At 62.2% G+C, this 185,551-nt stretch carries 169 protein-coding genes, 1 tRNA gene and 6 pseudogenes; 78 read left to right on the top strand and 98 right to left on the bottom strand.

Annotated features, from left to right (window positions below; translation table 11 throughout):
• Positions 1-444: 444 nt before the first annotated feature.
• On the bottom strand, positions 445-849 hold the full coding sequence (locus AC0L21_RS18435) for a hypothetical protein (RefSeq protein WP_473263237.1): 405 nt from the start codon (positions 847-849) through the stop codon (positions 445-447).
• A gap of 291 nt (positions 850-1,140) precedes the next feature.
• Between AC0L21_RS18435 and AC0L21_RS18440 the strand changes: the two genes are divergently transcribed.
• Positions 1,141-1,362: a hypothetical protein gene (locus tag AC0L21_RS18440; protein WP_473263238.1), complete on the top strand. Its 222-nt coding sequence runs from the start codon at positions 1,141-1,143 to the stop codon at positions 1,360-1,362.
• Between the two features lie 1,622 nt (positions 1,363-2,984).
• On the opposite strand, the gene AC0L21_RS18445 is transcribed toward AC0L21_RS18440, so the two are convergent.
• Positions 2,985-3,557: a hypothetical protein gene (locus tag AC0L21_RS18445; protein ID WP_473263391.1), complete on the bottom strand. Its 573-nt coding sequence runs from the start codon at positions 3,555-3,557 to the stop codon at positions 2,985-2,987.
• A 162-nt stretch (positions 3,558-3,719) separates the two neighbouring features.
• Positions 3,720-4,064: a hypothetical protein gene (locus tag AC0L21_RS18450; protein WP_473263239.1), complete on the bottom strand. Its 345-nt coding sequence runs from the start codon at positions 4,062-4,064 to the stop codon at positions 3,720-3,722.
• A 1,484-nt stretch (positions 4,065-5,548) separates the two neighbouring features.
• Between AC0L21_RS18450 and AC0L21_RS18455 the strand changes: the two genes are divergently transcribed.
• The 3 genes from AC0L21_RS18455 (at position 5,549) to AC0L21_RS18465 (ending at position 7,833) form a co-directional block, all read left to right on the top strand.
• Positions 5,549-5,785: a PilZ domain-containing protein gene (locus AC0L21_RS18455; RefSeq protein WP_083843198.1), complete on the top strand. Its 237-nt coding sequence runs from the start codon at positions 5,549-5,551 to the stop codon at positions 5,783-5,785.
• 166 nt (positions 5,786-5,951) lie between these two features.
• Positions 5,952-6,218, top strand: coding sequence for a hypothetical protein (locus tag AC0L21_RS18460; protein ID WP_473263240.1), 267 nt, complete (start codon positions 5,952-5,954; stop codon positions 6,216-6,218).
• A gap of 1,444 nt (positions 6,219-7,662) precedes the next feature.
• Positions 7,663-7,833 carry a hypothetical protein gene (locus AC0L21_RS18465; RefSeq protein ID WP_473263241.1) on the top strand — a complete coding sequence of 57 codons (171 nt, stop codon included), beginning with the start codon at positions 7,663-7,665 and terminating at the stop codon, positions 7,831-7,833.
• Between the two features lie 412 nt (positions 7,834-8,245).
• Here the strand turns inward: AC0L21_RS18465 and AC0L21_RS18470 are convergent, their stop codons facing one another.
• Entirely contained in the window at positions 8,246-9,988 is a 1,743-nt protein-coding gene (locus AC0L21_RS18470) for an adenylate/guanylate cyclase domain-containing protein (RefSeq protein WP_473263242.1), read from the bottom strand.
• Between the two features lie 884 nt (positions 9,989-10,872).
• Here AC0L21_RS18470 and AC0L21_RS18475 point away from each other — a divergent pair.
• The 4 genes from AC0L21_RS18475 to AC0L21_RS18490 all read left to right on the top strand — a co-directional run bounded on the left by AC0L21_RS18475 (position 10,873) and on the right by AC0L21_RS18490 (position 13,679).
• Positions 10,873-11,727 carry an ERF family protein gene (locus AC0L21_RS18475; RefSeq protein WP_473263243.1) on the top strand — a complete coding sequence of 285 codons (855 nt, stop codon included), beginning with the start codon at positions 10,873-10,875 and terminating at the stop codon, positions 11,725-11,727.
• Entirely contained in the window at positions 11,688-11,882 is a 195-nt protein-coding gene (locus tag AC0L21_RS18480; RefSeq protein ID WP_473263392.1) for a hypothetical protein, read from the top strand. The genes AC0L21_RS18475 and AC0L21_RS18480 overlap by 40 nt, the downstream gene beginning before the upstream one ends.
• A 698-nt stretch (positions 11,883-12,580) precedes the next feature.
• Positions 12,581-12,787 carry a YodC family protein gene (locus AC0L21_RS18485; RefSeq protein ID WP_473263393.1) on the top strand — a complete coding sequence of 69 codons (207 nt, stop codon included), beginning with the start codon at positions 12,581-12,583 and terminating at the stop codon, positions 12,785-12,787.
• A 349-nt stretch (positions 12,788-13,136) separates the two neighbouring features.
• Entirely contained in the window at positions 13,137-13,679 is a 543-nt protein-coding gene (locus tag AC0L21_RS18490; protein ID WP_473263394.1) for a class I SAM-dependent methyltransferase, read from the top strand.
• Positions 13,680-13,741: 62 nt separating this feature from the next.
• Here AC0L21_RS18490 and AC0L21_RS18495 read toward each other — a convergent pair whose 3' ends face one another.
• From AC0L21_RS18495 to AC0L21_RS18550, 12 genes are all read right to left on the bottom strand, one after another.
• Positions 13,742-15,418 (bottom strand): hypothetical protein, encoded by a 1,677-nt coding sequence (locus tag AC0L21_RS18495; RefSeq protein WP_473263244.1) that lies wholly within the window; start codon positions 15,416-15,418, stop codon positions 13,742-13,744.
• A 289-nt stretch (positions 15,419-15,707) separates the two neighbouring features.
• Positions 15,708-16,823: a hypothetical protein gene (locus AC0L21_RS18500; protein WP_473263245.1), complete on the bottom strand. Its 1,116-nt coding sequence runs from the start codon at positions 16,821-16,823 to the stop codon at positions 15,708-15,710.
• A gap of 99 nt (positions 16,824-16,922) precedes the next feature.
• Entirely contained in the window at positions 16,923-18,068 is a 1,146-nt protein-coding gene (locus tag AC0L21_RS18505; RefSeq protein WP_473263246.1) for a glycosyltransferase family 61 protein, read from the bottom strand.
• Positions 18,069-18,074: 6 nt separating this feature from the next.
• Complete coding sequence (locus tag AC0L21_RS18510; protein ID WP_473263247.1) at positions 18,075-19,061, bottom strand: glycosyltransferase family 2 protein; 987 nt, start codon at positions 19,059-19,061, stop codon at positions 18,075-18,077.
• A 311-nt stretch (positions 19,062-19,372) separates the two neighbouring features.
• On the bottom strand, positions 19,373-20,359 hold the full coding sequence (locus AC0L21_RS18515) for a glycosyltransferase family 2 protein (RefSeq protein WP_473263248.1): 987 nt from the start codon (positions 20,357-20,359) through the stop codon (positions 19,373-19,375).
• A 161-nt stretch (positions 20,360-20,520) separates the two neighbouring features.
• A complete protein-coding gene (locus tag AC0L21_RS18520) occupies positions 20,521-20,964 on the bottom strand; it encodes a hypothetical protein (protein ID WP_473263249.1) in 444 nt (147 codons plus the stop codon).
• Positions 20,965-20,976: 12 nt separating this feature from the next.
• On the bottom strand, positions 20,977-25,089 hold the full coding sequence (locus tag AC0L21_RS18525; RefSeq protein ID WP_473263250.1) for a glycoside hydrolase family 99-like domain-containing protein: 4,113 nt from the start codon (positions 25,087-25,089) through the stop codon (positions 20,977-20,979).
• A gap of 332 nt (positions 25,090-25,421) precedes the next feature.
• Positions 25,422-27,422, bottom strand: coding sequence for a tetratricopeptide repeat protein (locus AC0L21_RS18530; protein ID WP_473263251.1), 2,001 nt, complete (start codon positions 27,420-27,422; stop codon positions 25,422-25,424).
• A gap of 38 nt (positions 27,423-27,460) precedes the next feature.
• Positions 27,461-28,810 (bottom strand): HlyD family type I secretion periplasmic adaptor subunit, encoded by a 1,350-nt coding sequence (locus AC0L21_RS18535; RefSeq protein WP_473263252.1) that lies wholly within the window; start codon positions 28,808-28,810, stop codon positions 27,461-27,463.
• A complete protein-coding gene (locus AC0L21_RS18540) occupies positions 28,800-31,016 on the bottom strand; it encodes a peptidase domain-containing ABC transporter (protein ID WP_473263253.1) in 2,217 nt (738 codons plus the stop codon). Before AC0L21_RS18540 ends, AC0L21_RS18535 begins: the two co-directional genes overlap by 11 nt.
• A gap of 206 nt (positions 31,017-31,222) precedes the next feature.
• Complete coding sequence (locus AC0L21_RS18545; RefSeq protein WP_473263395.1) at positions 31,223-31,828, bottom strand: class I SAM-dependent methyltransferase; 606 nt, start codon at positions 31,826-31,828, stop codon at positions 31,223-31,225.
• A gap of 193 nt (positions 31,829-32,021) precedes the next feature.
• Positions 32,022-33,344, bottom strand: coding sequence for a calcium-binding protein (locus AC0L21_RS18550; protein WP_473263254.1), 1,323 nt, complete (start codon positions 33,342-33,344; stop codon positions 32,022-32,024).
• A 416-nt stretch (positions 33,345-33,760) separates the two neighbouring features.
• Here AC0L21_RS18550 and AC0L21_RS18555 point away from each other — a divergent pair, with 416 nt between their 5' ends.
• On the top strand, positions 33,761-34,402 hold the full coding sequence (locus AC0L21_RS18555) for a nucleotide-binding protein (protein ID WP_473263255.1): 642 nt from the start codon (positions 33,761-33,763) through the stop codon (positions 34,400-34,402).
• A 55-nt stretch (positions 34,403-34,457) separates the two neighbouring features.
• On the opposite strand, the gene AC0L21_RS18560 is transcribed toward AC0L21_RS18555, so the two are convergent.
• A complete protein-coding gene (locus AC0L21_RS18560) occupies positions 34,458-34,823 on the bottom strand; it encodes a hypothetical protein (RefSeq protein WP_473263256.1) in 366 nt (121 codons plus the stop codon).
• A 489-nt stretch (positions 34,824-35,312) separates the two neighbouring features.
• On the opposite strand from AC0L21_RS18560, the gene AC0L21_RS18565 reads away from it, so the two are divergent.
• Positions 35,313-36,653, top strand: coding sequence for an exopolysaccharide biosynthesis polyprenyl glycosylphosphotransferase (locus AC0L21_RS18565; RefSeq protein ID WP_473263257.1), 1,341 nt, complete (start codon positions 35,313-35,315; stop codon positions 36,651-36,653).
• A 22-nt stretch (positions 36,654-36,675) separates the two neighbouring features.
• Here AC0L21_RS18565 and AC0L21_RS18570 read toward each other — a convergent pair whose 3' ends face one another.
• Both AC0L21_RS18570 and AC0L21_RS18575 read right to left on the bottom strand, forming a co-directional pair.
• Positions 36,676-37,596 carry a glycosyltransferase family protein gene (locus tag AC0L21_RS18570; protein WP_473263258.1) on the bottom strand — a complete coding sequence of 307 codons (921 nt, stop codon included), beginning with the start codon at positions 37,594-37,596 and terminating at the stop codon, positions 36,676-36,678.
• A gap of 228 nt (positions 37,597-37,824) precedes the next feature.
• Positions 37,825-39,207: a lipopolysaccharide biosynthesis protein gene (locus tag AC0L21_RS18575; protein WP_473263259.1), complete on the bottom strand. Its 1,383-nt coding sequence runs from the start codon at positions 39,205-39,207 to the stop codon at positions 37,825-37,827.
• Positions 39,208-39,537: 330 nt separating this feature from the next.
• Between AC0L21_RS18575 and AC0L21_RS18580 the strand changes: the two genes are divergently transcribed.
• Both AC0L21_RS18580 and AC0L21_RS18585 read left to right on the top strand, forming a co-directional pair.
• On the top strand, positions 39,538-40,629 hold the full coding sequence (locus AC0L21_RS18580; protein WP_473263260.1) for a glycosyltransferase: 1,092 nt from the start codon (positions 39,538-39,540) through the stop codon (positions 40,627-40,629).
• Positions 40,626-42,077 carry a hypothetical protein gene (locus AC0L21_RS18585; RefSeq protein ID WP_473263261.1) on the top strand — a complete coding sequence of 484 codons (1,452 nt, stop codon included), beginning with the start codon at positions 40,626-40,628 and terminating at the stop codon, positions 42,075-42,077. The genes AC0L21_RS18580 and AC0L21_RS18585 overlap by 4 nt, the downstream gene beginning before the upstream one ends.
• Here the strand turns inward: AC0L21_RS18585 and AC0L21_RS18590 are convergent.
• From AC0L21_RS18590 to AC0L21_RS18630, 9 genes are all read right to left on the bottom strand, one after another.
• The gene (locus AC0L21_RS18590) at positions 41,998-42,984 is read right to left on the bottom strand and encodes a glycosyltransferase (protein ID WP_473263262.1); all 987 of its coding nucleotides are present in this window, start codon (positions 42,982-42,984) and stop codon (positions 41,998-42,000) included. The two genes, AC0L21_RS18585 and AC0L21_RS18590, sit on opposite strands and share 80 nt — an antisense overlap.
• 1 nt (position 42,985) lies before the next feature.
• Positions 42,986-44,053: a glycosyltransferase family 4 protein gene (locus AC0L21_RS18595; protein WP_473263263.1), complete on the bottom strand. Its 1,068-nt coding sequence runs from the start codon at positions 44,051-44,053 to the stop codon at positions 42,986-42,988.
• A gap of 80 nt (positions 44,054-44,133) precedes the next feature.
• The gene (locus AC0L21_RS18600; protein ID WP_473263264.1) at positions 44,134-44,871 is read right to left on the bottom strand and encodes a hypothetical protein; all 738 of its coding nucleotides are present in this window, start codon (positions 44,869-44,871) and stop codon (positions 44,134-44,136) included.
• Positions 44,872-44,890: 19 nt separating this feature from the next.
• Positions 44,891-47,158 carry a polysaccharide biosynthesis tyrosine autokinase gene (locus tag AC0L21_RS18605; RefSeq protein ID WP_473263265.1) on the bottom strand — a complete coding sequence of 756 codons (2,268 nt, stop codon included), beginning with the start codon at positions 47,156-47,158 and terminating at the stop codon, positions 44,891-44,893.
• 78 nt (positions 47,159-47,236) lie between these two features.
• Positions 47,237-47,881 carry a hypothetical protein gene (locus AC0L21_RS18610; RefSeq protein ID WP_473263266.1) on the bottom strand — a complete coding sequence of 215 codons (645 nt, stop codon included), beginning with the start codon at positions 47,879-47,881 and terminating at the stop codon, positions 47,237-47,239.
• Positions 47,882-47,977: 96 nt separating this feature from the next.
• A complete protein-coding gene (locus tag AC0L21_RS18615; protein ID WP_473263267.1) occupies positions 47,978-49,399 on the bottom strand; it encodes an O-antigen ligase family protein in 1,422 nt (473 codons plus the stop codon).
• 51 nt (positions 49,400-49,450) lie between these two features.
• Positions 49,451-50,647, bottom strand: coding sequence for a polysaccharide biosynthesis/export family protein (locus AC0L21_RS18620; RefSeq protein WP_473263268.1), 1,197 nt, complete (start codon positions 50,645-50,647; stop codon positions 49,451-49,453).
• A gap of 385 nt (positions 50,648-51,032) precedes the next feature.
• Positions 51,033-51,656, bottom strand: coding sequence for a transglutaminase-like cysteine peptidase (locus AC0L21_RS18625; protein WP_473263269.1), 624 nt, complete (start codon positions 51,654-51,656; stop codon positions 51,033-51,035).
• A gap of 126 nt (positions 51,657-51,782) precedes the next feature.
• Positions 51,783-52,160: a helix-turn-helix domain-containing protein gene (locus AC0L21_RS18630; RefSeq protein ID WP_473263270.1), complete on the bottom strand. Its 378-nt coding sequence runs from the start codon at positions 52,158-52,160 to the stop codon at positions 51,783-51,785.
• Between the two features lie 214 nt (positions 52,161-52,374).
• Here AC0L21_RS18630 and AC0L21_RS18635 point away from each other — a divergent pair, with 214 nt between their 5' ends.
• Positions 52,375-54,423 (top strand): glycosyl hydrolase family 28-related protein, encoded by a 2,049-nt coding sequence (locus tag AC0L21_RS18635; RefSeq protein WP_473263271.1) that lies wholly within the window; start codon positions 52,375-52,377, stop codon positions 54,421-54,423.
• A gap of 1,013 nt (positions 54,424-55,436) precedes the next feature.
• Positions 55,437-55,778, top strand: a complete 342-nt coding sequence (locus tag AC0L21_RS18640; RefSeq protein WP_473263272.1) for an H-NS histone family protein — start codon at positions 55,437-55,439, stop codon at positions 55,776-55,778.
• Between the two features lie 812 nt (positions 55,779-56,590).
• On the opposite strand, the gene AC0L21_RS18645 is transcribed toward AC0L21_RS18640, so the two are convergent.
• The 3 genes from AC0L21_RS18645 to AC0L21_RS18655 form a co-directional block, all read right to left on the bottom strand.
• On the bottom strand, positions 56,591-57,055 hold the full coding sequence (locus tag AC0L21_RS18645; RefSeq protein WP_473263273.1) for a hypothetical protein: 465 nt from the start codon (positions 57,053-57,055) through the stop codon (positions 56,591-56,593).
• Positions 57,056-57,156: 101 nt separating this feature from the next.
• Positions 57,157-57,561, bottom strand: a complete 405-nt coding sequence (locus AC0L21_RS18650) for a hypothetical protein (protein ID WP_473263274.1) — start codon at positions 57,559-57,561, stop codon at positions 57,157-57,159.
• 49 nt (positions 57,562-57,610) lie between these two features.
• Positions 57,611-57,886 (bottom strand): hypothetical protein, encoded by a 276-nt coding sequence (locus tag AC0L21_RS18655; RefSeq protein WP_007606566.1) that lies wholly within the window; start codon positions 57,884-57,886, stop codon positions 57,611-57,613.
• A gap of 892 nt (positions 57,887-58,778) precedes the next feature.
• On the opposite strand from AC0L21_RS18655, the gene AC0L21_RS18660 reads away from it, so the two are divergent.
• Positions 58,779-58,952, top strand: coding sequence for a hypothetical protein (locus AC0L21_RS18660; protein WP_473263275.1), 174 nt, complete (start codon positions 58,779-58,781; stop codon positions 58,950-58,952).
• Positions 58,953-59,713: 761 nt separating this feature from the next.
• On the opposite strand, the gene AC0L21_RS18665 is transcribed toward AC0L21_RS18660, so the two are convergent.
• Positions 59,714-59,860, bottom strand: coding sequence for a hypothetical protein (locus tag AC0L21_RS18665; RefSeq protein ID WP_456765857.1), 147 nt, complete (start codon positions 59,858-59,860; stop codon positions 59,714-59,716).
• Between the two features lie 281 nt (positions 59,861-60,141).
• Here AC0L21_RS18665 and AC0L21_RS18670 point away from each other — a divergent pair, with 281 nt between their 5' ends.
• From AC0L21_RS18670 to AC0L21_RS18680, 3 genes are all read left to right on the top strand, one after another.
• The gene (locus AC0L21_RS18670; RefSeq protein WP_456765858.1) at positions 60,142-60,507 is read left to right on the top strand and encodes a VanZ family protein; all 366 of its coding nucleotides are present in this window, start codon (positions 60,142-60,144) and stop codon (positions 60,505-60,507) included.
• A 335-nt stretch (positions 60,508-60,842) separates the two neighbouring features.
• On the top strand, positions 60,843-61,145 hold the full coding sequence (locus AC0L21_RS18675; protein ID WP_456765859.1) for a CSS-motif domain-containing protein: 303 nt from the start codon (positions 60,843-60,845) through the stop codon (positions 61,143-61,145).
• Complete coding sequence (locus AC0L21_RS18680) at positions 61,142-61,702, top strand: hypothetical protein (RefSeq protein ID WP_456765860.1); 561 nt, start codon at positions 61,142-61,144, stop codon at positions 61,700-61,702. Before AC0L21_RS18675 ends, AC0L21_RS18680 begins: the two co-directional genes overlap by 4 nt.
• 169 nt (positions 61,703-61,871) lie before the next feature.
• Here AC0L21_RS18680 and AC0L21_RS18685 read toward each other — a convergent pair whose 3' ends face one another.
• Positions 61,872-62,156 carry a hypothetical protein gene (locus tag AC0L21_RS18685; RefSeq protein ID WP_007606560.1) on the bottom strand — a complete coding sequence of 95 codons (285 nt, stop codon included), beginning with the start codon at positions 62,154-62,156 and terminating at the stop codon, positions 61,872-61,874.
• A gap of 424 nt (positions 62,157-62,580) precedes the next feature.
• Here AC0L21_RS18685 and galE point away from each other — a divergent pair, with 424 nt between their 5' ends.
• On the top strand, positions 62,581-63,573 hold the full coding sequence (gene galE / locus AC0L21_RS18690; protein WP_473263276.1) for a UDP-glucose 4-epimerase GalE: 993 nt from the start codon (positions 62,581-62,583) through the stop codon (positions 63,571-63,573).
• Between the two features lie 40 nt (positions 63,574-63,613).
• Here the strand turns inward: galE and AC0L21_RS18695 are convergent, their stop codons facing one another.
• Positions 63,614-64,072, bottom strand: coding sequence for a hypothetical protein (locus AC0L21_RS18695; protein WP_473263277.1), 459 nt, complete (start codon positions 64,070-64,072; stop codon positions 63,614-63,616).
• 423 nt (positions 64,073-64,495) lie between these two features.
• Between AC0L21_RS18695 and AC0L21_RS18700 the strand changes: the two genes are divergently transcribed.
• Together AC0L21_RS18700 and AC0L21_RS18705 are read left to right on the top strand one after the other, a co-directional pair.
• Positions 64,496-65,167, top strand: coding sequence for a hypothetical protein (locus AC0L21_RS18700; RefSeq protein WP_473263278.1), 672 nt, complete (start codon positions 64,496-64,498; stop codon positions 65,165-65,167).
• 18 nt (positions 65,168-65,185) lie between these two features.
• Positions 65,186-67,336 carry a CHASE2 domain-containing protein gene (locus AC0L21_RS18705; RefSeq protein WP_473263279.1) on the top strand — a complete coding sequence of 717 codons (2,151 nt, stop codon included), beginning with the start codon at positions 65,186-65,188 and terminating at the stop codon, positions 67,334-67,336.
• A gap of 62 nt (positions 67,337-67,398) precedes the next feature.
• On the opposite strand, the gene pobA is transcribed toward AC0L21_RS18705, so the two are convergent.
• Positions 67,399-68,571 carry a 4-hydroxybenzoate 3-monooxygenase gene (gene pobA, locus AC0L21_RS18710; protein WP_473263280.1) on the bottom strand — a complete coding sequence of 391 codons (1,173 nt, stop codon included), beginning with the start codon at positions 68,569-68,571 and terminating at the stop codon, positions 67,399-67,401.
• Between the two features lie 48 nt (positions 68,572-68,619).
• Here pobA and AC0L21_RS18715 point away from each other — a divergent pair, with 48 nt between their 5' ends.
• A complete protein-coding gene (locus AC0L21_RS18715) occupies positions 68,620-69,525 on the top strand; it encodes a helix-turn-helix domain-containing protein (protein ID WP_473263281.1) in 906 nt (301 codons plus the stop codon).
• A 5-nt stretch (positions 69,526-69,530) separates the two neighbouring features.
• Here the strand turns inward: AC0L21_RS18715 and pcaG are convergent, their stop codons facing one another.
• Positions 69,531-70,157, bottom strand: a complete 627-nt coding sequence (pcaG, locus tag AC0L21_RS18720) for a protocatechuate 3,4-dioxygenase subunit alpha (RefSeq protein WP_473263282.1) — start codon at positions 70,155-70,157, stop codon at positions 69,531-69,533.
• Between the two features lie 4 nt (positions 70,158-70,161).
• Positions 70,162-70,950 (bottom strand): protocatechuate 3,4-dioxygenase subunit beta, encoded by a 789-nt coding sequence (gene pcaH / locus AC0L21_RS18725; RefSeq protein ID WP_473263283.1) that lies wholly within the window; start codon positions 70,948-70,950, stop codon positions 70,162-70,164.
• A 94-nt stretch (positions 70,951-71,044) separates the two neighbouring features.
• Between pcaH and AC0L21_RS18730 the strand changes: the two genes are divergently transcribed.
• The 3 genes from AC0L21_RS18730 to AC0L21_RS18740 all read left to right on the top strand — a co-directional run bounded on the left by AC0L21_RS18730 (position 71,045) and on the right by AC0L21_RS18740 (position 74,900).
• A complete protein-coding gene (locus AC0L21_RS18730) occupies positions 71,045-71,989 on the top strand; it encodes a LysR family transcriptional regulator (protein ID WP_473263284.1) in 945 nt (314 codons plus the stop codon).
• A 51-nt stretch (positions 71,990-72,040) separates the two neighbouring features.
• Positions 72,041-73,345, top strand: coding sequence for a nicotinate phosphoribosyltransferase (gene pncB, locus AC0L21_RS18735; RefSeq protein WP_473263285.1), 1,305 nt, complete (start codon positions 72,041-72,043; stop codon positions 73,343-73,345).
• Between the two features lie 247 nt (positions 73,346-73,592).
• On the top strand, positions 73,593-74,900 hold the full coding sequence (locus AC0L21_RS18740) for a GGDEF domain-containing protein (RefSeq protein WP_473263286.1): 1,308 nt from the start codon (positions 73,593-73,595) through the stop codon (positions 74,898-74,900).
• Between the two features lie 14 nt (positions 74,901-74,914).
• Here AC0L21_RS18740 and AC0L21_RS18745 read toward each other — a convergent pair whose 3' ends face one another.
• Positions 74,915-75,535, bottom strand: coding sequence for a TetR/AcrR family transcriptional regulator (locus AC0L21_RS18745; protein WP_473263396.1), 621 nt, complete (start codon positions 75,533-75,535; stop codon positions 74,915-74,917).
• 536 nt (positions 75,536-76,071) lie between these two features.
• Here AC0L21_RS18745 and AC0L21_RS18750 point away from each other — a divergent pair.
• Positions 76,072-79,476, top strand: coding sequence for an acyl-[ACP]--phospholipid O-acyltransferase (locus AC0L21_RS18750; protein WP_473263287.1), 3,405 nt, complete (start codon positions 76,072-76,074; stop codon positions 79,474-79,476).
• 5 nt (positions 79,477-79,481) lie between these two features.
• Positions 79,482-79,699: pseudogene (locus AC0L21_RS18755) on the top strand (lipase family protein); the annotation flags it as partial.
• An 8-nt stretch (positions 79,700-79,707) separates the two neighbouring features.
• Here the strand turns inward: AC0L21_RS18755 and AC0L21_RS18760 are convergent.
• From AC0L21_RS18760 to tcuA, 5 genes are all read right to left on the bottom strand, one after another.
• Positions 79,708-80,130 (bottom strand): PIN domain-containing protein, encoded by a 423-nt coding sequence (locus tag AC0L21_RS18760; protein ID WP_473263288.1) that lies wholly within the window; start codon positions 80,128-80,130, stop codon positions 79,708-79,710.
• Positions 80,127-80,381, bottom strand: a complete 255-nt coding sequence (locus AC0L21_RS18765; protein ID WP_473263289.1) for a FitA-like ribbon-helix-helix domain-containing protein — start codon at positions 80,379-80,381, stop codon at positions 80,127-80,129. Before AC0L21_RS18765 ends, AC0L21_RS18760 begins: the two co-directional genes overlap by 4 nt.
• Positions 80,382-80,550: 169 nt before the next feature.
• A complete protein-coding gene (gene tcuB / locus AC0L21_RS18770) occupies positions 80,551-81,657 on the bottom strand; it encodes a tricarballylate utilization 4Fe-4S protein TcuB (protein ID WP_473263290.1) in 1,107 nt (368 codons plus the stop codon).
• Between the two features lie 4 nt (positions 81,658-81,661).
• Positions 81,662-82,690: an alpha/beta hydrolase gene (locus AC0L21_RS18775; RefSeq protein ID WP_473263291.1), complete on the bottom strand. Its 1,029-nt coding sequence runs from the start codon at positions 82,688-82,690 to the stop codon at positions 81,662-81,664.
• 27 nt (positions 82,691-82,717) lie between these two features.
• Entirely contained in the window at positions 82,718-84,109 is a 1,392-nt protein-coding gene (gene tcuA / locus AC0L21_RS18780) for an FAD-dependent tricarballylate dehydrogenase TcuA (protein WP_473263292.1), read from the bottom strand.
• A gap of 152 nt (positions 84,110-84,261) precedes the next feature.
• On the opposite strand from tcuA, the gene AC0L21_RS18785 reads away from it, so the two are divergent.
• On the top strand, positions 84,262-84,957 hold the full coding sequence (locus tag AC0L21_RS18785; RefSeq protein WP_473263293.1) for a GntR family transcriptional regulator: 696 nt from the start codon (positions 84,262-84,264) through the stop codon (positions 84,955-84,957).
• A 13-nt stretch (positions 84,958-84,970) separates the two neighbouring features.
• Here the strand turns inward: AC0L21_RS18785 and ybaK are convergent, their stop codons facing one another.
• The 8 genes from ybaK to mobB all read right to left on the bottom strand — a co-directional run bounded on the left by ybaK (position 84,971) and on the right by mobB (position 94,739).
• Complete coding sequence (gene ybaK, locus AC0L21_RS18790; RefSeq protein ID WP_473263294.1) at positions 84,971-85,444, bottom strand: Cys-tRNA(Pro) deacylase; 474 nt, start codon at positions 85,442-85,444, stop codon at positions 84,971-84,973.
• Positions 85,445-85,554: 110 nt separating this feature from the next.
• Positions 85,555-88,323, bottom strand: a complete 2,769-nt coding sequence (fdhF, locus tag AC0L21_RS18795) for a formate dehydrogenase subunit alpha (protein ID WP_473263295.1) — start codon at positions 88,321-88,323, stop codon at positions 85,555-85,557.
• Positions 88,320-90,029, bottom strand: coding sequence for an NADH-ubiquinone oxidoreductase-F iron-sulfur binding region domain-containing protein (locus AC0L21_RS18800; protein ID WP_473263296.1), 1,710 nt, complete (start codon positions 90,027-90,029; stop codon positions 88,320-88,322). Before AC0L21_RS18800 ends, fdhF begins: the two co-directional genes overlap by 4 nt.
• Before the next feature lie 245 nt (positions 90,030-90,274).
• Complete coding sequence (locus AC0L21_RS18805; RefSeq protein WP_473263297.1) at positions 90,275-90,562, bottom strand: hypothetical protein; 288 nt, start codon at positions 90,560-90,562, stop codon at positions 90,275-90,277.
• Between the two features lie 90 nt (positions 90,563-90,652).
• Complete coding sequence (locus AC0L21_RS18810; RefSeq protein WP_473263298.1) at positions 90,653-92,308, bottom strand: OFA family MFS transporter; 1,656 nt, start codon at positions 92,306-92,308, stop codon at positions 90,653-90,655.
• A gap of 318 nt (positions 92,309-92,626) precedes the next feature.
• Positions 92,627-92,890 (bottom strand): sulfurtransferase TusA family protein, encoded by a 264-nt coding sequence (locus tag AC0L21_RS18815; protein WP_473263299.1) that lies wholly within the window; start codon positions 92,888-92,890, stop codon positions 92,627-92,629.
• A 55-nt stretch (positions 92,891-92,945) separates the two neighbouring features.
• Entirely contained in the window at positions 92,946-94,202 is a 1,257-nt protein-coding gene (locus tag AC0L21_RS18820) for a molybdopterin molybdotransferase MoeA (protein ID WP_473263300.1), read from the bottom strand.
• A 9-nt stretch (positions 94,203-94,211) separates the two neighbouring features.
• Positions 94,212-94,739: a molybdopterin-guanine dinucleotide biosynthesis protein B gene (gene mobB, locus AC0L21_RS18825; protein WP_473263301.1), complete on the bottom strand. Its 528-nt coding sequence runs from the start codon at positions 94,737-94,739 to the stop codon at positions 94,212-94,214.
• A gap of 208 nt (positions 94,740-94,947) precedes the next feature.
• Here mobB and fdhD point away from each other — a divergent pair, with 208 nt between their 5' ends.
• Positions 94,948-95,838, top strand: a complete 891-nt coding sequence (gene fdhD, locus AC0L21_RS18830; protein WP_473263302.1) for a formate dehydrogenase accessory sulfurtransferase FdhD — start codon at positions 94,948-94,950, stop codon at positions 95,836-95,838.
• Positions 95,783-96,460: a molybdenum cofactor guanylyltransferase MobA gene (mobA, locus tag AC0L21_RS18835; RefSeq protein WP_473263303.1), complete on the top strand. Its 678-nt coding sequence runs from the start codon at positions 95,783-95,785 to the stop codon at positions 96,458-96,460. Before fdhD ends, mobA begins: the two co-directional genes overlap by 56 nt.
• A 7-nt stretch (positions 96,461-96,467) precedes the next feature.
• Here mobA and AC0L21_RS18840 read toward each other — a convergent pair whose 3' ends face one another.
• Genes AC0L21_RS18840 through AC0L21_RS18850 form a run of 3 tightly spaced genes read right to left on the bottom strand, consistent with a single transcriptional unit; the run spans position 96,468 to position 100,424 of the window.
• A complete protein-coding gene (locus tag AC0L21_RS18840) occupies positions 96,468-98,417 on the bottom strand; it encodes a molybdopterin biosynthesis protein (RefSeq protein ID WP_473263304.1) in 1,950 nt (649 codons plus the stop codon).
• Between the two features lie 12 nt (positions 98,418-98,429).
• The gene (locus tag AC0L21_RS18845) at positions 98,430-99,536 is read right to left on the bottom strand and encodes a molybdopterin-binding protein (RefSeq protein WP_473263305.1); all 1,107 of its coding nucleotides are present in this window, start codon (positions 99,534-99,536) and stop codon (positions 98,430-98,432) included.
• A 54-nt stretch (positions 99,537-99,590) separates the two neighbouring features.
• Positions 99,591-100,424: an ABC transporter substrate-binding protein gene (locus tag AC0L21_RS18850; protein WP_473263306.1), complete on the bottom strand. Its 834-nt coding sequence runs from the start codon at positions 100,422-100,424 to the stop codon at positions 99,591-99,593.
• Between the two features lie 300 nt (positions 100,425-100,724).
• Here AC0L21_RS18850 and AC0L21_RS18855 point away from each other — a divergent pair, with 300 nt between their 5' ends.
• Both AC0L21_RS18855 and AC0L21_RS18860 read left to right on the top strand, forming a co-directional pair.
• Complete coding sequence (locus AC0L21_RS18855; RefSeq protein ID WP_473263307.1) at positions 100,725-101,618, top strand: substrate-binding domain-containing protein; 894 nt, start codon at positions 100,725-100,727, stop codon at positions 101,616-101,618.
• Between the two features lie 99 nt (positions 101,619-101,717).
• The gene (locus AC0L21_RS18860; protein WP_473263308.1) at positions 101,718-102,944 is read left to right on the top strand and encodes an ABC transporter substrate-binding protein; all 1,227 of its coding nucleotides are present in this window, start codon (positions 101,718-101,720) and stop codon (positions 102,942-102,944) included.
• A gap of 130 nt (positions 102,945-103,074) precedes the next feature.
• Here the strand turns inward: AC0L21_RS18860 and AC0L21_RS18865 are convergent.
• Positions 103,075-104,048: pseudogene (locus AC0L21_RS18865) on the bottom strand (TAXI family TRAP transporter solute-binding subunit).
• 106 nt (positions 104,049-104,154) lie between these two features.
• Here AC0L21_RS18865 and AC0L21_RS18870 point away from each other — a divergent pair.
• The 7 genes and pseudogenes from AC0L21_RS18870 to AC0L21_RS18900 all read left to right on the top strand — a co-directional run bounded on the left by AC0L21_RS18870 (position 104,155) and on the right by AC0L21_RS18900 (position 109,874).
• Complete coding sequence (locus AC0L21_RS18870) at positions 104,155-105,129, top strand: Bug family tripartite tricarboxylate transporter substrate binding protein (RefSeq protein WP_063996668.1); 975 nt, start codon at positions 104,155-104,157, stop codon at positions 105,127-105,129.
• A 380-nt stretch (positions 105,130-105,509) separates the two neighbouring features.
• Positions 105,510-105,585: transfer RNA gene (locus tag AC0L21_RS18875), tRNA-Ile, on the top strand.
• Between the two features lie 189 nt (positions 105,586-105,774).
• Positions 105,775-106,461 (top strand): ATP-binding protein, encoded by a 687-nt coding sequence (locus AC0L21_RS18880; protein WP_473263309.1) that lies wholly within the window; start codon positions 105,775-105,777, stop codon positions 106,459-106,461.
• On the top strand, positions 106,451-106,786 hold the full coding sequence (locus AC0L21_RS18885) for a hypothetical protein (protein WP_473263310.1): 336 nt from the start codon (positions 106,451-106,453) through the stop codon (positions 106,784-106,786). Before AC0L21_RS18880 ends, AC0L21_RS18885 begins: the two co-directional genes overlap by 11 nt.
• Positions 106,787-107,349: 563 nt before the next feature.
• Positions 107,350-108,803 (top strand): annotated as a pseudogene (locus AC0L21_RS18890) (amidohydrolase).
• 402 nt (positions 108,804-109,205) lie between these two features.
• Positions 109,206-109,673, top strand: coding sequence for a universal stress protein (locus tag AC0L21_RS18895; protein ID WP_473263397.1), 468 nt, complete (start codon positions 109,206-109,208; stop codon positions 109,671-109,673).
• 72 nt (positions 109,674-109,745) lie between these two features.
• Positions 109,746-109,874 carry a hypothetical protein gene (locus tag AC0L21_RS18900; protein ID WP_473263311.1) on the top strand — a complete coding sequence of 43 codons (129 nt, stop codon included), beginning with the start codon at positions 109,746-109,748 and terminating at the stop codon, positions 109,872-109,874.
• A gap of 24 nt (positions 109,875-109,898) precedes the next feature.
• Here the strand turns inward: AC0L21_RS18900 and AC0L21_RS18905 are convergent, their stop codons facing one another.
• A complete protein-coding gene (locus tag AC0L21_RS18905) occupies positions 109,899-111,311 on the bottom strand; it encodes an FAD-dependent oxidoreductase (protein WP_473263312.1) in 1,413 nt (470 codons plus the stop codon).
• 247 nt (positions 111,312-111,558) lie between these two features.
• Between AC0L21_RS18905 and AC0L21_RS18910 the strand changes: the two genes are divergently transcribed.
• The 4 genes from AC0L21_RS18910 (at position 111,559) to AC0L21_RS18925 (ending at position 112,877) form a co-directional block, all read left to right on the top strand.
• Positions 111,559-111,768 carry a hypothetical protein gene (locus tag AC0L21_RS18910; RefSeq protein ID WP_473263313.1) on the top strand — a complete coding sequence of 70 codons (210 nt, stop codon included), beginning with the start codon at positions 111,559-111,561 and terminating at the stop codon, positions 111,766-111,768.
• A gap of 122 nt (positions 111,769-111,890) precedes the next feature.
• Positions 111,891-112,070: a hypothetical protein gene (locus AC0L21_RS18915; protein ID WP_473263314.1), complete on the top strand. Its 180-nt coding sequence runs from the start codon at positions 111,891-111,893 to the stop codon at positions 112,068-112,070.
• 172 nt (positions 112,071-112,242) lie between these two features.
• A complete protein-coding gene (locus tag AC0L21_RS18920) occupies positions 112,243-112,476 on the top strand; it encodes a hypothetical protein (protein ID WP_473263315.1) in 234 nt (77 codons plus the stop codon).
• 104 nt (positions 112,477-112,580) lie between these two features.
• A complete protein-coding gene (locus AC0L21_RS18925; RefSeq protein ID WP_473263316.1) occupies positions 112,581-112,877 on the top strand; it encodes a hypothetical protein in 297 nt (98 codons plus the stop codon).
• A 73-nt stretch (positions 112,878-112,950) separates the two neighbouring features.
• Here AC0L21_RS18925 and AC0L21_RS18930 read toward each other — a convergent pair whose 3' ends face one another.
• The 5 genes from AC0L21_RS18930 to AC0L21_RS18950 form a co-directional block, all read right to left on the bottom strand.
• Positions 112,951-113,241 carry a hypothetical protein gene (locus tag AC0L21_RS18930; RefSeq protein ID WP_473263317.1) on the bottom strand — a complete coding sequence of 97 codons (291 nt, stop codon included), beginning with the start codon at positions 113,239-113,241 and terminating at the stop codon, positions 112,951-112,953.
• Positions 113,242-113,396: 155 nt separating this feature from the next.
• Positions 113,397-113,888, bottom strand: coding sequence for an Hsp20/alpha crystallin family protein (locus AC0L21_RS18935; RefSeq protein ID WP_473263318.1), 492 nt, complete (start codon positions 113,886-113,888; stop codon positions 113,397-113,399).
• A gap of 145 nt (positions 113,889-114,033) precedes the next feature.
• Positions 114,034-114,906 (bottom strand): RNA polymerase sigma factor RpoH, encoded by an 873-nt coding sequence (gene rpoH / locus AC0L21_RS18940; RefSeq protein ID WP_473263319.1) that lies wholly within the window; start codon positions 114,904-114,906, stop codon positions 114,034-114,036.
• A gap of 25 nt (positions 114,907-114,931) precedes the next feature.
• Complete coding sequence (locus AC0L21_RS18945; protein ID WP_473263320.1) at positions 114,932-115,114, bottom strand: hypothetical protein; 183 nt, start codon at positions 115,112-115,114, stop codon at positions 114,932-114,934.
• Positions 115,115-115,234: 120 nt separating this feature from the next.
• A complete protein-coding gene (locus AC0L21_RS18950) occupies positions 115,235-115,786 on the bottom strand; it encodes a TetR/AcrR family transcriptional regulator (protein ID WP_473263321.1) in 552 nt (183 codons plus the stop codon).
• Positions 115,787-115,901: 115 nt separating this feature from the next.
• Between AC0L21_RS18950 and AC0L21_RS18955 the strand changes: the two genes are divergently transcribed.
• Positions 115,902-116,759, top strand: a complete 858-nt coding sequence (locus tag AC0L21_RS18955) for an oxidoreductase (protein ID WP_473263322.1) — start codon at positions 115,902-115,904, stop codon at positions 116,757-116,759.
• A 47-nt stretch (positions 116,760-116,806) separates the two neighbouring features.
• On the top strand, positions 116,807-117,808 hold the full coding sequence (locus tag AC0L21_RS18960) for an NADP-dependent oxidoreductase (RefSeq protein ID WP_473263323.1): 1,002 nt from the start codon (positions 116,807-116,809) through the stop codon (positions 117,806-117,808).
• A gap of 31 nt (positions 117,809-117,839) precedes the next feature.
• Here AC0L21_RS18960 and AC0L21_RS18965 read toward each other — a convergent pair whose 3' ends face one another.
• From AC0L21_RS18965 to AC0L21_RS18980, 4 genes are all read right to left on the bottom strand, one after another.
• A complete protein-coding gene (locus AC0L21_RS18965; RefSeq protein ID WP_473263324.1) occupies positions 117,840-118,637 on the bottom strand; it encodes an adenylate/guanylate cyclase domain-containing protein in 798 nt (265 codons plus the stop codon).
• Between the two features lie 137 nt (positions 118,638-118,774).
• Positions 118,775-119,959 (bottom strand): adenylate/guanylate cyclase domain-containing protein, encoded by a 1,185-nt coding sequence (locus AC0L21_RS18970; protein ID WP_473263326.1) that lies wholly within the window; start codon positions 119,957-119,959, stop codon positions 118,775-118,777.
• Positions 119,960-120,101: 142 nt separating this feature from the next.
• Complete coding sequence (locus tag AC0L21_RS18975; protein WP_473263327.1) at positions 120,102-120,686, bottom strand: HutD/Ves family protein; 585 nt, start codon at positions 120,684-120,686, stop codon at positions 120,102-120,104.
• Positions 120,687-120,788: 102 nt separating this feature from the next.
• Positions 120,789-122,879: an adenylate/guanylate cyclase domain-containing protein gene (locus AC0L21_RS18980; RefSeq protein ID WP_473263329.1), complete on the bottom strand. Its 2,091-nt coding sequence runs from the start codon at positions 122,877-122,879 to the stop codon at positions 120,789-120,791.
• A gap of 318 nt (positions 122,880-123,197) precedes the next feature.
• Here AC0L21_RS18980 and AC0L21_RS18985 point away from each other — a divergent pair, with 318 nt between their 5' ends.
• Genes AC0L21_RS18985 through AC0L21_RS19000 form a run of 4 tightly spaced genes read left to right on the top strand, consistent with a single transcriptional unit; the run spans position 123,198 to position 125,742 of the window.
• On the top strand, positions 123,198-123,503 hold the full coding sequence (locus AC0L21_RS18985) for a BufA1 family periplasmic bufferin-type metallophore (protein WP_007600627.1): 306 nt from the start codon (positions 123,198-123,200) through the stop codon (positions 123,501-123,503).
• A 46-nt stretch (positions 123,504-123,549) separates the two neighbouring features.
• Entirely contained in the window at positions 123,550-124,464 is a 915-nt protein-coding gene (gene bufB, locus AC0L21_RS18990) for an MNIO family bufferin maturase (protein WP_473263330.1), read from the top strand.
• Positions 124,454-125,233 carry an HvfC/BufC N-terminal domain-containing protein gene (locus AC0L21_RS18995; protein ID WP_473263331.1) on the top strand — a complete coding sequence of 260 codons (780 nt, stop codon included), beginning with the start codon at positions 124,454-124,456 and terminating at the stop codon, positions 125,231-125,233. The genes bufB and AC0L21_RS18995 overlap by 11 nt, the downstream gene beginning before the upstream one ends.
• On the top strand, positions 125,233-125,742 hold the full coding sequence (locus AC0L21_RS19000; RefSeq protein WP_473263332.1) for a DoxX family protein: 510 nt from the start codon (positions 125,233-125,235) through the stop codon (positions 125,740-125,742). Before AC0L21_RS18995 ends, AC0L21_RS19000 begins: the two co-directional genes overlap by 1 nt.
• A 15-nt stretch (positions 125,743-125,757) precedes the next feature.
• On the opposite strand, the gene AC0L21_RS19005 is transcribed toward AC0L21_RS19000, so the two are convergent.
• From AC0L21_RS19005 to AC0L21_RS19015, 3 genes are read right to left on the bottom strand one after another with little or no spacing between them, the layout of a single operon-like run.
• On the bottom strand, positions 125,758-126,606 hold the full coding sequence (locus AC0L21_RS19005) for an SDR family NAD(P)-dependent oxidoreductase (RefSeq protein WP_473263333.1): 849 nt from the start codon (positions 126,604-126,606) through the stop codon (positions 125,758-125,760).
• A gap of 9 nt (positions 126,607-126,615) precedes the next feature.
• The gene (locus AC0L21_RS19010) at positions 126,616-127,167 is read right to left on the bottom strand and encodes a carboxymuconolactone decarboxylase family protein (protein ID WP_473263334.1); all 552 of its coding nucleotides are present in this window, start codon (positions 127,165-127,167) and stop codon (positions 126,616-126,618) included.
• Positions 127,145-127,846 (bottom strand): TetR/AcrR family transcriptional regulator, encoded by a 702-nt coding sequence (locus tag AC0L21_RS19015; RefSeq protein ID WP_473263335.1) that lies wholly within the window; start codon positions 127,844-127,846, stop codon positions 127,145-127,147. Before AC0L21_RS19015 ends, AC0L21_RS19010 begins: the two co-directional genes overlap by 23 nt.
• A 117-nt stretch (positions 127,847-127,963) precedes the next feature.
• On the opposite strand from AC0L21_RS19015, the gene AC0L21_RS19020 reads away from it, so the two are divergent.
• The 3 genes from AC0L21_RS19020 to AC0L21_RS19030 all read left to right on the top strand — a co-directional run bounded on the left by AC0L21_RS19020 (position 127,964) and on the right by AC0L21_RS19030 (position 130,442).
• Positions 127,964-128,953: a Bug family tripartite tricarboxylate transporter substrate binding protein gene (locus AC0L21_RS19020; RefSeq protein ID WP_473263337.1), complete on the top strand. Its 990-nt coding sequence runs from the start codon at positions 127,964-127,966 to the stop codon at positions 128,951-128,953.
• A 25-nt stretch (positions 128,954-128,978) separates the two neighbouring features.
• The gene (locus tag AC0L21_RS19025) at positions 128,979-129,515 is read left to right on the top strand and encodes a VOC family protein (RefSeq protein ID WP_473263339.1); all 537 of its coding nucleotides are present in this window, start codon (positions 128,979-128,981) and stop codon (positions 129,513-129,515) included.
• A gap of 117 nt (positions 129,516-129,632) precedes the next feature.
• Complete coding sequence (locus AC0L21_RS19030) at positions 129,633-130,442, top strand: class I SAM-dependent methyltransferase (RefSeq protein WP_473263340.1); 810 nt, start codon at positions 129,633-129,635, stop codon at positions 130,440-130,442.
• A gap of 25 nt (positions 130,443-130,467) precedes the next feature.
• On the opposite strand, the gene AC0L21_RS19035 is transcribed toward AC0L21_RS19030, so the two are convergent.
• The 3 genes from AC0L21_RS19035 to AC0L21_RS19045 all read right to left on the bottom strand — a co-directional run bounded on the left by AC0L21_RS19035 (position 130,468) and on the right by AC0L21_RS19045 (position 134,966).
• Positions 130,468-132,030, bottom strand: coding sequence for a L,D-transpeptidase family protein (locus tag AC0L21_RS19035; protein ID WP_473263341.1), 1,563 nt, complete (start codon positions 132,028-132,030; stop codon positions 130,468-130,470).
• 256 nt (positions 132,031-132,286) lie between these two features.
• On the bottom strand, positions 132,287-133,351 hold the full coding sequence (locus tag AC0L21_RS19040) for a fatty acid desaturase (RefSeq protein WP_473263342.1): 1,065 nt from the start codon (positions 133,349-133,351) through the stop codon (positions 132,287-132,289).
• Between the two features lie 178 nt (positions 133,352-133,529).
• Positions 133,530-134,966, bottom strand: coding sequence for a lipopolysaccharide biosynthesis protein (locus tag AC0L21_RS19045; protein ID WP_473263345.1), 1,437 nt, complete (start codon positions 134,964-134,966; stop codon positions 133,530-133,532).
• A 305-nt stretch (positions 134,967-135,271) separates the two neighbouring features.
• Between AC0L21_RS19045 and AC0L21_RS19050 the strand changes: the two genes are divergently transcribed.
• Positions 135,272-136,339: an endo-1,4-beta-xylanase gene (locus AC0L21_RS19050; RefSeq protein ID WP_473263346.1), complete on the top strand. Its 1,068-nt coding sequence runs from the start codon at positions 135,272-135,274 to the stop codon at positions 136,337-136,339.
• Positions 136,340-136,351: 12 nt separating this feature from the next.
• Here AC0L21_RS19050 and AC0L21_RS19055 read toward each other — a convergent pair whose 3' ends face one another.
• Positions 136,352-137,302 (bottom strand): DUF6492 family protein, encoded by a 951-nt coding sequence (locus tag AC0L21_RS19055; protein ID WP_473263348.1) that lies wholly within the window; start codon positions 137,300-137,302, stop codon positions 136,352-136,354.
• 137 nt (positions 137,303-137,439) lie between these two features.
• Here AC0L21_RS19055 and AC0L21_RS19060 point away from each other — a divergent pair.
• The 3 genes and pseudogenes from AC0L21_RS19060 to AC0L21_RS19070 form a co-directional block, all read left to right on the top strand.
• A pseudogene (locus AC0L21_RS19060) lies at positions 137,440-138,418 on the top strand (condensation domain-containing protein); the annotation flags it as partial.
• 556 nt (positions 138,419-138,974) lie between these two features.
• The gene (locus AC0L21_RS19065) at positions 138,975-139,706 is read left to right on the top strand and encodes a 4'-phosphopantetheinyl transferase family protein (protein ID WP_473263349.1); all 732 of its coding nucleotides are present in this window, start codon (positions 138,975-138,977) and stop codon (positions 139,704-139,706) included.
• Positions 139,703-140,539 (top strand): annotated as a pseudogene (locus tag AC0L21_RS19070) (LLM class oxidoreductase). Before AC0L21_RS19065 ends, AC0L21_RS19070 begins: the two are co-directional and overlap by 4 nt.
• Before the next feature lie 138 nt (positions 140,540-140,677).
• Here the strand turns inward: AC0L21_RS19070 and AC0L21_RS19075 are convergent.
• The 3 genes from AC0L21_RS19075 to AC0L21_RS19085 all read right to left on the bottom strand — a co-directional run bounded on the left by AC0L21_RS19075 (position 140,678) and on the right by AC0L21_RS19085 (position 144,800).
• On the bottom strand, positions 140,678-141,703 hold the full coding sequence (locus AC0L21_RS19075) for a histone deacetylase family protein (RefSeq protein ID WP_473263351.1): 1,026 nt from the start codon (positions 141,701-141,703) through the stop codon (positions 140,678-140,680).
• Positions 141,704-141,829: 126 nt separating this feature from the next.
• The gene (locus AC0L21_RS19080; RefSeq protein ID WP_473263352.1) at positions 141,830-142,771 is read right to left on the bottom strand and encodes an SMP-30/gluconolactonase/LRE family protein; all 942 of its coding nucleotides are present in this window, start codon (positions 142,769-142,771) and stop codon (positions 141,830-141,832) included.
• Positions 142,728-144,800 carry a PQQ-dependent sugar dehydrogenase gene (locus AC0L21_RS19085; RefSeq protein ID WP_473263354.1) on the bottom strand — a complete coding sequence of 691 codons (2,073 nt, stop codon included), beginning with the start codon at positions 144,798-144,800 and terminating at the stop codon, positions 142,728-142,730. Before AC0L21_RS19085 ends, AC0L21_RS19080 begins: the two co-directional genes overlap by 44 nt.
• A gap of 206 nt (positions 144,801-145,006) precedes the next feature.
• Between AC0L21_RS19085 and AC0L21_RS19090 the strand changes: the two genes are divergently transcribed.
• The 3 genes from AC0L21_RS19090 (at position 145,007) to AC0L21_RS19100 (ending at position 147,261) form a co-directional block, all read left to right on the top strand.
• A complete protein-coding gene (locus AC0L21_RS19090; protein WP_473263356.1) occupies positions 145,007-145,240 on the top strand; it encodes a DUF6894 family protein in 234 nt (77 codons plus the stop codon).
• Positions 145,241-145,249: 9 nt separating this feature from the next.
• Positions 145,250-145,426, top strand: coding sequence for a hypothetical protein (locus tag AC0L21_RS19095; RefSeq protein ID WP_198034822.1), 177 nt, complete (start codon positions 145,250-145,252; stop codon positions 145,424-145,426).
• Positions 145,427-145,671: 245 nt separating this feature from the next.
• Positions 145,672-147,261: a gamma-glutamyltransferase family protein gene (locus tag AC0L21_RS19100; protein WP_473263357.1), complete on the top strand. Its 1,590-nt coding sequence runs from the start codon at positions 145,672-145,674 to the stop codon at positions 147,259-147,261.
• Positions 147,262-147,263: 2 nt separating this feature from the next.
• Here the strand turns inward: AC0L21_RS19100 and AC0L21_RS19105 are convergent, their stop codons facing one another.
• The 4 genes from AC0L21_RS19105 to AC0L21_RS19120 are packed head-to-tail and all read right to left on the bottom strand — an operon-like array spanning position 147,264 to position 150,734.
• The gene (locus tag AC0L21_RS19105) at positions 147,264-148,550 is read right to left on the bottom strand and encodes an NAD(P)/FAD-dependent oxidoreductase (RefSeq protein WP_473263358.1); all 1,287 of its coding nucleotides are present in this window, start codon (positions 148,548-148,550) and stop codon (positions 147,264-147,266) included.
• A 12-nt stretch (positions 148,551-148,562) separates the two neighbouring features.
• A complete protein-coding gene (locus AC0L21_RS19110; protein WP_473263359.1) occupies positions 148,563-149,294 on the bottom strand; it encodes an amino acid ABC transporter ATP-binding protein in 732 nt (243 codons plus the stop codon).
• Positions 149,291-149,944: an amino acid ABC transporter permease gene (locus AC0L21_RS19115; protein WP_007600584.1), complete on the bottom strand. Its 654-nt coding sequence runs from the start codon at positions 149,942-149,944 to the stop codon at positions 149,291-149,293. The genes AC0L21_RS19110 and AC0L21_RS19115 overlap by 4 nt, the downstream gene beginning before the upstream one ends.
• A gap of 31 nt (positions 149,945-149,975) precedes the next feature.
• Complete coding sequence (locus AC0L21_RS19120) at positions 149,976-150,734, bottom strand: ABC transporter substrate-binding protein (protein WP_473263360.1); 759 nt, start codon at positions 150,732-150,734, stop codon at positions 149,976-149,978.
• Between the two features lie 24 nt (positions 150,735-150,758).
• On the opposite strand from AC0L21_RS19120, the gene AC0L21_RS19125 reads away from it, so the two are divergent.
• On the top strand, positions 150,759-150,896 hold the full coding sequence (locus tag AC0L21_RS19125; protein WP_473263361.1) for a hypothetical protein: 138 nt from the start codon (positions 150,759-150,761) through the stop codon (positions 150,894-150,896).
• 19 nt (positions 150,897-150,915) lie between these two features.
• Positions 150,916-151,590 carry a helix-turn-helix domain-containing protein gene (locus AC0L21_RS19130; protein WP_473263362.1) on the top strand — a complete coding sequence of 225 codons (675 nt, stop codon included), beginning with the start codon at positions 150,916-150,918 and terminating at the stop codon, positions 151,588-151,590.
• A 106-nt stretch (positions 151,591-151,696) separates the two neighbouring features.
• Here AC0L21_RS19130 and AC0L21_RS19135 read toward each other — a convergent pair whose 3' ends face one another.
• Together AC0L21_RS19135 and aptA are read right to left on the bottom strand one after the other, a co-directional pair.
• A complete protein-coding gene (locus AC0L21_RS19135) occupies positions 151,697-152,962 on the bottom strand; it encodes a D-amino acid dehydrogenase (protein ID WP_473263363.1) in 1,266 nt (421 codons plus the stop codon).
• A gap of 70 nt (positions 152,963-153,032) precedes the next feature.
• Positions 153,033-154,361: an omega-aminotransferase AptA gene (gene aptA, locus AC0L21_RS19140; protein ID WP_473263364.1), complete on the bottom strand. Its 1,329-nt coding sequence runs from the start codon at positions 154,359-154,361 to the stop codon at positions 153,033-153,035.
• Positions 154,362-154,510: 149 nt separating this feature from the next.
• On the opposite strand from aptA, the gene AC0L21_RS19145 reads away from it, so the two are divergent.
• Together AC0L21_RS19145 and AC0L21_RS19150 are read left to right on the top strand one after the other, a co-directional pair.
• Positions 154,511-155,059 carry a cupin domain-containing protein gene (locus tag AC0L21_RS19145; RefSeq protein WP_007606338.1) on the top strand — a complete coding sequence of 183 codons (549 nt, stop codon included), beginning with the start codon at positions 154,511-154,513 and terminating at the stop codon, positions 155,057-155,059.
• 140 nt (positions 155,060-155,199) lie between these two features.
• Positions 155,200-155,352: a hypothetical protein gene (locus AC0L21_RS19150; protein WP_219685343.1), complete on the top strand. Its 153-nt coding sequence runs from the start codon at positions 155,200-155,202 to the stop codon at positions 155,350-155,352.
• A 42-nt stretch (positions 155,353-155,394) separates the two neighbouring features.
• On the opposite strand, the gene AC0L21_RS19155 is transcribed toward AC0L21_RS19150, so the two are convergent.
• Genes AC0L21_RS19155 through AC0L21_RS19165 form a run of 3 tightly spaced genes read right to left on the bottom strand, consistent with a single transcriptional unit; the run spans position 155,395 to position 159,192 of the window.
• Complete coding sequence (locus AC0L21_RS19155) at positions 155,395-157,650, bottom strand: xanthine dehydrogenase family protein molybdopterin-binding subunit (RefSeq protein ID WP_473263365.1); 2,256 nt, start codon at positions 157,648-157,650, stop codon at positions 155,395-155,397.
• On the bottom strand, positions 157,637-158,698 hold the full coding sequence (locus AC0L21_RS19160; protein WP_473263366.1) for an FAD binding domain-containing protein: 1,062 nt from the start codon (positions 158,696-158,698) through the stop codon (positions 157,637-157,639). The genes AC0L21_RS19155 and AC0L21_RS19160 overlap by 14 nt, the downstream gene beginning before the upstream one ends.
• Complete coding sequence (locus AC0L21_RS19165) at positions 158,695-159,192, bottom strand: (2Fe-2S)-binding protein (RefSeq protein WP_473263367.1); 498 nt, start codon at positions 159,190-159,192, stop codon at positions 158,695-158,697. The genes AC0L21_RS19160 and AC0L21_RS19165 overlap by 4 nt, the downstream gene beginning before the upstream one ends.
• 239 nt (positions 159,193-159,431) lie before the next feature.
• Here AC0L21_RS19165 and AC0L21_RS19170 point away from each other — a divergent pair, with 239 nt between their 5' ends.
• Together AC0L21_RS19170 and AC0L21_RS19175 are read left to right on the top strand one after the other, a co-directional pair.
• On the top strand, positions 159,432-160,070 hold the full coding sequence (locus tag AC0L21_RS19170) for a TetR/AcrR family transcriptional regulator (RefSeq protein ID WP_473263398.1): 639 nt from the start codon (positions 159,432-159,434) through the stop codon (positions 160,068-160,070).
• 53 nt (positions 160,071-160,123) lie between these two features.
• Positions 160,124-160,531, top strand: a complete 408-nt coding sequence (locus AC0L21_RS19175) for a DUF4864 domain-containing protein (RefSeq protein WP_473263368.1) — start codon at positions 160,124-160,126, stop codon at positions 160,529-160,531.
• On the opposite strand, the gene AC0L21_RS19180 is transcribed toward AC0L21_RS19175, so the two are convergent.
• Positions 160,528-161,793 carry an MFS transporter gene (locus AC0L21_RS19180; RefSeq protein WP_473263369.1) on the bottom strand — a complete coding sequence of 422 codons (1,266 nt, stop codon included), beginning with the start codon at positions 161,791-161,793 and terminating at the stop codon, positions 160,528-160,530. The genes AC0L21_RS19175 and AC0L21_RS19180 overlap by 4 nt on opposite strands.
• A 152-nt stretch (positions 161,794-161,945) precedes the next feature.
• On the opposite strand from AC0L21_RS19180, the gene AC0L21_RS19185 reads away from it, so the two are divergent.
• The 8 genes from AC0L21_RS19185 to AC0L21_RS19220 all read left to right on the top strand — a co-directional run bounded on the left by AC0L21_RS19185 (position 161,946) and on the right by AC0L21_RS19220 (position 169,368).
• Positions 161,946-162,389, top strand: coding sequence for a hypothetical protein (locus AC0L21_RS19185; RefSeq protein ID WP_473263370.1), 444 nt, complete (start codon positions 161,946-161,948; stop codon positions 162,387-162,389).
• Between the two features lie 79 nt (positions 162,390-162,468).
• On the top strand, positions 162,469-162,753 hold the full coding sequence (locus AC0L21_RS19190; RefSeq protein WP_473263371.1) for a hypothetical protein: 285 nt from the start codon (positions 162,469-162,471) through the stop codon (positions 162,751-162,753).
• A gap of 9 nt (positions 162,754-162,762) precedes the next feature.
• The gene (locus tag AC0L21_RS19195) at positions 162,763-164,199 is read left to right on the top strand and encodes a TolC family protein (protein ID WP_473263372.1); all 1,437 of its coding nucleotides are present in this window, start codon (positions 162,763-162,765) and stop codon (positions 164,197-164,199) included.
• A 13-nt stretch (positions 164,200-164,212) separates the two neighbouring features.
• Complete coding sequence (locus AC0L21_RS19200) at positions 164,213-165,550, top strand: copper oxidase (protein ID WP_473263373.1); 1,338 nt, start codon at positions 164,213-164,215, stop codon at positions 165,548-165,550.
• A 35-nt stretch (positions 165,551-165,585) separates the two neighbouring features.
• A complete protein-coding gene (locus AC0L21_RS19205; protein ID WP_473263374.1) occupies positions 165,586-166,044 on the top strand; it encodes a cupredoxin domain-containing protein in 459 nt (152 codons plus the stop codon).
• 11 nt (positions 166,045-166,055) lie between these two features.
• Positions 166,056-166,358 (top strand): copper-binding protein, encoded by a 303-nt coding sequence (locus tag AC0L21_RS19210; protein WP_473263375.1) that lies wholly within the window; start codon positions 166,056-166,058, stop codon positions 166,356-166,358.
• Positions 166,359-166,731: 373 nt separating this feature from the next.
• On the top strand, positions 166,732-168,873 hold the full coding sequence (gene flhA, locus AC0L21_RS19215) for a flagellar biosynthesis protein FlhA (RefSeq protein ID WP_473263376.1): 2,142 nt from the start codon (positions 166,732-166,734) through the stop codon (positions 168,871-168,873).
• A 294-nt stretch (positions 168,874-169,167) separates the two neighbouring features.
• A complete protein-coding gene (locus tag AC0L21_RS19220; RefSeq protein ID WP_007600553.1) occupies positions 169,168-169,368 on the top strand; it encodes a hypothetical protein in 201 nt (66 codons plus the stop codon).
• 407 nt (positions 169,369-169,775) lie between these two features.
• Here the strand turns inward: AC0L21_RS19220 and AC0L21_RS19225 are convergent, their stop codons facing one another.
• From AC0L21_RS19225 to fliI, 9 genes are all read right to left on the bottom strand, one after another.
• Positions 169,776-170,129 (bottom strand): hypothetical protein, encoded by a 354-nt coding sequence (locus tag AC0L21_RS19225; RefSeq protein ID WP_473263377.1) that lies wholly within the window; start codon positions 170,127-170,129, stop codon positions 169,776-169,778.
• Between the two features lie 824 nt (positions 170,130-170,953).
• A complete protein-coding gene (locus AC0L21_RS19230; protein WP_473263378.1) occupies positions 170,954-171,160 on the bottom strand; it encodes an ABC transporter substrate binding protein in 207 nt (68 codons plus the stop codon).
• Complete coding sequence (locus AC0L21_RS19235; protein WP_473263379.1) at positions 171,160-171,939, bottom strand: ABC transporter substrate binding protein; 780 nt, start codon at positions 171,937-171,939, stop codon at positions 171,160-171,162. The genes AC0L21_RS19230 and AC0L21_RS19235 overlap by 1 nt, the downstream gene beginning before the upstream one ends.
• 165 nt (positions 171,940-172,104) lie before the next feature.
• On the bottom strand, positions 172,105-173,328 hold the full coding sequence (locus AC0L21_RS19240; RefSeq protein WP_473263380.1) for an NAD(P)/FAD-dependent oxidoreductase: 1,224 nt from the start codon (positions 173,326-173,328) through the stop codon (positions 172,105-172,107).
• Positions 173,329-173,471: 143 nt separating this feature from the next.
• Positions 173,472-174,431, bottom strand: coding sequence for a helix-turn-helix transcriptional regulator (locus AC0L21_RS19245; RefSeq protein ID WP_473263381.1), 960 nt, complete (start codon positions 174,429-174,431; stop codon positions 173,472-173,474).
• 351 nt (positions 174,432-174,782) lie between these two features.
• On the bottom strand, positions 174,783-175,835 hold the full coding sequence (locus AC0L21_RS19250; protein WP_473263382.1) for an anti-sigma factor: 1,053 nt from the start codon (positions 175,833-175,835) through the stop codon (positions 174,783-174,785).
• 51 nt (positions 175,836-175,886) lie between these two features.
• Positions 175,887-176,432, bottom strand: coding sequence for a sigma-70 family RNA polymerase sigma factor (locus AC0L21_RS19255; protein ID WP_473263383.1), 546 nt, complete (start codon positions 176,430-176,432; stop codon positions 175,887-175,889).
• A 179-nt stretch (positions 176,433-176,611) separates the two neighbouring features.
• Positions 176,612-177,031, bottom strand: a complete 420-nt coding sequence (gene fliJ / locus AC0L21_RS19260; RefSeq protein ID WP_007606301.1) for a flagellar export protein FliJ — start codon at positions 177,029-177,031, stop codon at positions 176,612-176,614.
• A gap of 121 nt (positions 177,032-177,152) precedes the next feature.
• Positions 177,153-178,478, bottom strand: coding sequence for a flagellar protein export ATPase FliI (gene fliI, locus AC0L21_RS19265; RefSeq protein ID WP_473263384.1), 1,326 nt, complete (start codon positions 178,476-178,478; stop codon positions 177,153-177,155).
• 415 nt (positions 178,479-178,893) lie between these two features.
• On the opposite strand from fliI, the gene ctrA reads away from it, so the two are divergent.
• The 5 genes from ctrA to AC0L21_RS19290 all read left to right on the top strand — a co-directional run bounded on the left by ctrA (position 178,894) and on the right by AC0L21_RS19290 (position 182,643).
• The gene (gene ctrA / locus AC0L21_RS19270; RefSeq protein WP_007600544.1) at positions 178,894-179,595 is read left to right on the top strand and encodes a response regulator transcription factor CtrA; all 702 of its coding nucleotides are present in this window, start codon (positions 178,894-178,896) and stop codon (positions 179,593-179,595) included.
• Positions 179,596-179,763: 168 nt separating this feature from the next.
• Positions 179,764-180,168 carry a DUF350 domain-containing protein gene (locus AC0L21_RS19275; RefSeq protein ID WP_473263385.1) on the top strand — a complete coding sequence of 135 codons (405 nt, stop codon included), beginning with the start codon at positions 179,764-179,766 and terminating at the stop codon, positions 180,166-180,168.
• Between the two features lies 1 nt (position 180,169).
• Positions 180,170-180,592: a hypothetical protein gene (locus AC0L21_RS19280; RefSeq protein WP_473263386.1), complete on the top strand. Its 423-nt coding sequence runs from the start codon at positions 180,170-180,172 to the stop codon at positions 180,590-180,592.
• Between the two features lie 3 nt (positions 180,593-180,595).
• Positions 180,596-181,756 carry a glutathionylspermidine synthase family protein gene (locus AC0L21_RS19285; protein ID WP_473263387.1) on the top strand — a complete coding sequence of 387 codons (1,161 nt, stop codon included), beginning with the start codon at positions 180,596-180,598 and terminating at the stop codon, positions 181,754-181,756.
• 248 nt (positions 181,757-182,004) lie between these two features.
• The gene (locus AC0L21_RS19290) at positions 182,005-182,643 is read left to right on the top strand and encodes a response regulator transcription factor (protein WP_473263388.1); all 639 of its coding nucleotides are present in this window, start codon (positions 182,005-182,007) and stop codon (positions 182,641-182,643) included.
• Between the two features lie 223 nt (positions 182,644-182,866).
• On the opposite strand, the gene AC0L21_RS19295 is transcribed toward AC0L21_RS19290, so the two are convergent.
• The 4 genes and pseudogenes from AC0L21_RS19295 to AC0L21_RS19310 all read right to left on the bottom strand — a co-directional run.
• On the bottom strand, positions 182,867-183,739 hold the full coding sequence (locus AC0L21_RS19295) for a CheR family methyltransferase (RefSeq protein ID WP_473263389.1): 873 nt from the start codon (positions 183,737-183,739) through the stop codon (positions 182,867-182,869).
• The gene (locus AC0L21_RS19300; protein WP_473263390.1) at positions 183,736-184,938 is read right to left on the bottom strand and encodes a protein-glutamate methylesterase/protein-glutamine glutaminase; all 1,203 of its coding nucleotides are present in this window, start codon (positions 184,936-184,938) and stop codon (positions 183,736-183,738) included. Before AC0L21_RS19300 ends, AC0L21_RS19295 begins: the two co-directional genes overlap by 4 nt.
• Positions 184,939-185,013: 75 nt before the next feature.
• Positions 185,014-185,379, bottom strand: a complete 366-nt coding sequence (locus AC0L21_RS19305; RefSeq protein ID WP_007600538.1) for a response regulator — start codon at positions 185,377-185,379, stop codon at positions 185,014-185,016.
• Between the two features lie 71 nt (positions 185,380-185,450).
• Positions 185,451-185,551 (bottom strand): annotated as a pseudogene (locus AC0L21_RS19310) (chemotaxis protein CheW); the annotation flags it as partial.

Below are 185,551 nucleotides of genomic sequence, written 5' to 3' on the forward strand. Positions count from 1 at the left end.
GTGGTGGCGGCGGCGCCGGTGGGGGCGCGGGCAGTGGCGGCTCTTCGGCCAGTTCGGGGGCTTCCAACGGCGGATCATCTTCAAGCGCGACCGGTCAGACCGGAGCTGGCAACCAATCCCCTACAAGTGGCGGAACCGGCCAGACCACGACCGGAGGCGGCGTCAACCAGTCGTCTGCAGGCAACAGCGCGTCAAGCACGACGAAAAGCACGGACTCCAACGCGCCAGGAGGCTTGCCTGCAAACGCACAAGCTCGGCGTAACGCAGGTGCGGGCACCGCTCCGAATGGGCTGCCAATCGGCTCGCCCGGTTCCGGGATCGGGTCGCCCGAACACCCCGTCGGTTCAAGCCGTTGAGCGCGCCCATCAGGTTTCGCAGAGCAACGCACTCTTAAGGCAATGCACGCTGCATCCGCCTGCCGATGGCAGCATGGGCGGTGGCCGCCTATCCAGACCGCTTTTCCAGTTCTGCGACGATCAAAGCCCGCTCCTCTAACTGAGCCTTTTGGCTCTCAATTAAGGCATCGAGGATGGAAAACGCGAGAGCGAGATCGCGTTTTTCGCGCTTCAGCCGGGCGATGACCATCTCTTGCTGGCTGATGTGTTGCTCGCCTTCTCTAAGACGGCGTTCGGCTACGATCAAAAGCTCATGAAGGCGCGAAAGCGGCCGCTCTTGGCTCCGCTCAGGCTCAAAGCGGGCGAGACGCCGTGGGCCAAACCAAACCTCGACAGGATCCACCGCAGCCGCGGCAGAGCCCAGCTGGAGAGCCTCTTCGGCGTTAATACAGTCTATCTCTTGCGCGTTCAGTATTCCGCCGCAGTCGTCGAGCGTGAAGATATAGCAGCGCATCGAAGCTTCGCAGCTGTGGTTCAGTCAGGAATACCGACGCAGGGCCTAGACGTTCCCTTGTCCGGTATGTACCGGCTCAAAAAACCTTCAAGTGCCGCTTCTCCGTTCCCGAATTAACTTCGTGCGCGGAGATCAAGCTTAATTTCAAGCTTCAATTGCGGCGACACATCGGAGGGCTACGCTTTAGTCCGGTGGGAATATCGATGTTTAGACGGGTCTGTGTAGCGATCTCGCCACAGCTTTTGGGTTAAACGCGATGCTAAATTCTCCGGCTCGGCACAGGAGGGCTTAATGTCCATCGATCGCTCACAGACAATAGAGTGGAACGGTGAAGTTCTAACTGGGTGGATTATCGTGGACGGTCTTTCGAGAAAGGTCTCTGCGGACCGCAAAACGATTCACAACCATGCCCCGGGTTTTAGCGACGCTCTCAGTTGGGAAATCGACCGATTTTGCGGTGAGATCTTCGAGAAGATGATGCCGTATTTCCGGGCAACCGCCATTGGACGCTAAGGTAAGCCCGCCAGCGTGTACCGGCGGGTTTTGTATTTTTTATCGAGGACCTGAACCTTCACACTCCCTGCCTACACCCACGAGTATCCGGGGTTTTTTGCTAATCCTAATCTCGGGGCTGGACTGAAACAAACGTCGCCGGGCCGAAGGTATTGTGTGCCCGGCGGCGCATTTGTTGGGACCAGGCTCAGAGCCGATGCAGCCGCTGACCTAGTTCAGCAAGCCCCATGCTCAGCCAGAAGCAACGGCGGGCGAGCCGTAGCTGTGCCCGCATGGCAGAAGCTGGATCAGGCGCATTCCAATTTCTCGTTAATCAGATCCAGGCGTGCGCTGATTTCAAGCACTACCTAGTGCATCCCATCGATGGCGGTGTCCGCATCGGGCCCGGCGAGGACAATAGCAAGCAAGCCGGTGAGGTTCTTCGGTTCTTCGCTTCCCTGAGGAGATCTAGCGGTGCCTGGGTCATGCCGTCACCCCTTGCTGGCAGTGCTGCGTGCCGATCTGCTCCAGCGGCCCGTCATGGTCAGCAATCCCGCTCTCGGCATAGTCCTGCTCTAGATCGCGCCGGCCACCGGAGGCCCACCGGGTTTGATCGCCGCCGCCCATGGACGGATCACAGCTGCCGAGTGATGGCTCGTCTTCCAGGTCATTCTCTGTCGGGTCGTAGTCTCCGCCCGGGTTGTCGTCCTCCAGGTCGGCCGAGATATCCTCCTCCAGCTCAGAGGGTCGAACTGGTCGAGGAAGGCGATCAGCCGGTGATCTCCGCTGCAGCCTCTTTTCTATGCCTGGCAAGGTCGCTGAGAGCCCTTGCACGCTCCTGCTGTTGGATACCGAGGGCGGACAAAATCGCGCCGGTAGAGCCCGCTGGCAGTTCGCTGACGTTTTCCATGGTGGTGGGGCCATTGCCGGTGTCAGACTGGCAGCCGGGGGCTAGAAACCTGCCAGTGAGACAGGCGCGGTTAAGGGAGAAACTTTGGGGGCAACTCCCTCTGGACATAACGACGGCCCCCCGGCCAAAGGCCGGACAGCACATGGCACACTCGAATCTGCCGCTAGGATAGCGGTTGAAATTCAGCATGGGACACGGGCAGCACTGGTTTTGGTTTCTAGACCACCCCGAATCATGCATTTGATGCGTGTGATGTTCAAGGACTGCTTTTGAGCGAGGCTTCACATGGGAAGGCCTGCCGTGGTTCGGACTATTACAATCACAATTGATGGTGTTGCGCATCACGGGACATATTTCCTCCAGAACTGCGCCGTGTACGTGCAATCCGTCCTCGGAAGCAAGGCAACCCACGTCGGCGGGTCGCCCCCGGAAGCGGTGGCCAAGTTGCTCCTCTCCGAAATAATTCGTAGCCGTACTGAGGCGATGCACTAAGCGCAGAATTGCGCTTAGGTAGGGCGCGCCTGAGTCGCGGGGGGAAAGTGGCACAGAGCACGGTGAGTCTACTTGAACGCGTTGGCGCTCTTTTTGGCGCGCTCCATGTTCGCCACGAGGGACCGCGTGCGGTGGCTGCGAAAAGTTGTCATCAACGCTGAGCGCATGCGGCTCGGGATCAAAGAAGAGGAAGTTGCAAGCCGAGGAAACTTTCTGATCTCTGCGTCGGCACTCCTCTGCTTCACTTAAACGGATCCTGGATCGAAGGCGCCGACTGCCTGATGCGGCGCACGCTCACCGGCGTGCCGTCGGAGACGAACAGCAGCTCGTATCGGCGGCCTTCATTGTCGGTCGCTGCGCAGGTGACATCAGTCACCTTCTTCGCAGCGAAATTGCCAGTCTGGCGGCAGGTACCGGTTGATGGCTGCTCGGCCGGCACCGGCAGTCCGTCGACCTTGGGCCGATCCTTAGAATTGAGCAGCATGAGATCGATCGCCAGCTCGTAGGAATTGTCGTCGGCTCGCTTGCCGTTCGCGCCGGAGAACGATACCACGTGGTTCTCATCGTCGGGATCGTCGACGGCGACCGCGAAATTGACCCGCCCCTTGTCGCCGTGGGCATAGACCAGCGTCTTGCAAGCGAAGCTGCGCCCGGCGACCTTCAGCGTCTTGCACTTCCCCGACATCAACGCCAGGAAGCTGACAAAAGCATTCGGTCCGGCGCTGGATGGGGACGTTAAGGATTGTTCCTGAGCAAAGCATGGCCCGAAGGAAACTAGGATAACAAGTGCTGCGGTAGTCGAATGATTTGGCATTTGGTCACTTGGAAGAGTTAGGCACGAGCCAGACCACATCAGCATGGAAAGCGCAACGGTCGCAAAGTGAGCCCTGGATCGCGCGCCAGCCGCCGTTTGCTGCACTGCGCAGCAGTCAAAACGCGCGTCGACAACTAGGCAGCCCTAACGATCCTGGTCAAGCTAGAGCATAGGTGCATGCGGGCTCGCGCGAAGGTGTCGATCAGGACCGGGGCGTCGAATCTCACCGGATGCCCTGAAGCGCCTCCGCACCGCGCAGAGATCCCGGGCCTCGCTCCCTGAGCCAATCTTACCGCGCTGCTCGATGGCATGGCGGTTGGTGGTGATGTAAACGATCATAGCGCATGCGGAAGCGCGGCGATCAATCTCGCGGCGCAGTTCCTTGGCGCGCGCTCTCGCCGGCTCGCCCATCAAGCGAAGGCCAGACTTAGCATCGGCTCGGCCCTGATCGCGGATGCTCTCGTACATGTGCGTGATGTAGTGGTCTGAAAGTTTTTCGAACGGCATCCGCGTCACCATCCTTGCAAAGAAGGGTGGGCCGCCAGACCTAGGGCGTATCGCTGGCGGCCCGTGCCGGACAGTTGAAATTGTGGTCTTGAGGATTCGATTTTGGGATAAGACCAGCCCTGTCCGGCCTTGCCATGAATGCGCAAGCGCGCAGCGGTCTCAAGTCAATGTTCGGATTAACCTCACTTCTCAAGGTTAAGTGCGCTGACTTGGTGCACGGCTTCCCTGCAATGCCGCCCTGAGGCTTACGAGGGCTGCTTTCAAAAGATAATTGGAAGAAACGGAAATCGCGGAAAGACACCTTAACGGGAGGAGCCCACCAGGTCCGTACTTTGCCCGCATTGTTCGCCCGACGGGCGCGGGCGTTGTGGCGATCAATCGCGGCCTGTTCATGGGCTCAGGCGGGTGAGGTCTTGGGAGCCGTCGCAGATGACCGACGTCGGCCTGAACGGGCGTATGGTTATCACGCGTCTGAAGGCTTTGCGCCGATACTGGAGCGCGCTGGGTGCAAAAACGCCGCCCGCTTGAATGAGTCGCGGGCGGCGACTTCCAGCCCCGAGGGGGATGATGCAAAACCCCGGTATCGATTAGTCTGTATAGACTACATGACGTTTCAAATAAAATTGGGCACGATAGCAATCGTAAGCCATGCCGGTCTGGGCGCTGAAATCGTGCACGGCTTTCAAAGGCTCAGTCCCCGCCAGCCCCGGGATTGAGTGTTTCTGCAAAGACCGCCCGCTTGAATCTTAATTCTCATCGCGGGCGGCATTTTCATTCTGGCTGCTAGAAAGGCAAAGACCCCAGATCCGGGTTGAGATCGGATCTGGGGTCCAAGCGTACCAAAGGAAGCGTTTCGGGTGTGCGACGACCGAACACCCGCACGCTACGCTCCGTGCCCTAATTTAAAGTTACCATTGTCCAAATTCAGTCCGGCGCGGCTTGGTCGGACATGCCGCCAGTTCGTCTAGGAAGTTTGCGGCCGGCAATGATGGGACCGCTGCCAAGCGACTCCATCGGCTCAGCCAGCCGCCGATACCCAAACTGCCGTGGGTCGGAGGCTCGGTGAAATACTCATCGCCGTTGAATCGCGACTAGGCGGCGGCCAACGCTCTAGGCTCAGCACCCTTGCGAGCGCTCTTTCCGGGCCTCCCAAGCGCAGCTGAGAGGCGTTCGAATAGCGTGGTGCGATTGCCGCGCGCAGTTGGACGGCTTTTCGGTTCGGCTGTGCCTGCCGCATGAGGGCCAAGAGATCGACACCGTCAAAACTTCCATCCATTGGAGGCCGAAATCTGCCCAGGCAGGCTGCGCTGCGATCAGGTCGGACACAGCCCAGATGATGGGCGCTTTGAGAGTGCGTTCATTGCCCGGGGATTGCTCGACCAGCCCTAAGTAAACGATTTCTCTATTTGGCCCCCAAATTGTGCCGCGACTTTCCGCGACAGCTTTATCGATCTGTAAGAAGAGCTGGCTTAAAACCCGTCGCCATGGAAAAGCGAACCGCTCGCCGTCGACGTGTATTCAAGTCGGCACTCATCGAGTTTCCCGGAGGCTCCTTCAGTTGCGTCGTCCGAAACTTCTCCGATCTGGGCGCCAACCTGGACGTGCCCAGCGCATCTGGCATTCCGCACGAGTTCACACTGATCATCCCGAGCGCGCAGTCCCAGCTTTCCTGCCGAGCGGTGTGGCGGTCGGAAGGACGCATCGGCGTTGCGTTCTCCTGATCATCGCCCTGGTGCCGGCACTTGGACCGCGTGGGTTAGAAGGCACAGCTAGGGGCGCCATGATCCCGGCTTGCCGGCCGGAACCGCAGATGTCGTCGGGGGCCGGTTGACTTATCGCAAGCGCTAAATCACGGTCCTGCTCGCCGGCACGTGGCGGGGCTAAGTGATGACCGACCAGAAGAACTACAATGAGCGCTATTTCCTGCGTTTGCTCCAACATGGCCCGTTTGAGCGGCGGCCGCGTGGCGGCTGGCGCTTCGGTGTCAGGGTAATCAGCGACGGGGTCGTTGAGCGGCTCCTCGCCGGTGGCCACACCGAGATTGCCGGCTCGCAATTGAGGCTGAAGCCGCTGGCCTCTAGCCGCCGAGCGGATCGAGCCGAGCGACGACCTCACCATCATACTGCTGGCGGACTACCTGACGCGCGAGCGTGACGCGGCTACGCACGATCGACTGGCTGATCCGCATACTTGATGACGACCGGCTGCGCGATGCTGTCGCCGAGGTCTGGTCGACGCGCGGCTGCAATCCACTGCGCCGCCTGCGAAGACACTGGCTGGGTATGCGAAGCCCACCCCGGCCGCTCTTGGGACGGTCCACCCGCCTGCGGCTGCGGCGCAGCCGGCGACCCTTGCCCACGCTGCAATGCTTTCTCGGAAGCCGACCGACCGCGACCGCCACCGGGCTTTCGGTTCAGCTTCGGCCTAGTAGCGGATTTGGCCCGATTCTTCCGAACGAGACAGGTGGCCGGTCCCTAGGTCACTTACGCCGGCAAGGGTGTGGTGAGCGTCTAGCTTCGCTCGCTATTCCGCGCGGCTAATTCCTGGTCCAGCTCCTTCAAGCGGACGAGTAGGTTTTCCACTATCTCCATGCAATCGGAATGCCGCAATGACCGCACGCCCCGCGCGGCCAGCTCTTGCTCCAATATAGTCGCCACGATGCTTTGGATGCTCACAATCGTCCCCCGGAAAACGTTGCTCCGGCCAGATACGGCTCAACAAAGAATTTGGGTTCGCTCAGCGAAAAGCCGCAGCGTGGTTCCAGCCCCACTGCGGCATTCCCGACAACTTGAAATTGGGTCGTGCTTAAATCGCGCCGGTATTCTCACAGTAGAACACCCCGTTCCGAAAATGGACTCCGGATAACTACCGAACTCGGGTTTCTAAGCATTGTTGCTTTCGGGAAAAATGGCAACGCTCGCTCTCCAGCCCCCATGCTCCCGGCTGCCAATCCAATTGCGGATCAGAGCGCCAGAGCCTCGAAAGTGAAGGTCGCAGGAACGGCTGAGAGGCTGCTCCTGCGACCGACGCTACGTTTGAATCTCTGACGCATCAACCGAACGGTTGAGACCCGCCGAATTTCGGCAGTCTCCCGTAATAGACCGGAGATGCGTCCGGCATTCCAGAACCCTACGCTGCCCGCTTTTGGTTATTTGGATGACGCGGGACAATCCACCGATCCTTATTTGCAAGGTGTGCGGGCGGCCCATGGCGTACCTAGCGAGACTTCCAGAGATTGCAGGTCTGCCCGCCGTGTACGCCTATCGCTGCCTACCCTGCCAGAGGGTCGATACCCTTGTGCTGGGCCCACTCTAGGAGGCCGCTCCCTCGGTTTGCCCGCCAACACTTGGACTTGGTCAATATCCATTCCTTGGCTCCCTCTCAGTCTCAAAATCCCGTGAGAGTCGGATCCTAAACCTTTCTTGGCGGCCGCAAACCAACGTCCGCCTCTCACGAGTTGCGGTAAATTTGGGCACTAGCTGAGCCATCCCTATGCTTCCGGTCGGTCCAACCGCAGCAATAAACTCCGGATTTAATTCAAATGGAACCAATTTAGTCGACGCTGTATTATCCTTGGATTACAGCGGAGTTTAACTCCATGCATGATGAAGAACTGGCCCTTAAAGCCGTCAGCGATGCGCAAATCATTTTGGAAGAGTATTTAAAGCCGCAGCCGCGCAACAACGAGCGCGCCATTCTCGACCAACTGGTGGAAATTCTAGAGCGCCCCGGCCTCATTGTGGCGGTTAATCGGATGCATCACCGCTAGAATTGCGCGCGAGCTTCAGCCGTTCGTCAGCGAGCGCCAGCCATGCTTCCTCGTCTGCAGCCCATCGCACGCAGGCTGATGCGCTGGAGATTGAGGCGGTGTTAGTAGCTCTCTGCTCGCGCAACCACATGAAACACGCGCGCTTGCAACGCGGGCCTATGTTGTCCGGCGCTCCGTAAAGTCAACGCAACCGCAACGGCTACGTTGAAGCCGATCCATATTGCGAAGATCAAAATGATGGTCGACATGGGCAAGTCTCATCAGCGTTTTGCCGTAACTCGGGATGGTGGCAAATCTTAGGTTTGAGATGAGGGATTGCATATCCGGGCGATTACCTGTTGCCGGATGAAATAGTGAATAGCGTAATGTGCTGCTTGGGCGTTGGTCATAAAGCATTGTATCTGCGTCCTTATTAGGGCAATCCCGCCCTCCGCAACCCCTCGATCAACAGCTTCGCGTTTGTTTGCCAGCCCCGCGCGATAAACTTAGATATGGTGAAATCGGACTCGAGCTCAAGCAGACGTGCCGCCGCCTCGCCTGCCTCCGCGTCACGTCCGAGATGGGCGAAAGCGGATGCGAGACAGCGGTAAGCTGGCGCATAAGAGGGGCTCTGACGCACGGCTTTCCTCCCCGCGACGACGGCCTCATTGAAGCGACTAAGCTCGATCAATGCTGTCCCCATTCCAACGAAAGCGCGATGTAGCAGCGGATCTATCGGGCTCATCCGAATGCCACGTTCAAAGCTCCGGGGCGCTTCCTCAGGTAGCCCCGCGATCTTGTAAATCCATCCTCTGCAACCCCATGCGAGACTGGAATTTGGGTTCAGCGCGACCGCTCGGTCAGCCATTTCGATCTCACTTTCACAATCGCCGACCATCCAGGCCGAGATTGCGCTAGCCCATACCAACGTGTCCGGATCACCATCATCGACACTCAAAGCGAAACGCAGTAGCCGTATTGCTTCGTTGCGCTCGTTTTGCGGATTGTCAGCATAGCCCAAAGTGACATTTCGCATGTGGCAGAAACCCGCCAGAGCCGCGACCAAACCGAAACGAGGGTCCAGCTCTAACGCGCGATGAGCCAGCCGGAGCGTCTCGGCTACCCCTTGGCGGGTCGTTAGGTAAGACTGGTGCATAGCTCGGAGATAAAATTCATACGCGGTAAGGTTTTCCGATCGCCGGCGCGTTGCCATTGCGATTTCTGCCTGAAGCAATTTCGGTTGAATTGCCGAGATAACCGCGGCCGTTACTTCGTCCTGCAGGGAAAAAACGTCGGTCAAATCACGCTCAAACCTGTCCGCCCAAATGTGCATTCCCGTCACGGCATCAATCAACTGTCCCGTGATGCGAACTTTCCCCGATGCCTTGCGCACAGATCCCTCAAGAGCATAGCGCACGCCAAGCCTACGTCCGACCTCCTTGACATCGACGGCTTTGCCTTTGAACGCAAAGCTCGAATTGCGAGCGATTACGAATAACGATTTGAAACGCGAGAGCGCGGTGATGATCTCCTCAACCATTCCGTCAGCGAAGTATTCCTGCTCGGGGTCGCCGCTCATATTTTCGAACGGCAGTACGACGATGGAGGCCTTGTCTGGGAGCGGAGGCGCCGCACTTAGCCTCTCCGTGACCCCGCTATGAGGTCCCGCGAGCACGGCGTAAGCGCGGATCGGTTTTGAAATGTTTTTGAGTCGCTGCTCACCGCGGTCTTCGAAGCGAATTTCCAGCTTGCCTTCAACTTCGCTGTACACCTTTTCGGAAATCAGGACGCCACCCGGGTCGGCAATCCCTTCGAGCCGGACAGCAATGTTGATTCCGTCGCCGTAGAGCTCGCCGTCCTGACCAACGATAACATCGCCAAGGTTAAGCCCGACGCGTAACCTTAGGTGACTGCTGCCCGACGCGATATGATCCTGTATCTCGACCGCGCAAATTGTGGCGGCTAAGGGACTCGCGAATTCGACGAGCGCGCCATCTCCAGTTGTCTTGATAAGTCGTCCCTCGTGGCGAGAGAGGCTGGGGCAGATCAGTTCTCGTTTGAGCCGCTCGAACTCCTCGTATGTCGCTTCCTCAGCGCGTTGCATCAACGCTGAGTAACCGACAACGTCGGCGGCCAAAATCGCCGCTAGTCGCCTTTGTACCCGCTGCTCTGTCACAGCGCCCTCCGAACGACCTGGCTAACTACGCCGCTTCAACAACGAAGAGCCTAGGATTTTATTGCGGCCTATGAGCGGAGCTCGCAGGAAAGCCCAAATGCAGCGTATCGTCAACGCGGGCAGGTCCGAATTGGGGTCAGAAGCTGCCGTCGAGGCAGCTTCAGCTACGCGACCGGTATTGGAGCGCAGCAATTCGGACCGTGGTGGGAATGCGAGATGATGGTTCACCCGCCCCAACCGCTGCCGAGACCAGTACACTGCCTGTCGAATGGTCTGACCGACAGAGTGACGGACGCTGGCTCCGCCTGGTTCCCGATTTAACCCGCAGCGCCGGCATCAAGCTTAACCAGCGAGTTCTGTTGTGGCGAGAACGCTGACGGCTAGGGTGAGCGCGCCGGACATTTCCGCAAGACCGGCCCCACCGTGGCAAGGCCGTCAGGCCAATCTACTCGGCTTTGTTCTTCAGCGTCGCTGGAGTGCGCGATGTCTACCGTTAAATCTATGCCCTCGAAATCTGGGTCGGCCTGGACCGAGCTGTGGCACGTCCACTTTGTCATCATGCCGAGGCGAACGATTACTGGCAGATTGGCCTACGGCAGGGTTTGGCGCCGTTGGGATGGCCGGCACTGGATTTACAAATGTATCACGCAGTGGAAGGCCTGATCGCAGTGTGCCTCTCAATCAAATTCCAGGCCGGAATCGCAAGATGTGCGCGCCTCATTTAGAAGATCCGCCGCTCTTCCCATAGATCGTGCTGATCATCGGCTTTGACGCGTTGGGCGTCGGCACTGTATTCTTGCTGAGTAAGGTTCTGCTGGTAGTACTCGGGTATCAGTGAACCTGTCGTCAAGCGGTCTTATAGCGTAAGGTCAGCGCGGTACCTTTTGAACTTTTTCCGTGTCCAGAACTTCACCGCCGCCAAGCCTAACGGTATCGTCCGCAAGACCCTCAGCCAGCAGGAGATCGCAACAATCCAGACCACGCGCATCGAAGCTGACAGTGGCCAGATCCGCCTGACGACCATGCTCGCACATTCCTCCGGGGAGTGGATATCGTCGGACTGGCCGGTCTGTGCCGGCAAGGAAACCGATGCGCCTCACCGAATGGGCGCCGCGCTCACATACGCCCGGCGCTACGCCCTTTTCACGCTCGTCGGCATTGCCGGCGAAGACGATTTGGACGCGCCAGATACGGTTGTGCCTGCTCCGCCCGCTCCTCTTTCACAAGCCGCTCAAGGACCAAAGGGTAAACCCACGAAAAGTGTTCTGAACCGTGCGCCGGCATTGGATTCGCAGCAATCAGCCGAGTTGCGGAAGCGCTTGCTAGGCGAACTTCAACGCCTAGCGGTGAGTGAGGACTTGCTTGCTTGGGCCAAGATCAACTTACCGATCAGAAACACTCTTCAGGCGGCGGACGCAGCGGCCGTCGAGGCCGCTTATCAGTCGCAACTTGAGGAAATGGCCACCCCCGAAGCAAGCGTTGGCAATCAGGATTCGTCGGCAGCAGATCAACTTCCTCCTCTGCCACCCATCGCAAAAGTTGACGTAGACGGGGGAGTAGCTGAAGTGGATGCGCGGCACCCCGCTTCCACCCCCTCCTTCCCGAAAGAGCCTCCGCGCAAGCGGAGCAAGGCTCACCTTTTGTTTGTGCGGGAGCAGCCCTGCCTGGTCTGCAAGCAGTCGCATCGGATCCCCATCATATCAAGTTTGCCCAACCGCGAGCGCTCGGGCGAAAGGTAAGTGACGAGTTTACCGTACCGCTTTGCCGATCACATCATCGCGAGCTGCACCGTCATGGTAACGAGAGAACTTGGTGGACTGCCGTTCAGATATCACCGCTTCCTGTCGCAAGGCATTTATGGGAATCTAGCCCCGTCCACGAATTGCGCGAGTAAGTACTTGCAAGGGGGACAAGGTTCGTGGGCAGCAACCTCATTAAAGTGAGGCCGGAGCATCCTGGCATCGTTCGAGCCCTCGACATGGGCACGGCTGCCATGAACCGCGGCGATACCGGTTCGGTCTGGCTTTCAACCGGCCCAGATCTTCTGACCCGCGCATCTGCGCTGAAGCGGGCAAGTGAAAGCCGCGGTGAAGTACTCCGGTGCACTCAAGTGCTCGATCTCGGCCATCTCCAGCGTGTGATCGGGATCCACTGCCCTATCCGATACAAGTCGACTGACCGGCACTGGAGCCGCACCGCTTTCCGGCGACCGTGGGCGAATTAAGTCAAATACCTAGCGTCGCTAAGGTCGCAACAAATTTAAGTTCTTACTTACTGCTCGCGACGTCCCGCCTGCATTTGGGCCCACTCTCGAAGCGACAACGACGGACACCTCCTGCCTTTTCAGTCTGATCCGTCCCCGGGTCGAATTTTTACTGCGAACGACGCGCGTTATCGCCCATCGGATCCCTCCGAAAACGTCAACCGGCGTTCGAGAGGCCATTCAAAGTATCGGCAGAGCTTGTCAGTACGCTCGCCGTTGCGCCGGACAAGAAGTGGACGATAGAGTCGGACAATAGTATAGTGCACGTCGCCAAAGTTGCGATCCATCGCTCAACGGAGGCGTTCCTCAATAACATCGGAGATCAAGATATGCAGAAGGAATTTGCCCCCGGAACCGTCGTCAAATTGATATCCGGCGGGCCTTCGATGACTGTTCATGCAACTAGCGGCGAGTATGTCCGATGCACATGGTTCGATGTGCACAATCAAGTCCATAGCGAACCTTTTCATTTTGAAACTATAGTTGCCGACGATCGGCGAACCACCCCAGCATCCGAGTTCGTCCGCCGTGCGTAATTGAACTTACGAGGGGCCGGATCGAACGATTTTGTCTAGGTCCTTCATCCTTCTCCTAGAAAGCAAGAAACTGTGGCAACCTGGTCGCACCGTAAAACGTTAGCGGGCGCGGGCGCCCAGCTCGCTCCCGATGCAAAGGTTGAAAGCCTGACTAGGGGCAAGCGCCCGAACGAAAATCAATAAAATTATGTTCGAATGTGGGGCCGAGAGTATCCAGTCCATGGGAATTGAACGATCGGTGAAGGAAGTGGCTCGCGCATGGAAAGTATCGCCATACTACGACGACGCTGAAAAGTGGACGCATCTTTTTTGGGATAGGACTCGGGATTTTAGACGCCTCTTTGACAAGATGACCGATCTGAGCAACGTGATCGAATTGGCATGTGGGCGCGGCCGTCATGCAGAGAAGATCCTTCAAGAGTGTAAGCACCTCATCTTGATGGATATTCATCAAGAAAATATCGACATTTGCCGCAAGCGGTTAGAGGACTTCCATCACGTAGAATGTATTGCGAACAACGGATACAATTTCGCTCCGATCGTAAGTAGCAGCATCTCTGCAATATACTGCTATGATTCAATGGTTCATTTCAGTCCTGACGTTGTTCGCTCGTATATCTTGGATACCTCACGAGTTCTCCAAAGAGGCGGAACGGCGTTGTACCACCATTCGAATTTGAACGCTCCTGGTTCAAACTGGTCAGAGAATCCACACGCAAGAAATCACATGACGGAGAAGCTTTTCAGATCATTCTGCTACGAAGCAGGCCTCCAGATCGTTGAGTCAGTACCTATGAGCTGGGTACAAACTGAAAGGATTGATTGTTTGTCGTTGCTTAGAAAGCCCAAGACTCCGCACCTAAATCGACTCGGACATAAGAGAACGATCTAACAATCCGACGACCTCAACGCTATAAATCATGAGAGACCGTACTGGCCTAATAGGCTCACGCCTTATTGTGTTATTTTTTGCAGAAACGTATCCGGAACGCGATGAGTGGACCAGATGGCGAGCTCCTCCAGGTCACCGTTGAACCAAAAATCGTTACCCTGACATCCTGAGCCCAGCGTGATGCGGTCGGGTATCGCCGGCAGGCTTATAAGATGAGCGGTTCCCAACATTCCATTGAACGCTAGGGTCTGATTGCCGCGCGAGATCGCGGCGGCTAATTTGCCAGAGGCATCCAAACCCCATATGGGAGAGCCGGCTGGGATGATGATGTTTCCACGCCCGTGGAGGCCAGTGTCTGTGGCAATGTCTAAAAAGGCAACGCCTGTCAAAGCATCTCTTCCCAATGAGACTGCACTAGACTCATCGACGCCAAACTCCACCAAACATTGCGGAATCGGATCGATCGCTGCACTACGGGGTGTGCCACGCGCATAGACAGAATAGGAAGATCCGAACGTCGGAAAACTAGTCATATTCAGCCGAGTGGCATCGCCAAACCGTACGCCTATATCACCTTCAGTCCTGATGGGCGGAGAAGCTCGTCCTGTATTGCTCTGTTCGAGCTGGGGCCAGCCGACCGTGATAGTGAAGTCGTACTGTTCCATAGCTTCGATGCCGACGTTGACATATCCGAGTTCTCCGGTCGTTGAAGGTTGATTGTTTTGGCGGATTGCCTGGTAGCGCGTCAGTCTCGCCGTCGGATGAATGCGTTCCTGCGTGCCCGCAAGAAATGCGCGACCATTTCGCTCATCGACCTCTAAGCGAACAAGCGGCATCGCTCCACTGTGAACAGTGAGGGCTACCCATGCCGAAAACAGCCAGTGCTGACCGTTAGACGCAGATGCCTGGTTCGGAGCCAAGAGATTTAGTCCACCCCTTTTAGTAGATACACCAGTGTATCGAAATGCTATAGTTTCGATGCCTGTGGGATCTTCGCCCGTGAAAACGACTCGGCGGGTTAGACCACCAAACGATTCAGTTGAGTCTGTAGAGAGCGGACCCACACCCGGTTCCCCGGCAACGGCGCCCTGCATGGAGCTGTTGCTGTGTAGGTTGCTTCTATGCTCCCAAAGGCTTGCACCACGATCGGTGACGGCAAGCTCATTCGCCGAAAAACGCCACCAATTTCCCGTGCCATCAACTTGATATGCAGCCGAATCCCGCAAAACATTCAAGAATGATGTCGCGGGAGCGAAACGGTTGTCGGAGCGCTTCCAGCCCATGTTGATCTGAAAATTGATATAGATATCAGGTGGAGTAGCGCGCATCGAGTCCGGCAGAAAGGAAGGCAGCGTCTCGTCTTCCGCCGCAAGGTGGGTCGAAATATCATCGACCGGCTCCAATGCCTCGGACCATACCGGCTCAAGAACTCGGCTGAGAGGAAGTGAGTTAGGCTCGCGGCCTAGGCCGGCGGCGGCATCTGTCCTCTCAGCATAAGTGTGAGACGCGACGGCCGGTAAGATCATTCGGCGATGCTTTGAATTAAGTGCTCGAGTTTCCGCAAGGCCTGCTTCGACGGCCACAATCTCTTCTAGATACTGCTCACGCAATATAGAGAAGAACGGATTGTTCTGATCTGAGAGGGCCAGCAACTTTAGGCGATGTGATTTCAGGAAGAGCAAGGCGCGCTCATCCCCCAGTCTTACGTAAGACAAAACAATGCGCTCAATCGCCTTCATTGGTGTATAGGTCTGCAAAGATAATAAAATGACACACTAACGCCAATCTAACATTTCATATACAACTTTCAATAGACTTGAGCTGTTTCACTACGTAACCGCCTAAATCGCTACCCAGAAAATCATAGGGGCGCGCCTACACTCAGCAGCCGTCCTCAAGGAAGCGTCCGGCGGGAGACCGTATCGAATTTATGCGATGATCAGCTCGAGCTTGTCAGCAGGATGCTTTCAGTCCGCTCAAGATTTGCATAAATGCTCGCACTCGACATAGACCACCATGAGGCGTCTCCTATTTGAGACTTAGCGGCCACGCCACTAAATCTCTTCCCCCAGTGCCATTGCATTTCATTCGAGCTAAGAAAAGATATGGCGATTTTCCCAGTGTCGCAAAATTCCGATCGGCTGACATCGGGTCCAAAACTGATGCGTAGTTGTACTTGTACCCGTCGCCACACGACTTGGACCAATAAGGACTTACGTCGAGCAACTTGCGAGCATTTGACCAATGAACTAGGTCGCGGGAATAATACCAACTCACAGCCTCGTTCACGATAGAAAATGCTACATAAGTACCGGTGTTTTCTATACGAGCGATAGAGCCGACTGCACCTGTAAGCGCAGATAATGGCTCACAGTAGGGAGGTGGCGATTTACCAACATAAGGATTTGCCGATGAAGGGATAAAATTACTCCCATCAAACACTTCCCATGTACCTCCGCTCAATTTATTAAGTCGAAATAGGCACAGACCGGCTTGACGACCGGCGAAACCAGATTGTGAAATGAGAACATAATACATCTCATTGTAGCTCACGAAATTCGTCGGATTGAAATATCCTCTCGGTTGGCCCTGATACTCGTCGCTCTTGAACGGAGGAGCGGCAATCGGGAGCGCGCCTGACGCGTCGCTCCTCTTGAAATTCGCTCCTCCGTCAAAAGATACGAGCGGAACGATCGCGTTATACCAACAGGCACTATAGGTCGAGAACCGGCATCGACCTGGAAATTTGTCAGCTTGATATTCGTTGTGTCCAAGCGCGTATATCGATCTGCCATCTTCAGTGATTGTTGCTGCAATCCACGTCCTATCATCGAACTCCGACGGGTCCGCACTGTGGTGCCCAGCGTACACGGTTGAACACTCGCGCTTCAGCTCAAGCAAGCCGCGCCCAACGAAACGTCTGTTAACGTAGTGGCTAGAAAAGGCTACAACTTGCCCATCATCTTTTCGAAACGCTCGCAGCGGATCATCGGGAATATCTAATTCATCGCATCTGTCACGGTCGAAGCTAAATATGATCTGCTGCTCTCCCGCTATAAAAAAGGTAGGCGGCTCGGCGCATACCGGCACACGCCAAAGCACCGCGGCAACAAACAGAAATGCACTCAGATTCAGACGAGTCACTGGACACCTACGCTAGATGTGAAGAGATGAAGTTGCCGGGCGATAAATCCTAGCGCGATCATGTTCAGCCGCGACCTTTTGGATCAGCGCAAGAGCGAGCTACACACCGTCTTCCACACACATCTTGCACGAATTAGCGCTCGCAGCAGCGGTCATCGCACGCCGAAAAGAATCCACAGAGACAGTAAACTCAGAACTCTGGTCAGAAGTTGACGGCCAGCGCCGAACAATTCCATCGTCCGGCAAAACCGAAACAAGGCAGTGCTCGCTCGAAAATGAGATGCTTCGTTGGACCGAATTAAACGGGTTGAATTGAAGCACTGCACACCCCGCTGGAGAAAAGATCGCGTTGTGCAATCCTGAGCACAACTCTCCCGCGACAAGCGTTGCTCTGGAGAACAAGCGAATTTGCTCTGCGATCGGCAAGCCTTCTGGTTCAACAACAGTCAGGCCCGCGGCTGACGCCTCTCGCTCAAGCTCCTCGTGGTTGCTGAGGACTCGAAAATCAGCCCCGGCAGACCTTCGGTTCCGCCGAGACACATAGAGCTTGGCATCTGGCACTCCGGCTCCATCGGGAGCCTCCCGAAGACTCGCTTGAATACACAGCTGAACAAAGAGCCGCATGAGCGTAGAGGAAGAGTAGAACGTCGTCGCCATATCGGAAACAAAGCACCGTTTTACTCTAACCCCATTCTTCGAACATCTAAACTGATTTCGAGAGTCTATTCTGAGAAGCTTTATCCAAGCTTCGACATAACTCGGAGTGTTTGCGGGAAGAAGAAGGAGTAGATCTGGCTTTATCGAGGAAAGCAACTTGTAAACAATCAACTTAGGAAGCATTTCCAGCAGCAGGTGCCCATAGGTGGTGAAATTCTCATGCAAGAAAACGAACCCCTCATCTATCGATGCTGAGACAGATAGCGAGGGGTTTAGGAGAAATCTTTCGGCTGCATGCCGAACGTGGAGAGGTTCAATATTCCCGCCCTGCAAGGGCCTTCCGTTCTTCGACACGACCCCATTTTGGAAATAATCAACGTCGTGAATTTGATATGCGTCGACCGAGCTAAGCTCTTTAGGAAGCCAAAAATACCCCGAATTGATGTTGTCTCTGTTTGGAAGAATGAGTTCGTTGTCCAGGTAGCTGACGCGCTCGTTTGGCCACAAAGAGGCTCGACCTTCACGATCCGACGAGACGAGTTCTAAGATTCCACCACGTGTGGGCTCACATTCTTGCCTTATATCCATCGCAACTCACTGGATCGTCGCTGGGACACCTAGCCAAAGACTCTCGAAATTGGCAGCGATGCCCTCAAAGGAATGTGCAACTTCATCGCTAGCGTAGATGATCGTGCCGTCCCTGTCGATCTTGATCGCACCGGAGGCTGGACCAGCCCTCCTTGGCCAACCATCGTCGGCGATGGTCTGAAGACTTTTTATCTCACGGACGTATAGTTCGATGTCCTGGCCGGAACTCCGCCCGCCTGCGGCAGCCAGAAAATTTTCGATCTCTCTTGCGTTCTTGATTACCCCGCGAGAGATCAGTTTTTGGATATTCTGGTTGATCCGCTGTTGCGGGATCAATCTAGTCAAGTGAGCAACGAACAAACCATACCTTGCTCGCAGGTCTGGGGCGTTTCCTTTCAGCTGGCAATTGTGGTTGATGAATCCCGAGACATCAACATTAGATGAAATCAGCGGCTTTCCCCAAGTTAGCCCCTCTGCGACCCGGCCCTCATAATCACTAAGAAAGAAGATATCGTCGCAGCCGGGATAATTGTGCAGCCAAAGACCTGGAAACACTTCGGCGTCCTGGCGGCCGCGAACGTGCTCCATGAATTCTCCGCCGCATAGGAGCTTTCCGTTTGCGGACCAATACAAAAATTCATCAGTGTCGATAAAGACGTAGAATTCGCACGACATCCTTATCGCTGCGTAGAATTCGCTGAACAAATTTACGCGGTGCAAAGAGTCTTGGTACCCCTCGTACTTGAACACCGAGATAGCATCTTTGTTGCGATCATAGACATCAAGAACTGCAGGATCGTCTGTACCATTGTCCATCACGATGATGTTCTTCTTGCCAACAATACCGACGTGATGATTGATCCATCGCTGAAGCAAAAAGGTCTCGTTTTTTGTCTTCAAGATGACTTTGAGCACCCCTTCGGTCGACCGAATCTGCTCACATACTTGAATCGGCTGCTCGTTCCATGAGAGCAGCTTGGTTTCCTGTGACACATTCGCTCCATACAATTTATTGATCGTATATATTCTGAGGTGCGATACTCTTTGCTGGACGCCTTGGTAAACATCTCACGCTGTTATGATCTTCCGGCGGCTACGCCTGGGCGTGGTGCACCAATAGTTATAATGATTGCAATGCTGTTCGCGCGACGGGATTCTTCTTTTCATTCGGAAATAACGTCCGCAGCTCGCCGACAATGAATTTAGACGGCACCTCCCGCGTGAGATGTAGTGAACTCTCCCGCAAGAAGACGAATTCTATCGCCTCAGACCGACGCAGATTCTTGTCTTATACCCATCTCAACTCACTGGACTGTTGCTAGAACACCCAGCCAAAGACTCTCGAAATTTGCAGCGATGCGCTCAAAGGAATGTGCAACTTCATCGCTAGCGTAGATGATCGTGCTGTCCCTGTCGATCTTGATCGTTCCGGAGGCTGGACCACTCCTCTTCGGCCAACCATTTTCACCGATAGCTTGAAGATCTTTTATCTCACGGACGTACAGTTCAATGTTCTGGTCCCCACTCGCGCCCTCGGCCGCAGCTAGAAAATTTTCGATATCGCCGCCATTCTTGATTACCCCGCGAGAGATCAGTTTTTGGATGTTCTGGTTGATCCGCTGTTGCGGGATCAATCTATTGAAGTGAGCAATGAACAAGCCGTACTTCGCGCGCAGGTCTGGGGCGTTTCCCTTCAACTGGCAATTGTGGTTGATGAATCCCGAGACATCAACATTAGATGAAATCAGCGGCTTTCCCCAAGTTAGCCCCTCTGCGACCCGGCCCTCATAATCACTAAGAAAGAAGATATCGTCGCAGCCGGGATAATTGTGCAGCCAAAGACCTGGAAACACTTCGGCGTCCTGGCGGCCGCGAACGTGCTCCATGAATTCTCCGCCGCATAGGAGCTTTCCGTTTGCGGACCAATACAAAAATTCATCAGTGTCGATAAAGACGTAGAATGTGCACGACGCCCTTATCGCTGCATAGAAATCGTTAAATAAACCCACGCGGTGTAGCGAGTTGTGGTGCCCCTCGTAATTGAACACCGAGATAGCATCTTTGTTGCGATCATACACGTCAAGAACTGCAGGATCATCTGAACCATTGTCCATCACGATGATGTTCTTCTTGCCAACAATACTGACGTGATGATCGATCCATCGCTGAAGCAAGAAGGTCTCGTTCCTTGTCTTCAAGATGACTTTGAGCGGCCCTTTGGTTGACCGAATCCGCTCGCATACTTGAATCGGCTGCTCGTCCCATGAGAGCAGCTTGGTTTCCTGTGACACATTCGCTCGCTTACACTGCCTAAATTGCACACTACAGGCGCGAAGCCCGTTGCTGGGCTCCCCCGAGACATTCACGGGCACTATCGCACACACGGTCCGGACGGATTGCGACGTGTTCAATGAACGCGCCGGACGGTTCATTGAACTTCAGCTCGGCAGGATCAACCGACGGGAAGCACCTTCTTCCACTGGAATGCACTTTCAGCCTCATACGCATTCGGGCTGCGGCCTTCCCCTGCGCCAACTAGATTGAAATGTTGTTCAGCCGACGAAATTGCTCCCTTCTTGATTCCGGAAACAACATCCGGATATTCCTTCAAATACCAGTCCTCATCTACAATCGCCATGCCCCCGGACCGACCTTCGAAATAGCCGTAACCGATAAAGTGCAAGAGCCCACTCTCGACATCTCCCCTGTCGACTGCCTCCCTTACATCCGGGTTTGCAGCCAAATAACTATCCTCATTGAAATCAGCCTGCGCAAGCGCGATCTGGAGCAGGAGCTTCAGGAGGGGAAGCGGGACCTTGATTTCCTGGGCGGCTTCGGCCTGATCGCGGGTAGAGTTAAGACTCTTGAGCAGTGGTTCATAAGGCGGGACAAACATTCGGAGATCTCGCTAGTCGGGAGTCGCGGATTTTTGGCTGAGAAAGGTCGCGGGTTTGCGTGACCGACGTGGCTTGGAGACAGGCGGCGCTAGGCCACGCTTTTTCTGAGCGGATTCAGGCTTCTTAGACGATTCGGCCCTGGTCGCCGCGTTGATCTTCCCTGCTTTTCTGGTAGGCCCGCTTGAAGTCGCGCCTGGTTTGGCAGCTTTCGGCCTAGCCGCCACACCGAGTTTGACTTCGGCGGCGCGCATCCCAGATTCAACTGTGCCGGCCGCAGCAGACGCCTCCTGAGGCGCCTCTGCCGGACGGAGGAGCTGCCGGGTGACCTCGTCGACATAGGCGGCCTGGGCGAGCGCCTGCCTTTTTGGCAGTTTGATCGCGCCGCGGATCGCCGCGTGCATTGCAGCAATTTCGGCGACGTGCTTCTCGGCCTTGAGTGAGTGCGTGACGCTTTCCGCATGCCGACGGTGGACGTTGAGCGGGTCGGCCACATAGGCGATTTTGGCGCCGGCGGGGACCAGCGCCTGCAGGTAAAGACGCCAGTCGCCGGCCATGCGGAAGTCCTTGAGCTCCGAGCCGCAGGCCTCGAGAGCCGTGAGCAGCGCCTCGCGGCGCCAGACCACCGAGCTGACGTTCAGGATCGCGTTCTTGACCGCAAGGTAGCGCGCGATAAAATCCGACCCGCTGAACACCTCGCTGCGCGACAGCGCCTCCGGCTCGATGCTCGCATAATAGGGCTTGTAGCTCGCATAGACCTCCCGCCCTTCCGCATCGATCGAGCGCGAGTCGGAGAAAGCGAGCGCAATGTCGGGATCGGCCTTCATGATAGCGACCAGGCGCGCGAGGAATTGTGGATCGGACTGATCGTCGGCCTCCGCGATCCAGAGGAATTCGCCGCTGGCCATCTCGGCCGCCTTGGTCCATTGCGCAAAGACCGATCCGGAGTTCTCCTCATTGATGATGAGGGCGAGATCGCGCTGCCGGCTTTCTGCAACCTCCATGATGACGTCGACGCTGCTGTCGGTCGAGGCGTCGTCCAGTACGAGGATTTCGTCGACGGGATGGGTCTGATCAAAGATCGTATCGAGCCGCTCGCCGAGGCAATGGGCGTAGTTGTAGTTTGGCACCACCACCGAAACGGCTGGTAGAGTGGGCGCAGCAAGCTCGAGCAGGCCCTTGACGTAATTGGGGAACGAGAAATCCTGCTCGATCAGATCCATCATGCGATCCCGCTCGGCGGGCGCGACCGGCGATCGGATGAGTTCGCCGATCGCTCGTGCCATGACCGCGGTATCGCAATACTCGACCACCCGGCCAAGCTTGTTCTCCAGCAGGAATTCAGGGATTCCGCCGGAGTTTGCGAAAGCAACCACGGGAACGCCGATGCCGAGCGCTTCCAGAGCAACCGTTGGGAATGGATCTTCGCGCGAGGTGAGCGCGAGCACGGAGGCGGCCGAATAGAAGGTCTCCATGTCGCTACGGAAGCCGATCAGATGAAACGTCTTCGTAGCCTCCGCCGCCGCGACTTCGCCCGCGAGCCATTCCATCATGCCGGGATCGTGGTCGCCGACCCACACGAAATGGACGCTCGAATTGCTCAGATGCGCAAGCCGCCAGGCCTGCAGAAACAGATCGAACCCTTTGCGTAAGTCAGCATAGCCGACGCCGAGCACGACCGGCGCGCCCGCCGGGATACCCAGTTCGTAGCGCAGCTGCCGCGCCTTGTCCGGTGCAGCCTCGATCTGCTTGTAGCTGCCTTGCGGAAAAATCACGAAGCGGTCGGATTTGTCCTCCTCAAGCTTAAGACCCGCCACGAGACTGTCCTGGACAAAACGCGAAGCAAACACGACCTTGTGCGAGGCGGTGATGCTGCGCCGCGCCAGATCCTCGAGGTTCTTTTCCCGTAGAATCCGCGGCAGTTCGTGAATGAGACTGATCGTTCTGATGCCGCGGCCGGTGAGGAATGGTACGACGCTGCCGCTCGCTGACGTATTCACGATAGCAGCCGTTACCCCCTGGTCGCAGAGCTCAGCGAGCTTGCCCGGAAGCTCGTTGACGCCGCGGACGATGGTAATCGGCGCCACCTGCGCATATTCAGACTCGAGCTTGCCGCCTTCCATGAGCAGGAAGCGGACGTCGACGTTGAACGCGCTTCGCAGCGTCTTGCCGATGTGAAGCAGAAGGTGCTGCGCGCCGCTCGGAAACGCGTCATGCCCCACCAGCAGCAGTTTGGGCATGGTGGCATCGCGCTGGATTCCGGCAACCGCCCGCGCTGTCGCATTCAGATAGGCTGATCCGTAATAAAGGTCAGGCTCGAGATAGGCGCCCTCGCACCATTCATTCCAGGCATTGACGCAAATGATGCGCTCCCCGAAGAACGTTTCGGTCTGAGCGCGCTCGATCAAAGCTGACAGCCAGGCCTCGTATTTCGCCGGCGTGGAGCCCTGGATCACCAGACCAGATCCCTGACGCCGCGCGTCATTGTCCCAGCTAGGCACCACCGTCTTGATCAGCGGGAAATCCGCACGCGGCTCTTTCAGCGAATAGTCGACCACATCCTCATAGCGGTAGACCTGACCGTTAAAGGTGTCATCGAACAGCTCGACCTCGTTGTTGATACGTGGCGTGAACTTGGTGATCTTGTGCGGCGGAAATTCGATCGCGCCGTCCAGTCCATAAACGCGGGGATCGAAATCGTCGAAGCTCTGGCTCATGACAATGATTGGATCTTCGCCAAACTTCTCGGCGAAGATCTCGCGCCAGCGTTCAATGACCTCCTTGGCATTCGGGATGATGCCAGGCCGGTACACCATCAGAAGCGGTCGGCCATCGATCCGAATATAGCGCGGGTCGGAGAAATGCCGCGCATAGTCGGCGAGCAGCAGCTCGTCATCCTCGGCAAGATAATCCTGCGAGATCAGAACCTCGCCTTCCATCCCATCCCAGCGCCGGGTCCAATTTTCGTTCGCCCACATCAGGCAGAACGGCATGTCGACGTCACGGGTCTGAAGGAATTGCTCCAGCGGTCGCTCCAGCAGCCGCTTGCCGTTGAACCAGTAATAGTAGAACACGAAACCATCGATGCCGCTGCGACGCGCAAGCTCGACCTGCTTGCGCATCGTGTTGATGTCTTCGAGGCTATAAAAGCCGAGATCGCGCGGCACGCGCGGCTGATAGTGATCTTTGAAGCGCGGGACGCCGCGGGCAATATTGGTCCATTCCGTAAAGCCCTTGCCCCACCATTTGTCGTTCTCGGGGAAGGAGTGGAATTGGGTGAGATAATACGCCAGAACTTTGGCGCGTCGCTTGGCTCGCGGCGGCAGCGGTTGCAGCTCCTCGAACAGCGGTCCCGTCCGCGTGAATCTCCGAATTTCTGCAGGGATGGTCGCCTCGTTCAGCGGCGGCTTCGAGTAGACGCCCTTCTCCTCGCGATGCTCCAGGAAATGCACCAGCGGGTTCTGGTCGAATTTTCCCCCGAGATAACGTTGCGCGTAGAAGCGGACATCGAACTCATCCGAGGGATTACGCCCCTCCTTGAATCCGTACGACATGAAATGCTCGAACGGATCGACGCCGGCTTCGCGAATATCAGGGTAGGCCGACAGATAATATTGCGCGTCGAATTCCGGGATCGGACTGAACGGCCCCTTGCGATTTGCCAGATAATGACCCAGCGGGCTTTCGCTTGGCGTCAGTCCGTAAGACGTCCGATACCAGGCCGGGTCGAAATGTGGATTGGGCCTCGTTCCGGCGGGTTCACCAATGCGTGCATAGTGCAGCAACGGATTGACGCCGGAGCTGGTCACGTCGGGGTTGGTCGCGATGTACCAAGCCGTTTCAAACAGGACGTTGGGACGCCGTCCCTCCAAAAAGCCGTGCAGGAAGAAATGCTCGAAAGGATCAACGCCGGATTTTGCAACGTCACCATAGGTGCTGACGTAGTAATCAGTGTCGAACAGGCCGTGTCGAACCAAATAGTCCTTTGCGATTTTCAGCTGCTCCGGCGTGACACCTGCTCCATGAGCAGCCGTGGCCTGTCCCGATTTTTTGGGAGCTTTCGACTTGCTTCCGCCAGACTTCCGGTTGGCGGAGGTTCGGACAAGACCGCTGACAAAATCCGACATCTGAAGCGCCCCAAATCAAGAAGCAGGCCACGTCCTCCAAGCAAACCTGGTGCCACCGGACGCCGAAATTGAATCGAAGAGACTGCCCTTGCTGTTTCTAGATGCCAGCAGAACCTGGCGCAATGCAGCCAAGCAGAGTGTCGTATTTAATCTTAATTCATGGACCCGTTTCGTCGAAAACAGTGTCGCAAAAGTCACTCACTACGTGCCCCCCTTATGTCTCGGGCCCGGTTCGCTGAGCTCTTGATTAATGTTGCTGCGCTGGCGTTCTTTAAAGCCTCACGGCGAACGGTTCGATGGTGCGGACGCGTAGACAATTGTCAAGCTGGCCCTTACCTGGTCGGGCCGCGGTTCAGCGCGGCAAGGCGCTGCCGCGCCATTTCATTGCCCTGCTGTGCGGCTTTCTCATACCACCTGACAGCCATGTCTGCATTTGTGGGAGCGCCGGAACCTGCAGCATAGGCGTCTGCGAGCGCAAGCTGGGCCGCGGGCATGCCTAGTTCGGCAGCTCGTTCGAACCATTCGACCGCCTTTTCCGCGTTCCGCTCGCAGCCCTGGCCCTTGGACAGCATCACCGCAAGATTGAATTGGCCGAGCGCATGGCCCTGCTTTGCCGCCGCCTCATACCAGCCGAGACCCCGTTGAAGATTGAGCTCGACGCCGTTGCCGGTGCAGAACATCACCCCGAGCTGAAACTGGGCTACCGCATGGCCTGCGCGCGCGGCTTTCTCAAGCCATAGGGCCGCCTGCTTGGGATCGGCACCAAGCTTGTTCTGACCGAGATTGAGGTTTGCCACCTCCATCATGGCCTCGACGGATCCGGCTTCGGCGGCGCTGCTGTACCATTTCACCGCGAGCGACGGGACAGGAGGCACCCCCAGCCGCCCCGCATAGAGGTGCCCGAGCATAAGCTTCGCGGGCCCGTAGTTGGCCTCGGCGGCCTCCGTCAGGAGGTCCGTGGCGCGCTTGAGCGAGCGCTCCTTGTCCGTCTGGAGCAGGAACTGGGCGTAGGCGACCTTGGCCTCGGGATCACCGGCGTTGGCGGCCTGCTCCAGCCATTGTTTTGCCTGCGCCTGGTCGGTGCCGCCTCCGCCGGCCGCATGGAGACGCCCAAGCTGAATCTTGGCCGCGCTCAGGCCGCCTTCGGCTGCGACCTCGAACCATTTGATCGCAGCAGGGATATCCTTTTCCAGGCCGGTGCCATTGGCCAGAAACGTCGCGATGTTGAAGGCCGCCGTGGGATGCTTGTTCTCGGCCGCGCGAAGGAACCATTTTGCCGCTTCCCGCAGATTGGGCGGCGCGCCGTCGCCCGTGGCAAAGAAACGGCCGGTAAAGAATTGAGCCTGCACATCGCCGCGCTCGGCCGCCTTCTGATACCAATAGGCGGCCTCTCGCAGGTCGGGCTCCGCGCCCGCTCCGAGAGCATAAAATTCGCCAAGCGCCAGGATCGCCGGCAGATAGTCCTTGCGCGCCGATTTCCGCAACAGCGTTTCCGCGCGCTCGCGGTCTCGTTCGACACCATCGCCGTTGAGACGCATGATACCGATATGGTAGAGCGCAACGGCGTCTTCGTGTTCCGCCGCCTTTGCAAACAGCCGCGCGGCCTCAGCATGATCCTCAGGCAATCCCTTGCCCTTCAGATGCATGAACGCAAGCGCAACCGCCGCTCGGACGTAATCCTGATCCGCAGCCCTGCGGTACCATTCGGCGGCAAGCTCGAAATTTTCCGGCAATCCGCGGCCCTGGAAGCAGACATCGCCGAGCGCAAACTGGCCGGCCGCAAAGTCCTGCTTCGCGGCCGCCATGTAAGATTTGAGTGCCTCCTTGAGGTCCCGTTCGCATCCCTCGCCATTTGTGTAGAGATCGCCCAGCAAGACCTGCGCCTCGGGCTTGCCCGCATCTGCCGCGGATTTGGCCCATCGAAACGCAGCTTCGGAGTTTTTGGCAACGGCCGTCCCATGTGGAAAGATCAGCGCGTGAAGCGAGGATGCTTTCTCTCCAAGCCGCTCCTCCGACGACCGCCGCCAGGTCTCAGCTGATCCAGGCCCGAGCCCGGCTTGCACGCCATGGCGGTAAATCAGCGCGAGTTTGTATTGCGCTTCGAGGTGACCTGCCTGGGCCGCGCGCTCGTGCCAGGCCACGGCTTCGGCAATGCTGCCACGAACGCCCTCGCCTTTTTCGTATAGCAGCGCGATCCGGTGATCGGCTTCGGCATGGCCAAGCTTGCTGGCGTCTCTCCAGGCATGAAACGCGTCAAGAAAGCGTTCACCCTCATAGGCAGCGACCCCCGCATCGAACGGGGACCGTCGGTGACGAAAAGATTTCCCGCGCAAGACCTCCTTGGCTCGCCAAAGGAGAAATTGGGCTGCCATCATGGCTCGCGCATGGCCTCTTTCATGCCTCGAAGCATGCCGCCGAGCAGATACATCGCAACCGATCGTGTTCCGACGTTGACATCCCCGGTGAGGGTCATGCCGGGGATCAAGCGGAAGTTCTGGGGCACATCGATGAAGTTCGCGTGCTCGACCGAGCAACGCGCCTTGTAATAGGCCTCAACGGCCCGGCCATCGTCGTCCAGCGTAAATGCGCCTTCGCTGATCCAGCGTACCTTGCCCTCGGCCGTGCCATGTTCTGTGGCGTTGAACGCGTCCACCTTGATGGTGCAGCGATCCCCCGAACGGATAAACCCGATGTCCCGGGACGCAAGCTTGATTTCCGCTTCAAGGCGCGTGCCGATCGGCATGAGAGTGATAAAGGGATCGCCCGGCTTTAGAACGGAGCCAATCGAAAGCTTTGCCATGGTCAGCACGACCGATGGCTCGCTTGCAGTCAATCGCACCAGATCCTGGTGTTTATTGGCCTTTTCGTAGGACGATCGTGCGATATCCAGATTATTGCGGGTCTGGACCAGGTCCTGGCTGAGCTGCGCACGCCACTGCTGGATGAAGGCATTGCGATCGGCCATGAGCGACTGCAGCGTATGCTTGGATTCGAGCAGGCTGTTATGCGTGCTGTCCATCTGCCGCAACAGTTCGATGCGCTGATCTTGCGAGACATAGAGATTGAGCTTCGAACCGCTGCCGCTCTCAGCGAGGCTCGAGCGCATGTCTTCGACCTTCTTTGCGATCTCTTCGCGCTGGCCGAACCGCTCGTCATCCTTTTCGAGCTTCTGGATAGTAGCCTTGGTCTGCTCGATCTTGGAATTGAAGCTCGATAGCTGCGCCCTGTACTGCGCATCGCGCTGGTCGTACAGCGCCCCCTGCACATCCGCATAGCTCTTGAACGCCTCATCATCGCGATCGGGGAAGACCAGCACCTTTCCTTCGAGCTCGGCCTTGTCCCGCATCATTTGCGTTTCAAGGCTCGCGATCTGCAATTTGTACTGGTGCACATCCGCCGCGGTAAAGGTAGAATCAAGCGTAGCGACCAATTGCCCGGTCTTGACCTGATCCCCTTCCCTGACGTCGATGGTCTTGATGATCGAGGGGTCGAGCGCCTGCAACACCGTGATTTGGTCGACCGGAACGATCTTGCCGCCGACGCTCGAGACCACACGATCGATGCGCGTCAGACACATGACCCCAACGATCACGACAACGAAAGCCGTGAGCACCAACAGGGTGGCGCGGGCAACCCGGGGCTCTGCCTCCTCGCGGATTGCGTCCGTCTCGGACTGAAACTGTCGAACCGTCGTAAGGGATGCTTGCTGACTACGAGACAAGGCTGGGGCTCCGTCGAACCGGTGCAATCATATGATTATTCTGCTGATGCCAGAGCCCGCTATAGATGTCGTTGCGCTCCAGGAGCTCCTCGTGCCGGCCCACGTCGTCGATCACGCCGCGGTTGAGCACCACGATAGCGTCGCACTTCACGAGCGAGGATAGACGGTGCGAGATGACGATCAACGTGCGCCCCTGAGCGATGCGCGCGATATTCGCATTGACGATCGCCTCACTGTCGGCATCGAGTGCGCTCGTGGCCTCGTCCAGGATCAGGATCGGCGGGTCGACGATCAGCGCTCGCGCAATCGCAAGGCGCTGCCGCTGTCCGCCGGAAAGGTTCGGCGAGCCTTCATAGATATAGGTCTCGTAGCCGCGCGGCAGCTTGTCGATGAACTCCTCGGCGCCGGCAAGTCGCGCCGCGCGCACCACCTCATCGAACGTAGCGTCAGGCTTGGCCGCCGCAATGTTCTCCCGGATGGTCCCGCTGAACAAGAAGTTCTCCTGCAGCACAACACCGACATTGCGCCGCAGATGGTCGACATCATACTCGCGCACATCGATACCGTCGATCTTGATAAGCCCACCATATTCCGAGTGCAGCCGCTGCAACAACCGGGTGATCGTAGTCTTGCCCGAGCCGCTCTTGCCCATGATCCCGAGCGTTTGCCCTTGCGGGATTTCGAACGAGACGTCGTTGAGCGCCGGCGTGACCGTTCCCTTGTACTTGAAGGTAACACCGGAAAATTCAACCTGCCCCTTGAATGGCGTACGCACACCGTGACCTGAACGGCCCTCTTCGGCGGGTTGATTGACAAGCTTGCCGACCGTGGCGACGGCCGTGCGCGCTTCGTCATACTGGTTGATAAGCTGCGCCATTTGCATCAGCGGAGCGGAAACCCGCTGCGACAGCATCAGAAACGCAAACATGGCGCCGATATAGATCGGATCGTTGGTCATGAGCGCCAGATAAACGCCGATGGCGTAGGAGCCGCTGACCGCGAGCCGCTCCAGCGGTCGAACCACGGTTTGGATCATGGTGCCGGTCATGGCCTCGCCAATTCGCGCTTTGGCGACGCGGGCGACCAACACGTCCCACATATGCCGTTGGCGTGCGTCGAGCGCGAGCGATTTGATGGTGCGAATGCCGTTCAGCGATTGGATCAGGAACGCACCTTGTGCGCCCTCCGCAGCCATCACGGCACCTGATTTCTTACGATAAGCCGGCAGCATGAGCACCAGCCAGGCTACGATCAGGCCGGCAAATCCGAGTACGATGAAGGTCATGACCGGGCTGAAGAAGAACATCACCGGCAGGAAGAACAGCAGCATCGTGGAATCCAGGATGGTGCCGAACAATTGGCCAACCAGGAACGTTCTAACCCGGAACACTTCGCGGATGTCGCGCGAGATCAGTCCGACCGCGTTTTGCTCGAAATAGTCGATCGGCAGGCTCAACACTTTTTCGAAAACGTAGGTGGACAGCTTTACGTCGAGACGCGAGGTCAGCCGGTGCACCAAGAACTGTCGCAGGAACGAGAACGCGGCCTCGAATGCGATCACGACCAGCATGCCGACGCAGAGCACATAAAATGTGTTGTACGCCTTGTAGAAGATCACCTTGTCCGACATGAGACGCCAGAACATGATCGGCGCGAGCGACAGGAAACCGAGCACGAGCGCGGCGATCGCGACGTCGCGCACCATGCGCCGCTCGCGAAAGATCAACGAGGTGATGAGGCCAAAACTGAACGGTTGGTCCTCATCTGAAATCTCGTAGTCGCGCTTGATCAGCACGACATCACCCGACCAGATGTCTTCAAACCGCGGCTGGTCGATCACCAGCAAGGCATCGTCAGCCGCGTTGGGATCACGCAGCGTGATGCGGATATTTTGCGGATCACCATCGACGGAGAGCAGCACCATGGCGGCGCCATTGCGAAGCCAGACGATCGCCGGCAGCGCCTTCTTCAGCTGCGCCAGATGCGCCCAATCGAGCTTGACCGCCTTGGCTTTCATGCCGGCATTCTCGGCACATTTGATCAGCTGCGGGATTGAGACGTTCTGATCGCGGAGCAAATTGTCCTGCACCAGCTGCGTCGGCGTGAAATGCATCCCGTGCTGTCGGGCGACGATGACAAGACACTCAAGTGCTGAGGCAGGCGCGGGGTCGGTCAAGGCGCCTTCGCGAACGAGTTCGGAGCTCATTGGGGTCCTGTCTCTAACCTCTGAAGAAACGATGTCGCCTTCAACAGGGCCAAGAAATCTGACGCCCTGATATTCGGCTCAAGCTATTAAATTCATATAATAAATCAGGTGATCTTGCTATGCGGAAAGCCCGCTTCCAGGGGGTAAAACGCCACCTCTTCTGCAGTAAACCTTAACACAGCGGCGAGGACGCTTCCGGTCACAGGTTAGGCAAATTGCTCCTGAAAATCAAAACCGCAGGCGCTAAGCTCCCGCTGAATGGCCACGCCATCGGCCTCAGGCATCATCGCCAGCGCACACACCTCAAAGTCCTGGCTCCGCACCGATACCGTGGCGAAACCAGCGCTGAGCAGCAGGTTTCCAAGCCGCTCCGGAGTAAAGCCGGTGCGGTGCGCCATGTAATGCTGCCCTTCCTCGATGGAACGGGTATGGCCATAGAGCATGTCGAGCGGGCGTATCGGCCCGACCGGCGATTCGTAAGCCACCGCAGCGATCCCGTGCTCAACGATGAATTGGGCCACCGCCTCAAGATCCGGGCTCATGATGAGCGCAAAGCCGTCAGATTTTAGCACCCGATGGAATTGCCGCAGCGCCGGATAGACCTCATGGGCATACAGATGCTCAAGGACGTGTGAGGACCAGACGGCATCAAAGGCTTGAGCACCAAAGGACGCATCGAGCCGCGTAATGGAGCCCACGACGTCCGGCCGAACGCCTGGATCGATGTCCAAACGGACCTCCTCCCAGCCGACCTGTGCCGTCATCCGGGCGATTCGCCGGGCCGGACCTGGGCCGGAGCCGGCATTGAGCATGCGCTTGTGGGGCAACGACGTTCCTTCCGGTGATCACTCATCGAGCGCTGGCTCAAGATTACCAAGCCGGCCGAGCCCCTGCCAGCCGGAAACGCGCCTCAGCGAGTTAACGGTAAATGATGATAGCTCAACAGCTTACTCGAACGAAAAAGCCCCGCCGAAGCGGGGCTTTCTGATCCGCCGATGAGCGGAATTAGGTGAGCTTGACCGCCTGATCGGTGAAGTAAAGCTCGGTGATGCCCGTAACCTTGACCTCTTGCCCATCGTTGAACGTGATGGTGTAGCTGCCGGGGGCCGTATTGTGGAGATCCGTGACATCGTTGAAGGAGCGGTCCTTGAAACCGACCGTATCGGTACCGCCGCCGCCAATGATCGTATCATTGCCGATCTTGGTTTCGATGTGGAATTCGTCGTTGCCGGCACCGCCCTGCAGGGTCGAACCTGCGCCGGTACCGCCATAAACCCAGAATTGGTTGTGCGAACCTGCAGCACCCGTATCCTGGAAGTAATCACCCTGCTGACCGATGATGGTGTCGTTACCGGCACCACCAATGAGGGTATCGGTGCCCGCGGCCCCCGTCGAACCTGGATTATAGAGCCTGGTATCGCCGGAACCTGCCTGCAGCAGCTGATGTGCCCCCGTGCCGGCAACCAGGAAGTTGCTTCCAGACCCGCCAATCAGGGTATCGTTGCCGCCGCCGCCATAGAGCGTATCAGAACCAGCACCACCCTGCAGTGAATTGGCTTCGCCTACATGCGTGCTGCCCGAGCCGAGCGAACTGTGGTCGCCCGCGACGCTGTTGGAGATGACCACGGAATTGATGCCACCGTGCAGCTCGTCGTTGCCGCCGCCGCCATAGAGCGTATCGGCGCCGTAACCCCAGATCGTATCGTTACCTGCACCGCCCGAGAGAGTGCTCGTACCCGACAGATTATCGCGGATATCATCATTGTCCGCGCCACCGTCGAGCAACTGTGACCCGCCCGTGCCTGCTCGCAGGAAATCGTCACCCGCACCACCATACAGGCTATCCTGGGCACTGCCGCCGTAGAGCGTATCGCTGCCGCCATCGCCAAAGAGCTGGCTGTTGCCGGCTCCGCCGCCGATCACGTCAGCGCCCGATCCGCCGTGCACCGTATCGTTGCCGCTATCGAACAGGTTGATGCTGTCATTGCCCGAGCCCATCGCCACGAAGATGTTGTTATGGGCGTTCGGCGCGTCGGTCACATAGAGCTGGTTGCCGCCCGCATCATCCATGATGATGGCTTTGAGCGTCGACGAGGTCTGAACAGTGGCAGAATTTGTAAGGTCCAGGACCTGAACGATCGGCGGAACCGGACCGCCAGCGTAAGGACCGTCCTCGACCCAGGCCTTCTTGCCGTCCTCAAGACCCGGATCATAGACGCCGCTGTTTTCAAGCGACGCGATCAGCGCCGCTTGGACCGTCGGATCAAGGTGGCCTGCGTTCGTGAGGTCGGTATTCAAATCCGTCTTCGTCAAGTAACTGACAGCCATACTAAAGACCCCTGAAATTTTTTAACCCAGCCGGCTCATGGGGAGGCCAGATGGAAGTGAATCAACCTCGAAAAAGGCATTTCAAGAGACGATAAAGAGGTTCTATCCCCTCCTCGCCTCTGTTAGGCAACTGTTAACTGAGTACCGCAGAGCGTGCAAGATCATAAATTAATTGCCGGCAACTTAAATCGTAGGCATCGTCACATTGTGGTTAATTTCAATTCAGGTATTGGAGAAGTACGAATCGGCAAAGCCGGACCGCTTGCTGATGCATACGATCGGCGCCCATTCGCTTCTTATGTACGGAGCCTGTCACAGGTCGGCGTCATGGGCTTGATTTTGCTGACGCGATCGCCCTTGCCCTCCGACGGCTGCCGTGGATCATCAGAAAACAGATGGTACGGTCTTCGTCGCTCATGAGCACGATTATCACGATTGCCCAACGCAAAGGTGGCGTCGGGAAAACCACCATCGCTGTTTGCATCACCGCCGAACTCGCCAGGCGCGGCCACCGCATAGCCTTGATCGATGCGGATCCACAGCGTTCGGCATCCTTGTGGGCCGAGCCCGGCGAGCTGGAATTTCCCGTTCACGAGATAGGCTTAGGCGCCGATCCAGTTGCGGCTTGGACGCGCGATGTCTTAAACGTACAATCCGAGATGCTCGTCATCGATACCGCACCCAACGAGCGCGAGATGGGGGCTTCGATCGCGCTGGCCAACCTGATCTTGATACCCTGCACGGCCTCGGGCCTTGATGTCGAAGCCACCGCCGCAACACTCGCGATCATCCAAGCGGTGCGGGCGCGTCGCCGCAAGCCCGCCAAGGTCGTCCTGGTTCCAAACAGGCTCGACATGAGAACGTTGGAGGGCCGCCAGCTTGTTCAGGAATTGCAGGGGTTTGGTGAAACCGTCGCAGGCGCAATTTCGGCACGCTCGGCCTTCGTCCGCTCATTCTCGGTTGGACAATCAGTGGCCAGTTTTGCACCAGATGAACCCGCAGACATCGAGATTCGCGCGCTTGCTGACACTGTTGAAGACGTTCTGGGGCGTCCCTAACGACGTGCCCTGTGGAAGACACGGAACGTATTGGATGGTTTTGGCGCTTCGGACGTCAGAATTTCTCACGGAACTCGAAGCGGAAATCTTTTTGCGAGGGCATTGTACCAAGGATGGCCTCTTTCCGGCCATAGCCGGCAACCGCAACCCGGGTGCACTCGGTGCTCTTGAAATAGCAGACCTGCAGCTGGATTGCTTTCGGGCAGTTATTCTCGGCGCTGATGACATGGTCGAACAGGTTGGGGCTGGTTGCAAACGGCCGTGCAAATCCGCCAACGCTGATGCACGGTTTTCCACTGAAATCACGGTGGCGAAGAATCTCGGTACTGCCACTGCTGCTGATCTTGGGCTGCGGCACCTCTCGGGGGCGGTAGGTCCCACCGACTTCGGGTTTGCTGCCAAGCCCTGTCAGCGCATTCATGGCCCCCTGCGTCCTCGCCGCCGAGGCAAAAAGGAGTAATGGGAGAGCCGCAGCGAGGATGATGGCGACAGAGACGACGCGCGGCAGTCGCGGCCACTGGAGACGATACATAAGAAGGCCCATTCCAGCCATTGAATTAACAAAGTGTGAGTTTGCGAACCGTAAATAAAAGGTTAAGATAGCGTTGGCCCTTTAGGGCGTGCGTTAATTTGTTATGATATGATCATTATTTGTTAATTGCATTTGGGGTGGTGGGGTATGCGTCACGAAATTGGCATACGCAAACATGCGTCCGCCCGTCGAGTTGCTTCTTTGCATCGCAGCGATGATCGAGGAGAATCCCGGCCCGATCCATCAGCTGGCACCACCGCCTCTCGCATATGTTTGACGTCTGGGCCGGATGTCTTGCCGCGCAAATCGGTTTGGTTGTTTGGATTCGGGCTGCAACCGGCTGCGAGGGCCGCCTTACGACTGCTGAGCCTCGAGTTTATGACGGTCACGGCTTCAGCCTATCTGGCGAGCAAGGTTTATCACAACGCTGTCGTCCCCGACGCCACCACCGCGACCCGTTATGTTTCGGCCGCCCTCCTGCTCGCTACGCTGTATTGCGGAGGTACGCTCTGGCTGGGAGACACCGCTCACCTGCTGAATTTCAGGCGCCGGCAATTGCTTTGGAATGCCGTCCGCGCCACTGTGCTCTCATTCTGCTTTTTATTGAGCGGAATGTTTCTCCTTAAAATGTCCGACGAATATTCTCGCGGCGCATTCTTCGCGCAATTGGTCACCGTATGCTTTGCGACCCTGACGCTGCGCGGATTCCTGATTCGCCATCAGGAACGGGCGCTCGGCCGCGGTCGGCTGGCGCTCCGCCGCGCTTTTCTGATCGGCGATCCCGCCTCATCCATTGCATTGTCAAAGCGCCTTGGCGCGAACGGGGTCGTCACGATCGCCCAATTCCCGCTTTCGAGCTTAGACGTCGACCAACCAGGTCCGGCGACCCGAGAACTGATCGAGGCCTGCCGCTCATTGGCCGTGGATGAGATTTTTGTCTTGGCGAAGTCGCGAGAGCTTGAGCGTGTGAAGCTCATGCTAGACCAGCTATCACAGTTGCCGGTCGCGGTTCACGTCATGGTGCCTGAACTTGACGGGCTGCTGTCCTCCTCTGAGATTTCCGCCTTTGGCGACGTGGCCACCATGAAGGTGCAGGGCCACCCGCTGTCTGCTGCCGATGAACTTCTCAAGCGCGGTTTCGACATCGTTGTCAGCGCGGCGCTGCTCGTGGTTTTAGCACCGCTGATGTTGATGGTAGCTGGCCTTGTCAAACTGACGAGCCCGGGCCCCGCCCTCTTTCGTCAGGTCCGTCACGGCTTCAACAACCAAGCCATTACCGTGCTGAAGTTCCGCACGATGCAGGCGCGCGCGGACGACAAGGAGAACGCGTTCCGCCAGGCAACGCGCAATGACAACAGAGTGACGTGGGTCGGTGCAAAGCTCAGGGCGACCAGTCTCGACGAATTGCCACAGCTCTTCAATGTGCTGCGCGGCGAGATGTCGTTAGTAGGCCCAAGGCCGCATGCGCTCGCTCATAATCAGATGTTTGAAGAGAGAATACCGCCCTTGTCGCGACGCCATAACGTCAAGCCGGGCATCACTGGTTGGGCGCAAGTCAACTTGCTTCGAGGAGAGACCGATACGCTGGGGAAGATGCAAAAGCGAATCGACTTCGACCTATTCTACATTGACAATTGGTCGTTTTATTTTGATCTCAAGATCTTGGCACTCACCGCGCTGATGTGCCTGTCGATCGATACCTACAAACGGACTTATTGATCGAAGCGAAATCGGCGTGAAATTAAATATCCTCTCGCGGAGGAATATTGGGATTCCGTAATGCACCGCGGGTGAAGGCAGCGTTGTCATCCCGAAGATGCGAAAAGAATGGCCGCAAAAGCGGGCTTCTGTCGATGGCATCCCGAAGACGAGCAACATTGTCATAACCCGAGCCGCAAGCCCTCCTGAGGCCCGCCTGTGCGATCGCCTGACGCCGAGGCTCGTCTTCAAGCAATGCGACGGCTTTTGCGACCATCTCATCGATATTCGAGAAATACACGGCCTCCGCGTCTTCCCTGAAACTCTGCTCCAGACGTGAAGCGCGCTCAGCCAGCAGGCAGCCGCCACACGCCGTAATCTCCAAAGCGCGGTGCGACAGCTCATCCCAATTGTCCTTTGTGATGAACGCTAGGCTCACGCGCGATGCCCAGATAGTCGTCCGATATCCGTCGCCCCACACGCCCGGACCGACGTGAGCGAACAGCCTCTCTTGACCGCGCAGCGCGCGCCGCCAGCCGTGGCCGAACACGCTGATCCTGCCCGGCATGCGCTTTGCCATTTGCAGGACCAATGTAGTCCGGTCCGGGCGAATGCCGCCCCCGTCGCGCAATGCGGTACCGATAAAGCTGATATCATGCTCAGCGTTGACCGGTGCTGGAGGTGGGAAATGTCGCTCCGGCGCAAAGCCAAAATCGACCACCGACACTCGGCGGGCTCCTCCCAGTTCATAGGGCCGCACCCCGCTATACCTTGGCGTCATCACCTCATGGACGAGTGGGACAATCTTAAGATGTAATCGCCACAAGCCCCGTTCATGCTCGCCCCACGGATTGTCGTTGTTGAAGAGGACGATGACGCCGACTTTGCTTTTGATCGCTTTGAGCGTCGAGGGTCGTATCATCCACCCTTTATCGATCCAGAGTATGTCGTAGCTATTTCCCACGCACGCCTCGATTAAGGCTGCGTTCGTTCGCGCCACGACAGGACCCGTCTGGAGCCGCGCCCGTATGTGCCACTCGACACGACCTAGCAGGCCGGGGATGGTAACCCCCGGCAACAGCGTCGTTTGAGCTCCGAGTCTGACCAGCGCATCGGCGCGATCACGTGACGTCGTGCCTACCCCGTCATCCCCGACGTAAAGCAGCCTGGGTCCGCCCATACGCAACCTCCCCTAGCGCCCAATCCATGCCCGTGTGTGTGCGCGTACCTGACCAAATAGCGTGCCGAGATCCAGGATCCGGTGTCGCATTTCGCCGGACGGCAACGCGAGCCATCGCGCAAGGCAGAGCCATAGCAGAATCGAAATGGCGAGCTCTCCGCAGATGGGCCCGGCCAACACGCCTGCAATAGCGAGCCTTTGGACCAGCATAGCTCCAAGCGCCAGCGACGAAAGAGCGACGACAAGAACCCAAAGCGCGACACGGCGTAGTGCATTAACGCTGATCAGAACCTGCGCGGCTATTCTGCCGGGCAGGCTGACAGCCGACATGAACAGATACAGGCCCATGAGTTCGTGCTGAAAGACAACGCGGCCATGAGTCCACCAGTCGAAGACGCTCGGGCCAAGAGTCATGAGGGCAAGCGCAACGCCGAGAAACAGGATTGTCGACAACTGAATAAGCAAGGCAATCAACCGAACAACCTGCGGTTTCTCCTCGGCTCCGGCGGCACGGCTGACCTCGACCCCGAGCGGCGCCATCAAGGTGAGAAAAACCTGATCAACAAGGCGCATCGCGGTCGCATACACAGCATAGATGGCAACCGCGGAGCCTCCCATAAGCGCACTGAGCACCAGTCGCGGTCCCAGGACGAGGACACCCTGGCTCGCGATGTTATAGCAGCTAAATCCTAACGCTGGCCGTAATTGATCCCGCAAGAGCGGGAGGTCCATGACGCCGAAATCGAAGCGCGCCCATGGCGCTGCGGACCGGACCAGCCGGATCACGATGATCAGATCGATCAGGGCAACGGCGGCCGTAAGTGCCGCAAGAGCGACCGGTCGGGCGCCGAGCACTCCGACCACGAAAATCGCCGAACAAAGTTCGACAAGCTTGGCGCCTGCGGCAACGTTGTAGGCAAGCCCGTAGCTTCCCGCCGAATACAGTACTCCGGCCATGAAGCCGCGAAGGGTTTCAAAGCAAAGTTGCAGCGCCCCAAACGCGAGGATGAGCAGGACCGCCCACGGGGAGAACTCATGCAAATTGAACCAGCTGACAAGGGGCAGACCCGCTGCAAGCGCAAGGATGACGGTAAGCACGAGCGGAAACGGGCCAAGCGCAAGATTGCAGCACATCTGGAAGCAACGTTGCGCGCGTACGCGATCACCCGCGGCAACCAGCATGATGAGTTCGTTCGTCGCGGCAGCCACGAGGCCTAAATTGGCATACGCCAGATAGGAGACGAGCGCATTGATCGTCATCCATTGGCCGTAACCTTCAAGCCCCCACGTCGCAATGAGCACAGGGATTAGCGCCACGGTGTTGAGCGCTACGGCAACACGCCAAACTCCCTGCCCGACGAGACCGATCGCAAGGCGTTTGATCAAGGCAGGCATGGATCAAAATCCGACGCCGGCGCGAGGAGCATGGTCACGGCAAATATTCATCCTGCACTTATCCTGGCCTGCAGGTCCTTATCTTGCCCTTCAACAGGGTTTTGCCCACAGACCCGTCTCTTTTATTGAGAAATCGGTCCGGTTCCCCCTTGGTAGGTCTTTTACGTTAATTTTCGATCGCTCGGTGGAAGCGGCCGCAGATGCTTTTTTGGGTCCGATTCGGGCTACAACACTTCCTTTGAACCAGGCCGAAGGCTCCGCCATCCCCTAATGAATCATCCTGCACGCATTCTCCTGGTTGGAAACTACGCCCCGGACCACCAGTTTTCGATGCTCCGCTATACATGCTGGCTCGCGGCCGCCTTGCGACGCCAGGGCTTCGAGGTCGACCTCGTCGCCCCGCAGGCTCGCCTTGCGAGGCTCGTCTCCAAGCAAGGTACAGCACGCAAATGGCTGGGGTTCGTGGACAAGTTTTTGCTTTTCGCGGCAGAGCTCAAGGCGCGGGCTTCCGCTTACGATTTGGTCCATATCGCAGACCACTCCAACGCGCCATATGCGTTGTTGCTCGGCTCGACGCCCATGAGCATCACTTGCCATGACCTCATCCCGATCAAGGTCTTGTCCGGGGAGATCGAAGGCCAGTGCCTGCCCAGAACAGGACGCTATCTCCAGCGACTGATCCGCCGCTCCCTTCACCGCTTCGCCAACGTTGCCTTTGTCTCTGGGCCGACGCAGGCAGATTTCACACGCCTGATCGGGGTCCCTTCAGGAATCAACGATGTTATTTCCAACCCGGTCATCGGGTTCGGCGGCATGGACAAGGACCGCGCGTTCGAGCTCTTGCGGCAGGCAGGCTTGCCAGTTGACCATCCGTTTCTGCTGCATGTTGGAAGCAATCTCTGGTACAAGAATCGCGGTGGCGCGGTCGAGCTGTTCGGTCTTTTGCGCGATCATCCCGAATGGGAGCCGTCGCTTCGCGAGGCGTCGATGGTCTGTGTAGGACCGCCTCTTCCTGACGACGTCCGGCGAATCGCCACAAAATGGCAGCGGAACTTGATTGTCCTGAGCGAGGCATCGAACGAACTGATCGAGGCTCTGTATATGCGGGCCGAAGCGTTGCTCTACCCCTCATTTGAGGAGGGGTTTGGCTGGCCGATCATCGAGGCCCAGGCCTGCGGCTGCCCGGTGATTACCACCGACAAGGAGCCGATGCGCAGCATCGCTGGGCCAGCGGCCCTCTTGATTGATCCTCAACAGCCGCAAAAGTCAGCGGTCACGATTGCGAGAAACTGGGCCTGGCTGACTGAGCAATCGGACGCAGCGCGAAGTCACGCGGGAGGCTTTTCGGACGATGTTGCCGCAGCCCACTACGCCGCGTTCATGGTGAGGGTTCTCGCCGAGCGCAAGGATCACATTCCGTGAATTTTCTTCTAACAATCCCGCGTTTCGGGTCGGCCTTGCTGCTCTGCAGCCTTGCCCTTCTGCTGTGGCCAAATCTGGCGCTGTTCGTAGCCGTAGCCTTCTGCGGTTTCATCATTGGCCTCGCAACGATCTACACCGCGATCGACGATCGCAAGGCCCTGCGCATCACTTGGATCCTCGCCACCTCTCTCCTGTTTGCCTATGACGGCGGCTCTCTGTCGACCTATCTGAGCGCGCCATCGGCTCCGGAGTTTGCCATCATGGTGAAAGATCGGCCGATCGAGCTCATCTCATCGACGCTGGCGTTGGTCAACATCATCTGTGGCCTGCTCCTGATCGTCGGGCAGCTCGAGAGCCCCGTCGTAACCAAGATGACGGAAGCGACCGAAGACAGCTGGTTCTCGCTCGCTTTAGCGACCTTCGGACTTGTGCTGATTGTTGCCGCCTATCTTGCTGGCGATCTCGGCTACATGGGCATTCAAATTGACGAAGCCGGCCGGATTACAATCCTTGGTGCTGCGGCGGCGCTTTTCCAGGGGCCCCTTGCCGGCATTGCCGGTTTTATGCTGGCACGCAGCCGGCGACACATGATGACGGTATTTTATGCGGCTGTCCTTCTGATGGTTGTCCTTGCGGCCGTCCCGACCGGCCGCCGGCCGATCGTGCTGATCTTGATTGTTGCCACCATGGGTTTCTCATTGGGCGGCGGCTTACAGCGGCTCTCTTTGTCTCGTAAGCTGTTGGGTGTGGCCTGCGGTGCTGCCATTGCCTACCTCATGAGTTCGTATTTCTTCGCTCTGCGACTGGCAGGATGGGAGCTGGGCACCAATGCCACTCTGAGTGACCAGATGAGCCTGGGCCTGGAATTTCTGGTATCCCCCTCGCTGCAGGATCGCTTTACCACACTCTTTTACGAGAACGTTCGAGAGCGGACCTTCCTCCTCGGTTACCTCGCCGATTTGATGGAAGCGGTATCCAATTCCGCTCCGCTTTATGGAGAAGCGCTCCTCTACTACGTGCGCCTCTGTATCCCCTCAGCATTCGACCCGGGCAAGGATCAAATCATCGCCTTGCAGATGGTCGAGGCCCTGGCCCACCCCAAGTTGGGCTTGCCCGTCATCGATCAAGCCAACACGCTTCTGACCGACGGAATGACCGATTTTGGAGTAATCGGCGCCGGACTATACGCGTTCGTGATGCTCGGTCTGTTGAGGGGGGCCATCTTTGTTATTCAGAAGTTCCCGGCTCCGATAACGGTCGTGTTCGGCACTTTTGCCGTCATCCATCTGGCGCTCAAGCCAGAACTCACGCTGGACGAATATCTTGGACCTTTGCGCAATCTCGCAGTGATCGTGCCTCTGATGTGGCTCATCGAGACGATGACAGGGATGGCCTTCTCGCGACGCTTGGCACATCGACAGGATGAACGGCGGCATCCAGTGATTTGATTGCGGATCGCGCACCGACGGTAGTGATGCCGCGCAGGTTTGGTGCGGCGTTGATTCGCTGAGAAGCCGCGCCGCTGATGTGCTGACGACGAAGCTTGCGAGCACCGTTGATCAGATAATATTTGATTGCATCCATCAGGTGGCCGCGTTGGGCTCTGTTGGTAAGCAACGCGCGGAAGCCGCCTGAACTCGCGCGTTTTCCGTCGGTCCTGACCATTGCAGCCGAGGTGAGGCATACCCGCAGGCCCGCATTCCATGTTGCGCGACCAAGCTCGACATCGGACATGAATAGAAAGTACCGCTCATCCAGCCCGCCCATCCGATCCCACAGCGTCCTGCGAACAAGGACGCATGACGATTGCACCCAATCGACTTCGGTCGAAATCTCCGAACCATCGGTCAGCGGTGCATTCAGATAGAGTTCGCTTCCGCTCTGCGGGCTCAGGCGTCGTTTGACTTGTTCGGCCAGAGTCGGGAAGGTTCTTGCTATCTCAACCGCGGCACCATCATCATCGAATTGAAGAGGCGCCAGAACGCCGATCGAGGGGTCGGCATCAGCCATTGCGACGAGACGCTCAAGCGCATTGGGCTGATCCCACACCACGTCGGGATTGCACAGCACGACGTAACGCGAGTAAGGCACAGCGGCGACGCCGAGATTACAGCCTCTTGCATAACCAATGTTCTTACCGGGGTCGACGAGTAGAAATGCCCCCTCCGGCGCATCCGTGGACAAAACGCGCCGCTCTTGCTCGTCCATGGAATTCTCGACGACTGCGACGGCAAGGGTCTTGGCAATCGTTTGACGGCGAAGCGACCTGATACCGTCCAGTAGACGGTGCGCTTTGAAGTGGTTGACGATGACGACGGCAGCGGCCGGCCTGTCATGATGCGAAGCGGCCGCCATTTTAACTCCTGTCAGCCCACATCGTCGGTCCCACTCCAAGCTCACGGGCGAACTCGCGCGCCAAATGATCATTCGAAATAACCGTCACCGGGCGCATACGCCACTGGTTAGCCCTCGCGGAAAACTCGGTCCAATCTTTCACTGCCGCAGCAAATGCCGCGATAATATCGACCTTATTTCCATTCCCTAAATTTATAATGCACCGGAGATCGGAAATAAACTCCAACGCGCCAAGCTTATCAGTAACCATAATAGGCTTGCCATGCCATAATGCCTCAAGCGGCGTAAGCCCGAATGACTCAAAGCGGGTTGGGCAAACGAAAAAATCAATGTCCTCGTAGAATTGCTCCCGAAGGGTTCCCCTCAGCGCGCCCCTGAACAAAATCCGCTTCGAGGCCGCAGCAGCTTCCTGCGCGACCCTATTATGGTACCTCTCAGAGCCTGGGCGCGGCGCGCCTGCAACGTGGAGCTCGGCATGCGGAGTGTCACGCCTGGCTTGCCAGGCCACGAAAGCACTTACGAGTTCCGCCAGACCCTTTCGGGGGGCTATTTCGGCCATGAATCCAAAGCGGACCGGGCCAGGGCGACGGGGCTGGGGATCGGCCAAAACCGGACCGAAGAATGGCTCAGGCAAAATAATCGACTTACCCCGAAATAAACCTGCAAGCAGCGAGTTTTTGGCCTCCAACTCGGACGAAAAAATAATCCGCTGACTCATGGCCAACAGACTCAATTCAATCGACGCCAGGTAGGGCAATTTCTTGAGATCGCGGTGCCGTTTGAATTCAGCCCGGGCGAGGTTTCCCTTTGGTGTGTAAACAAGGCGCACGCCCTGGCGGCGAGCCTGTGCTGCGACCCACCAGCCGATCGGATTCCACGCGCCGGCAACGAACACGCAAGCGTAGCCACCAAGGTCGAGACACTTCAAATTGCCAAAGGCAGATCCGGACTTTGCAGCAACTTGTGCGGGAAGCCGGTCGAGGCCTCCCACAGCCTCGATGTGACCATCCTTGCTCAAGACGTCCAATTGCACACCGAGCTTGTCGAACTCACGCGCAAGCAGCAGCACACTCTCAGGGATCCCGCCGAAGCCCAGGCAGAACCTGTGGGCAACCGTCAAGACCCGGGGCCGCTTGAACCGATCGACTGTCAACGCTTCCATGGACGATCGTCTTCCCGATCAATGCCTGGCACAGCAATCGAAGGCAAATGCCCAGCGAGCGCCTTGGCAAAGCGTTGCCGGCTCGCCAGTGGAATCTCCGCCACCCGGGCGAGAAGGCGCTCACGCACGATCGGGTTGGCACTGGCGAAGATCGAAGCGGCTTCTTCATAGAGACCATTCTGGACCAGGGAAGCAAATTCGTCCAAGACGGTCTGCGCCAGGGCGGGATCAAGTCCCGGCAGCATCGCCAGAGCCACTGGATTGCGCTTGATCGCAATCCATCCCTCATGTGGTCCCATCAAATATGACGTTCGCAGATAAGCGAGGTTCTCCGTCTTGAAGCCGCCGGACGCATTTTCGATCGAGAACAGCAACAGCCAGAGGTAAGCGTCTGCCGGCGCGCAGTTCAGCGCCGCCTTCACGCTACCGAGCAGACTTCGCAGCCTCGCGTCGATGAGATCGGTGCGGCTTGCGGCAAATGCTTCCTCGTAAAGGTAGAGGTCCAATACAGCCAACGAGCGCCTGGCGGTTGCCCTGCAGAAACCGAATACGTCCGCACTTCTCGTATTGCCGATGTAGCCTGTGACGAGCTCGGTTGGAAAGCTTCGACCCATCAGGATGGCCGCAGCGGTTCGATCGGCGCCTTCGGTTTGCCGAAACATCGGCAGGGTTGCGGCAGCCCAACCGGCCAGCAGGCAGCCGTAGCAAGCGACCGCTGCGCGCAACAGCCACGTTGATTTTCTTCTATTCGGAATAGCCGTAGCGATTGTAATATTCGTTTCTGTAGTAGTCGTGGTGGCCATATCTCGACATCAGCTTGAGATCGGCCTTGTTCAGCACCACCCCAAGGATGTTTTCCCGCAGGCTGCGCGCGCCGTCCAGCGCGTGCCGCACGATATCGATCTTGGTTCGTCCCCACTCGACGACAAAAACATAGGAATCGATGATGTCGGTTGTGGTCCTGACATCGACGACGGGCGCGAGCGGAGATAGATCGACCACCACGTAGTCATAGTGCTTGCGCAAGTCGTCGATCAACGCCTTCATGGCCTGCGACGCCAGGATTTCGCTCGTATGCGCGGTGCGAGCCGCAACGACAGCGGGCAGGAAGTGCAGACCCGTATTTCCTTCCTGCCACACGACCTGCGAAAGTCCGTCGCGTCCAGCCATAACCTCGATCAAGCCTCGGTTCGCATCAGGCGTTAGGCCACGCGTCAGGGAAGGATTGCGCAGATCGCCATCGACCAGAATCGTCCGGGCACCGCTCTGCGCCAGGAGCGCGGCGAATCCGGTCGCAACAGTCGACTTGCCCTCGTTCGGCAGCGAAGAGGTGAAACCGATGACCTTGCCCGTCCCCGAACGTAGCGCCAGGTCAGCTGCGACCTTGATCGAGCGGATGGATTCGGCGTAGCGGGAAAATGGCTCGTTGACCACATGCCAGTAGAGACCGCCTTCTAGAGCAATTGCACGGGGGCCGTTGATCACCGCGGCAATCGGTGGACGGCCTTTTTGCTCCTCGATCCACGGCAGGATTGCGATGCAATCTGTCTTCAGGACGGCCTTGACATCGTCTGTGGTCCGGAAAACGTTCTCCGATAGATCACGGAGCCGAGCGATGCCGAGCCCGAGAAGAAGGCCTGCAAAAGCCGCGATCGGCATCACGAAGCTGAGCTTCGGTGCGCTCGGCTTCAGCGGCCGGGACGCTTGGGTGATGACGCGCGCTTCGGTGATCGGAAATGACTGTTGCTGCACAGATTCCATGTAACGTTGCAGGAAGTTGTCATAAAGCGCCCGATAGGTCTGCGACGAACTCTCGAGGTCACGCAGCGAAACTTGAGCCTGATTGGTGGCTTGAGACTCCGTTACGGCCAATGACAGCTGCTTCTGAATGCCCGCTTCGCGCTGCGTTGCGATTTCAAGATCGCTCTTGTAGGACTCCGCCAGTCGACGCAGCTCATCCAGGATAGAATTGCGGATGCCCTGCATCTGATTGCGCAGATTGACCGCTGCAAGATGGCCGCGGCCATAGCGCGCTGACCAGTCGGCCTCGCGCGTAGCCAAATCAAGATATTGAGATCGAAGCTTGCTGACCACTTGATTGTTCAACGTATCGGTGACCGTCCCGTCGACCGTCGATTCCGGCGCATCCGCCTGAAGGACCGTCTGAATACGGTCCAATCGCGCCTTGGCCTCCGAGACCTGCGCCCTCGCAACGACCAGCTGGCTATTGAGCTCGGCGAGCTGTTGCTCGTTCATCAAGCGACCGCCCGATTCCACGATATTGTTATTGGCCTTGAACGCGACCACGGCCCGTTCGGCTGCAGACGCCTGGTCACGAAGTTCCTTGATGCGATCCTGCAGCCAGACACTGGCTCGCTTGGTCGCTTTATATTTTGAGTCGAGCTGGTCGACGACGTAAGCCTCCGAGACCGCATTTGCGATTTGGGCAGCGCGATCCGATGAGAGCGAGCTGAAGCTGATCTCGATGATGTAGGTGAGGCCCACTCGACGTACGGTAAGATGCTTGGAGAACGCCTCGGCAGTCCGTCGCAGCGTTTCAAAATCAGAGCGACTTGAATCCCCTGCAAACAGCCATGCGAGCCCGCCGGAAATCATGCCAAGCAGCCCCGATCTGCCGCCGAACTCCGGATCCTCGGTCAGATGAAGATCCTTGATGACGGCGAGCGCGATCGTTTCCGATTTAAGAATTTGAACCTGGCTTTCGACGGCCGCACTGTCGATTGGAATGTCTCCCAGAACGGATTGCTGCTGAAACAGCTGATTTTTGCGGGTGTCGATGATCAAAGTGGCAGTCGCCGTATAGCTTGACGGCGTGGCGATCATATAAAGCAGCCCGCAACCCAGGCTCACTACCAGGATGGCCAGGATGAGGCGGTACCGCCGGTGCAAAAAACCGAGGAGACCCTTGACCGCTTCCGTGGACGAGGCGACCTGATCCGTTGCCGCCCCAGCGTAAGCCACCGCCCGATCAAGACTAGGAAGTACGTTCATGAATATCCGCTATTCGAAAATGGCCCAGCCGGTCGATCGTCGCATGGAGCGGTAGCGATCGATTGGCCGCAATCGCGTCTATTGACTGGTACCAGTTGCAAGCAGAGTGGTCGTTCCCGACGTTGTCCCACCGCCAGAGACGCTGGAGGTGTAGCTGAAATTAGCGGTTGGCGTGTTGCCTCCTCCGATGGCTTGAGGCGCACCGGTGCTGCTTGGGGCCCCGGCAAGCGCGCTCGTCTGGCCGCCAACGCCGCCGCCGCCGCCACCACCACCGGCGCCACCACCGCCGGCTGCGGCGGTTCCCTGGTCAGGCGCAACGCCCGAATAAGCCAGGAAGACGTCCTGGTCCTTGGTCTTGGCGATCGCCTGCAGGATGTCGTTGGCATAGGCCTGGTCGCTCTTCACGACCACCTTTGCCGCCTGCCCAAGCGCCGAGCCGATTGCAGCCTTTTGGTCTTTGCTGGCGTTGGGGATAAGTCCCATGATCGCGTCAAGGGATTTGGGATCTGCGATCGCAATCTCGCGAAGCTGCGAGATCATGGCCGCACCTCCGTTTGGAAATTGCTGCAGAATTTGCTGCGGATTGGCGTTGAACTGCTGGACTAGACCCTGCTGTTGCCCCTGCTGAGCGAGCGCGCCCACCGGCACAACCAAGGTGCAGGATACCGAGAGCGCCAACGTTAAAATCAAGCGTCGCGAACAAGACCGCGCGAAGGAGATCATATTCAACCCCTATTAAATATTATAACATCCATAACATGGCGGCTGGCAGCCCGCCAAGGCAAATGCCCGATTAGAGCCTCCCGAAATAACCCGTCACTAGTTAACCTTTACGCTGTGTCGCGCCTCCCCATCACGCGTCTTGCCCGCTCGAGAGGACCGCTGAGCGAGCCCCATTCCGACTAGCGTCATCACGGTGACCGCAAGACCGGGCACCTGCAGCGAGAAATCGACCATTGAATGCAAGGCCGCCATGGCGCCGCAGATAAGACCGGCGAGCGGATAGATTCCCCCTTTTTGCCGCCGAAGCGAGCCTTGGAGCATTGTAATAAGCGCCAAAATCCAGCCGAACCCCACAATGGCCGACAGCGGAATTCCGACCTCGGCGGCAAGTTCGAAGAGCGTGTTATGTGCGCGGTCCCAGACCCCCCAGATCGAAACATCGCCGCTCCGGAAACGGGGAAAGACCGATACAAAAGTCCCCAGCCCGGTTCCGAGATAGGGATGTTGGGCGATGATTTGCCAGGTCGAAGCGTACGCCTCCCACCGCCCTCCGCCGCTCAAGCCGTATTGACCCAGGCGCTCCCCAACCTGACCGCCGAGCACGAAGAAAGATAGAGCCGCGGCCCCAAGGACGGGCAGAACCAACCATAAGGCGGCCGGCCGGGATCGGATCTCTCGATTAAAAAGGAACGCGATTGCGGCGCACATTCCGACGACGGAGATCGCAATTCCGGCCCTCGAGCCGGTCAACATCATTGCAAGAAAGCAAAGCAGGAATCCTCCACAAGAGGCGCCAAGGTTGACGTCCCAGCGCAGATTTACGATCCGCCATCGGCCCTCCCAGAATACGCGCTGATCGAGCATGTTGCGAAACACGCGCAACGTCCAAAGAACCGAGCAAACCCCAAAATAGATCGCCGCAGTATTGCGATTTAGAAAGGTACCGCTCAACACCGACCGAAACAGGACCTTCTCCCGCCACAGCACCATTTCCGGCGCGACGATGTAAGTTGCTATACCGAAGGCGGCGTAGGCTACACCAGCCCATGCGATGATCTTGAGCAGGCTTTCGGCATTTTGCCTGTCCATGCAGACCAGGTAGGAGCAAAGCAGCGCCCCACTACAAGCGAGGGTGTTGCCAAGTGCAAAAAAGGGCTGATCCCTCACCACGGAGAGCGGCGCGCGCCCCTCGCCAAGCAGCAAGGACAATTCCAGCCAGGCCATGTCGGGCCGGCCTTGCAACCAGGGATTGGCACTTAGCTGCTCGTGTAGCACCAGGGCGTATCCGGCCCCGACGAGAGCAAGAAATGCAATGACGCCCAGGTCCCCTGGCGTTCGCAATCGGGGCCGCACGCACAACAGGGCGATGCCCAGACCTGCAACCAAGGCGCTGACAGCACTTGGATCGGTTGCGCCATAGGGAAGAGGCGCAACGGCAACCGTTGCGCCAAGCAGCCCAGTCGCCAGGCGGTTTTCTCGCGAGCGCTCTCCGTTCTTGGCTTCAGGCGAGATGCTCACGTCCCCAGCTCGCGAACCGCCATGGCCGACCTGCCAGAAGCGTGACCGAAGTCAAGGCGCTGTCTTGATCGCCGTCCGAAGCAGGACAGCATTCTGTGCAGCCACGATCGGATCGTTGACAGTCGCTGTGACCAGTCGGATGAATTGCATCACCTTGGCTGCCTCGACCGACGACGCATTCGAGATGAACACGACATCCTTGGCCCGCATCTGGAATTTCGTTGCGAGGAAGAAACCGCTGGGATCGCGGAAATTCACGTTATAGATGACCGGAACGACATCGCCGGGAAACCGCCTGGTATCAACTCCGAGACGCTCTGCGACCTCGCGCATCTCTCCGCGATAGAGAAACACTGACGCTGGATCGGCCGAACTGTCGTTCAACCCGCCAGCCTTTGCGACACCCTCAGCGAGGGAAATTCGCCATGCGTCGAAATTGAACTGTCCCTGCGAGCCCGACGCGCCGAAGGCGACGAAATTTTGCGGCTCGCGATAGACGTAGATAGTATCGTTAGGTTGCACATTGATATTGTTGATCGGTTCGTAGACCAGTTGCCCGAACGGCACGGTGGTGCGCCGCCCGCCCCGTTCCAGCATGACCCAGGTGTCAAATCCCTGCCCTTTCGGGCCGCCAGCACGGGTAATCGCGTCCAGAATTCGCTCGCCAGCCGCGTTTGCGGGAAAACGCGAAGGTGAGTTGACCTCACCCAGAACGCTGATCAGCGAGGTTCGCTGATCGATCAACGTCACCACGGCCTGAGGTTCGATGGCCCTGTTCTTGAGGGCTTCCACAATTGCCTGCTGGACCTCTGCCGGCGTCCTTCCCTTCGCGCGGATGGCACCTGCGTACGGCACAGAAATAAAGCCGTTGTGATCCACGTTCTGGTTCGGGAGACTCACGAAATTGCCCGGGCGTACACCTGCTTCCAGCGGAATGAACAGTCCGCCCGCCGCCGCCTCGAAGATAGTGACGCTGACGACGTCGCCCACGCCGAAACGAATCTCGGTCGGATCGGAACGGAACGCCTTGGTCGCCTGGTTGGACAACCGCGGCGAAAACGAAGCGAGAACCGCCTCCACGTCCGGGGTTACTTTAACCAAGGCGTAGGGCAGACTTTCCGGACTTCCGGCTTCCGATGCACGAACCGCATCGCCCTGGGGGCCGCTTGCCGGCATCATCGAGCAGCCCGCCGACAAGAACGTCGCCAACGCAAACAAACTCAGACGGGCGATATTCCGGAACTGCATCACACCTCCACCACGACCCTGCCGTACCATGGCAGGATGGGTGAGGGTAGCACCGCAATCGCTAACTGTTATTGGCAACAGAACGTTGATGGCGAGTGTTGCAACTACGCAACATTTAGTCAACTTATTAGAATCACGTCCCTAATTCAGCAATCAAGTCGGCGACGATGCACCAAGGACGCAAGGTTTGCGCTTTTATCGTTAGCGGTCCGTTAACGAGGATCTGGTTCGCCATTAGCGCTGTCAATCTGCCTTTGAGCCTGTCGTCTCCGCTGAAGCACTGGAAGAAGACTGCCAGCCGCCTGGGCGTGCGGTGAGGCGCACTTTGACCTGGTCGGGTCGACCGCCCGAAGCCCGTGCGCACCTGGGGGCATCCAAGCGAGACTTAGACCGCGACCTTTGACCAGAATTGCGGGTTTTGCGGCGACTGCATCCTGACCCACTGGTAGCTGGTCTTTGACCACGGCCGGACGTTGGCATTGAGGTTGTCGATCACAACGTCACCCGAGCGGGTCCTGACCACGAGGACAAGATGATGCTCGCCCCAGCCGGTCACTACTTCCGCCAGCAGCAAGGCACGCGCCGGCCATCCCTTCTCGAGGAGCGCGTGGCGCTTAGTGACGGCATAGTCGTTGCAATCCCCTTGCGAGGGCGCAACGATCCATTCTTCACCGACAACACCGCGCTCGTTGCGCACAGGCGCAATCGATCGATTGACGTCCGAGTTGATCTTGACGAGATCGGCATAGCGCTCCGGCGTCAGCTTCACACCCCCTCCTCGGAACAAGGGCTTGCCTGTCTTGCAATCCGAGGGATAGCGAAGGCAGAAATTGATATGAGCCATAGGCGGCAGAACAGCGCCGGCGAGCTTTATCCGTTCAATCTGGTATTTTAGATTGATCGGCGCACCGATCATTGCAGCCCGCGTATCCTGGACGGACAGAACGACGGTGAGAAGCAACGCGAAGCAGATCCAGAATTTGCGCAACATTCCGCACTCCCCAAGCATAGTGATCCTTGAGGCAGCTGTAACAGCGACAATTTAGAAACGCGTTTGGTCGGACGGTCGAACTTATCTCAAACCATGCAGGACCGCACTACGGCTTCTTAACCAAACCGAGCTGCGGAGGCGCTATCAGCTGTCGCGCTCATCCTTATGAGCGATCGTCGGGGGTGATGTCTCTTCCAGCTGCAACTTGTCGAGCAGAAGATCAGTGACGATCTTGCGGAGCCGCCGGTTCTCCACTGTCAGTTCTTCGACCAGGCGATGCATATGCTCCGTGCTTGACTGCCCTTCCGGCCTGAAAACCTCCGCCTGGAGCGCCCCCTCAGCGCTTGCGGACTCTCCCGTCCGTCGCGGAAGCCTGCGCCAGCGATGAAGGGTCATTACGCTGACACCTAGGGCCTTACTGATCTGGACCTGGGAATTGCCTGCCTGAGCCAGCGCATCAGCCTGGTTAAGCTTGAGGAATATTTCGTGTCTCGAATGCTTCTTCATCGATTCGAAGGTCATCGAGCCTGCAGCTTCGAGACGGCGCAGCAGGATAGCTGCAGCGATTAGCCTTCCAGGCCAATGGCGAACATAAGGCAATAAAGTTAACATATGGGAACCCGAGCAAGAAGCGCCCAATAGTTGCAGGTTAGTGCCCGACGCGCCTGCCGAGTGGCCGTCTGGCGCGATTGATGGCTTCCGGCTTGATTAATTGAAACGCATTGGACAGTTTCGTTTGACCGCCGGCGATCCGCAGGCGGGTGGGACACCGGAAGCTTTCGGACATCACATGCGGCGACGAGATCTATTGGCCGGCGGCTCGGCTTCGATATTGGCCGCATCCGATGCAATGGCCCAATCGTCGCCTCGAGCATCGGGTCCGAGCCCGACGCATCAGGTCGACGTCCGACGGGATTTCGGTGCGGTCGGTGACGGTCTGGCTAACGATTGGGCAGCCATCGAGGCTGCCGGGCTCTATCTGGAGCGCCTCGGCGGCGGCCGACTGTACTTTCCGACCGGCCGATATCGCCTCCCTGAATTCGCCAAGAACATCACAGTCCGCAACAATGTCGAATACTACGGGGACGGGCACAGCTCGGTCATCATTGGATCGAACGCTGCCTTCATCAGCCCACAGGGTGCTGCCTTCGGCCGGACGGCGTATCATTCCTACAAGTACATGCCGGTCAGCAGCATCATGGCCGGCGATCAATTCATTGATCTGGAGGATGCTCGCGATGCAGCGAATTTCAAGCCTGGCGATATCGTCATTGCACGCTCGGTCAATGCGATTATCACACCAGGCGATATTTTGCCCTATTACGTGGAGATGAACCGTGTCGTCGGCGTCGACGGACGACGCCTCCTGCTCGAGGATCCGGTCGATGACGGCTGGAGGGGCTTGATCGTCGCGAACGTCACGAAGCACATCGCGCAAGGTTACAGCATCCATGATTTGCGGATCGAGTGTGACAATGGATATCCGTTCTTTATCCAGGGAAGCTACAAGAGCGTCATTCGAAACTGCTGGACCCGTGGCTATGCCGTCGCTTGCTTCAATGCTTTCACGCGAAGCGCCGCACACAATATTAACGCCACGGTTCTGTGGAATGCAGCTGGAACGTCAGCCTCTTTGTTCGAGGTCGAAACCGGCTCCGTACGCGCCAATTTTCACGACATCGACGTTTACATGGCAGGCTCTTCGAAGCCTGGAACGCAGTTTCCTCTGTTCTACTGTCAGGAATTCTCACGACGAACGTTGATACGAAACATCCGGGTGGCCGCCGCCGGTCTCGACGTTGGCATCGTGTTGCAGATCATGAGCGGAGGCCACCGGCTCGAAAACATCGAGGTCACGGCAAGATCAATCGACAAGGTCCTCGACTATTTCGTACCCGATCCGGGCGAATATCAGCTCGGCCATCTGGGGTTAACGCTCGCCAATACCTCGATCGAAACACTCGATCCTGCAAACGGATTTCGCCACGGATTTATTCTGCACAACGATTACAACGACGGACAGGTTCAAAATGTAACAATACGTCATTGCTCACTCCGTGGCGTGACCGATCAGAGCGAGCACAATCTAATATGGTTTTACAAAGGTGTTCAACGCGATGTTCTGTTCGACAGCGTCAGCGGACCAGGCTGCGTGACCATGGATCCGCCTCCTGGCTCGATCCTCCCGGACAAGTCATATCAATTTCACGGCGTTATTTTACGGAATTGCGACTATACTCACATAGCCTCGCAGGAAGTGCTCGACCAAAGCCGGCTTGTGTCCTGCGCCCGAATCTTCGGCCGACTGCCTTCCACAACGAGGCGATCCCCGGAATCATCCTGGTCGAGCCCGGTGGCAACACCTGAGCTCACCATGATCATCCCATCCGTCCCCTCGATCTGCAGGGGGGACTCGATCCTGATCGAATTGTCCGCTTGGTACGACCCGCTGCCGTTTCCGGCCGTTGTCCAGATCAGGGCAATGGGGGCAGTCGTCGCCACCTTGGCGCTCACGCCGCGCCAATATCAGGACATTCGCCTGATGCTCAAACTCGAGTTCGTCGGCACATCGTTTCTCCGACCAGACAGATACGCCATCCGCGGGCCGATAATGATCAACAATACGATGCTTTCTAACTGGAGTGGCGTCACGGGTTCGCTCGCGACGCAGAAGCCGAACGCAATCGAGCTGCTCGCATGGGTCGAAAAGCCGGCGGGGTCAGTCGGCGCACTAAACGTCGGAAACGCCAGCATGTCGTTTCGAGCGATCGAGAGTGCTGTCTGAGACGGACCCGAGCCACCGCTCAAACCAGATCAGCCTCGTTGGCTGCCCGAAGTATTGAAGATCTTACGCGTGCACCGGCTGCCGAGCCGAGATATAGCGGTTGGTCGAGAACAAACGTGCCCTCGTCAATCCGGATCGCGCCGTTCGCCGAAGAAATTGAAGCATGAGTTTTCACACTCCATGAGCGATGACCTCGCCAGGCCACTGAGCACGCAACAATCGTCCAGCACCGCTGCGCAAATTTGACGCGGCGTCCGGCCTGATCGGACAAAGGCCTAGATCTGACCTCGCCTCATAGTGCCCGCCCGACGCTTGGCTTTCCGAATCTTCGCAAACGAGCCGAGCCCTAGTTGACCCTGTTGCGGGATGGCTTCGGGTGCGGTTTGAGGCGTCGCGCGGCCTCGGCGTTCTCGACACGCTCTCTCAGTTCAAGCAATTCCCGATATTGGTTCTCAAGAGAGTCTTGCTGAGAGTGGGTCGCCTGCGCTCGGTAGTTTGTTAAAGAACTAGAAGAATACCTGATCATGAACTTTTGCCTGCCCAATGACGCAAATAGCTTAGTGGCGAAAAGCTTGCCAATAGCGCAAATAAATGGCTGGGATTATTGAAGGTGGCAAGCGATCTCGTTTGTTAATATTGATGTCCGCGCAAAAGCTTAAACTTGGAACTGCCGGACCCGTCACGAGCGACGTGGCTGTCCGCAGCCGTTTCTGACGTGCGCCGATAGAGCCCATCGCCGTGGCGGACGCGCAAAATACCTTCATTTTTGGCACACACGGGACGCAACGGGTCAAACACAAGCGCCACACACCCGCTTCGACATCGACAGCTCTTCCTTCCGTACGGGCTGCTTCAGATTTCATACGACTGGCATAAACTGCATAGCGATCGTCCCCCGTACAGCTCGGACGTTGCGGCGCACATCGTAAATACCTGTGGGTAGGGCGATATATTCCCTCGCCGCGCCGCTTCTTATCCCATGATTTGCGAATCACCGGATTAAGGGGTTCGCCATGGAGGTATGTGACTTTCAATCGATGTCCGTCGATGAGCTATGGATTATCCATCAGGAGTTGACGACGAAGCTTGCGCAGATGATCGAGGCGGAAAAGTTCAAGCTAGAGCAACGGCTTCGCGCGATTGAAGAAACCAACGAGGCCTGGCGACCCGATCGCGAGCGCCGCCCATATCCCGCCGTGCTGCCCAAATATCGAAACCCGAATAACCCGAACGAGGTATGGTCAGGACGGGGGAGGCAACCGCGCTGGATAGCTGCCAAGCTCCAAGCTGGCGCGCATCTCGATGAATTCTTGATTTCGGAAGCTCGCGGAACGGACTCCGCCAAGAATATTTGATGTCGACCCTTCGATCTCGTCGCTAAGGGACGATCTCGCACTACCGTACGTCCTTGACGGTTCGACTGAGTTTTTCGAGGCAATCGCGGCGACTGCCGACCTAGGCCGCCTGTGCCAGCCAATGGCGACTTTGAAAGATCGCAGGACCGGCCATTTCCTCCACGGGACGTTTGCGACGATTGGTCCCGGTCCGAACTTCCGTTCCTGTGGCCGATTAAACCATGGTTAGGATTGGCGTGCTCATTCTGGCCGTGTGCATTTTTTTCGGCGCGAGGCCATGACGTATTTAATCGCCACTTATCCAATCGCCCTCCTGTGGTCCGCCTTCGTCGCTGGCGTGTTTGTCGGCTACGCTGTTCGGGCACTTATTTCCATGCAGCGGCGAAAAATTGCCCGCACGAGAAGGTACGATCTCTCCGGAGACTGATCAGGATTCCACGCAATCGCCGTATGCGCGGTGAGAGGAACCCGGTCGCGCAGCCCTTGGTGCGTCGCGGTCCCAAGTTTGCCGACATAACTTCAGAGCGCTCGTAAGCAGCCGCGGGATCGATTGCAGCCGCTCTACGCGAAAGGCGCAGCGCCCTCAAGCGAGAATAACTTGCGAGTGCACGGCATCACCGGACGTTGGTGCCGCCTTTCACGACGCGTTTGGTCGACCGAGGCCGCGGGCGCTCGGCCTTCGCAGAGCTCAGTGGACCAAACACGGTGACGGCCACCCGGGGAGCGCTCCCCGACGGCCTTCCTCTATTCACTGGCTGCTGGAGTGCAAGAGATCCGGCTCGGATGGCGTTATCTCGGTCGACGCCCGCGCGTCAGCGCGGAATGAGTGGAACGAATTCGTTCCACTCTCCCTCAGGACCCGTTCGCCGTTTAAAGACGAGAAATCCTTTTCTCGTCGACACGATGTCGCCCGGCTCCAGCGTCGTGTCGTTCATAGCTCGCTCCAGGGCGCGCTCTGCGGCTATTTTCGCCAGATCCTGTTCGGCGGGAGCTCGTAACCCGAGGCGTCGCTCGCGACGTTCGGCGGCAATCCGTCGACGAGCTTCCTCGATCTGTATCTTCCATTCTTCACGCGACATTTCAGTCGACGTCTCGCCCACTGGCTCCTCCGTCGCCGACCCGGCCGGTTGTTCTGCAAGACACGCCGTCGCGCTCACCGCCAACGACAGAGTTGTCGTCCCAACTTGCACCCAGTGGCGAAAAGACATGTCGTCGGCCCGGAGCTTGGCTCCGCGCGCAGAGGCGGTCATCACCGGTTTCAGCCACCAGTCGGACAAACGCCTAGGATCAGCAATCGCAAGAGCGGGAGGCCCGCAATTTACACTGCTGCCTGAAAGCGAGCAATGAAAACCACGCCTTTGATCAGGTCGACGAGCGGTCAACTGCCCGACTGGCTGAAATAGCCAAGAAAACGCGTCAGCATTGCGGATCTGACGAATTTCAAATGCGAGACGGACGCGTCAAGTTCCTTGAGCCGCCTCTGACCATTGGAGATTTCGGCGCCAAAAAGGTCCTGATGATGATTGTCCAGCGCTTCCCGCTCTAGATATTCATCGTCGCCATTGCCGAAGGTCACGGCCGCACGCGCGAGCGCATCTTCCACGCGACTGCTCAGCCCCGCTTGCTCGTTTTCGGCAGCCTGCAGAGCCACGTCAATCGCCGTCATGATCGAAGCAACACGCTCGCGATCGGTCTGCGCATCACGTTCGGCCGAACGCGCTTGGAAGCGCTTGTTCTGCGCGAGCGGATTGTTCGTTCGGGCTTTCAGAAGACGATGGAACATCTGGCATATCCTGTTTGTGCCCTTGGGCCCAAGGATCGACCCGCCATGGTTAAAAAAGGGCTAAACTGGAAACCGCTTCAGTGCGGCTTCGCGCGATCCAGATGCGCCAGGCATCTTCATGCTTGGTATAGAGTTCCGACCATCGATCGACGTTCACGCAGGTCGAACCGCTGCCACCTATCGCGCTCCCTTCCTCCGCCCGCGACGGAGGATCGTCGAGCATTTCGAATTCTGCGGTTTCCGCGCGCGAGAGGCCGATGAGGACGCGATGTCCATCAGCATTGACAAAATACCGTCGCGGTCCAGCGTTCCAATGAACCAGCATTTTGGCTCCTCAAGGCACCGGCTTCCAAAAACTCGGGCCCAGAATTCGCCTTGACGAACCACACGACCCAACGTGACCAGCACTTCAAATGATCGAAGCCGTACTAAACTGACAATATGCAGAATTATTAGGCGTCCGGCGAAGCTGCTGCAAGCGTGGTGATCACTCAAGGTAACTTGGAAGCCGTACCGCCAGAGCCAAGCGCTAACAGAAAGAGTCGACGGGGCCCGGCGGCCACAACGCGGGACACCGGCCGCTCCTGCATGCGTCGGTCACGTCAGAGCTCGTTCACTCACGATCCTGCGCATCGACGGGCCTCACATTTCCGCCTGTCTCACGTTCCCTTCGATCGCGCACTCTCATTCCACTCGATTGGGCGGGGTCGATAAAAGCGGAATGAACGCCGCCGTTTTCCCTGGAGCCGCAGAAAAGGCGGCGGCCAGTTACTGCCGTTGCGGGAAGCACTACCTCGCGCGGCTTTCCTTGCGCTTCCGGCGCCGATTGTCGCGGACCATGCAACTGCTCCGACGGCTCCGTACCACGCAGCTCGTTCATGGAGATTACATCGAGGCCCGCGGCATAAACGCGCCAGCCGTTTGGCTCCGTCCGCAACGAAGTCAGATGCAGGACGCTCGACGAACCTCGACTTTTGTCGTCAATCGCTTCAAGATCCACATCCGTATATCCACGGACAAACGCGACGCGCCAAGCCGCAGGTAAGGTTGAGCGGTTAGCTTAACACACGGTGTTGGTTGCGAGATTTCGCCAATCGCATATTCATTTTCGCACCGGGCTTCCCCAAGGCCTGGCCCCACCCAAGCAAAGCCGTCGAGCGAACCTGGGTCGCTTGGCGGCTTTGTCGTCTTATTTTGTGAATGAGGATTCTTTGAGTATGGCGCGCAAGCCCTGGTCGTTCAAGGAAGATCGCAAGTTGATGGAACTGGCCAAGTCTTCAGTCTCTTTGGAAGAAGCCGCGAAACAGCTCGGCCGGACACCTGATGCAATCAAGCGCATGACATTGCGCCTGGGTCTTTCGCTTAGGTCGAAGAAGCCGAAGCAGAGCTGAGCATCAAAAGCCCGAAGGGCCCGATCATCTGCCGGGATGATGCAGCCCGCTTTCGAGTGTGCTGGCGTGCCCGAGCACGTATGATGCACACTCCATGAATGATCAAAGCGACCATGCCCGAATCGGGCTGAAATGGAACGTCACGCCTAAACCTGGCCCCGATGACCTGATGGCAACCGCACTTTGAGGCCGACCATCCCGGTGCCGCCGGCTTCAACGCCGGTATGACCACCGCGCGGATTTCGCCACCAAGGCTCCTGTGTCTCGAAGCGCATTGATCACGGCTGAAGCGCCGCCGATGGGTTACAGCGGAATCTAAATCGCGCTGGTCAACGAAAATAGACAGCCCGACGATCAGGCAGAATTAGGCCTGTCGACAAGGACAGCGCAAAATGGCGCGTTACCGCAACGCAAGGGCTTGCTGCGTAGCAGCTTCGGCTTCGCCCAAAATTGCGGTGTGTCCTCTTCGGCTCGAACTACCGGAAGCTTTTGACCACAACCTTGTCGTAGCCCTCTTAGACCGTCGGTGCCAAACCAATCTGAGTTGCGGCATCGTCAGCGATGCGGGGACCCGTCCATCTATCTGGGAAGGCGGGCGTTGCAGGCCGAGCCGGTGGATTGTCCGCAGGGAAAAGGCTTAAGCCGAGTCGGCTCCATGTCGAGACGTTCAATGGGGCGCAACGGGTTGTCGAACGGATATCACCTGAGCACCGGAAATTTGCGACGCAAACCACAGGGACGGCTCGCCGGCCGGCGTACGTCTACTGCGGCTTTTGCTTCGCTTTTGCCTGTAGCTTCTCGAGTTGCTCTTCCGCATACAGGATGATCAAGCGCCTTACGTCCTGGTCGGATATTTTCTGAAAAGCCTTGATCAGACGTAGCATCTGCAGATCGTCGACGTTCGGCATGGCAAAGAGCTCATCGGATAAAGCGGCGGCTGAAATAACAGAAACTATGCGATTGTTCTCGACGAATAGAAAAGCCAACTTCAGCCAGAGTAAACTCGTTGCCTTGCCACGGAACCGGAGAGGTTACTCTTATGCCCACCTGCTTAAGCGTGAGTGTGGTCCTTTAGAGATCGCGCCTTGAAACGCCCCTGAATCATGGATGCCTCGTTAGCGCCAGCTGGAACTTAACGATATCTGGGCTTTTTAATCCCGATCGGTAGCCAACCGGCTACCCTGGCGGCATGCGCAGAAACCACTTGATTGCAGCCATGTGCATCTGCCTGGCGCTCATTGTCTACGCCACCTTTGCAAAGTTGGCAGGACGCCCTGCGCTAATGGGGCATCACGAAGCCTATTGGGTCGTCGTGATCGAGCGCTTCAGCGCTTATGGGCTGCTCGGATTTCTCCTGTCGTTCCTGCTGCCGGGACGGTTCGCTTTAACCTGCTCTCTCGTTATCGCGGTCGCCATAGGGCTGGAGATCATGCAAATGCTCACACCCGACCGGGATCCGGGCCTGCTTGACGCCCTCCAGAAAGTCGCCGGAGGTCTCGTGGGTGTCATGCTCGCCCAGACGATCTTGGCCTTCTTGCCCAGACCTCCGACCTGAGGCAACAGGGAGGGAACCGCCCGAGCCATCCCGATCGGTGGGCAGAACAAGGCAACTTTGGCTCATCCTCGGGCTACGCGGTTCGCCACCCAGGCTTGTGATGCCGAAGAGCGCACCGCTCTGCCCCAAACCGGGCTACCCACGCCTCCCGCCCCCGCTGCCCGCCAAATGGGCAAGACCCGTTGGGTTCCGCGCCGCGTTTGGGTGTCCCAATTAGACCCTATCTTAGCCCGTCCTGACTAGGATCTGCAGGAGCGTCCTTCGATCTCCGCGCGGGCAGGATGAGACTACAGCGACCGACCTTTGTGTTTGCGGCGCTCGTGCTTGCGAGCACAATGGCGTTCGGGCTGGGCGGGCATTTCGCAGCCGAAAGCATCATCCGGCGTCAGCAAGCCCATCAGCTCGACGAATTGACTGAGGTTGTTCTGCGTCGCGCCGAATTTGCAATCGATTTTGCCGGCGCGAGCCTGGGCGAACTTGCGCGGCGCGACCTTGCCGATTGCGGGCCCGCGACGCTGCAGGCGATCCGCCTCCACGTCTACCAGCGTTCCGCAATCAAGGATGTGCGCCTCGTTAACCCTGATGGCCCGGTGATCTGTTCGGCCTATTCCGAAACGCTGGAATTCGACAAGGGATGATCGACCGCCGCGATATGCTTCCCGCGCGCGACAAGAGCCTTTCGCTCTTCCGTGTCGAGCAATTCGGCGGCGATGCTCTGGGCGTGCTCAAAGACATCAATGGCAACGCCGCATTGGTCGCCATTCTTGGCGTCAACGCCAGCCTGTTCGACATCATGCCCGCCGAGTTGCGCGTCCATAGCGAAGTGATCCTCGCCTTGAGCAACGGCGAGAAACTTGGCGAATTCCTGCTCTATCCCGACAAAGCCTTGCAGGTCCCGATCGATCTCGACAAAAACTCCACTCGATTCCCACTCCATGCGACCATCCGCCTCGAACGCGGCATCCTCTCGACGCGAGGCCTACTGGCCGACGCTGGCCGTAGCGTTCGCAATCGGCGCGCTTTTCGGCAGGCTTTCGTAGGTCGCCTCGGCCTTGCCTGTTCCAGGCGAGTTGTTCGGAGGCACTTCATTGCCGCCTTTGAGATCGGCCTGCAACTTCACGAGTTCTGCGCTCGCCGTTGCGGCTGTCATGATGATCAGCCCCCCAGCATCGCCGCTCCCACCAGTGTCGCGTAGCCTCGATCGCTGTCGTTCCTCATGGCATCCTCCTGCAAGCTCTGCGGCCCGCTGCGATTAAACCCGGCCCGCAATGGAAATTCCGGATGGAGATTTACGCCTGATTCGGAACAACTATCGCGAGATCTCGGCTCCTTATACCCGGAGCTTGAGAAATCACGTGCGGGGGCTAAGCCGAGCGGCGCTGGCCCAGGAACTGGTTCGGCGTCAGGAGTTCTGCCATCTGATGATGGGTGGCCTGGAGCGCCTCGATGGCGCCGTCCAGATCAAAATCGGCGTCCCGGACAGATGCGAAAAATTTAGCCGTCAGCGCCAGATCGAGCTTGACGCGGGTTGCGCCATCGCGGCTTTTGCGGCGGTCAAGTGACAAATGGATGGCTCGCATTCTGGCCTCGGCAGGCGTGCAGCCACTCAGCCCGGCGAGTTCGTCATAAGTCATCCAGATCTGTGCCATGTTCAGTCACTCCTTTACTCGGCCTCAGCTTATTTTTCGTACTTAAAGCTTCGGTTGCCGCCGCGCGCGCGCCGACCATTTCGCAGCCATAGGGTCAATGCGAGCTAAACGAAGAAGGACTATCGTGCCGAGCCCCCGGTGGGTTGCATACAGCGAAGATCGATCTATGCTCACCCGATCGATCAACTGTTGAACTGAGGCAATCACATTGGGACAGATCACTTCGGAAGCCCTCTCCTTGAGTGATGTCGTGTCCCGTGGCGCCACCCTGCATGTTCCCGCGTTGGGCACCGCTTTGGGCCGACATATGGTCGGCTTCTCCGCAAACGTCCCGCATCGCTGACGCTCGCTCGTGCTGTCTGCCGATTTGGTGCTGGCGGCGGTTGCCTGGATAATCGTTGATTTCGCTTTGAGGTAAGCACACATGACGGACCGACCGACTGTCCTCGTTACCGGAGGCGCGGGCTATATCGGCTCGCATGCCTGCCGCGCCCTGACCGCCGCCGGCTATCAGCCCGTCGTTTATGACAATCTGTCGACAGGTCATCGCGGCTTCGTCGCCGGTCCGCTGGTAACAGGCGATCTGCTCGACGGCGCCACGCTGGCGCACGCCTTCGCCGAGCACAAAATCACGGCGGTCATGCATTTCGCGGCGGCAAGCCTCGTCGGCGAGTCCATGACCGACCCGCAAAAGTACTACATCAACAATGTGCAGGGCACGCTGTCGCTATTGCAGGCGATGCGCAATGCAGGTTGCCATCGTATCGTGTTCTCCTCGACCGGCGCCGTCTACGGCAACGCAGACTCCAAGGAACTGCCGGAAGATTTCCCCTGCGCGCCGATCAACCCCTATGGCGCATCGAAGTGGATGATCGAGCGCATGCTGGCCGATTACCGCGCCGCTTACGGCTTCGGCGCGTTCTGCCTGCGCTATTTCAACGCCAGCGGCGCCGATCCTGCCGGCGGCATCGGCGAATTGCGTGACAATGAAACCCATCTCATTCCGCGCGCCATGATGGCGTTACAGGGCCATGTCGATTTTGCCGTGTTCGGCGAGGACTACGACACGCCCGATGGCACCGCGATCCGCGACTATATCCATGTCACCGACCTCGCCGCGGCGCATGTCGCGGCGCTGAAGCTGCTGGAACAAGGGCATGCCGGCGGCAGCTTCAATCTGGGCACCGGCTCCGGCTTTTCGGTGCGGGAAATCCTGACCGCCATCAGGCAGGAGACCGGGCGCGAGGTGCCCCACACCATCAAACCGCGCCGCGCCGGCGATCCCACCTATCTGGTCGCCGACCCCTCCGCAGCGCGAAAAGTGCTGAATTTCGTGCCGAGACATTCGGATCTGCCGACCGTGATCCGCACCGCCTGGGCCTGGCACCAGAAGGCCCATCCGCTTAAGCAGCCCTGACAAGATCGTCGAAGTCGATCAGGGGAGATGAGACGTGGCCTTATGGTCTATTCCGTTCTGAGCCGAGCGATCCCGGCGCAAACGGATGGCGCGATCGCGAACGGCCGTCGAGCCCCTTGGGCAGCTTGTCGGCATTGAGCTTCACGACCGCACCTCTGGCGTCAGTGGCCGGCACCTCGTCCTGGCTGTAGATCAGCGTCGCCTCGAAGGTCACATCGGGGGCCTGCTCGGCCGTTCCGGAACAGGTCGCCATCGCGCCGCTGCACACGCCCGAGAGCTTGACCTCGACCTCGTCGAGCCCGAACACGGTCGGCGGTCCCTCGGCATGTCGCCGCGTGGTCAGAACCGCCGTGAAGCGCTGCTCGTCGATTCGATAAGAGCCGCCATAGGTGAAGAAGCTGTCGCTGCCGGAGATTCGTCCCTCCGCCAGATGTACGACGCCCGTGCCCTGACCGCGCGGGGTCCTGAACCAGGCAGCATATTTGCCGTCTCTCAGCATGAAAATATCCGCCGTAAAACTCAAACGTATTTGCAACCAACTCTGGGGCGCGACAATGACCCGCGCGGGGAGCATTCCGCCACGGTTAACGCCCTGCAAAGCGAGACAGTCAAATTGCTGCCGACGCGCAGCGACGCGGGCGAGCGCACGCTCGCCCGTGCTCGCGCCCATTATAGAGAATGCAGCGGAGGGCCACCCGACCGAGGACCGTTCGGTCGAGGCCATCCTAGCCGAATGACATGATCCATCCGCCCACCAGCTCGCCGGCGCAGTTCTTCTCCGGTCGCCGGTTTGAACCTCTTCCTGATAGAGTGCACCAATATCTGAGCGTGATTCCGGTCACACTTGCCTGGGGTTTCGCTGCTAAGCATCGGCCCTGGACGGGGACCGGGCAAATATCGGTCGAACTGGATGAGAATTCCCATGAAAAGCCTGATCGGCGCTGTTGTCGGCGCGTGCTGTCTTGCTGCCCCAGCTTTGGCGGAGAGCCCGGCCGCCATTGTCGAGGACGTGCAAGGCAAGGTCGACGGTGTCGCGTTCATGGATTATGTGGCGCCGGGCAAGATCATCAAGCTGGGGCCCAAGGCAACCATTACGCTCAGCTATCTCAAATCGTGCCAGCGCGAGACCATCAGCGAAGGCGTCGTCATGGTCGGCACCGAGCAGAGCACCGTGCAACTCGGCGAGGTCAAGCGGGAAAAGGTGCCCTGCGATACCAACGCGGCAAAACTGTCGGAGCGCGAGGCGAACCAGAGTGCCGCGACGACCTTCCGCACCATGCGGTCGGACGCCAAGGGCAGCGCTCCGGCCAAGCTGCCGACGCTCTACGGCATCGCGCCGTTGGTGCAGGCCAAGAGCGGCAGCACCCTGGTGATCGAACGCACCGATGGCAAGGAGCCCACCATCAGCGTGCCGCTCAAGAGCGAAACGATGGTCGGCGGCAAGTTCTATGACTTCGCCAAGGCCGGGAAGTCGCTGACGCCGGGCGGCAGCTATCTCGCCATCCTCGGCACCAAGCGTTACGCCTTCCAGGTCGATCCCAGCGCCACGTCGTCGCCGACGCCGATCGTCGGACGCCTGCTGCGGCTCGAATAGGCAGTTAGCGACAGGGCGATGGGGCGGATGGGCAGACGGGACCTCGTTGCAGCGATCCTGATTGCGCTTCTTGCAGGCGCCATCGTGACGTCTCCGCCGCTGCAGACGTTGCAGGGCCTGTCACTCGACATCCTCACGGCACTGCGCGGCAAGCTCGTCGGCGACCAACGCGATCCCGCGACATCACCGGTCGTCGTCGTGGCCATCGACGGCGAGACCTACGACACTCCGCCGTTCAAGGGATCGCCAACGCAGACCTGGACGCGCGAGATCGGCCGGGTTCTCGGCAGCATCGACGGTGGCGGCGCCAAGGTCATCGGATTCGACGTCATCTTTCCAAGTTCGATCGAGCAGTCGGAGATTCCCTTTGGCGATGCGCCGCTTGGCGCGCGACTAAAGGGATTCGATCGAGACTATCTCATCGCCCTGCGGAAGCTGTCCGACAGCGGCAAGCTGGTGCTCGGCGAGATCTTGAGCAACGACCATCAGGAAAGGCCCGACCGCGCGCAGCAATTGGTGGTGAGAAACAATATCCGCGCCCTCAACGTCCATACTGACACTGACGACGTGATCCGGCGGATGCCGCTGAGCTTCTCGATCGACGGCAAGCTGGTTCCCGCGATGGCGGTCGAGCTCGCCGCGCGCGCGCTCGCTGTAAAGCCCGAGATTGCACCGTCCGGAACGACCGAATTGTCCGGTTATGCAATTCCGAGCGCGGTACCGAATACACTGGCGCTGAATTTTCGAGGACTGGGCCGCGACATTCCGACTTTCTCCTTCGCCGATCTGCGAGCCTGCGTCGAAAAAGGCGACAGCGATTTCTTCCGCCGCGCCTTCGGCGGCAAAGTCGTGCTGCTCGGCACCGCCCTGAATTTCGATGATCGCAAGCTCACCTCGATGCGACTGTCCGGCGGATATGACGGAACGCCGGGGCCACGATGCGCCGAGCCCGCTCCGGCAAGCACCGTACAAAAGGCCCGCAGCGACATCGCCGGTGTCTTCGTGCATGCCAACGCGGTGCGAAATCTGATCGAACGCGATGCGGTGACCGAGCTCGGCTTTCTACTGCGGAGCATTCTCACCATTGTGTTCGCAGCGATCGTGGCCTGCGCGGCCTGCGTGCTTGCACCCGGTGGCGCACTGATCGCATGGCTCGGCCTTACCGCGGTATACGCCGCCATGGCCGTCAGCGCATTCGTCTATGCCTTGGCGCTGCCGCTGACGGAGCCGGCACTCGCAAGCCTTGCCGCGCTCGCGATGATGATCGGCTACCGTTTCGTGCTGGCCGATCGTGACGAGCGTTTCCTGCGCAAGAGCTTTGCGTTCTATCTCGCCCCCGAAGTGATCGACACCATGGTTGCCTCCGGCAAGATGCCTGCGCTCGGCGGCGAAATGCGCAACGTCACGATGTTCTTCTCCGACCTGAGCGGCTTCTCCTCCATTGCCGAGACGATGACGCCAGGCGAGCTGGTGACGCTGATGAACGAATATCTGTCGGCCATGACCGACATCATCGAGAGCCATGGCGGCTATGTCGACAAATATATCGGCGATTCCATCGTCGCCATGTTCGGTGCGCCCGCCGACGATCCCGCGCACGCGCGCCACGCGGTCCATGCCGCGCTGAAGTGTCACGCAAAGCTGGCAGAGCTCAACGCCGGCAGCGCCGCTTTCGCCGGCCGCGGCCTGTCGCACCGCATCGGGCTCAACAGCGGCGAGGCCGTGGTCGGCAATATCGGCTCCCGCCGCCGCTTCAACTACACCGTGATGAGCGACACCGTGAACGTCGCTTCGCGGCTCGAAGGCGCCAACAAATACTACGGCACCGCAATCATGGCCTCGGAATCGACGATGGCGCAGACGGGCGACGGCTTCGCTTGGCGGGAACTCGATGCTATCCGGGTGCTGGGGCGCGGCGAGGCGATCAGGGTATTCGAGCCGCTCGCGGACAAAGGCGCGGAGAGCGCCGGGCAGAAACAGGTGGCCGCGGCTTACGCGGAAGGGCTGGCCTGCTGGCGGGCGCGGGAGTTCGCAAAGGCGGCTGGCGCGTTCGAGGGCGTAGCCAAGACTGATCCACCATCGTCAAAGTTCGCGAAACGCGCGAGAGCGCTCATCGAAAATCCCCCCCTGCCAGAGTGGACGCCGGTCAATACGCTGGAAGGGAAATAACGGTCTTCACTCGGCAACGACGGCGTCTCTCACCCCCAGAGAAAGCATCCGCGTTCGCATACTTAAAACGGCAGCCCCACATAATTTTCCGCGAGCAGGCGCTGCGCCGTCTCGGACGAAAGGAGATATTCCAGTTCAGTCTGCTGGAGCCGGTCCTCGTATTCGAGCCGGTCGGGGAAGTGATGCAGCAGCATCGTCATCCACCACGAGAAGCGTTGCGCCTTCCAGATCCGCGCCAGCGCCTTGGCGGAGTAGCCCTGGAGCCCGGAATCATCGTCGTTCTGATAGTGCGCGAGCATGGCGTGGTAGAGATAATAGATGTCTGAGCCGGCGCTGTTCAGCCCGCGCGCGCCGGTCGGCGGCACGATGTGGGCGGCATCGCCGGCGAGAAACAGGCGGCCGTAGCTCATCGGCTCGGCGACGAAGCTGCGCAAGGGCGCGATGCTCTTCTCGATGGACGGTCCCGTGATCAGGCGGTCGCCGACCTCGTCCGGCAAACGACGCTTCAGCTCGGCCCAGAACGCATCATCGCTCCAGTCCTCCACCTTGTCGGTGAGCGGCACCTGGACGTAATAGCGGCTCAGCACTTGCGACCGCAAGGAACACAGCGCGAAGCCGCGCTCGTGCTTCACATAGATCAGCTCCGGCGACACCGGTTTCGTGCGCGACAGCACGCCGAGCCAGCCGAACGGATAGATCTTCTCGTATTCCCGCAGCACGTCCTTCGGGATCGACTTGCGGCTGACGCCGTGAAAGCCGTCGGCGCCGACGATATAATCGCAATCGACTCGAACGGTCTCGCCATTCGAACGATAGGTCACGTAAGGCCGGTCGGAGGTCAGGTCATGCGGCGTCACATCCTCGGCGTTGTGCACGACGTTGCCGCCGAGGCGGTCGCGCGCCTCGTAGAGGTCGCGCGTCAGCTCGGTCTGGCCGTAGACCAGCACCGAATTGCCGCCGGAATGCTTGTAAAGGTCGATCTGTGAGAGCACCCCGTCATGGGCGATCTCGAATCCCTTGTGGATCTCGCCCTCGTGGTCCATCCGCTCGCCGCACTGAGCCTCGCGCATCAGCCTGGCGAAGCCGTGCTCGAGCACGCCGGCACGGATCCGGGCAAGCACGTGGTCGCGGCTGTATTTTTCCAGCACGACCGTGTCGATGCCCTTGAGGTGCAGGAGCTGGGACAACAGCAGCCCGGACGGCCCGCCGCCGATGATACAGACCTGAACTTTCATTTTGGCGTCCTCCTCGGCACTTTCTTGCAGATTCAGCGCCGCTGACCGATGGAGACTTTCGTCTTTGTCTTGTACTATTCGAACATGAGACACGCAGCCCCCGTCCCGGCGATCCGGGTCTACAATCTGTTCGGCGAGTCCGGCGATCTGCCCGATGTCGTGCATTGCGAGACGATTGCCTCGCGCTCGGTGCTGCACGACTGGACGCTGGCCGTGCACCGCCATGCCCGGCTGCACCAGGTGCTGCTGATCGAGCGCGGCGGCGGCGAGGCCACGCTCGACGGGCGCGTGGTGCAGCTGAAGCCGATGCAAATCGTCAACGTGCCTGTCGGCCATGTCCACGGCTTCCGTTTCGTGCCCGATACCCAGGGCTGGGTTCTGACCATCGCCGCGGAAATATTGGACGAAGCGCTGCTCGCCTCCGAAGGACTGCGAGGTGCCTTGTCGCGTTCGGCCGTGATACGCGGCACGCCGCAGATCCGGATCACCATGAAGCAGATCTTTGCCGAACACGCCGCACGCGATTTCGGCCGGGCGCATGTGCTGCGTGCACTGTCGGCGGCCATGATTGGGCTGGTGGCCCGCGCGCTCACCGGCGAAGGCGGAGGCAACGGCACGGCTGAAAGCGGACTATTCCGCCGCTTCGAGGCGCTGCTGGAACAGCATCATCTGGAACGCTGGAGCGTTGCGGACTATGCGGGAGCGCTGTCGATCACGCCGACCCATCTCAACCGGGTGACGCGGTCGGCAACCGGCGACACCGCCTCGCACCTGATCCTCAACCGGCTGATCCGCGAGGCGCGGCGCAACCTCGTCTACACCAATTTGCCGGTCTCGACGATCGCCTATGCGCTTGGCTTCGAGGACCCCGCCTATTTCAGCCGGGTCTACGCCGCCGCCACGGGCGTGTCGCCGCGCGCCTTTCGCGCGCAGCTCCACGGCGACGAGACCTGAGACGATCACACGTCGAAGAACACCGTCTCTTCCGGCCCCTGCAAATTGATCGTGAAGGAATACACTATCTTGCCGGCGCGCTCGCTGCGCTTTGCGATCAGAGTCGAGCGCCGGACCGGCTGCTCGATCAGGTTGAGCACGGGGTCGGCGGCGTTGGCGGCCTCTTCGTCCGAGAAATAGAGGCGCGTGTTGAGACCGATGTTGATACCGCGCGCGACGATCCAGACATTGATGTGCGGAGCCCCTTTGCGGCCCGTCTTGTCGATGATCGCGCCCGGCTTGATGGTCTCGAAGGTGACGAGACCGCTCTCGAAGTCGGAGCCGGCGCGGCCCCAGCCACGAAATTCCTCGTCGAGCGCGCCGGTCGACCGATCAGCCGGATGGTTGTAGCGGCCGGCCGCGTTGGCCTGCCAGATCTCCAGCAGCACGTCGCGAAGCGGCGTGCCGCTGCCGTCGATCACCTTGCCCTCCAGCGTGATGCGTTCGCCTTGCGTGTTCGGCGCCACCAGCACGTTGGAGAAGTTCTTCTCGAAAATGTCGAAGCCGGCCATGGCCGGGATCAACCCGATATGGACGTAGGGCCCGGCCGTCTGCGAGGCGGTTTCCTTGAGGTAGTTGAGCGGCTGCGGCATGGACCTAGTTCCCTGCGGTGCGGTTTTCAAAGTAGGTGGAGCGCTGGCCGCGCAAGACGATGTCGAAGCGGTAGGCGAGCGAGTCGAACGGAGCCGATGCGTTGAGGTCGAGCGGCGCGACGAGACGCTCCAGCGCATCCTTGTCCGGGATCGTCGTCAGGATTGGGCAGACCGGGATCAGGGGATCGCCCTCAAAGTACATCTGGGTGATCAGACGTTGTGCGAAGCCCGAGCCGAACACCGAGAAGTGGATGTGAGCGGGACGCCAGCTGTTGACGTAGTTGCGCCAGGGATAGGGTCCCGGCTTCACGGTGCGAAAATAATAGTAGCCCGTGCCGTCGGTCAGCGCGCGACCGCAACCGCCGAAATTCGGATCGATCGGCGCCAGATACGTGTCCTTCTTGTGCCGGTAGCGGCCGCCGGCATTTGCTTGCCAGAACTCGACCAGCGTGTTCGGCACGCCGCGGCCGGTCTCGTCCAGCACCCGGCCGTGGACGATGATGCGCTCGCCGACGGGATCGCCGTCCTTGGCGTAGTTGCGGATCAAATCATTGTCGAGCGCGCCGAGGTCGTTGTGACCGAACACCGGCCCCGTAATCTCCGAGACCGAGTTCTCAAGCGACAGCAGCGCCTGGCGCGGCGAACGTAGCACCGACGATTTGTAGCCCGGCGCGTGCGCGGGCGGATGCATGGAACGGTCGCGCTGGAAGAAGCCGCCGTCACCGAGCGGCGGCGTGAACGGCTCGGGGTGGTTGAGGCGGGGATCCCGCAAGGCTGGCGCCTGGGCATGCATCGGCGTTGTCTCTCCCTCTGGCGCTCCGTTTGGGCGCACGATTTATCGGGAGATGATGGCGCCGGCTATTCTCAAGATAAATAGATCGATTATAATGAATTCCATGAACAAAATCGATCATTTGGCACTCGATGGCCACGCGCTGGAGCTGTTCCTGGCGGTGCTGGAAGAGGGCTCCGTGACGGCCGCCGCAACGCGGCTCGGCCTGACACAATCCGCGGTCAGCCACGCCCTCAACAAGCTGCGGCGGATCGTCGGCGATCCGCTGTTCGCCAAATCCGGCCGCGGCATTGTGGCCACGGCGCACGCCCAGGCGCTCGCGGCAAAGGCGCGAGCGCTGATCGACGAGATGCGGAGCTTTGCCGGCGGCGTCACGTTCGAGCCGGCGAGCGCGCAGCTTTCACTGACAATCGCCGCGAATGACTTCCAGCGCGACCTGCTGCTGCCGCGGTTCTTCGATCATGTCGCCGCGCAAGTGACGAGCCTGAACCTGCGCGTGATCCCCTCGCAGTCGCCCTCGCCGGCGATGCTGCGGGAAAACCGCTGCGATCTGCTGATCACGCCGCTGCCGCCATCCGGCGTGGACATCGTGCAGAAGCGCCTGCTGCAAGACCATTACGTTTGTTACTACGACCCTAAAGCGCGTGCCGCGCCGGCAACGCGCGGCGCCTATCTCGCGGCGCGTCACATCACGGTGGTCTACACTGACAATGAGCGGCTCGACTTCGACCGCCGGCTTGCAGCCAACGGCTTCCACCGCGACATCGCGATCTCGGTGCCGAGCTTCTCCGGCGTGCCGTCCTTCCTGCGTGGCTCGCAAATGCTGGCGAGCATGCCGAGCCTGCTGGCGCCCGGCGTGATGCACGGCTTCGCGCAGGTACCGATTCCTCTGGCCTCACGCACGCGAACCCTGGCCGAGCTGCCGATGTACGTGGTTTGGCACCAGCGCTATCAGAAGGACCCGGCGCATCGCTGGATCAGAGGCCAGCTCGAGACCGTGGCGGCGACGGCCTCGCACCCCGCCCCCGCGAAAACCTGATCCCCGTCAAACCCACTGGTTGCGCCGGGGCCGCCACGCTAGAATTCCCCCATGACAGTGACCGACATTGCGAGCCGGACCTACAATCACAGCTGGCGGCTGGATCCCATCATCCGCAGCCTGCTTGATACCGACTTCTACAAGCTATTGATGTTGCAAATGATTCGGGAATCTTACCCGAATCAGCAGGTGACCTTCTCGGTCATCAACCGATCGCGCCATGTCCGGCTCGCCGAGATCATCGACGAGGGCGAACTGCGCGCCCAGCTCGACCACGCCCGCACCATCCGCTTCACCAAGAAAGAGCTGATCTGGCTTGCCGGTAACACTTTCTACGGCAAGACCCACATGTTCTCGGCGGACTTCATCCGCTGGCTCGCCGAATTCCGGCTGCCCGAATACGAGCTGCGCAAGGTCGAAGGCCAGTACGAGCTGCACTTCCACGGGCCGTGGAGCCATACCACGATGTGGGAGATTCCTGCGCTCGCCATCCTCAACGAATTGCGCTCGCGGGCAGCGATGAAGGGCCGCGGCCGCTTCGAGCTCGACGTGCTCTATGCCCGCGCCAAGGCCAAGCTGTGGACCAAGGTGGAGCGGCTGCGCAAGCTGGATGGCTTGCGGCTGTCCGATTTCGGCACTCGTCGCCGCCATGGCTTCCTCTGGCAGCGCTGGTGCGTGGAGGCCGTGAAGGAAGGCCTGGGCCCGTCCTTCATCGGCACCTCCAACGTGCTGCTCGCGATGGACAATGATCTCGAAGCCATCGGCACCAACGCCCATGAACTGCCGATGGTCGCGGCGGCGCTCGCCAGCGACGACGAGGAGCTGCGGTGGGCGCCCTATCGCATCCTCGACCAGTGGCGCCAGACCTATGGCGGCAACCTCCTGATCGCGCTGCCCGACGCTTTCGGCACCAAGGCTTTCCTGCGCGATGCACCGGAATGGGTTGCCGACTGGACCGGCTTCCGCCCCGACAGCGCGCCGCCGATCCAGGCCGGCGAGGAGATCATGAAATGGTGGGAGCAGAAGGGCCGCAATCCCAGGGACAAGCTGCTGGTGTTCTCCGACGCGATGGACGTGGGCTCGATCGAGGAGACCTACCACCACTTCACCGGCCGGGTGCGGCTCTCCTTCGGCTGGGGGACCAATCTCACCAATGATTTCGTCGGCTGCACACCCGACGGCTCGTTCAATCTCGATCCGATTTCGCTGGTCTGCAAGGTGTCGTCGGTCGACGGACATCCGGCCGTCAAGCTTTCCGACAATCCCGAGAAGGCGACCGGCCTGCCCTCGGAGATCGAGCGCTATTTGCGCGTCTTCGGCGATGCCGGCCGCGTGCGCAAGCCGGTGCTGGTCTAGCGCCAGAGCAATCTCTCTCCATCAGGTAAACCACTTGGGGCGAATGCGAGACATCGGCTCGCCGATGCCGCGTCAGTTCCGGTTCTGCGGCATTTGCAACGATCTGCCAGCATCCGCTTCACAACGCCTTCACCCTGCGACGCAGTCTCCTGGCATTTTCAAGTCGAGTTAAGCACCTTTCGCGCGTAATCCGCGTTATGAGCGGATCGCTCCGCTGGGGTCGTCGAGCGACTTGGGGAAACGCAAAGTGTTTCGCAGAACAGCGCCGTCAACGAAGGGACGCAGCTTCCTTCACGTCATCAAGCTCGTCTCGCCTTTCGTCACGGTCGTCCTGCTGCAGGCCGCGATTGCCGGATTCAGCCTGGAGGTGATGTCCTCGGTCCGCGCCTATGTCGCGGGCGAAGCGTTGTGGTCGCGCTCGCAGAAGAACGCCGTCTATTTCCTCAATCTCTATCTGCATTCGGGCGACGCCAGCCAGTTTGCGCAATATCAGACCTCGCTGGCCGTTCCCATCGGCGACGAGTTCGCGCGCTGGGCGCTCGAGCGCGATCCGGTCGACGTCGAGGCCGCCCGCATCGGATTCCTGCAAGGCGGCAACCACCCCGACGATGTGCCGGGGTTGATCTGGCTGTTTCGCTACTTCAAACAGGTCAGCTTTCTCAAGGAAGCGATCCGCGAGTGGGCTGCCACCGACCCCATGCTGCTGGAGCTCAGCGTGTTCGGCGAGGTCATCCGGTCAGAGCTGAAGAACGGGCCGGTTCGGGACGGCAACCGCCTGCAATTGTTGTCGTCGCGGCTATCAGAGCTCAACACCCAGTTCACGGTGCACGCCAACCGGTTCTCCACCGTTCTCGGCGAAGGCTCCCGCGCCATCAAGATGACGCTGACTGGCGTCAATATCGTCACAGCCATGACGCTGATCCTGCTCCTGATCTGGCACACGCGGCGATTGGTGCTGCAACGACAGGCGTTCGAGGATGCCCTGCATGCCGAGAAGGAGCGCCTGGCCTGGCAGGCGTCGCACGATTGGCTGACCGGCTTGTCCAACCGTCGCGCCTTCGAGGCGCGCCTGCAAAGCGAGTTGGACGACACCGCGGCGGGTTCGCTGGGCCTGATCCTGCTCGATCTCGACCAGTTCAAGGACGTCAACGACAGCTGCGGTCACCTCGCCGGCGATCGCCTGCTCCGCCAGATTTCGCGTCTCCTTCAGCAGGAGCGGCGGCCGCATGACCTGGTGGCCCGGCTCGGCGGTGACGAATTCGGCCTAATCCTTCCGCAATGCACGCCGTACGACGCCGTCGATATCGCCGAACGGCTGCGCCGGGCGCTCGAGCTATCCGTCTTCGCCTGGGACGATCGTTGCTTTGCCGTGACCGCCAGCATCGGCGTTGCCTGCATCACCGACGGCAACGCCACGCTCGAGGACGCGATGCGGCGCGCGGATGCCGCCTGCTATCGGGCCAAGGAGAACGGACGTAACCGTGTTCAGGTCGACAACGGGACGACGGACGTCATCGTCGTCACCTCTCGGCAACGCAAGTCCGCCAGCGCATAGCAGCGCTCAGCACTTTATCGTATGGGCAGAATCCCGAGCCCCGCGAGATGCGCATCCAGAAATTGTTCGACCTGCTGGCGCAGCATTTGCGGCGGTACGGCCACCATGCGCTCTTCGAGGCCGAGCGAGATGATCCCGTGCACGGCGGAAAACAGGGTGCGTGACAGCAGCGCGATCTGCACGTCGTCTGCCTTCGGAAGCAGCCGCACCAGGGGCGCATGCATCAGCGCGAAGGCGTCCATCACCATCTGAAGGATGTCATCGGGGTAAGGGCGGTCGTCCTCCATCCGATGTTCGAACAGCGAGCGCAGCAGATTGGCGTGCTCCGCGAAGAATTCGAGATAGGTCGCGGCCAGCCCGTAGAGCTGGCGAACCGGATCCTCGGCCGGAACCTGGCCCAACCGCACCGTCAGCGCCTTAACGGTCTCCCGATTCACAGTCAGGATCACGCCGTCGAAGTCACCGAACTCGTTATAGACGCTGCCAACCGAGCAGCCGGCGGCGTCCGCAACGTCCCGGACTTTCAACGATTTCAATCCCTTAGTTGCAATAATGCCGCGAGCGATCTCCACGATCTGCTGCCGCCGGCGAGATTTTTTTCGATCTCGCAACGATTCGTCTTGAACATTGTTCATTTTCAGGATACTCACTTGAACAATGTTCAAGCTAACCCGGAGACCTGCAAAATGCAAACCCTCGCTGTTGATATCGCCTCCACCTTCGTCGATGACGCCATAGCTCTCGTGACCGGATTTGGCCGCGCCCTCCTGCGGTTCGCGACGGGGCCGATCGATCGCATCGCAAATGCCTGCGACATCGCCGGCGTCCTGACCGAGCGCCGGGCGACCTTCCGGATGTGGCGGGCTAACCGCGGCCGTGCCCGTCATGAGGGCCGCCGCATTAGCCTGCTCGGCCGCCTCTCGCCCTTTCGCCGCCTAGCCCATCTCACCTGAGGCGAGCACGCCGCCTTGCCGGAGCGTGACAGAGCCGCGACCAACCATTTGCGAACCAAACCACGCCACGCGGAGACCAACAGGATCGGAAGGCAAAGGCGCAGAGCAGGCCGGGACGATCGTCGTCAACCCGCAAATGCCCGTCGCATCTCCTCCGGTCCCGACGCCCATCCGACAATGAAACAACCTCAGACAGCGTTTCCAAAACAGGACTAGTCATGATCAGGGATTTGATGTCGTCACGCCGCTTCGCGCCGCTGTTCTGGGCGCAATTCTTTTCGGCGCTGAACGACAACGTGCTGAAGAACGCACTCGTCATCATCCTGCTTTACAGTGCCGCGACCGGCCACGGCGATGCGCTGGTGACGGTCGCAGGCGCCGTCTTCATCTTCCCCTATTTCATCCTGTCCGGGCTCGGCGGCCAACTCGCCGACAAATACGTCAAATCCGTCGTCGCAAGGCGGCTCAAATTCGCCGAGATCTTTGCCGCGGGCTTTGCCGCGGCCGGCTTCTTCCTGCACTCGGTGCCGCTGCTGTTCGCAGCGCTCGCACTGTTCGGCGTCATCGCCGCGCTGTTCGGTCCCGTGAAATATTCGATGCTGCCGGACCAGCTCGAACTCGGCGAGCTCGCGACCGGCAACGCGCTGGTCGAAGGCGCGACCTTCATGGCCATCCTACTCGGCACCGTTGCCGGCGGCCAGTTCGTGGCCGGCTCCGCGCATATGGGCTGGGTCGCATCGGCCGTGGTCGTGCTGGCCCTGCTGTCCTGGACCTTCGCCTCCCGCATTCCCGCGACGACGCCGTCTGCACCCGATCTTCTGGTCAACGCCAATCCCTGGACCTCGACGCTCGGCCTGCTGAAGACGCTGCACGCGGATCACCGGCTGTGGGACGGCACCGTGATCGTCTCCTGGTTCTGGCTGGTGGGCGCCATCGTGCTCTCACTGCTGCCGGCACTGGTCAAGGAGATCATCGGCGGCACCGAGAGCGTGGTGACGTTGTGTCTCGCGATCTTCGCAATCGGCATCGCCATCGGCTCGCTTTTCGCCGCGAATCTGAGCCACGTTCGCCCAAACCTCGCGCTGGTGCCGATCGGCGCCATCATGATGGGGTTTGCCGGCCTCGACCTCGCCTGGGCGATTGGCGTGACCACCAAGGGGCAGGACATCACCGCTGCCGACTTCGCGACCTCGTTCGCGGGCCTGCGCATGCTGCTCGATTTCGTCGCCTTCGCATTCGGCGGCGGGCTGTTCGTGGTTCCGTCCTTCGCCGCCGTCCAGGCCTGGTCCGCCCCCTCCGAGCGCGCCCGCATCATCGCCGCCGGCAACGTGCTGCAGGCCGCCTTCATGGTGGCCGGCTCGCTGTTCGTCGCGCTGCTGCAGGCCGGCGGATTGCACATCGGCTGGATCTTCTTCGGCCTCGGCGTCGCCAGCTTCGGCGCGGTCTGGTTCGTGCTGACGAAGTGGGGCAAGGAAGGCGTGCGCGACTTTGGCGGGCTGCTGTTCCGCGCGCTGTTCCGCACCGAGGTCCGCGGGCTGGAGAACCTGCCGCCTGCTGGCACGCGCATGCTGATCGCGCCCAATCATGTCAGCCTGATCGACGGCCCGCTGCTGCACGCCGTGCTGCCGATCGACGCGAGCTTCGCGGTTGATACCGGCATCGCCAAGGCCTGGTGGGCCAAGCCGTTCCTGCGCGTGGTCAAGCACTACACCATGGACCCCAGTAAGCCGCTGGCCGCGCGCGACCTCATCAAGCTCGTCGCCGCCGGAGAGCCGGTGGTGATCTTCCCAGAAGGACGCATCACCGTCTCCGGCTCGCTGATGAAGGTCTATGACGGCACCGCGATGATCGCGGACAAGGCCGACGCGGTCGTCGTCCCGGTCCGCATCGAAGGCGCTCAACGGTCGCATCTCAGCTATCTCAACGGCAGCCAGATCAAGCGCACGTGGTTTCCGCGGGTGACCGTCACCATCCTGCCGCCGGTCAAGCTTCCGGTCGATCCGTCGCTCAAGGGCAAGACGCGCCGCAATGCTGCGGGCGCCGCACTTCAGGACGTGATGATCGACGCGATGGTGAAGAACGCCATGCTCGATCACACCCTGTTCGAGGCGCTCGGACACGCTTACCGCGACCGCGACACCGGCAAGGTCATCATCGAGGACGCGCTCGGTACCAAGCTGACCTATCGCAAGCTCATCCTGGGCGCGCAGGTCTTGAGCCGGAAGCTGGAGAACGGCACCGCTATCGGTGAGAATGTCGGCGTGCTGCTGCCGAATTCCGCGGGCGTTGCCGTCGTCTTCATGGCATTGCAAAACATCGGCCGGGTGCCCGCGATGCTCAACTTCTCGGCCGGCCCGGTCAACGTCCTCGCCGCCATGAAGGCCGCACAGGTGAAGACCGTGCTGACGTCCAAGGCCTTCATCGAGAAGGGCAAGCTCGACAAGCTGATGGCGGCGATCTCCGCGGAAGTTCGCGTCGTCTATCTCGAGGATGTCCGCGCCTCGATCGGCACGGCCGACAAGATCAAGGGCTTGCTCGCCGGTACTACGCCGCGCGTCGTCCGCCAGGCGAGCGATCCGGCCGTCGTGCTGTTCACGTCGGGCTCGGAAGGCACACCCAAGGGCGTTGTGCTCTCCCATCGCAACATCCTTGCGAACGCCTCACAGGCGCTGGCGCGAGTCGATGCCAACGCCAATGACAAGGTGTTCAACGTGCTGCCGGTGTTCCACTCGTTCGGGCTGACCGGGGGAATGATGATGCCGCTGCTCGCGGGCATTCCGATCTACATGTACCCCTCGCCGCTGCACTATCGGATCGTGCCCGAGCTGATCTACCAGACCGGCGCCACGATCCTGTTCGGCACCGACACGTTTCTCACCGGCTACGCCCGCTCGGCGCATGCCTATGACTTCCGCACCCTGCGCCTGGTGATCGCCGGCGCCGAAGCGGTCAAGGATCGCACCCGGCAGGTCTTCATGGAGCGTTACGGCATCCGCATCCTCGAAGGCTACGGCGTCACCGAGACCGCGCCGGTGCTGGCGATGAACACGCCGATGGCCAACCGCCCCGGCACGGTCGGCCGCCTGTCGCCGCTGATGGAAAGCCGCCTCGACCCGGTCCCCGGCATCGAGGAAGGCGGACGCCTCTCGGTGCGCGGACCGAACGTGATGCTCGGATACTTGCGGGCGGAAAATCCGGGCGTGCTCGAACCGCTCGCCGAGGGTTGGCACGACACCGGCGACATCGTCGCGATCGACCCGGCCGGCTTCATCACCATCAAGGGCCGCGCCAAGCGCTTTGCCAAGATCGCCGGCGAAATGGTCTCGCTGTCGGCGGTCGAGAACATCGCGATGACGCTGTGGCCGCAGGCCGCATCGGTCGCGGTGTCGATCCCGGATCCCCGCAAGGGCGAGCGCATCGTGCTGCTGACAACGGAAAAGAACGCCGAGCGCAGTGCGATGCAGGGCCAGGCCAAGGCGATCGGCGCGTCCGAGTTGACCGTTCCCGCGGCGATCATGGTGGTCGACAAGGTGCCGCTGCTCGGCACCGGCAAGACCGACTATGTCACCGCAACGACGATGGCCCGCGAGCAGGCCTCAAGCGCGGAGCGCGAGGTTGCCTAAGAGAGATGTCCAAGGCGCCCGACATGGGCAGCGCGCGATGCCCGGGAGTGGTACTGCTCCATGGCATCGCCCCGCACCTTCGCATCCTGAAACGTCTTGAGCGGGCACTCCAGGCGACCGGGTTCGCGACACTCAACATCGACTATGCGAGCCGCAGGAAGCCGATTGCAGCGCTCGCGAGATCCACCCGGCGATCACCGATTTCGCAGAACGTGATGCGCCCGCCCCCCGTCAGGTGGTCACGATCCAGGGATCGATTATCGTCAGACCGGCAGCCTTGAACGCACTCGTGTCGCGCGATGCCACTGCGAACCCGTGCGCGGCGGCGATCGCGGCGATATAGCCATCGGGCGTGGGGAAGCCTTTCCCGGCCGCGCGCGCCTTGACGGCGAGATCGGCATAGCGCCGCGCCGCGGCGGTATCGAAGGGCAGAATGCGGGCCGCGAACAGGTCCAGCACGCCGTCAAGCGCAGCTGCCAGCCTGTCCCTACGCTTGCCGCGCGGCAACGCGCCGATCCCGAACAACAGTTCAGCAATGGTGACGCTGGAGAGAAACAGCGTCTCGGCCGCCTGGGCGTCGAGCCAGTCGCGGACCGATGGATGCGGTTCGGGCTTCATAGCCTCGGAGACCACATTGGTATCGAGCAGGATCATTCGAAGCGCACCGGCTCAGCGGGACGCGCGTCGCGGCCATGTTCAAGTGCCTCGACGTCGGCATTGGTGAGGCCGATCTTCCGGCTCATCTCCGAAAGAGCGGTGCCAAGCCGCAGCCGGCCCTCGGGACGCACTGCGGCCTCCAGAATGGCGCGCATTTCCGCTTCCGCACTGCGATTGTGCTGCGCCGCGCGGACTTTCAAGGCGCGATGCGCCTCCTCGGAAAGGTTGCGGATGGTGACGGCGGCCATGATGGCATCCTCCGGAGACTGACTGCAATGCTATCAAATTAGAACCTTTGCTAGCATTGTTCAAGAGTGATTGCGGCGCTCACGCGCCGCCGAACCTCCTAACCGGGATGCCGAACTTCTTCTCTCTACCGCGCACCTGCGCGAAACCCGCTTCCGCACCGCCTGAATCTCAAGAACCTCCTTCTCCGCGGCGCTCCTGCGCATAACGCACCAGTGCCGCGAAGCGATAGATGCCGTGCACGAACTTGCCGTAGGGCATGGTGATGAACAGCGCGAACACTGCACCCAAATGCAGCGCCAGCAGCGGTCCCATGGCGACGGTCTCCCGCAAGAGCAGAAGCAACATGCCGGTGAAACCGGTCAGGAACAACATGGCAATGAAGCCGACATCCATGCCGTAGCGCTGCTCGTCGAGCAGCGCCGGATCGCGCCGCATCTTGGCGACGAACAGGCCGATCGGCCCGATGATCAGGCCGATGCCACCGAGCGTGCCGAGAACCACCGGCAGATCCCACCACGGATACGGCGCCTCGCGGCCGAGCAGATAGTGATACAGCGTGGCGACCGAGGTCGCGGCGAAGCAGAGCAGGAAGCCGTAGAAGGTCAGGTGATGGAAAAGCTTGCGCCGGTCGGTCGGCTTGTCATTCTCATTGTAGCAGCCGACGCCGCCACCATGGAGATAGCGCAGCTCACCAGCGTCGCGCATCGCCTGAAAGATGGAGCCACCGTCCGCACGGCCACCGATCGGCGGGCCGATATCCCGCCAGAACGCACGCACGCTCATCACCAGCGCGAAGATCCCATAAAGGAAGGCGGCGCTGAACAACGCCGCCATCGCGTTGTGCGGCATCAACTTGTAGAACGCGCCGGGGCCGGTGTGCACGCCAAACAGCACGCTGCGGTCGTTCAGGGCCGCAAAGCCGAGGATGAAGGCGGCCATGCTGAGCGCGGCGACGATGCTGATGACGAGACCGTTACGCGCGAAGGCACCGGACAGCGCCTGCGGCCAGGCATAGGCCGCGTAGGATTCCGCACGCGCGATCGCCAGGGTCTGCGGGACGTTGACGTTGAATTCGTGCGGCGGCGAGAACTGGCAGTCGACGTAGCAGGCGCCGCAGCCATGGCAGAGATTGGCGAGATAATTGAGGTCGCCATCGGCGAAGGCGCGGCGCATCTCCATGGCGGGAAATACCGCGCAAAGACCCTCGCAGTAACGGCAGGAATTGCAGACCGTCATCAGGCGGTCGGCTTCGTCCAAAGTTCTGGTTCCGTGCATGGCTTTACTTCGTCAGGCCTTTGCCCTCGAGCCATTTCTGGATCAGGGCCGCGACCTCGAGGTTGTTCTTGTCCATCATCACCATATGCGAATTGCCCTTGATGCCGGCCTGCGGAAGATCGACGATGTCGACGCTGCCCCCGGCCGCCTTGATGGCGTCCGCAAAGGCGATGCCATTGGCGCGGATCTTGGGCCAGCGCGAATCGCGCTCGATATAGTCGCCGTAGATGATGAGGGTCGGGATGTTCTTCAGCACATCCGCCTTGGCGGGATCGCCGGTGCCGGCCGGTTCGATCGCAATCAGCGCCTTGACCTTGTCGGAACGGGCTTGCGCGACCTTGAAGCCGAAGGTGCCGGCTTGGCTGTGGAACAGAAGCACCGAGGGGCCGACGCGATCGATCTCGGCGATATAGGCCGCGATGGTCGCATCGTCGGTCGTGGTCCAGCGCGGCACGTTCTGCTTGACGAAATTCTCGTAACCCTCAACGGGGAACTGGTTGCCCGGCAACAATCTTCGCTTGGCGGGATCGGGATCGTATGAGTTCGGTCCATCGCCGATGCGGAAACGCTCGAACGGATTCGCCGTGGTCAGGAAGACCGGCTCGCTCTTGAAAATATCAGGGTACTGCGCCCAGCCCGCGCGTCCGCGCTCTACCGCGTCGGAATTATAAACTGCCCACCCCTTGCGCAGAAAATAATTCAGCCAGCCTTCGCGTCCGTCCGGCGTGGTCTCGTAGGTGACGCCCGTCAATCCGCCGCCGTGCCACATCAGCAAAGGATAGGCACCCTTCTCGTTTGCCGGCAGAAAATATTGCACGTACATCTGCTCGACCTGATACGTGCCGTTGGGATCGACCTTGGCCGGCACCCCGCCGGGCGCGAACACGACCTCCCTCACCGGCTTCCCCGAGATTTCGACAAGACGCCCCCCGACATGGAACGAACCCATGTCTCGTAGCGTGATCGGCTCCGCCGCCTGGGCGTGGCCGACGATCAGCAGCGCCGCGATCGCGGCAGTGGCAATGCGTGACATGGTTTCTCCCTGGATCTTTTCTTCGTCCTAGTTCTTCGCGTGCCGTGCCGCTTCCCGTCCTGCAATCCGCCCGAACACGCTGCCGATGGTCATGCCCATGCCGGCGGCATAGCCCTTGCCGAGCACATTGCCGGCCATAATCTCGCCGGCCGCGAACATGTTCGCCGACGGCTTGCCGTCAGCCATCAGCATCCGCGCTTCCCGGGTCACGCGCGTGCCGAGATAGGTGAAGGTGATGCCGGGCCGTACCGGATAGGCAAGATAGGGCGGCGCCTCGATTTTGCGCGCCCAGTGCGTCTTCGGCGGCGTGATGCCTTCGGTGCGGCAATCGTCCAGAATGGTGTGGTCGAAGGTGCCGGGCTGCACCGCGGCGTTGAATTCGGTGATGGTCTTTTCCAGCGCGGCCGGATCGAGATCGAGCTTGCCGGCGAGCTCGGCAATCGTCTGCCCTGCGATCGGCGGGAACAGCGTCGGCATGAAGCTGGTGACAACGGTCGAGTCGAAGATGATGTAGGCGATCTGGTCGGGCTGCGCGGCCACCAGCCGGCCCCAGATCGCGTAGCGCTTCGGCCAGATGTCCTCACCTTCATCATAGAAGCGCTGCGCGTGCTTGTTGACGACGATGCCGAACACGACGGAATCGTGGCGCGTGATGATGCCGCCGTCGAATTTCGGCGCGCGGGCGTCGATCGCGACCGCATGGCACTGGGTGGGATCGCCGACCTCCTGCACGCCCTTGGCGAGCAGCATCTTCAGGATCGAGCCGCGGTTATAGGGCGTGCCGCGGATCAGGAAATTGTCGGCGGCTTCGCCCCAATATTGCTTCAGCCATTCGATGTTGGCCTCGAACCCGCCGGCAGCGGCGACCAGCGACGTCGCGCGGATCTCGGTGTTGCCCTTGATCGGCCGTTTGAGGCGGGCGGCAAGAAACATGCCGTCCTCGATCACGAGGTCGGTGACCTCGGCGTCGTATTCGACTTCGACGCCGAGCTTCTCGGCGGTCAAATAAAGTGCGTTCAGCATCGCGCGGCCGCCGCCGAGAAAAAACGAGTTGGTGCGACCGAGGCTCAGCGTGCCGCCGAGCGAGGGCTGCCAGCGCACGCCCTGCTCCACGATCCAGTTCAAGATGTCCTTGGACTCGCGGATCATGTGCCGGGCGAGCACCTCGTCAGTCTGCCCGCCGGTGACGCGCAGGAGATCTTCCCAAAACTCCTCCTCGGTATAGGGGCCGGTAAGGATTTCGGTCGCCTCGTCATGGGCGCAACGCATGTTGCGGGTGTGGCGGGTGTTGCCGCCGCGATAGAATTTTGGCGCACCTTCGAGCACCAGAACCGACGCCCCACCGCGTCGCGCGCTGATCGCCGCACACAGCGCGGCGTTGCCGCCGCCGATCACCAGCACATCGTATTTGCTGCTCATGTCGTCTGCCCGATGCGACGAGGTTGGAGACATTCTGCCCCGCTGGCGGCCCCGGTCAATCCGGGACCATTGCACCTTTGTATACAAAGATATACAAACATCCGGCAAGCGCCACCGCTGCATGGGCAGGATGCGCGAGCCCACGAGGACGCATGGCAAAACGCTCGACAAAGGCAGGCGGCTCGATCGCGCGCGGCGGCGGCGTGGCGCTCGGCGAAGCCGTGTTCCGCTCGCTCTGCGAGGCGCTGCAGGCCGGCAGCTATCGCGCCGGCGACCGCCTGCGCGAGGAAGAGGTCGCCCAGCGGCTGAAGGTCAGCCGCACCCCGGTGCGGGAAGCTCTCGGGCGGCTTGCGGCACGTGGGTTCGTCGAACCTGCCGGCGGCCGCGGCCTGATCGTACGCAACCTCGACATCTCCGAGGTACTCGAACTCTATGCGATGCGCGAGATCATGGAGGGCGCCGCCGCCCGACTTGCGGCCGAGCACGCCTCGGCGCCCGAGATCGATGCACTCAGGGATATCGAGCAGGCCTTTGTCGAAGCGTCCGAGGCCGACGCGACCGACATGGTAGGAGACATGGCAAGGCTCAACCGCGCCTTCCACGAGGCGATCTGCCGCGCCGCGCGCAACCGCTATCTCGACAACGCTTCGCGCGAATTGCAGGACTGGATCGCCCTGCTCGGTCCAACCACGTTCACTGTATCGGGCCGCCCCTCGACCAGCCACGGTGAGCACCAGGCCATCATCGAAGCCATCGCGGCTCGCGACGGCGGCAAAGCGGAGCAGCTCGCGCGCACACACATCCGCGAAGCGCTGCGCTGTCGGCTGAAGCTGTTGCAAAAGCAGTAGCAGAGCGCGGCGCTCAGGCGACCAGTTCTGCGGCAACCGCCTTCGAGACGTCCCGCACATCGTCTGGACTGAGCCGCACCTGCAGTCCGCGCTGACCGCCATTGACGTACACGTAGTCATGAACGAGCGCGCTCTGCTCGATCACGGTGCGCACGGGCTTCCGCTGCCCGAACGGGCTGATGCCGCCAACCTTGTAGCCGGTGAGGCGCTCGGCCTCCGGCGGCTTCATCATCTGCGCCGACTTGCCGCTGAAAGCTGCGGCGAGCTTCTTCATCGAGACTTCCTGGTCGGATGGGACGATCACGCAGACCGGCTTGCCATCGACGAGCGCCATCAGCGTCTTCAAGACGCGCGCGGGATCCTCACCGAGTGCGGCAGCCGCCTGGAGGCCGATGCTCTCGGCATCGGGATCGTAGTCGTAAGCGTGGACGGTGAAGGCAACACTGGCGGCTGTGAGCGCGCGTGTGGCTAGGGTGGCTTTGGACATGGACGATGTTTGCCACCGCCATCGCGAGGAGCGAAGGGACGAAGCAATCCAGAATCTTGCCGCGGAGGCAGTCTGGATTGCTTCGCTTCGCTCGCAATGACGGCGCCGTCCTACTCCGCCGCGTCGCGCATCTCGGCGCGCTCGGCTCTCGCCGCGCAGAACTTGAACTCCGGGATCTTGCCGAACGGATCGAGCGCCGGGTTGGTCAGGAGATTGGCCGCCGCCTCCGCGTAGCAGAACGGCATGAACACCATATTCTCCGGAACGTCGCGGTCGGAGCGGACCTTGACCTCGACTGCGCCGCGGCGGGTCTCGAGCCGAATGAAATCGCCCGGCGCAAGCTTCTTCCTGTGCATGTCCTTTGGCGACATGAACGCGACCGCCTCGGGCTCGATCTGGTCGAGCACCTGCGCGCGGCGGGTCATCGAGCCGGTGTGCCAGTGCTCCAGCACGCGGCCGGTCGAGAGCACCATCGGATATTCGACGTCGGGGATCTCGTCCGGCGGGATGACGTGGGCCGGAACGATCTTGCCGCGGCCGCTCGCGGTCGGGAAGCCCGTGGTGAAGATGATCTCGTTGCCGGGCATGTCGGGACCATCGACGGGATAGGTGACCGCGCCCTCGCGGACCAGCCGCTCCCAGGTGATGTTCTTCAACGACGGCATCAGCTCTGCCATCTCGGTGAAGACATCGCCGGGACCGGCATAATTCCACGGCAGGCCCATGCGCTTGCCGATCTCCTGGATGATCCAGAGATCCTGCCGCGCATCGCCCGGCGGCTTGATCACTTGGCGCGCGAGCTGCACGCGGCGATCGGTGTTGGTGAAGGAGCCTTCCTTTTCGGCAAACGCTGAGGCCGGCAGGATGACGTCGGCGTGGAACGCGGTCTCGGTGACGAAGAGATCCTGCACCACGAGATGATCGAGCATGGCAAGCGCCTGGCGCGCATGCTGGAGATCGGGGTCGGACATCGCGGGGTTTTCGCCCTCGATATACATGCCCTTGATCTCGCCGGCGTGGATCGCGTTCATGATCTCGACCACCGTCAGGCCACGCACGGGATCGAGATCCTGGCCCCACAGCTTCTCGAAGGCACCGCGCATGTCGTCGCGGCCGACCGGCTGATAGTCCGGCAGGAACATCGGGATCAGACCGGCATCGGAAGCGCCCTGCACGTTGTTCTGGCCGCGCAGCGGATGCAGGCCGGTGCCGGGGCGACCGACTTGGCCGGTGATCAGCGCCAGCGCAATCAGGCAGCGCGCATTGTCGGTGCCGTGGACATGCTGGCTGATGCCCATGCCCCAGAAGATGATCGACGATTTTGCCCGCGCATAGGTTCGCGCAACCTCACGCAGGGTCTGCGCCGGGATGCCGCAGATCGCTTCCATCTTCTCCGGCGTGAACTCCTTGATCTTCTCCTTGAGGTCCTCGAACCCCTCGGTGTAGCCGGCGATATACTGGTCGTCGGTCAGCCCTTCGGTGATGATCGTGTGGATCATCGCGTTCAGCATGGCGACGTCCGAGCCCGGCTTGAACTGCAGATGCTTGGTCGCATGGCGCGACAGCGTCTGCCGGCGCGGGTCCATGACGAACAGCTTTGCGCCGTTCTGCTTGACCGCATTCTTGATGAAGGTTGCGGCGACCGGATGATTCACGGTCGGGTTGGCGCCGATCACGATGATGACTTCGGCGTCCATCGCAGCCGAGAACGGCGCCGACACCGCGCCCGAGCTCAGGCCTTCGAACAGCGCCGCGACCGACGAGGCGTGGCACAGACGGGTGCAATGGTCGACGTTATTGGAGCCGAAGCCGGTGCGCACCAGCTTCTGGAACAGATAGGCCTCCTCGTTGGAGCCCTTCGCCGAGCCGAAGCCGGCGAGCGCCTTCACGCCCTTCTCGTCGCGGATCTTGACGAGGCCCTTGGCCGCGATGTCGAGCGCTTCTTCCCAGCTCGCTTCGCGGAAATGCGTGAACGGATTGGCCGGATCGACCTGGTCGTTGGAATCCTTCTTCGCGTTCGGCAGCCGCACCAGCGGCTTGGTCAGGCGATGCGGATGGTGGATGTAGTCGAAGCCAAAGCGGCCCTTGACGCAGAGACGGTTGCGGTTGGCCGGGCCATCGCGGCCCTCGGCATAGATCACCTTCTCGTCCTTGACCTCATAGGTCACTTGGCAGCCGACGCCGCAGAACGGGCAGAGCGAATCCACCTTCTTGTCGGCATAGACGACACGGGTCTGCGCCTCGTCCAGCATCACGGCCGGCATCAGCGCCCCGGTTGGGCAGGCCTGCACGCATTCGCCGCAGGCGACGCAGGTGGACTCGCCCATGGGATCGTCGAAATCGAACACGATTTTCGAGCCATGACTGCGATAGGCCATGCCGATGACGTCGTTGACCTGGACCTCGCGGCAGGCGCGCACGCACAGGCCGCACTGGATGCAGGCATCGAGATTGACGCGCATGGCCGGATGGCTGGCGTCGGTCGCCCAACGCTTGGCGGCGGGGAAGCGGCTCTCGGTGACACCCGTGGTTTCGGCCCAGTGCCAGAATTTGGAGTCCGGATCGTGCGAGGTCTCGCGCGCCGGCTGATCGGCGACCAGCAGCTCCATGACCATTTTTTGCGCGGAAACAGCGCGCGCGCTCTCGGTCTTCACCTTCATGCCGACCGATGGCGTGCGCTTGCAGGACGCCGCAAGCACACGCTCGCCTTCGATCTCGACCATGCAGGCGCGGCAATTGCCGTCGGGGCGATAATCCGGCGCGGGCGAATAGCACAGATGCGGGATCTCGCGGCCCTGCCGTTTTGCGACTTGCCAGATCGTCTCGCCTGCATTGGCCTCGACCTGCTTGCCGTCGAGCTCGAACGTAATCTTGGTCATTCGGCCGCTTCCTTGAACTCGTCAGGGAAATATTTGATCACAGTGGCAAGCGGATTCGATGCCGCCTGTCCAAGCCCGCAGATTGAGGCATCGCGCATCGCCTGGCTCAATTCGTCCAGGAGAGCGCGGTTCCAGACCGGTTGCTGCATCAGCAGCGCGGCCTTCTGGGTTCCGACGCGACACGGCGTGCACTGGCCGCAGCTCTCGTCCTCGAAGAACTTCATCAGGTTCAACGCGGCCGCGCGCACGCTGTCCTTTTGCGACAGGATCACGATCGCGGCCGAGCCGATGAAGCAGCCGTATTTTTCAAGCGTGCCGAAATCGAGCGGGATGTCGTCCATCGCCGCCGGCAGGATGCCGCCGGATGCGCCGCCCGGCAGGTACGCATAGAACTGATGGCCGTCGGCCATGCCGCCGCAATATTCGTCGATCAGCTCGCGCACGGTGATGCCAGCAGGCGCGAGCTTCATGCCCGGATTCTTGACGCGGCCCGAGACCGAGAAACTGCGCAGACCGTGCCGCTCATGGCGGCCGTGGCCCTTCCACCAATCGGCACCCTTCTCGACGATGTCACGCACCCACCACAAGGTCTCGATGTTGTTGATCAACGTCGGCAGGCCGAACAGGCCGACCTGGAATGGATAAGGCGGCTTATGCCTGGGCAGGCCGCGCTTGCCCTCTATGCTCTCGAGCAGCGAGGATTCCTCACCGCAAATATAGGCGCCGGCGCCGCGGCGCATATGCAGCGTCGGACCGCCCGGCGGGAGCTTTGAAATCTCGCGCTCGAGGATTTCGCGCGACGCCGGATATTCGTCGCGCAGGTAGATGTAGATATCCGAGGCCTGCACCACATGGGCGCCGATCAGCATGCCCTCGAGGAAGCGGTGCGGATCGCTTTCGAGATAGACGCGATCCTTGAACGTGCCGGGCTCGCCTTCGTCGCCGTTGATTGCCATCAGGCGCGGGCCGGGTTCACCAAGTACCGCCCGCCATTTGCGCCCCGTCGGGAATCCGGCGCCGCCGAGACCGCGCAACGAGGCGTCGTCGAGCGCCTTCAGCAGGTCGTCGGTCGCTAGCTCGCCCGAGCGCAGGCGATTGAGCAGCTTGTAGCCGCCGTCGGCGACATAGGCGTCATAGCCGATATATTTGGGCAGATGCGCGTGGGTGTCGCCAGCCTTCGCCGCCGCCATGACGTTGGCGACGGTCGCATGGTCCACGAAGTTATGTCCGACTTCCGCGGCAGGCGCGGTATCGCAGCGGCCGACGCAGGGCGCACGCACGACGCGGATGCCGGGACCCGACGCGTCTTGCAAATCGGCGAGCAGCTTCTCTCCGCCGAGCATCGCGCAGGTGAGAGAGTCGCAGACGCGGATCGTCAGCGGTGCGATATCGGGCTCGCCTTCCTTCACCACGTCGAAATGCGCGTAAAAGGTTGCCGTCTCGAACACCTCGGCGAACGCGAGCTTCATCTCGTCGGCGAGCGCAGCGAGATGCGCGGCCGATATCTGGCGGTACTTGTCCTGGATCAGGTGCAGATATTCGATCAGCAGATCACGCCGCCGCGGTCTGTCGCCGAGCAGTTGCTCGATCTCATGGGACGCGATGGGATCGACCTGCCGTCCCTTGGGCGTGGACTTGGCGCGCTTCCGTCCCTGGCCGGGATGTTCGAACTCGCGAACCTTGTGAACGTCGTCGTTGCTGCTCATGGAGAGGTCGCGTTCTCTTCAAATGCGTGATCAGTCTAGGCCGGATCGCCAAAGCGATCAGCCTTCGTTTCCCGATTCGATCAGCGGAACCACCGGTTCTGCGTCCCGCCGACCAAGCCAAATTCGACGCAACTCTAATCTCTGGTATGCCAGATGCAAGACAATTTAGAGCGTCTCTAGAGTGATTTAGGAGGCAGGCGGTCGCCCGCCATGCCCTTTACGCAAGCGTCGGAGGGAACCCGATCTCAGGTCTTGCTCATGCACTCTTCGATGTAGAACCAGCGGTCATCGCCCGCGAGGCCTTTGGCTTTCACGTCGGCGCGACAGGCCTTGAGCTTCGGCTTGTTGGCCGCCCACTTCGCCTTCATGTCTTTTAGCTTCTGCATCGTGAGCTTCATCTTGCCAGGCTTGGCTTCGGTCGTTGCAGCAGGCGCCGCCGGTGTCGTTGCCGTCTGCGCGGATGCGGCATGAAGGCCAGCGACGACCAACACGGCCGCAAGGCAAATTCGAAGGCAAGTTCGGTTGCGAATCATTTCAATCCCCTAAGTCCCATTCTTGATGATGTCTGAAAGGCCAACGAAACGGGACGCCTGATGAGCATCCCGCTTCCGTCTCGACGGCGGTCAGAAGATCTTGACCGCGCTCTCTAATGTCTTCCAAACACCCCAAAGCAGGGGGACGCCGACGAAGGCCCAGAACATCGCCGCCTTGGCGTCGAGCCCGCCAAAACCGATGCCGTAGGAGCCGTGCGGCCCCGCGGCGGCGGCGTTGGCGCTTGCAGCCTGCAACTTGGCGACATCGGCCTCCTTCATGTGCCACTTCGAATCGACCGGCTTGATCAGATAGTTGCAGATCAAACCTGCGATCAGCATCGCACAGAGGATGTACATCGTCGTGTTGTAGAGCTGATCGCGCGGCACGCCGGCCGCGAGCTGGAACTCGCGGATGTAGTTGACGACGACGGGGCCGATGATGCCCGCGGTGGACCACGCCGTCAGCAGCCGGCCATGGATGGCGCCGACGAACTGGGTTCCGAACATATCGGCGAGGTAGGCCGGCACGGTGGCGAAGCCGCCGCCATACATCGACAGGATGATGCCGAAGCCAAGCACGAACAGGAGCTTCGAACCCATCGCCGCAAAAGTCGGCGCCAGCGCGTAAAGCACGATGCCGAGGATGAAGAACGTATAGTAGGTGTTCTTGCGACCGATCTTGTCCGACAGCGATGCCCAGAAGAAGCGGCCGCCGATGTTGAACAGCGACAGCAATCCGGCGAAGCCCGCGGCGATCGCGGCGATCTGCGCCTTCTGCCCCGCATCGAGCGCGTTGAAGCCGACGTTAGGCAGGCCGATCAACTTGCCGGCGAATATCTCCTGGAGCATCGGCGAGGCCATGCCGATCACGCCGATGCCGGCCGACACGTTCAGGCACAGCACCCACCAGATCAGCCAGAACTGCGGCGTCTTGTGCGCGTCGTTGAGATGGACGTTGGCCTTCGAGATCATCGCATTGGCCTTCGACGGCGCGGTCCAGCCCTCGGGCTGCCAGCCGGGCGGCGGCAAGCGATAGCGGAACGCGCCGATCATCATGAACACGAAGTAGATGACGCCCATCGTGACGAAGGTCTCCCAGACGCCGACCGAGGTCGGAGTCTTGAAGTAGTTCATCAAGAGGTTCGCCAGCGGCGCGCCGATCATGGCGCCGCCGCCGAAGCCCATGATGGCCATGCCGGTCGCCATGCCGCGGCGGTCCGGAAACCATTTCACCAGCGTCGACACCGGCGAGATGTAGCCAAGGCCGAGACCGATGCCGCCGATCACGCCCGAACCCAGCCACAACAGCCAGAGCTGATGGGTGTAAACCCCGATCGCACCGAGGAAGAGGCCGCCGCACCAGCACAGCGCCGAGACGAAGCCGGCCTTGCGCGGGCCTACGCGCTCCAGCCAGCCGCCCCAGACCGCAGCCGCGATACCGAGCAGCACGAAAAACAGCGTGTACATCCACCCCATGCTGGCGACCTTCCAGTCGCAGCTGGTCGTGAACAGCTCCTGAAACAGCGACATCTCTGCGCACGCCTTCGGCGCGGTCACTCCGATCGCGCGCGACAGCGGCAGCCAGAACACCGAGAAGCCGTAGGCCATGCCGATGCAGAGATGGATGCAAAGCGCAGCCGGCGGCACCAGCCAGCGGTTGAACCCGGCGGTCGCGATGGTCCGCTCGCGATCCAGAAAACCTGCGCCGGCACCCGAAAGTGTTCCAGCGCTCTCGATGGTAGACATGCATTCCTCCCCTAAAGCCGCCCTTCTGAGCGGCCTGCCACGACGGTCCTGTTCCTCAGCCTGCAGCGCAGCCTTTGTCCCTGCTGCTCCGCACAATGATCGACGCGCGCCAGGATCGTCACGCGCATCCGAGACGTTAAACCCCTAACCTTGGGGGCTATGCCCGACACCACGGCCGGGCTTCTTTCGATGGCCCATTTGCTCCGCATATCGCAGGCAAGACTCGACCTCCGCGTCTCGGCGGAGGAACTCAATTGGGGCAGAAGTGGTGATCGATGTCGATAGACAAAAGGTAGGTATCAACCGAGTGACCGCCGGCTAAGCGGGCGGCGCACCATTGATATTTTCTATCGATCGATCGGCCTTCTCAATCAAGAACACGATACGCGCCTCGCTGCGCTCGGTGATCTCCACCATGTCGCCGGTCTCCCGGATCAGGTTTGGAATGTCAATCACCGACAGGGGATCGGTGCAGTACACTTCGAGCTGATCGCCCGGCTGCAACGGCTTCAGCGCTTTGCGCGTCTTCAGGGCAGGCAGCGGGCATTTCAGTCCGGTGAGATCGAGCGTCGTTCTGGTCATCGGCGCAACATGGCGGGAGGGGCCAATGGCGTCAACGCCAAGACAAGGTCCAGATTCAGAGCAAGTCGGCATAGGACAAGAAACCCACGCTCTGCCCGGGCTCGACGCGCGTGACCTCCTCATCGAGCTCGATGAGGCCGTCGGTGTCGACCAGCGAGGACAACAGCCCTGCCCCCTCGCGTGGAAACTTGATGGCCTCGAGTGCGCCGTCCTGCGTGCGCCGCAAGGAGGCGCGAACATATTCGCGACGCCCCACCTTCTTCTTGTAGGTGAATGCCGCGCGCACCGGAATCGGCAACAGCGGCGCCGGCAGGCTGCCCGCAAGCGCCAGCACCGTCGGCCGCACCACATGCACGAAGGTGACGAAACTCGCGACGGGATTGCCGGGCAATCCGATCAGCGGCGTGCCCTCGATGATGCCCATCGCCACAGGCCGTCCCGGCTTGATCGCCATCCGCCACAACACCAGCGAGCCGATGCTCTCGACCGCCGCCTTGACGTGATCCTCCTCCCCGGTCGAGACGCCGCCGGTGGTGAGGATCAGATCGTGGCTGCCTGCTACCCGCTTCAGGCCATCCGCAAGCGAAGTGCGTTCGTCGCGCAAGATGCCGAGATCACTGACGTCGCAGCCGAGCCGGCGCAGCATCGCCATCAGCATGAAGCGGTTGGAGTCGAACAGCTGCGAGGCTGCGCGCGGCTCGCCGGGCGAGGCCAGTTCGTCACCGGTCGAGAACACCGCGACACGGACGCGCCTGACGACGTCGAGCCTGAGAAGGCCGAACGCGGCCGCGAGCGCGACATGCTGCGGCAGCAAGCGCTGTCCTGCGCGCAGCGCGATATGGCCCTGGGGAATGTCCTCTCCCGCAGGGCGGACATTCGCGCCCGGCTTGAGCCCTGGCGGCAGCACAATTCGGCCGGCATCATCGACCTGCACGTCTTCCTGCATGAAGACGGTTTCGGCATCCGGCGGCATCGGCGCGCCGGTGAAGATGCGCGCGGTGTGGCCGGCCTTGATCGGCGCCAGTGCCAGACCGCCGGCCTGGATGCGGCCGTCGAGCGGGAGTGCCCGCTCGACGCTGTCCGGAAGATCTGCGTTGCGCACGGCGTAGCCGTCAACAGCGGAATTGGTGAAGGGCGGCAACGGAAGCGGCGCCGCGATATCGCGAGCCAGCACCCGCCCATCTGCATCAATGAGCGCCACGGTTTCGAGATCAACAATCGCGTTGACGCGCGTCGTGATCAGGCCAACGGCCTCGTCGACCGACATCATCGGTCCGCCGAAGGCAAAACAATCGTCCGACAGTTGAGCCATGGTGCCTCGTCAGCGCATCGCAGCGCTTTTCGCGACCGCTTCCTCGACTGGCATCGCGGCGCGCAGCAGCAATTCCGCGGCTGCAGCGATATCGTCGAGATGGACGGTCGGCAGTCTGGTTTCAATGGCGACGTCGGCCGCGATCCCGAAAATTCCTGGATCATCGGGAAACAGCAACGGCTTGTCGTTGGCGGCGCGATGCACCTCGATCTTGCGATGCGGCTCGCGCTTGAAACCCTCGACCACGACGAGATCGACCGCCGACAATTTGCTCATAAGTTCCGGCAGACGCGGCTCTGCCGCCCCGCGCAACTCGTGCATCAGCGCCCAGCGATTTGACGAAGCAACCAGCACCTCGGCCGCGCCGGCCTCGCGATGGCGCCAGGAATCCTTGCCGGGCACGTCGACGTCGAACTGGTGATGCGCATGCTTGATGACCGAGACGCGCAAGCCAAGCGCATTGAAATGCGGGATCAGCCGCGTCAACAGCGTGGTCTTGCCCGCACCGCTCCAGCCCGCAAGGCCGATGACTTTCATTCCAGCTCCGTCTCCGCGAGCGACCCGGTCCTTGATGGAACCACTCTCTCCTCCGTCATTGCGAGCGCAGCGAAGCAATCCAGGAATGCATCCACGGCGGCAGCTTGGATTGCTTCGCTTCGCTCGCAATGACGAATAGGCGGCATTTCGTTCTCTCGCTAGCATGCTTATATCGGCTTGACCCGAATGTCATGCTAACGTCGCGGCCATGATGAAAATCGACAAAGCCCCAGTGCCCCTGATCGTCCCTGATACCGACGACCCGCGTCTCACCGAGAGCGTGACCGGGACCGACCAGTCCGGCGCCAGGATCGAGATCAAGGTGCCGGTGGAGCGCCCCCTGACGCTCTACCTGAATTCGCAGGAGATCGTCACCATGATGACGATCGGCGACTATCCGGAATATCTGGCGCTGGGCTATTTACTCAACCAGAACATGCTGAAGTATAATGACGCGGTCACCGAGGTCGAATACGACGACGACCTCCAGGTGGTGGTGGTGCGCACCGAGCACCACACCAATTTCGAAGCCAAGCTGAAGAAGCGCACGCAGACATCGGGCTGCGCACAGGGCACGGCCTTCGGCGATCTGCTGGAGGCGGTCGAGAGCGTGGCGTTGCCGAAAGCGGAGCTGCGTACCGCCTGGCTGTACCAGATGACCCAGACCATCAACACCATGCCCTCGCTCTATCTGGAGGCTGGTGCGATCCACGGCTGCGTGCTGTGCAGGGAGGGCGAGCCGCTCTGCTACACCGAGGATGTCGGCCGTCACAACGCCGTCGACAAGATCGCGGGCTGGATGTACCGCCACGGCGTCGATGCATCCGACAAGATCCTTTATACCACCGGACGGCTCACCTCCGAGATGGTGATCAAGACGGTCCGCATGGGAATTCCGATTTTGGTGTCGCGCTCCGGCTTCACCGCCTGGGGCGTCGATCTCGCCCGGCAGGTGGGCTTGACGCTGGTCGGACGCGCGCGCGGTAAACGGTTCATCGCGCTGTCGGGGGAAGAGCGCATCGTCTACGACCAGAACCTCGCTTATGTCGAGGAGGAATCGGCCAAGCACAAGCGCAAGGGTGAAGGTGGTGACGATTAGCTGTCCGACCACGCAAGGCGTGCTGCTCGCCGGCGGCCTCGCGCGGCGCATGGGCGGCGGCGACAAGCCGATGCGCACCATTGGCGGTCGCACCATCCTGGAACGCGTGATCGCGCGCCTATCACCCCAATGCAGCGGGCTGATGCTCAATGCCAACGGCGATCCCGCCCGCTTCGCCACGTTCGGTTTGCAGGTCGTCGCCGACGACGTGCCCGACTTTCCCGGTCCGCTCGCCGGCATCCTTGCCGCGCTCGACTGGACCGCGGCGAACCGGCCTGAGGTGGAATGGGTGCTCAGTGCCGCCGGCGACTGCCCATTCCTGCCGCGCGATCTGGTCGCGCGCTTGCATGAAGAACGCATCGCGGCGAATGCCGAGCTCGCCGTCGCAGCGTCAGGCGACCAATCGCATCCGGTGATCGGCTTGTGGCGCGTTGGCTTGCGCGACGAACTGCGTCACGCTCTGGTGGTCGAAGACCTCCGCAAGATAGATCGCTGGACCGCGCGTTATCCGCTCGCGACCGTAACATGGCCGACCGAGCCGCTCGATCCGTTCTTCAATGCCAACACGGTCGAGGATATCGCGGAAGCCGAACGGCTGGCCGCACTGGATGCGGCGTATTAATCAAGCGCTACGCCGGTCGGAATCCGGCCCGCTCCAGCGCGGCGCGCGCTTCGTCCGAACTGAGTGCAGCGAGAAAGGCCTGCACTGCCGGCCGCTGCTTGCGCGCCGTCACCAGCGCGAAGTCATAATGCTCCTCCGCGAGCGGAATGAAACCGAGGCCGACCGCATGGGCGACCGGCGCAATGGTCATGCCCCAGTCGGCGCGATGCTGTGCGACCGCTGCGGCCACCGCGTTGTGCGAGCGCGGCTGGTTCCAATAGCCGTCCGGGCGCGCACCACCGAGCAACCGGTCGATCAGGATGCGCGTGCCGGCGCCCTGGTTGCGGTTGACCATGATGCAGGAGGGATCCGCGAGCGCCGCGGCGACGGCGTCCTTCGCGCTGTGGCCTTCGAAACGCTTGTCGCCCTTGCGGAACACGATGCCCTGCATCCGCCGCCAGCCCGGCACGAGCTCGAGCCCTTCAACGAGGTAAGGCGTATTGTAGGCTTCGCTCTTGTCATCGAACAGATGGATCGGCGCAAGATCGCATTCGCCGCGCCGTGCCGCCGCAAGTCCGCCGAGACTGCCGACCGCAATCGAGCGCACGGTCAGGCCGGCATGCGCGAGTTGCGCCGTGACGAGATCGAGGCCAGTGCAATGGCTGCCCACGATGACGAGATCGGGCACCCGCACATGCGGCGTGAACAGCGTCACCTCGGCCTCGGTCCCGGCCGGCATTTGGTCGGCGAGCGCGTCGATGCGCAGAAAACCGTCGGCCTGCGCGAATGAAGTGATCGCACCGGACCCCTTGCCGGAGGGAAAGGCGATCAAGCCGTCCTTGCCTTCGACCAGCGAGACCATGACGAATTCGGTGCGGCCGAGCTCGGAAGCAATGCGCACCGGCACGGTTGCGCTCACCTTGGCATCGGAGCGCGGGGGCAGTCCGGCCATTTTGCGCAGCACCGGCACGATCATGTCGTGGAAGGTGAACATCGCCGAGGTCGGAAATCCCGGCAGGATCACCACCGGCTTGCCGTCGCACACCGCAAGGCACAGCGGCTTGCCGGGCTTGAGCGCAATGCCATGCGCAATGATGCCGGGCTGACCGAGCCGGCCGATGATGCGATGGGACAGGTCGCCCGCGCCTTTCGACGTGCCGCCGGAGAGCACCAGCATGTCGGCGTCCGCGAGCGCACGTCGCATGGCGGCTTCGAGCTGAACTTCGTCGTCGGGAATGGCACCGAGGAAAACCGCCTCTCCGCCGTTCTCGTCGATCGCAGCAGTGACGATCGCGCCGTTGGTGTCGTAGATCGCAGCAGGCGCGAGCACCGCGCCGGGCTGAACCAGTTCGTCACCGGTGGAGATCACGGCAACACGAGGTTTGCGCACGACGCTCACCTCGGCAAGACCGCAAGCCGCCAGCATGCCGACCTCGCGCGAGCCGATGATCGTGCCGGCGCGCAGCAGCGCCTCGCCGCGCGCGATATCGGATCCTGCGTAGGATACGAATTGCCCGGGCGAGGCCGCGCGACGGACGTCGATCGCCCCCGATCCTGCCGGCTGGGTATGCTCGACCATGACCACGGCATCGGCACCGCGCGGCAGCGGACCGCCGGTGGCAATCGGCGTTGCCGTTCCCGCGGCGACTTGCAGCGCCGGTACGATGCCGCAGTGAATGGTCTCGCCATTCAGCCCGAGGCGAACCGCCGCGCCTTCGCCGGCTGTTGCAAGGTCCGCTGAGCGCACCGCAAAGCCGTCGACATTGGAACGGTCGAACGGCGGCACGTCGATTGGCGCAGTGATGTCTTCAGCGAGCGACGCGCCGAGCGCAGCACCGAGTTTGCGCGTTTCACTCGGAAGCGCGCGCGGAAACAGCGCGGCCTCGAAGCGAGCCAGGGCCTCCTCGCGGGAAAGGATTTTGAGGAACTGCTCCTGCTCGAGCGCGCTGCGGACTTGCGATTGCGGGATCATGGTCATGCTAAACTCATATCATTCCCGAATCAGATAGGCATCGACCGGCGCGCCCGCTGCAAATCCCTCGTGGTTGGCGGGAACAAGCAGCCATGCATCTGCACGGGCAATTGCCTGGAGCGGCCATTCTCCTACCGCAAGTGGCACCCAGGCATGATGTTCCTCGGCCAGCAGGACCATTTCGGCGATCCCGACGCTTGATGCAATTTTTCGCGCGAGCGGCAAGGCTATCTGTCGGCGCGGCAGCCGCGTCGATAGCCGGTCGAGGAGCGGCAGCACGAGCGCAAGCCAGACCGCAAGCCCGTGATCCGGCGATCCGGGCAAGGCGACGACAGGAATGGTTCCGAGCCGCCCGATTGCGGCGGTGCGTCCGGGCTGGAGCGCAAGACCATGGGCGATCACATGACCATGCCGAGCCAGCGCCGTGACGGCTGCATCCTTGCGACCGACACCGCTGCCGCCGATCGTCAGCAGGAGATCGCAGGTGGGCGCGCCGAACGCCCCCGCAATCGATCCCGCGTCTCGCGCGCCGGCCTCGTGCGTTTGCACATCCAGTCCTGCGGCGCGTGCGATGTCCGCAATCAGATGCATGGTCCCCGTTGCGCCTGGTACATTGACAATGCGCAGCCGCGGACGGCGCACGCTCAGTCGGTCCAGTCCGGCGGCGCGCGCCAGCAGCGGAGCGCCAGGACCGATCGGATACCCCTCTGCCGCGGCAGGCGTGCGTCCGTCGATGTCACTTCCAGCGCGCCTGACGCCTTGCCCTGGCACGCTCTCCGCCAACACCTGGACTAGCGGACCAGATACCTCGACTGCGTCGGCATCGAGCACACAGTCGCATCCGGCCGGCATCGCGTCGCCGGCGTCGACCCAAGGGGGCGCTGTTGCGAGAGGCAGCGGTGAATAGGAGGACGCGCCGACCAGATCATTGGCGCATAGCGCCCAGCCGTCGGCGGCAGCGACGTCACGGGACGGTCGGGCCGCGAGCAGCGGATTGCCGGCCGCGATGCAGCCGGCCGCTTCGCTCAGCGGCAACTCCACCGCCGCGACCGGATCAAGCCCCGTCAGCAACGCGGCGAGCGCGGCGTCGAGCGGCGTCAGCGATGGCGGCAGGCGCTGGGTCATGCGTCATGATGGACCACGCATCGCCCGGTTTGGCAACCGCTGGCGATACGAACGTCAGCCGCCCGACTTGTCCGCATTGGGGAAGAACAGTTGTTGTCCGTCGACCTTGTATCCGGCGATCGCCGCCTGCCCGTCGGGCGAGATCAGCCAGTGGACGAAATCCTGCCCCAGCTCCTTCTTCACGTTCGGAAACTTCGCGGGGTTCACCAGCATCACGCCGTACTGATTGAGCAGCCGCTTGTCGCCTTCGACGACGATGTCGAGATCGCCGCGCTCCCGAAAAGCGATCCAGCTGCCGCGGTCGGACAGCACATAGGCGTTCGCCGTGCGCGCTGCGTCGAGGGCGGAGGCCATGCCCTGCTTGGCTTCGCGATACCAGCCGCCCTTGTTGCGGGCGATGTCGATGCCGGCGACGATCCAGAGCGCGAGCTCCGCGGCGTGCGTGCCCGAGCGGTCGCCGCGCGTCACGAACGGCACGCCCTTGGCCTCGATCGCCTTCAGCGCGGTCGCGATGTCCTTGCCCTTCACGCCGGCGGGATCGCTCTTCGGCCCGATCAGCACATAGTCGTTGTACATCACATCGAAGCGCTTCACCGCAAAACCGTCGGCAACGAATTTCTCCTCCTGCGGCCGTGCATGCATCAGCACGACATCGACTTCGCCCCTTCGTGCCCCGTCGAGCACCTCGTCGGCGCGCCGCGCGATCACCGTCACCTCGATGCCGGTCTTCTCACGGAAGATCGGCAGCAGATAGTCGAGCAAGCCTGACTCCTGCGTCGCTGTGGTCGTGGCCATGACGATGGCGCGGTCCTCCGCGGATGACGCCGCAACGCTCGCGGCGAGGCCGCAGAGAAGCGCGAGTGCAATGGAGAGGCGGCGGACGGCCATGATCGGGTTCCCACTGGCTATGACGCGATCATGATGATGATCGATTGCGCCGCACTCGTGACGCGTTTGCTCGTTGTGCCCGCCGTGTCGGGAAATTCCGGCAATGCGGCGCGCGCGACTTCCGCAAGATCCGCCCCACGCGAGCGATTCAGGATCGTTCACCAAAGCAGAGATCGCGCGTGGGGATGTGTTGCAAAGCAGCGAGATGATCGGGCATGGTCGTGGCGGACAAAACTTGAAATGCAGATTCCACCTGCGTCGAGCACCAAAAAGAAGCAAGAATTTGCATAGGAATGCAGGATGGAATTCCTGACGACCAGCGAAGCCGCCGACTATCTTCGGCTCGGCGAACGCAAGCTTTACGAACTCGTCACCACCGGTGCGATCCCCTGCACCAAGGTAACCGGAAAGTGGCTCTTCCCGCGGCACGAGCTCGACCTCTGGGTGCTGTCCGGACTGGCGCGTCCGGCCGGCATGCTGATCGCGGAGCCGCCGCCGGTCGTCGGCGGCAGCCAGGACGAGCTTCTGGATTGGAGTCTGCGCGAATCCGGCTCGGGCCTGGGATCGATGAGCGAGGGCAGCGCGCGCGGGCTCGAGCGGTTGCAGCGGGACGAGGTGCTGGCCGTGGCCATGCACTTCCACAGCCTCGATGCCGACGGCAATCTCGCCGCCGACGCCAATGCGACGGTCCTGCGAGACGCTCCGGACCTGCATGATGCATTGCTGGTCGCGTTCGTGCGCCGCGAGCAGGGTCTCGTGCTGCCGCCGGGCAATCCCAAGCGGCTGCGCGGCCTTTCCGACGTGCTCGCGCTCGGGGCCAGGATGGCGATGCGGCAACAGGGCACGGGCGCGCAGATGCTGCTCGATGTGCTGCTCAAGCGCGCCGGCGCCTCGACGCGCGATTTGCGCCGGATCGAGACCCCGGCCCTGACCGGGCCGGATCTCGCCGAGATCGTCCGCGCGGGACAGGCCGATTGCGGAATCGCGACGCGTGCGTCCGCGCGCTCGGCCGGCCTCGATTTCGTGCCGCTGGTCTGGGAGAACTTCGACCTCGCAATGCGGCAGCGCAGCTATTTCCGCCCCGCCATGCAGGGCCTGATCCGGTTCCTCAGCGAAAAGCGGTTGCTCCAGCGCGCCGCGGAGCTGACCGGCTACGATCCCTCGCCGGCCGGACAAATCCGCTTCGCCGGCTGACGTTGACGCCCGCCCCCAAATAGTTGCAAAAGAAACCAATTCAGCCGGGCCATACCCGGGGGCACACCGGCCAACGCGCCGGATCAGGGGAGGACAAGCATGAAGCCAACGAGATTTGGACTGCCGGTTGCTGCCGGCTTTGCAACGATGTTCCTGACGACGCTGCTGCCGGGCGCCGCAATGGCGCAGGTGTCGGACGACGTCGTCAAGATCGGCGTGCTCACCGACATGAACGGTCCGGCCTCCGCGCCGACCGGCCAGGGCTCGGTGACGGCGGCGCAGATGGCGATCGATGATTTCGGCGGCACCGTGCTCGGCAAGCCGATCAGCATCGTCGTCGGCGACCATCAGCTCAAGGCCGACATCGGCGGCGCGATTGCACGGCGCTGGTACGACGTCGACCAGGTCGATCTGATCGTCGACGTGCCGGTCTCCGCGGTCGGGCTCGCGGTGCAGAACATGGCCAACGAGAAGAAGCGGCTGTTCATCACCCACTCCACCGGCACCGCCGATTTCCATGGCAAGTTCTGCTCGCCCTATGCGATCCAGTGGGTGTTCGACACCCGCGCGCTCGCGGTCGGCACCGCGGACGCGGTCGTCAAGCGCGGCGGCGACAGCTGGTTCTTCATCACCGACGACTACGCCTTCGGCCATTCGCTGGAGCGCGACGCCTCCGCGGTCGTGACCGCCAATGGCGGCAAGGTGCTGGGCTCGGTGAAGCCGCCGCTGGCAACGCCCGACCTCTCCTCGTTCGTGCTGCAGGCGCAGGCCTCCAAGGCCAAGATCATCGGCATCGCCGCCGGTCCGCCGAACAACATGAACGAGATCAAGACCGGCTCCGAGTTCGGCGTGTTCAAGGGCGGCCAGCAGATGGCCGCGCTGCTGGCGCTGATCACCGACATCCATGGCCTCGGTTTGCAGGCAGCCCAAGGGCTGTTGCTGACGACCTCGTTCTATTGGGACCTGGACGACAAGACCCGTGAATGGTCGAAGCGCTACTTCGCCAAGATGAACAAGATGCCGTCGATGTGGCAGGCCGGCGTCTATTCGAGCGTGATGCACTATCTCAACGCCATCAAGGGCACCGGCACCGACGATCCGCTCAAGGTCGCGGCGAAGATGCGGGAAAAGCCGATCGAGGATTTCTTCGCCCGCAACGGCAAACTGCGCGAGGACAATCTGATGGTGCACGACCTCTGGCTGGTGCAGGTGAAGACGCCGGAGGAGAGCAAATATCCGTGGGACTATTACAAGATCCTCACGACGATCTCGGGCGACAAGGCCTTCGGTCCGCCGGACCCGGCCTGTGCGATGGTCAAGAAGTGAGGGTGTAGCGACGCGCGAGGGAAGTCGTCATGGCCGGGCCTGTCCCGGCCATCCACGATCTCCGAGCGGCGCCAAGAACGTGGATGCCCGGGACAAGCCCGGGCATGACGATTGTGGGTACAGGCGCTCGCTACTTCACCACCCCGATCTCGCGAAAATACTTCATCACGCCGGAGTGGAGCAGTTCGGGCTTCGGCGCGGCGGCGACGGTGTTCGCGGCGGTCGCAGGCTTGCGCGAGCTGCTTGCAGAATGTCGGCTCGACGCCATGCAGCGTCTTCGCCAGCCGATAGGTGAGATCGTCCGGCATATCTTCGCGGGTCAGCACAAAAGCTCCAGGACCCCAGCGAGGCGATCGGCGCGGACTGGTTCGGATAGCTGCCGGCGGGCACGGTGAGCGGCTTGAGGAACGCGTGCTTGGCGCGGATGCGCGTGATGTCCTCGGCACTGGGCGCGATGAAGCGCGCGCCTGATCCGCTCGAGGCTACCGCCGCGAAGCCGGGCCAGCCGATGCCGGCGCCCCAGAGTGCTGCGACGCGGCCGTCCTCGACCATCGCGGGGCCGTCGCCGGCGCGGTCGAGATAGACGGCCTTGAAGTCCTCGTCCTGCTTCAGGCCGAGACCATCGAGCACGTAGCGCGCCAGGATCGGCAGGCCCGAGCCTTTTGCACCGAATGCGACCGGCTGTCCGACGAGATCGCGGATGGTCTTGTACGGACTGTCCGCGCGCACCACGAACATTCCAGGGTTGGAATAGATCGCCGTGAGAATCTTCAACCGGACCGGCGCGCGGCCGATGCCGGCGAAGGCTTCATAGGCCGGCTCGCCCGCGACCAGAGCGAGATCGAGCTCGCCCTTCTCCAAGAGCGGAATGTTCTCGTTGCTGCCCTTGGTGTTGCGCGGGGCAATGGTGACTTGCGGATCGGCCGCGTTCATCGCTTGCGCAAAGGCGTTGCCATAGAGCGGAAAGCCGCCGCCGGGCGTCGCGGTGCCCAAGCTGATCGTCAGGCTGGGTGTCGTGGTCGGAATGGCGTTGCCTCCGGTTTGAGCGGCGGCGGGGCTGACCAGCAGCGCCGCGCCGAGAAGAAGGGTGGTCGCGAATCTCATGGTCGGTCCCGGCGGGGCGCGTCAACATCGACTTGCGGCGATGTAGGCAGCGCCCCGATTTTGTGAAAGCATGCAGCCCAACGACAATAGAACAATGGGAGGCGTCATGTTGCGAATTTTGCGTAACAGTGTTTTCGGGCTGGTTTTCCTTTCAACGCTGTTGGGCGCCGCACCTCCCGCCTCCGCCGCTTATCCCGACCGTCCCGTGCACTGGCTGATCGGCTTTTCCGCCGGCGGCCCGGTCGACATCGTGGCGCGGATCATGGCGCAGTGGCTGTCGGACCGCCTCGGCCAGCAGTTCATCGTCGAGAACCGCACCGGCTCCGGCGGCAACATCGCGGCCGCTGCCGCGATCACCTCGCCGCCGGACGGTTACACGCTGCTGTTCGTCGCGCCCAACAACGCGATCTCGACCTCGCTCTACAAGAAGCTGCCGTTCGACTTCCTGCGCGACACCGTGCCGGTCGCCAGCATCATGCAGCTCACCAACATGCTGGTCGTCTCCAACGCGTTCCCCGCCAAGACCGTCCAGGAGTTCATCGACTACTGCAAGGCCAATCCCGGCAAGATCTCCTTTGCCTCGTCCGGCAACGGCACCTCGGTGCACATGTCGGCGGAGCTGTTCAAGGTGATGACCAAGTGCGACATGGTGCACGTGCCCTATCGGGGATCTGCGATCGCCTTCCCCGACATCATCTCGAACAAGGTGCAGCTGATCTTCGACAACCTCCCCTCCGCGATGGAGCAGGCCAAGGGCGGCAATGTCCGCGCGCTCGGCGTCACCTCGCCGCAGCGCTGGCCGAGCGTGCCCGACGTGCCCGCGATCGCCGAGACCCTGCCGGGCTTCGAATCGGTCGGCTTCTACGGCATCTCCGCGCCGAAGGGCACGCCGGCCGACGTGATCGAGACCCTCAACAAGGCCGTCAACGAGGCCCTGAAGGACCCGAAGCTGGTCGCGCGCCTCACCGAGACCGGCGGCATCCCCAAGCCGATGACGCCGGCCGAGTTCGGCAAGCTGGTCACCGACGAGACCGAGAAGTGGCGCAAGGTGGTGGAGTTCGCCGGGGTGTCGGTGGACTAGCGCCGCGGAACTGCCGCGCGCCTGCAGCGCGCCAACGCGACAGCGGAGGGGATCGGAAGACCCCCTCCCAACAAAATGTGCGAAAACAACCCCATGCACAGTAGAAAGATCGAGCGATTACAGTTGGTTACGGAATCGAAAACCGAACCCCCTGGCGTGATTGCCAGAGGGCGGGGGCGAAGGCTCGGCGAGGTGGCCTTGCGCCGTCGGGCAAAACAGGACTATAAGGGCATCATCGCCAATTTCGGTTATTCAAAAATCTCCGACCTTGCCGCGCCGACGTTTCGAACCGCCGGAGCCAGCATTGCACCCCCGCCTCCGTCCCTGTAAACGAACCGCGCACCGTTGCCGGCCGCAGCTTTCGCGGCCGTCTCGCGGCGGGGCCTGTAGCTCAATGGTTAGAGCCGGCCGCTCATAACGGTCTGGTTGCAGGTTCGAGTCCTGCCGGGCCCACCAGCAAAAACATGCACTTCTGGAATCGCCGATTTTCTTGGGGCCAGATTGGGGACCATGTCCACAGCAATTGTGTGGCTTAGATCGCAGGATGCAACCCTGGCGGACCGCAACCCTTGTGAAGTTCCTTGTTATGTGTTTTTTCGAGGCACGCGCCGACAACAAGATCGGCGGCGCAACGGAGGGGGCCCGTTGGCAGACCTAGAAAGCGACATCATCGGTCGGGTGAATCGGCTGGCCCTTCGGCCGTCCGAAAAGAATGCCTTGTTGCCACTCATGGAAGCGGTCAGCAATTCTGTTCACTCCATCACAGACCTCTACGACGCGGACGCAGCAACCAGGGGCCGGATCACGATCCAAATCGTTCGTGAAGGAGATGAGCCAGAAGGGCGGGTCATCGGCTTTGATATCGAGGACAATGGAATAGGCTTTACGGACGCCAATTTCAGATCCTTTCGAACGCCAGACTCCCGTTGGAAGGAAGCGCGTGGCGGCAAGGGCGTAGGTCGCCTAGCATGGCTTAAGGTTTTCGACCGCATCCTTGTCGATAGCACTTACAGCGACGACGTCGGCTGGCAGCGACGAGCTTTTGAGTTCCGTCTCACCGAATGCGATCAGATCCACGAGATTAGTAGTGAAGTCCTTGGGACTGCGCATCGGACCATCATCAGTTTCCGCGGATTTAAGCCACCATTTGAGGATAGATGTCCGATCAGAAAGGGGATCATTGAAAACAGGATCGCTGCACACTTTATTCCGCTATTTGTGGCCGGAAACGCACCGAAGGTCACAGTCGATGATGACGAACGAACCGAGATCGAAACTCTATTCAGCGAAAGCATCGTCGAAAAACCCGCAATTTCTCTACATGATGGATGACCTTCAGGCCTTTGCCGAGGGGCTACAGCCGAACGCCTTTGGAAAAGAGGACATTTTTCTAGAGATGTCGCGCGGTAGATTCCGTCGCCAGAAGCGATACTCAGCCCTCGAAAAGGCAATCAAGTCGAAGGATCTGTTGGCGGGCCCACTAGCAGCCAAGATCGAAGACTACACCAGCTACATCGCCGACGAGAAGCGCGGGGCATTGTCCGAACGAAACTGTTCCGATCGATTCATTCGGAGACGTACAAAAATCCCTTTGGCTATGAGCTTTGCGCGCATTTTGGGTGGGGACCAGCTGGGGACCAGAATGAACAGGCAATAACAGATAAATAGTGCATCAACGGAACGGAAAGAGACGGAAAATCAAAGACTTGATGCGCAATGAATTTGCTCATAACGTCTAGTTGCAGGTTCGAGTCCTGCCGGGCCCACCAGCCTTCGCTCGCGAAGCGAGCTTCGGCTAGGCAAGCCGGAGCCACAAATGACAAGCGAGCAGACGAAGGCTGCGGCGCCGAAGCCCAACGGGCGAAGGCGTGCTGTAAGATCAACATTTGAGCCCTCACCAAATTTTCCGGTGGACCGGCTGATTTTGTTGGTGCCAGACATAGTCAGGGCCACCACACTCCCCGTTGCGACACGCGATGTCCGCGAGCCCATCCGGCGGCGGATGTGTGGCGCGCTTCGGCCTCTCTCATGTCGGGACGGATGATGCGCAAGCTTCTGGCGATTCTGGTGATCTCGTGCTGGGCCAGTTTGGCTCACGCACAAAAGGCCGACCTCATTGTCACGAACGCAAAGCTCGTGACGCTGGATCCCGCATCGACGATCGCGCAGGCTCTCGCCGTCCGCGACGGCAGGATCGTCGCGATTGGCGGCAACGATGCCATGGAAGGCCTGATCGGGCCCGCGACGCGCCGTGTCGACGCGGGTGGACGCACCATCATTCCGGGATTGATCGATTCCCATATTCACGCCGTGCGCGCCGGCCTCACCTACGCAACCGAGGTCAACTGGATCGGCGCAAAGACGATTTCCGAGGCCATGGAACGCTTGCGCCAGGCGGCAGAAGCGCGCCCGGCATCCTGGATCATCGTGGCCGGTGGCTGGAGCGAATTGCAGTTTGCGGAGAAGCGGCGGCCGACGCTCGCCGAGGTGATGTCGGCCGTTCCCGACAATCCGGCTTACATCCAGCTGTTCTATTCGGCGGTGCTGATGACGCCAAAAGCGCAGCAAGCCCTCGGGCTTTCCGCGGATCAGTTGCCGGCCGGTATCACAGCCGCATCGGGCGATACCACGGGCTGGCTCAACGGCTCCATTATCAGCATCTCCGCGCTGTTCGATCGGCTGCCGAGGCCGAATTTCGAAGAGAATGTCGCCGGGACGCGGCAGTTCTTCACGGAGCTCAATCGTCTTGGCGTGACCGGGATCGTGGATCCCGGCGGCTTCAGCATTTATCCTGGCCATTACGCCGCCCTGCAAAAGCTCTGGCGCGACAAATCATTGTCGGTTCGGGTTGCCTACAGCCTGTTCGCGCAGAACGTCGGCGCGGAATTCGAGGAGTACAAGACTCTCACGCCGTTCCTGCCGATGGGATTCGGCGACGACATGCTGCGCTTCGCGAGCGGATCACCGGCGCCATGTACAACAACAATGCGCCCGACACGGCCGCCAAGGACAAGTTCCGCGAGATCATCCGCTGGGCGGCCAAACAGGGGCTGACCGTCACCATCCACTGGCAGGAAGACAAATCCGTCCATCACCTGCTGGACCTCTATGACGAGGTCAACAAGGAGACGCCGCTCGCGCCGTTGCGCTGGTCCATCGCCCATCTCGACAACACCTCGCCCCAAACGCTGGCGCGCATGAAAGCCCTTGGTGTCGGCTGGACCATGCAGGACGCGATGTATCTCGGCGGCGACCGTATCGTGGCGCAGGCCGGCGAAGCCGCGCGCAGCATGCCGCCGATCGTCACGGCGTTGCGCATGGGGGTCCATGTCGGGGCCGGCACGGATGCGCATCGGGTCGCATCCTACAATCCGTTCGTGGCGCTGCAATGGATGCTCGACGGCAAGACCGTCGGCGGACTGTCGACGCGCGGCCCGGACGAAACACCCAGCCGCGAAGATGCCTTGCGCCTCTACACGGTGGGAAGCGCGTGGTTCTGCTTCGACGAGACGTGGCGCGGCACGCTGGAGACCGGCAAGTTCGCCGACTTCGCGATCCTCGATCGAGATTTCATGTCCGTCCCCGTCGAGCAAATTGGCGCCATGGCGTCTGTGCTGACGGTCGTGGGCGGCAAAATCGTCTACGCAGCGGATGCTTTCGCGGGCGCAAAATAGGAGCTGGAGGGCGACCGTGCTGCTCTCACGAAATCTCGGCCTGTTGTCCATTGCAGCGACATGCTCTCGGCCCACACATGCAGATTCGGCGGCCGAGCCGGATGGCATACCAATCTCGCCGCCTGCTATCCCTGCGGCATCGATATGGTGATTGTGCACTCAGTGAGCCCGCCCCCTTTTGGGCTACGAAGACTTTGAATTAAGTGCACTGTCACCGTAATCCTCTATTGCAGACGTGAATGAAAATCTACGCACCACGACGAGACGTGTTCACCTCGTGCGCGGCTGCCTTTTTGAAGCTGTGACGGCGAGACCATCGCCGAAAACGCACATAGACCCCCGCCGCATACCGGCCCATATTGCCCAGGCATCACTTTGTTCGACGAGCAAGGGAGCCACCGCATGTACGCCAACATTCTCTTGAGCACGGACGGATCGGAGGTCGCGACGAAGGGCGTTGAGCATGGCATTGCCCTGGCGAAGGCCTTGAACGCCAGGCTGACGATCATCACTGTGACGGAAGCACTGCCGATCGACTATGGGGGCGGACACGACTCGGGATGGATTCCGACGCAGGACGAGATCGATAGCTTTGACGCGGCCTGCAAGGTCCGCGCGGGCAAGGTGCTCGATCAAGCGCGCGCGATGTCGGAGCAGATCGGCGCGCCTGCAGAATTCCTGCACGTTCCGAATGCGCACCCGGCGACTGCGATCATTGAAACAGCCAAGCTCGGGGGATACGACCTGATCGTCATGGCCTCTCATGGACGACGCGGCCTCAGGAAGCTGTTTTTGGGCAGCCAGACATCCGAGGTCCTGGTGGACGGCAGCGTCCCGGTGCTGGTGGTGCCGAAGCCGGCATCAGTGTAGGGATTATTGGCACCACTCAGCTGATCCGCTGAACGACCGCACAAGACCGCTCTCCCGCGGCAGGAGCCATCCATGACCAGTGAAAAAGGCCCGACCATCAAGAAGAAGCAGAAATGCAAGAACTGCGAAGGCAAAGGCCTGCTCAAGAAGGGCGACAAGGTGGTGAGGTGCCAGCGCTGCAAGGGCACGGGCGTGCGGTGATGAGGTGATGGCCTCCCCGCCGCGCTAATTCGCGCGGACCCCGCCGGCGAAGTGCTTCTCGACGATGTACTTCGAATGCACCACGATCGGCTCGACCAGTTCGAAGTCGGTGGCGCCGCCGACGTAGAACGTGCGGTCTTCGCCCTGCATGCGGGCGAGGTCGGCGTAGATGCCGGTCTTGATCTGGTCCGGCGTGAAGTGCTGGAAGTAGGTGAACTCGTCGAACGTGTGCCAGCGCGGCTGGCTGGTGTCGATCGTGCCGCCGAGAAGCTTGGTCAGGCGCTTGACCTCAGCGATGACCTCGTCGCCGGTCTGCTTGTCCCTGGGGCGGGTGTAGAACTGCGTGAACATGTTGCCGCTGTCCTGAAACTGCCGCGCGACCGCCCACGGCGTGCCCTGTGCGGTGAGCGGCAGCACCGGCGCGACCGGCGCCTCCATGTTCATGTCGATCCAGAACGTCGTCATGCAGTACGGATTGAACTTGATCTCATGATTCACTTTCTGCTCCGCGGCATTCGGAGCAAGGCCGAGCTGCGCGAACACGTCCGTCGTCAACGGACAGGCAAGCACCAGATAATCATAGAGCTTGCTGTCCTTGACGATCTTGAGGTCGTTCAGATCCTGCTCGGGATACTCCATGTCGATCCGGACGCCGGCGGCCGTGCGCTCGATTTTGGTGATGTTGACGTTGAGCCGGACGTTGAGGCGCCAGGACACCCGTTCCCACAGCCGCTGAAACCCGTCGGTGAAGCGTCGCGGCCAGCTCCCGATGATCCAGTTGACCGGGCCAAGCCCGAACACCATCGGGAAGAACGTCCGGACCGACATGTAGCGCAGCGCGTAGGGCGTCGCGATGTCGTCGAGCTGGCCGTAGCCCATGATCGTGATCGGAAACTGGAACAGCGTTGCCAGCGGCATCAGATCCTGTCTTGCAAGCCAGGACTTGAAGTCGACGCAGAGCTCGGGGCGCTCGTGGATCTTGTCGAGATAGTCCGGCGCGTCGATGACGCCGCTCAGTTGCCAGCGGACATAGAGATATCGAACCGCCGCCCAGAGGAAGGTCCACAACGAGATCGTGGATTTGGTGTAGGGGTCGTGGAGCACGGCCTCCTTGAGCGATCGGTAGGTGAAGCTGTTGCCATCCGGCGCGATGTCGATCGAGGTATAAGGCTCCTCGGCATAGGTGGTCGCGCCGACCTCCTCTGCGATCGCCAGCGTCTCCTGGTAGGCCCAGGTGACGTAGTTGGCGCCGAGGTCATAGCTCATGCCGTCGACGGTGAGGCTCTTGCAGAGCCCGCCGATCTGGCCGAGCTTCTCCAGCACCGTGACGTTGTGAAACCCGTTCTTCGACAGGAACCATGCGGTCGACAGGCCCGCCGGGCCCGCGCCGATGACGGCAATGGTCGCGTGGCAGTCGACTGCGTCGATGCGGGTCATGAGGTTTCCTGGATGAAGCGCGGATGTGTCGGGCCGATCCCGGGACGATGACGCCGTGACGCGGCGGCATCGTTCAACTTGAGATCGACCATGAGCCGACATGCATACTGCTGGTTTTCCAGCGGCCGCGCAAGCTCTGGTTGTGATCAATTCCGCCGTCCCGCAAGTGGGGCCGTCTCGGCGAGTGCAACCTCGATTGGCACTTCCTGCGGCAAGGCGCGTTGCGGTCTTTTCGAGGGAGCTGCAGATGACCAAGACCGACGCGCAAGGCGTAAAGACCGGGACATCGCCGACGGGTTCGGCGGCGCTCAACCCCGGCGATGAAGCCCCGCCGGGAACGACGGGCACGGGCGAAGATGTCTGCCCCGATTGCCATGGCAAGGGGCGGATCGACGGCGCGCCCTGCGCGACGTGCGGAGGCAGCGGGACCGTGATCCGGGCCGTCGGCGGGGCCTGAGCAAAGCGCGGGGCGCGCGCGGCGCTTGAGACAGGCTGTGGCTTTCGATCGCAGCTTCATTGTTCCAGCAACGAACAGCCTGCATCCGTGTTTTCCGGATGCGAGACACAATGAGGCGCGCCATGACCAGGGATCCCGGACTGAAGCCCGACGATTTTCCCATCCAAGCCGACAAGGACAAGCTCAGGACTCACAAGGGCGAGCCGGTCGCCTCGGCCGAGTCGGACGAGATCGCGGATCAGATCGCCGAACGGCTGAACGAGCATGCGCACCAGGAAGAGCAGGATCGTTGGTCGGCCTAGGCGCTTCGCCTTTTCCGGCACCCATCCGGAATTAACAACGGCCGATAGGAACGGCTTTGGGCCATTGCGTATTGGGCCGCGCCGGGTCCTTGCGATTCCGGCAATGGCGGCTCGAAGCCCCGCCCCCGGGCCACAGGCCGGGGCCGCCTGATGGAGGACTGCGCGAGAGACCATGGAGGCGCCCACACCAGGGATGCAAAACCCGCTTCGACAGGCGCGGCTCTACGGCTACCTGATCGAACGCGAGGGCGCGCTGTTTCATCCCGGCGGCAGCCACCCGCTGTGCAGCGCAGGCATGACGCGACGCATGATCGAGGCGGGCTGGCTGGTGAAAGCCGGCGACCGCTACGAGCTGACGCCGGAAGCGCAGCAACGGATCGCCCCGGGCGCGATGAGTCCGGGATGACTTGATCGTCGCTGGTGCGGCATTTCCGCTCCGCGCAGGAACACGCGCGTCCCCAAATCTTTGCCTCGGCACGGCATGTGACGACGTCAAGCACAGGAGCGGACATGAAAAAGCTGGTTCTCGCAGGGCTCGTTGCGGCTCTCGCATTTCCCCCTGCCGCATTCGCGCAAGGCGGCACGGGTGCGTCCAGGACCGGGTCGAGCATCGACTCCTCCAGCACCGGCGGCGCGACGGGAGCGGGAGCCTCCAGCCTCAACACGTCATCGGACAACAACGGCGGCGGCGCGAACGCGCCGGCCAAATCGTCGACGACGCGGCCAGGCGACAACGATACAAGGCAAACTCAGGGCGGCCAGCAGGCCATGCCGGGTTCCGGCTCCATGGGAGCAAACCGCAAATAGGCGCGCCGCGAACGCGCATCCAGTGGATTGTCCTCACGCAAAAGGCCCGGACCATCGTCCGGGCCTTGTCTCGTCACCACCAGGGATCCCAATAGGGCGGTGGAGCGTAGGCATAAGGCACATAGTAGGCCCGCCGCACGACGCGCGGCCCGTAGTAGCCGTAGGGCGGGCCATAGTAGCGCGGGCCATAATAGGCGTCGGCCGCGAGCCCCGCCGCAAGCGCACCGGCAACAAGACCGAAGCCGATACCGGGGCCTCCCCAATGGCCGTGCCAGCCGCCGCGCCAGCCATGGGCTTCCGCCGGCGAAGCGGCCGCCACGAACAGGGCCGAGATCAACGTCAGGACTAAAGCAAGTTTCTTCATGAGCGACTCCCAGAAGTTGGAAACCGACCGCAAAACGCCAGACCGGAATTGAAGTTTCCGAGCGTTCCGGAAAATTTTGCCAGCAAGACGACGGACGCGAATGCGGGCGCCGACCGGAAAGCGGGCGAGAGCGCTGGCTCCCGCCCGCGTCATGCTTACTTGCCGTTGATCGCGATGCGCTTCACCTTCTGTTGTGCCGCCGGTGACTTCGGCAGGGTGACGGTGAGTACGCCGTTGTTGAAGGAAGCCGCGACCTTGTCCTGGTCGACGTCATCGACCGGAATGCGCCGCTCGAAACGGCCATAGTAGCGCTCGCTGAAGAGACGCTCCTTGTCTTCCGTTTCGCTCTTCTTCTCGCCGCTGATCGTCAGCACGCCGTTTGCAAGCTCGACGATGACGTCCTTCTGTTCGAGACCGGGAAGCTCGGCGACAACCTTGACTTCCTTGTCGCTCTCGTCGAGTTCGACGTTCGGCCAGCCCATTGCGGTCGAGGAGCCGAACGGACCGAGATCAAAGCTGCGGAAGGCGTCGTCGAACAGCCGGTTCATCTCGCGATGAAGCGCAAGCAGCGGGTTGCCGGCTTCGCCGCGCTGAACGGCCATGTTGTGTGAGCCGTTGTTCCACGGGATGAGATCGCGTAGTGCCATTGTCGTTTCTCCTTATCTCCTGTCTTGGTTGTCGATTGGCGCAGCTCGGCGCGCGGGCGAACGCCACGCACCGGCGCTGCAAAGCCGGACGATCAACTCGTTTCGGTCGGGGTTGCCAAAAGAATTAGGAGGCGGCGATTTGGTTTCAAGAGGCGGCTGCCAGGCGTCCCCCGATGGCAGCCCGAACCTTTTCGAACGCGCGCATTTCGATCTGCCGCACCCGCTCGCGTGAAACGCCATACCGTGCCGCGAGCTGCTCGAGTCTCAGCGGCGGTTCGGAGAGCCAGCGCGCCTCGAGAATGTCGCGCTCGCGCGGCTTGAGGACGTCCAGCGCGCCGGCGAGGGCTTCACGCCTCCGTCTGGTTTCTTCCTGCTCGGCGTACGCAGCTTCAGGACTGGACGCGGGGTCGACGAGCCAGTCCTGGACTTCGCCGCCGTCGGCGTCGCGCACCAAAGCATTGAGCGACAGGTCGCCGCCGAGGCGGCGGTTCATCTCGATCACGTCGTTCTCCTGCACGCCGAGCCGCCGCGCGATCTGGCTGGCGTGCTCGGGGCGGAGATCACCATCCTCGAGGGCGGAGATTTCCGCCTTGGTCCGGCGAAGCTTGAAGAACAGCTTCTTCTGCGCGCCGCTGTTGGCAATCTTGACCAGCGACCAGGACTTCAGGATGTATTCCTGGATCGACGCCTTGATCCACCACATCGCGTAGGTCGCAAGCCGAAAGCCGCGCTCCGGCTCGAAGCGCTTGACGGCGTGCATCAGGCCGACGTTTCCTTCGGAAATGATGTCCGCAACCGGCAGCCCGTAGCCGCGATATCCCATTGCAATCCTGGCAACGAGCCGAAGATGGCTTGTGACCAGATGATAGGCTGCCTCCCGGTCGCCGTGCTCGCGCCATCGCTTGGCGTAGGCGATTTCCTGGTCGGGCCGCAGCATCGGAAACTTGCGAATTTCCGCCAGGTAATGTGTCAATCCGCCCTCAGGCGACAGCATCGGAACAGTTGCAGTGCTTCCCATTGCCCACCTCTTCGAGTTGGCCTGCTTACGCTCCAAAATCGACATGACAAAAAATGACTTCGGCCGATGATGTTACGACTGGTGGCGCCGGCGCGTGAGTTTGCGGCGGCTCTGGCCGCGTCACGAGATAGAGCTCGCCCGCCACCAATAGGAGGGCAGCGACGGCCAGGGCCAATATGCCGAGCACCAGATCGCTGTCATCATCCATGCGCGTTCGAGACGTGTGTCGATGTCGAAGATCGGCAGCCATTGCCATTGGCTATCCGCGACATCGAACGTCGTCACCGGAATTTTGTTCCGGCCTTTTACGCCTCGCCGACGCGCCCCCTCACCCCTCCAGCGACTTCCTCGTCGCGCGAAGAATATCATCCGACAGCTTGGGATCGTCCACGGCGCGGGCGAGCACGAGGGCGCCGACCATTGAGGCGGCCGCTGCGAGCGCCTTGTCCTCGCGCTGACGCGGCTTCAGCGTGGTGGCCATCCGGCTGCTCAGCAGGGCGATCGTGCCGCGCACGCCGGCGGTGAAGCGCTGCCTCAGGCCGCTGCCTTGACGTGACACCTCACAAGCGAGCGCAGCGAAGGGGCAGCCGGCGGCGGGATCGTCGCGATGCCCCGGCGAGAGATATTCCGAAAGATAGTCCTCAAGCGCGAAGGCCTCGGGCAATTCCTGCCCTTTGGCCTTGATCGCATGGGCCACGGCTTCCTCGACCAGCCGCTCCTTCGAGCCGAACTGACTGTAAAGGCTGCCGTGCGTCATCCCGGCCGCCTCGGCGAGCGCGTCGACACCGACGCCCGCGATGCCGCGCTCCCGCAGCAGCCGCGAGGCGGTCTCGAGAATATGCTCGCGGTTTTTGGCGGCCTGTTCCTTTGAGACGCGCATGGGACTGATCCTCGGGCACGGGGCTTGACTTTTATAATTACGGTCGTCATGTATATCAATAGTTACGATCGTAATCAAACGATTTCAGGCCCTGTAGTGGCGTCGGAGAGGCATTATGAACAGGATTACACCGAAGATCGCGCTGGTGACCGGCGCCTCCTCAGGCATCGGCCAGGCCACGGCGGAACGGCTCGCCAATGCCGGCTATAAGGTGTTCGGCACCAGCAGGCGGGGCGCGCAGGCGGGCAAGCAAGCCTTCGAGATGCTGGCTCTCGACGTCACCAGCGATGCATCGGTGGAAGCCGCCGTCGGCGAGTTGATCCGGCGCGAGGGCCGCATCGAACTGCTGGTGAACAACGCCGGCTTCGGCGTTGCGCCTGCCGGCGCGGAAGAGAGCTCGATGGAGCAGGCGCGCGCGATTTTCGAGACGAACTTCTTCGGCCTGATCCGGATGACGCGCGCCGTCGTGCCGCACATGCGCCGCCAGGGCAATGGCCGCATCATCAACATCGGCTCGGTGCTTGGCTTTCTGCCGATGCCCTATGGCGCGCTCTATGCCGCGACCAAGCATGCGGTGGCAGGCTATTCGGAATCGCTCGACCATGAACTGCGCACGCGGGGCATCCGCGTCTCCGTGGTCGAGCCCGCCTACACCAAGACGCCGTTCGACGCGAACTTCATGGAGCCCGACGCCACGCTCGATGAATATCGCGAGGCGCGCGCCGGCGTGACCAAGCGGGTGAACGAGGTGATGGCGACGGCCGAACAGCCCGGCGTGGTGGCCGAGACCGTGCTGAAGGCCGCGAGCGCGGCGCGCCCGCAGCTCAAATACGCGGCCGGCAGCCTTGCGAAGCGCCTGCGATTTCTACGGCGGTTTGCGCCTGCAGCCCTGGTGGATGCCGGGCTTCGAAAGGATTTGCGGCTTGATACGCCGCCGACGCCGCAGCCCGCCCGCACCGCGCGGGCTTTCTGACGGCAGCAAGCTTGCCGTTGCGAAGAACCTTCGGATCGAGAGGAAAAATGAAAGCACTCGTCTTCAAGCGCTACGGCAAGCCGGACCAGATCGCGTTGGCCGACATCCCCCGGCCGACGCCCAAGCCGAACGAAATCCTGGTCCAGGTTCACGCCGCCGGCTTGAACCCGATCGACAACATGATTCCGAAAGGGACGTTCAAGCCGATCCTCAAGTTTCAGCTGCCGGCCACGCTCGGCAGCGATCTCGCGGGCGTCGTCGTCGAGGTCGGAAGCCGCGTGACCCGCTTCAAGCCGGGCGACGCCGTCTTTGCCAGCATCTTCGATCTCGGCACCGGCGCTCTCGCCGAATTCGCGATCGTGCCGGAGGATGCCGCCGCGCTCAAGCCGCCAAACCTGGACTTCGTACAGGCGGCCTCGATTCCGATGGTCGGTCTGACATCGTGGCAAGCGCTCAGAGAGCGCATAGGCCTCAAGCCCGGCCAGAAGGTGTTCATCCCCGCGGGCGCCGGCGGGATCGGCACGTTCGCGATCCAGCTCGCGAAATATCTCGGAGCAAAAGTGGGGACGACGACCAGTACCGGCAATATTGATCTGGTGCGCAGCCTCGGCGCCGACGAGGTGATCGATTACAAGACGCAGCAATTCGCAGCGGTGCTGCGGGACTACGACGCGGTGCTGGGCACGCTCAGGGGCGATGCGCTCGAGACATCGCTTCAAATCCTGAAGCGGGGGAGCAGGATTGCTTCGCTGGTCGGGCCGCCGGACGCCGCGTTCGCGCGGGGCCGGGGCATGAACTTCGTCATGGTGTTCCTGTTCGGATGGCTGAGCCGCAAGATCATTCGCCACGCCGGCAAGATCGGCGCCTCATATTCGTTCGTGTTCGTGCATCCCGACGGCAGCCAGCTCGCTGAGATCGGCGAGCTTCTCAAGGCCGAGCGCATCCGACCGGTGATCGACAAGGTATTTCCGTTCGAACAGGCGAAACAGGCGCTGGCCTATCTCGAAAAGGGGCGGGCCAAGGGCAAGGTCGTCGTCCAGATGAGATGATGGCGTTGACGCGCGCTCACGCGCAATCGCCTCAGCCCTCCACCCGCCACAGCCGCCAGCGCTCCGGGACGCCCTTGAGCTGATGCACGCCGTGATCCCTGAAGCGGATCTCGGACTGCGGCGCCAGCAGCTCCTTGACCGCGCTGGAGACCAAGACTTCACCGGCGCGCGCCTTTGCGGCGACGCGGGTGCCGATATGGAAGGCGAGGCCGACCGCCTCGGTGCCGCTCACGGTGTATTCGCCGGCATGCAGGCCGACCCTGACCTCGAGGCCGAGCGTACGCACGGCCTTCTGGATCGCGGCCGCGCAATTGATTCCCGCAGCCGGCGTCTTGAACGTCGCCAGCACGCCGTCGCCGGTCGTCGTGACTTCCTTGCCGCGCGAGCTCTTCAGCTCCTTGCGGACCGCCGCGTAATAATGGCCCATGATTTTGGTCCAGCGGACATCGCCGAGCTTTGCGGCTTTTGCGGTGGAGCCGACGATATCGACGATCAGGATCGTGGCGAGGGCTCGCTTGAGCTCGGTGTTGCCGGCGGCCGGTCGGCGCCGGAGCACGATGGCGCCGGTCAGCGGTTCATAGCGATGGTTGCGGCGCCGCGCGATCGCGGCCTTGGCGTAATCCTGGGCACGCTGCGCGCTGCCGCAGCGAATGGTCTTCTCCTGCGGCAGACGGGTCCAATAGACCTTTCGTCCGTCACCGGCGCCCTGGACCTCCACGGCGCCCCATTTCAGGAGGATCGCCGTGCCCACGCGCCGGACGCACCACGCCTTCGACGTGTAACCCGATACGTTCGACTGATGGATTCCGATTCGGAGGAATTTTGGCATGAACGTGCGGCCGATCGAATGACACGCTTGGATGAAACGCTCGGGCGGCGTCGCCCCAGAGCGTAGTCACACAATCCTGCGTTGGCAACAGGACTCGGAGCCCGCCCGCTGCGTAGCCCCGGGGGCGTCCGTCATCTTCAAAACGCAAAAAGCTCGATCGGATCGCTGAAGCCGCGCACCTCATATTTTCCGACATGCTCCAGCTCGAACTCTCGCTCGACCAGTTCGGCGAAGTCGCGTGACAGCAGCACCTTCTTTCCCAATTGCTTGGTCAAGGCTTCGAGTCGCGAGGCCATGTTGACGGCGGGACCGATCACGGTGAAATCGAGCCGGGTGGACGATCCGATATTGCCGTACATGACGTCGCCGACATGGACGCCGATGCCGTAGTTCAGCGGCGCGCGGCCGGTGCCGTCGTTGCGCGCATTCAACGCAATCATGGCCTGACGGGCTTCGGTCACGGCATGCAGCAGGTTTGCGCAGGCCTTGGGCTCGCTCAGTGGAAAGATGGCGAGCAGGCCGTCACCGATGAATTTCAGGATCTCACCGCCATGTCGCGCGATCGGCTCCGACATCGCGTCGAAATAGTCGTTGAGCAGATCGATGACGTCGTCGCGCGGCCAATTGTCGGAAATCTTGGTGAAGTCGCGCAGATCGCAGATCATGATCGCGGCGCGCACCGTCGTGCCGGTGCCGCGCCGCGTGGCGCCGGCGAGGATGAGCTCGCCGGCGTGGGAGCCGACATAGGTCTCGAGCAGCGTCCGCGCCAGCCGGTTCTTAATGCGAATCTCGCTGACCAGCGCCAGCACCGGCAGTATGTTCTTGAGGGCGGCGACGTGCGCGTCGTCGAAGCCGCCGGGCCGGTTGGTCGCGAAGGTGACGAGATGGCGCTTGCCGAGCGTGTGATAGAGCGGCCAGGCCGCATAGTCGGTGAGGCCCTGCGCGCGCATCTCGCGGTAGAGAGCGTGCTTGCGGCCGAGCGCGGGGTCCTGCTCGAGATTTTCGCGCAACTCGGTCGCGCCATCGAACATTTCGTTGGCGGGACTGCCGATGAACTCGGACCGCTCGCGGACGTCATGGTCGACCCGTGCAATCTCCGCCTCGCGCATGCCGTCGGACCACATGAAGCGGGCCCCCAGCCATTGCGGATGGTGGATCAGCACGTGAAGCGTCGACCGCGCCAGCGGAATGCCGGCCTGCTGAAGCCGGATGCACATCTCGGCAAAGATATTGTCGATGAAGCGCTCGTCGCGCGTTCCGTTGATCAGCCAATCGACGACGCCGTCGGACAGCGTGGCGGATTTCTTCTCTGGCGTGGTCATATCTGCCCGTTCATATCGTGGCCACCCACATCGTGCTTTGGGCGGCGGTCTGCATCAGGGCAGATATCGTGCTCCGGTGCGACGGCGTCAACCTAGCCAGTTGCACGGATTGTACGCATCGCCTGATGGGCGGGAACGCCGTTCAGCCGACGATCTGGATGGAGCCCAGCACGGCCAGCCCCGAGACGAGCGCAAGCATCGACGCCCCCGTCAGTTCGACCTTCAACGTGTTTTCGTGCGAAACCGTAAAATCCGTGCCGTCGAGACGGATGCTGCAGTCGCCGCGCGCCGCATAAATTAGATGCGTGCCGGCGGACAATCGCCGCTCACCGGGCTCCCTGAGCGCTTCGAGCTCAAGCGCGACCGCACCGCGCCGACCCATCAAATTCACGACTTCGACCGGCCCTTCTTCGAGCTCGGTGACGATATCGAGCTCGCCGGTGAAACGCACCGTCGTGAACGGCTCGCGCTCGTCGAATTCCTGGGTGGGCGATTTCAGCACCAGCCCGCGTCCGCCGACCACCATCTGCAAGCGGTCGATGCCGGGCATATGGGAGAACGGCCCGGGCGCCACGATCGGCGTGGCCGCGAAGCGCCACAGCAGGCAGTCCCAATCCTTCACTGGGGAACCAGCGCGATGGGCGTCCGCGATATCGGTGAAGATGCCGCCGCCGTTCTTCCAGGGCGAGCGGGTGTAGTCTTCGGATTTCAGCAGTGTGGTTTTCATGTCTCGAGGTGGTCCGGGAGCGCAAGAGGGCGGGTGTCAGTTGCGTATCATGCAGACATGATCGTAGCCAGCTCGCTTCCGGCAGCACGCCAATCTTGGCGACTACTTCGTCGTCAGTGCCGCGACCGGACGCCACGCGACATCAGGCGTGCTCTCAAGCAACTGCCGGCAGCGGTCGCGCATCAGTTCAGCCGGGCGATCCGGGCCGCGCATATTCAGCACGGCTTCGAAATCGGCGAGTGCGGCCGCAAACCGGCGCGCGCGATAGTTGGCGAGGCCCTGTTCGTAGCGGGCGATCCAATCAAGCGTCTGGCCGCCGTCCTCGCCGGCGAGTCCGACCAATTCGTAAACCGCAAAACCCTCCTCGCGTCCATACACGGCGATGCTGTCGATCTCGCGCGTGACGATGGCGCCGCGTGCGAGACGTTCGGTCGCTTCGCCAATGAGGATTTGCGTGCCGTAGGATTTGTTGGCGCCCTCGAGGCGGCTCGCGACGTTCACGGCATCGCCGATTACGGTATAATTCAGGCGCAGCTCGGAGCCGATATTGCCGACCAGCATGCGGCCGGAGTTGATCCCGATCCGGATCTGGAGCGGCTGGCCGAGATCGTCGGCAAGGCCCGACGCCGCGATGGCCCTGCAACAGCCGAGCGCCGCGCGGCAGCAGCGCAGCGCGTGGTCGGCCTGCGGCTGCGGCGCGCCCCAGAACGCCATGACGGCGTCGCCGATGAACTTGTCGATGGTGCCGCCATGGGCGACGACGGCCTCGGAGGCGAGGTCGAGATAGCGCGACAACAGCGGCACGACACGGTCGCCCAGCCGCTCGGACAGCCCGGTGAAGCCGGCGATGTCGACGAACATCACGCTGAGCTCCTGCATGCTGCCACCTGGCCTAGCCTCGACGCCCTGGCGCAACAGCGAGCGGACCAGATCGGCCGGGATGAATTTGCGAAACGCCGACAGGCCGGCCGCCATCTCGGCGATCGCGCCGGACAGGCTCGCGATCTCCTTCAGCCGCGACGGATGGCGGCGGACCTGCTCCAGCGCGAAGGCTTCGACGTGACGCAGCTCGCCGACGACGCGCGACAGCGGTGCGGCGATGACGGAGCGCGCCAGCATCGCCGAGGCCAGCGCTGCGAGCACGGCGCCGATGGCAAGGCCGAGGATCAGGCGGCGCAATGTCGTCTCGACCGGACCGAGGAACTCGGCCTCGGGGATCACGGTCGCCAACGACCAGCCAGGAAACGGCAGCGGCGTCAGCGCCACCTCGTAAGCCGCGCCAACCGATGTCAGCCGGCTTCGCCAGGCTTCCTTGTGGCCATCTTCGCCCGCCTTCACGAGTGCCATCCGCGCCAGCGGTAGCAGCGTCGTATCGCTCTTCGCGGCGTGCAGCTCGTCGGCATCCTTGTCAGGTGCCGCGATCAGCTCGCCGCTGCCGTCAATAATGAAAGCCGTTCCGGTGCGGCCGACCTCGAGCTGCGACAGGAAGCGCGCGAGCCTTGTGTACTCGATGACGATGGCGAGGACGCCCTGCCGCTCCTGGTAGACGTCGATCGGACCGGCAAAGGCAATCGACGGCCGCTCGCCGGTCGGATGGTCCATGACCTTGAACCACTCCGGCTCCCCGGCCGCCAGCCCGGTCTTGAACCAGGCGCGATCGGCGACCCGAAAATCGGTCGGCTCGAAACGGCGATTGGCGAATTCGATGTCGCCGGGCACCACCTCGTATTCGTCGATGCGGCGCTGGCCGGCATGATCAGTCAGCGAGATCTCCATCATTTCGAGGCGGCGGTCGCCGAGCTTGTGCGCGGCGAAGAAGGAGCCGTCGGGCCAGCCAAAGGCGACCCAGGAGATCGTCGCCTGCGATTGTAGTTGCGACAAGAACACGAATTCGCGCTTGTCGGCGTCGCGGGTGTCGAGCACGTTCTGCAGGAACAGGGTGCGGATCGCGGTGTGGGCGGCACGCGCCTCGTCCACGATCGCGGCGACCTCCTTGCGGACAGCGGCCACGATCTGTTCGTTGATGGTCGATGCGAGCTGCCGGCTCGCCGCCTCCGCCGTGCGCCACCACAACAGGCTGGAGAGGGCGGCGGTCAAAAGGATCGCGGTCAGGACCAGCGCCGAGACGGCGAGCCGAATGCTGACCGTCAGCTTCGCGATCGCGCGCAGGTGCCGTCCGGGATCAACATTCATCGCTGTTTCCGTTCTCCGGCAAAGCGGCGACTGGCCACCTCCTGTTACCGCTCTACGCAGCGCGTATGCATTCGTTACCCGTGGCAGCCACCGCGCCCCGCCGCCAATGCTCTCCGGCTAAGGTCTCGATAGAGACTAGGCATTGGATTGACCGGCCAGTCACCGCTAATCCGATCCAAGCGCACAGCCCGTGCGCCCATCTAACCGCCTCACAAACTCGTGACCTACTTGATTGGTAACGCGAGCCGGGTGCGAGGCGAACCGAACAAGGCGCTGTTCGCCTGCCAGGCGATGCCATCTCGAACAGGAGAAACTTCAATGTCTGCCAAACTTGCCGTGACCACGCTCGTTCTCGCCGGCGCCATGTCGACCGCACTGGCGACCCTGGCCACTGCCGCTCCGCTGACCAAGGCCGAGGGCGACGCGGCCGTCGCGGCCAAAAAGGAAAAATGCTTCGGCGTCGCGCTGAAGGGCCAGAACGATTGCGCCGCCGGACCGGGCACGACCTGCCAGGGCACCTCGACCGCCGACTTCCAGGGCAATGCCTGGAAATTCGTCCAGGGCGGCACCTGCACCAGCATCGAGCTGCCGGGCGGCAAGAAGGGCTCGCTCAAGCCGGTCTGACGCGCTGGCTCGCGACCACCACAACACGGAAGAGCGGAGAGAAACCATGACGACGGCAATCGCGCCTGACATGTCTGCGGTGCCCCTCCGCTATTCCGCCCCCATCGGCGACGTCGCCGGGACGAGCTTCAAGCCTGAACATCTTCAGGCGATCCTGGGCGCGAAACCACAGCGCGGCTTCTTCGAGGTCCACGCCGAGAACTATATGGGCGCAGGCGGACCGCCGCATCGCGCGTTGGAAGCCATCCGCCGCGACCATCCGCTGTCGCTGCACGGCGTGTGCATGTCGATCGGCGGACCGCAGCCGCTCGACAAGGCGCATCTGGCCCGTTTTCGCGAACTGGTGGCGCGTTACCAGCCCGCGCTGGTATCCGAGCATCTCGCCTGGTCGACGCATGAGACCAGCTTCTTCAACGATCTGTTGCCGCTGCCTTACACCGCAGCCACGCTCCGAAACGTCTGCGATCACATCGATCAGGTGCAGGACGCGATCCGCCGCCCGCTGCTGCTGGAAAACCCGTCGACCTATATCGCCTTCCGCGAATCGTCGATGAGTGAGACGGATTTCATCCGCGCCGTTGCCGAACGGACCGGTTGCGGGCTGCTGCTCGATATCAACAATGTATTCGTATCCGCGACCAATCACGGATTCTCCGCGCTCGACTACCTCGCGGATTTTCCGCTGTCCCGCGTCGGGGAGATCCATCTCGCCGGCCATGCCGAGCAGACCGACGACGAAGGCGATCTGCTGCTGATCGACAGCCATGACGGCCCGGTCGCGGACGCCGTGTGGAAGCTGTACGGGATCGTCGTCCAGCGCCGCGGTGGCGTGCCGACGCTCATCGAGTGGGACAGCAACATCCCGGATTGGCCGGTCCTGCAGGCGGAAGCCGCCGCCGCGCAGGCTATCCTCGATCGTTGCCGCACGGTCGGATTGACGGGAGATCGTCATGCCGCCTGAGCCTGACCTTTGCTTTGCCGCAGCCTTTGCACCGGCGCTGCTCGACCCGGCGCGCCCCGCGCCTGAGATCGTGGCTGGTCCGAACGGCAAGGCACCCGGCAAGCGCTACGATATCTACCGCAACAACGTCACGTTCAGCCTGATCGACGCGCTCGCTGCGATCTATCCGGCGGTGCAGCGCATCACCGGCACCGACTTCTTCCGCGCCATGGCGCGCTTCCATGTTCGCCAGACGCCCCCGATCTCACCGCTGCTGTTCGACTATGGCCGCGACTTCCCGGCCTTCATCGCGCAATATGAACATGCGCAGATGATGCCATGGCTCGCAGATGTCGCCCGCATCGAGCGGGCCTGGCTCGATGCCTATCACGCCGCCGACGCGGCACCGCTATCGCCGGCGCAGCTTGAAGCGGTTGCGCCGGAGCGGCTCGGCGATCTCGTTCTCATACCGCACCCGGCGGCGGGAATCGTGCGGTCGCAATTCGCGGCGGTGACGATATTCGCCGCCAACCGCGATACGTCGCCGGTCGGGCGCATCGACGCTGCGACACCGGAGGACGCGTTGGTCACGCGCGGCGAATTCGATGTCGTGGTCCGGCACCTGCCGCCCGGCGGAGCAGCATTCGCGAGCAGCCTGATGTCGGGTCGGCCGCTCGGCGAGGCCGCCGCACGCGCGCTGGACGCGGCGGCCGAGTTCGACCTTGCTTCGAACATCACCGGCCTGATCGAGGCGGGCGCCTTCACCTCAATCGCTTTCGGAGACGTCTGATGATCACGGATCAACGCATGCAGGCGGGTGGCGGCCTGCCCTCGCTCGGGCTCCTCGTCGACAAGGCCAATCATCTGGTGCAGGCCATCGCCTCGCCGTCGGTCGTTCAGCTCGTGCTGCGCGTCGCGCTGGCGGTGCCGTTCTGGCGTTCCGGCATGCTCAAATGGGCAGGCTTCCTCAGGCTCAACGACACCGCGGTGACGTTGTTCAGCGACGAGTTCATGCTGCATCTGCCCGGCGGGCCCTATCACTATCCGGCGCCGACGGTCATGGCGTTCCTCTCCGGATGCGGAGAGATCATGTTCCCGATCCTCCTCCTGCTCGGCTTCGGCACGCGGTTTGCGGCGCTCGGACTGCTGTTCATGACCGTCATCGTCGAGCTGACCGTGCCTGACGGCTGGCCGATCCACATTACCTGGGCGGCGATGGCGCTCGGCATCATGGCCTACGGGCCCGGACGCGTCTCGCTGGACCACCTGATCTGCCAAGCGCGCGGCCCCCGGCCATAGGCGCGAGCCGCCCTCTCACATCCCGCTCAGACCGCTATCGACCGCGAGCGTCTGCGCGGTGACGTAAACGCTCTCGTCCGAGAGGAAGAACAGCACAGCATAGGCGATTTCCCAGGCGGTGGCCTGGCGGCCGAACGGGACGTGGCCCTTGCCGCGCGAGGGGCGGCCGGCGCCGGCCTCGCGGCCGTTGGGCGTGTCGACGAGGCCGGGATAGACCAGGTTGGCGCGGATGCCGCGGCGCGATCCGAGATGGGCGATGTTGCGCATGAGGCCGCCGAGCGCGGCTTTCGAGGAATCATACACCGCCATCTGCGAGCCGGCCTTCAGCGCGGCGATCGAGGAGATGAAGACGATCGATCCGCCGTTGTCGAACTTCGGCAGGCCCGCACGGCAGCACAGCATGGGACCGCGAACGTTGACGTCGTAGACCGCATTCCACTCCTCCGGGCTGACGGCGTCGAGCCCGACCTTGCCGAAGGTGCCGATGTTGAGGACCATGCCGTCGAGCCCGCCCACGGCGCGATGCGCCTCGTCGATCATGCGCAGGACGTCGGCCTCCGAGGTGACGTCAGCGGCAATCGCAAAGGCTTCGCCGCCTTCGTCGGCGATGCGCTTGACGGTGTGCTCGGCCGAGGTTCGGTTTAGGTCAGCGACCGCAACCTTGGCGCCCTCACGCGCGCACAGAATGCTCATGGCGCGGCCGTTGCCGATCGGATCGGTGGCGGCGTCGAACACACGCTGGCCACCGCCGACGATCAGGATGCGACGCCCCTTAAGGCGCCCCCTGCCCGGCGCTTCGCCCAGCGATTCCGCGCTCGGCGGGCGGACATAGCGCTCCGGCCTGGTGTCGGGATTTTCGGACACGCGAGCCGCCTATTTCTTGCCGCCGTCATACACCTTCATGCCGGCTGCCGGATCGAGATCGGTCTCGGTCGCCTCGGTGACACGCGCCATCATCATGTAGAAGCCGAGCGCGACGATGGATTCGACGATCTCCTGGTCGCTGAAATGCTCGCGCATGGCGGCGAAGATCGCCTCGGGAACGCGAACGTTCTCGACCACTTCCCGGCCGAATTTCAGCAGCGCGCGCTCGGCCCCGCTCAAGCCGGCGGCATCGTAGTCGGTGCGCTCGACCGCATCGATCTGGGCTTGCGTGCAGCCGACCCCGAGCGCGATCGGCACGTGCTGGCGCCATTCATAGGCGCCGCCTTCGAGCTGCGCGGCCTGCAGGATCAACAGCTCGCGGTTGACGGCACTGAGCTTCTGCTTGTGCAGGATCGAATTGCCGAGCCGCATCGCCGGGATCATGTTGGCCTCGGCATGGGCCATCATGCGGAAAATATTCAGCTTGACCGGCATGCGGTCGAACGAGGCGCGGATGTCGCCGCTGGTCGTCTCCGGATCAATCAGGGGCAGCCTTGCCACGATTCTCTCCCTTGGCTTTTCGTTTCTTGTTGTCCCGCGTCCCGCCATCCGCCGCGATCAGCGACAGGAAGAAGGCGAGATAGCGATCGATCGCCTCGATCACCTTTGGCCGCGGCGACGGTGCCGCGCCCATCACGTAATGCTCGAGACGAATGTAGATCAGCCCGGCTGCGAACAGCCGCGCGGTCTCGCGCGGGTCCGGCGTCGAGACCAGACCGGCGAGCGCAAAGCCGCGGAAGTAATCCGTCATCATACTCTGCTCGCGCGCGTAGAAATGATCGGCGAATTTGGCGCGGATGCCGGGCACGCGATTGCGCTCGGCGGTGATGACTTTCTGGAACTGGTGCTCGCGCGGATCGGACCATTGCTCGACGAGGTCCAATGCAAACTGCCGGCAGAACGCGGCGGGCTGGCGCGCGAGCTGTTTGTAGCGCGGCTCTTCCAGCCGGCTCGCCGAGCTGGCCGGACCGTGCTCGCTGACGATCGCCTCGAGGATCGCGGCCTTGCCGGCGAAGTGATTGTAGAGGCTGCTCTCGCGGATGCCGACGCGACGCGCGAGCTCGCGCATCGAGGCGCCGCCATAGCCGCTCTGCGCAAACAGATGGAGCGCCTCGGCGAGGATGCGCGCGCGGGTCGTAGGCGCAGCCGCTTCCGCCGCGCTGGTGGTGTGGACAGCCATGCGGCTTGACTAACGAACGATCGTTCGTTAGTCAACCCATCGGCACGATCGCTCGTTCGGTCTTGCGCTTCAACTCCGCTCTCAAAAGAAGCGGAGAGCAATCTGGGAGACTTGGTCATGGCGCGCTTCGTCCATTTTCGTCTGCTGCGCGCTGCAACATTGTCATTGGTCGTAGCGTCCTCGGCAATGCTGCCTGCGCGCGCCGAGGACCCAGCCGCCTATCCCACGCACAAGATCAGGATGCTGCTGCCTTATGCGGCCGGTGGCGGCGGCGACGTGATCGGGCGGCTGCTCGGCGACAGGATGGGCAAGACGCTCGGACAGAGCGTCTATATCGAGAACCACACCGGGGCTGCCGGCACGCTCGGCACGCAGATGGTCGCGGCATCGGCGAATGACGGCTACACCATCACCGTCGGCGGCATGACCACGCATGTGCTGGCGCCGGCGATCTATCCGAAACTGCCTTACGATTCGATCAAGGATTTCACCACGATCGGGCGCATCGGCACGTCCTCGATCATGCTGGTGGCGACCAAGGATTTTGCCGCCAACGACATCAAGGGCCTGATTGCGCTGAGCAAGAAGGGCGAACCGATCCAGTACGGAAGCTGGGGCGTGGGCTCGACCGGACAATTCTGCGCGGAAATCCTGATGCAACAGACCGGAATCAAGATGGACCACGTGCCGTTCAATGGCATCGCCAAATTGGCCGGCGATCTGCTCGGCGGCCATATCTCGCTGGCGACACTCGACATGGCGACCGCGACGCCGCTGGTGAAGGACGGCTCGATCAAGGCGCTGGCCGCCTGCGGCGAGCGTTCGCCGAGCCTGCCGGATGTCGCCAGCTACAAGGAACAGGGCGTGCCGTTCGATCGCAGCCTGTCCTGGGCGATGTATGCGCCTGCGGGCCTCGCCGAGCCGATCGCGCAGAAATTGTCGGCGGCGCTGAAGGAGGCGCTCGGCGATACGACCGTGAAGGAGAAGCTTCTGGGGCTCGGCATCACGCCGCAATTCGTGCCCGGCGACGAGCAGCGCGACATCAACGCCCGCGACATCGCGGCCTGGAAGCAGGTTGCCAAGGACGCGGGCATTGAAGTGAAGTGAGCCAAGTAACGAGGAGGACGCTGGCATGAGCCGCATCTTCGGCGCGGTGCGCCAGAACGGATATGTGGTGCGGGACATCCACGCCGCGATGAAGCACTGGATCGAGGTGATGGGCGTCGGTCCCTGGTACTACATGGACCGCGTCAAGACCGACTGGTTTCGCCATCGCGGCGAAAACTCTGCCGTCGAGATGAGCATCGCGCTGGCCAATTCCGGCGATCTCCAGATCGAGCTGATCCAGCAGCGCAACGACGCGCCCTCGCTGTACAGGGAATTCCTCGAGTCCGGCCACGAAGGCCTCCAGCACATGTCCTACTGGAGCCACGACTACCAGGCGCTCTATGACAGGGCGCTCGGGCTCGGCTACAGGATCGGCCATGAGGGCCAGATCGGCGGCGACAGGGGGCGCTTTGCCTATTTCGACACCCATGCCCATCCGGGCACCGTGATCGAGATCTCCGACATCAGCGGCACCAAGGGGCCGTTCTTCGAGAAGGTCCGGCAGGCGGCTTTGATCTGGGACGGTACGCGGCCGATCCGGGAGGTCGGCGGGAGCCGATGACGCCGGCGGCCCGGCAAAGGCGATGCAGCAACCGGCCGGGCTCACCGTGCTGCTGGCGCGGTAGACGGCAATCCATGGTAACGTGAGCTTCGTGTCCGAACCTTCAGCGAGGCAAGCATGTCCAACACTGACAAGGTTTTCGCCGGCTCGATCCCGAAACTCTACGACGACTATCTGGTGCCGCTGATCTTCGCCGTTTACGCCGAGGACATCGCAAGACGTGTCGCGGCCCGCTCGCCCTCCGTGCTGCTCGAGATCGCGGCGGGCACCGGCGCCGTGACGCGCGCTGTCGCGGCGGCGCTGCCGCGCGGCGTCCGTTATGTCGCGACCGACCTCAACGAGCCCATGCTCGCTGTCGCGGCGCAGCGTCAGGCAGACGACGATCGCATCTCGTGGCGCCAGGCCGACGGATCGGCCCTGCCCTTCGACGATGCCGAATTCGACGTGGTCTGCTGCCAGTTCGGCGCCATGTTCTTTCCGGACCGCGTCAAGGCCTACGGGGAAGTGAAGCGCGTTCTGAAGGGCGACGGCACGTTCGTGTTCAACGTCTGGGATCGCATCGAGGACAATGTGTTGACGCACGAAGCAACGGTCGCGCTCGAAAAGCTGTTTCCCGACGACCCGCCCCGTTTCATGGCCCGGACGCCGCACGGCTATCACGACAAGGCCGCCATCAGAACCGACCTCGAACGCGCAGGCTTCCGTGACATATCGATCGAAACGCGAGCTGAAATAAGCCGCGCGCCGTCGCCCGAGCACGTGGCGATCGCGCTCTGCCAGGGCACGCCGCTGCGCAGCGAGATCGAGGCACGCGATGCCAGCAAGCTTCAGGCCGCGACCGACATCGTTGCCGAGGCGATCCGAATGCGCCATGGGGCCGGGCCGATTGAAGGCAAGATCCAGGCTATCGTGATCGAGGCGCGGTAGTGACGGGCTTCGATCTGTCCGCCTCCTACCAGAAGCCCCGCTGCATCGGCTGTGCCGGCTGGTAATATTGATACTGGCCGCGCCGGCGCGGATTGACGGGCTGCGGATTCGGATCGCGCTGGAAGAAGAAGCCGAAACCGTTGCCGCCATTGTCCCAGCCGTCGTCGCTCGCCATCGCCATCGGAGGCGCGGTCGGCTTGCGCGTGATGAAACCGCCCTGGGGCTGGTTGCTCAGCACCGCGACGAACTCGGTGCGGTAGTTGGTCTCGCTGCTCAGCGGCTCGTCCGAGATGATGATTGAGGACCGCGGCAACGCGGTCGGCGCGATGCGGTCGAGCACCTCCTGCGGGATGGTGATGCGATCGAGCGCGTTCCTGGCGTTGTCGCCGTCTTCGATCGTGACCACGCTCCAGCGCAGGCCCATATCGTTCTTCGCCATCGCCGTGAAGATATGCGTGCCGAGCGGCTGGTCGGGATTGCGGATCGTGACGGGAACCTCGATGCTGGTGTCGAACACCTCGCCGCCGCCGTCCGGTGCCGGCTTGTGCGTGTTCCGCCGCACATAGAGCTTCTGCGTCGCGCGGCTGATGTAGACCGAGACCGGCTCGAGCGCGAGCTTTGCGTCGGTCGCGGCCTTCACGGCGTCGGCCTTCCTGGCCGCTGCCGCCTTGGCCGCCTCTTTCGTGGCCGCGACCGCATCGCGCTTCGGCTGTGCGGCGATCTTGGCAGCATCGAGCTGCGTCGTCGCGTCGGCAGCCCTGGTGGCGGCCTTCTGCTTCAGCTCCTCGGCCTTGGCCCGAGCCTGATCGGTCTTGGCGGCCGCGAGCTGCTTGTCGGCAAAGGCGAACTCGGCGTCAGCGCGGGTCTTCTGCTGTTCCAGCTTGCGCAGCGAGGCCGGCAGCGATGCCGCCTCTTTCGCGGCCAAGGTCGCAGCCTTCTTGGCCTCGTCGGCCGCCCTTGTGGCCTCCTCGGCCTCGCCGGAGAGCTTGCCGATCTGGCCCGGCGCCGCCGCAATGGCTTCCCGCTTCGGCATGAACAATGCGGGATGAACGATGTCGATCGGAGCTGCGTCGTTCGGCGAGATGATCACCCGCATCCCGATGTTGGTCTTGTCGAACAGGCCCTCCGCGAAGCCGAACGGCATCCGTACGCAGCCATGCGAAGCGGCATAGCCGGGCAGCGGCCCGCCATGCAGCGCGATGCCGTTCCAGGTGATGCGCTGCATGTTCGGCATCCAGGCATCGTCATACATGGTCGAGTGGTGGTCCTTGTCCTTCTCGACGATGGCGAAGACGCCGGCCGGCGTCTCGCGTCCCGTGGTGCCGGTGGACACCGGCGCGCGAAAAATCCAGCCCTCGGCGTCGTAGAAGGTGACCTGCTGGCTCTTGATCGAGACGATTGCCATGATCGGTTCGCCGGCCTCGCGCGGCGCCACCGCCTCGGCCGGCTGACGCGCCTGCTTGGCCGCATTGGCCGGGGCCACGGCCACAGCCGCAAAGACGAGCATCGCCGCCAAGGTCACAATTCCGGGAGGCCCCCAACGCCGCATCGCCACGGTAGATTGCGCCGTTGTCATCAGGTTTCTCATGCCATCCTCGGTCGAAATGCCAGTCCGCCGGTCATTGATCAGATTGCGATCTTTGAATTAAGAAATTGCAGCCGCCTTACGTTCCGTCTGTGGCGACATTCGGCACGTTCCGGCGATAAACCTCATATACGACGGTTGGCGCAGGCGGAAGGGCGGCGTGCGGCCGAAGCTGGCGGTCTATCGCTGCGGCAGAATGTCCGGGGGGCGGACGCTGAACGCCCGTCGCCTTCGGATCGACGGCTCGCACAGAACCCAGCTACCGCACGCGCGGATTAACGGCAGTCGGCAGCCGCGCGGGGGCGGCGTAAGCTGCCTTGCCAAACAAGGCGGCCTCTCCAAAAGAGACCAGCCGCTGCCGCTCCTCGTCCCACAAGGTCAGCCGCACGGTCCGCAAACTCTGGAGCAGCGTAATCCGCCCGACACCAGCGAACTGTGGATGGTCGCGCAACACGTCCTGCAAGCGATAGTAGGGAATTCGACTGGACAAATGATGGATGTGGTGGACGCCAATATTTGCCGTGAACCATCGCAAGACAGCCGGCAGTTGGTAGTGAGAGCTGCCGTGCAGCGCGGCGTCGTGAAAATTCCAGGTTTCGTCGTGGGCCCAGTGCGTGTGCTCGAACTGATGCTGGACGTAGAACAGCCACACACCGATCGACGCTGCCAGGACCACGATCGGCAGATGCACAAGCAGGAACGGCCCATAGCCGACCAGCTGGATCATCGTGACGGCGAGAATCGCGAGGGCGGTGTTCGTGCCCATCGTGCTCAGCCAGGGTTTCCAGCCGCGACGCATCATCCCGACCGGCAACCGGTGCTTCAAGATGAACAAATAACTGGGACCGACGCCAAACATCACGAGGGGATGGCGATACAGACGGTATAGCGTCCGACGCCATCGCGACCGCCCGAGAAATTCGCGCGTGGTCAACGTGTCGATGTCGCCTAAGCCCCTTTGATCGAGATTGCCGGAGTTCGCATGATGGCCTGCATGGTTGCGCCGCCAGTAGCCGTATGGCGTCAGTGTCATCACGCCGAGGGCACGGCCGACCCAATCGTTCGCAAGGCGGCCGCGGAAGAAAGAGCCGTGTCCGCAATCATGTTGGATCATGAAGAGGCGGACCAGCAAACCCGCGGCGGGCACCTCCAGCAGGAGGGCAAACCAATAGCCCTGGTCAAGAGCGGCCCAAATCAGAGCCCAGATGACGACGAACGGTATCGCCGTAATCGCCAGTTCGAGGACACCCCGCGCATTGTCGGGCTCGCGATAGCGGGCGAGCAACTGCGCCGATGCGCGGATTTCCGGTATTCCTTGGCTCATATCTGCTCTGCTCCCGACATGCCGCCCAAGAAGCACGGTTATGGCCACCGACGCAACAAAATCGCCCTACGCCTGGACCCGGGCGGCTGTGCGCTCCGGCCGGAACCGAGCCATCGCCAAGCCAGGCGGCGCTTTCAGAGCTTCAGACGAAGAGGCCGAGTCTCGTCAGAGACCGCGGCTAAACGCCCAGCGCCTTGCGATTGAAGGTTCGCAGGAAACGCAGCGACAGCGTCCGGACATTTGCGACGTTCAGCAACCACCCGGCGGCGACATAAGCGAGGCCGCCCGCAAGGCTCACGACCATGAGCGCAACGAGGCCGATGCCATTGACCTGGGATCGTGCAACGAGAATCGCAGCCGCCATCGCCGCGGCGGAGACGGCAACGCCGGCGAGGCGGTGGAGGTCGAAAGGCACCGGATGGGCGCGATGCATCAGGACGACGGCAACGAGGAAGCCGATCGCTTCGGTCGCAAGCGTCGCCAGCGCCGCGCCGTAGAGGCCATGGCCGGCCACCAGCACGAACATCAACGCCACGCTGACGACCAGCGTCAGGAACGACTGCGCCGCCAGCATGAACGGCCGCTCGGCAAGCTGGAAGCTGATCTGCACGTAGAATTGATTGGCGATACCGAACAAGCGCGCGAGCACCAGGGTCGGCAGCAATGCCGACACCCCGGCGCGGAAGTCGACGCCGACGAGCGTGCCGGCAACCTGGTCGGCTGCGAGCGCGAGCCAGACGGCGACGGGCGCGACCACGACGAGCAGAAGTTCGAGGCTCTCGGTCAGCCGCTCCCGCGTCGTCTCGTTGTTTTTCTCCGACAATGACCGGAACACCAGCGGCACGGTTGCCGCGGCGACGCTGGAGGCGATCATGACCATGAACTGTCGCGGCAGATCGGCGGCGACGCCAAAGATGCCGGCGGCGTCCTTGCCGAGCAAATAAGCCACGATGAGGCGGTCGCAGGCCGAGTAGACCGCGACGGACAATCCGGCCAGCGTCAGCGGCAGGCCGTAGCGCGCGAGCTGCACGAACTGGCTGCGCTGAAAGCGCGCGATCCTGGTGCGGTCACCGACGAGGTTCAGGATGATCCCGGCGAGCGAACCCAGGCCGAATGCGGCAAGCAGTCCCAGTCCACCCCAGCCGAGCCAGATGCCGAGCAGGCCGAAACCGACGCTGGATACGCTGCGCACGATCGAGATCGCCGCGAATCTGTAAGGGCGCAGTTTTGCGCGCTCGAACTCCTGGCCGACATCGACGGCATTCGCCATGATCGCGACGAACATGCTGGCAAGCAACAGCCCGACGCTGAGATCGCTGCGGAACAGGAAGACCAGCGGCGTGGTGGCGCAGAGGACGGCAACGGTGAGCGCGAAGGCGACCATCGCCGTGCCGCGAAAATCCACCTCGGCCGACATCGCCTGATAGCGCGACACCGAGAGCTTGATCCAGGCGAAGAAGATCGCGCCCAGAATGCCCGCCAGGCTGATGCCGACAACATAGACGCCGTACTCCGCCGGCGTCAGCAGCCGGGTGTAGGCCGTGACGGCGAAGAAGCCCACCGCCGCAGGCAGGATGTAGGCGACGAGATAAATCGAGAAGTGGCGGTTCAGCATGCGAGCACGGGACCGGCAACGTTGTTGCGAGTGTGACGGCCGTTCATCAATTGGACCATGGCGGGGCGAACGAATTGCGCCGCAGCATCTCTCAAGAATGTCACATAAGTCTGGAGATCGGGCGGCGAATGCGGCTTTGAGGCCGCTTTCGCGGGTTAGCGTTAAATTTGCCCTTCCCTGGTGGGAGCACGACCACTGGAAAGGAACCGAGATTCGCAGATAGCAAAGTTAACCCAACGAGGGGAAACCCCGGCGTTGCAAGGCGCCGCTTGGTACGATGGCGCGTTGGCTCGACAAGGAACGCCGTGACCAGGCTCGACAGACGCGAATTTCTCCTCGGCAGCGCCGCAGCACTCGCGGCAGCCGCATCGGCGTCCGCAGCGCCGGCGTCGAAACTGGCGCAGCGCCGTCCGGGTTTCGGTGCCGCGGCCACGCTCTGGGATCTGCAAGCCGATCCCAGGCTCGGCGAAGCCATCAGCACCTATTGCACGCAGGTGGTTCCGGTGCTCGAGCTGAAATGGCCGATGCTGCGTCCGGACGCGCACACCTTTGCCTTCGAACGTGCCGACGCGATCCTGGATTTCGCGCGGCAGAACGACCTGACGATGCGCGGCCACGCGCTCGCTTGGTATCACGACATTCCGGACTGGACCAAGCAGATTATGGATGCCAAGGGCGTCGAGCGCGCCTATCTCGACCACATCGGCACCGTCGTCTCCTATTACAAGGACAAGCTGACGTCGTGGGACGTCGTCAACGAGCCGATTCCGGACAATCCACGCAGTCCAAGAGACCGGCGCGATTCGTTCTGGACGCAGCACCTGGGCAATCGCTGGATTCCGCTGGCGTTCCGCACGGCGGCCGCGGCCGACCCCTTCGTCAAGCTCGCGATCAACGAATACGACATCGAGTCGGCAAAGGACACGTTCATTGCGAAGCGCGCGGCCTACCGCAATCTCATCATGGACCTGCTCGACCAGGGCGTGCCGTTGCATGCCGTGGGACTGCAATCGCATCTGCATGCCGAACTCGAGATCGACACCCATGGGCTCGCCGAGTTCGTCACCGAGCTGCGCGCCTGGGGGCTCGAGGTGTACGTCACCGAACTCGATGTCGACGACCAGAAGCTGACGGGGACGCCGGCGGAGCGCGATGCCATCGTCGCCAAGCGCGTCGACGATCTCCTGACCGCGATCTCGACCAGCGGACCAGTGCGCTCGATCCTGACCTGGGGCCTCTCGGACCGCTACAGCTGGATCAACGGCACCTTTGCGCGGGCGGACAAGCAGCCGAACCGTCCCTTGCCGCTCGACGGCGAGTTCAAGCCGAAGCCGTTCATGAACGTGATCAGTAAGTTCACGAAGGACGCGTGAAGGCGCCGGGTCTCAGCGCGTCTTCGGAGCCTCGAACTGAACCTCGTCCCCCATGTCCTCCGGAGACAGGCTCGGACTGCGACGGTCGCGCGAGCTGAGGCGGAACACGTCGCGGATGTCGTCGATCGAGGTCGACGAATAGGACTGGATGCACAGCGCCACCTGGTCGGGCGAAGCGGCGCGCATCATCGATTCGATAGCCGGGCGGTCGAGGCGGGTGTCATCCCAATGCGAGACCGCGATGCTGTCCTCGGTGATCCGATGGGTGGCCAGATGCGCGGGCGCGTTCGCGACGAAATGGCCGTACATGAGATATTCCGAGAACTTCTTCTTCCGGCACAGTGCCAGAACCCAGTTCAATCCCGTCGCCGACTTGATCGCGTCGGTCATCGCACGCGCGGTGTCCTTGTCCCAGACCAGCGCGTTGCCGACATAGTCGTCGGCGGGGAAGGACCGGTCCTTGATGCCAAGGAGCTGATCGACGGTGCGGAGCCACAGGACATGCAAGGGGTGGGCGGCGTCGATCCCGTTGCGCGTGACGAACAGCGGCGTCTTCTCGGCGCCGGCATACTGGCCGACGTCGAATTCGCGGAAGAACAGATTGTCCGAATCCAGGATGCAGACGCGCTGTTCGGGCACGTTGAGGACGCCGGCGATCTTGAGGATCTGCTGGATATGCCAGCCATGAACGGGCGACGACAGCAGCGACAGCCAGACGCGCCGTTTGCTGATGAATTGGAGGGCCGGCGGCAGCGCCCACAGCCATTTCGGCAAATAGCGGGAGGCCGGAACGATGACGCGCTTGTCGGAAGCGAACCGCGCGAACAGCGGCAGATCCTCATCGTTAACGAGAACATAATGCCGCGTGTAGCCCGTCAACCAGGTGTCGATGCTCTCGCTGAGCAGCGAAAAGCGCTCGATATCCTTGGCGTAGCTGGCGGTCAGCAGGGCAACGGAATGCATGGCGCGCGCTCGTATGGCGATCAGGCCGCAGTCATAGCGGCGCCGAGACGCGTTGGATACTTACATTCGCAATCAAGGTAAAATGAAACGAAGCATTAGCCATCCGACGGCAGCCCCTGCTCGATGCAGCGAAAGCGCTCGGCGGCCATTCGCTGCTGGCGGGCCAGGCGATGGCGCGCGTCGCTCGGGCGCTCGGCGTGTCGCTGCCGATCAAGACCATCTTCGAGGCACCGACGATCGACGAGATTGCCCGACGGGTCGACGAGGCCGTCGCGGCAAAGCCACACAAGCCGGCCGCAAGTCTAGCGAGGCTGGCTGGAGCGAGCCTGATCGAAAGCAGCCCTCCCACGCTTTCGATCGCGCAGGAGCAGATGCTGCGGATCGAGCAGAATCTTCAGGGACTGCCGCTGTTCAACCTGCGTTTCGCCTTCCGTCTCCAGGGGCCGCTCAATCTGGCTGCCCTGGCGCAGGCGATCGACGACATCGTGCGCCGGCACAAATCGCTGCGGACCCATTTCGGCTGGAGCGGCGGGGAGCCCGTCAGCCGCGTCGCCGCGCCCGGCGCCCTCGGCCGTATCCTGCCCGTCGAGACGATCGGCGACGGTCAGCCCCACAACAACAAGCGGCGCACGGCGCTGGAGCTCCGCAAGATCAATCTCCTGATCGAACAGGAGACCTATGTCCCGATCGACACCACCCGCGCGCCGCTGCTGCGCGCCCGGCTGTTGCGACTCCACGATTGCGATCACGTGTTGCTGCTGACGCCGCACCACGCCGTCGTCGATGGCTGGTCGATCGGCGTGCTGTTCGAGCAGGAAAGGGGGCGATCCAGCCTCGCTGCTCCAGGTCTACTTCACCCTGCAAAATCCGCTGCGCCAGCCGCTCGATCTTGCCTGACCTCACGACAGGATCGATCGGCAACGTCGCCCGCGAAGGCCAGCCGGTGCTGCCGATCGACCAGACCTGGCTGTGCTGATGCTCAAGGAGCGGCCGACGGGAATCACCGGTTCATGCAATTACAAGAGCGAGCTGCTCGACGGCGCTGCCGTCGGCCAGTGGATGGAGGATCTCGTCGCGGCGCCACTCGGCCGATTGCTCAATCGCAGGGCGGCATGACCGGCCGCAGAGCACGTGCGAATACGGGGTCACTCGTCAAAGCTGTGAATGACCAAGTTGCATCTTGATTCTTTGGCGCCATCGCGCAAGATTATTCTCGCGTTTTGATTTGGACGAATATTTCAACCGGGGAGTTCGTTATGGGTTTCATCAAATTTACCAAGGGCACCTCGTTGAGCGACAAGGACCGCAAGGCCCTGCAGTAGTTGCTCGCCGCCGAGAAGAAGAAGCTGCAGTCCGCGCTGAAGGACGTCGACGCCAGCATTTCGATGTTGGGCGGCTCCAAGAAGTCCAAGAAGAAGAAGACGTAAGACTCGTCGGCCGGGACGCTGTACGAATCTTCAGGCTTCAGTTTTCGGGCTTCAGTTTTCAGATTTGGCCGCTCGCGTGTCGAGTTGGGGTCTCGCACAAGCTTGCGCCCGTAAACCGGCCAGCAATCGACAAGGATTCGCCCGAGTGGACTGCTAGAAGCGGTCCGCTTAGTGGATTCTTTCTCAGTTGATTCTTCCGTCATGGCAGGGGATTTGGCCCCGGCCTGACGCCATGGGCCCAATTGATGGCAGACGACAGAATTGAACTGTTTGTCGGACTGATCGAGACTTTTGACGCGCCGGATGCGGTTGATACCTGCCGGCGCCTGCTTTCGGTCGACGAACGGGTACGTGCCGACCGCTTCGTGTTCGAGCGGCACCAGCGACAGTATATTTTCGCGCACGCGATGTTGCGCCTTGCGCTCTCGCACGTCGCACCTGAGGTCGCACCGACCGACTGGTCATTTGCGCCCGGGCGTTACGGGCGGCCGTTTGTCGTATCGCCCAAGACCTCGAGCGCGCTGCATTTCAGCCTGTCGCACGCCGACGGCTGCGTCGCCTGCGTCGTGTCAGGGCATGAGACCGTCGGCGTCGACGTCGAGACCGTGTCGCGTCGAGTGGCGCCGCTGTCGACTGCGCTTCGGTTCTTCGCGCCGGAAGAGGTTGAAACGCTACGCGGGCTGCCGGAGCCCGCTGCGACCGAGCGCTTCTTCGACTACTGGACGCTGAAAGAAGCCTATCTGAAGGCCAGGGGTTTCGGCCTCAATTTGCCGCTCGACGCTTTCGCGATGCAAGTATCGCGCGAAGCCATCGAGATCAGCTTCACGCCCGATATCGCCGATGATCCGCACGGGTGGCGATTTCAGCTGATCTCGCCGTCGCCCTCGCATCGTCTCGCGATCGCCGACGGCTCCCGCGCCGCCGGCGGCCTTCCCATCACCCGCAATGCATGGCCGCTGCAGGAGGCGGCTGAATGACGCCGTGGCGGCTGCGCGTCTTTCCCGCGATTTCGCGCAACCGCGCCCCCAAGAAATATGTCGGCGAGTTGATGCGGGTGGCGCAGTTCGCCCGCCGTAACGGCTTCGAAGGCATCCTGCTGTTCGAAGGCAACGACGTGTTCGTCGAGCCCTGGGCGATGGCCCAGCACATCGTCGGCGAGACGACGAGGTCCTCACCGCTGATCGCGGTCAATCCGGTCTACATGCACCCGTTCACGGCGGCAAAATTCGTCTCGTCCTTCGCAGCCCCACGGCCGCAAGGTCTATCTCAACATGATCACGGGGACGGCGGTCAGCGATTTGCAGGGGCTCGGCGGCGAGCTGTCGCATACGGAATTTCTGGTCGCAGGCCAGTCCGAGCCGGCACGGCGCGTGGCGAAGGAGACCGGCTGCATCAAGATGCAGATGCTGCCACCCGATCTCGACCGCGGCCTCGATGCGCCGGGGTAAATTTTGGAATCTTCGCCCGCGTGGGACGCGACGAGGCACGGCAGGCCGCAAAGGCGCGTTTCCGCGATAATGCCGATGATCGCGAGCTGCTCGTGCTCACCGTGGAGAACAGCGATTCCGTGTGGAAACGGCGCCTCTACGAGGGCCAGAGCGGCGAACTCGCGGACAATGGCTATTGGCTGCTTCCGTTCCTGGCCTTCCAGGCCGACTGCCCCTACCTCGTCGGCAGCTACGCGGAGATCGGCGCGAAGCTGAAGGAATTTGGCGCGAAGGGGCTGACCACGATCATGCTCGACGGGGTCGCGGACGAGACCGAGATGCAGCACGTCTGCAAGGCGCTCACGGCAAGCGGGATGTTTTGAGTTGTGGATGAAGTCGACCTATCCATCCACATCGTCATTGCGCGCGTAGCGAAGCAATCCGGAGTCCCTCCGCGGAAAGATTCTGGATTGCTTCGCTACGCGCGCAACGACGGAGAATGATGGGCTACTCGGCGAAAATCACCGCGCCTCTTCGAATCCCGCCAGCACCGAGGTCAGGTTCGCGCCGAGGATATCCGAGAGGTAGCCGCCCTCCTGCACGAACACGGTCGGCAGCCCCATCTTTGCGATGGCCTGGCCGATGCGGCGGAAGCCTGGTGTGGTGACGGCGAGACCCTTCAGCGGATCGTGCTCGGAGGCGTCGAGGCCGAGCGCGATGACGAGGGCGCCGGGCGCAAAGGATTCGATCGCCTTGCGTGCGACGTCCATCGCCTGGATGTAGCCGTCATCGCCGGTGCCGATCGCCAGGGGGATGTTGAGGTTGGCGCCGAGGCCGGGACCTTCGCCGCGCTCATGCGCGTACCCCCACACGTAAGGATAATACGCGACGGGATCGGCATGGATCGAAACGGTGTAGACATCGGGCCGCGCGTAGAAGATTCCTTGCGTGCCGTTGCCGTGATGGACGTCGACGTCGAGGATCACGACACGCTCGTGCCTCTGCCGCAGATGCGCCGCCGCGATCGCGCTGTTGTTGAGGAAGCAGAAGCCGCCGGCCATGTCGCGATAGGCGTGATGGCCGGGCGGCCGGCAGAGCGCATAGGTCGCATCCTCGCCGTCCATCACCATCTGTGCCGCGGTGACCGCGACGTCGGTCGCAGCGCAGGCCGCGGCCCAGGTGCCCGGGCCGATCGGCGCCGCGGTGTCGGCGGTGTGCCAGCCGAGCTTGCCGGTGATATGGGTGGGATAAGTCGCGGCATGACGCACCGGATGGATATTGCCGATCATCTCCGGACCGGAATCGCCGAGCGCGGTCCAGGCCTCCCAGGCCTCGCTCAGGAACGATAGATATTCCGGACTGTGGATGCGCGCACGCGGCCCCTGCCCGAATGATGTCGGCTCGACCAGTTGGTGCTTGCCGTCCTTGAGCCCTTTGAGCAGGCGGTCGGCACGCTCGGGCTGCTCGGTGGTACGCTTGACGACACCGCGAACCAGGAAGAATTGCGGATCGTGGCTGCGATGCAGCTCGGTATGGACGGCTTTCACTCGAACACTCCGTGGTCGCTTTGAGGGTGCCACAGATGTCTAAATCCCCGCGGCGGCGAGATGCAAGCAAGAAGAATGCCGCCCCTGTCGCACCGCCCTGCGCCTGAAGCAGATCGCTCGTGAAGCTCAGCAACGCCCGCGCTGGAGGCAGTGCTCGCGACCCTGCTGGTCGGTGCGGAAGGACTCGACGAAGCCGCCCTGACGCTGGGTGACGAAGATCGTCTTGCCGTCGTGGCCTCCGAAGGCAACATTGGTCGGCTCCTTGGCCCTCAGCGCGATCTCCCGCTCGACCGCGCCATTGGCCTTCATCAACGTGATCGTGCCCTTGAGGATGCGCGCGACATAGAGGCGGCCGGCCATGTCGGTGCGCAGGCCGTCGACGGTGTCGGGCTGAAACGCCTTGACGAGTTTTGGACTGGTGAGTTCGTTGCCGCCGACCATGTAGGACCAGATCTGACCGCCACTGGATTCCCCGACATAGAGCGTCTTGTCATCGGGGCTGAGATCGATGCCGTTGGTGGTGCCCATCGCGCGCGGCGCCGACATGAGCTGTCCCTGCACCGTTCCGTCGGCTCCCTTCGCGATGCGCCAGATATGGCCTTCGCGACCTTTCCAGTTCGGATCGCTCGCGTAGATCGTGCCGTCACGGGCGATGGTGATGTCGTTGGGCTGGTTCATCTCGTCGGAGTGAAACCAGATGGCGGGCTCGGTCGATCCCTTCGGGATCGCGAAGATGTTGTGCTTCTTGTAGTCGGCGATGAACATGGTGCCGTCGCGCGCGAAGCGGATGGCGTTGCCGACGCTGCCCTCGGGCAGTGCCGTGAACGGCTCGGACGCTGCGCCGCCGACAGGCAGCTTGCCGATGGTGCCGGGCTTGCCGAAATTGACGACGAAGAGATTGCCGTCGAGATCGGCGGCCGGCCCTTCGATGCCAAAGGTGTATTCGCCTGACGGCGTCACCTGCACGCTTTCGAACAGTTTCGTTTCCGCTCGTGCCGGTGCCGTCGCAAGGACGAGAACAACGCTACTGCACAGGCACCAGAAAGTCCTGCCGGATGTAATAGCCATCGCCGTCGCTGCACTCGCCATTCAGATAGGGATCGGCCGGCCGGAAGAAGCGGCTGAAGCCGGGTTTGTCTACAGCGTTCCTTTGTGTCACGACGACGACCTTGGCGGCCGGTATTTCGCCGCATTCCTTGTTGGTTTTGCCAAAGAACTTGCGCTGCGGCGGGCCGGACTTGGTCCGCATCCGGATGCCTGGAACCATTTTTGACACCAGCAGATCCGCCGTATCGAGCAGGCGCGTGTAACCAGGCTCGGCCTTCGGCAGGCCTTCGCCACCCGGCGGCATCAGCTTCTCCGCGCCTAACCCACGAAGCCGCGTGCGCAACTTGCCGGAGTCGGGATCACCAGGATAGATCCAGCCATCCTGCGACAGCATGAAGCGAAGCACCGTCGCGTCCTTCTGAGCGTCAGATTGGCCCGGCTTCAAGCCGAAATCCGAGTGACAGCCGACGCAATGTTTTTCGACGAGGCCCTTGCGCAAGCTGGTGAGCCGGGCGCTGTTCTGAGCATCCCTGGCCACGAAGGCCGCGAGCTGGTCGATCAGCGCCTGGCTCCGCATGTCGCAGGGCAACGGCAGCGGCTCATCGCCCCCGGCGCGGTCGATCCGGATCACCGTCTGGTTCTTGTCCTCGACCAGCCAGATTGCGCCGTCCTCCGCGACCGTCATGCCGACGGGCGCACCTTGCGGCCGCGCGCCGTTGACGCGGTGCCAGCCTGCGACCAGTTCCTCGAACGGCGCGGCGGCGACCTCGCCGGCCTCGGTCTGAAAGCTGTGGGTCGGATCGGCCGCGCAACTGACATGATAGGGCACCGGCGCCGGGGCGGGCTTCGGGAAGCCGTGGTCGTCGACGTCATAGACGATGACCCGGCTGCCGGTCGGACGATAGCCATGCAGGCCGACCAGCAGCTTGCCCTCGAGCTCCGGAAATTTCGCCCCGTGATAATAGAGCATCGCGAGCGGCGCGCCGTGCGGCGGCAGCAGCGAGAACGGCGCCTTGTAGAGAGCGTTCGCGGTGCACAGCGATTTGTAGACCCCCGACTGCAAGACGATCCTGAATTCGGGACTCGGCGTCGACAGATCGTAGCAATAAGGCCAGCCGTAATGCCTGCCCTGCTCGATCGCGTTGATCTCCTCGTTCGGCTTGAAAATGTCGGGCAGGTCGCGGCCGTTCTCGCCTTGCAGGAAGGCATAGCCCGCATCGGGAAAGCTCGGATGCAGCGCCAGCGCCATCGAGTTGCGCAGGCCGCGCGCATAGACGCCGTGCGGCGGGTCGGGTTCGCCTGGCTTCAACGCCGGGAAGATACCGCCCGGGGGCGGCGTGAACAGCCAGATCGACGCCATCGCGGAAGCGCCCTCGGCCGCCGCGCAAGGTTTCGTGATCGGCGCCGGCGTGATGCAGTCGTCGCTGTGCGAGCCGACATTGACGAACAGCCGGCCGTTCCTGTCGAACACAAACTGCTTGAGCGGGTGCGCGCTCTCGTCGAGCTTTGTGCCATCGGGCAATGTGATCCGGCGGCCCGGCATGTGACGGACGATGGTCTCGACCGTGTCGCGCGGATTGTCGGCGAGCGGATCGAACCGGAAGATCGTCTCCGCGCTCGAGGCATAGAGCTTCTTGTCCGGGCCGATCACGAGACCGAACGGATATTCGATTGCAGTCAGCAGCTCCTTGAACCGCTGTCCGTGGGGCGCGCGCGGGTCGAGCAACAGCAGCCGACCATCGGTATGGCCCCAGCCCGCCATGTCGGCGACCACGAACAGGTCGCGACCGGGCACCTGGACGATCGAGCGCGGGAATTTCAGCCGATCCTCCTCGCTGGCGACGAGGCCCGCACAAAATCCCGCCTTCATGTCGATCTGGATTTTTGGAAAAGCCAGATCGGCACTGCCGCAGGTCTCCGTTCCGATCGCATAGCCGCTCTTGCGGACCGGTTCTGATGAGCCTACCGAGGTCAGGGTCAGGAGGACCACCAAGGCGACCGCGCACGCGCGCATGCTTCGGCTTTCACGCCAAAATGTGAGGTGGTTCACGGCGCCTCCCGGACTTTCCGTCCAGGGTTGTTCCATGCCGTGGGAATGCCGTCCAGTTGATCAACACCCCCTTGTGATCAAACCGGCAGGGGGCTTGGCGCCGACCAATCTCCGTAGATTCCCTTACCGGGCTCGACCCGAATGTTTCGCGAAGGCTTGGAATGGTATCGGTTTGCCGTCCCAATCGCTCCCAATAGGAGACGCATATGGTCCAGGTCTATTTTCACTGCTCCAACATGGACGGCACGCTGATCGATCGCAGCGGCACAGCCGTGACCAACCTGACCGAGGCGCGCGACCGTGCCGCCCAGATCATGAACACGATGATCCTGACGCCCGGCGCTGAGGATTGGCGCGACTGGGTCATCCATGTCAGCGGCTCCGATGGCGAGGAGATCTTCGATCTCCCCTTCACTGCCATGCTCGGCAAGCCGCACTGAGGTGATGCCATGTTGCTCGCGTCACTGACCCTGCTCCGCCAGCCCCTGAACTTCATCGCCAGCAAATGGCTGACGCTGATCCGGATCGCGGGCAATCCCTACCGGCCCGAGCTCCACTACATGCGCGGGCCTGGCCCGAAATGGCACGCCAAGTATCAGGCCAGCCGGCTGGATCGCGCGCGCTGAGCCCTGTAGCTTCCGCTTCCCACTGATCGGTCTCTCAACTCATGATGCCCGGGCGTAGCCGTCCGAAGGACGGCGTCGCTTCCGCTCGCCTATGCCCCGGGCACTCTCGCGTTGGCGCCTCCCTCGCCTGTTTCACACCAGCCATGCCGCCTCGCCCTTTCGATGTTCTCGGTGGGGGCGATGTGCCATTCTTCGCGGAGCTCAGCGCAACGAAGCCAAACCGAAGACAGCACACAGACATCATCATGCCGCACCAGTTCAGCCACACCCAAACCGTCCGCAAGCCCGCCGTCACATCCAGAGGCGGCATCGTCGCCGCACAGTCCCGGCGGGCGGCCGAAGTGGGGGCGCAAGTGCTGGCGGCGGGCGGCGACTGCGTGGATGCGATCGTCGCTACCACCTTCGCGCTGAACGTGCTGGAGCCCTGGAACAGCGGCATGGGCGGCGGCGGCGCGATGGTGCTCTACCGTGCCGCGGAAAATCGCTACGAGGTGATCGACTACGGCATGTGCGCGCCGCAAGGCCTGCGCGCCGCCGACTATCCGCTCAGCGGCGAAGGCGCGGCTTCCGATCTGTTTCCCTGGCAGCGGGTCAAGGACGACCGCAACATCCACGGCCCCGGCGCGATCGCCGTGCCCGGCGTCGTCGCCGGCATGGAGGAGGCGCATCGCCGCCATGCCAGGCTGCCGTGGAAAGATCTGGTCGCGCCGGCCGCGGCCCTCGCCGGCGAAGGCCTGCTGGTCGACTGGTGGACCACGCTGACGATCGCGGCATCGGCGGCCGATCTTCGGCGCTATCCCGCGAGCGCGACAACGTTCCTGAAGGACGGCCTTCCTCCAAGCGCGCCATGGGGCATCAAGTCCGAGACGCGGCTGCCGCTGGATGCGCTGAAGGCGACGTTGTCGCATCTTGCGGCCGCCGGTCCGCGCGATTTCTACCAAGGCGATCTCGCCAGGAGCATCGCATCCGACATCAACGCCGACGGCGGCGCGCTGTCGGTGGAGGACCTCGCCGCGTTCCGAGCCCATCCGCGCGAGCCGCTGGCGATCCCCTATCGCGGCGGCAAGGTGTTTGCGACGCCGGAGCTCACGGCCGGGCCGACGATGGCGCATGCGCTGCGCCTGTTGCAACAGAACCTGAAGCCGGGACGCGCGCCCGATGCGGCCGCCTACGCCGAATATGCCGCCGCGCTGCAATCGGCCTATCGCGAGCGGCTCAAGGACATGGGCGACGCCGACGGCAAGCGCTCGCTCGGCGCGGACTATCTGGCGCCCGCCTGCACCACGCATTTCTCCGTGGTCGACCGCCACGGCAATATCGCAGCGGTGACGCAGACGCTGCTGTCATCCTTCGGCTCGAAATACGTCACGCCGCACACCGGCATTGCCATGAACAACGGCATCATGTGGTTCGACCCGACGCCGGGTACCACCAACTCGCTCGCGCCTGGCAAGCGCTGCCTCACCAACTACACGCCTGTCATCGCCGAGGCCAAGGACGGCAGACGGCTCGCGGTCGGCGCCTCCGGCGGTCGCCGCATCCTGCCGTCGGTGATGCAGATCGTGTCGTTTGCGATGGATTTCGGCATGGATCTCGATGCCGCGATCCACCAACCGCGGATCGACGCCAGCGAAGGCGCGATCGTGATCGGCGATACCAGGTTGCCGGCGGACACACGTGAGACGCTCGCGGCGCGATTCGACTATGAGGAAGCGCGGGTGCAGTCCTTGCCGCAGAAGTTCGCCTGCCCGAGCGTCGTGATGCGCGACGGCGACACCAATTCCGGCGCGGTCGAGATCTTCCAGCCCTGGGCCGACGCGGTGGCGGAGGGCTGAGCTTAGATCCCCAGCCGGTCCCGCACCCGGCCCGCGATCACTGCCGTCGTCACGCCCACCGGCCAGAATGCGTGCATCGGGATCGGCTTGATGCCGGTGACGGGCATGTCGATCTCGGCCTTGGCGCCGCCGATCAGACGCCGCGCGAGCTGCGCGCCCATCGCGGTCGAGAGCGCGACGCCGCGGCCGTTGCAACCGAGCGAGATCAGGAGGTTGTCCGCGGGCTCGTGCACATGCGGGTAATGATCCGCGGTGATGGCGAGCCGGCTGTTCCAGCCATGGGTCCAGGCAACGCCCTTGAGCTGCGGCCACAGCCGTTCGGCGTATCGCATGAGATAGGCGACGTCGGTGGGCGAACTGATCCAGCGCATCGGGCCGCGGCCGCCCATCAAGAGGCGGTTCTGCTGATCGATGCGGTAATAGACGGTGATGTGGCCGCTCTCGTAAAGGACGGGACGCGTCGGCATGATCGAACGCGCGACGTCGTCCGAGAGCGGCGCGGTGGCAGCGATCGAAGAGAACACCGGCACAATGGTGCGGCGGAGCGCCGGCCAGAGATCGTCCGTAAAACCGTTGGTCGCGAGCAGCACCTTTTCGGCATGCACCACCGCGCACGGCGTCTCGATGCGCCATCGGCTGCCCTCGCGGCGCAGCGACAGCGCCGGTGTTTCGCCATGCACCTGCGCGCCCGCGGAGATCGCGGCGCGCGCGAGGCCGCGGGCATAGCTGAGGGGATGCAGGTCGCCGCCGCGGGTATCGAACATGGCGCCGATGTAACGATCCGTGCCGGTCATCTCGCGCAATTGCTCGCGATTGAGGTACGACACCGGCATGCCACGCGCGATGCACTGTTGTGCGGTTGTCTCGATCGCGGCGGCGCTGGCCTCGTTATAGGCCGCGCGCAGCGTACCATTCTGCCGCGCCTCGCACGGGATCTGGTAGCGGCGGATCAAATCATGCGTGAAATTCGTCGTGCCGTAGGAGAAGTCGATCATGCGGCGGCCGAGCTCAGTGCCAAAATCCGCCTCGATCTGATCTGGGTCGTGCTTCAAGCCGGGATTGGTGTGGCCGCCATTATTGCCGGATGCGCCCCAGCCCGGCTCCTGCGCCTCCAGCACCAGTGCCTCGACACCCTGCTCCGCCAGATGCAATGCGGTGGACAGGCCGGTGTAGCCGCCGCCGATGATGGCGACCGAGACCGTCTTGTCGATGTCGAGCGGCGGCGTGGCCACCGGCGGGACGGCAGTGTCGGCATAGAGAGACGGCGGCAGAGGCAGGCGCGTGGTCATGGCGAAGACCGATCAGAGCGGATGCAGCACGCGGCGCAGAAAATCCTGCGTCCGCGCGTGCTGCGGTTGGTTGAGCACCGATTTTGCCGATCCCTGCTCGACGATGACGCCGCCGTCGATGAACAGCACACGGTCGGCGACGTCGCGGGCGAACCCCATCTCGTGGGTGACGACGACCATCGTCATGCCGTCGTCCGCAAGCTTGCGCATCACGCCGAGAACGTCGCCGACCAATTCGGGATCGAGCGCCGAGGTCGGTTCGTCGAACAGGATGGCCTTGGGCTGCATCGCCAGCGCCCGTGCGATCGCGACGCGTTGCTGCTGGCCGCCGGAGAGCTGCGGCGGATGTTCGTTGGCTTTCTCGGCAAGGCCCACCTGGGCGAGCAGCGCGCGGCCACGCTCGAATGCCTGCGCACGCGGCTCCTTCTTCACATAGAGCGGACCTTCGACCACGTTCTCCAGCACCGTCCGGTGCGGAAACAGGTTGAAGCGCTGGAACACCATCGAGACCTGGGTGCGGACTTGCACGATCGACGGCGCGTCGCGGTCGACCTTCAATCCCTCGACGCTGATCTCGCCGCGGTCATAGCTTTCGAGACCATTGATACAGCGCAAGATGGTGGACTTGCCGGAGCCGGAGGGGCCGACGATGCAGACCACCTCGCCCTTCTCGACGGACGCCGTGATGCCCTTGAGCACCTCGTTCTCGCCAAAGCTCTTGTGGACGTCGGTCAGCTCGATCATTTCTTGCCGGCCCGCTTCTCGAAGTGGCGGACCAGCAGGATCAGCGGAATGCTCATGGTGAGATACATCAGCGCAACCATCGTAAACACGTTGGTGTTCTTGAAGGTCGAGGACGCGATCAGCTTGCCTTGCAACGCGAGCTCGGCGACCGTGATGGTCGAGGCCTGCGAGGAATCCTTCAGCATCATGATCATGACGTTGCCGTAGGGCGGCAGCACGATGCGCACCGCCTGCGGCAGCACGACGCGACGCATGGTCAGCCACCAGCCCATGCCGATCGATTGCGCCGCCTCGATCTGCCCCTTGTCGATGGCCTCGATGCCGGCGCGGAAATTTTCCGCCTGATAGGCCGAGTAGGCGATGCCGAGCCCGAGGATCGCGGCCTGCAACGCGCTGAGCGTGACGCCGAGATCGGGCATCACGAAGTAGAGGTAGAACAACAGCACGATGATCGGAATGCCGCGGATCACGTTGATCAGGCTGGCGCTGAGCAGCGACAGGACGCGGATGCCCGAGACCCGCATCATCGCCCAGACCAGACCAAGCACCGTCGAAAGCAGCAGCGAGCCGATGGTGACGACGATCGTCAGCACGACGCCGCTCATCAGGATCGGGAAGAATTCGGCCGCGTCGTGCCAGAAGCCTTTCATCGATCAGCCTTCATCGATCGGCCTCTCGCGATCAACCTTGCGCCTTCAGACCCCATTTATCGAGGATCTTGTCGATGGTGCCGTTGGCCTTCAGCTTGGCGAGCGAGGCGTTGATCTTGCCGAGCAGCGCGGCCTCGCCCTTGCGCACGCCGATGCCGACCGAACCGACGGTGACGGGCTTATAGCCGTCGACCAAACGCACCTCGGGGAAGCCGCCCTGCTTCAGATTGTAGGCGAGGATCGGATAGTCGGCGTAACCGGCCTTGAGGCGGCCGGTGTTCACGTCGCGCAGGATGTCGGGGATGGTGTCGTAGGCCTTGACCTCGGCGAACAGGCCGGACTTCTTCAGCGCGTCGACGAAGGCGGTGCCGACCTGGGCGCCGACCGTCTCGCCCTTGAGATCGTCCTGGGTGGCGTAGGCCTTGGCATCGCTCTTCGGCACTACGAGGCCTTCGCCATAAGTGTAGATCGGGTCGGAGAAGTCGACGACCTCCTTGCGCGGCGCGGTGATGAACATCGCGGCCGCGATGATGTCGATCTTGCTCGATGTCAGCGACGGGATCAGCGCCGAGAACTGCATCGGCTCGATCTGCACGTTGAAGCCGGCATCCTTGCCCACTTCAGTGACGAGATCGACCATGATGCCCTGGATGGAATTGGTCTTGGTGTCGAGGAAGGTGAACGGAATGCCTGTCGGCGTCGAGCCGACCTTCAGCACTTGCTGCGCCGAAGCCGGCGCTGCTGCGGCAATCGCGAGTGCCGCTACCGCGGCCAGACCAAAACGCTTCATCGCATTCCCCTTTGGGTCCGGCCGATGGCGGCGCTCGCGGATCTCGTCATCGCAGACGTTGCGGGCCAAGCCGTTTCGGCCTATTTTCACCAATATGAAAATTTGGTCACACTTTCACGGCAGTTGCAAGCGGTTTTCATGCACATGAAGGAAGCGGTTTGACGTGAGCGGTGGCAAAAGAATGCGCAGACCGGCCGCCGCAAAGCCGGTGAAGAAGGTGCAGATGAAGGCGAAGGTGAAAGCCAACGCCAGCACCAAGGCTATCGCCAAAGCGGCCGAGCCGGCAATGGATGTCGCGGTTGGCCGCCGCATTCGCGATCTCAGGCGGATCAGGCAATTCTCGCTCGAGACGGTCGCTTCGCGCACGGAGCTGTCGATCGGCTTTCTCAGCCAGATCGAGCGCGGCCTGTCGTCGCCGTCGCTGCGCGTGCTGGCCACGCTCGCCGACGTGCTCGGCGTCGGCATCGCCGCGCTGTTCGGCGCGAGCCCGAACGCCGACGGTGCATCCGACCAAATCGTCACGCGCGGGCTTCAGCGGCCCGAGTTGAAGCTCTGGCGCACCGGCGTGTCGAAGCAATTGCTGAGCCCCGCCAGCGCCGACAACCGCCTCAACCTGTTCCTGGTACATCTGGAGCCCGGCGGCTCCACAGGCGACGAACTCTACACGCATGACGGCGAAGAGGCCGGCCTTGTGCTCGAAGGCGAGATGATGCTGACAGTGGACAGCGAGACATGGTCGCTGAAGGCCGGCGACAGTTTTCGGTTTGCAAGCCGAAGGCCGCACCGGTTCTCCAACCCGGCCGAGGATGCCAACGCGGTGGTGCTGTGGGTGAATTGCGTGACGGGGACGGGGTAAGCGCAGCCGTCATTGCGAACGAAGCGAAGCAATCCAGACTCTCACCGCGGAGGCACTCTGGATTGCTTCGTCGCTTCGCTCCTCGCGATGACGGGAGGATAGAGACTTAGCCGAACCGATATTTGTACCGGTCCACTGTCAGCGCGCTCACATCAATGTCCGGCTTCTTGCCCGACAGCATGTCGGCGAGCACGCGGCCGGAGCCGCAGGACATGGTCCAGCCCAGCGTGCCGTGGCCGGTGTTGAGGTGAAGGTTGGCGTATTGCGTCGGGCCGATCACGGGCGGGCCGTCCGGCGTCATCGGGCGCAGGCCGCTCCAGAACGTCGCCTTGGCGAGATCGCCGCCGCGCGGGAACAGATCGGTCAGCGAGTGATCGAGCGTGGCGCGCCGCGCGTCGTAGAGCTGGCTCGAGAAGCCGGAGATTTCGGCGGTGCCGCCGACGCGGATGCGATTGCCGAGGCGCGTGATGGCGACTTTATAGCTCTCGTCCATCACGGTCGATTCCGGCGCACCGGAAGCGTCCTTGATCGGCACCGTGATCGAATAGCCCTTCACGGGATAGACCGGAAGCGAAATATCGAGCGGTGCGACCAGCCGCGACGACCAGCTTCCGAGCGCGAGCACGTAAGCGTCTGCCTGCAACATGCCGGCGCTGGTCGCGACGCCGCTGACGCGCGCACCGTCGATGACGATGCGGTCGATGCCGGTGTTGAACATGAAGCGCACGCCGAGCGCTTCGGCATGCTTGGCCAGGGCCTGCGTGAACATGTGACAGTCGCCGGTCTCGTCCTGCGGCAAGCGCAGCCCGCCCGCGAACTTCTCCTTCACGCCCGCCAGCGCCGGCTCGGCCGCGATGCAGCCCTCGCGGCTCAGCACCTCGAACGGTACGCCGTACTCCTTGAGCACGGCGATGTCCTCTCCGGTGCCGTCGAGCTGGGCCTGGTAGCGGAACAGCTGCAAGGTGCCCTGCGAGCGCTCGTCATACTGGATACCGATGTCGCGGCGCAGATCGCGCAGGCAATCGCGGCTATATTCCGCGATCGGAATCATCCGGCTCTTGTTGACCGCGTAACGTTCGCTGGTGCAGTTGCGCAGCATCTTGAGCAGCCAGACCCACATCGCGGGATCGAGCTTCGGCCGGATCACCAGCGGGCCGTGCTTCATCAGCAGCCATTTGAACGCCTTCACCGGTACGCCGGGACCAGCCCAGGGCGAGGAATAGCCGGGCGACACTTCGCCGGCATTGGCAAAGGAGGTCTCGAGCGCCGGCTCGGGCTGACGGTCGACAACCGTCACCTCATGGCCGGCACGCGCGAGGTAGTAGGCAGAGGTGACACCGATGACGCCGCTGCCGAGGATCAGAACTTTCACGCTTCGTCAAACTCCCGCGGCATCACGCTCGCCGCAGCAAGAGGGAACTCCGCAACGGCGAGAGCAATTATCAGGCCACCCGCTTGATGGCATCGCCGAGGATCGACACGATATCGTCGATGTGGCTCTTCTCGACGATGAGCGGAGGCGATAGCGCAAAGCTATCGCCGCTCATGCGGAAGTACAGCCCGCGATTGAAGCAGTCGACCATGACGTCGTAGCCACGCACGCCGACGGTGCCGTCACGCGGCGACAGTTCGACCGCGCCCATCAGGCCGCAATTGCGGATGTCGACGACGTTGGGCAGGCCCTTCAGCGAATGCAGCGCATCGCGCCAATATTCTGAGATCGACGCACCGCGCGTCAGCAGGCCTTCGTCCTTGTAGATGTCGAGCGTGGCGATGCCCGCGGCGCAGGCGACCGGATGGGCCGAATAGGTATAGCCGTGGAACAGCTCCATCGCGTTCTCGGGGCCGACCATCAGGCCGTCGTGAACCTTGCGGCTCGCAAACACGGCGCCGCAGGGAATGGTGCCGTTGGTGATGCCCTTAGCCGTCGTCATCATATCAGGCGTGACGCCGAAGAAGTTGGCGGCGAACGGCGTGCCGAGGCGGCCGAAGCCGGTGATGACCTCGTCGAAGATCAGGAGGATGCCGTGCTTGTCGCAGATCTCGCGCAGGCGCTGGAGATAGCCCTTCGGCGGCGGCAACACCGCGGTCGAGCCCGGCACCGGCTCGACGATGACGGCAGCAATGGTCTCGGCGCCGTGCAGGGCCACCAGCCGCTCGAGATCATCGGCGAGCTCGGCGCCATGCTCGGGCTGATCCTTGGCGAAGGCGTTGCGGGTGAGATCGTGGGTATGGCGGATGTGGTCGACGCCCGGCAGCAGGGTGGCGAAGGCGCGGCGGTTGGCGACCATGCCGCCGACCGAGGTGCCGCCGAAGCCGACGCCGTGATAGCCGCGCTCGCGGCCGATCAGGCGGGTGCGGCTCGCTTGGCCGTTGGCGCGGTGATAGGCGAGCGCGATCTTCAGCGCGGTATCGACCGACTCGGAGCCGGAATTGGTGAAGAAGATGCGATCGAGGCCGTTCGGCGCGATCTCGGCCAGACGCTCTGCGAAGTCGAATGCCAGCGGATGGCCCATCTGGAACGACGGTGCGAAATCCAGCGTCATCAGCTGGCGCTCGACGGCAGCCGCGATCTGCTTGCGGCCGTGGCCGGCATTGACGCACCAGAGGCCGGCGGAGGCGTCGATCACCTTGCGGCCGTCGACGGTGGTGTAGTGCATGCCTTCGGCCGAGGAGAACAGGCGCGGCGCCTTCTTGAACTGCCGGTTGGCCGTGAACGGCATCCAGAACGAGTCGGTCTTGATGGTGTTCGGAATCTGATGAAGGGTCACGGGCCACGCTCCTTTGCTGACCTCGTACCAGAGGCACGGCTTGAAAAGCGCAACAAGTCCTTTTCTGACGGGCTGCAAGCCATTGATTTAACTGGGGCTGCCGGTCCATATTTGCGCGATCCGCAACACCTGCAACACGGGACAGGGACATGAGCGTCGATATCGGTGGACGGCTGCGATTCATCCGGGCGCGCCAGAAGCTGTCGCAGCGCGAACTTGCCAAACGCGCCGGCGTCACCAATTCGACGATTTCGCTGATCGAATCCAACCAGATGAACCCGTCGGTCGGGGCGCTCAAGCGCATCCTCGACGGCATTCCGATGGGGCTCGCCGAGTTCTTCGCGCTGGAGCCGGAGAGCCGGCGCAAGATCTTCTACCGCGGCGAAGAGTTGACGGAGGTCGGCAAGAAGCCGATCTCCTATCGGCAAGTCGGCGACAATCTGTTCGGTCGCAGCCTGCAGATCCTGAAGGAGCGCTACGAGCCCGGCAGCGACACCGGGCGCGTTCACCTCGTCCATGACGGCGAGGAAGGGGGCATCGTGATCTCGGGCAAGCTCGAAGTCACCGTCGAGGACGAGCGCCGCATCCTCAATCCGGGCGATGCCTACTATTTCGAGAGCCGTCGCCCGCATCGCTTCCGCTGCGTCGGCGGCAAGCCGTGCGAGGTCATTTCGGCCTGCACGCCTCCGACGTTTTGAAGTTAGCCGGAATCCCACGGAGCCACCGGTATCATACGGAGCTTGAGCCATCTCAATTTCCGCAGCCTGATCCTCTATATGTTTCGAGCGATAGCCAAGCAGCCTCCGGTTTCCGGGGCCGCTTCGTAACAGGGCTCGCTATGAAGATCACGCTCGCAAATGCAGAGGCTGCGCTCGACGAAGTGCAGCGCGACAGCGACAGGCTCCATTCGGAGGAGCTGCGCAAGGCCATCGCGAACTACATCGAGGCGCAGCGAGAAGCGCTCAAGGCTCTTCGCAAGAAGCTGCACTAGCGCGCGGCGGAGCGAGAGGATCGTCCGCGCGCGGCCTCAAAGCTACGTCAGCAACTCCTCAATCCGGATCGGGAAGCGACGCACACGCACGCCCGTCGCGTGCCAGACGGCGTTAGCGACTGCCCCTGCACTGCCGGTGATGCCGATTTCGCCGACACCCTTGATGCCGAGCGCGTTCACGTGCGGATCGTGCTCCTCGACCGTGATCACGTCGAGCGGCGGCACGTCGGCATTCACCGGGATATGGTACTCGCCGAGATTGGCGTTCATGATCCGGCCCGTGCGGCGGTCGGTGATGGCTTCCTCGTGCAAGGCGAAGGATAGGCCCCAGATCATGCCACCGAACAGTTGGCTCTGCACCATGCGCGGGTTGACGATGCGCCCCGCGGCGAAGGCGCCGACCATGCGGGTGACGCGGACCTGACCGAGTTCGGGATCGACCTTCACCTCCGCGAATACCGCGCCATGGGCGTGCATCGCATACTCCTCCATCGCGGCCGGATTCGGCGCGCCGGTGCCGCGCGCCTCGACCTCGGCGACGCCGGCACGCGCGAGAATCTCGGCGTAGCTTTCGCCGCGGCTCTCGTCGTCGCGCCGGATCAACCTGCCATCGCGCGCGATCACGCCGGCATTGCCGGCGCCGAACAGCGGAGAGCGCTCATCGCTGGCGGCGAGATCGGCGAGTTTTGCAATCACAGCGGCGCCTGCGCTGTGGATCGCGGCACCCGCGGTTGCCGTGTGTGCCGAGCCGCCGGCGATGCCGGCATCGGGCAGGTCGGACGTGCCGGCCTTGAACTCCAGGCGGTCGATATCGAGCCCCAGTTCGTCGGCCGCGATTTGGGCCAGCGCCGTCCAGGCGCCCTGCCCCATGTCATGCGCGCCGATCTCCATGGCACCGGAGCCGTCGCGGCGAAGCACGGCACGCGCTTCCGCCTGGAACATCAACGCCGGGAAGGTCGCGGTGCCCATGCCCCAGCCGACCAGAAGACCATCGTCGTCGCGCATCTGCCGCGGCTGGAGCGATCGCTTCGCCCAGCCGAAGCGCGCCGCGCCCTGCTCGTAGCACGCGCGCAATGCCTTGGACGAGAACGGCTTGCTGGTGATCGGCTCGACCTCGGCATAGTTCTTCAGGCGAAAGGCAAGCGGATCGATGCCGCAGGCCCAAGCCATCTCGTCGAGCGCGCTCTCCAGCGCGATCGAGCCGGTCGCCTCGCCGGGCGCGCGCATGAACAGCGGCGTGCCGGTGTTGACGCGCACGGCATCATGCGACGTGCGGATCGCGGGCGCCGCATAGAGCGTGTGCGAGGCATCGGCCGCGGGCTCGTAGAAATCATCGAACGTGCTCGACACGGTCCTCGCATGGTGATCGAGCGCGGTCAGGTGCCCCTCCCCGTCGGTGCCGATGCGCAGCCGCTGCCGCGTCGGCGCGCGATGGCCGACCGGGCCGTACATCTGCTCACGGCGCAGCACCAGCTTGACCGGTTTGCCGACGAGCTTTGCCGCCATGATGCCGAGGACCGGAGGACCAGCCATGAGCCCCTTCGAGCCGAACCCGCCGCCGAGGAACGGACTGCGGATGTGGATCTTGTCGTGCGCGATGCCGAACAATTCGGCAACACGCGCCAGCGACAGCATGAGACCCTGGGTCGGCATGTCGATCTGGAGGTTGTCGCCATCCCATGCAGCCACGATCGCATGCGGCTCCATCGCATTGTGATATTGCGGCGGCGTTTCGTAAACCGCGTCGATCCGCTTCTCGGCCGACGCAAGTCCCGCCTCCACATCGCCGCGATGATTTTCCGTGGGGTTGCCGACGCCGACGACCGGCGGCACGAAGCTTTCACCCGCATCGAGCCCAATGAGCGCAGGCAGCGTCTCGTAGCGCGGCGCCAGCAGCGCCGCGCCTTCCGTCGCCGCCTCCAGCGTCTCGGCGATCACGACGGCGATCGGCTGGTTGGCGTAGCGGACCTCGTTGCTCTGCAAGACCTCCATCCGGAATACGAATGGATTGGTCTTGATCTCGGGGTCGATCGCGAGCTCAGGCTTGTGGTCTGGCGTCATGACATCGACGACGCCGGGGTGGCGCTTGGCAGCGGCAACATCGAGCGAGATCACGCGACCGCGCGAAATGCTGGAAACGGCCATCACCGCAAACAGTATGCCGGGCGGATGATTGTCGGCGGCGTAGGTCGCCTGGCCTTTGACCTTGAGCACCCCGTCGCGGCGGGTCAGCGGCTGGCCGATGTTCGAGCCGTGGCGCAGATGGGCGGGTGCGCTGGTGAGATTAAGCTCGGGCATGAATGGCTCCGGAGGTCGAGGCAAAGGGAGAGGCCGGCAGCGCGGGGATGCGCGCGGGCGTACCGGCGACGGCGAGGCTCAGCGCGCGCACGACGATGCGGCGCGCGAGCTCGATCTTGAAGGCGTTGTCGCCGGACGGTTTTGCGTCGGTGAGCGCGCGCGAGGCGGCTTCCTGGAAAGCGTCCACCGTGGGCGCGACGTTCCTGAGCACGTCCTCCGCAGCGCGGGCGCGCCACGGCTTTGCGGCGACACCGCCCAGCGCAAGCCGCGCCTCCGCGATCTTGCCATTCTCGATCCGCAGCGCAGCCGCAGCCGAGACGACGGCAAACGCGTAGGACGCCCTATCGCGGACCTTGAGATAGCGCGCATGCGCGGCAAAGCCGCGCGCGGCCGGCGGCAGGCGCACCGCGACGATGAGATCACCCGGTTCGAGCGCCGATTCACGCTCGGGCGTATCTCCGGGCAGCCGATGCAATTCGTCGAGCGCGATCTCGCGCCGCCCGTTCCTGCCCTCGATCTCGATGATGGCGTCAAGCGCGACCAGCGGTACGCAGAAGTCGGACGGATGCGTGGCGATGCAGTTTTCGCTCCAGCCGAGCACGGCGTGGGTGCGGTTCTCGCCCTCACGCGCGTCGCAACCGCTGCCGGCCTCGCGCTTGTTGCAGCGGCTGGCGGCGTCATAGAAATACGCGCAACGCGTCCGTTGCAGCAGATTGCCACCGACCGTCGCCGCGTTGCGCAATTGCGCTGACGCGCCCGAGAGCAGCGCTTCGGCGAGAGCCGGGTAGGCCTTGGCAAAGTCGGCGTCATGCGCGAGATCGGCGTTGCTCACCAGCGCGCCGATGCGCATACCACCGTCGGCGAGGCGCTCGATTTGATCGAGCCCGTCGAGATGGGTGACGTCGACCAGACGATCCGGACGGCTGACGCCGCCCTTCATCAGATCGAGCAGATTGGTCCCGGCGGCCAGATAGACGGCGCCCGGCTGCGCCGCGGCAGCGACGGCCTCGGCGACCGTGGCGGGCCTGACGTAATCAAATTGCTTCATGCGGAGCGCCTCTGGTTGGATTCGTCCATACCGGCCTGCGCGTCGAGCACGGCATCGACGATGCCGGCATAAGCGCCGCAGCGGCACAGATTGCCGCTCATGCATTCGCGAATACGCTCGGGATCGTTGCCGGCCTGCGCCTCGCTCATCATCCCGATGGCGCTCATGATCTGGCCGGGCGTGCAGAAGCCGCACTGAAATCCGTCATGGGCGATGAAGGCGGCCTGCACGGGGTGAAGCTGGTCGCCGCGCGCCACGCCCTCGATGGTGAGAATGTCGGCGCCGTCATGACTGATGGCCAGCGCGAGACAGGAGTTGATGCGCTTGCCGTCGGCGAGAATGGTGCAGGCCCCGCATTGGCCGCGGTCGCATCCCTTCTTGGTTCCGGTGAGATGGAGGCGCTCACGCAGGAGATCGAGCAGCGTGACGCGCGGATCGTCGAGGACGAAGTCGCGCCGCGCACCGTTCACGGTGAGGCTGATGGAGTGGTTCATATAAGGCTCCGATCAGATATGGACATGAGTCGTCGCGCAGCGCGCCACCGCCGTCGCCGCCGTCGACATGCGCCGGCCGAACATCCATCCGCCAACGACTTCACCGAAGATACGGAGGCACCCTCCGCTTAACAAGAGCCGGTGGTAAATATTTGGAATTCGTCAAAAGCCCGTGCGCATCAACGCGATGCAGCCAGCGAAGGGTTCAATCTAACCAATTCGTGATCTACAGTGCCGGCATGGACGACCACACCGACCAGACCCGGAAGCCCCGCGCCGATGCCGTGCGCAATCGCGAGCGCGTGCTCGAGGCGGCCAAGGCCGTATTCAACGCGGGTGGTCCCGAGGCGAGCCTGGAGGCGGTGGCAAAACGTGCCGGCGTCGGCATCGGCACGCTCTATCGGCATTTCCCGACGCGCGAGGATTTGTTCGAGGCGGTGTACCGGCGCGAGGTCGAGCAGCTCAGCGAGCTCGCCGAGCAGTTGAAGAACGGGGACCCGGTCGATGCGCTCAGGCGCTGGCTGCGCTCAGGCGTCGAGTTCGTTGCCACCAAGAAGGGCATGGTCGCAGCCTTGGCACTCGCGGTGCAGAGCGGGTCGGAGTTGCATGCCTTTTCCTTTGAGCGCCTGACCAAGGCGATCGGCTCGCTGCTCGACCGCGCAGCCGCGGCCGGCGCGATGCGCGCAGACATAAGTCCCGAGGACTTGCTGCGCGCGTTCTTCGGCATGTGCTACATGCACGACCAGCCCGGCTGGCAATCCTCGGTGCTGCGGATGCTCGACGTGTTCGTCGACGGTTTGCGGGTGCAGCCTGTCACGAAAGCCAGGGTACGCGCGGCCGCCAAGCCCGCGAAGCCGGCTGCAAAGCGGAAGCGATAGCCGGCGAGATGTGCTAGGATCGGCGCCGCCGGGATTTCAACGCGGAGCCTGTCATGCGCATCGCCGCCTTGCTGGTCTTTCTCAGTGTCGCCTTTGGTCCCATCTCAGCGCGCGCCGACGATGTCACGACGGCACAGGATATCATCCGCGCCCAGGAGCAGGCATTCGGCCGCGACGACGCGCGCGCGGCCTATTCCTACGCCGCGCCGGCAATCCGGGAGATCTTCCCCGCGCCCGACATCTTCATGTCTATGGTGCAAAACGGCTATCTGCCGGTCTATCGGCACAAGAGCTTTGAATTTGGCGACAGCAAAAGCGAGGGCAGCCGGATTGCCCAGCACGTCCATATCATCGATGCCAATGGCGAGGCCTGGGAAGCGCTCTACACGCTCGAGCAGCAGGCGGACGGCAGCTACAAGATCACGGGTTGTTCGCTGCTGAAGGCGGGACAGGCAGTCTAGGTCGCAAAACCCGGACTGTTCCTGACGGCATTCATCCGCGAGCGGATCAGCAGCGTCAAGACGATGCCGATATTGAGCGCGTTCCACGCCACGCCGTTGGCGAACGCCGCGGCGTAGGAGCCGGTGGCGTCGAAAATGACGCCGGACACCCAGCCGCCGAAGGACATGCCGAACACCGAGGCGAAGATCACGATGCCGACGCGGGTTGCGGCTTCGCTCGCCGGCATCGCCTCGCGCACGATGATGGCATAGCTCGGCACGATGCCGCCCTGGAACAGGCCGAACATCGCGGAGATCAAATACAGCGAGGTCAGGCTGTCGAAGAACAGGTAGAATACGAGTGCAAAGCCTTGCGCCAGCGCACCGATCAGCAGTGTGGGGATGCCGCCGATCTTGTCGGCGAGGTAGCCCGAGCCGATCCGGCTAACGATGCCGCAGGCCATCATCAGCGACAGCATCTCGGCGCCGCGCGCCACGCCATATCCGAGATCGCCGCAATAGGCGACGATATGCACCTGCGGCATTGCCATGGCGACGCAGCAGGAGATGCTGGCGATCGAGAGCAGCACCGTCAGCGTGTTGGTCGAGAGCTTGAGGTCGACCCGCGGCGGCGCTGCATTGGCATGATCGTGAACCTTGTCGTCACCCATCTGCGCGCGCAGGACGAGCACCAGGATCGTCATCAGGCTCACGCAGACAAGGCCGATGCCGATGTGCGTGAAGCGCCAGCCGATCGTCTGCATGCCCGTGCTCACGAGCGGCGGCCACATCGTGCCGGCGACATAATTGCCGCTGGCGACAATGGTCACGGCGAGGCCGCGATAGCGCTCGAACCAGTGCGAGGCCTCCGCCATCAGCGGCGCGAAGGTCGCCGACGTGCCGAGCCCGATCAGGAAATACGCCGCCACGAATTGCCAGAGCTGGGTCGACAGACCCGCCAGCACGTTGGCGACGCCGAGGAAGGCGATGCTGATCGCCATCGCCGCCACGATGCCGAACCGGTCGGTGATCCTGCCGGCGATGACGCCGCCAAGCCCGAAGCCGAACATCATCAGAGTGAAAGCCAGCGACACCGCGCCGCGCGTGGCGGAGAATTCGGCCTGCACCGCGGGAATCATGACGACGATCGCCCACATGCCGACGCCGCCGATCGAACCGATCAGAAGCGCAATGACGAGGCGCATCCAGGCCTGACGCGAATCAGGGGTGAATGCTTCAGGTGTTTGTCCTGATTGATTTGGCGCGTGCACGGGCGGGACCATGGCCCGCGGATCGCCACAGGGTCAAGCATTGTGGCGCGATATTGGGCATGCACGGTGCACTGCGGTAAGAAGGAGCTTGGCGAACGCGGGTTTTGTCATTATTTTGCAAATCAGCGCGTGCAACATTGCCGCGCGAAGGGCATGTCGGCTGAATGTTGATGCGATTGACGCGATCGATGCGGATCAGGGTGGGGCGTGTGATTGCCCTTGCCTATCTGTTCTGCGTGCTCGCGCCGGCCGCAAGCCTCGCCTGGGGTAGCGCTCCAGCACCGTGCCTCGACGAAGCGCTCCTCGCCGACCTCGTGCCGCTGCATCACCAGATGCAGGCCGGCCACACGCATGACGGCGCCTCACATGACCATGCCGGGCCGCATGCGCGTCACCAGGCCGCAGCGCAGGACGCCCCCGTGCCCCATCATCACGACGGCAAGGGTACGCCGGGACCGTGCTGCGCGATGATGTGCGTAAGCGCGCTGCCGGCCGACCTGCCCAGCGTCGCAAAGCCGCTTCAGCCGGTTTCCGCCTGCTCGCCCGAGATCGTGGCCAGCCTGCACAGCACGGCGGCTCCCCTGCTCTACCGCCCTCCCATCGTCTGATCTGACGCGCGACGACGTCAGGCCGAGCGCGCATCCGCGCGCGCGAACCTGTGGTCTCCAGACAGATCAGGAATGACTCATGCTTACGCTTTCCGGGGCGAAGTCCGCCGCTGCATCCACAGCGCGGGGACGACATTTTCGATTCAATTGGCCGCTGCTGGCCGCGACGGCATTGGCGTTGTCCGGCTGCATGCCGGCAACGACACAGATCGCCGGCGCTGATCCTGCCGACCCCGCGGCCAAGGTCGCGCGCGCCGGCTATCGTTCGGCGATTGCGCCGTACACCAGCCTGCGGCCGGTGACGCCGGCACCATGGCGCGAGCGTAACGAGAGCGTCGCGCCGCAGCCCAAGCAAGACCGTTAGGAGCGCGCCATGACACACCGTCTCGCGCCAAGCCGTCTCGTGCCAAGCCTGCTCGTTCTTGCCTCGCTCGGCTTGTCGGGCTGCGCCGCCTTCTCGCCCGACAGCGGCATGAATGCCGTCTCGGAGCTGACGAGCCAGACCATCAAAAAGGATGTCGCCTTTGTGCGAACAACCGAAGGAGCCGGCGCGGTCGACGCGCGCGTTCGCCAACTGCTCTCGCGAACACTCAACCCCGAGACCGCCGTGCAGATCGCACTGCTCAACAACAAGGGGCTTCAGGCCGCCTATAACGAGCTGGCGCTGGCCGAGACCGATCTCGTCGAGCAGAGCCTGCCGCCCAATCCCGTGTTCTCGGTCTCGCGGATCTCGGGCAACGGCGCCAGCGAAATCGAGCGTCAAATTGTCGGCGACATCCTTGCGCTCGCCACGCTGCCGTTCCGCTCGGAGATCGCCCGCGATCGTTTTCGTCAGGCGCAATTGCGCGCAGGCCTGGCGACGTTGCGGCTTGCCGCCGATGTCCGCCGCGTCTATTGGCGCGCCGTTGGCGGCAACGAGATGGTGGCGTTGCTGACAGATGCGAAGGCGACGGCGGAATCGACCGCACAGCTCGCGGTCAAGCTCGGCGAAACCGGCTCGATCAACAAGCTCGATCAGGCCCGAGAGCAGGTGTTTTACGCCGAGACCACCGCCGACCTCGCCACCGCGCGACAGACGGCGACGAGCGCGCGCGAAAAGCTGGCGCGCCTGATGGGGCTGTGGGACGGCGGCCTCGACTTCCGCCTGCCCAACCAGCTGCCGCCGCTGCCGCGCCGGCCGCAGGCTTTGCCGTCGATTGAAGCCGACGCGGTCGCCCATCGCATCGACCTTCAGATCGCGCGGCTCGAGCTGACCGCGCTGGCGAAGTCGCTGAACCTCACCGAGGCGGCGCGCTTCGTGACACTGCTCGATCTCGCCGGCATCTCCCGCCGCACCCGGGATCCGGAAGGCGCGCCGTTCCGCGAGCGCGGCTTCGACGTCCAGTTCCAGATCCCGATCTTCGACGGCGGCGAGGTGCGGGTGCGGCAGGCGGCGGAGACCTACAATTTCGCCTTCAATCGGCTGACCGAGCGCGCCGTGAATGTACGCTCCGAGGCGCGCGATGCTTACCGGATCTATCGCTCCGGCTACGACATCGCCAGTCACTATCAGCGCGAGATCATCCCCTTGCGAAAAATCATTACCGAGGAGATGCAGCTCCGCTTCTCCAGCATGCAGGTCGATATCTTCGCGCTGCTCACCGAGGCGCGGCAGCGGCTCGCGTCGCTGCGCGGTGCAATCGATGCCAAGCAAAGATTTTTCCTTGCCCAGTCCGACTTGCAGACCGCCGTCAATGGCGGCGGCGCGCCTGCTGACGGCGACAATTCAACCACTATCGCCGCGGCAGCGCCTGCCGATGGCGGCCATTGACATGGAGGCCAGCATGTTTTCCCGCCGAGGATTTTTGGGCGGCGCCGCGCTCGCCGGCGCATCCGTCGTCAGCGGCCGCGCCCAGGCCGCCTCCATTCCGGAAGCCCCGCACATGGACAAGGTGGTGATGCAGCCGCCGCTGCAACCCATCAGCGGGCCGGACTATCACCCCGTCGTGACGCTGAACGGCTGGTCGCTGCCGTTCCGGATGAACGGCGACTGGAAGGAATTCCATCTCGTCGCCGAGCCTGTGGTGCGCGAATTCGCCGAGGGCATGAAGGTGAATCTGTGGGGCTATAACGGCCAGTCGCCGGGCCCGACCATCGAGGCCGTCGAGGGCGACAAGGTCCGCATCTTCGTGACCAACAGGCTGCCCGAATACACCACCGTGCACTGGCACGGCATGATCATTCCCAGCGGCATGGACGGTGTCGGCGGACTGACGCAGCCGCACATCCAGCCGGGGAAAACCTTCGTCTACGAGTTCGAGATGAGGAAGAGCGGGACCTTCATGTACCACCCGCATTCCGACGAGATGGTGCAGATGGCGATGGGCATGATGGGCATGGTCGTCGTGCATCCGCGCGATCCGAACTTTCGGGCCGTCGACCGCGACTTCGTCTTCGTCATGAGCACCTATCGCGTCGATCCCGGCACTTATCTGCCGAAGGTCAACGAGATGACCGACTTCAATATGTGGACGTGGAATGCGCGGGTATTTCCCGGCATCGATCCACTGCCGGTCAGGCTCGGCGACAAGGTGCGCGTGCGCATCGGCAATCTCAGCATGACCAACCATCCGATCCATTTGCACGGCCACAGCTTTGCGGTGACCTGCACCGACGGCGGCTGGATTCCGGAGAGCGCGCAATATCCGGAAACGACGACGGACGTACCGGTCGGCGCTGTCAGGGTGTTCGACGTGCTCGCCGACAACCCCGGCGACTGGGCGTTCCACTGCCACAAGTCGCATCACACCATGAATGCGATGGGACACGACATGCGCAACATGATCGGGGTGTCGCGCAAGGATCTCGCCAGGGCCGTCGGCAAGCTCGCGCCTGACGGCATGGCGATGGGCTCGACCGGCATGGCGATGGGCAACATGGAGATGCCCGCGCCCGACAACACGCTGCCGATGATGACCGGCACCGGTCAGTTCGGCCCGATCGAGATGGGCGGCATGTTCACGGTGATGAAGATCCGCGAGGGCCTCGCGCGCGACGATTATCGCGATCCCGGCCCCTATCAATTCCCGCAAGGCACCGTCGCCTACGAGGTCGCGCCGCCGGCCCCGGAGCCCGTGCGGCAACAACCCGGGGGACCGCCGATGAAGAACATGCAGATGTGAGCGTTTCGATGAACCACCACCAACTGGAGATACCAATGAAGACGACGATCAAGCTCGGTCTCGCGCTGGCCGCGCTTTCCACCGCACCGGCCTTTGCCCATGACCAGCACGGGCACGGCACCTTTTCGGCCGGCGAGCCCGGCGATCCCAAAAAGCCCGCGCGCACCATCGAGATCCTGCTGAACGAGATGGACTACGCACCCGCCAGGATCGAGGTCAAACGCGGCGAGCAGATCCGCTTCGTGCTGCGCAATGTCGGCAAGGAGGACCATGAATTCCTGCTCGCCACCACAAAGGAGAATCTCGCGCATGCGGTGGAGATGAAGAAGCATCCGCACATGGAGCATGACGATCCCAACGGTGTCAGGCTTGCGCCGAGCAAGACAGCCGAGATCCTCTGGAAGTTCAGCAGGGCCGGCACATTCGAATTTTCTTGCCTGATTCCCGACCACCGCGACTACGGCATGGTCGGCCACGTCACCGTGAAGCAATAAAGGAGAGTCCCATGAACCGCATCATCCGTATCGCCGCAGCGCTGTCGCTGGCCGTCGGCCTTGCCACAGCTGCCTTGGCGGCCCAGGGCGCCGCGATCAGCGGCGAGGTCAAGAAGATCGACGAGGGCGCCGGCAAGATCACGCTCAAGCACGGGGCCGCGAAGAACCTCGGCATGGATGAACCCATGACCATGGTCTACCGCGTCAAGGACCCGGCCGTGCTCAAGCAGGTGAAGGTCGGCGACAAGGTGACCTTCGAAGCCGAGGAGGCAGCTTCGGGTTACACCGTGACCCGAATGGAGAAGGCGAAGTAGGCTGCCTCCACGATGGTCATTCCGGGGCGCGCCTCTTGGCGCGAGCTATGATGCGCAATTGCGCATCTGAGAATCCATTCCCCACGACGCCTGCGGCACATGGATTCCGGGCTCGCGCTTCGCGCGCCCCGGAATGACGGCCTGAGAGCCCCGAAATACCCCGGTCAGCCCCCATGCCACACCCTTTATTAACCCTTTGCTAACCATACACCCGGCAAGAATTGCCCAGTGGAGTCGAGTGTCGTCAGCCGCGTAGAACGGGGAGTGCCCTGTGGACGCCAGTGCGGTGCCTCACTTTCGGAACGGCGGCCCTTCGGCCGTCGGGCAGACGTTTGGGGCGCGCGGACGGCAGTCGCGCGGAGGGGCAGCTACCATGGTCGACGTCACCGCGGGACAGGGCGTAGGCAGCACAAACGCTGGTTTCCCCACCCTTGCCGAGATCGGCAACATCCTCAAGCGCGGCGATATCGCGCTGGCGCTCGGCGTCCTCACCATCCTGGTGGTGCTGATCCTTCCGCTGCCCGCGATCGTGCTGGACCTGTTCCTGGCGATTTCGATCACGCTCTCGATCCTGATCCTGATGACGTCGCTGTTCATCCAGGCGCCACTGGAATTCTCCGCTTTCCCGACCGTCCTGCTGATCTCGACCATGCTGCGGCTGTCGCTCAACATGGCCTCGACCCGCCTGATCCTGTCGCACGGGCACGAGGGCACGGATGCCGCCGGTCACGTCATCGAGGCCTTCGGCAGCTTCGTGATGGGCGGCAATTTCGTCATCGGCATCATCGTCTTCGCCATCCTGATCATCGTCAATTTCGTCGTCATCACCAAGGGTTCGGGCCGTATCGCCGAAGTCGCCGCCCGCTTCCACCTCGACGCCATGCCCGGCAAGCAGATGGCGATCGACGCCGACCTCTCCGCCGGACTGATCGACGAGGCGGTCGCCAAGCAGCGGCGCAAGGATCTGGAAGACGAGAGCGGCTTCTTCGGCGCCATGGACGGTGCCTCCAAATTCGTCCGCGGCGACGCCATCGCCGGCCTCCTGATCGTCTTCATCAACGTCGTCGGCGGCATGATCATCGGCGTGGCACAGCAGGGCCTGTCCTTTGCCGACGCCGGCCGCAGCTACACGCTGCTGACCGTCGGTGACGGCCTCGTCACCCAGGTGCCGGCGCTGATCGTTTCGACCGCGGCCGGCTTGCTCGTCTCCAAGGCCGGCGTCTCCGGCGCCGCCGACAAGGCGCTGATGAAGCAGTTCTCCGGATATCCGCAGGCGCTGGCAATGTCCGCGGCGGTCATGCTGGTGCTGGCGGCCCTGCCGGGCATCCCGACCCTTCCCTTCCTGGCGCTCGGCTCCGGCGCTGGCGCGCTCGCCTGGCACGCCCGCAACCGCAACCGCGCGACTGCCAGGGCTGAGGAAGTTGCGAAGACCGCACCTGCGCCGGGAACGCCGGGCGCAGCCGGCTCCGCTGCGGCGGAGGAGCCGATCTCCGCGGCGTTGAAGATCGACGACCTCAAGATCGAGCTCGGCTACGCCCTGCTGCCGCTGGTCAACGGCCCCGACGGCACCGACCGCCTCACTGAGCAGATCAAGGCCCTGCGCCGTTCGCTCGCGATCGAGATGGGTTTCGTGATGCCGGCCGTGCGCATCCTCGACAACGTCCAGCTCGAAGCCAACACCTACATCATCAAGATCAAGGAGGTCGACGCCGGCACCGGCAAGATCTGGCCGAACCAGTTCATGGTCATGGACCCCGGCGGCAGCCAGGTTCAGGTGCCCGGCATCCACACCACCGAGCCGACCTTCGGCCTGCCCGCGACCTGGGTCGATGCCAGCCTCAAGGAGGAGGCCTCGCTCAAGGGCTACACCGTCGTCGACGCCGCCACCGTGCTCTCGACCCACCTCACCGAGCTGCTCAAGGCCAACATGTCGGACCTGCTCTCCTATGGCGAGGTGCAGAAGCTGCTCAAGGAGCTGCCGAAGGAGCAGGGCGAGCTGGTCAAGGACATCGTGCCCGGACAGGTCACGGTCTCCGGCATCCAGCGCGTGCTGCAGCTGCTGCTCGCCGAGCGCATCTCGATCCGCGACCTCTCGACCATTCTGGAAGGCATCGCCGACTCGCTCGCCTTCTCGCGCAATCCCGCCACCATGGTCGAGCACGTCCGCGCCCGCCTGGCGCGGCAGATCTGTGCGCAGAACACCTCCTACAGCGGCTACCTGCCGCTGATTGCGCTGTCGGCGCGGTGGGAACAAGCCTTCGCCGAATCCATTATAGGCCAGGGCGAGGAGCGCAGCCTCGCGATGCAGCCCTCGAAGCTGTCGGAGTTCATGACCGGCGTGCGCGAGGCCTTCGAGCGGGCCGCGCGTGAAGGCGAGGCCCCGGTACTGGTCACCTCTGCGGCAATTCGTCCTTTCGTGCGTTCCCTGGTCGAGCGGTTCCGGGCCCAGACGACCGTGCTGTCGCAGGCTGAAATCCACCCCAGGGCGAGGTTGAAAACGGTCGGAAGCATCTGATTTGCCTTAAGAAGCCGTGTGTTTTTCGGCCACAGGCAAATGGTTTTTCAGGTTTTGGCGCCTCGCCGATCAACGGCCGGCAAGGCGCCTGACAGGCACATTACAGCTTTGAAATAATTGCCAAATTGCACGATCCAGGGCCGTTTTTGATCGCGGCTTCTCACGTCCTGTCACGCTCTTGTGATCGCCTCTTGGGAACGAATCCCCCCAATACTAGGTTGTTGGGCACCGGAAGCATGAACCTGCCCAAACACGCAGGCGACTACTTCGGGTAGATGGCGGCAGGAGCCTTCCATGAACCACTCGATTTACAGCGCAGATCGCTCGACCCACCTCAAGATCGTGGTTGTCGCGCTCGTTGCCGGCATCGCGGTGGCGGGTCTCGGGATCACCGCGCGTACGAGTTCAGACGAAGGCCTGACCCAGACCGCTCGCGTCATGAAGGCGGGCAAGCCGATCGCCATCACCAGCTCGAACGTTTCCCTCGTTCGCTAAGGAGATTTGAGTTTCAGGAATTCACGCGGCTCTTTATCAGCCCCCCCAAAGTCGCCACGTGGATATGTAGACGACCCCAACCCCAAGTCGACTACAGAAAGCGCCCGCCCCCCACGGGCGCTTTCTCATGTCTGGGGTATGCTCGATCACTTGCAGACGCGGGAACATCCTACCCACGTACCTGTCTCAGTAAGATCAAACACTTAGGCAATATATTTTCCATTGCCTTTCAATTCTCGATCTCGGGCGATTCATCTCTATTTCAGCGATGGCGTAGCTCAGTTGGTAGAGAGTTCGCCTGAGGAGCGAAAGGTCACGGGTTCGAGTCCCGTAGCCCAGACCAAATCTAACGCCCAGCTGGGCGCCTAGCTGGGCGTCCTCATTTTTGGTTACCTCGCTGGGTGACGTTAGACGTCGTAAATTGTTGATGTTGTCACCGACCATACATCGTAGTCAGAAATGGTCGAATTCGGATCATCGACCAATTTCAGCATGACGTCGATCGCCGCATATAGATTGCCTGCCTGTTCGCGAGATGCTCGTAAGTAAGCAGCATAGATACTCTGATTAAACAGCGCTTCAAGCTGACCTTTTGCGTTGTGGAACACGTAAGCTGACGGACGCGTGGGATTCCCTTGGAAGAAAGTGTTGGGTATCGCATCGATCGCTGACACGACATCAAGAAACCATGGCAAAGACATTCGGATCATCTGGCGGCAGCCCCACAGACGTCCGGGCGCGAATCCCCCGGCACTACTCACGGTAACACCGGGGGGCTTGGGCACGTAAAATATAATAGTCGCGTAGACCGCCCCCTAATTCGTCATTGCGAGCGCAGCGAAGCAATCCAGAATCCCTCCAAGGCGCCAGTCTGGATTGCTTCGTCGCAAGGGCTCCTCGCAATGACGGAGCGTGAGGTTGACGTCGCCCGTTCAATTCGCATCTCCATCGTAGACACACCTTCGCAGCCTCGCGGCTTGTTCGCCCGAGCTTTGATTGGTCGCCTCACCCTCACATGAAAGAGGGCGCAGGGAAGACCGGGTGCCGGCTGGCGCCCGCGGTCCACTGTGCGAAAGGCAGTAGCGAAATCTGCACAGCGGCATACAGGTGAAGCCAAAACATCCGGCCTTCCCTGCGCAGTGGCTTTACGGCTTATGTCGTGATCTCCCCGGGGAGCGATGCACTATTGCCCCCGTCGCCTTGCGGATGGCTGACGCGTGTGCCCGGTTGGGCAACCACATCACCACAAGACTTGACGCACAGACCCCGGGCGTCAGGACCACACGATTTTGCCGTACGCCGGTCACACCGGTCGTGTGCGCGACGCTTTCGCTCACGGTTGCCCGCCCTGCGAAACCCTTCGCGCCGATGTGACCAACGTCCACCGCCGTCCGGCCCGCGTTCGTGACGATCGCGATACGCCCCTCTTCCTTGGGCCGGAGTGAGGCGGAATATACGCAATTCCGAAATTCGGTAAAGCGGAATATTTTTGCTGGCGCGGGTTGACCGGCAGCTCGGGTGTTTTGCCCGACGGGCAACGCCAGGGCTTGTATGAGGCCATCATGTCTTGGCAACGGCCGTGCCTTCATGACTCGATCACTTCATCGGCCAACGCCACGAGGCGGTCCGGCGCCGTGACGCCCAGAGCCTTGGCCGTCTTGAGATTGAGGACGAGCACAAACTTGCTGGCCTGCTCGATCGGCAGGTTCGCAGGCTTTTCGCCGCCGAGGATCTTTGCGGCATAGATGCCGGCGCGGCGGAAGTCGTCGATCAGATCGGCCGAATAGGACATCAGAAGCCGGCGCGGCCCCATTCCGGATAAGTGCCGACCGTCGGTTTTCCCGGCGCCATCACCAGGGGCAAGACGCGGCGCATGTTGTTGTAGAGCAGCGGCTCGCCGGACACATAGAGGGCATCAACGCCATCTCGCATGCTCGCCGAAACCGCGGCCTCGACGTCATCGAGCCCACGAACTTCGTGTCGAGCAACCGAAAAACCGAGTTGACCAGCGACGCTTTGCAATGCGTTCAGCTCGATTGTGGCTAGAAGAGACGACGAACCGATAAAACCGAGCGCCTTCAGGTCCGGCACCAGCTCCTTGAACAGGTTGAAGCGCTTGCCGGTAAGTGCCTGCTCGCCGCCAACCGCACTCATCACATTGCCGGTCGCATGGCCGCCCGGGTGCACATAGCTTTCGGCGAATCCCGCTTTGATGGGATCGGCGGCATAGGATGTGAAGACCAAGGGCAGGTCGGGCAGCATCTTGTGCGTGACCGGCGCGGCGGCAGCCGAAGCAATGATGACGCGCGGCTTGAGAGCAGCGAGTTCAAGCGCAAGGGCGGGCAACCGGTCGAAGACACCGTCCGCGTAGCGCCAAGCAAAGGTGAAGTTGATGCCCTCGGTAAGGCCAGCCTCCCGCATGCCCTGACGGATAGCCACAATCCGATCTTCAGCGTTTTTTGCAGGTCCCGGCACCAGCACGGCGACGATCGGCAAGTCCGGCTGGGCACGCGCCACAAGAGGGAAGGCTACCGTCGCGCCCAGTATGGCAAGAAGCTCCCGCCGCCGCATGTCCACCCCCGAGATGTAACGAGCACTCTATCGGCTTCGTGGAGGTCCTGACCAGGAGATTGCGGTGATGCCGTTCGCAACGGCCCAGCCGGCGTTGGGTCAAAGCCTCGGCGGGCATTGCCTTCCTTTGCTTCCTTTCGCCCGGCTCATGGGTGCAGGGCCAGCTCAAACACGCGGCGCCCCATATGTCGGCGGCGGAGCCTGCACGGTCGGCGCGGCCGCAGCGAACAGCTCGTCCTTGTTGCCCGACAGCGGCGGATAGATGCGCTTGCGGTTGATGGTCTGCTTGGTTGCCTTGGCGGCCGCGCCGGTGGCGCGGACTTCGCGGTCCCACCCTTCCGTATAGAGCGCGCCCCAGCCGCCGAGATCGAGCACGGTCACGTACCAGTCGATCCGGAGCGGCAGCATCGGCAGGCCCGCGAGATCGGCGACCACATTGTGGCCGGCGAAGCGGCCCATGGGACGCGCGAACTGGCAGGACATCACGGTCGGATGCAAGCCGTCGACCACGCTCGAGGCGACATCGCCGGCCGCGAACACGCCGCCGACATCCGCAACCCGCATCATGGGATCGACGAGCAGGCGCCCAAGACGATCGCGTGCGTCCGGGAAGCTCGCCGCCAAGGGGCTCGCGCGCATCCCGGCACACCAGATCACCGTCCGCGTCGGAATGAACTCGCCCGAACTCAGACGCAGGCCGGCGGCCTCGACGGAGACGACGCGGACGCCAAACCGTGTCTCGACGTCGAGCGAGGCCAATGCCGTATCGATGACGGGACGCGCATGTGCGCCGATCGTGGCGCCCACCGCAGGATTGGGATCGACCAGGATGATGCGGCGGCTGCCGGTGATGCCGGCGCGCGCCAGCTTGTCGGGCATCTCGGCCGCGACCTCGATGCCAGTGAAGCCGGCGCCGACCACGACGATCGTCGAGCGCCCCGGCGCGGGCACGCTGCGTCCGAGCGAATTGAGATGATCCTGGAGGTGGAGCGCCGCTGCATAGGTGTCGACGTCGAAAGCATGCTCGGCAAGGCCGGGAATGTCGGGACGCATCACTTCGCTGCCGAGCGCCAGCACCAGCCGGTCATAAGTCAGCGTCTCGTCGCCGCCACCCGTCACCAGCGAAATCTCACGTCGTGCCGGATCGATGGCTTCGACCTCGCCGATCCCGTGACTGACGCCGATCGGATCGAGCAGTTGCGCCAGCGGAAGCGCGACCTCGCTGAGATCGGCCTCGTAATTGCGCACGCGGATGTTGTGATAGGGATTGCGGTCGACGACGCGGATCTCGATGTCGCCGCCAGCGCCGATCTCGTCGCGCTTGCGCGCGGCACCGATGGCCGCCCACAGGCCTGCAAACCCGGCGCCGAGCACGACGATACGCGCCATGTCCGTTGACTGCATTTCCCAAGAGGGCGACGACGAAGCGACGAACGATCAAGCCGTCTGACCGCGCAGACAGCTATAGCTCCATCCGGCCGGGCGGACCAACTGCCGTGGTACCGGCGCGCCGCACCAATTGTCGGCTCGGCTCAGGCCTCGCGCAGTTCCGACGGCGTCGCGGCAAAGCGCTTGCGGAAGGCGCGGTTGAAATAGGACAGATCGGAGAAGCCCGACGAATGCGCGATGTCGCTGATCTTGCGGGTCCTGGCACGGGGATCGCTGAGCAGCTTGCGCGCGTGCAGCAGGCGCTGCTCCAGCACGAATTCGGTGAAGGTCGTTCCGGCCTGCTCGAACAGGCGCTGGGCCTGGCGCGGGCTCAGGCCCGAGCGCGTGGCAATCTCGGACAGGCAGAGATCGTTGCGGCCAAGCGCAGCCATCACGTCGGCGCGCATGAGATCGAGACGGGCCGCCGCATGACCTCGCCCGCGCGCGAGACTCGCATGCTCGGCGTCGGTGCCGAGCAGGAGGCCGACAAGATCGACCATGTGCTGCGCGGTGAGGCGCTGGCCGACGGCGTCGAGATGCGGCGCGTGATGGGCGGCAAGGGAGTGGTAGCGGAAGATCGTCTCGGCGACCGCGCCGTCCGAGAGCACTTGCGACAGCTTGTCCTCGGCGCGCGGATTGATCTCGAGCAGTGCGCGGCGCGGCATGCGGATGGTGGTGAAGCGATCTTCCTCGGTGTGGCCGACGGTGCCGGTGATGCTCATGTCGACGAGCACCATCTGCGCCGGCGCAAGCTCCACGGCATGGCCGTTCTGCCCGACGCGGACGAGACCCGCATGCGCCGCGATCAGGACGAGATCGTCGCTGCCGTCGGCAAGGTGGCTCTGGGTGCGTGAATATTGCGCGGAGGCGCCTTCGGGAATGGCGAGCGCGATATTGTCGACCACGCTGACCTGGAGCCGGCAATCGATGCTGTCGCCTCGGCTCGGCCCGATATCCAGGCCGCAGGCCCCGAAAGTCCGCTCTCGCCAATGTTCGAAGGCCGGGCCGTGTGGCAGCCCCGCATATTGGTGAATGAAGATGCCCGACGTTTTCGCTGCATCCATCTGATTTCTCGCCCCTCTCCGGCACCATGATCGGGGGCGCCGACTGCAAATTCCGGGCATTTGACGCCGCGACAAGCGGAGAGGTTCAAATCGGGGGCGGATTCGGCTGGATTTGTCGGAAGACGACGGCAGGACGGACCGTGGCGACGGAAATTGATCAGCATTGCCACGACGATGTTGAAGCGTCCAATGCCCCCCGATGTCGTCCTGGACAAGCGAGCAGAGCGAGCGCCGATCCAGGACCCATTACCCCGAGATTGAGTGGTTGCTCACCCGTGTGGCCACCGCTCACTCTCGCAACAAGCTCTTGGGGTAATGGGTCCTGGCTTTCGCCAGGACGACAATGGAAACCTACTTCTTGGCGGGCGCCTGCGGCTGCGCGGGCGGCACGGTTTCGATCAGCTTGCCGGAAAACACCGGCGCCGAGGTCGGCTGGCCGTTCGGCGAGCCGCCCGCCTGCTCGACGGTGACGGCGTAGGTTGCGCCGTTGACGACGTCGGGATCGTACGAACCGAGCACCGGTCGTGCGGTGAAATCTCCGGCGCCGATCACGCCCAGCGAGCGCGGGCGCGGCAGCTTGTCCGAGATCAGCCAGAGCTCGAAACTCTTGCCGGGCTCCGGTGCGGCGCCGACCTTGCGCACGGTAAAATTCTTGGTCGCACCGTCGATGGTGAGGATAAAGGCGGGACCTCCGCCCTGGCCCTGCAACAGCGCGACATATTGCGACGACGGGAGCGGCGCCGGTGTCTTTACCTCGACGGTCTGGATGCGTGGCGCCGGTCGCAAGCCGCCCGGCAGCGCCTCGGGCTTGAAGATCTGAAGCGACAGCGTCACGAGCAGCGCGGCCGCGAGCGCACCGACGGCGGATGCGATGGTGCGCCAGCGCTTCACGCGGCCCTCGAGCCGGATCACGTTGCTGTTGTCGGCGACCGGCGGCGGCGGCGCACGCACGACCTCCGGGTCTGGCGCGTGGACCTGCGGCATGAAGATCGGCGCGACGTCGGGAAGCGCATCGGGCGCCGGTGGCGTCGTTTCGGGCTGCTCCGCTTCGGGAGGCTGCGGTACCGGTTGCTGCTTATTCTCCGACGCCACCGGCGGAGGCACGGTGTCGGGCGAGGAAAACTCCGGCACGGGTGGCGGCGCTGCGTCCGGCAGCGCTGGCGGATCCTGCGCAAAGCCCGTCCGCGCGAGCTCGGACCTGATGTTCTCCCACACGATCGGACGCGGCTCGATCGAGCCGACCATCTGGTTGAGGACGCCGAGCCGGAATGCCCACGCCTGCACGACGTCGGCGAACGCCTTGTCGACCGCCATCATGGTCTCGACCTGCGCGCGCTCGCCGGCGTCGAGCGTACCGAGCGCATATTCCGCGGCGAGCGCGATATGGTCCTCCGTATAGGCCATCACTTGCGGTCCAGATCCACCATCACCGTACGAGCTCTCATAGCCCGAATCTCAAAGGCCGAGACATTCGCGAATATCCATCATGCTGCGCCGAAGCCACGTCTTCACGGTGTTGACGGGCGCCGCGAATTTCTCCGCCAATTGCTCGCGGCTCCAGCCGTTGTAATAGGCGAGAAGCACGAGTCTCTGACGGTCCGGCTCGAGCCGGCCGATGCATTCGAGGAGCCGCTTCAATTCCTCGGTCATCTCCCGCCGCGCCAGCGGATCGGGGCTGTCGCTTGCGACTTCCATCGCCTGCGGCTCTTCCTCGATGGAGACTTCCGTCTTCTTGCGGACGACATCGATGGCGCGGTTGCGCGCAATCGACGCCATCCATGTGATCGGCGATGCGAGAGCGGGATTGAACTGGCCGGCGCTGTTCCAGACCTTGACATAGGTCTCCTGAATGACCTCCTCTGCGAGATCCTGTCGGCGCAAGATACGGAGCACGACGCCATAGAGTTTCGCGCGCGTGGCGACGTAGAGGCGCTCGAACGCGGCCTGATCGCCCTGCGCTACCGCCCCAATCAGCCCGACCAGCTCTGCTGGCGTCAGCATTCAGCCCCCCGATGTGCGGCCCGTCGCGTTCCGCGCAGGCCCTGGCACCCCGCCACCATAGCGCGCGGCAAAGCCGACCACCAAGGGGGCGCGGCGCCCCTCTGTGGACAGGACATGCGAAAACCCGGACCTTTGGGGTCCGGGTTCTGCAAATTCTCTCAAGTCTGGCGGCTAGCGTCTCAGGCGACGGCGCCCATGCGGGCCCGCATCAGGCCGATGCTGTCGAGATCGGCCTGCTCGCGGGCGTTTTCCTCGGCGCGTTCGCGGGCCTGATCGCGCTCGTCGAGGAGCTCGACCTTCTTCAGCTCCTCGAAGGCTTCGGCCAGCGCGGCCTTGGCTTCGTCGAGCTGGCCCTTCAGCTCGTCGGCCGAGCGGGTCAGGTTCTCACGACGCTGGATGGCAGCCTTGGCATAGGTCGGATAGGCGAAGTGCGAGGGATCGTTGATCCCGGCGCGCTCCTGCTCGGTCGAGATCTCGCGTTCAAGATCGGTCGACATCCGCTGGAAGTCGGCGATCATGGTCTCGATCTGGGTGACCCGGCGGCGCTTCTCGTCGACCTGAAACTTCTTCAGGCGGATGAGGGTATCACGTGACTTCATCGACTCGTACTCCCCAGAAGTCCCTTGGCTGCACGTGGGACAACACCGGTCTCCCCACAGGCCCGACAGGGGCCAAGACCGGCTCTGCTACTCTGTGGGATGGGATGATGACGGGACAAAGTTAGCGTTCCGTTTCCAAATCACCGAGGATTTGCGCCAACTGGCGGTAGCCGTCCGCCAACGATGCATTTTCGTCCTTGCGCTGGCGCAGGAAGGCCTCCAGCGGCTCGTGCAGGCGGATCGCCTCGTCGACCTCGGGGCTGGACCCGGCGCGGTAGGCGCCCAGACGGATCAATTCCTCCATGTCGGCATAGGTCGCCATCACCGCCCGCGCCTTCTGGATGGTCGGCCAGAACTGCGGGTCGGCCGATTTCGGCATGGTGCGGGAGACGGATTTGAGGATGTTGATGGCCGGGTAGCGGCCGCGCTCGGCGATCGAGCGCTGCATCACGATGTGGCCGTCGAGGATGCCGCGAACGGCATCCGCGATCGGCTCGTTATGGTCGTCGCCATCGACCAGCACCGTGAAGATCGCGGTGATGGCGCCCTCGCCCAAGCCCGGACCGGCGCGCTCCAGAAGCTTCGGCAGCTCGGTGAACACGGTTGGCGTGTAGCCCTTGGCGGTCGGCGGCTCGCCCGCGGACAGGCCGATCTCGCGCTGAGCCATGGCAAAGCGCGTCACCGAATCCATCAGACAAAGGACGTCCTGCTCCTCGTCGCGAAAATATTCGGCGATCGCGAGCGTCAGATACGCGGCCTGGCGGCGCATCAGCGCCGGCTCGTCGGAGGTCGCGACCACGACGACGGAACGCGCCAGGCCCTCCTCGCCGAGGTCGTCCTGCAGGAACTCCTGCACCTCGCGGCCGCGTTCGCCGATCAGCCCGATGACGCTGACGGCGGCATCGACGTTGCGCGCCAGCATCGACAGCAGCACCGACTTGCCGACGCCGGAGCCTGCGAAGATGCCCATGCGCTGGCCGCGGCAGCAGGTCAGGAACGTGTTCATCGCGCGCACGCCGAGATCGAGCGCCGCGCCGACGCGCTTGCGCGAGTGCGCCGGCGGCGGCGAATTGCGGTACGGCATCGGCGCCGGACCCTGAGGCAGCGGCCCCTTGCCGTCGATCGGCTCACCCAGCGCATTGACGACGCGGCCGAGCCAGGCCGCGCAAGGCCGCACCTGATTTGCCGCATTGGCGATGACGGCCTTGCAGCCGCGCCGCACGCCGTCGAGGCCGGCGAACGGCATCACGACGGCATTGTTGCCGGAGAAGCCGATCACCTCGCAGGGGATGGAACGGTTGCCGCCGGTCTCGATCACGAGCCGCGCGCCCACCGACATCGCATGGATCGGGCCGGCCACCTCGACCATCAGGCCGCGCACGCCGACCACACGGCCGTAAATATTGATGCCGTCAATGTCGCCGATCTGTTCGGCAAGAGCCTTCACGAGAGGGCCTTCATGAGGTGATCGCCTTCATAATCCCGGGCTTCGTGGCGAGAACCTTAAGTTTCGCCATATTTCTGAACGGCGCTTAACTTCGTGTTTACCCGCATCGTTAATCATTGCGTCACTGTCTTTGTGACTGAGCGTGGCTCCCCTTCAGAAGAAGGCTGAGTCGCGGGAGTCGGTTAGGCCCGTCTCTTAAAGTGGAACTTGAACGCAACCGGATAACGAAAGCTGCTTCGCACACAAGACCTTAGGGCGATTCGACGAAAATTGCATCTACAGGGCTTGCGTTCCAGAATCAGAATTTGTTAACCATCTGTTGTCAGGATCCGAATCAGTTGTTCAAAGGCGTTTTGTTGTGTGCCGCGAATGCGGCCGACCTGACGCCCAGGAGCGGCGACTATGGGGAACTGGCATGCGCGTTTTGCTGATTGAAGATGACAGCGCCGTCGCGCAGTCGATCGAGCTGATGTTGAAGTCTGAGAGCTTCAACGTCTACACGACCGATTTGGGGGAAGAAGGCGTCGATCTCGGTAAATTATACGATTACGACATTATCCTTCTCGACCTCAACCTGCCCGACATGTCCGGCTACGACGTGCTCAAGCAGCTCCGGGTCTCCAAGATCAAGACACCCATTCTGATCCTCTCCGGCCTCGCCGGCATCGAGGACAAGGTCAAGGGTCTCGGCGTCGGCGCCGACGACTACATGACCAAGCCCTTCCACAAGGACGAGCTCGTTGCCCGCATCCACGCGATCGTGCGCCGCTCCAAGGGCCACGCCCAGTCGGTGATCCAGACCGGTGACCTCGTCGTCAACCTCGACACCAAGACCGTGGAAGTCGGCGGCCAGCGCGTGCATCTGACCGGCAAGGAATACCAGATGCTGGAGCTGCTCTCGCTCCGCAAGGGCACGACCCTCACCAAGGAAATGTTCCTCAACCACCTCTACGGCGGCATGGATGAGCCCGAGCTGAAGATCATCGACGTCTTCATCTGCAAGCTCCGCAAGAAGCTCGCGAATGCCTCGGAAGGCCGCAACTTCATCGAGACCGTGTGGGGCCGCGGCTACGTGCTGCGCGAGCCGCACGAGGTCGAAGAGCGCATTCCCGCCTGATCCTGGGTTTTCCCGCGAGCCCTTCGGGGCTTGCTCCTCCCAGCCTGGACCCCGCCGCAAATGGCGGGGTTTTGTTTTTGGGGATGCGAGCGCGGCCTCATCGTCCCGCCGCCGTTGAACCGCTATCCTTCCCCCGCCGACGAATGGTCGCTGCACGATGGGGGAACGATGATCCTGCAATCACTGGCCGGCCTGCCCGCCTTCCTGGTCTATTTCTGCACCGGGCTGATCGCGATCGTGACGTACCTGTTCGTCTACACCCGCATCACGCCCTACAACGAATTCCAGCTGATCCGCGACAACGAGCCGGCCGCGGCGATCGCACTCGGCCTCAGCCTGCTGGGCTTCGTCGCGCCGCTGGTCAGCGCGATCGCGCATTCGGCCAATGTGCTGGACTGCCTGATCTGGGCGGTCATTGCCCTGATCGTGCAGATCATCGTGCTCTTTCTCGTCAGGATGCCGGTGCCGAACCTCCCGGCCCGGATCGCGGCCGGCGAGTTGGCGCCCGCGATCTGGCTCGGGCTGTCCTCGTTCGCCGCGGGCCTGCTCAACGCCGCCTGCATGATCTACTGACATGGCCGACAAACCCTCCAAAAAGGAGTTCGGCAAACGTCGGCCGGCGGCCGGACCGCCGCCTGCGCAACTGCTGCCGAAGCGCTCAGGCCGTGTCGCGCTGCTGGTGATGGGCACGATCGCGGTCGGCACCACCGCCTACACGCTGATGCCGCGGCAGACTTGCGAGCCCTCTGCTGCCGGGGCGATCGTCCCCGGGGCGACGGTCCCCGGAGCCGCGCCGGTGCAGGCGAGCACCGCCTGCAGCAGCAGAAGCAGTTCGTCTGGCGGCGGCGGCAGCTCGCGCTGGTCGTCGCGATCGAGCTTCTTCAGCAGCGACTCCTCGAGCCATTCCTCGTCCGGAACGTCGTCCGATTCAGGCTCCGGCGGCGTGAGCCGCGGCGGATTCGGCTCGTTTGGCCATGGCTTCTCTGGCGGCGGCTGACCCATGCAACGCATCGTCTGCCCCGAGCGCGACGACTGGCGGCAGACCGCCGAACAATGCGGCTTTGCCTTCCACACCATCGACGGCGAGCGCTATTGGGACGAGCGGGCCTACTACGCCTTCACGCTCGACGAGATCGAGCGCGGCATCGAGACGCCGACCGGCGAGATCGACGCGATGTGCCTGGAGCTTGCCGGCCGCGTGATCGGCGACGAGCGCCATCTGCAGCGCTTGAAGATACCCGACGCATTCTGGAGCTTGATCGCCGAGAGCTGGACACGCGACGACCGCAGCCTCTATGGCCGGCTCGATCTCAAATTCGACGGCAAGGGACCGGCAAAGCTGCTCGAATACAACGCGGATACGCCGACCTCGATCTTCGAAGCCGCGGTGTTTCAATGGACCTGGCTCGAACAGGCGATCGAACGGCGCATCATCCCGTCGCGGGCCGACCAGTTCAATTCCATCCACGAACGCCTGATCGAAGCATGGAAGCACATTGCCGCGGGGCGCCACGTCCATCTCACCGGCACGACGGGCAATGAGGAGGACGCCGGCACGCTCGCTTATCTCGAAGACACAGCACGCCAGGCGGGACTGACGACCACGCTGCTCGATGTCGAGGCGATCGGCTGGCGCGATGATACCGGCGGCTTCGTCGATCTCGACGACCGCGACATCGCGCTCGCTTTCAAGCTCTATCCCTGGGAATGGATGTTCCACGACAGCTTCGGCGCAAAGCTCAAGGACGCACAGACACGCTGGATCGAACCGCCGTGGAAGTCTGTGCTCTCCAACAAGGGCATCCTGCCGCTGCTCTGGGAGATGTTTCCGAACCATCCCAATCTGCTGCCGGCTTTTTTCGAGGACGATCCGCGGGCGGCCGAGCTCGGCAGCTCCTATGTGCGCAAGCCGCTGCTGTCGCGCGAAGGCGCCAATGTCACGCTGGTATCAGGCGGAATGCCGCTCGACGAGCAGGCAGGCCCCTACGGCGCCGAAGGATTCGTGCGGCAGGCGCTCGCGCCGCTGCCGAACTTCTCAGGCTTCTATACGGTGGTGGGAAGCTGGCTGGTCGATCACCAACCCTGCGGCCTGTCGATCCGCGAGGACGAGAGCCCGATCACCGGCAACGGCTCGCGGTTTCTGCCGCATGCGATTCTGTGAGGGATACCCTTCTTTCCTTCTGGGAGAAGGTCGCCGCGTAGCGCCGGATGACGGGTTCTATTCGCGAGTTCAAAGCATCAGTTGGATTCGCGGCTCGCGCATCGACAAAGGCCGGCACGGCGGCGGCGTGGCACAAAGTGCATAGAGACTTTTCGCTGCGACAGATCAGCTATGTCTTAAAAGGGTGCATTAAGACACTTATGCACCCTGAATAGCGCGGTAGCCTCTCTGAAATGGAGAGGGGACCGGTGCCGGGGCTCGTGCATATTGTTGACGACGACCTGTCTTTCCTGACGGCCATGGAGCGTCATTTAAGGCACGCCGGTTACGAGGTCGCCGTCTATACCTCGGCGCAGGCATTGCTGGACCGACTGCCGAGCGACAGCATTCCGAGTTGCATCCTTCTCGATGTGCAAATCCCCGACTTGGACGGCCCTGCCCTCCAAAAACAATTGGGCGAACTCGGCTCGACATTGCCGATCATATTTCTCTCCGGCTATCGCGACATTCCGATCACTGTGCGAACCATAAAAGCGGGTGCGCAGGATTTTCTGAGCAAGCCGGTAAGCTCAGAAGACCTTCTTCGCGCAATCGCCGGAGCCTTGGCACACCATCGATCGTCACGAGACCTACAGACCATGCTGAACATGGCTCGTGCTCGTCTCGCTAAATTGACGCCGCGCGAGCGACAGGTCTTCGACCTCGTCGTTCGGGGCAAAATCAACAAGCAGATCGCACACACGCTCGGGACGACCGAGCGCACGATCAAAGCTCACCGCCACGGCTTGATGGAGAAAATGCAGGTTCGGTCGTTAGCCGAACTGGTTTCTCTTGCCGAGCGGATCGGCGTCTTGGACGGCGCATCCGACGAGGGAGGAACGGCCTGACAACCCCACCAGTTTCCAGGTACCTGCCGCTCCGTTGATCTACGTCAACGACGTTGAGCTTTCGTCTTTCGTCTCTCCGACAGCAGACGACGTCACATCGTCCACCACGCGGCGACAGGCACCGCGCGGGCCGACGTCTATCGGTCTAGCATCGGTCCGTTAAAGCAAAGCAGCTTCGAACGCGCGGCAACATCACGGCGCCGATAGGCCCGGGCCATGCGTCTCACCACGCCGCTGCCACCTTCAACGACGGCGGCATCAATCCGCCCATCGGGCGGCCGGAGCGCGTCGGGTTGAGCTGATAGAGACCACGACGTTCGACGATCGGGCGGAACGCGTCGGTGATGCCGACGACGGATTCGGCGGCGCCCAACAGCAGCGTGCCGTCGGCTTCCAAAATCTTCGCCGTGCGCTCGAAGATCACAGCCTTGGTGTCCTGGTCGAAATAGATCAGCACATTGCGGCAGAAGATCACGTCGAACGTGCCGAGATGGGAGAAGTCCTGCAACAGATTGAGCTGGCGGAACTGCACCATGGCGCGGATGTCGGCATTGAGCTGCCAGACCTCGCCCGCTTGCGTGAAGTATTTCATCAGGTGCTGGATCGGCAGGCCGCGCTGCACCTCGAACTGGCTGTAGACGCCGGCCTTGGATTTCTCCAGCACCTCCTGCGACAGATCGGTGGCGACGATCTCGATGCGCCAACCGGCGAAGGCTGCGCCCATCTCCTTCACGCACATCGCGATCGAATAGGGCTCCTGTCCGGTCGACGACGCCGCCGACCAGATGCGCAGCGACTTGCGCGCCGCACGCGCCCGAAGCAGCCCCGGCAGGATCGTTTCGCGCAAATGATCGAACGGGATCTTGTCGCGGTAGAAGAAGGTCTCGTTGGTGGTCATCGCTTCGACCACGTCGCTTGCAAGCCGCCCGTCGCCGTTCCTGATCTTCAGCACGAGATCGGGAATCCCGGCGAGGCTCGCCTTGCGGGCCAGCGGCAGGAGCCGGCTCTCGACCAGGTACTGCTTGTCCGGGGAGAGATCGAGGCCGGAGCGCTCTTTCAGGAATTTGCGCAAATAGTCGTAGTCGACCGGCGTCACGAGCGGTCTCCCGCGAACAGGCGATTGACCCGGGCGCCGATCTGGTTGAGCGGCAGGATCGCCGCGCAGATGCCGGCATTGGCCGCCGCGCCCGGCATGCCCCAGACCACGCTGGAGGCTTCGTCCTGCGCGATCACGCTGCCGCCGGCGGCGACGATGTCCTTGCCGCCGCGCATGCCGTCCGAGCCCATGCCCGTCAGGATCACGGAGAGGATGGCGCCATGCCAGATGTCGATGGCGGAGGTGAACAGCGGATCGACCGCGGGCTTGCAGAAATTGACGGCGGGACCATCGTCGAGCGCGATCGCCACGTCGGCGCCGCTGCGCACGACGCGCATGTGCTTGCCGCCCGGCGCAAGATAGATGCGGCCCGGCTTCACCGGCTCGCCATCGACGGCCTCGGCCGCCGGCTTGCGGCTCGTGCGTGCCAGATGCTCGGCGAGAATGGTGGTGAAGGTCGGCGGCATGTGCTGGGTGATCAGCACCGGGACGCGGTCGATTACGGGGCCGAGCTCGGCGACGAGCGCCATCAGCGCCTGAGGACCGCCGGTCGAAGAGCCGATCAGCAACACCTTCGGTGCCTGGGTCGAGAACGGACGTATGGATAGCACCGAGGACGAAGACGGCGCATGCACGGCCGGAGCCGCCGCGGCCGCGGCAGGCCGCGCGACAAGCGGTCCACGTGCAGCCGGAGCCGGGCTTGCGGGCGCCAGCGGCGGGCTCGCAACCGCGGGCTTGCGGCGCAGCCGTGCGCCGAGGTGGCGGATTTTCTGGATCAGGTCGTGATGAAAGATGTCCGCAGCCGACGCCTCGCGCGTCGATTCCGGCTTCGGAATGTAGTCGGCCGCGCCGAGCGACAGCGCCTTGAAGCTGATCTCCGCGTTACGGCGGGTCAGCGTCGAAGCCATGATGATGACGAGATCGCGCTTCTTCGCCAGGAGTTGCGGCAGCGCCGAGATGCCGTCGAGCTCGGGCATTTCGATGTCGAGCACGGCAACGTCGGGGTTGATGCGTTCGATCTGGTTGACCGCCTCGAGCCCGGTGCGCAGCGAGGCCGCGACCTCCATGTCATGCTCGGCACCGACCCAGCGCGAGATCAGACCGCGAATGACGACGGAGTCATCGACGATCATCACCCGCAACGGTCCGGCTTCCCGCGACGAGCCCGGGGTCGAATTACCTGCGAACGCAACACTCATTTACTCACCAACTCAGACTGAAACGGTCAGTTGAAAACAAACGCCGAAGGAGCCGTTCAGCCTCCGGGCGGTCGCTCAGATAAGGCCGACTTCCTGGAATTTCGCCGTCACGATGTCCTTGTCGAAGGGCTTCATGATGTACTCGTTGGCGCCGGCGTGCAGCGCGCGCGCGATATGCGCGACGTCGTTCTCGGTGGTGCAAAACACCACCTTGGGCTGGTCTCCGCCGGGCATGCGCCGGAGATGGCCGAGGAACTCGTAGCCGTCCATCACCGGCATGTTCCAGTCCAGCAGGACCGCATCGGGCAAGCCGCGCTTGCAGGCCTCCAGCGCCTTCTCACCGTCCTCGGCTTCGAGGATCTGGAAGTCGAGGCCCTCCAGGATCCGGCGCGCAACCTTGCGGATGACGCTGGAATCATCAACGACGAGACAAGTTCGCATGTGAACCTCTGCTTCTCCCCCGTTTTCGGGGGCGCTTCCAATTGCAGGTACGTCGGCGATGCGCCGGCGTATCAGGCCGCCATCATCTCGGGCGCGAGCTCGAGGACGCGATCGACGTCGAGGACGACCATGAGCTGGCCGTCGAGACGGTGGACACCGCCGGCGAGCTTGG

It is taken from the genome of Bradyrhizobium sp. WSM4873, assembly GCF_055811355.1.

Excerpts from the sequence above, each read along its gene's own strand:
- AC0L21_RS18435 (WP_473263237.1), bottom strand. The coding sequence starts at position 849 with ATGCGCTGCTATATCTTCACGCTCGACGACTGCGGCGGAATACTGAAC.
- AC0L21_RS18440 (WP_473263238.1), top strand. The coding sequence starts at position 1,141 with ATGTCCATCGATCGCTCACAGACAATAGAGTGGAACGGTGAAGTTCTA.
- AC0L21_RS18445 (WP_473263391.1), bottom strand. The coding sequence starts at position 3,557 with ATGCCAAATCATTCGACTACCGCAGCACTTGTTATCCTAGTTTCCTTC.
- AC0L21_RS18450 (WP_473263239.1), bottom strand. The coding sequence starts at position 4,064 with ATGCCGTTCGAAAAACTTTCAGACCACTACATCACGCACATGTACGAG.
- AC0L21_RS18455 (WP_083843198.1), top strand. The coding sequence starts at position 5,549 with ATGGAAAAGCGAACCGCTCGCCGTCGACGTGTATTCAAGTCGGCACTC.
- AC0L21_RS18460 (WP_473263240.1), top strand. The coding sequence starts at position 5,952 with ATGACCGACCAGAAGAACTACAATGAGCGCTATTTCCTGCGTTTGCTC.
- AC0L21_RS18465 (WP_473263241.1), top strand. The coding sequence starts at position 7,663 with ATGCATGATGAAGAACTGGCCCTTAAAGCCGTCAGCGATGCGCAAATC.
- AC0L21_RS18485 (WP_473263393.1), top strand. The coding sequence starts at position 12,581 with ATGCAGAAGGAATTTGCCCCCGGAACCGTCGTCAAATTGATATCCGGC.
- AC0L21_RS18490 (WP_473263394.1), top strand. The coding sequence starts at position 13,137 with ATGACCGATCTGAGCAACGTGATCGAATTGGCATGTGGGCGCGGCCGT.
- AC0L21_RS18495 (WP_473263244.1), bottom strand. The coding sequence starts at position 15,418 with ATGAAGGCGATTGAGCGCATTGTTTTGTCTTACGTAAGACTGGGGGAT.
- AC0L21_RS18505 (WP_473263246.1), bottom strand. The coding sequence starts at position 18,068 with ATGGATATAAGGCAAGAATGTGAGCCCACACGTGGTGGAATCTTAGAA.
- AC0L21_RS18520 (WP_473263249.1), bottom strand. The coding sequence starts at position 20,964 with ATGTTTGTCCCGCCTTATGAACCACTGCTCAAGAGTCTTAACTCTACC.
- AC0L21_RS18525 (WP_473263250.1), bottom strand. The coding sequence starts at position 25,089 with ATGTCGGATTTTGTCAGCGGTCTTGTCCGAACCTCCGCCAACCGGAAG.
- AC0L21_RS18540 (WP_473263253.1), bottom strand. The coding sequence starts at position 31,016 with ATGAGCTCCGAACTCGTTCGCGAAGGCGCCTTGACCGACCCCGCGCCT.
- AC0L21_RS18545 (WP_473263395.1), bottom strand. The coding sequence starts at position 31,828 with ATGCTCAATGCCGGCTCCGGCCCAGGTCCGGCCCGGCGAATCGCCCGG.
- AC0L21_RS18550 (WP_473263254.1), bottom strand. The coding sequence starts at position 33,344 with ATGGCTGTCAGTTACTTGACGAAGACGGATTTGAATACCGACCTCACG.
- AC0L21_RS18555 (WP_473263255.1), top strand. The coding sequence starts at position 33,761 with ATGAGCACGATTATCACGATTGCCCAACGCAAAGGTGGCGTCGGGAAA.
- AC0L21_RS18560 (WP_473263256.1), bottom strand. The coding sequence starts at position 34,823 with ATGAATGCGCTGACAGGGCTTGGCAGCAAACCCGAAGTCGGTGGGACC.
- AC0L21_RS18565 (WP_473263257.1), top strand. The coding sequence starts at position 35,313 with ATGACGGTCACGGCTTCAGCCTATCTGGCGAGCAAGGTTTATCACAAC.
- AC0L21_RS18575 (WP_473263259.1), bottom strand. The coding sequence starts at position 39,207 with ATGCCTGCCTTGATCAAACGCCTTGCGATCGGTCTCGTCGGGCAGGGA.
- AC0L21_RS18580 (WP_473263260.1), top strand. The coding sequence starts at position 39,538 with ATGCTCCGCTATACATGCTGGCTCGCGGCCGCCTTGCGACGCCAGGGC.
- AC0L21_RS18590 (WP_473263262.1), bottom strand. The coding sequence starts at position 42,984 with ATGGCGGCCGCTTCGCATCATGACAGGCCGGCCGCTGCCGTCGTCATC.
- AC0L21_RS18605 (WP_473263265.1), bottom strand. The coding sequence starts at position 47,158 with ATGAACGTACTTCCTAGTCTTGATCGGGCGGTGGCTTACGCTGGGGCG.
- AC0L21_RS18610 (WP_473263266.1), bottom strand. The coding sequence starts at position 47,881 with ATGATCTCCTTCGCGCGGTCTTGTTCGCGACGCTTGATTTTAACGTTG.
- AC0L21_RS18620 (WP_473263268.1), bottom strand. The coding sequence starts at position 50,647 with ATGCAGTTCCGGAATATCGCCCGTCTGAGTTTGTTTGCGTTGGCGACG.
- AC0L21_RS18625 (WP_473263269.1), bottom strand. The coding sequence starts at position 51,656 with ATGCTTGGGGAGTGCGGAATGTTGCGCAAATTCTGGATCTGCTTCGCG.
- AC0L21_RS18630 (WP_473263270.1), bottom strand. The coding sequence starts at position 52,160 with ATGACCTTCGAATCGATGAAGAAGCATTCGAGACACGAAATATTCCTC.
- AC0L21_RS18640 (WP_473263272.1), top strand. The coding sequence starts at position 55,437 with ATGGAGGTATGTGACTTTCAATCGATGTCCGTCGATGAGCTATGGATT.
- AC0L21_RS18650 (WP_473263274.1), bottom strand. The coding sequence starts at position 57,561 with ATGTTCCATCGTCTTCTGAAAGCCCGAACGAACAATCCGCTCGCGCAG.
- AC0L21_RS18655 (WP_007606566.1), bottom strand. The coding sequence starts at position 57,886 with ATGCTGGTTCATTGGAACGCTGGACCGCGACGGTATTTTGTCAATGCT.
- AC0L21_RS18660 (WP_473263275.1), top strand. The coding sequence starts at position 58,779 with ATGGCGCGCAAGCCCTGGTCGTTCAAGGAAGATCGCAAGTTGATGGAA.
- AC0L21_RS18665 (WP_456765857.1), bottom strand. The coding sequence starts at position 59,860 with ATGCCGAACGTCGACGATCTGCAGATGCTACGTCTGATCAAGGCTTTT.
- AC0L21_RS18670 (WP_456765858.1), top strand. The coding sequence starts at position 60,142 with ATGCGCAGAAACCACTTGATTGCAGCCATGTGCATCTGCCTGGCGCTC.
- AC0L21_RS18675 (WP_456765859.1), top strand. The coding sequence starts at position 60,843 with ATGGCGTTCGGGCTGGGCGGGCATTTCGCAGCCGAAAGCATCATCCGG.
- AC0L21_RS18680 (WP_456765860.1), top strand. The coding sequence starts at position 61,142 with ATGATCGACCGCCGCGATATGCTTCCCGCGCGCGACAAGAGCCTTTCG.
- AC0L21_RS18685 (WP_007606560.1), bottom strand. The coding sequence starts at position 62,156 with ATGGCACAGATCTGGATGACTTATGACGAACTCGCCGGGCTGAGTGGC.
- galE (WP_473263276.1), top strand. The coding sequence starts at position 62,581 with ATGACGGACCGACCGACTGTCCTCGTTACCGGAGGCGCGGGCTATATC.
- AC0L21_RS18695 (WP_473263277.1), bottom strand. The coding sequence starts at position 64,072 with ATGCTGAGAGACGGCAAATATGCTGCCTGGTTCAGGACCCCGCGCGGT.
- AC0L21_RS18700 (WP_473263278.1), top strand. The coding sequence starts at position 64,496 with ATGAAAAGCCTGATCGGCGCTGTTGTCGGCGCGTGCTGTCTTGCTGCC.
- AC0L21_RS18705 (WP_473263279.1), top strand. The coding sequence starts at position 65,186 with ATGGGGCGGATGGGCAGACGGGACCTCGTTGCAGCGATCCTGATTGCG.
- pobA (WP_473263280.1), bottom strand. The coding sequence starts at position 68,571 with ATGAAAGTTCAGGTCTGTATCATCGGCGGCGGGCCGTCCGGGCTGCTG.
- AC0L21_RS18715 (WP_473263281.1), top strand. The coding sequence starts at position 68,620 with ATGGAGACTTTCGTCTTTGTCTTGTACTATTCGAACATGAGACACGCA.
- pcaG (WP_473263282.1), bottom strand. The coding sequence starts at position 70,157 with ATGCCGCAGCCGCTCAACTACCTCAAGGAAACCGCCTCGCAGACGGCC.
- pcaH (WP_473263283.1), bottom strand. The coding sequence starts at position 70,950 with ATGCATGCCCAGGCGCCAGCCTTGCGGGATCCCCGCCTCAACCACCCC.
- AC0L21_RS18730 (WP_473263284.1), top strand. The coding sequence starts at position 71,045 with ATGAATTCCATGAACAAAATCGATCATTTGGCACTCGATGGCCACGCG.
- pncB (WP_473263285.1), top strand. The coding sequence starts at position 72,041 with ATGACAGTGACCGACATTGCGAGCCGGACCTACAATCACAGCTGGCGG.
- AC0L21_RS18745 (WP_473263396.1), bottom strand. The coding sequence starts at position 75,535 with ATGAACAATGTTCAAGACGAATCGTTGCGAGATCGAAAAAAATCTCGC.
- AC0L21_RS18750 (WP_473263287.1), top strand. The coding sequence starts at position 76,072 with ATGATCAGGGATTTGATGTCGTCACGCCGCTTCGCGCCGCTGTTCTGG.
- AC0L21_RS18760 (WP_473263288.1), bottom strand. The coding sequence starts at position 80,130 with ATGATCCTGCTCGATACCAATGTGGTCTCCGAGGCTATGAAGCCCGAA.
- AC0L21_RS18765 (WP_473263289.1), bottom strand. The coding sequence starts at position 80,381 with ATGGCCGCCGTCACCATCCGCAACCTTTCCGAGGAGGCGCATCGCGCC.
- tcuB (WP_473263290.1), bottom strand. The coding sequence starts at position 81,657 with ATGCACGGAACCAGAACTTTGGACGAAGCCGACCGCCTGATGACGGTC.
- AC0L21_RS18775 (WP_473263291.1), bottom strand. The coding sequence starts at position 82,690 with ATGTCACGCATTGCCACTGCCGCGATCGCGGCGCTGCTGATCGTCGGC.
- tcuA (WP_473263292.1), bottom strand. The coding sequence starts at position 84,109 with ATGAGCAGCAAATACGATGTGCTGGTGATCGGCGGCGGCAACGCCGCG.
- AC0L21_RS18785 (WP_473263293.1), top strand. The coding sequence starts at position 84,262 with ATGGCAAAACGCTCGACAAAGGCAGGCGGCTCGATCGCGCGCGGCGGC.
- ybaK (WP_473263294.1), bottom strand. The coding sequence starts at position 85,444 with ATGTCCAAAGCCACCCTAGCCACACGCGCGCTCACAGCCGCCAGTGTT.
- fdhF (WP_473263295.1), bottom strand. The coding sequence starts at position 88,323 with ATGACCAAGATTACGTTCGAGCTCGACGGCAAGCAGGTCGAGGCCAAT.
- AC0L21_RS18800 (WP_473263296.1), bottom strand. The coding sequence starts at position 90,029 with ATGAGCAGCAACGACGACGTTCACAAGGTTCGCGAGTTCGAACATCCC.
- AC0L21_RS18805 (WP_473263297.1), bottom strand. The coding sequence starts at position 90,562 with ATGATTCGCAACCGAACTTGCCTTCGAATTTGCCTTGCGGCCGTGTTG.
- AC0L21_RS18810 (WP_473263298.1), bottom strand. The coding sequence starts at position 92,308 with ATGTCTACCATCGAGAGCGCTGGAACACTTTCGGGTGCCGGCGCAGGT.
- AC0L21_RS18815 (WP_473263299.1), bottom strand. The coding sequence starts at position 92,890 with ATGACCAGAACGACGCTCGATCTCACCGGACTGAAATGCCCGCTGCCT.
- AC0L21_RS18820 (WP_473263300.1), bottom strand. The coding sequence starts at position 94,202 with ATGGCTCAACTGTCGGACGATTGTTTTGCCTTCGGCGGACCGATGATG.
- mobB (WP_473263301.1), bottom strand. The coding sequence starts at position 94,739 with ATGAAAGTCATCGGCCTTGCGGGCTGGAGCGGTGCGGGCAAGACCACG.
- fdhD (WP_473263302.1), top strand. The coding sequence starts at position 94,948 with ATGATGAAAATCGACAAAGCCCCAGTGCCCCTGATCGTCCCTGATACC.
- mobA (WP_473263303.1), top strand. The coding sequence starts at position 95,783 with ATGTCGAGGAGGAATCGGCCAAGCACAAGCGCAAGGGTGAAGGTGGTG.
- AC0L21_RS18840 (WP_473263304.1), bottom strand. The coding sequence starts at position 98,417 with ATGACCATGATCCCGCAATCGCAAGTCCGCAGCGCGCTCGAGCAGGAG.
- AC0L21_RS18845 (WP_473263305.1), bottom strand. The coding sequence starts at position 99,536 with ATGACCCAGCGCCTGCCGCCATCGCTGACGCCGCTCGACGCCGCGCTC.
- AC0L21_RS18850 (WP_473263306.1), bottom strand. The coding sequence starts at position 100,424 with ATGGCCGTCCGCCGCCTCTCCATTGCACTCGCGCTTCTCTGCGGCCTC.
- AC0L21_RS18855 (WP_473263307.1), top strand. The coding sequence starts at position 100,725 with ATGGAATTCCTGACGACCAGCGAAGCCGCCGACTATCTTCGGCTCGGC.
- AC0L21_RS18860 (WP_473263308.1), top strand. The coding sequence starts at position 101,718 with ATGAAGCCAACGAGATTTGGACTGCCGGTTGCTGCCGGCTTTGCAACG.
- AC0L21_RS18870 (WP_063996668.1), top strand. The coding sequence starts at position 104,155 with ATGTTGCGAATTTTGCGTAACAGTGTTTTCGGGCTGGTTTTCCTTTCA.
- AC0L21_RS18885 (WP_473263310.1), top strand. The coding sequence starts at position 106,451 with ATGATGGATGACCTTCAGGCCTTTGCCGAGGGGCTACAGCCGAACGCC.
- AC0L21_RS18895 (WP_473263397.1), top strand. The coding sequence starts at position 109,206 with ATGTACGCCAACATTCTCTTGAGCACGGACGGATCGGAGGTCGCGACG.
- AC0L21_RS18900 (WP_473263311.1), top strand. The coding sequence starts at position 109,746 with ATGACCAGTGAAAAAGGCCCGACCATCAAGAAGAAGCAGAAATGCAAG.
- AC0L21_RS18905 (WP_473263312.1), bottom strand. The coding sequence starts at position 111,311 with ATGACCCGCATCGACGCAGTCGACTGCCACGCGACCATTGCCGTCATC.
- AC0L21_RS18910 (WP_473263313.1), top strand. The coding sequence starts at position 111,559 with ATGACCAAGACCGACGCGCAAGGCGTAAAGACCGGGACATCGCCGACG.
- AC0L21_RS18915 (WP_473263314.1), top strand. The coding sequence starts at position 111,891 with ATGACCAGGGATCCCGGACTGAAGCCCGACGATTTTCCCATCCAAGCC.
- AC0L21_RS18920 (WP_473263315.1), top strand. The coding sequence starts at position 112,243 with ATGGAGGCGCCCACACCAGGGATGCAAAACCCGCTTCGACAGGCGCGG.
- AC0L21_RS18925 (WP_473263316.1), top strand. The coding sequence starts at position 112,581 with ATGAAAAAGCTGGTTCTCGCAGGGCTCGTTGCGGCTCTCGCATTTCCC.
- AC0L21_RS18930 (WP_473263317.1), bottom strand. The coding sequence starts at position 113,241 with ATGAAGAAACTTGCTTTAGTCCTGACGTTGATCTCGGCCCTGTTCGTG.
- AC0L21_RS18935 (WP_473263318.1), bottom strand. The coding sequence starts at position 113,888 with ATGGCACTACGCGATCTCATCCCGTGGAACAACGGCTCACACAACATG.
- rpoH (WP_473263319.1), bottom strand. The coding sequence starts at position 114,906 with ATGGGAAGCACTGCAACTGTTCCGATGCTGTCGCCTGAGGGCGGATTG.
- AC0L21_RS18945 (WP_473263320.1), bottom strand. The coding sequence starts at position 115,114 with ATGGATGATGACAGCGATCTGGTGCTCGGCATATTGGCCCTGGCCGTC.
- AC0L21_RS18950 (WP_473263321.1), bottom strand. The coding sequence starts at position 115,786 with ATGCGCGTCTCAAAGGAACAGGCCGCCAAAAACCGCGAGCATATTCTC.
- AC0L21_RS18955 (WP_473263322.1), top strand. The coding sequence starts at position 115,902 with ATGAACAGGATTACACCGAAGATCGCGCTGGTGACCGGCGCCTCCTCA.
- AC0L21_RS18960 (WP_473263323.1), top strand. The coding sequence starts at position 116,807 with ATGAAAGCACTCGTCTTCAAGCGCTACGGCAAGCCGGACCAGATCGCG.
- AC0L21_RS18965 (WP_473263324.1), bottom strand. The coding sequence starts at position 118,637 with ATGCCAAAATTCCTCCGAATCGGAATCCATCAGTCGAACGTATCGGGT.
- AC0L21_RS18970 (WP_473263326.1), bottom strand. The coding sequence starts at position 119,959 with ATGACCACGCCAGAGAAGAAATCCGCCACGCTGTCCGACGGCGTCGTC.
- AC0L21_RS18975 (WP_473263327.1), bottom strand. The coding sequence starts at position 120,686 with ATGAAAACCACACTGCTGAAATCCGAAGACTACACCCGCTCGCCCTGG.
- AC0L21_RS18980 (WP_473263329.1), bottom strand. The coding sequence starts at position 122,879 with ATGAATGTTGATCCCGGACGGCACCTGCGCGCGATCGCGAAGCTGACG.
- AC0L21_RS18985 (WP_007600627.1), top strand. The coding sequence starts at position 123,198 with ATGTCTGCCAAACTTGCCGTGACCACGCTCGTTCTCGCCGGCGCCATG.
- bufB (WP_473263330.1), top strand. The coding sequence starts at position 123,550 with ATGACGACGGCAATCGCGCCTGACATGTCTGCGGTGCCCCTCCGCTAT.
- AC0L21_RS18995 (WP_473263331.1), top strand. The coding sequence starts at position 124,454 with ATGCCGCCTGAGCCTGACCTTTGCTTTGCCGCAGCCTTTGCACCGGCG.
- AC0L21_RS19000 (WP_473263332.1), top strand. The coding sequence starts at position 125,233 with ATGATCACGGATCAACGCATGCAGGCGGGTGGCGGCCTGCCCTCGCTC.
- AC0L21_RS19015 (WP_473263335.1), bottom strand. The coding sequence starts at position 127,846 with ATGGCTGTCCACACCACCAGCGCGGCGGAAGCGGCTGCGCCTACGACC.
- AC0L21_RS19020 (WP_473263337.1), top strand. The coding sequence starts at position 127,964 with ATGGCGCGCTTCGTCCATTTTCGTCTGCTGCGCGCTGCAACATTGTCA.
- AC0L21_RS19025 (WP_473263339.1), top strand. The coding sequence starts at position 128,979 with ATGAGCCGCATCTTCGGCGCGGTGCGCCAGAACGGATATGTGGTGCGG.
- AC0L21_RS19030 (WP_473263340.1), top strand. The coding sequence starts at position 129,633 with ATGTCCAACACTGACAAGGTTTTCGCCGGCTCGATCCCGAAACTCTAC.
- AC0L21_RS19035 (WP_473263341.1), bottom strand. The coding sequence starts at position 132,030 with ATGAGAAACCTGATGACAACGGCGCAATCTACCGTGGCGATGCGGCGT.
- AC0L21_RS19040 (WP_473263342.1), bottom strand. The coding sequence starts at position 133,351 with ATGAGCCAAGGAATACCGGAAATCCGCGCATCGGCGCAGTTGCTCGCC.
- AC0L21_RS19045 (WP_473263345.1), bottom strand. The coding sequence starts at position 134,966 with ATGCTGAACCGCCACTTCTCGATTTATCTCGTCGCCTACATCCTGCCT.
- AC0L21_RS19055 (WP_473263348.1), bottom strand. The coding sequence starts at position 137,302 with ATGCATTCCGTTGCCCTGCTGACCGCCAGCTACGCCAAGGATATCGAG.
- AC0L21_RS19065 (WP_473263349.1), top strand. The coding sequence starts at position 138,975 with ATGGCAGACGACAGAATTGAACTGTTTGTCGGACTGATCGAGACTTTT.
- AC0L21_RS19080 (WP_473263352.1), bottom strand. The coding sequence starts at position 142,771 with ATGGCTATTACATCCGGCAGGACTTTCTGGTGCCTGTGCAGTAGCGTT.
- AC0L21_RS19090 (WP_473263356.1), top strand. The coding sequence starts at position 145,007 with ATGGTCCAGGTCTATTTTCACTGCTCCAACATGGACGGCACGCTGATC.
- AC0L21_RS19095 (WP_198034822.1), top strand. The coding sequence starts at position 145,250 with ATGTTGCTCGCGTCACTGACCCTGCTCCGCCAGCCCCTGAACTTCATC.
- AC0L21_RS19100 (WP_473263357.1), top strand. The coding sequence starts at position 145,672 with ATGCCGCACCAGTTCAGCCACACCCAAACCGTCCGCAAGCCCGCCGTC.
- AC0L21_RS19105 (WP_473263358.1), bottom strand. The coding sequence starts at position 148,550 with ATGACCACGCGCCTGCCTCTGCCGCCGTCTCTCTATGCCGACACTGCC.
- AC0L21_RS19110 (WP_473263359.1), bottom strand. The coding sequence starts at position 149,294 with ATGATCGAGCTGACCGACGTCCACAAGAGCTTTGGCGAGAACGAGGTG.
- AC0L21_RS19115 (WP_007600584.1), bottom strand. The coding sequence starts at position 149,944 with ATGAAAGGCTTCTGGCACGACGCGGCCGAATTCTTCCCGATCCTGATG.
- AC0L21_RS19120 (WP_473263360.1), bottom strand. The coding sequence starts at position 150,734 with ATGAAGCGTTTTGGTCTGGCCGCGGTAGCGGCACTCGCGATTGCCGCA.
- AC0L21_RS19125 (WP_473263361.1), top strand. The coding sequence starts at position 150,759 with ATGGCGGCGCTCGCGGATCTCGTCATCGCAGACGTTGCGGGCCAAGCC.
- AC0L21_RS19130 (WP_473263362.1), top strand. The coding sequence starts at position 150,916 with ATGCGCAGACCGGCCGCCGCAAAGCCGGTGAAGAAGGTGCAGATGAAG.
- AC0L21_RS19145 (WP_007606338.1), top strand. The coding sequence starts at position 154,511 with ATGAGCGTCGATATCGGTGGACGGCTGCGATTCATCCGGGCGCGCCAG.
- AC0L21_RS19150 (WP_219685343.1), top strand. The coding sequence starts at position 155,200 with ATGAAGATCACGCTCGCAAATGCAGAGGCTGCGCTCGACGAAGTGCAG.
- AC0L21_RS19155 (WP_473263365.1), bottom strand. The coding sequence starts at position 157,650 with ATGCCCGAGCTTAATCTCACCAGCGCACCCGCCCATCTGCGCCACGGC.
- AC0L21_RS19160 (WP_473263366.1), bottom strand. The coding sequence starts at position 158,698 with ATGAAGCAATTTGATTACGTCAGGCCCGCCACGGTCGCCGAGGCCGTC.
- AC0L21_RS19165 (WP_473263367.1), bottom strand. The coding sequence starts at position 159,192 with ATGAACCACTCCATCAGCCTCACCGTGAACGGTGCGCGGCGCGACTTC.
- AC0L21_RS19170 (WP_473263398.1), top strand. The coding sequence starts at position 159,432 with ATGGACGACCACACCGACCAGACCCGGAAGCCCCGCGCCGATGCCGTG.
- AC0L21_RS19175 (WP_473263368.1), top strand. The coding sequence starts at position 160,124 with ATGCGCATCGCCGCCTTGCTGGTCTTTCTCAGTGTCGCCTTTGGTCCC.
- AC0L21_RS19180 (WP_473263369.1), bottom strand. The coding sequence starts at position 161,793 with ATGGTCCCGCCCGTGCACGCGCCAAATCAATCAGGACAAACACCTGAA.
- AC0L21_RS19185 (WP_473263370.1), top strand. The coding sequence starts at position 161,946 with ATGTTGATGCGATTGACGCGATCGATGCGGATCAGGGTGGGGCGTGTG.
- AC0L21_RS19190 (WP_473263371.1), top strand. The coding sequence starts at position 162,469 with ATGCTTACGCTTTCCGGGGCGAAGTCCGCCGCTGCATCCACAGCGCGG.
- AC0L21_RS19195 (WP_473263372.1), top strand. The coding sequence starts at position 162,763 with ATGACACACCGTCTCGCGCCAAGCCGTCTCGTGCCAAGCCTGCTCGTT.
- AC0L21_RS19200 (WP_473263373.1), top strand. The coding sequence starts at position 164,213 with ATGTTTTCCCGCCGAGGATTTTTGGGCGGCGCCGCGCTCGCCGGCGCA.
- AC0L21_RS19205 (WP_473263374.1), top strand. The coding sequence starts at position 165,586 with ATGAAGACGACGATCAAGCTCGGTCTCGCGCTGGCCGCGCTTTCCACC.
- AC0L21_RS19210 (WP_473263375.1), top strand. The coding sequence starts at position 166,056 with ATGAACCGCATCATCCGTATCGCCGCAGCGCTGTCGCTGGCCGTCGGC.
- flhA (WP_473263376.1), top strand. The coding sequence starts at position 166,732 with ATGGTCGACGTCACCGCGGGACAGGGCGTAGGCAGCACAAACGCTGGT.
- AC0L21_RS19220 (WP_007600553.1), top strand. The coding sequence starts at position 169,168 with ATGAACCACTCGATTTACAGCGCAGATCGCTCGACCCACCTCAAGATC.
- AC0L21_RS19230 (WP_473263378.1), bottom strand. The coding sequence starts at position 171,160 with ATGTCCTATTCGGCCGATCTGATCGACGACTTCCGCCGCGCCGGCATC.
- AC0L21_RS19235 (WP_473263379.1), bottom strand. The coding sequence starts at position 171,939 with ATGCGGCGGCGGGAGCTTCTTGCCATACTGGGCGCGACGGTAGCCTTC.
- AC0L21_RS19240 (WP_473263380.1), bottom strand. The coding sequence starts at position 173,328 with ATGGCGCGTATCGTCGTGCTCGGCGCCGGGTTTGCAGGCCTGTGGGCG.
- AC0L21_RS19245 (WP_473263381.1), bottom strand. The coding sequence starts at position 174,431 with ATGGATGCAGCGAAAACGTCGGGCATCTTCATTCACCAATATGCGGGG.
- AC0L21_RS19250 (WP_473263382.1), bottom strand. The coding sequence starts at position 175,835 with ATGGCCTATACGGAGGACCATATCGCGCTCGCCGCGGAATATGCGCTC.
- AC0L21_RS19255 (WP_473263383.1), bottom strand. The coding sequence starts at position 176,432 with ATGCTGACGCCAGCAGAGCTGGTCGGGCTGATTGGGGCGGTAGCGCAG.
- fliJ (WP_007606301.1), bottom strand. The coding sequence starts at position 177,031 with ATGAAGTCACGTGATACCCTCATCCGCCTGAAGAAGTTTCAGGTCGAC.
- ctrA (WP_007600544.1), top strand. The coding sequence starts at position 178,894 with ATGCGCGTTTTGCTGATTGAAGATGACAGCGCCGTCGCGCAGTCGATC.
- AC0L21_RS19275 (WP_473263385.1), top strand. The coding sequence starts at position 179,764 with ATGATCCTGCAATCACTGGCCGGCCTGCCCGCCTTCCTGGTCTATTTC.
- AC0L21_RS19280 (WP_473263386.1), top strand. The coding sequence starts at position 180,170 with ATGGCCGACAAACCCTCCAAAAAGGAGTTCGGCAAACGTCGGCCGGCG.
- AC0L21_RS19285 (WP_473263387.1), top strand. The coding sequence starts at position 180,596 with ATGCAACGCATCGTCTGCCCCGAGCGCGACGACTGGCGGCAGACCGCC.
- AC0L21_RS19300 (WP_473263390.1), bottom strand. The coding sequence starts at position 184,938 with ATGAGTGTTGCGTTCGCAGGTAATTCGACCCCGGGCTCGTCGCGGGAA.
- AC0L21_RS19305 (WP_007600538.1), bottom strand. The coding sequence starts at position 185,379 with ATGCGAACTTGTCTCGTCGTTGATGATTCCAGCGTCATCCGCAAGGTT.